Raw genomic sequence first — 230686 nt, forward strand, 5'->3', positions numbered from 1 at the left:
AATAGAATTACACAAATAATTGCGAATGCCTTTAATATAGATTTTCAAGCAGCAGAAGAATATAAAAGGGCAAAAAAATTTATTGGAGAAGAAAACTATAAGGATATAGAAGATACTATACTTTTATCCTTTTCGGAAGTGTTTCAACAGCTAAGCAGAATATTTGACTTTTATTATGCCACATATCATAAAAATATACAAAAAATTATCATGTTAGGTGGTACTTCTAAACTTTTAGGATTGAGAGAATACGTGGAAGATTATTTTAGGATACCTACTTTTGTGATAGAAACAGAAGATTATTTATACTTTTTACCTGTTTATGGATGCCTTTTAAGGGGGGAATAGGTTGAAGGATATAAACCTCATACCAGCTGAACTAAAGGAACAAAAAATGCGAAGAAAAAAACAAATATCCCGTCTTTTTTTTGTGTTTGTTTTAACCACCGTTATTTTTGCCTTAATAGCTTTTCCACTGGTATATATCAATAAATTGTATCAAGACTTAAAATACGCAGATAATGAATTAGGTAAATTTAAAGACATTTCTCAGTTGCAGCAAAATGTAAAAGATTTATCCGCTTATATAGAAAAGAAGAAAAGCTTAATAGAAAAATTGAAAAAGCAAAAAGTGGATGCAGTAGGTATATTGCAAAATTTAGCCTCAAATATACCTGAAAAAGTATCTATTGATTCTTTGAAATATGAGAAAAATATTTTGGAAATAGATGGACAAGCACTTTCAGAATCTGATATAGCAGCTTTTATGCTTAACCTAAGAAGTATAAGTTATGTAGAAGATGTGAAAGTGATATCGGTGGATTTGACAGATAAAGGCCTTCTAAAATATGTTTTACAAGTAAAAATCAAGGTGGTATCATAGATGAAGCTTACAAGAAGAGAAAGAGTATTAATTTACTTTGCTGTCATACTCGGATTTTTTGCACTTTATTATCAATATTATTTAACTCCCAAAATTTTAGAAATACGAAATTTATCTATTGAATTAAAAAATAAAAGACAAATTTTAGAACAAGTAACTGCTTTAAACAATAAAAATTTAAGAGAAGGTTTAGACAAGCAACAAACTCAACTAAAGGAATTAAGCATGATTTTACCAGAAGAAAGGGATATAGAAATTTTTCTTTTTAATTTACAACAAATGGTCAATGATACAGGTGTAAAGACAAAAAGCTTAACTTTTGAAAACCAAGATCAAAGTCAAAAAGAAACTAGTAATGTGAAAAAAGAAGATTTTGTGACAATACCCGTAAATATTACTGTTTCAGGTAATTACGATGAGATTATAGCTTTTCTAAAGGAAATACAAAATTCTAAGAGACTTTGTAACATTCAAAGTTTCTCTATTGAAAAAGACCAAAATCAGCAAAACCTTCTTTTGACTCTACAGATCTTTATTTATTCAATGAAAGACAGTGGTGGTACTTCAATACCGATAGATTTTTTAAAAGGTAAAAGTAACCCTTTCAAGTCTCTGTATGATGATACCAGAAGTGAACAATCAAATAATGTAGACCAGCCTTCTGCTTCTCAATCTCCTCAAAACATAGATGTAAATAAGGTAATAACTGATACTATAGAAAAAGTTTTAAAAGAGAAAATACCTTCATTGCCTTAGGGAGGAAATTTTAATGAAAAATATCGTTTTAACAGGTTTCATGGCTACTGGCAAGACTACTGTTGGCAAAAAAGTAGCTACCAATATGTCCTTCGGTTTTATAGATACGGATAAAATGATTGAAAAAATGGCAAATATGACTGTTTCAGATATTTTTGAAAAATATGGAGAAGACTATTTTAGGAGATTGGAAAAAGCAGCGGTTATAAAAGCAGCTCGATTAAAAAATTTTGTGATTGCTACAGGAGGGGGTGTTGTATTAAACCCTTCAAATATTGTACAATTAAGAAAAAATGGTGTAGTCATTTGCTTTGTAGCCAGGCCAGAAATTATATTGAGGAATATAGGAAAGAATAAAGACAGGCCTCTTCTTATGGTGGATAATCCAGAAGAGAAAATAAGACAGCTTCTAAAAGAAAGAGAGCCTTTTTATAGGTTTGCCGACTATACTATTGATGTATCCGATATGACAATAGATGAAGTAGCAGAGGAAGTTATAAAGGCTTACATTAGACTTAAGAAAGGATGAGAGGATTGGCTATAAAATTTGGACCATCTGGGAATTCTGATAGTTTCTACAAAGAAGGGCATAAATCTTCTTTAGAAATGCCTGAATGGCTCCATAACATGGGGCTTGATGCGTATGAATATTCTTTTTCAAGGGGAATAAAAATTAGCGAAAAGATGGCTAAGGAGCTTAAGGAAGGGGCACAAAAATTCAACATAACTATTACTGTTCATGCTCCTTATTACATAAACTTAGCTACTACGGATAAAACCAAAATGGAGAATTCCAAGAGATACTTAATAGATAGTTTAATTGCAGGAAAATGGATGGGGGCTAAAAGGGTAACTTTTCATCCTGGTTCTGCAACAGAAGGGACGAGAAAAGAGGCTTTAGAGAGAGCAAAAAAACTTTTAAAGGAAATTTTAAAAGAGATAGAGGACAAAGGACTTACTGACATAACCCTATGTCCAGAGACAATGGGAAAGAAAAACCAATTGGGTACTTTAGAAGAAGTATTGGAGCTGTGTAATGTGGATAAGAGAATTATTCCCACTATAGACTTTGCCCATTTACATGCAAGAGATACTGGAAGGTTTAAGTCTATAGAAGATTATGCAGAGGTTTTGGATATTATTGAAAGGTATTTGGGAAAAGAAAGGGCGAAAAAGATACACGTCCATTTTAGTAGAATTGAATACACAGATCAGGGAGAAAAAAGGCATTGGACACTGAAAGACACTCAATACGGGCCAGAATTTGAGCCTTTGGCACAGCTTTTCTATGAAAGAAAGATGGAGCCTATTGTCATATGTGAATCGAGAGGAACTATGGCAGAAGATGCTTTAAAACTAAAAGAGATATATCTAAATATTGCAAAAAGGATGTCGAAAGTATGAGAATTGTAGTAAAAGTTGGTACAAGCACTTTGACATATGAAAATGGTAAATTGAATTTAGAAATAATGGAGAAGTTAGTAAGGCAAATTGCTAATTTATTAAACAGAGGAGAGGAAGTAGTATTAGTAACTTCTGGGGCAATTGGGGCGGGAATGGGAAAATTAAATTTAAAGGAAAAACCTAAAACCATCCCAGAAAAGCAATCCTTAGCGGCTATAGGGCAAGGGCTTTTAATTGAAATTTATGAAAAGTTTTTTAATGAATATGGCAAAATTACTGCGCAAGTTCTTTTGACTAAGGAAGATTTTAGCGATAGAAGAAGATATTTAAATGTCAGTTATACCTTGTCAAACCTGCTCAAATGGGGTGTTGTGCCAATAATAAATGAAAATGATACAGTAACTGTTGATGAAATTAAAATTGGAGACAATGACACTTTAGCGGCGCTGCTTGCTAGTTTAGTTGAGGCTGATATTTTAATAATTTTAACTGACATTGATGGGCTTTATGATAAAGACCCTCGAATTTATAAAGAGGCAAAAATTATAGAAGTCGTAGAAGAGTTTTCAGATGAATTGTTTAAAATTGCTGGTAGTGCTGGGACAAAAAGAGGAACTGGGGGAATGTATACAAAGATTCAGGCAGCAAAGATATGTTGGAATTCAGGAGTTAAGATGATTATAGCGAATGGGAAAATTGACAATGTATTAAATCAAATAGCAAATGGCGAAAAAATTGGCACTACATTTTTGCCTATGAAAAAGCCAATAAGTAGCAGAAAAGTTTGGATTGCTTTTAATGCGAAAGTAAGCGGAAGACTTTTTATTGATGAAGGAGCAGCGAAAGCTATTATAAAGCATGGGAAAAGTCTATTACCAAGTGGAGTTGTAAAAACTGAAGGGGATTATGATGTAGGAGACTGTGTTGCAGTGGTTGACCATCAAGAAAAAGAGATTGCCAGAGGACTTATTAATTATTCTTCAGAAGAAGTTGAAAAGATAAAAGGTTGTAAAACTCATGAGATAGAAAAGATATTAGGTTATAAATATTACGATGAAGTAATCCATAGGGATAATCTTGTAATACTTGAAAGAGGTGAGAAGTTTGGAAGTTGAAGTAAAGGCAAAACAGGCAAAAGCTGCGGCCAGAAGAATGGCTGTGTTAGATGAAAATACAAAGAATTTAGCTTTGAATCACATGGCAGATGCTTTAATAAAAGATATAGGAAAAATACTTGAGGCTAATAAAAAGGATGTTGTGGAGGCTGAAAAAAGGAATATAAAAGCTTCTCTTATTGATAGACTAAAACTTGATGAAAAAAGAGTCGAAGCTATGGCAAAAGGATTAAGAGAGATTTCTGCTCTTCCTGACCCTGTAGGAAGTATAGAAAAGATGTGGAAGAGGCCAAATGGACTTCAAATTGGCAAAATGAGAGTGCCAATTGGAGTAATAGGTATAATTTATGAATCTCGCCCGAATGTGACAGCTGATGCGGCAGGCCTTTGTTTGAAATCGGGAAATGCTGTGATTTTAAGGGGAGGAAGCGATGCAATCAATTCTAATATAGCAATTTCTTCTATTCTTGCCAAGGCTGCTTATGAGACTGGGATTCCTGAAGGTGCAATACAGCTTATAGAAAATACTGATAGAGAAGAAGTAAACCGTATGATGAAGTTAAACGGTCTAATTGACCTCATTATTCCTCGAGGTGGAGCCAGTCTTATAAAAAATGTCATTGAAAATTCTACAGTGCCTGTAATAGAGACAGGAGTAGGCAATTGTCATATTTTTGTTGATGAAACAGCTAAGTTTAATATGGCAAAAGACATCATTGTGAATGCAAAAGTTCAAAGGCCAGGGGTATGTAATGCAGTAGAGACAGTTTTGGTTCACAAATCTATTGCAAAAGAGTTTTTGCCTTTAATGGTAGAAGAATTGACTTCTTTGGGAGTAGAAATAAGAGGGTGTCAAATTACAAAAGAAATATGTCCTCAAGTTAAAGAGGCTACAGATAAGGATTGGGAAACGGAATATTTAGACCTTATACTGGCTGTAAAAGTTGTAGATGGCATAGAAGAAGCCTTAGATCATATTTCAAAGTATTCGACAGGCCATTCGGAAAGCATTATTACAGAAAATTATGAAAATGCCATGATGTTTTTAAAATCTGTAGATTCGGCTGCTGTGTATGTAAATGCTTCTACTCGCTTTACAGATGGAGGAGAATTTGGTTTTGGGGCAGAGATAGGAATAAGTACACAAAAAATGCATGCGAGAGGGCCAATGGGACTTGAGGAGCTTACCACCTACAAATATGTAATTTTAGGTAGTGGACAAATAAGGAAATAAGGTGTATTATAGTAAAGTGAGGTGAGATTATGAAAAGAGTTTTGATAATTCATGGCCCTAATGTAAATCTGACAGGTAAAAGAGAAAAAGAGGTATATGGAGATATAAATTACGAAGAAATAAATAATCTGATAAAAAGAGAGGCTGCAAAATTAGATATAGCTGTCAAGATTCAGCAATCTAATAGTGAAGGAGAAATAATTAATCTTATTCATTCTGCAGAAAACAATTTCGATGCTATAATTATAAATCCTGCAGCTTACACTCATTACAGTTTAGCTATTATGGATGCTATTGCAGCTGTGTCAGTTCCAGTAATAGAAGTTCATATTTCAAATATTTTTGGAAGGGAGGATTACAGAAAGACCTCTGTTACTGCATCTAAATGCAAAGGTGTGATAACGGGGTTTGGACCTTATAGTTATGTCCTTGCCCTCAATGCAGTTAAGCTTTTAGAGGATTCAATTGGGGGGTAAATTCATGAATAAAAGATTACAAAATTTGAGAAATTTGATGAAGAAAAGAGATATAGAGGCTTTTGTGATTTACAAATTTGTCAATGTTACATATATTACTGGCTTTACTGGAGATGACAGCGTAGCTCTTGTGACCCACGATAAAGCTATTTTTATTACAGATGGAAGATATACTGAGCAAGCTCAAAAGGAAGTTAAAGATTTTGAAGTTATCGAGCACAAAACTGGCATAAAAGAAGTTTTAAAAGAATACATTAAAACATTGGGGATAAAAAAATTAGCCTTTGAAGAAAGTATTTCTTATGGACAGTATAGGGAATTAAAAGAGTTTTTAGAGATTGAGCTAATACCACAGGCTAATTTGGTAGAGACTTTGAGAATGGTAAAAGATGAGGAAGAAATAGAAAACATAAAAAAAGCACAAAATATTACTGATAAGGCTTTTGAGTATTTGTTAAATTTCATTAAAGTAGGAATGACAGAAAAAGAAGTAGCATTAGAATTAGAGTATTTTATGAAGAAACAAGGAGCAGAAGACCTATCTTTTGATACGATTGTAGCATCAGGTAAAAGGTCCTCTCTCCCTCATGGAAAAGCCTCTGAAAAAGTGATAGAAAAAGGTGATTTTGTCACAATAGATTTTGGATGTAAAGTAAATGGTTATTGTTCTGATATGACAAGAACGATAGTGATGGGAAAAGCTAATGAAAAGCAAAAAGAGATATATAACATAGTTTTAGAAGCACAGCAAAAAGCGATAGCTAATTTAAAGGCAGGACTTACCTCAAAAGAGGCGGATTTGTTAGCAAGGTTTGTCATTGAAGAAAAAGGTTATGGTAAGTATTTTAGTCACTCTTTAGGACATGGAGTAGGGCTTGAAGTTCATGAGGCGCCAAGCTTGTCTTTCAAAAAAGAAGAAATTTTAAAAGAAGGAGCAATTGTTACTGTAGAACCAGGTATATATATTCCCGATTTTGGTGGCGTAAGAATCGAAGATATGGTATTATTAAAAGAAGATGGTGTTATAAATTTAACTAAATCATCGAAATATTTAATTGAATTAAACTAAAGCGATGGAGGGATTTTTTTGATAGCAGCAGGTGATTTCAGAAAAGGAGTAACTATTGAGGTTGACGGACAGGTTTTTACAGTTGTGGATTTTATGCATGTTAAGCCAGGAAAAGGTGCAGCTTTCGTGAGGACAAAACTTAAAAATGTGATGACAGGGGCTGTAATAGAGAAAACTTTCAGCCCAACAGAAAAGTTTGAGGAAGCAGTTATAGAAAGAAGAGAAATGCAGTATTTGTACAATGATGGAGAACTTTATTATTTTATGGACACAGAAACTTATGAGCAAATTCCTTTAAATTATGATAAAGTTGAGGACGCAATTAAATACATAAAGGAAAATATGGTTGTTACAGTAAAGTTCTATAAAGGCGAAGCCTTTTCTGTTGAGCCTCCTACTTTTGTTGAGCTGGAAGTTGTAGAAACAGAGCCTGGATTTAGAGGAGATACTGCAACGGGTGGTTCCAAACCGGCAACTGTAGAAACTGGTGCTGTCATCCAAGTCCCATTGTTTATAAACGTTGGAGACAAAATAAGAATTGACACTCGAACCGGAGAATATTTAGAGAGGGTATAAACGCAGCAATTTGTCAAATACTATTTTGTAAAGGAGGGTATGTGGAATATGGAATACTTAAATGAAAGGGTTTCCTACTTAAGAGGGTTAGCAGACGGCTTAGGGATAGATGACAGCACAAAAGAAGGTAAAATAATTTTGGCAATTTTAGATACTTTAGAGGATTTTGCAGATGCTATAAATGAGCTGGAAGCTTCCCATTCCGAATTAGATGATTATGTGGGAGAAATAGATGAAGACCTTTCTGAAATTGAAAACCACATATATGGCGATGAGGACTATGAGGATGAGGATGACGACTATGACTATGATTATGACGATGATGAGGAATATGAGGATGAAGACGAGGATTATGAAGAGTATGTAGAGGTAGAATGTCCTAATTGCCATATGTTGATAAGTGTGGAAGAAGAACTTCTAGAAGATGAAGATGCTGAGTTGGTATGTCCTCATTGCAATGAAACCCTAAAAGTAAAAGATTTGAAAATTGTAGATGATGATGAAGATTAATTTAAAATACCCACTAACGAAAAGTTAGTGGGTATTTTTTATTCATAAATATTTAGCCTTATAAATATAATTTTACAAGAGGAGGGACAGGTATATGAACACAAGAAAAAATTTTGAGGAAGTACTTTATGCTCTTCCTCCGTCAGTAAGAGAGGTAATTACAAAAATTCCTGATGACCTGTTGCAAGAAGTAGAAGAAATACGTCTTAGAGTAAATAGACCTCTCACAGTTTATTTGAAAAATGAAGAAAAGTTTGTGTCAAAAGAAGGGACTATTTCTTTTTCACCTTCTTTGGCCTATATTGTTACTTCTGAAGATTGTGAAAAAGCTCTTCAATTAATATCTAAATCTTCTCTTTATGCTTTTGAAGAAGAAATAAGAAATGGATATATTACTTTAAAAGGTGGTTACAGAGTAGGTATAGTTGGAAAATGTGTGTTAGAAAATGGTTATATAAAGACTTTAAAGAATATTTCTGGATACAATTATCGAATATCAAAAGAGATAATAGGAGTGGCAGAGGAAATATTAAAATATTTAATTACTCCTTCTAAAGACGTATATAACATTTTAATAATATCACCTCCTCAATGTGGCAAAACAACTCTCTTAAGAGATATTACAAGATGGATAAGTAATGGAATAGATTTTTTGGGATTTAAAGGTAAAAAAGTAGGCGTAGTAGATGAGAGGTCAGAAATTGCCGGCTGTTACAATGGTATACCTCAAATGGATGTGGGAATTAGGACTGATGTGTTAGATGGATGTCCTAAGGCTTATGGCATGATAATGCTTATAAGGTCTATGTCTCCAGAAGTAGTAGTGACAGATGAGATAGGTAAAAAAGAGGATATAGAAGCGATTCATGAAGTGCTGAATACTGGTGTTAAGATTATAACTACAGTTCATGCAAATGACATTGAAGACCTTATGAAAAAACCTGTTTTAAAAGACGTTATTTCTTTAAGATATTTTGAACGTTATGTAATTTTAAGCAATCGTTTAGGGGCAGGTACAGTAGAAAAAATATTAGATGAGAATTTTAATACTTTGTTTAAAGGGCCATATAGGAGAGGAAGGACTGAAAAATGAAATTACTTGGAATAGTTTTAGTTATTTTTTCTACCAGTAGTTTAGGGTATTTGTTTGCTTTGAAATATAAAATGAGGCGTTGGATACTTAAAAGCATGATATCTTCATTAAATCTTTTTAAAATAGAAATCACATATTCAAAAGCTCCTTTAGGAGAAATACTCATGGCAATTTCTCGCTCTTCAGATAAAAGTATAAAATTTGTTTTTTCTAAGACAGGAATGATATTATCACAAAATGAGGGTTATACTGCAGGAGAAGCTTGGGAGATAGCTTTAAAGGAATGGGACAATGGCTATCTTAAAAAAGAAGATGTAGAAATTTTGAGGTCTTTTGGGTATGGACTTGGCAATTCTGACGTATACAATCAAGAAAAAAATTTTGATTTAGCCATTGAGCTTTTAAAAAGGCAACTTAGTAACGCAGAAGAAGAGAGTAAAAAGAACGAAAAGCTGTACAAAAATATTGGAGTTTTAGCAGGACTGGCGATAATCATATTGTTTTTATAGAGGAGGATTATAATGAACATAGATATAATTTTTAAAATTGCGGCAATTGGCATTCTGGTAACAGTATTAAATCAAGTATTAATCCGTTCAGGGCGAGAAGAACAAGCAATGATGGTGACACTGGCAGGAATAGTAGTGGTTTTGATGATGGTGATAAATATGATAAACAATTTGTTTAATGCAGTAAAAACAATATTTCAACTTTATTAGGTGATAGAATGGAAATATTTCAAATTGTTATTTTAGGAATAGTGGTTTTGATTATTTTGACAGTTCTAAAAGAAACAAATCCTGAAATGGCAATAATTTTAAGTTTGGTAGCCGGAGTCATCATCTTTATGATGATTCTTCCAAAACTCAGCGCAATTGTAGAAGTCTTGAATACTCTTGCTAGAAAAAGTGGACTTGACAATATTTATTTTATGACAACTTTAAAAATCATTGGTATAGCTTATATAACGGAATTTGGAGTTCAGCTATGTCTCGACGCAAATGAGAAAAATTTGGCTTCCAAAATAGAGATAGCAGGAAAGGTAATCATAATTTTTTTATCAATACCTATAATTGTTGCATTAATGGAAACAATTCTTTCAATAATGCCGTGAGGTGTAAAAGATTGAAAAAGGTACTTTTTATAATTCTAATGATTATGACTTTATTAACAACTGCCAAAGCGGATACAGGACAACAAGATATAGAAAACCAATTGAAAGACATTGATACTTATCAGATTGACCGCTTTGTAAAAGAAGCTAATCAAAAAAATGGCAATATACTTCCCTATGTTGATATAAAGACTTATATACAAGATGTGATATCAGGAAAACAACCTTTTAATATAAAGGAACTCTTTGAAAATTTATTAAAATTGTTTTTCAAAGAATTATATTCCTCTGTAAGACTTTTAACACAACTTTTAATTTTGGCTGTAATTGGCGGCATATTAATGAATTTGCACAGTTCCTTTGAAAATGAAAATATAAGTGAGATTGCTTTTTTAGCGGTTTATATAGTTTTTATCGTAATAGCGGTTAAAAGCTTCACAGAAGCTTTAGGAATTGGCAAAGATGCAATTGACAGCATGGTTAATTTTATGCAATCGATGCTACCTGTACTTATAACTTTACTCGTCTCAGTAGGTGCTTTTACCTCTGCAGCGTTTTTTCACCCTGTTGTCATTGTGACAGTTGAGTTTATAGCCCATCTAATGAGGGATTTTATATTGCCTATTATTTTACTTATGACAGCTGTAAAAATTGTAGGAAATATTTCTGAAAAGTTTAGCTTGAATAAAATGGGGGATTTTTTAAAGACTTTGTCTACAGCTTCTATTTCAATTTTATTAAGTATTTTTTTAGGAGTAGTAACTATACAAGGTTTATCTTCTTCAATGGCAGATGGGGTAATATCGAGAACGGCGAAGTATACAGTTGGTGCTTTTTTGCCATTGGTAGGAGGGCTTTTATCTGATAGTGTCGATGCAGTTATAGGGGCATCATTATTGATAAAAGGAGCAGTAGGCACTTATGGGCTTATAGCAATTGTGATAATTTCTGCAGTACCTTTAATAAAGCTTTTTTCTCTCATAATCATTTATCGCTTTGCAGCAGCAGTGATTGAACCAATCTCAGACAAAAGGATAGTAAATTGCCTTTCAGATGTGGCAACTTCTTTAACTTATGTTTTTGGAGTATTGGCTTCTGTTACTGTGATGATGTTCTTTACAATAACAGCTATTATAGGGACAGCTAATATTGCCACTATGCTAAGGTAGGTGAAACAATGGAGTTTTTAAAAGACTGGATAACACAGATAATTTATATTGCAATCCTTTCGATAGTTTTAGAACTTTTAGTTCCTTCCTCCAGTTTAAAAAAATATGCTAAAGTTGCGATAGGGTTTGTAATCATGATTACTATCTTAAATCCCTTGATAAATTTTTTAAAAGGAGGAGCAAATATAGAAGCCTACGTATTTAAAAATGATTACTTTTTAAAAAACATAAATATGGAGCAAATCTCAAAAGAAGCAGAAAAGCAGAGGGATAATTTAATTGTGGCAGAATATAAAAAAAGGCTGATTGAACAGATTAAAGAAAAGCTTTTAAATCTGTATGAAATTGAGGGAGTGGGAGTAGATGTTTCTTTTATAGAAGACCTAAATGACAAAGAGTTTGGAAAAATTAAAGAAATAACTTTATCTTTTAGAAATGCTAGAACGGTTTCTCAAGATTCAGAAAAAATAGCAAAACCGACAGAAGATAAAAAATTTAACTATGAAGAGTTTAAAAAAACAATAAGTGCATTCTATAATGTACCTTTAAAGAATATAACTATAAAAGAGGAATAAATTGAAAGGAGGTACTTGAGTGGATTTTGATAAACTTAAAGATAAACTTTTAAAAGATAATAAAAAGTTGGTTGAGAATTTGACTGTTATCTTTTTAATAGGTTTAATTTTGTTAATAGGTGCGAGTGCTCTTTCAAAACCTCGCCCTTCAAATAACAACGATAACAAAGAATTGGTATTAGCTCAAAAAGAAAGTAGTAGTGAAGATTATGCTCAAAAATTAGAAAAGGATTTAAAAAATATATTGTCAAAAATTGAAGGGGTGGGAAATGTTGAGGTCCTCATAACACTAAATTCAGATGAAGAGGTAGTAGCGGCAATGGATGTAGTAGAATCCAGTACTACTACAAATGAAAAAGATAGTAGTGGAGGAATACGAGAAACCATTCAAACAGAATCAAACAACAAAGTAGTAACCTCTCAAGATACCTCTGGGCAAGATGCTCCTATTGTATTAAAAAGAATAATGCCAGAAATAAGGGGAGTGATTGTGGTTGCTGATGGAGCAAAAGATCCAAGATTAAGATACGAACTTTCTTCGGCAGTTCAAACTGCTTTAGGGATTCCTGCCTATAAAGTAAAGGTAATATCTTCAAAATAAGAGTGGGGAGGAGTTTTTATGGTCTATATGGGAAAAAAGCTTGTGGCGATTATATCTCTTGTCTTGCTAATTGCTATTGCTTTTGTTTTAAACTATGGGTATACCAATAAAAAAGAAGAAGCTGCTAAAAATGGGTACAGTCAGAATTCGCAAGTTATTCAAACAAGTACTTCTTCTGCAAAGGAAACTAGTACAGAAAAAGATAAAGTTTTCACTGGAATATTTACCACTTATAGGGAAGAAAGGGAAATAAATAGAAGTAGAAGTATTGATGCTTTAAAAGAAATAGTAGAAAATAAAAATACCAGTGAAGCGACAAGAGACGAAGCTCAAAGGCAAATAATAAAACTTACAGAAATAACAAATCAAGAGATGATAATAGAAAATTTGATAAAAGCTAAAGGGTTTCAAGATGCAGTTGTGATGATAGATAATGGTATAGTAAATGTAATTGTACAGACAGATAAACTGTCAGAAGAAGAAGTGGCACAAATTGTAGATATTGTCTCCAGACAAACAGGAGTTTCATTAGATAATATAAAAATTATGACGAGACTGGAATAAGAAAACTTAATTGTTTTTGTATCTACAATTATGATATAATTTATTTGACAAATATTTATTTTCTCTAAAAATTTTTGCTTTTTAAGGGGGTGAAAGAATCAATGGAAGAAAATTTAAATGCAAATGAAAATCAAGAGCTAGGAACTATTAAAATCTCTGAAGAAGTAGTTAGTGTAATCGCAGGCTTGGCGGCAACGGAAGTACCTGGAGTAGCTGGAATGAGTGGGGGAGTTGTAAACGGCATTTCTGAAATGTTAGGAAGAAAGAATCTAGGTAAGGGCGTAAAGGTAGAAGTAGGAGAAAAAGAAGTATCAATAGATTTGTATTTAATTGTGGATTATGGTGTTAGAATTCCTGAAGTAGCTTGGAATGTACAAGAAAATGTTAAAAATGCTGTAGAAAATATGACAGGATTAAAAGTTGTTGAAGTTAATATTCACGTTCAAGGGGTAAATATGGATAAGGAAAATAAAAAGCAAGAGCAACAAGTTAAAGAAGAGGAAAATTAAAACATCTACTTAAACTAACCCTCTGTTAGACAGAGGGTTAGTTTAAGTAGAGTTATGGTACAATATATGTAAGAGGTAAAATTCAAGGAGTTGGGACAATGAACAGAACAGAAGCCAGGGAATGGGTTGTAAAAATGCTTTATCAATACGACGTTTCAAGGTTACCTATAAGCAAAATACTTGAAAATTTTTATAAAGAAAAGGACCCAGGCGAGCAAAAAGAGTATATAGAAAATACCGTAATAGGGGCTATTGAACATTTAGAAGAAATTGATAAGGAAATAGAAAGATACTCTCAAAATTGGGCTCTTAACCGCATGCCAAAAATAGATTTGGCTATTTTAAGGTGCAGCATTTATGAGATGCAATACGGGAATATTCCTGTAAATATTTCTATAAACGAAGCAGTAGAAATAGCCAAAAAATACAGCACAGAAGATTCTCCTGCTTTTATAAACGGTTTGTTGGGAGCATTTGTAAGGGATGAAGGATTGGAGGAAGGTGAATCAAATGATAATTGATGGTAAGGAGATTTCTAAAAAGATAAGAGAAGAGGTAAAAAGAGAGATAAAGAAGTTTGGCTACAAGCCCAAATTAGCGATATTGATGGCGGGAGATGATGAGTCTTCAAAGGTTTACGCAAACTCTAAAGTTAAAGCCTGTGAAAATGTGGGGATTGAAGCTAAAATCTATTATTTTTCAGAAAGTGAAGAGTCAAAATTTTTTGACACCTTAAAGTTTTTAAATGAAGATAAAAATACTCACGGCATAATGATAGAAATGCCCCTTCCTAAAAACTTTAATGCTGAGTTGGTCTACGATACTATAAACCCTTATAAAGACGTTGATTGCATATCTAATTATAATATGGGAAGGCTTTTTGCAGGGAAACCACTTTTTGTACCTTGTACTCCTAAAGCAATTTTACATATACTGGAATGTATTAATACTCAATTTGAGGGAAAACATGCTGTTGTAATAGGAAGAAGTAATATCTTAGGAAAACCTGTAGCTAAGCTTTTATTAGACAAAAATTGTACGGTTACTGTGTGCCATTCAAAAACAAAAGACTTGGCTTATTATACTAGACAAGCGGATATTTTAGTGTTAGCGGCTGGTAAGATGAATTTGGTCAAGGGAGATATGGTTAAGGAGGGAGCAATACTTATAGATGCGGGTATAAACGTTTACCAAGATAATATATATGGAGATGCAGACTTTGAAAGTGTAAAAGACCTGTGTTCTTACGTAACACCAGTTCCAGGAGGAGTTGGACCTGTGACGACAGCTATGATACTTAAAAATACCCTGGAGGCTTTTAAATATGCAGTTAAAGGCGCTTGAAGTCAGAGAAATTACAGACTATATCAAAAAAATGATGGATAATGATATAATTTTGAGAAATGTGCGGGTTAAAGGAGAAATTTCTAATTTGAAATATCATAGCACAGGAATATATTTTACTTTGAAAGATGAAATAGCCTCTTTAAAATGTGTGATGTTTAATGAATATGGAAAGCTTTTAAATTTTACTTTGCAAGATGGTATGTCAGTGATTGTGACAGGTAGAATATCTGTATATGAAAGAAATGGAACTTATCAACTGTACGCTCAAAGTATACAGTCGGATGGAATTGGAGCTTTATACTTTGCTTTTAATAAACTTAAAGAGAAACTGCAAAAAGAAGGACTTTTTGATTCTGATAAAAAGAAACCTATCCCTAAACATCCTAAAAAAATTGCTGTGGTGACTTCTCCAACAGGGGCTGTAATACGAGATATAATAACAATTTCGAGAAGGAGAAATCCAACAGTAGACATTTTAGTGGTTCCTGTTTTGGTGCAAGGAAGCTCAGCCGCCGATGAAATATGTAATGCTCTTCGAATTTTGAACAAAAGGGAAGACATTGATGTAATTATTTTAGCAAGGGGTGGAGGTTCATTAGAAGAAATTTGGCCTTTCAATGAAGAAAAAGTGGCAAGATGTATTTATGCATCTCGCATACCAGTTGTTTCTGCTGTAGGCCATGAGACAGACTTTACTATTTCTGATTTTGTGGCGGATTTGAGAGCTCCTACCCCTTCTGCAGCTGCTGAAATTGTAGTACCAGACATAAAAGTTTACCAAAGGGAATTGTTTTTATTAAAAACGAAATTATTAACATTGATGACTGCTGAATTAAATCGCAAGAAAAAAGAATTTGAAGGGCTTAAAAGGGCTTTGTATCTTAATAGCCCCACTAAGAAAAGTGAAATTTTAAGGCATAAAGTTGAAAATTTAACAGCCTCTTTATACAATGAAATGCTTTCTATATACCAACATAAAAGAAATGATTTTTTAATTTTAGCAGAAAAGTTGAATTCTTTAAGTCCTTTAAAAGTACTTACAAGAGGTTATACAATTGTTTTAGATAAGCAAGAAAAAGTTATTTCTTCTGTGAAAGATATAAAACCTTATGATGAAATAAAAATTTTATTTAAAGATGGCAAAGCTAAAGCGATTGTACAAGAGGTGAAAGAGAATGAATGAGGAATTGACTTTTGAAGAAGAAATGATGAGATTAGAAGAAATTGTAAATACACTAGAAAAAGGAAATTTAAGGTTGGAAGAGTCTTTTAACTTGTTTAAAGAAGGTGTTGAAATTTCTAAGAGATTAGAAAAAAGGTTAAGTGAGGTTGAAGGAAAGATAACCCTTCTCATCAACGAAAATGAAGAAATTGATTTTAAAGAGGAGGAAAAGGATGTTTAAAGAAAAGTTAAGAGAAAAACAACAGCTTGTTGAGAAAGAACTACACAGAATACTTGATATAGATGAAAAACCAGAGATAATTTATGAAGCAATGAGATATAGTGTGTTTGCGGGAGGGAAAAGGTTAAGACCAGTTTTATGCCTTTCTTCTTGTGAGCTTTTAGGAGGAGATATAAAAAAAGCTCTTCCTGTAGCTTGTGCGATTGAACTTATTCATACTTATTCTCTGATTCACGATGACCTTCCAGCAATGGATAATGATGATTTAAGAAGAGGAAAGCCCACGAATCACAAAGTTTATGGGGAAGCTATAGCAATTTTAGCTGGCGATGGGCTTTTAAATTTAGGGTATGAAGTGTTAGTAAGACATGCTTTAGAACATCCGGAAGATTATGAAAGAATATTGAAAGCTACCAATGAGATTGCGACAGCCTCAGGATGTAAAGGAATTATTGGTGGGCAAGTTGTAGATATACTATCCCAGAATACGGAGCTTACTTATGAAGAATTAAAATTTATGCATGAACACAAGACAGGAGCTTTGATAGAAGCCTCTGTTTGCGCAGGAGCTTACATCGCTGGTGCTACAGAAGAAGAGATTCATGCCTTAAGGGAATATGCACGCTTAATAGGTTTTGCTTTTCAAATAAAAGATGATATATTGGATGTAATAGGAGAAGAGGAAAAATTGGGTAAAAAAGTAGGTAGTGATAAAGAAAAAGGCAAGTTTACTTTTGTCAATATTTTTGGATTAGAAAAATCTCAAGAGATGGTTGTAGAGCTTACACAGAATGCTATAAAGATTTTAGATAGGTTTGGAGAAAAAGCAGAGTTTTTAAAAGAGCTTTCCAATTATTTGATTGAAAGAGTAAACTAAAGCTTAAGGGAGTATTGACAATGCTTTTTGAAAGAAATGAGTTTTTTGACAGTTAAATGACTGTAGCAACCTTCTACAGACTTTGTAGAGGTTTGATATTGTCATTTTTATTATGTTATAATTAATATACCTTGAAAAGAAAGGCAAAGTGGTGCAGTATCCTAGTCAGAGGCGCTAATCCCGAAGACGGGCCTAAAAATCCGTCAAGGGCACATCGATGAAGTTCCTGGTGCTGGCTTTCAACGCCCAGTTGGGGGCTGGTGCTGGGAGTTAAGGAGGGGGGGCGATCCACAATGGCATGTGGGCGTTGACCCTTCCTCCGCGGAGACCTACTTGCGTGGCTTTTACAGGCTACGGGGTAGGATGAACCTGTCTCGCGGCCATAAAGCTGCGGACAGTGTAGCCTGCCTTGAGTGATTCGGGTGGATATCAGTTGTAAGCCATAATTCAAAGAGCTCTTGAATTACTGGCTATTGCTGATGAAACCCGAATTGCAAAAGAGGATAGGGGTTAGTCCCTCTGTTGAGGAAAACTCCTAGGCTGCGCCTTGCCGGGCGGCATATTGGGGATTACGGTGCGGACTAAGTGGTAGTCCAGTCTTACCTTTGGCGACAAGGTAAAAGCGGGCTTAAAGGGGAACCGCTGAACGGCGACGTTCAGTGCACGCTTGGGAAATCCTACTGGACCTAAGCCGCAAAGTTTACCCAATATGCTACCACTTTGCCTTTATACATGTAGGAGGTCTTTTTTTTATTATGAAAAATAAAAACATAAATACGAATTATAAGTGGATTTTACATATAACTATTATAACCTTTTTTCTTGCCACTATATTAAATTTTTTTTCTGATGTTGCATTAAAAGAGAGCAATCTCCTTGTAGCCTTTTGTATTCTTGGTTTTATAGTGTTAATTGGTATAATTTTTGATATAATAGGTACAGCAGTAATTTCAGGCAGAGAAGAACCTTTTCATGCAATGGCGGCTAAAAAAGTATTTGGAGCAAAGGAAGCCATAAAACTTCTTAGAAATGCTAATATTGTGGCTAATTTTTGCAATGACGTAGTAGGAGATATTTCTGGAATTGTTTCTGGTGCTGCTCTGATGGCAATAATTGTAAAATTAGCTTTTGAGGGACCCAAAGGTTCTATTTATACTGCGATTTTAGGAGGTTTATTATCTGCCATTACAATTGGAGGAAAAGCTATTGGTAAAAATATAGGTATAGCTAAAAGCCAGTCTATTGTTTATACAGTTGCTGTAATTTTTGCTTGGATAGAAAAAAACACGGGTATAAAGATTTTGCCAGATTATAAGAATAATAATAAGAATAATAAAAGGAAGAAAAGAAAGTGAGGGTATTTAAATGCTGGAACAAATTGATAGCCCTTATGACTTGAAAAAATTAGACAAAAAGGACTTTCCGCTGATTTGTGAAGAAATACGCCAGTTTTTAATAGAAAAAGTGTCTAAAACAGGTGGGCATTTAGCATCAAACCTTGGAATCGTTGAACTTACAATTGCACTTCATTATGTTTTTAATTCGCCAGTTGACAAAATAATCTGGGATGTAGGACATCAGTGTTATGTACATAAAATGCTTACAGGTAGGAAAGACCAGTTTGATACTTTGAGGAAATTCAATGGCCTTTCTGGTTATACTAAAAGAACGGAAAGTGTGCATGATATATTTGGAGCAGGACACAGTAGTACCTCTATATCTGCAGCATTGGGCATTGCCAAGGCAAGAGATTTAAAGGGCGAGAAATATTCTGTTGTAGCGGTAATTGGGGATGGAGCTTTAACTGGTGGCATGGCTTTTGAAGCATTAAATAATGCAGGAAGGTCTAAAACAGATTTGATTGTCGTGCTAAATCACAATGAGATGTCTATTTCGGAAAACGTAGGTAGTTTATCTTTGTATTTAAGTAAACTTAGAACTGACCCTACTTATAATAAATTAAAACAAGAGGTTGATAATTTACTCAATATTGTACCTCCAATAGGGAAAAGCCTTCATAAATATATCGAAAGGATAAAAGATTCTGTAAAACAGTTAGTAGTGCCAGGAATGTTTTTTGAAGAGATGGGTTTTACATATTTAGGACCTATTGACGGACATGACGTTGGTAGCCTTATAGAGGTTTTAGAAAGAGCGAAGAAAATAAAAGGACCTATTTTAGTACATGTTATCACAAAAAAAGGCAAAGGTTACAAATTTGCAGAAAAATTTCCTGATAAATTTCATTCTGCAGCTCCTTTTGACATACAAACAGGTAAGTTTGTAAATGAGGGGCAGGCGACTTATTCTGATGTATTTGGGAAGACTCTTACTGAAATGGCCTTGCAAGATGACAAAATTGTTGCAATAACTGCTGCCATGCCAGAGGGAACAGGGCTTATTCATTTTGCAAAATTGATTCCTGAAAGATTTTTTGATGTAGGAATAGCAGAGCAGCATGCTACTACCTTTGCAGCAGGAATGGCAGTACAAGGATACAAACCTTATTTTGCAGTGTATTCTACCTTTTTACAAAGAGCTTATGACCAGCTTATACACGATGTATGTATACAAAAATTACCTGTTGTTTTTGCAATTGATAGAGCAGGAATTGTAGGAGAGGATGGAGAAACCCATCAAGGAGTTTTTGATTTGTCTTATTTAAGGCCAATTCCTAATATAACGATTATGTCTCCAAAAGACGCAAATGAATTAGTTGAAATGGTTAAATTATCAAGAAATCTTGAGTTCCCTGTTGCCATAAGGTATCCAAGAGGAAAAGCAGGAGAATTCGATATTACAAGAGAATGCAGTATAGAGTTTGGAAAGGCAGAGTTAGTTACTGAAGGAAAAGAAATAGCAATTTTTGCATTAGGAAGAATGGTAGGAAAGGTGTTAGAAGCAAAGGAAATTTTAAAAGTTTCTGATTTGCAACCCTTTATTGTCAATTTGAGATTTGTTAAACCTTTAGATGAAGAGCTAATTTTGGATATCTCAAACAAAGTCAAATTTATTGTTACAGTAGAAGACAATGTCATAGCTGGTGGCGTTGGAAGCGCTATATTAGAACTTTTAAATTCTAACGGAATTTATAAGCCAGTTTTGCGTTTGGGGTTTCCCGATAAATTTATTGAACACGGAGATGTGGAAAACTTGTTTAAAAAATACAATTTAGATGCTGAGTCTATCGCAAATACTATACTACAAAAATATAAGGAAATGAGGTAAATATGGCTTCAAAAAAAGAAAGATTGGATGTTTTGCTTGTTCAAAAAGGTTTTTTCTCCTCAAGAGAAAAAGCAAAAGCTTCTATTATGGCAGGAGAAGTATATGTTGATGGCAAGAAAATTGAAAAAGCTGGAGAGTTTGTCAACATAGATTCTTCAATTGAAATAAAAATTAATTCTTTACCTTATGTAAGTAGGGGTGGGCTAAAGTTACAAAAAGCAATAGAAACTTTTAATATTAATGTGACTGGCAAGATTGCGTTAGATATTGGAGCTTCTACAGGAGGTTTTACTGATTGCCTTTTAAAACATGGTGTTATAAAAGTATATGCTGTAGATGTAGGATACGGGCAATTGGATTGGAGTTTAAGAAATGACCCTCGGGTCATAAACATGGAAAAAACTAATATAAGATTTTTAGAAACATTGCCTGAAACAGTGGACATGGTGACAATAGACGTTTCTTTTATTTCACTTGAACTTGTTATACCTTCTGCAGATAAATTTTTAAAACCAGAGGGAGATTTGATAGCTTTAATAAAACCTCAATTTGAAGCAGGAAGAGAGAAAGTAGGTAAAAAAGGCGTGGTGAGAGACCCGGCTGTTCATAGGGAAGTGATTGAAAAAATTGTGACTTTGTTTCAAAAGTTTAACTACGGTATAATAGGTATTACCTATTCTCCTATAAAAGGGGCAGAAGGCAATATAGAGTATTTAATTTACGGCAAAAAGGGAATTGAAAAGCAACACAATTTTGACATTACGAAAATTGTAAAAGAGGCATTTAAAAATTTGTAGCAGGAAAATTTGTTTTTTTGTAGAATATGATAAATGTGGTGATATTATAATGAAAAAAGTCGGTGTAATTCCAAATATTAATAAAGATAAAGACTTAGAAGTGACAAAATCTGTAGTAAAATGGCTATTGGAACATGATTCTGAACCATATCTTAATGAAATAGTTGCCTCTAAAATGGGTTATGATGAATATGGTAAAAAATCCACAGATATATATAGTAAATCTGATTTCATAATTGCTTTAGGTGGAGATGGTACTATTTTAAATGTTGCAAGGCTTTGTGCACCTTTTGGGACGCCTATTTTTGCTGTGAATTTAGGTCATCTTGGATTTCTTACAGAAGTAGATATGAATGAGGTGTTTGTTTCTTTAGATAAAATATATAAAGGAGAATATACAGTAGAAAAAAGGATGATGCTAGAGGCAAATGTAGTTAAAAATGATATGGAGATTATTAATTTTAGAGCTTTGAATGACATTGTCATTACAAGAGGAGCTTTTTCAAGAATGGCTCGTATAAATGCCTATGTCAATAATAATTATGTAGATACTTATTTAGCAGATGGAGTAATAATTGCAACTCCTACTGGTTCAACTGCTTATTCACTTTCAGCAGGAGGACCTATTGTATATCCTACAGTAGAAGTTATAATAATAACACCTATCTGTCCTCATACTTTATATTCGAGGTCTATAATAGTTTCACCAGATGATGTAATTAGGTTGGAAATAAGCGAAGAAAATCAAGATTTAATGATAACAACAGATGGGCAACAGGGATATAAACTTGATTATAGAGACATAATTTACATTAAAAAGAGCAATGAATATACCAATCTCATAAGAGTAAAAAATACCAATTTTTTTGACTTGTTGAGGGACAAACTTACAGAAAGATAAAAAGTAAAAAGAGGTGAAGACTAATATGATGAAAATAGCTCGACACGCTAAAATTCTTGAAATAATCTCTGAAAAAGAAATTGAAACACAGGAAGAGTTAGCAGCTGAACTTCAAAAACAAGGTATTGATGTGACTCAAGCGACTGTGTCAAGAGATATAAAAGAATTGAGACTGATAAAAGTTTTAACAGAGGATGGAAAAAGATATAAATACGCCCCGATGGGAAAAGTAGATAGCCATATTACAGATAGACTAATGACTTTATTGTCTGAGTCTATAGTGAGCGTTGATTATGCCGGAAATATCATAGTCATAAAAACGTTATCAGGCACAGCTCCTGCAGCAGCAGAGGCCATTGACACATTAAATTGGAAGAATATAGTAGGCACATTAGCGGGAGATAATACCATTTTTGTTTTAGTGAGAAATGAAGAAGCTCTTCAAGAATTGTTGGAAAAATTCAAAAAGTTAGTCAAGTGATTTCTGGGGGTTTTGTTATGCTTTTAGCACTTAGCATCCAAAACGTTGCACTCATTGACAAGGTAGAATTACAATTCGAAGAAGGATTCAATGTATTAACTGGAGAGACAGGGGCAGGGAAATCTATAGTTATTGATTCGGTTTTGCTGCTTTTAGGTAGTCGAGCCAGTAGAGATATAATACGTACTGGTGAAGAAAAAGCTATCGTAGAAGGAATATTTTTTGTGGATTCCAACAAGGATAAAATTGTAGAAATTTTAGAAGAAGTAGGTTTGAATTTAGAAGAGGATGATACTTTGATAATAAATAGAGAAATTACAAGCAGTGGAAGAAGTTATTGTAGGATAAATGGCAGAATAGTGCCTCTTTCTTTTTTGAGTAAAATAGGTGCTTTCTTGGTAGATATTTTAGGTCAACATGAGCATCAGTTTCTTTTAGACAATACAAAACATCTTTCTATTTTAGATAATTTTGGTGACCAAAAGTTTAAAAGTTTAAAAGAAAGATTTAAGGAGGTGTTAGAAGAATATAGAAAGATACAAAAAGAGATTTCAAGTTTTTTTAAAGATGAAAAAGAAAAGAATGAAATAATTGACCTTTTGAAGTATCAAATTGAAGAGATTGAAAAGGCGAATTTGAGTGTAGAAGAGGAAACACAGTTGTTAGAAAAAAGAAATTTGCTTATGAATTTCGAAAAATTATTTACCGCTATGAATTCTAGTTACAAAATTTTGTATGAAGGTAGTGGAGGCTTTTCTGTTTTAGATAATTTACATGTTGTAATAAAAAATTTAGAAACAGCCCTTTCTATAGATGAAAAGCTAAAAAACTTAAAAGATAAGCTGGAGAATATTCTCTATGAATTAGAGGATTGTGCCTTACAGGTACGGGATTACTTGAATGGCTTAGATTTTAATCAGCAAAGTTTAGAGGAAATAGAAATACGATTAGATCAAATAAATTCCTTGAAAAGAAAATATGGACCTACAATACAGCATATTTTAGAATTTAAAGAAAATAAAAAAAGAGAATTAGAGAATATATTAAATTTTGAAGAAAAGCAACAAGAATTGAAGCTTAAGCAGCAAAAGTTATGGGAAAAAATTTTAGAAGTTGGTGAAGCATTACATCTCAAAAGGAAGCAAATAGCAGATAATATAGAAAAAAATATAAATCAAATTTTAGTTGAACTTAATATGCCAAATGCTTATTTTAAAGTGAATATAGAAAAAATGGAAGAACCTACTGAAACAGGATTTGATAAAATTGAATTTTTAATTTCTACAAATAGAGGAGAACCTTTGAAGCCTTTATCTAAAATTGCTTCTGGTGGTGAGCTTTCGAGAATTATGCTGGCGTTAAAAACTATTCTCGCTTCCGCAGATGGAATTTCCACTTTGATTTTCGACGAAGTTGATACAGGAATAAGCGGGAAAACTGCCCAATTAGTAGCTGAAAAAATGGCATATCTTTCTAAAAAACATCAATTGATTTGTGTTACTCACCTACCTCAAATTGCCTCTATGGCAGATACACATTATCGAATTTCCAAAATTACAAAAAATGAAAGAACTTATATAAATATGGAAAAACTTGACTATCAAGGCAAAATAAATGAATTAGCTCGTATTATGGGAGGATCGCGTGTTACTCAGACTACTTTAGAACATTCAAAAGAATTATTAGATATTGCATCTCAATTTAAAAGCAAAATTTAATATTTTAGTTTAATCTCACTTCCTTTTACTATCGGATAATATATTGACAGTATATAAAGCTTTAAAAAAGGTTAAGTTAATTTTAGATTAAATAAGCTGCAAAAAAGGAAGTGAGAAGATGACAAAAAATACAGTAAAATTGTTACTTTTTATATTCTTAAGCTTTTTTTTAGTATTTGCAAATTATTTTACTCCTATACAAGATATAGCGAAAACTCCCTCAAGTTTTAAATTTTTTCAAGGAGAAAAAGTTAATTATAACTTTAATATACCAATAAAAGTAAGTTTTCAAGCTGATAAAAAAGGTTTTTTAAAAATTAATGATACAGAAGATAAAAATGTTTTAAATTTGAAAGAACCTATTACTATAGAAGCAGTAAACACTGGCACAGTAAATTTGGATTTTAAGCTCTTTGGAATATTTCCTATAAAGCATATCAGTGTTGACATCGTTCCGACCATAAAAGTAGTACCGGGCGGCCAAGCGATAGGGGTTAATTTAAATACCAAGGGAGCATTAGTAGTAGGCTATTCAGATATAATGGGTGAGGACGGTAAAATTTATAGTCCTTATAAGCAAGGAAAAATACAGATAGGAGATATAATATTAGAAGTCAACGGCATAGAAATAAAGCAAGCAGAAGATATCACTAACATTGCAAATGAATTACAAGGGAAAGCTTTAAAATTAAAAATAAACAGAAAAAATAATATTTTTTATACTACTATTTATCCTATAAAGTCAAAAGAGGATAAACAATACAGAATAGGTCTTTGGGTGAGAGACCACACTGCTGGTATAGGTACTTTAACCTTTTATTATCCTGCTAGTAAGATGTATGGAGCTTTAGGTCATGCTATAACTGATATAGATACTGGTCACATGTTATCAGTAGAAAATGGAGAAATTATGAATTCTCGAATTACTTCTATTGACCATGGAAGAAGAAGTAAACCCGGGGAATTAAAAGGGATTTTTTTAGAAGAAGTTGATACAATAGGTAATATATTAAAAAACACTGAATTTGGAATTTACGGGAATATGTATGAAGACTTTAAGAACGATTTGTATGGAGAAATTCCTATAGCATATCAAAGCCAAATAAAAGAAGGGCCAGCTAAAATATTGGCTACCATTGATAATACAGGTATACAGCAATTTGATATTGAAATTATCAAAAAAGTGTATCAAGAAACTCCTAGCCCTAAAAGTATGATAATTAAAATTGTTGACAAGAATTTATTAAAAAAGACTGGAGGCATAATACAGGGTATGAGTGGTAGTCCTATTATACAAGATGGAAAACTGGTAGGAGCAGTTACTCATGTTTTTGTGAATGACCCTACAAAAGGATATGCTGTTTATGCAGAATGGATGATTAATGAAATGAATACGCTGCTTAATAATAAGCAGGTTTTTACAAATAACTAAAAATTTTTAAGGGAAAAAGAAGGAAATTCAAATATTATGTAGAATAAATATTATATACTAATATTAGCAATGGGAGGTTAAATAATTGGTTAAGAAGATTAGAGTAGGAATAGCAGATGATAACAAAGAGTTTGCTACTATTTTAGCTGAGTATTTATCTACTCAAGAAAATATTGAAGTGGTAGGTGTTGCCAATGATGGCAACCAAGCGATTGAACTCATTAAAAATCAATCGCCAGATTTGTTAATTTTAGATATTATAATGCCCTATTTAGATGGCATTGGTGTTTTGGAAAAGATAAATGAAGAACAATTAAAAAAGCCTAAAATTTTAGTTTTATCTGCAGTAGGCCAAGAAAAAATAACTCAACGGGCTATTGCATTAGGAGCAGATTATTATATTTTAAAACCTTTTGATTTAGCTATGTTGTCAAAAAGGATTTCTGAGCTTATGGAACCAGAATTAAATGTAGTATCAAAGACTGTTTTTCCTGTGGTAAAAGCGAAGAAAAATTATGACCTTGAAGCAATGATTACAGAAATTATTCATGAGGTAGGAGTACCAGCTCATATAAAAGGCTATATGTATCTAAGAGATGCTATTTCTCTTGTTATTAGCAATATGGAATATTTAAATTCTGTAACTAAAATGTTATATCCTAAAATTGCTGAAAAGTACAATACTACTCCTAGCAGAGTAGAAAGAGCTATAAGGCATGCAATAGAAGTTGCTTGGAGCAGGGGCAAAACAGAGGTTTTAAATGAACTTTTTGGATATACTATAAATGACGAAAAAGGTAAACCGACAAATTCTGAATTCATTGCGCTTATTGCTGATAAATTGAGGTTGGGGATGAAAGCAGGGTAAAAGGGGCAGATACCTGCTTTCTCTTTTTTAACCTCCCATTTAAAAATATGATAAACATAAAAGTAGAGCCCAAAATCCTTCTATTTGTTGAGGATTCAACAAGTGGAAGGATTTTTATGTAACTGAATAAAATGACTTTTTTATTTCATGTAAAAATTTTTTATGCTATAATAATAAGCGATGTTACTTTATGGAGGAAGCTTGTATGCAAATAACAGGGACAATTAAAATGGATAAAAGAACTAAAAATTTAGTGAAAAGACTAAATCCTGGAGAAATAGCTATAATTGATCATAGAGATATAGATGAAGTGGCTGCTGAATCCTTAGTTGAAAAAAAAGTTTTGGCAGTCATAAATGCTGATAAGTCTATAAGTGGCAGATATCCTAACATGGGACCTTCTATCTTGTGTGAGGCGGGAATTCCAATTATTGACGATGTAGGAAAAGAAATTTTTGTTTTATTGAAAGAAAATGACAAAATAACTATAATAGATAATGAAATATATAAAGACGGTGTGTTTATAAAAAGAGGGAAACTTCTTACAAAAGACGTTATAAACTATAAATTGCAAGAAAGCCGCGAAAACATAGGTGTTGAATTAGATAAATTTATTGAAAATACATTGGAATATGCAAAAAAAGAAAAATATTTTATTCTAGGGGGAGTTGAATTACCCAATATTAAAACTCGTTTTAAAAATAGACATGCTCTTGTAGTCGTTAGAGGAAAGGATTACAAAGAAGATTTATTTACAATAAAACAGTATATCAACGATGTAAAACCTATTTTAATAGGAGTAGATGGAGGGGCAGATGCTCTTTTAGAGTTTGGTCTTATTCCTGACATAGTCATTGGAGATATGGACAGTGTAAGTGATGAGGCTTTAAAAAAGGCTCGGGAAATCGTAGTTCATGCCTATCCCGACGGAAGAGCACCTGGCTTGGAAAGAGTAACAGCATTAGGTCTTAAAGCAGAAATTTTTAAGGCCCCAGGTACAAGTGAAGATATAGCTATGCTTTTGGCTTTTGAAAAAGGTGCTGACTTAATTGTTGCTGTAGGGACCCATTCCAGCATGATTGATTTTCTGGAAAAAGGAAGAAAAGGAATGTCCAGCACTTTTTTAGTGCGATTAAAAGTAGGAGAAAAATTAATCGATGCTAAAGGAGTAAATAAACTGTACAGGGAAACTTTCAAAATTTCTTATATATTTAGCATTATACTAGCAGCATTGATTCCTCTTGGAGTAATAGCGTATTTTTCTCCACCTATGCAGCAGTTATTGAAGCTATTACAACTTAGAATTCGCCTTTTAATCGGATTTTGAGGAGGATTTTTATGAATATAAATATTAAATACTATGTTTTAACAATTGCTTCTATTTTTATTGCTTTAGGAATTGGCATTTTTATAGGTTTTATGTTAGATGGACAAAAAGTTTTTTCAGAGCAACAAACTTCAATTATAAACGAGTTAGAACAAAAGTTTAAGGATTTACAAACAGAAAATAATAATTTAAAAAACACTGTTCAAGAGTTAAATAAACAGATAGGGTATTACAATCAATATCATCAAATTATTTTTCCTGAGTTAGTAGCTGATAAGTTAAGTGGAGTTAAGGTAGCGATTATTGAAACTACAAATGAGTTTATATATTCTGGCATGAGAAATGCTCTTTTAAAGGCAGGAGCTACTATTGAGTCGATTACTGTTATAAAAGACAGTTTTGATACTGGCGATGAATTGGAAGTGCAAAATTTAATAGACTTCCTTTCTAATAAATATGGAGTTACAGTAGACGAAAAGCATTTGAATGAATTTGTAGCTTCAAAATTAGCTAATGCAATTGTAACAGGTCAGGATGTCGACCTTATTGATTATTTAAAGACGAATGGTTATATAGATTTTACAGGGATTCCAGGTAATACAGATTTTGTAATTATAGCTGGAGGAAGTAATAATAAAGATAATAATATAGCTTCTATAGATATTCCTATTATAAAACAAGTGAAACTACTTAATGTTCCTATTATAGGTGTTGAACAAAGTGATACTAAATATTCGTATATTGATGTGTATAAAAAACAACATATTTCCACAATAGATAATGTGGAGGATATAATAGGGCAGACGTCACTTATAATGGTAATGGAGGGTAAAGAAGGCAATTATGGAATTAAGCAAAGTGCAATGAGCTTAATGCCAGATTCTTTTATGAAGGCTGACAATTCTACTCATAATTCCGCTGCTAATTCTAAAAAGTGAGGGTAGATAGATGAAGAAAAAAGTTAGTGTGCTGATACCTGCTTACAATGAAGAAGAAAGAATAATTGATACCATAAAAGGATTAAAAGATGTTGAAGAAGTTGATGAAGTCATCGTAATAAATGATGGCTCAACTGACAATACTGCTGAAAAGGCAAGAAAAGCAGGGGCTAAAATAGTCAATATGAAGAGAAATGTTGGCAAAGGAACAGCTTTAAAAGAAGGTTTAAAATATGTAAAAAATGATGTTATAGTTTTTTTAGACGCAGATGTAGGCCTTTCGTCACGAGAAGTCAAAAAACTTATATTACCTGTTCTTGATGGAGAAGCAGATGTTACAATTGCTAAATTTCCAAAGACAAATGTAAAAGCTGGATTTGGCTTTGTTAAAACTTTAGCCAGAAAAGGAGTAAAATACTTTACAGGATATGAAATTGAATCTGTCTTATCAGGTCAAAGGGCTTTTAAAAAAGAAGTTTTAGAGAGTTTAAAAGCTTTTTATAAAGGTTTTGGAATAGAAGTTGGTATGACAATAGATATATTAAAAAAAGGGTATAAAATAAAAGAAGTAGAAGTAAATATGACTCACTCTGTTACAGGTAGGGACTTGAAAGGCTTCCTGCACAGAGGGAAGCAGTTTTGGGATATACTAAAAGTATTAGTGTATAAGTTATTTTCAAAGAATATTAAAGAATAGCAGGTGAGATAGTGTTTTGGGCTAAAATATTAATTCCTTTAATAATGACAGTTATAACAAAGAAGCTTTTTTATAGCATTATTAACAAGCCTTTGTGTTTGAAGGAAAACTATAAAAAAGTTATGATACCTGTTTGTGGTGGTATTGTATTTGTTCCTGCTTTATTTGTGTCAATTGTACTTCTCAATTTATTTGGAGTTAGAATAGAATATCAAGACATAATTTTATTGAGCTTATCACTGATTTCTTTTGTCGGTTTTATAGATGATGTATTAGGAGACAGAAGTGTAAGAGGGCTAAAAGGGCATATAACTATGCTTTTAAAAGGAAAGCCTACTACAGGCAGTTTAAAGGCTTTATCAGGAGTTTTAATTGCTTTTTTTATAAGTTTTAATGTTGGAAAAAATAATATAGAGGAATTGATAATAAATACCTTGTTAATCGCACTTTTTACGAATTTTTTAAACCTTGTAGACTTACGACCAGGAAGATGCGGAAAAACTTTTTTGGTTATTTCTTTAATTTTTCTAATAATCGGGAAAACTCATCCCCATTTCTTAGTCTTGCTGACTATGACTCTTTTAGTGTATTTGCCAGAGGATTTAAAAGCAAATGTGATGATGGGGGATACTGGATCAAATGTTTTAGGGATGTCTTTGGGAATAAGCAGTATTCTTATTTTTGATTTATATGGCAAGTTGATAATATTGGCATTGCTAATTTTATTACATATTTTTGCAGAAAAATATTCTTTAACTGCTTTAATCGAAAAAAATAAATTTTTAAATTACCTCGATATGTTAGGAAGAAAAGGAGAAAGATAGTGTGATTAGTGTTTATTTAGCTAAGGTAAGTAAAATTGTGTCACAAAGAGAAGGTATAACTGTTGTAGAGGTTGAGTCAGAGGGAGAAAAGGTATTAGCTTTAAATTATGACGATGTAACTGGGAAAATAGAAGTAGGAGATAAAGTTTATGTAAACCGAACTGCTCGCCTTTTAAATCTTGGGACAGGTGGCTATGACTTTATAATTGTAAATCTCAAATACTCTGAATACGATGCTGTGGGAAATGGGCATATTATGAAATTGAGATATACGCCTTTTCAGATAAATGTATTGACTATGGAGGAGCAAAACAGTCCTTATCATACTGCTTTTGAAGAGTTTAAAAGTTTAGAAGATTTACCTGTAATAGTTGGAGAACTTCACAGCATGGTAGCCCCTGTAGCCTTAGCGCTAAAAAGTACAAATCCTGACCTTAAAATTACATATGTGATGACAGATGGAGGGTGTCTGCCTATTAGTTTCAGCAATACAGTTTTTGAGCTTAAAAAGAGGGGAATAATAGATAAAACAGTTACAATTGGACATGCTTTTGGAGGAGATTATGAGTGTGTAAATATTTATACTGCTTTGATAGGTGCAAAGGAAGTGTTAAAAACAGATGTTGTTATAGTAGCGATGGGACCGGGAATAGTAGGCACAGGCACCAAATATGGGTTTTCAGGGGTAGAACAAGCCCATATAATAGATGCTACAAATAAATTAGGAGGTAAGCCTGTACTTATCCCAAGAATTGGGTTTAATGATAAAAGGCAGAGACATCAAGGGATTAGTCACCATACTATAACTGTTTTAGAGCTGTGTAACAGTTCCTGTGTTTTGACTTTTCCTACAATGGAAGAAGAAAAAGAAAAAATAATAAAGGAGCAGATAAATTCAAATCCTGTATTTTCGCGATATAAAATAGAATTTATTGAAGCTGAAATTATAAGAAAATACATAGAAGAAGCTGACTTTAACTTGTCAACAATGGGAAGAGGTTATGAAAAGGAGCCAGACTTTTTTAATGCTTGTGGAGCTGCAGCCCTTTATGTGTCTTCTAAATTAGTGCGAAACTGATTTGATTACTTCTCCTAAAGTTTTGTATTTTTTATTTAATTCCTTTAATAAAAATAATAGTGTGGAAAATTTTCCAGCATAATAAAGAGTGTTTCCAACTATAATCATTTTTCTCACCTCATTTCTATAGTATGTATTTATTGCTAAAATCATACACGGAAAGGAAGATGAATTTTGGAACAAAAAGAAGTTACAGTTAACACCAACAAGATTTTTGAAGGGAAAATAATAAATTTAAGAGTAGATGAGGTAAAACTGCCTAATGGAAAAGTTACTACGCGAGAAATAGTTGAGCATCCTGGCGGTGTATCCATAGTAGCAGTTAATGAAGAAGGAAAGATTTTATTAGTCAAACAGTATAGAAAACCTGCAGAGGAGTCTTTATTAGAAATACCTGCAGGAAAATTAGAAAAGGGTGAAGACCCTTTGATTTGTGCTAAAAGAGAGTTATTAGAAGAGACAGGTTATGAAGCAGGTTTTATAAAGCAGTTGATTACTTTTTATACTACTCCCGGTTTTTCTAATGAAAAAATGTATTTGTATTTTGCAAAAGATTTAAAAAAATACACTGCTCAACCTGATGAGGATGAATTTTTAGAAGTATATGAATATACTCCAGAGGAATTGTGGGAAATGATTTTACAAAATCAAATAAAAGATTCTAAAACGATAATTGGAATTTTATATTATTTAAAAATGAGGAATAGTTTATGAAATTTTACGGAGATTTGCATGTTCATGTTGCAAGGAGTATAAAAGGAGCTCCTGTAAAAATTGCGGCCTCAAAAAATTTAACTGTTTTAAATATATTAGAAAAAAGTATATTAAAGGGAATTGACATAGTTGGCATTGTAGATGGTGCTTCTCCGCTTATTTTGGAGGAGCTAAAAGAATATATACAAGAAGGAATATTATTCTCCCTTGAAGAAGGAGGGTTTAGGTATAAAAATAAAGTTACTTTGATTTTAGGCAGTGAAATAGAAATTGGCAAAGAGGAAAAGGGTTCTCCTCATTTAACATGTTATTTTAGAGATATTGAGAGTATTTCTTTGTTTTCTCAAGAAATTTCTAAATACATTAAAAATATAAATCTAAGCTCTCAACGAGTAAATCTTACAAGTGTACAGGTTGTTGAAATCGCAGAAAAATACAGCGGGGTTGTGATTCCCGCCCATGTTTTCACTCCCTTTAAAAGTTACTATGGCAGTTCTACTGATAGGCTTAAATATGTCTTTAAAGATTTTTATCAATATATTTATGGAGTAGAGTTGGGCCTTAGTGCAGACTCTGATATGGCTGATCAGATTGAGGAGTTACAAAATAAAACTTTTCTTTCCAATTCAGATGCCCATTCTTTAGAAAAAATAGGCAGAGAGTTTAATGTTTTTGATATAAAAGAGGCAAATTTTGAGGAGATTTTGTTGGCTATAAAAAGAGAAAAGGGAAGAGAAATTGTAAAAAATTATGGCTTAAATCCTAAATTAGGGAAATACCACAGAACTTTTTGCTTGGATTGTGGCTATATTGCGAAGGAAGGACCTCCTGTAAAAAAATGCTTAAAATGTGGAAGTTCAAATATAGTTTTAGGTGTAAAGGACAGAATAGAGGAAATTAAAGATTATGATACAAAACATCCTCTTTTTAGACCTTTATATGTCTATCAAATTCCATTAGAATTTATTCCTAATATTGGACGAAAGACTATCGAAAAATTGGTGAATTACTTTGGAAGTGAATTGTATGCTTTGCATCATGCACCCTATGAAGAATTAGAAAAAGTGATAGGGCCTTCAAATGCATTAAATATTTTGAGAGGAAGAGAAGGGGAATTGGATATTTCAGCGGGAGGAGGAGGAATATATGGCAAAGTTACTATCACTTAAAAGGAATATTGTCCCCTTTTGAATCATAAATTTAAATTAGCTTTATAAAAAATAGGGGGCAATATTCTTGAAGTTTTTAAAAGGAAATCTTTATTTGCATATTAAAAATAATTTTTTATTGTATGTATTAGCTGTAATGTGTTTAATGATAGGAATAGCAGCAGGATCTTTTACTGTTAATAACATTACTGACATACAGATGGAACAAATAATAGGGTATATTTCAAAATTTTACCAAATTGCAAAATCTGTAGACTTGAATTCTTCTCAAATTTTTAAACAGTCGCTTTTAAATAATCTTGTCACTGTTTTTGCTTTATGGATTTTAGGGGCTACAATTATAGGGATTCCTTTTATATTTTTGCTTGTGGGGATAAGAGGTTTTATTTTAGGATTTTCTATTGGAGTTTTGATAAAAGAATTTGAAACAAAAGGGATACTACTCGTATTGATGGGAATTTTGCCTCAAAATATTTTTATCTTATTAGGAATCTTGTTTATATCTGTAACGGCTATTAATTTTTCTTTATATCTTTTGAAAAATCGCAAATTTTATTTAGAAGAATTAGTATCACAATTCGTATCTTATACTTTTATGGTATATGCAGGGTTTTTAGTTATATTAATAGGCTGCTTGATAGAATCTTATCTTTCACCTTATATATTACTTTTACCGATTTTTTCACCATAAAAGAAGGAAAATGACGATTTATGTTGAATATTTATAATTAAATGGATTTATTATAAAAATTCAAGAATTGTAGGGGTAAAGAATATGTTAAATAATGTGGTTGGGGAGTTTTTGGATTTTTTAACAAAGAACAAAAAACTGTCCAAAAACACTCTAGAATCTTATAACAGAGATATAAAACAATTTTTAAATTATCTTGAAGAAATCGGAATAAACTATTATAATGTCAAAAAATCGACAATACTAAATTATCTTTATTATTTAAAGAAAAAAGGTAAATCGCAAGCAACTGTTTCGCGAAATGTTTCTTCTCTCAAAGCCTTTTATCATTATTTATTTATGAAAAAGAAAATAGAAGAAGACCCAACGTACATGATTAATACCCCGAAAGTAGAAAAAAAACCACCTACTGCTTTAACAGTTGAACAGGTAGATATGCTACTTTCAATAGACTTTGGGAATGATGAAAAAGGACTTAGAGATAAGGCTCTTATTGAATTACTTTATGCTACAGGACTTAAAGTCTCTGAAGTTATTTCTTTAAAATTAGAAGATGTGAATTTGTCTTATGGTTATGTAGTTATTCGTTCTAATAAAGAAAGAGTTATTCCTATAGGCTCTCATGCAATTGAAGCTTTAAAAAATTATATTGAAAAAGGAAGAAAAGCAAAAAATGGAGAAAATACTCTTTTTTTAAATTTGCGTGGAGAAAAACTTACAAGACAGGGATGTTGGAAAATAATAAGAGAATACACTGATAAAATTAATCCTGGCTTTCCTGTTACTCCAAATACGCTAAGACAATCTTTTGCGCAGCATATGCTTCAAAATGGTGCAGATATTCGAGCTGTTCAAGAAATGTTAGGTTATCAAACAGATTTAAATACAAATTTACTTTCTTTAATTTCAAAATCAAAAATAAAAGAAGTTTATAATAAATTTCACCCTCGTGCTTAAAAATATAAAAAGTATAATATTCACCCTCCAGCGCAAAATAAATAGTGATGAGGAGGGTGATTTTATGTTTAAAAGGCTTTTAACATTATTAGTGAGTGTGATACTAGCTATTTCTTTTGTCTTAAATGGCACAGTATATGCTGATACTTTAAATTTAAAGTCAAAATCTGCTATTTTGATGGAGGCTAATACGGGACAGATTCTTTATGAAAAAGATAGCCATAAGCCCTTACCGCCTGCCAGTGTTACCAAAGTAATGACTCTTTTACTGGCGATTGAAGCAATAGATTCTGGTAAAATTAAAATAACAGATAAAGTTGTTACAAGTAAACATGCCTTTGATATGGGAGGTACACAAATATATTTAGAAGTAGGAGAGGAAATGACAGTAGATGATTTAATGAAGGCTATAGCGATGAATTCGGCAAACGATGCTTCTGTTGCTTTAGCTGAGTATATTGCGGGTACAGAGGAAAATTTTGTTGAAATGATGAATAAAAGGGCTAAAGAATTGGGAGCAAAAAATACTACTTTTAAAAATGCAACTGGATTACCTGAGGAAGGGCACTTGACGAGCGTATATGATATTGCAATGATTTCAAGGGAATTAGTAAAGCACGAGAGCATATTTAAATATTTAACCAATAAATTAGATTCTTTAAGAAATGGGAAATTTAGTCTCATAAATACTAATAAATTACTATGGCGCTATAAAGGAGTAGATGGAATTAAAACAGGATCTACTTCGGAAGCACTTTATTGTATGGCAGCAACAGCTAAAAGGGGAGATACAAGGCTAATAGCGGTGGTGTTCGGAGCACCTGATTCTGAGACGAGGTTTAGTGAAGCGGCTAAGTTATTAGATTATGGATTTGCTAATTATGAAAGCGTAAAAGTAGCTTCAAAAGGGCAAAGTTTTGGCAATGTTAAAGTTTTAAAAGGGAAAAGAGAGGCTGTTAGTGTTGTGTGCCGCGATGATGAGTATATACTGATTAAAAAAGGAGAAGGTAAAAATATAAAAACAGAGGTGGAGCTAAAGAATGCTGTATTAGCTCCTCTGGCCAAAGAGGTCCCAATAGGCACTGTAAAAATAACACAGGATGGCAAGGTTATAAAGAAATTTAACATATATCCTCAGGAAGTAGTAGAAAAAGCGAACTTTTTTGAAAATCTCAATAAAGTTTTTATTGGTTGGCTAAAATATCAGTAATTTACTTTAAGCACTAAACAGTCGTTTAGTGCTTTTTTATATTTTTTAGAAAAATATCACAAAAAAGGAGGAATTTTAAAATTTATATCGAATATAATAGGGGGGAGGTTGATAAAATGGGAGTAAAATTTGCAAAAAAAAGGGATACCTTGATAGCCAAAATTGAAGGTGAGTTAGATCATCATGTGGCGGAGAGCATAAAAAATGTTATTGATGAAGAGTATGAAAAAAAGTCGTGTAAAAATTTAATTTTTGATTTTAAAAATGTAAATTTTATGGATAGTTCAGGAATTGGCGTTATAATAGGAAGATATAAAAAAGTCAAAGAGAATAATGGCAAGGTAGCTATAGTAAATTCCAATAAGCAATTACATAAAATTATTGAAGTTTCTGGGTTGTTGCGTATAATTAAATGTTATAATGACATTGAAGAAGCCTTAAAGGAAATATAGAAGGGGGATTATCATGGAATACACAAACATGATGGAGTTAAATTTTTTAAGTAAGTCGCAAAATGAGTCTTTTGCAAGGACTGTTGTTGCAGCTTTTGCTGCTCAACTAGATCCGACAATTGAGGAAATTGCAGATATAAAAACTGCTGTTTCAGAAGCAGTTACTAACTGCATAATTCACGGATATGAGAATAAAATCGGCATCATTACTATTAAAGCTTTTATTTCAGGTAACAAAATAACAATTGAAGTCATAGATGAGGGAAAAGGGATTGAAGATATTGAGAAAGCTATGCAACCTCTTTTTACTACTCGCTTAGAAGAAGAGCGAGCAGGAATGGGTTTTACTGTCATGCAGACCTTTATGGATGAATTAGAAGTTGAATCAACTCCAGGAAAGGGAACTCTTGTCCGAATGACAAAATATATAGGGTCTGATAAATGAGGTGACTTTATGAAAGAAGGGAATTTTGAAAAAAGTGATGAGAATTTGGAATTGATAAGAGCAGCACAAAAGAATGATAAAGAAAGCTTGGAAAAATTAATTTTAGAAAATAGTGGCCTTATTTGGAGTATTGTTAAAAAATTTTCTAATAGAGGGTATGAATTGGAGGATTTATATCAAATAGGTTGTATAGGTTTTGTAAAGGCAATTCAAAAATTTGATGAATCTTACAATGTAAAATTGTCTACCTATGCAGTACCTATAATAATGGGAGAAATTAAGAGATTTCTAAGAGATGATGGATTAATAAAAGTGAGTCGCTCTTTAAAGGAGCTTTCTACAAAAGCTTTTTATGTTAAAGAGATTTTAAGCAATGAATTAAATAGAGAACCAACAATTAATGAAATTGCTGAAAGATTAAATGTAAGTCCCGAAGAAATTGCTATGGCTTTTGAATCGGCTGCTACTGCTGAGTCATTATATGACAACGCAACTCATGACGAAGATGACAAGCTTTTAATTGAAATGGTGAGTGAAGAGGAAAAAGAAGTTGATATAGACGATAAATTAGCTTTACAGATGGTTATAAATAAACTTAAACCACGAGAAAAACAAATAATATTTTTGAGATATTTCAAGGATATGACGCAGATGGAAGTGGCAAATATTTTAGGAATTTCACAAGTGCAAGTATCGCGACTTGAGAAAAAAGTTTTACAAAAACTAAGAAAAGAATTGGAAGAAGTGTAGTATTTTAACACAAATACTACACTTTTTTTGAATTAATTTTGCTTATCTTCACATACTAATAATGGCTGGTGAAATGAAAATGAAAAAGATGTTAATTATAATCGTGACAATATTGCTAATTTTTGCTGTTAGCTATTTTTATATGCACAAAACCAATAAAAAAATACCTGACAGTGCTGATTTGGTATATAAGGGAGGAGGAAAAAGTATGGCAGTTGTGAAAGTATTAAATGTGGTAGGAGATTCAACGGTTAGCTGGGAAGATGCAATACACAAAGCTGTAGAAGAAGCAGCTAAGTCTATTGACAATATATCAGGAATTGAAGTTGTCAACCAAACAGCTAATGTAAAAAATGGTAAAATAGTAGAATATAAAGCTAATATACAAATAGCTTATAGAGCAGATAAAGAATTAGATTGAAAATAAAGGAGCACCGTCTATGGTGCTCTTGTCATAAGAAAGGGTGAAATTAATGGAAAGAGATGTAAAAAAAGAGCAAGAATATAAAAACATAGCACAGAAATATGAGCCTAAACCTGCTTTGCTTAAAAACGTAGTAATGGCTTTTGTAGTAGGAGGATTGATAAGCGACATAGGGCAGTTCTTTTTAAATTTTTACCTATCAAGAGGTTATTCTATGCAAGATGCCAATACTCTTGTATCAATTACTATGGTATTTCTTGGAGCTTTTTTAACTGGAATTGGGGTCTATGACGATATAGGGAAGTTTGCAGGGGCAGGTTCTATAGTGCCAATAACAGGTTTTGCAAATTCTATTGTGTCACCGGCAATGGAGTTTAAAAGGGAAGGTTTTGTTTTTGGGGCGGCAGCTAAGATGTTTACAATTGCAGGACCTGTTATTGTATATGGTGTAAGTACTTCAATTATTATAGGTTTGATATATTATTTTTTGAAGTAAAAGGGGAAGTTAGATATGGCGGAGAAAAAATTAGGTACACAAACTGTTAAGTTTAAAAATCCTCCTTCTATAATAGCTGGAGGCACTATTGTAGGACCTAAAGAAGGAGAAGGACCTTTAAGAGATTATTTTGATATGATTTTAGTAGACGATACTTATGGAGAAAAAAGTTGGGAAAAAGCAGAGTCAAAAATGTTTCAAGATGCTGTAAATTTAGTATTAAAAAAGGCAAACCTTAAAATTTCAGACATTGATTACCTGCTAGGTGGTGATTTGTTAAATCAAATTATAAGCGCAAATTTTGCTGCGCGACAATTGAATGTGCCACATTTCGGATTGTATGGTGCTTGTTCTACTATGACAGAGGGATTGACTTTAGGGGCTATGCTTATTGATGGAGGCTATGCTGACTATATAATAGCGGCAACTTCCAGCCATTTTTCTACTGCAGAAAGACAGTTTAGATATCCTTTAGAACAAGGCATTCAAAGGCCTTTTACTTCACAGTGGACGGTGACAGGTGCAGGAGCTACAATTTTAGCCTCCACAGGAAAAGGCCCTTATATTACCCATGCTACTACTGGCAAAGTTGTAGATTTGGGGATGAAGGATGCCAATAACATGGGAGCAGCAATGGCACCTGCTGCAGCAGATACAATTATCACTCATTTTAAAGATACAGGTTTTACAATAGAAGACTATGACCTTATTATGACGGGAGACATGGGGAGAGTAGGGAGAGATATACTTTTAGAGTTGTTGTATAAAGAGGGGTATGACATAGAGAGCAAGTATAAAGATTGTGGAATAGAAATTTTTGATGAATCACAAGACGTCCATTCTGGTGGCAGCGGTGCGGCTTGTTCTGCAGTAGTTTTGAATGGATGGCTGTTATCTCAAATACAAAATGGAGTCTATAAAAAAGTTTTATTTATGGCGACGGGAGCTCTTTTATCTCCTACCAGTAGCCAGCAAGGGGAATCTATTCCTGGGATTGCCCATGCTATTACAATATCGACAACATTATAAGGAGGTCAATATGGATTATATAAAAGCGTTTTTAATGGGAGGTTTGATTTGTGCTATTGCACAAATTTTGATTGATAAGACTAAATTAACTCCTGCAAGAATATTAGTAACATATGTAACATTAGGAGCAATACTTGGAGGTCTTGGAGTTTATAAAAAATTGATAGATATAGGTGGTGCAGGAGCTACAATACCCCTTTTGGGCTTTGGAAATTCTCTTGCCCAAGGTGTAATAAAAGCTGTTGAGAAAGATGGATTGATTGGAGTTTTTACAGGAGGATTGACAGCCACTGCCGGAGGAATTTCTGCTGCAGTATTTTTTGGGTACATTTTTTCTTTAATTTTTAATTCAAAGACTAAGAAATAAGTATAGGTTAATGAATTTTAACTTATACTTATTTTTTTATCTTTTCCTATGGTATAATATAAAAAGCAAGGAATTATTTTGTTGGTAAAAGGGTGATTTTTTGCGTATAGAGGTTAACGGAATAGATTTAATTAAACTGCTGAAGGAAATTTCTTCAAAAACAAAAATTAAATCTTATATTGTAGGTGGAGTGGTAAGAGACTTTTTATTAGGGGTTAAAAACCTTGATATTGATGTAGTAGTGGAAGGAGACGGTATTAAGTTTGCCTATACATTGCTTTCTTATTTAAAAGGTGATATTGTAGTGTATGAAGCTTTTAGGACTGCTACTTTAAGTTATGACGGTTTTTCTATTGATGTTATATCTGCTCGTAAAGAGTATTATGAACGTTCTGCTGCACTGCCAACAATCGAATTTTCAAATATATACGATGACATGGCAAGAAGAGATTTTACTATAAATACTTTGGCTTATGATGTAATAGAAGGAAAAATTTTAGACTATTTTAACGGACTAGAGGATTTGAAAAAGGGTTTAGTTAGAGTCCTTCATTCTAAAAGTTTTATTGATGACCCTACCAGAATATTTAGAGCTATAAGATATGCTACTAGATATGCTTTTGAGATTGAAAAAAAGACACACAATTTGATGAAGGAATCAATAGAAAATATTAGACTTTTGTCTGCTGATAGAATAAGGAATGAGATCTTTTTAATTTTGAAAGAAATTAAAGCCAAAGAGATGATTGATAAATTTATTTCTTACGGTATTGATAAAGTTATTTTTGATGGAATTACACTTAATACTCGAAATCTCGATAGAGTGGATGCAAATTTAGAAGTTGAATTATACAGATTTTTAGTGCTTTTTTACTACCTAAAAGAGAGTGATATTAATAAAATTGAAAAGAGGTTGCGAGTAAATAAAATTTATCTCAAAGCTTTAAAAGACTTGGTTTTTTTAAGAGAGCAACTCAATTGCCAAAATAAAAATATCAGAAAAATAAGAGAAACTATAGAAGAAACAAAAGAGGAAGTTTTAAGAGCTATTGAAGTAATGGAAGGAGAAAAAGCCGAAAAAATTATAAAAGGTAAATTGACTGTAAAGGGAAAAGACATAAAAAATTTAGGACTTCCTCCCAGTCCTTTATATGGGGAATTAATGGATAATGTGTTTGAGGCGAAAATTAATGGAATTATTGCTACAAGAGATGAAGAAATTGCATTTTTGAAAAAACTGATAGAAAAATTAAAGAAAGGAGAATAAATTTGATAGATTTTATAGATTTTTTATATAGAATACCTGCACTTCTTATTGCGATGAGTTTCCACGAATTTAGTCATGGTTATGTGGCAGATAAATTGGGGGACCCTACTCCAAGGCAAAGTGGTAGGCTTACATTAAATCCGTTGGCTCATATTGACCCCATTGGTCTTTTAATGCTTTGGCTTTTAAGGTTTGGGTGGGCGAAACCTGTTCCTATTAATCCTTTATATTTTAGAGATAGAAAAAAAGGTGTATTGCTTGTATCTTTAGCAGGCCCTCTTTCCAACGTCTTGTTGGCTATCGTTTCTCGAATATTGATGATAGCATTTAAAGATGTCCCAATATTGTATCCACTTTTATATCTATTGTACATTTACAATTTAGTTTTTGCTGTTTTCAATATAATACCTGTGCCGCCTTTGGATGGTTCAAAAGTATTGTGGAGTTTATTACCCCCAAGAGAAGCTTATATGATTTCTCAATATGAAATGTATGGGCAGGTTATTTTGCTCCTTCTTGTTTTCACTGGGGTTATAGGACAAATTATGGGGCCTCTTATGAATGCTTTGGACTCTTTTATAACTCTTATTTTAAAGCCTTTTGGGGTGTGAAGATGTACAACGTAAAATTAGAAGTGTTTGAAGGACCTTTTGATTTACTTTTTCACCTTATAGAAAAAAATGAAATTGATTTGATGGATATCCCGATTTCAGTTATTTTAGATCAATATATGGAATATATTAAAACTTTGCAGGAAATGGATTTAAATGTGGCATCAGAATTTATTGTAATGGCAGCTACTTTATTAGAAATTAAATCTAAAATGTTACTTCCCAAACAGAAGTTTGAGGGACAACAATTGGAAATGGAAGAAGTAGACCCAAGAGAAGAATTGGTAACTAAATTGATTGAGTACAAGAAATATAAAATTATTGCCCAGACTTTTAAAGAAATGTGCAAAATTGGTTCTCGTTTTTTTAGAGAAGAGCCTGAAGTAAAATACATAGATAAAAAAATTGCTTTTAACTACTCTAGTGAAGATATATATAAGGCGTATCTTAAAGTTATTTCAAAAAATAATGCCAAAGAAGATGAAATAGAAATAAAAAAAGATGAATATACTGTAGAGAGTAAGATTAAAGAGTTATTAGTGAAATTGGTAAAAAAAACTGTCCTTTGGTTTAGTGAATTTATTAAGAAAAGTCGGGCAAAAGGAGAAATTATTGTATCTTTTATTGCTGTTTTAGAGTTAGTGAGATTAAATAAAATTATAGCAGAACAAAAGACTACTTATGGGGATATACTTATTAAATCCTTTGGGAGAGGAGAAAAAAATGAGCAATGAAGGAAAAATAGAAGCTATATTGTTCGCAGCAGGGGGACCAGTAAAATTAAGAACCCTATGCGAAGTGGTAGGACTTTCTCAAGAGGAAATAGTAGATGTTGTAAATAAATTAAAAGAATATTACGACCGAGAAAATCGCGGTTTAGATATTATATTTTTTGAAGATAAAGTTCAAATGTGTACAAATGATAATTATGGAGAAATAGTTAGACAAGCTTTGGGATTAGAAATAAAACAAGGACTTTCTCAAGCAGCATTAGAGGTTTTGGCTATAATAGCTTATAATCAACCTATTACGAGGGCAGAAATTGAAAGAATAAGGGGGGTAAAAAGCGATAAAGCTATAAATACTTTGCTGGAGTATAATTTGATCAAGGAAAGTGGAAGGGCTTTATCTGCTGGTAGGCCAATACTGTACACTACTACAGAAGACTTTTTAAAGTATTTTGGAATTAAATCTTTAAAAGAATTGCCGCAAATCGAAATCACACCTTAAAAAAGGAGGAGGTTTTAATGTATGAAAAGAAGCATAGTGTCTTTACTTTTAATTTTAATAGGGCTTACTTTTACATTTCTTTCAACCACTTTTGCCTTTGCAAATGAAAAAGAGATAGTAAGTTTAGGTGCAGACCTTACTCCTAAACAACAGGAAGAAATGATGGAATATTTTGGGGTCAATCCAAACACGACTAAAGTTATCAAGGTTACAAATGAGGAAGAAAGAAAATATTTAAAGGGATTGGTACCTGATAAACAGATAGGTAGCAGAGCCATTTCTTCAGTGTATGTGAAACTTCTCCCACAGGGAGAAGGAATTATGGTTGATACTCACAACATAAGCTGGGTCTCTAAAGAGATGTATGCCAATGCAATGGTGACAGCAGGCATTAAAGATGCAAAGGTGGTAGTAGCTGCTCCCTTTGATGTATCAGGCACGGCAGCTCTTACAGGGATAATGAAGGCATTTGAAGAAGCAACAGGGGAAAAATTAAGTGACGAGGCAAAAAAGACAGCTAATGAAGAATTGGTTATAACAGGTACTTTAGGGGAAAAGATAGGAAAAGATAAAGCAGCTGAACTTATTCAAAAGGTTAAAGAAGAAGTAATTGCAAAAAAACTTGCAGATGAAAATGAGATTGCAAATGTTATAAGGGATATTGCTAAACAGCTTAACATTAAACTAACTGATGAGCAGATATCTCAGATTGTACAACTTATGAAAAAGATAAATCAACTCAATCTAAATGTTGAAATGATAAAAAAGCAATTAGAGAAAATAGGGGTAGATGTTGATAAAATAAAGAAGACAGTAGAAGAGAACAAAGGTATATTAAAAGCAATTTTAGACGCTATAAAAAGCTTTTTCGATTGGTTGGCATCCCTTTTTAAATAAAATGAAATGTTAAAAAAAGCAGGTGCTCTTTTATAAAGAGTTACCTGCTATATTTATATTATTATAAGTACAATTTTACATAGAAGTTTTTTACAATTGTACTTGCTATTTTTTTAAAAAGAGGTTATCATATATCAAGATACTATATTTTCTTTATATGGATAAAAATACAATATAGGCAGTTTTTAATAACTATCAATTTTTTTACCAAAACTATAATAAAGACCCAAATCTTGCTTAGAAAAGGCTTATAAACAGCGTGATATGAGGTGAAATGATGAAATATTTGTCTGTTGTTTTTATAATCCTTATTTTTTTGATTTTACTGTATTTTTTACCTCTTAAAATTAAAATAAAAGCGAATAAAGAGGAGAAAAATATTTCCCTGGAAATAGTAACTAATATATTTTTTGTAAATTTTTTGACCTTTAAATTACAGAAAGAGCCCGAAAAAGAGGAATTGTATTTTAAAATTTTTGGCATCCAGATACTTAAAAGTGCAGGAACAAAAAAATTAGAGAGAACTAAAAAAGAGAGAAAATTTTCGACTTTAGATATAGGATATAAAGATTTTTTTAAGATTATAGAATTTTTAAAAGATGTGCTAAAAGATACTATTGTTTATAAATTTTATTTAAATTTAAAAATTGGCTTAGAAGATGCAGCTTGGACTGCTATCTTGAACGGCTCTTTATGGGGAATAATATATACAGCTCTTATGCCGATATATAATAATGCTACTTTTACTAATGCACCGGAGGTTTATATCACACCTTACTATGGTCAGAATAAGTTAGAAGGAAATTTAATTTGCATATTTAAAATAACCTGTGGTAATATTATTATTAATGGAATAAAGTTTTTGGGTAGTTTAAATGGGAGGTGAAAATAAATGAGTGACCACCCAATCGATGCTTTGATGAAAACGACCATGGAAAGCTTAAAAGACATGATAGATGTCAATACAATAGTAGGAGATGCTGTAGAAACTCCTGATGGAACGATAATAATCCCTATTTCCCGTGTGACCTTTGGCTTTGCCGCTGGAGGCGGTGAAATTAACTTGCCAAAGAATGATAAAAAAGGTACAGAACAAGATTCATCTCAAAGCATGCCATTTGCAGGTGGCAGTGGTGCAGGGGTTTCTGTACAACCTGTTGCCTTTATGGTGGTTGGACAAGGGCAAATCAGACTCTTGCCAGTTACTCAAAGTGCTATGTTAGAGAGAATAATAGACTTGACGCCTAAATTGATAGAAGAAATACAAAACTTGTTCAATAAAAGTAAGTCGACAAAAAAGACACAAAATCCAATAATAAATAACAATGTTGATATTTAAAAAGTGGGAAACCCCACTTTTTTGTGTATAAAGCATTCCTTTTGTATTTTTAAAAAACATGCCTTGCTTTGAGTTATCATTAAATTCCACATAGATAAGATAAAATCTGAGGTAATCAATAAGTTCAAAAGGATTTCTTGTGTTATATTTCTGTACGAGAAATTTAACCGTCTCACGTATTTTTTGTTGTGTACAGCATATTTTTAAACAAAATCTTCTGCAAGACAAATAAAAACATGGAAGAGATACCATAAGAGCCTTCCCACTCAGTAAAGGTTCATGCCCTAATAAGAAAAACAAGCATAACAGGAAAGCGTTGATTTAAGATATTTCAGGGGTTGTCGTTAAAAAATATCCTACGTATCTTGACACCATCGTTTAATAATTTATCATTGACAATGTATAGTAGTGCCTGGTATAATGTGTAAAAAGGGTTTGGGAGGAGGTAGAATTTTAACTAACTTTATTGTGACGATACAAAAATGAAATGGGGGTTAACTGGTGAAAGTGAAGTTTGGCATCGCAACCAAAATCTTTATCGCTCTAATTGTCGGTGTCTTTGTCGGCCTTTTACTTACACCGGCTCCCGATGTGGCCAGTACTTACATTAAACCCTTTGGAGAGCTGTTCCTCAACCTCATCAGAATGATGGTAGTGCCGCTGGTCCTTTCCTCGCTGATAGTGGGAACGGCCAGCCTCGGCGATGTTAAGAAATTGGGTAGAATAGGAGCCAAGACTATTGCATATTACCTCCTCACCACCGCCCTTGCCATAACCATTGGCATCATTCTGGCCAATATCATTAAGCCCGGCACGGGTATAACGCTGCCTGTGGAGGAAGTGGAGATCAAAGGAGAGCCTCCTTTGATAACTCCTGCGGATCTCGTCCCGTCAAACCCGGTAAAGGCAATGGCCGAAGGCAATATGCTCCAGATCATAGTGTTTGCCATCTTCTTGGGAATAGCCATTACCTTAGTCGGTGAAAAGGGCAAACCGGTCCTAGACTTCTTCAACAGCCTAGCTGAGATCAGTTATAAAATAGTCTGGATAATCATGGAGTACTACGCACCCATAGGCGTTTTTGCACTTATTGTACCCGTAGTTGCCGATCACGGTCCATCGCTACTCCTTCCTCTGGGGAAGCTAATAATAACGGGCTACCTGGGTTTTGCCATCCAACTCTTTATGGTATACTCCGCTCTGGTCTGGATATTTACCAGGATGAACCCTGTCAAATTCTTTAAAAGCGCCGCACCGGCGATGCTGACGGCCTACACCACCAGCAGCAGTTCGGGGACCCTGCCGGTCACCATGGAGGTGACGGAAAAGAAGCTGGGCGTTTCAAAGTCCATCTGCAGTTTTGTGTTGCCGCTGGGTGCCACTATTAACATGGACGGTACCGCCCTTCACCTGGGGATCTCCGTTCTGTTCACCGCCCAGCTTTACGGCGTCGAGCTCTCGCTTTCGCAACAGTTGGCAGTACTACTGACCGCCACTATGTTTTCCATAGGGACTGCCGGAGTCCCCGGCGTGAGCATCTTTTTCCTCCCAGCGATACTGCAGACGGTGGGTCTGCCTCTGGGGAGCATAGCACTCATAGCGGGAATAGACCGCATCCTGGACATGGGCAGGACCTTGGTCAACGTGACGGGTGATATGGCCGGTTCGGTGGTGATAGCCGCTACCGAAAAGGAACTTAACCGAACTTAACCGGTTCTGTACGGGCAGGTAGATATGCAGTAAATAATGGTAACAGGGAAATTGAAGAAGCTGAAGATGAAGCAGTAATCAGGAACGTAGATGAATATCCCGAAGCTGAAGATAAAAATGAAGTAGCTGAAAACGGAGAACGAGATGTTTTTTATATCCTTATTGCGGCGGAGATCGAGAGTACGGTCCTACTGTAGAAACTATATCCGAAACCAGGGGGTAAAAACGCTAGATATTATAATAGGCACTCACTCATAGATATATTTAACCGCTCTAAATTGTGATATAATTAAAACAATAAAGGGCTTGAAGAAACGTCAGTTGTTAACCAAAAATTAAGCAATAGAGGGTGGTCCGGTGAGATCCAGGGTAGGAACTTTTGTTATTTTTCTAATTACGGCTTTATTGTTTTTTTCGCTTTTTACAAACGTTTCAGGTTTGCCGAAGGAAAAGGGAGAAGTCCTTTTCGTACCAATAAGGGGCACGGTGGACCCTGGCATGGCCAAATTTGTAAAGAGGGCCGTTGAAGAAGCAAAGGAAACAGAAGCAGCCCTTTTGGTTTTCGAAATAAATACGCCCGGGGGGCTGGTGGATGCCGCCGTTGAGATAAGTCAGACCATTCTGAACTCCCCCGTGCCGACGGCGGCCTATGTCAACAGCCAGGCCACGTCGGCGGGAGTGCTGATTGCCATTTCCTGCGAAAACCTATACATGGCTCCCGGCTCCACAATAGGCGCGGCGGAGACGGTACCCAAAGAAGAGAAAACCATATCCTACTGGAGGTCGAAGCTGGAAGGTGCTGCGGAGAGAAGAGGAAGGGACCCAAGGATTGTTGCGGCTATGGCCGATGCCGATGTGGAAATAGAGGGTTTAAAGGAAAGGGGAAAAATTCTTTCCCTTACCGCTAAAAAAGCTCTGGAACTGAAACTGGCCGACGGTATCGCCGCCGACAGGAAGGAACTCCTGACCGTCCTTGGAGTCGGTGACAGGGACGTAAAAGAGGTAAAGCCATTTTTTTCAGAGAGGATTGCCAGCTTCGTGACCAGCCCCTTTGTGGCTCCGATGTTCCTCACTATTGGGTTCATAGGGATTATCACCGAAGTCCTGACCCCGGGTTTCGGGGCACCCGGTCTTATCGGTATAATCTCCCTGGTGCTGTTTTTCGCTGGTCACATGATAGCAGAACTTGCCGGCTGGGAATCGGTCATATTCTTTCTGGCCGGCCTGATCCTGCTCACCGTCGAAGCCCTGATGCCGGGGTTTGGCGTTTTCGGGTTGCTGGGCATAACAGGTATAATCACTGGTATAGTAACGGCTTCGGCCACCGTGAAGCAGGGTCTTATAACAGTCACCATATCCATGGTGGTAAGCATGGTCATCCTCGCCTTCCTCATCAGGAGGCTGGCCCGGTCGCCGCTTTTCGACCGGCTGGTGCTCTTTTCGCGGCTGGATAAATCTTCGGGATACTCCGCCACTGAGGAAAGACATGAATTGATAGGGCGTACGGGAGTGACGATTACCCCGCTCAGACCCGCCGGCATAGCTGATTTCGACGGCATTAAACTGGACGTGGTGTCCGACGGAAAATTTATAGAAGCCGGCGAGAGGGTAAGGGTGGTAAGGGTCGAAGGCATCAGGATCGTGGTCGATCAGGATTCATTAAAATAAAAGGAGGGGTTTATTTTGACAGAATTCATATTTTTGCTGGTAGTAATCGGTTTAATTTTCGTTTTCTTATCGGTTATTTTAAGTTTCATACCTCTGGGTCTTTGGATCTCGGCCTTGGCGGCGGGAGTTAAAATCGGTATTTTTACCCTCGTAGGCATGAGATTAAGGCGCGTTCCGCCGGATAAGATAGTGAAACCGCTGATCAAAGCCATCAAAGCAGGGCAGGATGTGGAAATAAACAAGCTTGAGGCCCATTACCTGGCCGGGGGTAATGTGGACAAGGTCATAGATGCCTTGATAGCGGCCCAGAGGGCGAACATCTCCTTGGAGTTCGAGAGGGCGGCGGCCATAGACCTGGCGGGGCGGGATGTGCTGCACGCCGTTCAGATGAGTGTAAACCCTAAGGTCATCGAGACTCCGGTAGTAGCTGCTGTAGCCAAGGATGGCATCGAGGTGAAGGTAAAAGCACGGGTTACCGTGAGGGCTAATATCGACCGGTTGGTGGGCGGTGCCGGTGAGGAGACCATAATAGCCCGTGTGGGCGAGGGTATTGTTACTACCGTGGGCTCATCCAATAGCCATAAAGAAGTGCTGGAAAACCCGGACTCTATTTCAAGGACTGTGCTGAATAAGGGTCTTGATGCCGGAACCGCCTTTGAGATTTTATCAATAGACATTGCTGACGTGGATGTGGGAAGGAATATCGGTGCGCGGCTTCAGATCGATCAGGCCGAAGCCGATAAGCGGATTGCCCAGGCCAAAGCCGAGGAGCGAAGGGCTATGGCCGTGGCGAGAGAACAGGAAATGAAAGCTATGGTTCAGGAAATGAGGGCGAAGGTGGTCGAGGCGGAGGCCGAAGTTCCCAAGGCTATGGCCGAAGCTCTGCGCACCGGAAAGATCGGAGTTATGGACTATTACAACATGAGAAACGTTATAGCCGATACCATGATGAGGGAATCCTTCTCAAAACTGGGGCAGGAGAGGCAGCAGGAGGAAAAAGAATAAAGGCGGTGAGTCTTCGTGGATTTTGATAACCTTTTATCCTTGATCGTTTTTGTATTTTTAGTAGCCAATTGGGTGCGCAAGCTGCTGGGCAGGAAGCAAAAGCCCGGCAGACCCCGGAAGATTCCAGTAGGAACACCTCAATTGGGGGAAGAAATTAAATCCTTTAATGATGCCTTTCCGAAAAAGCCAGAATATGCTTCTGAACCCATTGCAGGAGTAAGTGCAGCGGACGAACCCTATAACGGCCTTGAATCGAATATTAAAACAGAGTCTGGATCTAGTTTTGAAGATTACGAATTCGAATCCGAACTAATTGGTGAGGGCGAAATGGAAAACTATATGCCCCATAGACAGGCGGAAGTAGGGCAGGAACCGATAGTGCTTACCAAAAAAGAAAAGCAGCTCTTCGCCCGTGAAGAGGAAATTATAAAGGGTTTCTTATTCCATGAGCTATTCGGCAGCCCCCTTTCCAAAAGGGTTCATTCCGGCCGTTGAAGGAGACAAGGAAAGCCTCCATACTTTACAGAGGCTGGACGTGTTCAGAAAGGTAAGGGATGAAATTAAAATCAGGTTAAAGGGTAACAACACCATGCAAAAAGAAAAAATTAAAAAAATTGTGTAAAGTACAAGTTCGTAAAAAAGAGGCTTTTATAGCCTCTTTTCTGTGTGCGCCCAGCATGGGTGATAGCTAGACTGAGGGGATAAGATCGAGACAGTAACTTGTTAATTTTCGGCGAAGGTAGGCTTATCTTGGGAAAATAATTTTTGCCGCGATATCATAGATGACAAATATATTAGCTTTCTACATAATAATACAGCTTAGAAGTTACAGCATGAGTGACATAGCTTATAATATATGAATTTTAAAGGAAATTTTGGAGGAACAAAGTATCACTGTATCATTGTTGACTATAAAAAAATCTAAACCAAAAGCTTGAAGGGACAACAGTAAAAGAATACATTGAGCAAAAGAAAAAGCAGCTATGCAGAGATATAAAATATAACAAGTACAGCTCCTTTTTTCCCAAAGAGGTATAAGATAATTAGTTTATGGGTAAAATAAAAACACCTCATATTCCTATTTATAACACTAGAGTTTAGTAGTATGAGGTGTTTTAAACGAAGGCAAATTTTTTTTTGGTGCCCAAATATACTAAACTAAAAATTGACAAAGTCAATATTGATGTGGAAAAGAAGCATCATAAGTGAGGTGTAAAAAACTATAACTATAACATGTATAAAATGAAAAAATTTGTGCTTTATCTTTTTATTTTGCTGTATTTTATGTCTTCTGTAAAAGTGTATGCTGAGAGCTATCCTTCTATCTCTGCTAAAGCAGCAATTGTAATGGACCAAGAGACAGGGAGAGTGTTATATGAAAAAAATCCTCATGAAAAGCTGCCAATGGCAAGCACCACAAAAATAATGACTTTATTGGTGGCTTTAGAAAAAGGTAATTTAAATGATATTGTAACTGTCAGCAAGAGGGCTGCAAGTGTTGGAGGTTCGTCTATTTGGCTTTCGCCAGGAGAAAAAATTGATATGGAAAGCTTGCTTTATGGACTTATGCTAAACTCAGGGAACGATGCTGCCACAGCTATTGCAGAACATATAGGTGGTAGTGTAGAAAATTTTATCGAAATTATGAACCAAAAAGCAAGGGAAATAGGGGCATATAATACACATTTTGTGACACCTTCTGGTTTAGATATTGGTATTGATGACCATTATACTACCGCTTATGATTTAGCCTTAATAACGAGGTATGCTTTTAGATATCCTAAATTTGCAGAGATTGTATCAACAAAAGAAAAGACAATTCCTTGGGAAGGGAGAGAATGGGATAGATATTTGAGGAATAAAAATAAGCTCTTATGGATATACGAAGGAGCAGATGGAGTAAAAACTGGATTTACTAATAAAGCAGGTAGGTGTCTTGTATCTTCTGCTTCAAGAGAGGGAAGGAGATTTATTGCAGTTGTTTTAAATAGTCCTCCTATGTGGGAAGATTCCATGAAAATATTAGATTATGCTTTTTCAAAGTACAAACCCTATAAAGTTTTAGAAAAAGGGGAATTAATTAAGAAGATAAAAGTAGAAGGTGGAAAAGAAAATAGTGTATCGGTTGTAAGTGAGAGAGAATGTATCATTCCGGCATTAGAAGATGAGAAGCAGGATGTGAATTTAGAATTTCATTTTCCCAAAAGTGTGAAAGCTCCTGTTGAAAAAGGTGAAAAAATAGGTTATGTGACAGTAAAAATAGGAGAAGAAAAAATTTGTGATGTTAATTGTGTAGCCTTAAAGAAGGTGGAACAAGAAGATTTTGGTTACAATTTTCAAAAGATAATAAAAAATTGGTTAAAGGTGCTAAATCCCTCTTGAGTATAACTCAAGAGGGTTATTTGTTTTGTAATAGTTTTTAAGTTTAAAGAATATTTTATTAGTGTGAAATTGGAGGTGAGATAAATTGGCAAATAGATTAGAATGCATTGACGCAGGTACCGATTATTGCCCTTGCTATTTGGCTGAATTAAATGAGTGCATAGTATGTTCACAACTTCAAGGGAAAAATTTTTGCGATTGTAATTGGCGAGGAGTTTGTATTTTTCAGGAATTTGTTTGGGCAGGATACAAGGCTAAAGCTACCCGCAGCACGATTTTTTCTAAAGTATTAAAAAGGGAAGAAATTAACGAAGAAGTTATAATTTTGACTCTTAAAGTACCAAATAAGATGGCACGAGATTTGAATGAACCAGGTTCTTTTGTTTTTTTAAGAGGAATTTCAAGCCCACCTTTTTTTGATACTCCAATGTCAGTAATGTATGCAGACGAGCTTGAAGGAATAATCAAGATAGCTATACAAGTAAGCGGTCCAAAGACAAAATTGATTCAAAAAGCTGAGGAAGGAGAAGAGGTCTATTTAAGAGGGCCTTATTGGAATGGACTTTTAGGTTATAGGTATATTAAAGGAACTCACAATTCTAAGGCTTTAGTTGTTTTGAGAGGAATTGCACAAGCTCCGGGGGTAATTGTTATTTCAAAACTAATAAACAACAAAAACAAAGTTATTGCTATTGTAGACAAGGGAAAAGTAGGAGTGAATTTTATAAATGACTATTTGAAAGAGTTTAATATAACGATAATTGAAGCAGACCTTTTAAGTGAGGAAGGACAAAGAATTTTAAAGGAGTTAATTAAAGATAAAGAGATAACGGTTGTATATAGTGGAGGTTCTGATGAACAGCATGTGAATATTTTAAATTATTTGGACTTATATAATCAAGAAGCCTATTTAGCGGTTTCAAACAATAATACCATATGCTGTGGTGAAGGAATATGTGGTTGTTGTGAAGTTCAGATAGGAGACCAAAAAGTAAGAACCTGTAAGGTTCAAGTGGATATTAGAAAAGCTTTGGAAAGGAAGATGTTACATGGTTAAGGTTGTTGTAATAGGTGGAGGTTGGGCTGGTTGTGCAGCTGCTTTAACAGCTCGAAAAGCAGGAGCAGAAGTAGTGCTTTTAGAAAAGACTGATATGCTTTTGGGATGTGGACTTGTGGGAGGCATAATGAGAAATAACGGGAGGTATACTGCTGCAGAAGAACTTATATATTTAGGAGGAAATGAACTTATTGAAATAACAGACAAGGCAGCAAGACATATAAATGTAAAATTCCCTGGTCATGCTCATGCAAGTCTGTATGATGTGACAATGGTGGAACCAATGATTAGAGAGACGTTACTTGAAAAAGGTGTTACTATTAAATTGATGGCGAGGGCTACAGATGTGGTAATGGAAAACAGCAAAAGAATAAAAGGAATAGTTTTAGCAGATGATACTATAGAGTATGGAGATGTTTTTATAGAGACTACTGGTTCTACAGGACCTATGGGTAATTGCCTAAGATATGGAAACGGATGTGCTATGTGTATTTTAAGATGTCCTTCTTTTGGCCCTCGAATTAGCATAAGTTATAGGGCAGGTGTAGAAGACCTTTTAGGAATGAGGGCAGATGAAGTTTATGGTGCTTTTAGTGGTTCATGTAAATTAAATAAAGAATCTTTAAGCAAAGAGATAAGAGAAAAGTTAGAAAGAGATGGAGTAGTAGTATTGCCTGTGCCTAAAGAAGATATTAACATGGAAAAATTGAATTTGAAGGTGTGTCAACAATATGCATTGCCAGAATACGCGGAAAATGTTATACTATTAGATACTGGTTATGTAAAGCTCATGACTCCTTTTTATCCATTAGAAAAACTTAGAAAAATTCCGGGCTTAGAAAGAGCACGTTATGATGACCCTTATTCTGGAGGAAAAGCTAATTCTGTAAGATATTTGTCAATGGCACCACGAGATAATACAATGAAAGTTATAGGTTTAGATAATTTATTATGTGCAGGAGAGAAGTCTGGCTTGTTTACTGGGCATACTGAGGCAATGGTGACAGGATGTCTTGCTGGACATAACAGTGTAAGATTAGCTCTTGGCATGCCTCTTTTGGAGTTACCGAGGAATTTAGCTTCTGGTGATTTGATAGCATATGCTAATGAAAGCATAAAGACGAAAGAAGGCTTGAAAAAGAGGTATACTTTTGCAGGGGCAGAATATTTTGAGAGGATGAAACAATTAGGCCTTTATACTACTGATACCAACTTGATAAAAGAAAGGATCATGAGAAATAATTTATTAAAAATTTATGACGAAAAACTTGTATAAACGAAAAAATGGGTGAACACAAATGGAAAGGTTGCAAAAATACTTAGCAGAATGTGGAATAGCCTCACGAAGAAAGTGCGAAGAGTATATTTTACAAGGCCGTGTAAAAGTAAATGGAAAAGTAGTAAAAGAGTTGGGAGTAAAAATCAATCCTGATGTTGACATAATTGAATTTGATGATAAAATTGTGAGAAGAGAAAAGAAAAAAGTTTATATTATGTTAAATAAGCCAACAGGATATATTACTTCCGTAAAAGACCAGTTTGGCAGGCCTACAGTGATGGACTTAGTTAAAGTTAAGGAAAGAATATATCCTGTTGGCCGCTTAGATTATGATACATCAGGGCTTCTGTTACTCACAAATGATGGGGAGATAGCCAATATCTTAATGCATCCTCGACATGAAATTGTGAAGACGTATATTGCAAAAATCAAAGGAATTCCAACACAAGAAGAGTTGGAAAGGTTTAGAAATGGACTTTTGATAGGAGATTATTTGACTTCGAAAGCAGAAATAGAGATTTTAGCAGTTAAAAATGGGACAAGTGTTGTAGAAATAAAAATTCATGAAGGGAAAAATAGACAAGTTAGAAGAATGTGTGAGGCTATTGGACATCCTGTTATTTCTCTTACAAGAACTAAAATTGGTGACTTGTCTTTAGAAGGGTTAAAACCAGGAAAGTGGAGGTATTTGACACAAAAGGAAATAGATTATTTAAAAAGCTTGAGGTGAAGTATGTTTTCAGTTAACTTTGCTAAAGCAGAGGATTTCGAAATTATTAAAAAAATTGCTAATGAGTGTAATTTAAAGGGAACTTTAAATTTTTTTGAAGAGATTTTCATGATTGCAAGAGAAGACAAGCCTTTTGGTTTTATTTCTATGAAAGTAGAAATTAATAATGCTATAATAACTAATTTGGCAATTTTGCCTTCCTACAGGGATAAGGGGGTTGAAAATTTAATGGTAAGAGTAGTACTTAATCATGCCCTAGATATGGGGTTAGAAAATGCTTGTGTCAATATACCTTTTTATAAAGATTTTTTTTGTAAATTAGGTTTTAAAGAAAAAGGCGATTTTCAGATAGTTAAATTAAGAGAGTTTTTTGGAGAGTGAGATATTTTTTTAAATATATTATTAAAAATCTTGGAGGTGTTTTCAATGGAATTATGGTTTACAGAAAATCAGGATGAAAATTTGAGATTTTCTTTGAAAGTTAAAGAAACATTGGTGGTAGAAAAAACTCCTTATCAACATTTAGCAATACTCGATACATATCAATTTGGAAGAGTATTAACTTTAGATGGTATACTTCAAACCACTGAAAAAGATGAATTTGTATATCATGAGATGATAGTACATGTACCCCTCTTTACTCATAAAAATCCAAAAAGCGTATTAATTGTTGGAGGCGGAGATGGAGGCTCAGTAAGAGAGGTCTTAAAGCACCCTTCTGTAGAAAGAGTAGTTTTGGCAGAAATTGACGAGGCAGTAGTGAGAAATTCTAAAAAATATCTTCCTACAATAAGCCAGGCATTAGATGACCCAAGAGTAGAAATAATGATTGGAGATGGAATTAAATATGTTAATGAACACAAAAATGAATTTGATGTGGTAATAGTGGATTCTACTGACCCAATTGGGCCAGCTGTAGGTCTTTTTACTTCTGATTTTTATAAAGCCGTATATGAATGCTTGAAAGAAGATGGTATTATTGTGGCTCAGACAGAATCACCTTTTATTTATGGAAAATTGATAAACAAACTCAGCAAAATGTTCAAAGAAATATATCCTATTACAAAAGCATATATAGCAACAATACCGACTTATCCAGGAAGTTTGTGGACTTTTACCATGGGTTCAAAAAAATATGACCCTGAAGAAGTGGACATAAATTCTATTCCAAGAATAGATACTAAATACTATACACCTGAAATTCACAAAGCGGCCTTTGTACTGCCTAAATTTGTGAAGGATATTTTTGATGAGGTGTAATATGATAGAAGGAAAATATTTTGTTGATCCGGGAAAGTTTTTAGGGGCTACTGAAGATTATGAAAAGGCAGAGGTAGTTATACTAGGTTTGCCTATGGATTACACAGTGAGTTTCAAAGCAGGAAGCCGCTTTGGACCTGCTGCCATAAGGCAAGCCTCTTATGGTTTAGAATATTATAGTGTGTATTTAGATAGGAGGTTGGAAGATAAGAAATTTTATGATTTAGGAGATTTAGTACTTCCTTATGGGAATGTGAAAAAGAGTCTAGATTTAATCTCAAAAGCTACAGAAGACATTTTGAAAAGTGGAAAAAAAGGATTGTTCTTGGGTGGAGAACATTTAGTGACTTATGGAATTTTAAAAGAGTACTTAAAAAAATATGGGGATAACCTTGTAATCCTTCATTTTGATGCCCATACTGATTTAAGAGAAGAATTTTTCGGTGAAGCTTATTCTCACGCCACAGTAATGAAAAAAGTATGGGATATTGCTAAAGGTATTAAAATGTATAATTTTGGGATAAGGTCAGGTGAAAAAGAAGAATTTGAGTTTGCAGAAAAAAATACCCACATGTTTTTGTATGAAGTAGTTGAACCTTTGAAAGGTGTAATTGATGATATAAAAGATTATCCAATTTATATTAGCTGGGATATAGATGTTGTAGACCCTGCTTTTGCACCAGGCACTGGTACACCAGAACCAGGGGGAATAACCACAAAAGAGGCATTAGAGGCAATTCATATTTTAAAAGATTTAAATGTAGTTGGGATGGATTTGGTGGAAGTCTCGCCTTCTCACGATATAGCTGGTATAACCTCTATTTTAGCAGCTAAACTTATAAGGGAATCTATCCTTTCCTTCTTCTAAAAATTTTGAGCCTTTTGGCTCTTTTTTTATTTTGTTTCTTTTGAAAAAATAGTATAATATATTATGAGGAGGTATTAATATGAGTAATAAAATTAAAATTACAGAAACTGTATTAAGAGATGCCCATCAGTCACTCTTGGCTACTCGAATGTCGACGGAAGAAATGCTCCCAATTGCAGAAAAATTGGATGCAGTAGGATATTATTCTATTGAAGCGTGGGGAGGAGCTACCTTTGATGCTTGTATGAGATTTCTTGACGAAGACCCTTGGGAAAGATTGAGAAGATTAAAGAAGAGGATAAAAAATACCCCTCTTCAAATGCTTTTGAGAGGACAAAATCTATTAGGATATAGGCATTATCCTGATGATATAGTAGAAAAATTTGTTGAGAGGGCTGTTGCTAACGGAATAGATATAATAAGAATTTTTGATGCTTTAAATGATGTACGAAATCTTGAAGTTGCCGTTAAAGCTACTAAAAAAGCGGGAGCCCACGCTCAAGGTACCCTTGTTTATACTATAAGTCCTGTTCACAACATTGACCATTATATTAAAGTAGCAAAAGAGCTGACAGAATTAGGAGTGGATTCCATATGCATAAAGGATATGTCAGGAATATTAACTCCTTATGTTGCTTATGAGTTAGTAAAAAGCCTTAAAGATGCAGTAAATATTCCTATACAGTTGCACAGCCATTATACGAGTGGAATGGCGGCTATGACTTATCTTAAAGCAATAGAGGCTGGAGTAGATATAATAGACACTGCTATTTCACCTTTGGCATTAGGAACTTCTCAACCTGCTACAGAAACAATGGTAGCTATTTTAAAAGGCACTCAATATGACACTGGTTTGGATATGGAGTTATTATCAGAAATTGCTTCATACTTTAAAGAAGTAAAACAAAATCACAGTAAAGAAATAGATTTATCTATGGTTATGGGCGTAGATACAGATGTATTAATTTATCAAGTTCCAGGAGGAATGCTATCAAATTTAATTTCCCAATTAAAACAACAAAATGCTTTAGATAAGTACCCAGAGGTTTTAAAAGAAATTCCTAAAGTTAGAGAAGAATTAGGATACCCACCTCTTGTTACTCCTATGAGTCAGATGGTAGGGACTCAAGCTGTCTTGAATGTAATAACTGGAGAAAGGTATAAAATGGTACCAAAAGAAGTAAAAGATTATGTGAAAGGACTGTATGGTAGACCACCAGCGCCAATTTCAGAAGAAATAAAGAAAAAAATAATAGGAGATGAAGAGGTAATAGATATTAGACCAGCAGACCTTTTAAAACCGCAATTTGAAGCGATTAAAGAAGAAATTAAAGAGTATTATGAACAAGAAGAAGATGTTTTATCTTATGCTCTTTTCCCACAAGTAGCAAAGAAGTTTTTTGAATACAGAAGAGCAAAAAAATATCAAATAGATGCAACTCTTCTTAATATGGAATATATGACATATCCAGTTTAACAGGGAAAATTATTTCCCTGTTTTTTTGTGTATATTTAAATTCCTCCTGTAACATATATTTTTATCCTTCATAACATGTAGTAGAAAGTTTAAAGGAGGGAAATAGGATGACAATAGATGGATCTTATTATAATCCTAACTATCCTAAGTATCCTTACCATCATCCCTATTATCCACATCATCCTCATCCGGGACATTGTAAGACTTTTTATACAGTGCAGCCAGGAGATACTATGTGGTCTATAGCGAATATGTTTGGAATAAGTCTTGACTGCTTAATAAGAGCTAATCCTCAGATATCGGATCCTAATTTGATATATCCAGGACAACAAATTTGCATACCTTTCTATTGTCCACCAGTATCTCCAGAAACCTGCAAAACAATATACACAGTAAAACCGGGAGATACCATGTGGTCTATAGCTAATATGTTTGGTGTAAGTCTTGATGCATTGATAAGAGCAAATCCACAAATACCAGATCCCAATTTGATATACCCAGGACAACAAATATGTATACCTTCTGCGAATTGTTAAGGCACCTTTTAAGGTGCCTTAACAATTAATGTGAAGATATATAGTATTAGGATAATTGCTTGTATATTTTATAACTTTTACAGTCCCTGGTTGAATATTTTTTCCACATTTTAAGCATAGGTAATTTTTGTTTTCTTGCAAATAAGTGTAGCTTATTTCTACCTCTAATTTTCCGTATTTTTTCCAGCTATTCCACCCAGTTTTGCACAATTTGGCTCTGTTTTCATAATCGGCATATACCCATCTCAGCAATCGATGAAAATGAAAAGGATATTTTGTGTATCTTAAAAACTTTTCTGGCAATCCTAAAGATAAAGCGTAATTTTCAAAAGAATTTTCTATTATATCCTGAAGAGGATTTAATATTTGTGTACTTTCCCAATTATACTCTTCTTGTTCTAACCATTTTCTAAAAGTGTCAAACATGTAACCTCTACAAACTTGTATTTTTTCAGTTTTACTTACTTTAAGTTTTTCTAAAAGTTTTTTCCCAATTTCACAGGCTTTTCTTAAATACAATTTATTTTTAAAGTTTTCTTCATTATAATATTCTATGGGAATTATATCATAGAAAAATTCTCCAGTTTCTACTCTCATAGCCCCAATACACGTTCCACCTACCAAACTTCCACTTCCCGCGTCGTCTATTTGTATCACTGTATCACTCCTTGCCTATATATAAATTTTGTAATAAAATCAAAGTAATTATACGTTATTAATTAGAGGAGGTAGAAAATGAAAATACTTCTTACTAATGACGATGGAGTACAAGGATTAGGGATGTTAAAATTAGCAGAATATCTTAAAGATAAGTATAAGGTAACGGTAGTAGCTCCTGAAAAAGAAAGAAGTGCTATAAGCCATGCTATAACTTTACATAAACCTTTAAGGCTTAAAAAAGTAAAGGAAGAGGATAGTTTGAAAATATATGCAATAAATGGTACACCGTCTGATTGTGTAAAATTAGGGATTGAAGTGGTGTTGAGAGAAAAACCTGATATTGTAATTTCTGGCATTAATGAAGGCTTAAATTTAGGGACAGATATACTTTATTCTGGTACTGTTTCTGCGGCTATAGAAGCCGCAATTTACGGCATTCCTGCTATTGCAGTTTCCCGTGCAGAAACTGCTGATATTGAAGATAGGCGTATATATAAATTTTTGGAGAATTTAATAGAAAAAGTTTTAGAAAAAGGATTACCTAAAAACACATTATTGAATGTAAATATACCCGATTTTAAGAAGGGAATAAAGGGAGTAAAAGCTACAATACTCGGCAAGAGTATCTATATTGAGACTTTTCAAAAAAATTATGACCCAAGAGGGAAAGAGTACTATTGGATGGCAGGGAAAATTTCGGAAATAGAAAAGGATGAAAGGACAGACATTGTTTCTGTAAAAGAAGGTTATATTTCTATTACTCCAATTCATTTTGATTTAACAGAGTACAATATGATAAACATCTTAAACTCCTGGGATATAAAAATAGAGTAAATATTTGTAACATTCTATATGATGCAAGAATTGTATCAAAAATATTCATGACATTTATTATTCATTTTATGGAGGATTTTTTATTTTTATATAGAATATTATATATTGCAAATAAAATTTAATGAGGGTGATAGATTGGTAAAAAATAAAGAGCTCGTAATAATAGAAAAATGGTGCAAAGGCTGCGGTATTTGTGTAGAATTTTGCCCTGTTAAAGTATTGGAACTAAAAAATGGTAAGGTTAGGCTGATAGATGCTGATGAATGCACTAAATGTGGCCTTTGCGAGCTCAGGTGTCCTGATTTTGCCATATATTTAGAGGTGAAAGAATGATGCCTACGGTATTGATGCAAGGAAATGAAGCGGTAGTGGAAGGAGCTATAGCTGCTGGACTAAAATTTTATGCAGGATATCCAATAACTCCCTCTACTGAGATTGCTGAGTTTTGTGCCGAAAAGCTTCCTTTTGTAGGAGGGAAATTTATTCAAATGGAAGATGAAATCGCCAGCATGGCAGCAGTTATAGGAGCCTCCCTTACTGGATTAAAAGCAATGACTGCTACATCGGGTCCTGGGTTTTCTTTAAAGCAGGAAAACATAGGTTTTGCTGCTATGGTAGAAATTCCTTGCGTTATAGTGGATGTTCAGCGAATGGGTCCGAGCACAGGAATGCCTACTTCTCCTGCACAAGGGGATGTAATGCAATCCAGATGGGGAACTCATGGAGACCATCCTATAATTGTTTTATCACCTTCTTCTGTAAAAGAAGCCTATTATATTACTATTCAAGCTTTTAATCTTTCTGAAAAATACAGGACACCTGTAATTCTACTTATGGATGAAGTTATAGGTCATCTAAGAGAAGCAGTTAATTTAGATGAATATAAAGATATAGAAATTTTTGAACGACCTATGCCCCAAGATAAAGATAATTACTTACCTTATGAGGATATAGAAAATGGAGTTGTCCCTTTAGTACCCTTTGGTAAAGGTTTTAGATTTCATGTAACAGGACTTGCTCACAACGAAAAAGGATTGCCTACAAATGACCCTAAAGTAACTGAAAAACTGATAAAAAGATTGATGGAGAAAATTGAAAACAATAAAAAAGACATACTGATGTTTGAAGAAAAAGATACTGAAGAAGGAGATGTACTTCTCATATCCTTTGGTTCTTCTGCCAGAGCTTGTGAAGCGGCAATGGAAGAACTTAAAAAAGAAGGGATAAAAATTGGACTTTTCAGACCTATAACCATATGGCCTTTCCCTGATGAAAAATTGAGGGAAATATATCCTAGATTTAAGAAAGTGTTTGTAGTTGAAATGAATACAGGGCAACTTTACTATGAAGTAGATAGAATAATCAAAGGTAATACCTATGTAGGGAAAATTAACAAATTTAATGGAGAGTTTTTCACTCCTTTTGAGATTGTAGAGAAAATAAAGGAGAGTTTTAAAAATGGCATCTGAATTAGTAGAAAAATACATTAGGAAGGAAACGTTACCAAATATTTGGTGTCCAGGTTGCAGCAATGGAATAGTAACGGCAGCTATTGTAAGAGCAATTGACAACTTAGGACTTGACCAAGACAAGGTATGTATTGTATCTGGAATTGGTTGTTCTTCAAGGGCATCAGGATACTTGGATTTTAATACTTTGCATACTACCCATGGAAGAGCTATTGCTTTTGCAACAGGTATTAAATTTGCTAATCCTGAGCTTACAGTAATAGTTATTACTGGAGATGGAGATAATGCGGCTATTGGAGGTAATCACTTTATTCATGCTTGCAGAAGAAATATAGACTTAACTGTAGTGATGTACAACAACCATATTTATGGAATGACAGGAGGACAATATTCTCCAACGACTCCACGGTTTGACAGAGCTACTACTGCACCTTACGGAAATATTGATAGGTATTTTGATATTTGCAAATTGGCCATTGGAGCAGGTGCGACTTATGTAGCTAGGGGTACTGCTTACCATGTTCAACAATTGACAAAACTAATTGAAAGAGGAATTTCTCATAAAGGTTTTTCCTTCATTGAAGCTTTGAGTATATGCCCTACTTACTATGGAAGAAAAAATAAAAAAGGAACACCTGCAGATATGCTAAAGTGGTTAAAAGACCATGCAGTAGACATAAAACAAGCTAGTAAAATGGACCCTGAAGAGCTTCATGACAAATTTATTATTGGAGAGCTTTTAAATATTGATGAGCCTGAATTTGTAGAAGAATATCAAAAAATGTTAAATAATTTGAAGGTGAATTACAAATGAGTTCAATAGAAATAAGATTAGGTGGTTCAGGAGGGCAAGGTTTAATCCTTGCAGGAATAATTTTGGCGGAAGCTGCAATATTGGATGGTAAAAATAGTGTTCAAAGTCAGTCCTATGGTCCTGAGGCAAGAGGAGGATCCAGCAAAGCAGAAGTAATAATAAGTAATGAATATATAACGTATCCTAAGGTATTAAAACCAGACATACTACTTACTCTTGCGTCTTCTGCCTATTTATGCTATAAAAATGACATGAAAGAAAATGGGATAATTATAATAGACGAATCAATAATTCCTAATGATGAAGATACCCAAAAAGTTGTCCGACTTCCCATAATAAAAACTGCGCAAGAGATAATTGGAAGAGCTTTTGTGGCGAATATAATATCTTTAGGTGTAATAGCAGAGTTAACTAATGTGGTAACAAAAGAATCTTTAGAAAGAGCTGTTTTAAATAGAGTACCTCCAGCCACAGAAGAGATTAACAAAAGAGCATTGAGAGAAGGCTATAATCTTGTAAAAATGAGGGGTAGTGAAATATGGCAAAAACAGATGATTTGATAAAAAGGATACAAGATAATTATACAAAATTAAGCAAAAGCCAAAAGATAATAGCAGAGTACATTATAAATCATTATGATAAGGCAGCTTTTATGACAGCTGCAAAATTGGGAGCCAGCATAAATATAAGTGAATCAACTGTTGTAAGATTTGCTAATACTTTAGGCTATAATGGATATCCAGAACTTCAAAATGCACTGCAAGAGCTTATAAAAAATAAACTTACAACAGTCCAAAGGTTAGAAATGACAGAAGAGACAGATGAAATTGCTATATTGAATAATGTACTAAAAGCCGACATAGAAAACATAAAAGAGACCATAAATGAAATAAATAAGGATGACTTTAGAAGAGTCGTTTCAGATATCATCAATGCTACAAAAATTTATATAATAGGTTCCAGAAGTTCTATTGTCATTGCAGAATATTTGGGATTTTATTTAAATTTAATACGGGAAAATGTGTCAGTCGTTAAAGCGGGCGTATCAGATGTTTTCGAGCAAATTCTCAGAGTTAGTGAAAATGATTTAGTGATAGGAATTGGTTTTCCGAGATACTCAAAAAGAACATTAGATGTGCTGAAATATGCAAAATCTCAGAATGCAAAAATCGTTACAATAACAGATAGCTTGATTTCTCCTCTTACCTCTGTTGCTGATGAGATATTAATTGCGAAAAGCAACATGGCTTCTTTTGTGGATTCATTAGTGGCACCTTTAAGTCTTGTCAATGCTCTTGTGGTAGCTGTGGGCCTTAGAGAAAAGGAAAAGATAGCCGATACTTTTGAAAAATTAGAGAGTATTTGGGATGAATATGGGGTATATTTCTCAAAACCAAATTAATTATAAAATTTTGAAGGGTTATTAAAAATTTTGTAGAATATATAACATAGAAATCGATTCATTTGCTTCAAAATTTTAAAATTAGGAGGATAATAAAATGTCAAAAGAGTCATTAAATCCTTTGATTATTGCGCAAAAGCAGATTAAAAATGCTTGTGATTTGCTGGGGGTAGAAGAATTTGTTTATGAACTTTTAAAGGAACCTATGCGAGTATTAGAAGTTTCTATTCCTGTACAGATGGATGATGGTACAGTAAAAGTCTTTAAAGGTTATAGGTCTCAACACAATGACGCATTAGGACCCACAAAAGGAGGAATAAGATTTCATCCTGACGTTACATTAGATGAGGTAAAAGCCTTATCCATGTGGATGACATTTAAATGTGGGGTAGTAGGACTTCCTTACGGAGGAGCAAAAGGTGGAGTAGTGGTAAATCCAAAAGAATTGTCTAACGATGAGTTACAGAGGTTGAGCAGGGGCTATATAAGAGCAATAACGAGCATAATAGGTCCTAATAAAGATATACCTGCACCAGATGTAAATACTAACATGCAAATTATGGCTTGGATGGTAGATGAGTATAACAAAATTGTAGGCTACAATAGCCCTGCGGTCATTACAGGAAAACCTTTGATATATGGTGGTTCTAAGGGAAGAACTGCTGCAACTGGATATGGAGTTGCATTGATGGCACGGGAGGCTGTAAAACGTTTACAGATGGATTTCAAAAATTGTACATCAGCTGTACAGGGCTTTGGAAATGTTGGAAGTTACACTGCTTTAAACCTTCAAAGATTAGGCGCTAAAATTGTAGCAGTAAGTGATGTGTATGGAGGTATATACAATAAAGATGGAATTGATGTTGAAAAATTACTAGAGCATGTAAATAAGACGGGAACAGTGTGCAATTTTGAGGGAACAACCAGTATAACAAATGAAGAGCTTTTAACAATGGAGGTAGACATTTTAGCTTTAGCAGCTTTAGAAAATCAGATAACTTCTGCAAATGCGCCAGATGTAAAGGCGAAAATAATTTGCGAAGGAGCAAATGGTCCTACAACTCCTGAAGCAGATAAGATTTTAGCAGAAAGAGGTGTGTTTGTAGTTCCGGATATTTTAGCTAATTCAGGAGGAGTAATAGTTTCATATTTTGAATGGGTACAAAATCTCATGAATTATTATTGGACAGAAAAAGAAGTAGAAGAAAGACAGGAGATTATGATGGTAAATGCTTTTAACGCTATATATGAATTAGCACAGCAGTACAAAGTTGATATGAGGACAGCAGCTTACATGATATCGATTAAACGGGTTTATGAAGCTATGAAAATTAGAGGTTGGTTATAAAGGGTTAGTACAAAATTAGCGTAAACATTATTCTTATAAACTTTACTGCAATTGCAATTACTGTTTGTTTTTTCTTTAATGGGCTCTCTTGTTTATGTAATTATAGGGGGCCTTAAATTTTTTGTTAGTGTTTATTAACTTGTCTTTGGATTTCTTAATGAGTTTCTCTGCAAAGATCCTTAAACACTTCTTTAAATTCAAGAAAGTACTCATCTAAAATAGCAATTAGCTTTACTAGACAATTGATAGACAATTTAAGTCCTCTGTGTTATTATTAAAATTAGAGTGTTTATTACCATAGAGCTTAATCTATCATCTTTCCCGTTGCTAATATTTCTATTTTGCAAAAAGTCCAGTAGAAACTTTTAACAAACTAAAGAATGAAATATAGGAGGCTACAGATGAAGTTAATAGCAATATTAATATTTATAGCGACATATATTCTACTTCTTGTTTTACCTAAATACAGAACATATATTTCATTATTTTCAGCTTTATTATTTGTATTAATTGGAATACTTCCCTTTCAAAAAGCTCTATCTTACATTGATTGGAATGTTATATTGATGATTGGCGGAACTATGGGAATAGTAAACCTGTTTATCGAATCAAAGATGCCTGCTTTGATGGCTGATGTTATAATAGACAAAGTCGCAAGTATAAAATGGGCCATAATATCTCTTGCAGCCTTTGCTGGCATAGTTTCAGCTTTTATCGATAATGTAGCTACTGTTTTAATAATAGCACCCGTTGCTATGGATATTGCAAAGAAGCTTAATATTTCACCAGTCTATATGATTATTTCAATAGCTATTTCATCAAACTTACAAGGTGCTGCAACCTTAGTTGGAGATACTACCTCGCTTTTATTAGGTGGTTATGCTAAAATGGATTTTATTGACTTTTTCTTTTTTAAAGGTAGGATGGGATTGTTTTGGATAGTTCAAATTGGGGCAGTAGCTACAATACCTATTTTATTGCTCTTTTTTAGAGAATATAATCAACCCATTCATCTTGAGGAAAAGCAAGAGGTTGAGGACTATTTCCCATCATATCTTTTGATTTTGATGGTAGCATTATTAATAATTGCTTCCTTTATTCCTAATAAACCTGAAATTACAAATGGTTTAATATGCACAACATTGCTTTTAATAGGTATAATTAAGGAGGTCGTCATAAGCAAAAATAAACATGCTTTAAATAATACTCTTTTACAAATTGATTATGAAACAATCCTTTTGCTGATGGGGCTTTTCGTAGTAATAGGTGGAATTTCTGAGGTTGGAGTTATAAACGATATTAGTAAAATATTTTCAAGATTTGGAAAGGGCAACTTATTTTTAATCTATACTATTATAGTTTGGTTCTCAGTTTTTGTATCTGCCTTCATTGATAATATACCATATACTGCTACGATGCTTCCTGTTGTATCAAAAATTGCTCAAGAAATGGGAATACAGCCTTATCTTCTTTATTTTGGCCTACTTGTTGGGGCAACATTGGGAGGTAATATAACTCCAATAGGTGCATCTGCTAATATAACTGGATTAGGAATTCTAAGAAAAGAAGGATATGAAGTTAAGGCAAAGGACTTTATGAAGTTAAGTATTCCATTTACTTTAACAGCAGTTATAACTGGTTATATTTTGACTTGGATTATTTGGAGGTAATGTAAAGGGAATAAGGGTGATAGATTGGTAAAAAACAAAAAACTGGTAATAATAGAGGAATGGTGCAAAGGCTGCGGCATTTGTGTGGTATTTTGTCCTGTTAAAGTATTCGTTTTTGAATTTAATTGTCTATATAAAATTCGACAAAAGTGGATGAATTCCTTTGAAAATATATAGCAGAACCCCTTAATTTGTGAGGATTTTGGAGTTCTGCAAAGACCTAAATAAAAAAATGCTAAGGAGGTTATTTATGGTATGGAAGATCGAAAAACTTTGTGGCAAAAAATAGCCAGCATAGGACCGGGTGCCATTGTCGCTGCAGCATTTATAGGCCCGGGTACTGTAACCACCTGCACCCTGGCGGGCGTCAATTACAAATACACTCTGCTGTGGGCCTTACTGTTTTCAACCATAGCGACTATAATACTTCAGGAAATGTCGGCTCGCATCGGGATAGTAGCCAATAAGGGATTAGGAAGCACCATCAGAGAAACCTTTGAGGAAAACCCAACGGCCAAAATTGTCGTAATAGCTCTTGTGATCGCAGCCCTGGGAATTGGGAACTCCGCCTTCCAGAGCGGCAATATAAGTGGCGCCTCTATGGGATTGCAGGTGATTCTTGGAGGTTCAAAACAAGTCTGGGTAGTCCTCATCGCGCTGATAGCAGGATTCCTCCTCTGGACCAGCAGTTACAAGTTAATCGAAAAGGTATTGGTCGGTATAGTTATAATGATGAGCATTGTCTTCGTCGCCACAGCCGTAGTGATCTCTCCCAACTGGGGTGAGGTTTTTAGGGGAATCTTTGTTCCAACGATTCCACCAGGCGCCCTCATAGTAACCCTCGGACTCATAGGGACAACCGTTGTGCCGTATAACCTGTACCTTCATTCATCCATTACAGCCGAACGCTGGGGTAGTTACAAAGACAAGAGAGAAGCCATATCGGAATCAAGAGCCGATACCATGCTGTCTATAGGTCTGGGCGGAATTATATCCATGGCCATAATCATTACTTCCTCTTCCATGTTCAGCACCGGCGTACAAATTAAAACCGCCGCCGACATGGCGAGCCAGCTGGAGCCCCTGCTGGGGCCATGGGCAAAATGGTTTTTCGCAATAGGCCTGTTCTGCGCCGGGATTTCTTCGGCCATAACGGCACCCATGGCCGCCGCCTATGCTATAACTGGCGTCCTCGGGCTGAAAAGCGACCTAAAGGAAAGGCATTTTCGTATAATATGGCTGCTGGTATTACTAATTGGTGCCACGGTGGCCTTTTTGGGCGCCAACCCAGTACAGGTAATAGTTTTTGCCCAGGCGGTAAACGGCGTACTGCTTCCCATCTCGGCAATACTCTTGCTTGTGGTAATAAACAACCAAAAGATCATGAAAGAATTTGCAAACACCACCGTATCCAATATACTCGGGTATTTCGTCGTAGTCGTAACCGTAATTCTCGGGTTGAGGATGTTCCTGACAGCCCTAAAGATAATATAATTGGTGTTAGTATAATATTGTAGACACTATAACTTGAACAAGGTAAAATAGAATTACAAAGAGAGGAAGTGTCTACAAGATGTCAAAGTGACAAAGAAAATATAATGAAGAGTTCAAACACACTATAGTAGAGCTGTATAACTTTATGTTTTATCAACCACTACCTTCAACACCAAGAGGAGGGAATCCTTCTTTTTTTTTCTCAAATCTTTTTGTATCAAGTATTGTAAGGTTTGATATCCCCCAAAATTAGGGGTTTATCTGACATAACTCTAAGTAAAAAAGGAGGTATGTTTATGAAATATCGAGTGGACATAAATAGTGACATTGGTGAAAGTTTTGGGGTGTATAAAATAGGTATGGATGAGGAAATAGTAAAATACATTTCATCAGCAAATATTGCTTGTGGATTTCATGCAGGTGATCCTATTGTAATGGCAAATACTGTTGAAAGATGTGCTAAAAATAAAGTGGCGGTAGGAGCTCATCCTGGATTTCCTGATCTATTGGGATTTGGAAGAAGAAATATAGATGTATCACCCACAGATGTAAAAAATTATATCATATATCAAATTGGAGCCTTACAAGCTTTTGCTATAAGTAACGGTATAAAATTGCAACATGTTAAAGCTCATGGCGCCTTGTACAACATGGCTGCAACAGATGAAAAACTTGCTATAGCAATTGCCGAAGCAATAGCTTCAGTAAATGAAAATCTCATATGCGTTGGGATGGCCAATACAGCCATGCAGATGGCAGCTGAAAAAGTAGGGTTGAGATTTGCTTGTGAGGTTTTTGCTGATAGAAACATAAATCCTGATGGTACTTTAGTTTCTAGAAAGCTTCCAAATGCTATTATACACGATGAAGAATTGGCTTGCAGAAGAGTGCTTCGAATGATTAAAGAGGGAGTTTGTGAGGCTATAGATGGTAGTCTAGTAAAAGTGAAAGTTGATACTATATGTGTTCATGGTGATAATCCCCAGGCTGTAGAATTTGCTAAAAGAATAAAAAAGACTTTAGAAGAAAATGGAGTTGAAATAATACCCATGGGTGAGTTTTTATAATACAGGGAGTTGATTATAATGTATGAAAAACCTAAAATTCTCTTATGCGGGGACAAGGCTGTTATAGTTGAATTTGGAAATGAAATAAGTGAGGAATGCAATAAAAAAGTAGTAAATCTTTATAGGACGTTAGAAAAAGAGAAGAGTGCAGGAATTATTTCTATGATTCCAACTTATAGATCTTTGCTTATTAAATATGATCCTTTAAAAATTGCTTACGATGAACTATTAAAACTAATTGAATCAAGCAATAAAGATAAGAATGAAAGTACAGAAGAATTTAGGTCTAAAATATATGAAATTCCGGTAGCTTATGGAGGAGAATTTGGCCCAGATTTAGATTTTGTAGCTAAATACCATAATATGACTGCTGAAGAGATAATAAGTATTCATACACAACCTTTTTATAGAATTTATATGGTTGGTTTCACAATGGGATTTGCGTATTTAGGAGGTATGTCTGAAAAAATTGCTACTCCACGATTAGAAAATCCGAGAACTGAGATAAAGGCAGGGTCAGTAGGCATTGCAGGTAACCAAACAGGTATCTATCCGCTTTCTAGTCCTGGTGGCTGGAGGATAATAGGGAGGACTCCTGTAAGATTATATGATCCAGAAAGAGAGAGGCCTATTCTTTTTGAAGCAGGTAATTACATAAAGTTTGTGCCGATAACAGGAGAGGAATTTTACAAGATTGAAAAAGAAATAGAAATGAAAAGATATCAAATTAAAATATACGATTATGAGTAACGAAACTTTCTCTAAGAACAGTAAAAAAACCAAAAATAGTAGAAACTTTGCAAGGTAGGTGAAAAAATGGAGTGCTTTAGAGTATTAAGTCAGGGTCTTTTTACAACTATTCAAGATATAGGTAGATTTGGATATGAAAGTCAAGGGATACCTACATCGGGAGCAATGGATGAATTTGCTTTAAGAATTGCTAATATATTGGTGGGAAACGATGAAAATGCTCCATGTCTGGAAATAACATTGATGGGACCTACTCTTGAGGTCCTAAGTGATGTTATGATCGCAGTAACCGGGGCTGAGATTCAACCTCTAGTGAATGGTTTTCCACGACCCTGTTGGTCTTCATTTCCTGTACAGAAGGGCGATATTGTATCCTTTGGACCAATAAAGTCGGGGTTCCGAGCATATCTTGCAGTAGCTGGAGGATTTAAAGGAAACTTGATAATGAATAGTGTTTCTACTTACACTAGAGGGAAGTTAGGGGGTATAAAAGGAAGACGTATTGAAAAGGATGATATCCTCATAAGTGGGGTTTCTCAGTCAGGGTTAGATGCAAGGAAGGTCCGAGATGAATATATACCTTCTTATTCTAGTGAAGAAGAAATAAGAATAATATTGGGACCTCAAGATGACTATTTTGATGAAGAAGCTATAAAAGTTTTTTTGAGTTCTACGTACGTAATTACAAAAGATTCTGATAGAATGGGTTACAGGCTTGAAGGACCTGAAATTAAAGCTAAGGAAAGGCATGATATAATTACGGATGGGCTTTTACCGGGGGCTATTCAAATACCTGGGAATGGAAAACCAATTATAATATTAAAAGATGCCCAGACTACAGGCGGCTATACAAAAATAGCGACAGTTATTTCAGTTGATTTGTCAAAGCTTGCTCAATTAAAACCAGGAGACAAAGTAAGGTTTAGAGCTGTTGACCTTTTTGAGGCGCATAAAATTCTTGTAGAAACTGAAAACAAAATCAAGGAGATTAAGGAAACTTTGAAAGTCTTAAAATATTTTAAGGTAAAAGTAAATGATAGATATTATGATGTTGGTGTTGAACCCCTTTGAGCTATGTTTTGATACGCAAACTAACAGTATATCAAAATATTGATTAACCAAAAAATTACATAAATAAAAAATGTTAAGGAGATGATCTTATGCCGGAAAAAATAAATTATGAAAATCTCAAACCTTCGGAAGCAAGACAGCTGATTAGAGAAGGTGTTTTAACAGGGCCTACTGCTGGTATCGCTTTGGGATATACCCAGGCTAATCTTGTAATGCTTCCCAAAGAACTTGCTTATGATTTTCTTCTATTTGCTTTTAGAAATCCAAAACCTTGTCCTATTCTCGATGTAACTGACGTAGGAAGTCCAGAACCAAAAGGAGTTGCAAAAGGAGCGGATCTGCGAACCGATATTCCCAAATACAGAATTTATAAAAAAGGTGTACTAGAAGCAGAAGTTAATGATATAAGAGATTACTGGCGCGATGATTTCGTAGCTTTTCTTTTGGGCTGTAGCTTTACGTTTGAAAAAGCTCTTCTAGAGAATGATATTCCTGTAAGACATATTGAAGAAGGTAAAAATGTCCCTATGTATATTACCAATATAGAAACAAGGCCAGCAGGAATTTTTCATGGCTATATGGTGGTCAGTATGAGACCAATTCCTCAGAACCTTGTAGTAAGAGCTGTTCAGGTAACTTCGAGATTCCCATCAGTTCACGGCGCTCCTGTTCATATAGGGGATCCTAAAGCTATAGGTATAGCTTCTCTTGATAAGCCGGATTTTGGCGATCCTGTTGAGATAAAAGCAGGAGAAGTACCTGTTTTTTGGGCATGTGGAGTAACGCCACAAGCGGTGGCAATGAAATCAAAACCTGAAATTATGATAACTCATTCACCGGGACATATGTTTATTACAGATTTAAAAGATGAAATGTTAGCATGTTAAAGAAAATTGCCTTTTAAATTGAGTTTTTCATTATCCTAGATAAAAAGCTAGAGTATAACATAAATAAAACGAGCCAGATTCCGCATCTCATGAATTATTACTGGACAGAAAAAGAAGTAGAAGAAAGACAGGAAATTATGATGGTAAATGCTTTTAACGCTATATATGAATTAGCACAGCAGTACAAAGTTGATATGAGGACAGCAGCTTACATGATATCGATTAAACGGGTTTATGAAGCTATGAAAATTAGTGGTTGGTTATAAAGGCCTTCATTGAAGGTCTTTTTGTTATATGGTAAAATATTATAAAAAGCTTATTAGAGGAGGCTTCTTTATGGTAAGGAGTCTTCTAACTGTAGATTGGGATTATTTTATACCTTCTAAAAAAGAGTGGTTTTTCTCTTATATAGAAAATGATAAAAATTTGACTCAACTGTGGTATAAGAGATATATAAAAGGGAAATTAGAGGGAGAAGATTTGGAAAAGACTATAAAAGTAGGTAAAGTCATAAAAGGCTTCTGGGATAAAATAAAGACACAGTTTAAGTTTGATAAAAACATTAAAATTTTTGTCTCTGAATCCCATAAAGTTGCCTATTATTTGGCAAAAAATTTTGAGTGTTCTGAAGTAGTTTCTTTTGATGCCCATTCTGATTTAGGATATGGTGGACTACCTTCACTGGATTTTGAATTAAATTGCGCTAATTGGCTAGGTAAGCTTTTAAAAGAAAATATAGTAAAAAGAGCCAAAATTGTATATAGTCCTTACACCTTTGAAAAGCCTTTAGATTTTGAGGATTTTAACAACCTTTACAACATACAGTATTATAAATCGGTAGAAGAATTACCAAAAGAGAATTTGATAGGGGTTATACACATTTGTAGGTCGGGTACTTGGACACCTCCTTGGCTGGATGAAAGATTTGAAAAATTTATAAATGAGTTAGGCTTGCCTTTTAAGAAAATTGCAATAAAAGAGAGAAAGTGGGAGGTGTCAAAGCTTTCTTACGCAGATCAAATCTTTTACCTTAATTTCGCATAAAACTTAAGGAGGAATTGTATGACTACACGACTATATATAGCACGTCACGGGCAATCAGAGTGGAATTTACACAATAAAATGCAAGGTGTGCAGGATATTGATTTGACACCTACAGGTTTAAAACAGGCTGAACTACTGGCAAGTCGATTAAAAAATGAGAAAATAGATTGTATATATTCAAGTGATTTAAAAAGAGCGTATATAACTGCACAAATAATTGCAAAAGAATTTGGATTAGAAGTTCAAAAAATTCCTGAGTTTAGAGAAATGTCCTTTGGTATATGGGAAGGGCTTACAGCGGAAGAAATCAATGAATTGTATAAAGAAATATATACATTATGGAAAATGAATCCTGTTAAAGCTAATATAGAAAAAGGAGAGACTTTAGAAGAAGTTCAAAAGAGAATGCTAAAAAAGACATTGGAGATAGTTAAAGAGAATGATGGCAAAAGTGTATTGATTGTTTCTCATGGGACTTCTATAAAAGCACTGATTTTGGGGCTTTTAGGAATTGACTTAAGTTTTTATCCTAGATTTAGACTTGATAATACTTCTCTTAATATAGTAGATGTTAAGGAAGATGGTAAAACTGTTCTGGTGCTATTTAACGATACTTGTCATTTAAGGAGAGATGAAAAAATAATATGAAAAAAGTATTTGTAGTAGGCGGCGGCCCAGCAGGAATGATGGCAGCTTTATCAGCAGCTATGATGGGAAAAGAAGTAAGTATATATGAGAGGAATAACATTTTAGGTAAAAAATTATTAGTTACAGGTAATGGAAGGTGTAATATTACTAATTTTGCTGACAAAGAAGAATTTTTCGAGAATATTCCAGGAAATAGTAAATTTTTATATAGCGCTTTTAGCAAGTTTTCTAATAAGGATTTAATAGAGTTTTTAAATAAAAATGGGCTTAAAACTAAAATAGAAAGAGGTTTAAGGGTTTTTCCGGTTTCAGATAAATCAATAGAAGTGAGAGATTTTTTTGTGAATATGCTTAAAAAATATGGAGTAAAGATAAATTATAACTGCAGAGTAAGTGATGTGATAGTGGAAAATAAACACGTAAAGGGCATAAGTGTTGATGAGAGTGCTTTAAACTGCGATAGTGTAATATTAGCAACAGGAGGAGTGTCATATCCTACGACTGGCTCTACTGGTGATGGGTATGAAATTGCTAAGAAATTGGGGCACACAATTATAGAGCCATTTCCTTCCTTAGTGCCGATTGTTACATATGAAAATGTAAGAGAATTGATGGGACTCACTCTTAAAAATGTCAAAGTTTCTGCTTTTTTTGGAGAGAAATTAATAAGAGAAGAGTTTGGAGAAATGCTTTTTACCCATTTTGGGTTGTCAGGCCCTGCAATACTCACCTTAAGCAGGTTTTTACATGACTACTTAGGTAAGGGAGAAGTAGTAATAAAAATTGACTTAAAGCCGGGACTTAATATTGAAAAGCTGGAGGAAAGAGTATTAAGAGATTTTAATAAGTACCAAAATAAAAATCTGAAAAATGCCTTGGAAGATTTATTGCCTCATTCATTAATCCTATATGTTATAAAAAGGGCGAATATAGACCCTGATAAAAAAGTTAGGGAAATAACCAAAAATGAAAGAAAAAAATTGGTCAATAGCTTAAAAAATCTTACTTTTAAGGTAAAAGACCTAAGGCCTATAAGAGAAGCTATTGTTACAGGTGGTGGAGTAAGTATAAAAGAAATAAATCCCTCTACAATGGAGTCTAAAATAATAAAAGGCTTATTTTTTGCAGGTGAAATTATAGATGTGGATGGATTTACCGGTGGATTCAACTTGCAAATTGCCTTTTCTACAGGCTATGTGGCAGGAATTAATGCATAAGTAAAATGCGGTTTTCCGCATTTTTTTATTTGCTTTGCATAAGATATAATAAAGAAAAGGAGGATAAACATGGGAAAAAGAGTCAAAAGGAAAAAATACAGATATATTGACAGTGAAAGTATTCTTGTAGTATTGATAATATTAGGGCTTTTAAGTATAGCTATAACTCAACTTTTGATGACAAATGACGACATAAGAGTTTTTTTAAGTTCTACACAAAGATTAGAGGGCATTAATTTAAATTCTAATCTTTCACAAGAAGGCAAAGTGACAATTGAAGTTGTAGAAAAGGACAAAGCATTAAATTCCTTTGTATTGTTGAACGGAGAACCAGTTGCGAATTTTTTTACCAAGTCTATTACTATTACAGTAAGGCCCAATCAAATTCTGGAAATAGATGGCACCCGAGAAAAGGAACCTCTTCATTTTAAAGTAGTAGCAATTAGTGAAAATGTAATTGAGCCGCAAAATACTACTGTAGTTAAAGTAGAGAAGAATATACAAAAAATATGCATGGTTAGATTGAAATGATTTATTTGTAAAGGGTAATTATGCTATAATATAAAAAAGACAAAGGATGATAGGAGAGGAGAATGCCCTATAAAAGTCATAAGAGGTGCTATAACTTCCAAAAATACAAAAGAAGATATTTTAAAGGATACTACTATTCTCATTGAAGAAATTATTAAAGCAAATGAATTAGAAAAGAAAAATATCATTTCTATTTTTTTTAGCGCAACTTGTGATTTAGATGCGGTTTACCCTGCCGAAGCAGTTAGGAATATGGGTATGACCTCAATACCTATGATGTGCCTACAAGAAATGGAGGTAAAAGGCAGTCTCAGCCATTGCATAAGAGTTGCGGTTTTTACAAATTTAAGTGAAGATAAAGAGGTTAAACACGTTTATTTGAAAGAAGCAAAAAAACTGCGTCCAGACTTAGTTTGAGGTGATAGTATTGACTGTAAAAATAGCAATAGATGGGCCGGCGGGGGCTGGCAAGAGCACTGTTGCAAAAAAATTAGCTAAACTTTTAAATTATACCTACATTGATACAGGTGCTATGTATAGAGCTATTACATATAAAGCCATACAAGAGAAAGTGAATCTTATAGAAGAAAACAAAATAGCTGATATTGCGCAAAGTGCTGATATTATCTTAGAAGGAGAAAAAATTTTTTTAGATGGAAAAGACATTTCTGAAGAAATAAGAAAACCAGGAGTTTCTGAAAAAGTATCTTTGGTATCTAAAATACCTAAAGTTAGAGAAATTTTAGTACAAAAACAAAGGAAAATTGCTGAAGGTAAAAATGTAGTAATGGATGGGAGAGATATAGGTACGGTTGTGCTGCCTGATGCACAGTTTAAGTTTTTTTTGACCGCTTCTTTAGAAGAAAGGGCAAAACGGCGTTATAGAGAACTTAAAACTAAAAATGTAAATGTAAGTTATTACGAGGTGTTAAAAGAAATAGAAAATCGTGACACCATAGATTCACAGAGAGATACATCTCCTCTAAAAATTGCTGAAGATTCTATTGTCATTGATACTACGTATCTTTCAGAAGAAGAAGTTGTAGAAAAACTGTACAATATCATAAAGGAAGGATTAAAAGGGGAAATTTAAGTATGTTTTATTATATTGCTAAAGTTATTGTACGGACAATCATAAAAGTGATATTTAGAATAGAAATACGAGGACTTGAAAATATCCCTAAAAAAGGTCCGGTAATCATATGTTCTAACCATATAAGTCTTTTAGATCCTCCTGTCATAGGAGCCCTTTTAAATAGGCGAATATACTTTATGGCAAAAGAAGAGCTTTTTAAAAATCCTTTTTTAAGGCTTCTTTTAGGGACAGGCTTAGGGGCTTTTCCCGTTAAAAGAGGTACTGCTGATTTATCAGCTATTAAAACTGCTTTAACTTACTTAAAAAAAGGAAGAGCAATTGGAATTTTTCCTGAAGGTACAAGAAGTAAAACTGGTCAGCTTCAAAAGGCTGAGCCAGGAGTTGCTATGTTGGCAATTAAGGGGAATGCCCCAGTAGTGCCTATAGGAATTAAAGGGAGATATCGTCTTTTTTCTAAGATTATTATAAATATCGGTAAACCAATAAGTTTTGTAAAATATGCAAATTCTAAACTTTCCTCTAAGCAACTTTCTGTTATTGGGGAAGAAATAATGCAGGAAATTGCAAAATTGCTGTAGGAGGTAAAGAATGAAAATATTGATTGCTGAGTATGCAGGTTTCTGCTTTGGAGTAAAAAGAGCTATTGAAACTGCATATCAGGAAATTGAAAAAGGTGATGGAAAGAAAATATATACTTTAGGTGAAATTATTCATAATCCACAAGTTATATCGGACTTATCGAAAAAAGGGGTTAATGTTATTGAAGAAGAAGAGCTGGATAAATTAACTGAGGGCGATAAATTAATTATCCGAAGTCATGGGGTGTCTAAAAAATTATACGATTTTCTCGCTAAAAAAGGAGTTGAAGTCATAGATGTTACCTGCCCATTTGTAAAAAAGGTACAAAATATAGTTTATGAGTACTACCACAAGGGCTACTCTATTATCATTGTAGGAGATAGAAATCATCCAGAAGTAATAGGAGTAAACGGATGGTGTGATGACACTGCTTATGTGGTAAATTCAATTGAAGAAGCTTATGAATTACCTCAATTAGAAAAGGCATGTGCAGTTGCTCAAACTACTCTCATTGAAAAGCATTGGAAAGATATTTTAGAAGTAATAAAGCTAAAAGTTAAAGACCTTATTTTTTTTAATACTATATGTGATGCTACACAAAAAAGACAAGATGCTGCTGATGAGCTTTCAAAAAAGGTAGATGTAATGTTTGTAATTGGGGGAAAACATAGCTCTAATACTCAAAAACTAAAAAAGATATGTGAAAAAAATTGTAAAAACACTTTTCATATAGAAGATGCAGAGGAATTGACTCTTGAGATGGTAAAAGACCATGAGATTATAGGAGTAACAGCAGGAGCTTCAACCCCCGATTATGTGATAGAGGACGTGATAAAAAAAATTAGATTTTTAAAAGGGGAAGATGGGGATGAGTGATTTTTTAGAAGGTTATACTTTTAAGACGTTGCGACCTGGAGACATTGTCAAGGGAAAAGTGATAAAAGTTTCTGATGAGGGGATTATTGCAAATATTGACTATAAATCAGATGCTTTTGTGCCTAAAAATGAACTTTCTTTAAATCCTAATTTTGATGTAAAAAAGACCTTCAATGTTGAGGATGAGTTAAATTTATATATAATAAGTGTGGAAAATGATGAAGGAAACGTATTAGCCTCTAAAGTTATGGCTGATGATAAACTGAGCAGAGAAAAAATTGAAAAAGCCTATAAAAATGAAGAGATAATTGAAGGAGAAGTTATTGAGGTTGTAAAAGGCGGAGTGATTGCCTACTCATTAGGAGCTAAGGTTTTTATTCCTGCTTCTCAACTGGAATTACATTATGTCGATAAATTAAATGAATATTTAGGTAAAACTTTGCGGCTTCGAATAATTGAGTATATTCCCGGCAAGAAGATTGTTGGATCTCAAAAAGAAGTACTGAAACTAGAAAGAGAAAAAGTTAAAAAAGCGCTTTTATCTAATTTGAAAGAAGGAGACATAGTAGAAGGAAAAGTAAAAAACATAATAGATAAGGGAGCTTTTGTAGACATAGGAGGTTTTGATGGTTTTATCCCTCTAAGTGAAATTAGCTGGGAAAGAATTAAAAATCCGCGAGAAGTATTGGGAATTGGAGATAAAGTCTCGGTTTATATATTAAATGTGGATGAAAAAAAAGAAAAAATTACTTTGAGCCTGAGAAAAGTATTGCCAGATCCGTGGGAGAATGCAGAAACAAAATATCACGAAGGAGACGTGCTAAAGGGAACTGTTACTAATATTACGCCTTTTGGAGTATTTGTACAGCTAGAACCAGGGATAGAAGGATTGATTCATAAAAATGATTTAGAAAATAGTATCAAAACATACAAAATAAATGATACTATAAAAGTAGAAATATTGAATATAAACCAACAAGATAAAAAAATAAATCTTAAAGAAGTGCCTCTTGAAGAAGAAGATATTCCAGAAATAGAGCATCAAGAGCTTAGAATCACCTTAGGAGAAATATTTAATAAAAATTTTTAAACTGTCATGTAAAAAACCTTGACAAAAGAAAAAAATCTGCTAAAATTAAAATCATTGAATGTATACATTATTTTAGTAAAGGAGGCACGATACAAAATGAATGCTTTGGGTCGCCACATTTTGGCAGAAATTTATGGGTGCGATAGCAATATTTTAGACAACTTGGAATTAATCGAAGACATAATGGTTCAGTCTGCAATAGTGACAGGCGCAGAGATACGGGAAGTTGCTTTCCATAAATTTAATCCCCAGGGCGTAAGCGGAGTAGTGGTCATATCAGAATCTCATATAACTATCCATACTTGGCCAGAACTGGGTTATGCCGCGGTTGACGTATTTACTTGTGGTGATGATGTCAATCCGTGGGATGCCTGTAACTATATAGCGAAAATGTTAAGAGCACAAAACATGACTGCAACAGAGGTCAAACGTGGAGTCTTTGAAAAACCAGTGAAGGTGGTTAATTACTGATTAAACTTCAAAATATGAAGGATCTGGCTTGTTTGTGGCTTTTAAAGCCACTTTTTTCTATAATTAGGGGTGAACATATTTATGGTAGGTTATGAGGACTTTGTTAAAAAAATACATAAATTGACTGGAATAGATTTATCTTTATACAAAGAAAAGCAGATGAAAAGAAGATTAGAATCTTTAATCACTAGTCACAAATTTAGCTCTTATGAGGAATATTTTAATGAACTCTCTGTTAATAAGACATTATATGAAGAGTTTCTAAATTATATTACTATTAATGTGACAGAATTTTTTAGGAACCCTTCACAGTGGGAAATCTTAGAGAAAGACCTTTTACCTGACATTATAAAAAAAAGTTTTAGAGTCTGGAGTGCAGCTTGTTCTACTGGAGAAGAACCTTATTCTGTAGCCATGCTTTTAACAAAGTTTATAGATTTAAAAGATGTGACAATTATTGCTACAGACATAGATGGAAGAGTATTGGAAAAAGCTAAAAAAGGTATATATTCGGCTGAGAGTGTAAAAAAAGTACCTCAAGAATATTTAAAAAAATTCTTTAGAAAAATTGATGACAAAAGTTATCAGATAAGTGAAGATATTAGAAAAAGCGTACAATTTGAAAAGCATGACTTGTTAAATGATGAATATCCTAAAAATATAGATTTATTAATTTGTAGAAATGTGTTAATATATTTTAATGATACAGCTAAAGATAAAATATATAAAAAATTTTATGAGTCTTTAAATGATAACGGTATATTTTTTGTAGGTAGCACAGAGCAGATAATATTGCCATATAGATACAATTTTGAACCAATTAAAACTTTTTTCTACAAAAAAATTATTCCACAGGGATAAAAGAGGTGTTAATAATAATGCCTACCAATATTTATGTGACTGAAGAAGAATTAAAAAAACAAGAAAAAATAATGAAAGAAATTGCAGAAGAAAATAAGGGTAAAAACCTTTATTATCACATTGAAACTTACGGCTGCCAAATGAATGTCCATGATTCGGAGAAATTGGCAGGTATGCTAGAAAAGATGGGATATAAATATACTGAAAATCTGGAACAAGCTGATGTTTTACTTTTTAACACTTGTGCTGTAAGAGAACATGCTGAAATAAGAGTATTGGGAAGAGTATCACAAATGAAAGAATTGAAGGCTAGAAATCCTAATTTAATTATTGGTGTATCTGGCTGTATGATGCAAGAAAAAAATGTAGTAGAAGCTATTAAAGAAAAATATTCCTATATAGATATTGTTTTTGGCACTCATAATATATATAAATTTCCACAGCTTTTATGGGAGGCTTTGAACTCTCAAGATATAGTTATAGATATTATAGAAGATACAAAAAATGTAATTGAAGAGTTACCTGTCAAAAGGGACAGCAATTTAAAGGCATGGGTTAATATTATTTATGGTTGCAATAATTTTTGCACCTATTGCATAGTACCCTATACAAGAGGCAGAGAAAAGAGCAGAAAGCCAGAAGATATAATAGCAGAAGTAAAAGAATTAGCCCAAAAAGGGTATAAGGAAATCACTTTATTAGGGCAAAATGTAAATTCTTACGGAAAAGACCTTGATGAAGATATAACTTTTGCAAAACTACTTTACAAGCTAAATGATATTGAAGGAATTGAGAGAATAAGGTTTATGACCTCTCATCCTAAAGATATTTCCGATGAATTAATATATGCCATTAGGGATTTAGATAAAGTTTGTGAACATTTGCATTTACCTGTACAAGCTGGTAGCAACAAGATTTTAAAAAAGATGAATAGAAAATACACCAAAGAACACTATTTAGAAATTATTGACAAAGTAAGAAGTAACATTCCAGATATTGCGATAACAACAGATATAATCGTAGGTTTTCCAGGTGAAACAGAAGAAGATTTTTTGGAGACGTTGGATTTAGTAGAAAGAGTGCGATTTGATGCCGCTTATACTTTTATTTACTCTAAAAGAGCAGGCACTGTTGCGGCAAATATGCCAGACCAAGTAGATGATGCTGTAAAACATGAGCGTTTAGAAAGACTTATAGAGTTGCAAAACAAAATCAGCTTAGAAAAAAGTGCAGAATTGAGAGGAAAAATTGTGGAAGTATTGATAGAAGGAATTAGTAAAAGAGACAGTAATAAATTGACCTCTCGAACTCGAACCAATAAAGTAGTCCACTTTGTGGGAGATGAAAGCCTTATCGGCAAACTTGCTAATGTTAAAATAACTGAAACAAAGGCTTGGACAATGCAGGGAGAATTAGTAGAAGTTATAAGATAAAACTGCGCCTATATGGGCGCTAATTTTTATGATATAATAAAGAGGAGTCGGAGGTGCAAAAAAATGGCCGTCACTCCAATGATGGAACAATATCTTAAAATAAAAGAAAAATATAAAGATGCAATACTCTTTTTCCGCCTAGGAGATTTTTATGAGATGTTTTACGAAGATGCGGAAATTGCTGCTAAAGAGCTTGAAATAGCTTTGACAGGGAGAGACGCAGGAACGGAAGAAAGAGCCCCAATGGCTGGTGTTCCTTACCATGCAGCAGACTTTTATATAGACAAGTTGATAAAGAAAGGATATAAAGTTGCTATTTGTGAACAATTAGAAGACCCTGCAAAAGCAAAAGGATTGGTAAAAAGAGATGTAGTAAGAATATATACTCCGGGGACAATAATAAATCCTGAATCAATGGATGAAAAAACAAATAACTACCTTGTGTCTGTTTTTAAAGGAAGGGACAATTATGGAATTTGTGCTGTTGATGTAACAACGGGAGATTTATACGCTACAGAACTTAAAAATTGTAAAGACATTAAAAGAGTTTATGATGAAATAACAAAGTATGCTCCTTCAGAAATAATCGCTAATGAAGATTTTTTAAAAAATAATAAATACATAAAAATTTTCAAGAATAATAACTGTGCTGTAAATATCTATGAAAAGCAGCTTGACTATGAAGAAAAAATTAAATTAATAGAAACTCAATTTAATAAAAAATCCGAAGAATTAGGTATAAAAGATAAGCCTTATATGGCTAATTCGTTAGCGGCTCTTTTTAGCTATTTACAAGAATTACAAAAAACTGCTTTAAAGCATATAAACAAATTGCTTATATATGAAGATAACTCCTATATGGGATTAGACAGCAATGCAATAAAAAATTTAGAAATATTAGAGTCTAATAGAAACAAGTCAAAAAAAGGCTCTTTATTAGGAGTTTTAGATAAAACTGTAACTCCTATGGGAGGAAGGCTTTTAAAAAAATGGCTGGAAGAGCCTTTGCTTAGCAAAGAGCACATTGATGCTCGACTGGAGGCAGTTGAAGAACTTTTTAATGATTATAAAAATCGCCAAGATTTAAAACAATTTTTAAACAAAATATACGATTTAGAAAGATTGGCCAGCAAAATTGTCTACCAGAGTATTAATCCAAAAGATTTTATTTCTATAAAGCTATCTCTGCAAAATTTGCCTTACATCAAAGAAATATTAGAAAAGTTCAATTCAAGGCTTTTAAAAGAGATATGCGAGAAATTTGATACTTTACAAGATATATACGAATTAATAGATAAGTCGATAAAAGATGACCCTTCTACTCAATTAAAAGAAGGAAATATCATAAAAGGCGGGTATAATGAAATAGTAGATAAGCTAAGAAAGGCTTCAACAGAAGGTAAAAATTGGATCGCAAATCTTGAGGCTGAAGAAAGAGAAAAAACAGGCATTAAGAACTTGAGAATAGGTTACAACAAAGTTTTTGGCTATTATATTGAAGTTACAAAATCTAATATACCACAGGTTCCTGAAAGATACATACGAAAACAAACTTTGGCAAATGCAGAAAGGTATGTGACACCTGAGCTTAAAGAAATAGAAGAGACTATATTAGGAGCAGAAGAAAAATTAATTGAGCTTGAATATCAGCTTTTTAACGAAATAAGAGAAAAAGTAGAACTACAAATTGTAAGAATACAAAACACAGCAAAATATATAGCCACAATAGATGTACTCATTTCCTTTGCAGAAGTTGCGGAAACAAATAGATATATAAAACCGATAGTAGATTATAGTGACAGAATAGTCATCAAGGAAGGGAGACATCCAGTAATAGAGACTATTTCTGATGAATCTTTTGTAGCAAATGATATAGATATTGGTCCTGAAAATCCTATCATGATAATAACGGGACCTAATATGGCTGGTAAATCTACTTACATGAGACAGGTTGCTTTAATTGTACTGATGGCGCAGATAGGCTCCTTTGTCCCTGCTTCTTACGCTAAAATTGGGATTGTAGATAAAATCTTTACAAGAGTAGGAGCATCCGATGACATCTTTGCAGGACAGAGTACTTTTATGGTTGAAATGTCTGAAGTGGCAAATATATTAAAATCTGCCACTAGTAAAAGTTTGATAATACTAGATGAGGTAGGGAGAGGTACAAGCACTTATGATGGTATGAGTATAGCTCATGCAGTTATTGAATATATTCATGAAAAGATAAAGGCTAAAACTTTGTTCGCTACTCACTATCATGAATTGACAAAACTTGAAGGCAAGATGAAGGGAGTCAGGAATTATAATGTTTCAGTAGAAGAAAGAGAAGATGACATAATATTTTTACGGAAAATAGTACCTGGTGGCGCTGATAAAAGCTATGGAATACAAGTTTCAAAATTAGCAGGACTACCTTATAGCATTGTTGAAAGAGCAAAAGAGATATTGAACAGTTTGGAAAATGATAAGGTCATAAAGTCAGAATTAGAAAATGCATCACAGCAACTTGCCTTTACTCAAATAGATATTTTTTCTACGGCAAAGGATTCGCTAATTGATGATATAGCCAATTGCGATGTGGACAACATGACTCCTATTCAAGCTCTAAATTATTTATATGAATTAAAGGAGAAGGCAATCTCCTTGAGGAGCGGAGTATTATGAATAAAATTCATCTTTTAGATGAAAAGACAATAAATAAAATTTCTGCAGGAGAAGTTGTTGAAAGACCTGCCTCTATAGTGAAAGAATTAATTGAAAATTCTATTGACGCTGGAAGCAAAAATATTACAGTGGAAATTTTAGAAGGTGGCATTCCTTATATAAAGGTATCTGACGACGGTTGTGGAATGAATGAAATAGACGCCATTTTAGCTTTTGAAAGGCACGCCACCAGCAAGATAAAATCTGACAATGACCTTTATAGTATAGGGACATTAGGTTTTAGAGGAGAGGCCTTAGCTAGTATTGCGGCAGTTTCCCATGTAACTTTACAGACTAAAGAAGAAGGAGCTTTATTTGGTACTAAAGTTGTTGTGGAAGGTGGGAAGGTAGTAGAAAAAACTACTTGTGGTTGTGCAAAAGGATGTAGTATTGAAGTAAGAGATGTGTTTTTTAATACGCCGGCACGAAGGAAGTTTTTGAAACGTCCTTCAACAGAGAGTATGTATATAACTGATGTTGTAACTAAATTGTGCCTTTCCCATCCTGAAGTTTCTTTTAAATATGTAAAAGACAGGAAACTACAGTTTATAACATCAGGTAATGGAAATATAGAAGATGTAATTTTGAGGCTTTTTGGAAATGAAGTCTACTCTTCTCTTATGTCAGCTTCTTTTGAAAGTGAAGATTTGAAATTAAAGATTTTAGCAGGTAAAAATTCTTTAAATTATTCAAATAGGAATATGCAATTTTTCTATGTAAATGGAAGATACGTAAAAAATAAGACCCTCTCGGCCGCTGTAGATGAAGCTTTTAAGACTTATATACCTGTGAACCGATATCCTGCTGTTTTTTTGTACATGGAAATAGACCCAAGGCAGATTGATGTGAATATACATCCTTCAAAATTAGAGATAAAATTTTCAGATGAAAGAAGAATTTTTGAAGCTGTTTATAAAACTATAAAGGATAGCCTTCATAAATACAACTTGATACCAGAAGTAAAAATTGAAGAAAAGAAAAATATCTTTGAAATTGAAACTCCAACTATTTCAGCTGAGCAGACGAAATTATACTTTACTTCTTCTGATAAAGAAGTAGAAAAGGAAAAAAAGAAATTTGACAATGAATTTAAAGGTAAGAATGTTTTTTTAAAAGATAATGTATTAAAAGAAAATAGTAAAAATAGTAGTTTAGATAACCATTTGGCTGTTTATGAGGAATATGAACATGAAAAAGAAGAAATAAATAAAAATGACCTTGCTAAAAAAATAAGTGATATAAGAATAGTGGGCACATTATTTTCTACTTATATAATCGTAGAAAAGGAAGATGTATTCTATATAATTGACCAACATGCTGCCCACGAAAGGATTTTATATGAAAAATTTACTTCCCAATATGAAAAAATTCAAACAAGGCAGGTAACATTTCCTATTGTAGTAGAATTACAACCAAGAGACTTAGAACTTGTTCATCAAGAAAAAGAGCTTTTAAATAAATTAGGTTATGTATTTGAGGAATTTGGGAACAATTCTATAATATTAAGAGAAGTGCCTGTAATTTTAGGACAGCCAGAAGCAAGGCAGTTATTTATAGATATAGTGGAAAAACTTAAAGATAAGGAACTTGTCAATAAAATATCCTTAAAAGAAGAAAATATTATAATGATGGCTTGTAAAGCTGCAGTAAAAGCTATGGATAATTTATCTGAAAAAGAAATTAATAAACTTTTTGATGACTTAAAAATTACAGAAAATCCTTATACTTGTCCTCACGGAAGACCTGTTATAATCGCTATAACAAAAACTCAGTTAGAAAAGATGTTTAAAAGAATTATGTAATATAAGGGTGATGGGATGGCTATACAAATTGTGCTTATTGTTGGGCCCACAGCCTCTGGCAAGTCTAAATTAGCAGTAGACGTGGCAAAAGAATTTAATGGAGAAATCATTTCTGCTGACTCTATGCAAGTTTATAAGTACATGGATGTTGGTACAGCAAAAATTACAAAGGAAGAAATGCAAGGCATCCCTCATTATTTGATAGATATTGTAGAGCCAGATCAAGAGTTTAGTGTAGCAGAATATGAAAAAAGAGCGAAAGAGATTATAAAGGATATTTACAAAAGAGGGAAACTTCCTATAATTGTAGGGGGAACTGGTTTATATATCAATTCAATAATTTACATCATGCACTTTTCTGATTTTGAAGGAAGCAAAGAATTTAGAGAGAAAATGAAAGAATTAGCAAATACTTATGGCAGTCAATATCTTTATGAAAAATTAAAAAGTGTGGACCCAGAGGCGGCAAAAAAAATACATCCAAATGATATTAGAAGAATCATCAGAGCTTTAGAAGTTTATGAATTTACAGGGAAACCTATTTCTTACTATCAAAAAATGAGTGGTATGCGTTTAAATCCAGAGTATCAGCCTATAATGATAGGGCTTAATTTCAGAGACAGACAAATTTTATACGATAGAATTAATCAAAGAGTGGATGAAATGATAAAAAATAATTTGGTTGAAGAAGTGGTAAACTTGCTAAAAATCGGGTATAATAAAGACAGTACTGCTATGCAGGCTTTAGGATATAAAGAAATTGTCGAATATTTAAAAGGAGAGATTTCTTTAGAAGAAGCTATTGAAAAAATTAAAAAAGGGACAAGGAGGTATGCAAAAAGACAGATCACCTGGTTTAAGGGTTATGACTTTATCAAATGGTTTTTTGTAGATGACTATAAAAATTATGAAGAACTCAAGAAAAATATTATTAAATATTTAGCAGGAAAATTAAATTTTTGATAGAATATAACTAATGATACATATTAAAGAAGGGGGATAAAGATGGCAAGTTCAAAAGCAGCTATTAATTTACAGGATATCTTTTTAAATCAAGTGAGGAAAGAGCATGTACCAGTAACTGTCTACTTAATCAACGGATTTCAATTAAAGGGTTTAGTGAAAGGATTTGATAATTTTACAGTGGTGTTGGAGTCAGAGAACAAACAGCAACTTCTTATCTACAAACATGCTATTTCGACAATTACACCTCAAAAGCCTGTGATCTTCTCTGCTTCTGATAAAGATGAGAAGAGAGAAGAGTGAAAAAAACAAAAAAACAGTATTAGGGCAACTAATACTGTTTTTTTGAAATAATAAAGTAAGGGAGTTTGCCAAAATGAAGATTGGTTTCATAGGTGTTGGCAATATGGGCCTTGCCCTTATAAAGGGCATATTAAAAGCGGATTTTATAGAGGCAGAAGATCTAATTCTTTACGATCCAGTGAAAGAAAAAACAGCGGGATTAGAGAAAGAATTTGGAGTTGCTATTGCAAAAGACAATATTGATTTAACTGAAAAGTCGGACATTATCATCTTAGCAGTAAAACCTAACATCTACGACGTTGTTTTGGAGGAAATAAGAGCAAAAGTAACTGATAAAAAGATAATAATCATTATAGCTCCAGGTATAACTATAAGCCATGTCAAAGATATTTTAAAAGCAGGAAAAATAGTGAGAACAATACCTAATACTCCTGCTTTAATAGGAGAAGGTGTTACTGCTATAAGTTACTCACAAGAGATACAACAAGAGGATAAAGAAATTGTGGAGAAGATTTTTAAAACCTGTGGGGAAATTGTAGAAGTAGAAGAAAAGTTAATTGATGCTGCAATGGCTGTCTCTAGTTGTAGTCCAGCATTTGTGTACATGTTTATTGAAGCATTGGCAGATGGTGGTGTACTATTGGGATTACCAAGAGATGTTGCGTATAAATTAGCTTCAAAGGCTGTAGCTGGTGCAGGTAACATGGTATTAAAAACAGGTTTTCATCCTGGCCAATTAAAAGACATGGTAACATCTCCAGGTGGTACAACTATTGAAGGTATAAGGATTTTGGAAAAAAATGCAATGAGAAGTGCAGTGATTGAAGCAGTGGCTGCAGCATATCAAAAAACAAAGGGATTGAAGTAAAAATGTCAAATAATATCGATGTTGTTGAAATATACACAGATGGAGCTTGTAGTGGTAATCCTGGTCCAGGTGGCTGGGCAGCAGTTTTACTGTACAAAGGAACAAAAAAAGAAATATCAGGATTTGAAGAAAATACTACAAACAATAGAATGGAATTAAAAGCAGTAATAGAAGGTTTGAAAGCCTTAAAAAGGCCTTGTAAAGTTAATTTATATAGTGATAGTAGTTATGTAATAAATGCCTTTAAAGAAGGCTGGCTTGAAAAGTGGCAGAAAAACAATTGGCTAAAATCAGATAAAACTCCAGTAGAAAATCAGGACTTGTGGAAGGAGCTTTTAGAGATTTCAAAAAATCATCAAGTCAATTGGATTAAAGTAAAGGGCCATGCAGATAATGAATACAATAATTTATGTGATAGACTGGCTACAGAGCAAATAAAAAGAAATACCAGACAAAACCCCAAGGAGTGAATTTACAAATTTCCTTTGGGGTTTTGTTTATATGGTGTAAAATAATTAAGGCAAGGATGCCGAAGTTATACCAAAAAATACTTGATTTTGGCTCAGAAATTATGTTATGATATATACAAGTAATTATACGAAATAGTTATTTCGTATAATTAGGATTGTAGAAAGGAGTTTTGAAAATGTCTAATGAAATTTCTAATAATACTTCCAATAATGGTTCTATTAAATATCCCCCTCTTCTTGAAGAATTTTTAAACTACTTCTCAACTGTAAAAGCCCGCTCTTATAATACTGTAAAAGCTTATGCCTATGATTTAGTTTTGTTTTTGCGTTTTTTAAAGCAAAGGCGCGGAAAAGTTAGTCCTGATGTTGAATTTGATGAAATAGATATCTCTGATGTGGATGTTGATTTGATAGAGTCTGTTGATTTAAACGACTTATACGCCTATCTTAACTTTGTGGCTAACGAAAGGTCTAATACTCCCCATGCTCGTGCTCGAAAAGTAGCAAGTTTAAGGTCTTTTTATAACTATCTTTATAAAAAAGCTAAGGTGCTAAGCAAAAATCCTACTCAAGAATTAGAGTCGCCAAAACTTTCTGTAAGACAGCCTATTTACCTCACCCTTGATGAAAGTAAAAAACTTTTAAATTCCATAGATGGACCTTTTAAAGAAAGAGATTACGCAATTATCACTTTGTTTTTAAACTGTGGGCTCAGAGTTTCTGAACTGGTGAATATAAATTTAGACGACATAAAAGATGATAAACTAACTGTTATAGGAAAAGGAAATAAACAAAGAACAGTTTATTTAAATGATGCCTGTATTAATGCAATAAATACATATTTGAAGGTAAGACCTAAAGAAGGAGTCAAAGATAAAAAGGCTTTGTTTTTGAGCAAAAGGCTTAAACGCATAAGTGTTAAAACTGTACAATATACCGTAAAAAAACATTTAAAAAATGCTAATTTAGAAGGAAAAAAATATTCTGCCCATAAATTGCGCCATACAGCCGCGACTTTGATGTACAGATATGGTAATGTAGATATAAGGACTTTACAAAAGCTCCTAGGGCATTCTAACGTGTCTACGACGCAAATTTATACCCATGTAGATGATTCGCAATTAAAAGAAGCTGTAAATAAAAACCCTTTATCACAAAAGGAAGATTGAAAATAAAATTCAAGAGGAAAATCTTTCCTCTTGAATTTTATTTCGTAGCTTATTCTTCTTTGTAAATATTATTTAAAGCAATAGCCATTGCCAATTTTACTTGAGGATAAGTAAGACCACCTTGCACGTATGCGATATAAGGTTCTCTTATAGGGGCATCTGCACTTAACTCTATAGAAGATCCTTGTATAAATCCTCCTGCTGCCATTATGACTTTATCCTGATATCCTGGCATGTCCCACGGCTCAGGAATTACATGAGAGTCTACTGGGGACCCCATTTGTATTCCCTGGATAAAAGATATCAACTCTTCAGCAGTTTTAAATTTGATAGCTTGAACTATGTCAGTTCTTTCTTCGTCATATTTTGGAGTAACTTCATAGCCTAAGTCTGACATAATTTTCGCTAAAAGAACAGCTCCTTTTAAAGCTTGTCCTACCACTTGAGGTGCAAAAAATAACCCTTGTAAAATCAATCTATTTAAATCTAAAGAAGGACCTACCTCTTTTCCTATGCCAGGGGCATATAGCCTATAAGAAGCATTTTCAACTAATTCCTTTTTTCCTACTACATATCCACCTGTAGGGGCAATTCCCCCACCTATGTTTTTTATAAGAGAACCTGCTATAATGTCGGCTCCTACTTCTGTTGGTTCTTTTATCTCAGTAAATTCTCCATAGCAATTATCTACAAATATGATTACATCTTCTTTTACCTTTTTAATTTCACTAATTGCCTTTTCTATATCTTCTATCTTCAAAGACTTTCTATAGTCATACCCTTTTGATCGTTGAATCATCACCATTTTAGTTTTTGAGGTTATTGCTTTTTTTACACTTTCTATATCTATTTTTCCATCATTAAGGAGGGGAATTTCTTTATATATAACTCCGTATTCTTTTAAACTTCCCCTCCCCTCCCCTTTTATCCCTATTATTTCTTCTAACGTATCATAAGGCCTCCCACAAGCTGAAATTAGCTCTTCATTTGGTTTTAAATTGCCAAATAGACATAATGCTATAGCATGAGTTCCAGAAACGATTTGAGGCCTTACTAAAGCGTCTTCTGCGGCAAATATTCCTGCATATATCTTTTCGATTGTCTCTCGCCCGATGTCACCATATCCATAGCCAGTTGTGCCATTAAAATGGATATCGCTTAATTTGTTCTTTTGGAAATGATATATGACCTTATACTGATTGTACTCTACAGTCTTATCAATCTTTCTAAATACAGGATAACAATCTTTTTCTGCTTTTTCTATAACTTCGATTATTTTTGAGTTTATATGGAAATTGTTCTGCAAAAATTTTTTTGTGTCCATTTTCTCAGTCCTCTCTAATGTCTATACTGTCTATTGTTATTAAATCTTCTTTGGTTATATTTATTTTGTTTAAAACTCTTACAGCCTGTTTTCTAATTGCTCTTTCTATGATATTCCTTACAAGGCGCGCGTTTCCTATTTCTCTTGAATTGTCGTCACGAATCAATATTTTCATTAATTTTCTCTTTGCACTTTCTGTAAGCTTATATTGCCTGTTTTTTACCATGACTTCCGCAATCTGAAGAAGTTCATCTATAGTATAATCAGGAAAATCTATCTGGATTGGAAACCTGGAGCGAAGTCCGGGATTGGTATTTAAAAAATATTCCATTTCGTGTTTGTAACCTGCTAATATAAGTATAAATTTATTCCTATTGTCTTCCATTTCTTTGACAAGAGTATCAATAGCTTCTTTGCCAAAGTCTTTTTCTCCACCCCTTGCCAAAGAATAAGCTTCATCTACAAACAAAATTCCTCCCAAAGCTTTTTTTACATTTTCACGGACTCTGTGAGCAGTATGTCCTATGTATTCTCCTACTAGATCAGCTCTCTCTACTTCAACTACATGGCCTTTTTCTAAAACTCCTATACTTTTTAAAAGTTTTCCTAATATCCTTGCTACAGTAGTTTTGCCTGTTCCTGGATTACCTTTAAATATCATATGTAATACTATAGGTTCAGTGGCTAATCCTTCCTTTTTACGCTTTATTTGCAGTTGCGAGAAAGCGTAAATTTCTTGTATAATTTCTTTCACTTTATTAAGGCCTATCAAAGAATTTAGCTCTTTTAAAGCTTCTTCTTGTAATTTTTTATCATCTACAGTTGTTGTAACTTCTTTAGGTTTATCTTCTGACTTTTTTTCTATTTTATATCCTTCAAAGAAAACTGGCCATATTCCCATCTACCACCACATCCCAATACCATTTTTATTGTTATTCTATGATATTGGGATGTGGAAAGTGAAAAAATTTTACACTTCTACTTTTGCTTCTACATCTTCTTTAAAATCTGCTAAAATAGGGTTTACAATTTCCTTAATGTATTCTTCAGTCTGGCTTACAGCTCTTCCGGTAAATTTTATAGGGTCAACTAATTCTTTAATTTCTTCTTGGGAAAGTTTAAATCTTTGGTCATTTTGTATATAATCAAGCAACCTATTTTCTTCTCCATTTTTAACTTCTTCTGCCGCTTTTAAGGAGTATACTCTTATAGCTTCATGTAACTCTTGTCTGTCCCCACCTTTAAGTACTGCTTCCATTAAAATCTTTTCTGTAGCCATAAAAGGCAATTCCTTCATCACATTTTTTTCAATTACTTTTTTGTTTACTTTTAAACCAGACGCAATGTTTATATAAAGATTTAATATAGCATCTGTGGCAAGGAACATTTCGGGTATTACAATTCGCCTGTTAGCTGAATCATCTAAAGTTCTTTCAAACCATTGAGCAGAAGAAGTAATAGATGCATTTAAAAGTGTGACAATAACATACCTACTTAAAGCTGCCATTCTCTCGCTTCTCATAGGATTTCTTTTATAAGCCATTGCAGAGGAGCCTATTTGTTTTTCTTCAAAGGGCTCTTCAATTTCTCTTAAATGTTGCAAAAGCCTTAGGTCGTTGCTGAATTTGTGAGCACTTTGAGCAATACCGCTTAAAACAGACAAGAGCATAAAGTCATATTTTCTCGTATAAGTTTGTCCTGTCACAGGGAAGGACTTTTTATATCCCATTTTTTCTATTACTAATCTGTCTAGCTCTTTTACTTTTTCTTCATCACCACCAAAAAGTTCCATAAAACTTGCTTGTGTACCAGTGGTGCCTTTTACTCCTCTTAACATTATGTTTTCTCTTCTATATCTTAAATCTTGTAAATCGAGAATTAAATCTTGTATCCAAAGGCATGCTCTTTTACCAACTGTAGTAAGTTGAGCTGGTTGAAAGTGAGTATAACCTAAAGTGGGTAAATCCTTATAAGTTAGTGCAAATTCGGATAAAATTTTTATTACTTTGAGAAGTTTCTTTTCAATTAGTTCAAGAGCTCTATCCATAAGAATTATATCAGTATTGTCATCTACAAAAGCAGAGGTAGCTCCTAAATGGATTATAGGTTTTGCTTTGGGGCACAAAAGACCATAGGCATGTATGTGAGCCATAACATCATGTCGAAATTCTCTTTCGAATTTTTCCGCATCTTCATAGTTTATGTTGTCTATATTTTCTTCCATTTCTTTAATCTGCTCATCTGTAATATTGAGCCCTAATTCTTTTTCGCTTTTTGCCAAAGCTACCCATAATCTTCGCCAAGTTTTAAATTTTTCGTCGTCAGAGAAGATTTGGGCCATTTCTTTGCTAGCATATCTTGTTATTAACGGATTCTGATAAGTATCTCGCATATTTACCTCCTCATTATGCTTTATTTAAAAATTCTTCGATTCTATTTAAGCCTTTTTCAATATTTTCAATGGAAGTAGCATAAGAAATCCTAATGTAATTGTCCATTCCGAAGGGCAAAGCAGGAACAACTGCTACATTTGCTCCTTCAATTAAAGCATTTGCAAAATCTATGGAACCTCTAATAATTTTTCCTTTTATTTCTTTTCCAATGTATTCGTCTATATTTACCATTACATAAAAAGCCCCTTGAGGTTTATTTGATTTTAACCCCTTTATTTTATTTATCCTTTCAACCATATAAATTCTTCTTTTATTGAATTCTTCTGCCATTCTTTTAATAACAGTTTCATCTCCTGATAAAGCGGCTACACTGGCATATTGAGCAATTGAATTGGGATTTGAGGTGGTGTGACTTTGAATGTTTGACATAACCTTTGCAATTTCTAAAGAAGAAGCAGTATATCCAATTCTCCATCCTGTCATAGCATAAGCTTTAGACATACCGTTTACTAAAATTGTCAGTTCTTTAATTTTTTCATTTAAAGAGGCGATACTGATGTGACTGCCTTCATAAATTAATTTTTCGTATATTTCATCTGAAATGACAAAAATATTTGCTTCTTCAATAATTTTTGCAAGTTCTTCTAACTCTTCTTTAGTATACACTGAGCCAGTTGGATTGTTGGGGGTATTTAAAATTAAAGCTTTTGTCTTAGAGGTAATAGCATTTTTTAATTCTTCGGCTGTAATTTTAAAGTCATTTTCTGCTTTTGTTTTTACAAAGACAGGCTTTCCATAAGCCAGCCTTACCATCTCAGGATAGCTTAACCAATAAGGTACAGGAATTATAACTTCGTCGCCAGGATTTAAAATTGCACAAAGAGCGTTATATATAGAGTGTTTAGCACCGTTTGATATGACAATTTGTTCTGGTTGGTATTTAAGGCTGTTATCTTTTAAAAGCTTGTTGCATACTGCTTTTTTTAATTCAGAAATGCCCGAAGAAGGGGTGTATTTGGTGTAGCCTTTTTTTATAGCGTCAATTGCAGCTTCTTTTATGTAATCAGATGTATCAAAATCTGGCTCTCCTACTCCGAAGTCTATAACGTCTACGCCTTGAGCTTTTAGCTGTTTTGCCTTTGCTGTTATTTCTAATGTCATAGAAGGGGTAATTTGTAAGGCATTTTGGGATAAATCCAATTTTTACACCTCCAGAGGATTTCGTTATATGAATCACAATATTATTTTAACTTAATTATTTTGATATTTCTACAAAATTTTTAGCTTTACTTTTCAATATTTTTACATATTCATAGTCTAACTTTATGGTTCCTAAAAGGTCTCTGCCATCTACTTCTATACCGTGAAAATCTGAGCCTCCAGTTATGATTAACTTGTATTTTTTAGCTTTGTTTAAATACTTTTCTACATCTTCAGTAGTGTGTTTTGAATGGTAAACTTCTATTCCTATTAAACCTTTTGGGGCTAATTCCTCAATAATATTATCATCTTGAAGTAAACCGGGATGAGCTAAAACAGTGACACCTCCATTTTCTAAAATAAGGTTTATTGCTTCAAAAGGAGTGATTCTATATCTTTCTACATAAGCAGGAGCACCCACTCCTATGTATTTTTCAAAAGCTTCTTTTACACTTTCTACATAATTCTTTTTTACCATGGCTCTTGCTATATGAGGTCTTCCTATGAATTTTTCACTTGTGAATTCCAATACGTCTTCTATAGAAATATCAATCCCTAATTCATTTAATTTTTTTAAAATCGCTTTGGCTCTATCATTTCTCAACTTTTTCATTTCTTCCAACTTTTCAAAAAATTTTTTATCTTTGTAATTTATAAAATAACCTAAAATATGAACTTCTTGATTTTGATAATAGCAATTAAACTCAATTCCAGGAATAACTTCAATCTCATATTTAGCAGAAGCTTCCATGGCTTCTTCAAGCCCATCAACTGTATCGTGATCTGTCAGAGAAATACAGCTAAGTCCATGTTCTTTTGCCAATCGAACTACTTCAGATGGTGAATTAGTTCCATCGGAAGCTTTTGAATGCATGTGAAGGTCTGCAAACATTATATCCCAACCTTTCCTCTAAATTTTACCTTTACAATTTAAAATAACCTGCAAAATGCAGGTTATTTTTTATCGTGGCTCTACAATTAACTTTATTGCTGTCCTCTCTTCACCGTCTATTTCAATGTCTGTAAAAGCAGGAATGCAAATTAAGTCAATTCCGCTGGGAGCTACAAACCCTCTTGCAATTGCAACAGCTTTTACAGCTTGATTTATTGCACCTGCACCTATTGCTTGTACTTCTGCACCTCCACGCTCCCTTAACACCCCTGCCAACGCTCCTGCTACAGCATTTGGATTAGATTTTGCTGAAACTTTTAATACTTCCATTGTTTTTCCCCCTTAAAGACAAATGATTTTCTCTTTGTTAATATTCTACATTTGTTTTAAAAATCCTCCTTTTTATGCATAAATTTTATTAATGCGTTCTATGCTATAGCATTTTCCTGTTATTTCATCTACAGAAATTACAATGGCATTTATCTGGGCAGGACCTTTTTTTGCAACTTCAAAGCGTACAGGTACAGAAGATGTAAATTTTTTAATTATTAATTCTTTATCTATTCCCAATATAGAATCACTAGGACCTGTCATACCCACATCAGTTATATAAGCTGTCCCATTTTGTAATATTTTCTCATCTGCCGTTTGTACGTGAGTATGAGTGCCAAACACACAACTTACTTTTCCATCTAAAAAATATCCCATTGCTATTTTTTCAGAAGTAGCTTCTGCGTGAAAATCTACGAGGATTATATTCGTCTCTTTTTTTAGTTTTTCTACTTCTTCTAAAGCTACAAAAAAAGGATTTCTATTACAAGGCATAAAAGTAGTTCCCTGTAAATTTATAATACCAATTTTTGAATTTTTAAAATTAAGTGCTATAGAACCTCTGCCAGGTGTTTCCTCTAAATAATTGGCAGGTCTTATAATTCGCACTTCTTCATCAATAAATTTTAATATTTCTTTTTGATCCCACACGTGATTTCCCATTGTTAATGCAGAAATTCCCATTTCAAAAAGTTCATCAGCAACTTTGCGAGTCAGTCCATTTCCTCCGGCAGCATTTTCTCCATTCGCTATAACTATGTCAATATTGTATTCTGATATTAATTCTTGTAAGTGCTCTTTTAATATGTTTCTACCTGGTCTTCCAACTATATCGCCGATGATAAGTATCTTCATTCTTAACCTCCAAAAAATAATTTTCTTAAACTTATTATTACACAAACCTGGCTATTAAAACAATAGCTAATGAAAATTTATGATGAAACTTTTAAAGCGTGCTTATCGCACGCTTTTTTTCAATCCTTTATTTTGCATAATCTACAGCTACTGTCTCTCTTATGACAGTCACTTTGATTTGACCTGGATATTCAACTTCTTCTTCAATTTTTTTGCTTATATTTCGCGCTAAAATGACAATATCATCATCATCGACAATTTCAGGTTTTACCATTATTCTGATTTCTCTTCCTGCTTGTATAGCATAAGACTTTTCTACACCTTCAAAAGAATTAGCAATTTGTTCTAACTTATCTAAACGCTTAATATAGGCCTCTAATGCTTCTCGTCTTGCACCTGGCCTTGCAGCAGAAATAGCATCTGCTGCTTGTACTAATACTGCCTCAACAGTCTGAGGCTCTACATCATTATGATGAGCCATTATAGCATGAATAACAGCATCAGATTCATGATATCTTTTAGCCAGTTCTGCACCTATCATGACATGAGGGCCTTCCACCTCATGGTCTACGGCCTTACCTATATCGTGTAAAAGTCCTGCTCTTTTGGCAACTAGTGCATCTGCACCTAATTCATAAGCCATAAGTCCTGCCAAATGAGCTACTTCGATTGAATGCTTTAAGACGTTTTGACCGTAGCTAGTTCTAAATTTAAGTCTTCCTAATAACTTAATCAGCTCGGGATGCAAACCGTGAATTCCTACTTCAAAAGCCGCTTCTTCTCCTGCTTTGAGTATCATGTTGTCTACCTCTTTTTTAGCCTTTTCCACCATTTCCTCTATTCTTGCAGGATGTATTCGCCCATCTTCGATTAATTTTTCCAGCGCAATCCGCGCAACTTCTCTTCGTATAGGGTCAAAACCTGAAATGACAACAGCTTCAGGAGTATCATCTATTATAAGGTCAATTCCCGTCAATGTTTCTATTGTCCTTATATTTCTACCTTCCCTACCTATTATGCGACCTTTCATTTCATCATTGGGAAGGGTAACAACAGACACAGTTGTTTCTGCAGCATGATCAGCTGCACAACGTTGAATGGCATTGCCAATTATTTCTCTTGCTTTCATTTCTGCTTCTTCTTTAGCTTTGTTTTCCATTTCTTTAATCATTACAGCCATTTCATGTTGTATATCTTTTTGAACATTTTCTAATAAAATGGCTTTTGCCTCTTCACGGCTTAGTCCCGAAATTCTTTCTAATTCTTCTATTTCCTTTTGATAGAGTAAAGAAATTTGTTCCTCCAATTGTTGAATTTCTTTTTGCTTTTCTTCTAAAAAACTTTCTTTTTGTTCTAAAGTTTCAGCTCTTTTATCCAAGGTTTCTTCTTTTTGAAGGAGTCTTTTTTCTAAACGCTGTAATTCACCTCTGCGATCCCTTATTTCTTTTTCTAAATCGGTTCGCATGCGGTGAATCTCTTCTTTAGCTTCTAATAAGAGCTCTCTTTTTTTATTTTCAGCATCTCTTTTTGCACTTTCTAATATGGTCCGCGCTAAATTTTCTGCGCTTTTTATTTTGGATTCTGCAATAATCTTTCTTGCCAAATAACCAATTAGAAAGCCGACCGCTATTGCAATAAGTGCTGTGATTATCAATTGAACATGGCTAATACTCTTACACCTCCTTAGTAGATATTCATATAGGTCTTTGCAGAATCACAAAATCCTTATGGATTAAGGGATTCTGCTATATATTTTCAAAGGAATTCCTCCACTTTCGTCGAATTTATATAAAAGACCAAATCACGAAAAGAAAGGGAGGAAATCCTATGAAAATCAAAGCTAAACAACTTTCTCTCTCCGATATTTACGATGATGTTCAATCCTTCTTTGAAGAAGATAAACCCAAGTTTATTAAACTCTTTGATTCCTTTATTGATTTATCTGAACTTATTCCACCTTCTTTTTACGCCCATTATTATTCTCACTTCGGGCGTCATAGGGATTTTTCTCTTGAATCTATGCTCACTGCTTTGATTATCCAAAAAATTCTCTCTATCCCTACTGTTCAACTCCTTGTCCATGTTCTTAAGCTATCTAAAGAATTAAGAGAGCTTTGTGGTTTTAAAAGAGTCCCTCATCCTTCTCAATTCTCTAGATTTAAATCCATTTTCCTCAAAGATTTGGAGAATTTCTTCAATAATCTTGTTAATTTAACTGAGCCTATTTGTCAGGCTATTAATCCTTCCCTTTCTAATATCCTCATCGCTGATACTACTGGCTTTGAACCTTATGTCAGAGAAAATAATCCTAAGTTCTTTGATTCCCTTTATAGAAATATTAAAAAGTTCTCTAAATCTAATCCTGATTTTGATGCCCACTCTTATGCTTGTTCTAAAATGCCTAAGTTCGCTCACTCTAATCCTGATGCTAAATTCTCTTATATTAATGGCCATTATTGTTACTCTATCAAAGCTACCATCCTCACTAATGGCTTAGGCATTATTCAGCATATTAGTTTCTATGACGATGATTCTTTAAATGTCAATACTGCTAAATCTGCTGCCGAGTCTAAAGATTTGTACGATTCTAAGACTTTAATCCCTTCTCTTAAGGAATTCTTTAATTTACATCCTAATTTCTCTTATAGATACTTCTTAGGTGACGCTGGGTTTGATTCTTTTGATAATTACAAATACTTGTTCTCAAAGCTTGGCATAATCCCTATTATCCCTATTAACCCTCGAAATTCTAAAAACTTACCTCAGCCTACTTTTAACTCTGATGGTATCCCTACCTGCCCCCGTGACCCTTCTCTTAAAATGTCCTATGATGGCATCGTCCGGGAAAAAGGTAGAACTACCAGAATTAAATGGCTTTGCCCTATGTCCAAAAAAGTTAGACTAAACGGTAAAACTACTTATATCCTTCAATGTGATAACCCCTGTACCTCTTCTAAATGCGGCAGAATATTTTATACTACCCTTGATATTGATTTTAGAAAAAACACTGTTGTCCCTCGTAACTCTAAAAAGTGGTCCAAACTTTATGAAAAACGCCCTATTATTGAAAAATCTATTTCCCTTTTAAAAAGTTCTATCGCTGTTGATAGCTTTAAACTCATAAATACCAGGTCAATCAAAGCTGATGTTTTTCTTGGGGCTATCACTCAACATATTGGTTTAATTATTACTGCAAAGCTTGGTACTTTTGAACATCCTTTATCTTTGAAAAAACTTTTGGCTTGATGACTTGTTCTTATGGTTTGATTTGTTTGTCACCTTTTTACATTAAAAAGGTGTGTTAAGTATTGTCTTTTTTGAATTTGTATCTTTCTGCCATTTCTCTTTTCCCCTCTTGAACGTGCCTTTAAAATGTAATTTCTTTATTTTGTTCCTTGTAATGTAACTTTTTTACTCTAATATTTATCTCATTTTGCAATCACCTAAGATATTCATATTTTATTTTAGTCCCTTTTCAAAATTATGTCAAGTTATAAATCCTTTTCTTTCAAGGCATCACTAATGTTTTCAATTTGAAACCCGTTGTTGTAAAGATAGTTTTTTAACTTTTTAGTGTCTTCTTGGAATTTTGATTTTTTTTCAATTATTTTTTTTATTATTTCAACTTCTTTTTCTTCAGGATAAAAATTGTTTAAACTTTCTTGGATCAGTTCTTTACTAATTCCTTTTTTTATAAGTTCGTAATAAATTTTTCGCCTACTGTATAGTTGGTTTATTTTTTGTTCTATAAATAATTTAGCGTAAACTTTGTCATTGATATAGTTATAGCTTTTCAGCTTTTCAATAACACTTTTTATAACATTTTCTTCAAAACCTTTCATTTCAAGCTTTTGAAAGAGTTCTCTTTCTGTTAACATTTTTTTTGATAAAAGTTTAAATGCGTAGTCACTCGCTTGTCTTGTTGCAATATAGTTTACATAATAATTATACTGTTCATTATCTATTTCTTTTCCTTTTTCTATGCCTAAATAGCTCAAATCTTCTAAATTGCAACTAAAGGCATATTCTCCATCTATGTAAACATTATATTGCGTTTTTTTCTGCTTTTCGATAGTAGTTATTATCATGCTTATTTCTCCTTTGTAATAAAATAACCCCACAATAAGGGGTCATTCTACTATTGCATCAGGGGAGGATTTTATTTTATTATAAGCTAGATTGAAATTTTCTCTAATTTTTCTTTCAATTTCATCAGCGATTTCTTTGTTTTCTTTTAAAAATTGCTTAGCGTTTTCTCTTCCTTGCCCTAATCGTATATCTCCATAGGAATACCAAGCACCACTTTTTTCAATTATATCTATACTTGTGCCAATATCCAAAATACTTCCTTCCCTTGAAATACCTTCTCCATACATTATATCGAATTCTGCTTGTTTAAAAGGCGGAGCAATTTTATTTTTTACAACTTTGACACGGGTTCTATTTCCGATTATTTCATTTCCTTGTTTTATTGCATCTACTTTTCTCACATCTAGTCTTATTGTAGCATAAAATTTCAGAGCTCTTCCTCCAGGGGTTGTTTCAGGATTTCCAAACAGAACACCTACTTTTTCTCTAAGCTGGTTTATAAAGACCACAATAGTTTTAGACTTACTGGTGACCCCTGCTAATTTTCTCAAAGCTTGAGACATCAATCTTGCTTGAAGCCCTACATGGCTATCTCCCATTTCACCATCAATCTCCGCCTTAGGTACTAAAGCAGCAACAGAGTCTATCACAATTATGTCAACAGCACCACTTCTAACAAGGGCTTCTGCAATTTCTAAGGCTTGTTCGCCCGTATCAGGCTGCGCCACCAATAAATCCTCAATATTGACCCCAAGATTTTTTGCATATACAGGATCAAGAGCATGTTCTGCATCTATAAAAGCACCCGTTCCTCCCATTTTTTGTGCTTCTGCTATCATATGTAGCGCTAAGGTAGTTTTTCCTGAAGACTCAGGGCCAAAAATTTCTATTATCCTTCCCCTTGGAACTCCTCCGACACCTAAAGCAATGTCTAATTCAAGAGAACCTGTAGGTATTACTTCTACATTCAATTTTGCAGTATCTCCCAATCTCATGATAGAGCCCTTGCCAAACTGCCTCTCTATCTGACTTATAGCCATTTCTAAAGCCTTTTGTTTTTCTATCATTTATTATTTACCTCCCAAGAATACAAGGTATTGTATTAAATTAATTATATATTAATGGACATAACTAGTCAATTTTTATTCCCAGAAGATATCTTCTTACAATGTCTAAAGCATGTAGTACTGTCCTTGTCCTTATTTTACTTCTATCACCACTTAACATTAGTTTTTTTACATAGACTTTTTCATTGGTAGCAAAACCCACATACACTAATCCTACGGGCTTTTCAGGTGTTCCACCTGTAGGTCCTGCAATTCCAGTAGTAGACAAACCAAAATCAGCATTGGCCAATTTTCTTATATTTTCTGCCATTTCTTTTGCTGTCTCATGGCTTACTGCTCCATAAGACTCTAAAGTAGATTTTCTAACCCCTAAGATATTTTCTTTAGCTTCATTGCTGTAAGAAACAACACCTAAATTAAAGACTTTTGAAGCCCCTGATACATCTGTTATCTTTTTTGCCAATAAACCACCTGTACAAGATTCAGAGACAGCAAGAGTTAATTTGTTTTTCTGTAGTAATTTTATCACGACTTCTTCCATTTCTTCCTCATCTACAGCGTATATATAGTCACCTATGATACCTCTAATCCTTGATTCCATATCCTCAATCATTTCTAAAATTTCTTTGTCATCATGTCCTTTTGCAGTTATTCTCAAAGTTACGTATCCATCACCTACTAAAGGAGCAACAGTAGGATTAGAATTAAACAAAAGAGGTTTTACCATTTCCTCTACTTTTGATTCACCTAAGCCAAATATTTTGATTACTCGAGACTTTATAGTTTCATTAGTTTTGCTTTTAAGATAAGGATATACAGATTCCTCAAACATCGGAATTAGCTCAGAAGGTGGACCAGGCAAAATTATGATGATTTTGTTATCTTTTTCTATTATACAGCCAGGAGCTGTTCCATTTTTATTTGGCAAGATTTTTGCACCTTCTGGGAAAAAGGCTTGTTTGAAGTTGTTCATGGTAGGTGTTTGTCCTATTTTTTCAAAAAATCTTATTATCTCTTCTTTTGCTTCTATGTTTTCTACAAGAGGAAGACCTAAAAAAGAAGCCACTGTCTCTTTTGTAATGTCATCAACAGTAGGGCCTAATCCACCTGTTGTTATTATAAGGTCAGAGCGGTTAAAAGCGATATTTAAACATTCTTTTAATCTTTCTTCGTTATCTCCAACGTTAGTATGGAAATATATATCTATACCTAAAAGAGCCAATTTTTCAGATAAATATTTGGCGTTAGTATTTAAAATTTGTCCTAATAAAAGCTCTGTGCCAACAGAAATAATTTCTCCTCTCAATTAAAACACCTCTTTAATCTTTGAATAAATTTTTAGATTTTATAATATAATCTACACCCGAATAAATTGTCAAAATTAAAGCTATATACACCATTATAGTGTCGAAAGGAAAATTTATAAGGCTAAAAGGGTAATTATTAAGCATCAGTGCAATTACTGCTATCATTTGAAAAGTAGTTTTGTATTTACCGTAATTGCTGGCAGCAATGACAATTCCCTTATCAGCAGCAACTGTCCTAATACCTGTTATTAAAAATTCCCTTGCTAATATAACTACTACAATCCAACTTTGAATGCGTCCCATTTGCACTAAGGCTATTAGAGCAGAAGAAACCATTATTTTGTCTACCAGTGGGTCCATAAATTTCCCAAAATTAGTTATTTGATTAAACTTTCTTGCCACATATCCATCAAATTTGTCGGTCAATGCTGCAAGTGAAAATATTCCTGCAGCTATAAAATCGTTGTAGGGACCTCTGACAAGCATAAAAAACATAAAAATAGGTATTAAAAAAAGTCTTAACATTGTAAGTTTGTTTGCTAAATTCATTAATATTCCCCCACCAAATCGTACTCATAGGCATCTGTTATAGTTGCTACCACAAAATCTCCAGCTTTGAGTTTTTTGTTGCTTTTTACATAAACAACACCATCAATCTCAGGGGCATCCATATAACTTCTGCCATAATATATTCCATCTTCAAAGCCTTCAATAAGTACCTCTAACTGCTTCCCCACTTTTGAAAGATTATGCTGATAAGAAATTTCTTTTTGTATCTCCATCAACTCTTGTTGTCTTTTAATTTTGACACTCTTTTTAATTTGAGGCTTCATATAATACGATTTAGTTCCCTCTTCTCGAGAATATGTGAAAACTCCTACTCTCTCAAATCTTTTTTCTTTTATGAACTGTTTTAAATCCTCAAATTCTTCTTCTGTCTCTCCAGGGAAGCCTACCATAAAAGTAGTGCGTATTACCATGTTTGGAATGCTACGCAATCTACTTATAACCTCTTCTATTTTTTGTCTATTAGTATTTCTATTCATTCTTTTTAGGACTTCATCATGAGAATGTTGTAGCGGAATATCAATATATTTTACTATTTTTTCATTGTTTTTTATCTCTTCAACAAGTTCTTCTGTTACACTATCAGGATATGCATAAAGTAACCTAATCCACTTTAAACCATCAATCTTAGAAATTTCTTTTAAAAGTTGGGGCAGCATAAATTTTTTATAAACGTCTACTCCATATTTTGTAGTGTCTTGAGCAATGAGTATAAGTTCTTTTGCACCTTTTTTGACGAGTTCCTCGGCTTCTCTAAGTATGTCCTCCATTTTGCGACTTCTGTATCTTCCTCTAATCTTTGGAATTATGCAAAAAGAACAAGCATTGCTGCAACCTTCTGCAATTTTTAAATAGGCGTAATAATTTGGCGTAGTTAAAATGCGCTGTATTCCTTCATCATTTAGTAAATTAGCGTGTCCATATTCTAAAACAGTTTTTCCTTTTTCTATTTCTTCTATTACTTCTGCAATTTTGGGGAAATCTCCAGTGCCAATTACTGCATCTAATTCGGGAAGTTCTTTTAATAATTCTTTATTATATCTTTCAGACAAGCAACCAGTTGCAATAAGGTATTTTAGCCTGCGGTTTTTGAGTTTTCCCATCTCAATGATGTACTCTATCGACTCTCTTTTTGCATCCTCTATAAAGCCACAAGTATTTATAATGAGTATGTCAGCTTTATTTTTATCATTTACTATGTTATAACCTTTTTCTTTTAAAATTGCTAACATTTTTTCCGAATCAACTGTGTTTTTGGGACATCCAAGGGATATAATTCCTACATTTTTCATCTGCATTTCCTTTCTATTTTAAGATTCTTCTAATATTTTTTTTATTTCTTCTTTTGATAGAAGAATTTGCCTTGGCTTAGAACCATCATAACCGCTTATAATACCTTTTTGCTCTAATTGATCTATAATTCGGGCAGCTCTCGCGTACCCAATTCTTAATCTTCTTTGTAACATTGAAATAGAAGCTTGCCCTGTTTCTAAAATTACAGAAATAGCATCTTCTAATAACTCATCCTCTTGTTGTTCAAAAATTTTTCCATTTGTCTTTTCCTCAATTTCTATTTCTTCGTACTGAGGCTTAGAATGATTTTTTAAGAAATTTACTACAGCTTCTACTTCTTCTTCAGAGATAAAAGCTCCTTGAATTCGCATAGGTTTTGCTGCTCCTATAGGGTTAAAAAGCATATCGCCTTTTCCTAAAAGTTTTTCTGCACCTGTCATATCCAAGATTGTTCTTGAGTCAATTTGAGAAGATACAGCAAAAGAAATCCTTGAAGGGATGTTGGCTTTAATAACTCCCGTTATTACATCAACAGAGGGTCTTTGGGTAGCAATGACCAAATGAATGCCAGCAGCTCTTGCCATTTGAGCTAACCTAAATATATATTCTTCTACTTCTGCAGGAGAGACCATCATTAAGTCAGAAAGCTCATCAATTATGATTACAATTTTATATAAGCTGTTTTCTTTGTATTTTTCGTTATAGCTGTCTATATCTCTAACTCCATATTGGGCAAATAAATTATAACGCTTAGTCATTTCTTGTACTGCCCAATTTAAGACACCGGCTGCCTTTTTAGGGTCTGTGACAACCGGAGTTAAGAGATGAGGAATGCCGTTGTAAATATTAAGTTCTACTACTTTTGGATCTATCAATATCATTTTCACCTGTTGTGGAGGGGCTTTGTATAACAAACTCACTATAAGAGAATTTATGCAAACACTTTTACCAGAACCTGTCGCACCTGCAATGAGCAAATGAGGCATTTTAGATAAATCTGCTATGACAATATTACCAGCGATATCCTTTCCTAAACCAATTGCTAAGCCTGATTTAAAATTTCTAAACTTTTTGCTATCTATTACTTCTCTCAAATATACTGGAGCTATTTTATCATTTGGGACTTCTATTCCAATAGCAGATTTACCAGGAATCGGCGCTTCTATTCTCACAGAAGGCGCAGCTAGACTTAAAGCAATGTCATCTGTTAAACTCACAATTCTGCTAACTTTGACTCCTGCACTAGGTTGCAATTCAAAACGAGTAATTGCAGGCCCCTTTGTCACTTGGATAACTTTTGCATCAACTCCGAAGTTTTTAAGGGTGTCTTCTATTTTTTTTACTTTCTCCATTAACACTTCATTTTTTATTTTTGGTGGGGGAATTGCCTCTTTTAAAAGGGTTATAGGAGGAGGAAGATACTCGCTTTCTATAACCTCTTCTTTATCTTTTGTACCTTTTTCATAGATTTTTCTTTCTTCTTCTACTTGTTCAATTATATCGATTGTTCTATTTTTATCTGTTATATTTTCTTCAATTAAAGGTGTGAAATCCTCCTGAGAAGTAGAGGTAGAAATTACTTCCTTCTCATGGTCTGTTTTTTTTATCTTTTTTTTACGTTGTTTAAACTTCTGATAGGAAGATTCCATTAAGTTTACGATAGATACATTTGTAATAAGCACTATAAAAATTGCCAAAGAAGAAAACAATAATATATAGCTTCCTGTGATACCCAAAAGTTTTACTAGAAAATATACCAGTAAGGCAGCAACAACTCCTCCACCCATATTGTTTATACCATTAGTGTAAGCAGCTAAGATATAATTTTTTAATCCTTCATTAGAAGGGAAATAATACAAATGATCTAAACTTATGAGGGTTAGAAAAAGTCCAAAAAGTGCTGCAGCTTTATGTAATTTTATAAAATCTCGATTATTAAAAAGAAACATCAACGCAAATACTAAAAGTAAAGCAGATACAACATAAGAACCTATCCCAAAAGAACCCTTTAAAAAAATTCCTATGTTTTTACCTATAGCACCAGTTGTATCTGTATAAAGGCTTAAAAAAGAAATAAGTGTAAAAGCCAAAAATATAATTCCAATGATTTCGTTTTTGAGAGACTTTTGTTTTTTATCAATCATATATACCACCTGTTTATAATTTCTTCTATAAAAATTTTAGTATTAATTATGTAAAATAGCAACAAAAAAATAGATGTGCTAATTTTTTAAACACATCTATTATAACACAAAAATTTTTCTAATAAATACTTATCATGCTTCCTGGAGTATATTTTGCGTTTAGGTAATCAAAAGGATTAGTAGAATACATTCTTTGAATTATATAATTTCCATTTGAGAGTTTTTCTACTACTAACTGTTTATTCCCCATCTTTAGTTCTATATAATTGGTGGGTATATCTTCTCTTTTTTCAAAAATTAATTCATAGGGAATTATTGTATATAACATTATTCTTCACCTTTCTTTTTTTCTCTTTCTTCTATCATATTGTGTAACCTCTTTAAAGCTTCTTTGATACCCCCTATTTCGTCAATCAAACCGTAATCTACTGCTTCTTTTCCAACTAAGATTGTTCCTATGTCGTTGGCTAATTCTCCAGTTTTAAGCATAAGCTTCATAAAAGTATCTCTTTTTATTTTTGAATTTCGCACAATAAACTCTACTATTCTATCTTGCATTTTGTTGAAATAATCAAAAGTTTGGGGAACTCCTACTATTAATCCTGTCATTCTGATAGGGTGTATTGTCATGGTAGCACTTGGCACTATGTAAGAATAATTTGCTGAAACTGCTAAAGGCACCCCGATACTGTGACCTCCACCTAATACTATAGATACAGTAGGCTTAGAAAGGCTTGCTATCATTTCTGCAATAGCAAGACCTGCTTCCACATCTCCTCCTACAGTATTTAATAAAATCAAAACTCCTTTTATATTAGGGTTTTCTTCTATTGCTACCAATTGTGGTATTATGTGTTCATATTTTGTGGTTTTGTTTTGTGGAGGCAGTATCATGTGGCCTTCAATTTGCCCTATTATAGTAAGACAATGAATATTGCTTTCAAAATTAGGTACGTTTGTCTGGCCTAAATTTTTTAAATTCTCCTGAACATGTGGTAAAGTCTGAGGTTGTTCTGTTTCTTCATTTTTTAAAAAATTGCTCATCTTTATCACGCTCCTAATAATTAGTATAAAAAAAAAGCGCAATAGTATGCGCTTCCCTTTTAAAGATTAAATTCGTCATGTAGAACTCTAACTGCTTCTTCAGCTTTATCTTGACTTACAAGGCAAGAAATAGTATTATGAGAGTCAGCTGTTTGATAAATTTCTATATTATGCCTTGATAATGCCTTTATTACTCTTGCCATTACTCCTGGAACGCCTCTTATTCTATTACCAATTATAGAGACTTTTGAGCAATTAGTTCTGTAGGAATATTTTATATTGTTTTCTTCAAGAAGTTTTTGTAACTTTTTAAAATCCATCTCTGATATTGTAAAAACTTGTTTTTCAGGAAAAATATTAATAAGGTCAATGCTTATTTTTTCTTCTGCAATTTTTTCGAATATACTTTCTGTATTTTCACTGTTTTCTAGCACGATTTGAACTCTATGGTCCATATTGGCAATTCCAGTGACTAATTTGTCTATATCGTAAATATTATCGTAAGCCTCATTATATTGAGTTATAATGGTACCTGGACTGTCTGACATGGTATTTTTTATAACAAGGGGTATATTACCTCTCATTGCTATTTCTACCGCTCTAGGATGTACTACCTTTGCTCCTTGTTCTGCAAATTGGAATACTTCATTATAACTTATTTTTTTCAAAATATGAGCTTTTGAAACAATGCGAGGATCTGCTGTCATTATTCCATCTACATCTGTATATATTTCTACCGCGGAAGCTTTTAGAGCTTCACCTAAAAGAGCAGCAGTTGTATCACTGCCTCCTCGCCCTAACGTAGTTAAATCTCCTTCTTCTGTGATACCTTGAAAACCTGCTACTACAGGAATAATTCCCTCTTTTAAACTTTCTAAAAGTCTTGTTGGTTCTACTTTTATAATTTCCGCATTGCCAAAATTATCATCTGTTATAATGCCTGCTTGTCCTCCGGTAAATACTTTTGCTTTATAACCCTTCTTTGATAGGGTTGCAGCAAAAGTCACACTGGAGATTATTTCACCACAATTCATCAATAAATCTAATTCTCGTTTTGAAATATTGCTATCTATTGATTTAACCATGTTTATTAGAGTGTCTGTGGCATAAGGATCTCCATTTCTTCCCATTGCAGAAACTACTACTACCACGCTAAAACCGTTTTTAACTGCCTCAATTACTTTTGATGTAGCCATTTCTCTTCTCTCAGGTGTTGATACAGAAGTTCCACCAAATTTTTGTACCAATATTTTCACGTTCTCATCCTTTCCTTTTGAAGGTATCTAAGTTGAGACATTTTATATTATTATACTTCATTAAAGTGATAAAGAAAAGTAATATTTTTAATAAAACCGTCTTTTCTTTTCTTCGAATTCCACAATAAGCATATCGTCACCAATTTTTCTTATAGAGTCCCAACTTATTTCAATATAGTTTGTCTTTCCTCTAAATAAACCTTTTGATTCATATACTATTATTGAATGAATCCTTCCTGTTTCTTCATCAATAACTAAATCTGAATCTTCTACTAATCCCCATCTTCTTCCATCCGTTAAATTTACAATTTCTTTATTTCCAAATTCGCTTAACCGCATAGAACCCCTCCTTATATACCGGTATGGCCAAATCCTCCTTCATCTCTTTTAGTTTCTGAAAGGATTTCTGCCTCTACTATTGTTGGTCTTACTATTTGATTGATTACCATTTGAGCAATTCTTTGTCCCCTTGCGATTTTGACTGCTTCTTTTCCTAAATTGATGACTATCAATTTTATTTCTCCTCTGTAATCGGAATCAATTGTACCAGGAGTATTTAAAAGAGTTATTCCGTAGTTTAAAGCTAGGCCGCTTCTTGGCCTTATTTGGGCCTCAAAATTTGGAGGAAGTTCAATTTGTATACCTGTTGGAATTAGTTTTATTTCGCCAGGTTGTAATATGACTTCCTCTTTAACATTAGCATATAAATCCATGCCAGCGGCTCCTTCACTCATATAAGCAGGCAAAGGTAAGTCTTTAGCATCATCAGTTTTTTTAATCTTAAGTATTATGGACATTTTCTAACCACCCTTTATCTCTTTTGTTTAGTTTTCCAACCACGGCTATGCTCATGTCATCAGGATTTATAATTTTTTTAGCTAAGTCATTTATTTCCTCGTAAGTTAAGTTATCTATTGTTTGAAGTATTTCCTCTACAGTATGCACTTTATTAAATAAAAGCATGGATTTTCCTATTGTGCTCATTCTACTGCTTATACTGTCTAAATCCATTAATACATTTATGCGAAGTTGCTCTTTAAATTTATCAATCTCTTCTTTTGCTAAGCCTTTTGAATGCACTTCTTCCATTTCTTGCAAAATTAAGTCATATACCTTTCTAAAATTATTAGCGTTCATACTAGCAAAAATAGAAAAAACCCCAGCATGGTGATAGGTAGAAGGATAAGAATAAATCGAGTAAACCAATCCCTTATCTTCTCTTATTTTTTGAAATAGTCTTGAACTCATTCCTCCACCAAAAGCATTATTAATGACGGCTAAAGCATATACTTTCCTTAAGTCATAAGTTATCCCAGGTAAACCAATACATAAATTTACCTGTTCAAAATCTTTTTCATAAAAAGCTTTGTTTTTATGCCAAATTGGAGAAGTTAATTGAGAAATAACATTAGTTTTTTGAATTTTTGATAAATATTTTTGCAGTATTTCATAGATATCATCGCCAAAATTTCCTGCTATAGAAATGACTATGTTATCTTTGTTATAATGGGCATTATAATAATTTACAATTTGTTCTTTGTTTAGCTTTTTAATAGTAGAAAAAGTACCAAGTACAGGGAAAGACAAGGGATGTCCTTTCCATATTGTTTTTGCTAAAAGATTATAAGCTACGTCTTCAGGAGAATCTAATTCTGTCAATATTTCTTCAAAGATGACTTGCTTTTCCTTTTCTATGTCTTCTTCTTTAAAGGCAGGGTTAAATACCATATCAAAAAGTATATCAAGACCTTGTTTTACGTGAGTATTTAAGACTTTTATATAAAAACAGGTACTTTCTTTTTCAGTAAAGCCGTTTAACTGTCCACCAATACTATCCATTTCTTCCGCAATTTGCTTTGCACTTCTTAGCTTAGAACCTTTAAAAACCATGTGTTCTATAAAATGAGATATTCCGTTTATAGCTTTATGTTCGTACATAGAGCCTGCTTTAATCCATATCCCTATGTATACAGAATATGCGTGAGGAATTTTACAAGTTACAACTTTTACTCCTTCAATAATCTTTTGTTCGTACATTTTATCCTCCTTTGCAAATTTAATTATTATTATAGCAAATTTAATTGTTATCTACAATTACTTCCGATACTTTAGTTATTTTATAACCTTTTTCTTTAAGTTGTTTTATTATCTGTGGCAATGCTTCCACAGTATTTTGAGTAGGGTGCATTAACACAATAGCACCGTTGTGATATTTAGTCATAACTCTATCTACAATTGTTTGAGGACTTGGATTATTCCAATCTATGGTGTCCAAACTCCATAGAATAACTTTATATCCTAATTGTTCTGCTACCTTTACTACTTCATCATTGAAATCACCATACGGTGGTGCAAAAAGGGTAGGTTTTGTTCCTGTAATTTTTTCTAAAATTTCACCGCTTTTTTTAATATCTTCTTCATATTGTTGCCGACTTAAATTTGTATATTTTACATGTGTGTATCCATGACTTCCGATTTCATGGCCTTTTTGATAAATATCTTTTACAACATCAGGATTTTTTTCTGCCCATTTTCCTTCAAAAAAAAATGTAATATGGATATTGTTATCTTTAAAAATATCTAACATTTTTGGTATGTACTCATCTCCCCATGCGACGTTGCAAGCAAAGGCAATCTTTTTTTCCTTTGTATCTCCTTTATAAATAGGTTCATTGCTGTTAAAAACAGAAACGCTGCGTGTAATTATGTAAATTAAAAAGATGAGCAGTAATATTGCTAAGGAAAAAATAATCCAAAAGCTTTTTTTAGGATATTTTATATAAAATATTTTCATTATAACACCACCCGTTGATATTCTCACTTTAATTTTATTCAAACAGGCGGCGAATATATTACTAAAAAATAAAAAACATAAACCGTGGGTCGGTTTATGCCTTTAGTTTCTTTCTTCTTCCTCTTCATCAGGCAATGCGTCTTTTCTTGAAAGGCTTATTCTTCCGAGTTTGTCTATATCTGTGACTTTTACCAATATGTCATCGCCAACTTTTACTACATCTTCTACTTTTTGTACCCGTTTTTTTGATAGCTTAGAAATGTGGACAAGTCCTTCTTTACCAGGAGCAATTTCTACAAAAGCTCCAAAGGGTGTTATTCTAAGCACTTTTCCTAAATAAATTTCTCCTACTGCTATATCTTTTGTTATAGCCTCAATCATTTGCTTAGCTCTTTCGCCAGATCTCAAATCAGAAGCAGTAATGTATAACCTGCCATCTTCTTCAATATCAATTTTTACTCCCGTTTCTGCAATAATTTTACTTATGGTTTTGCCACCAGGTCCGATTATTTCTCTAATTTTTTCAGGGTCAACTACCATCCTTATAACACGAGGTGCGTATACTGATAACTGTTTTCTCGGTTCTTTTATAACTTCTAACATTTTGCTGAGAATGTATAGTCTACCCCTTCGGGCCTTTTCTAAAGCCATTTTCAAAATTTCTTTGTCAATTCCAGGAATTTTTATATCCATTTGTATCGCTGTGATTCCTTTTTCTGTGCCTGCTACTTTGAAGTCCATATCCCCTAAAAAGTCTTCAATTCCTTGTATATCAGTGAGTACAGAAACTACATCTCCTTCTTTGATAAGCCCCATAGCAACTCCTGCAACTGGAGCTTTTATTGGAACTCCTGCATCCATTAAAGCTAAAGTACTGCCACAAACACTAGCTTGAGAAGTAGAACCATTGGAACTTAAAACTTCTGACACTAATCTTATAGTATAGGGAAATTCCTCTTCAGAAGGAATCACCGGTTCTAAAGCCCTTTCTGCTAAAGCTCCATGACCAATTTCCCTTCTACCAGGACCTCTTAGAGGCCTTACTTCTCCAACACTGTAGGGTGGAAAATTGTAATGATGCATATATCTTTTTGCTTCTTCATCTCCTATGCCATCTAAAATCTGAATATCTCCTAATGCACCTAATGTTGCTACTGTAAGCACTTGAGTTTGTCCTCTTGTGAAAATCGCAGAACCGTGAGTTCTGGGTAGCACTCCTACTTCGCACCATATTGGTCTTATGTCGTCAAGGCCCCTGCCATCTACTCTTATTCTTTCCTCTGTTATCATTTTTCGCATTTGTTCTTTCATTATATTGTAAAGTACTTCATCTATATCAGCAAGATTATCAGGATATTCTTCTTTAAAGTGCTCTAAAACTTCTTGTTCAACTTTATCTAAGTTGTCGTTTCTCTCTTTCTTTTCTGCTGTTCTTAACGCATTGTATATTTTTTCTGTTGCATAGGCTCTTACTTTTTCTTCTAGGTCTTTGTCTATTTCATGTAAAATTACTTCGCTTTTCGGAACACCTACTTCTTTAACTATTCCTTCTATAAACTCTACAATCTGTTTGATATATTCGTGAGCATACATTATAGCATCTAGCATAGTTTCTTCAGGAATCTCTTTTGCCCCTGCTTCCACCATTACAATAGCATCTTTCGTTCCTGAAACCACTAAATGCATTAAGCTTTTTTCTCTTTGCTCATGGTTAGGATTAATTATAAATTGTCCATCGACTAATCCTACTGCTACCGCTCCTGTAGGACCATTAAAAGGAATATCAGAAATTGAAAGAGCAACAGACGAACCAATCATTGCGACTATTTCTGGTTGTACGTCAGGGTCAACAGATAAAACTGTAGCTATAACTTGTACATCATTTCTATAACCATGGGGAAATAAAGGCCTAATTGGTCTGTCAATTAACCGAGCAGAGAGAATTGCCTTTTCACTAGGTTTCCCTTCTCTTTTTATGAAACCACCAGGAATTTTACCGACAGAGTACAATCTTTCTTCGTACTCAACAGTTAAAGGAAAAAAGTCAATTCCTTCTCGGGGTTCTTTGGAAGCACAGGCAGTAACTAGAACGACAGTATCCCCGTATTTTACCCAAGCTGCTCCATTTGCTTGTTGAGCTACTTTTCCTATCTGGACTAACAACTTTCTCCCGGCTAGTTCCATTTCAAAAGTTCGTTCTTCCATGTTATCCTCCTTTCGTAAAATTTTATAGAAAATAGAGCGAGGTATCTCGCTCTATTTTCTTAAATCTAATTTTTCGATAATGGCACGATACCTCTCCATATCTGTTTTCATTAAATAATTTAACAGTGCCCTTCTTTGCCCAACCATTTTAAGAAGACCTCTTCTTGAATGATGGTCTTTTTTATGAACTTGCAAATGAGCATTTAAGTTATTTATTCTCTCAGTTAAAAGGGCAATTTGAACTTCTGGAGAACCTGTGTCAGTATCGTGGAGCTTGAACTTATTGATTATTTCTGCCTTTTTTTCTTTGTCCAGCACTTTTTTCACCTCCATCTTTTAGAATACGCCTTATGCATAGAATACCGCCGGAGATACGGGTATCAAAGCATAAGGTAAATCGCTATTTTATTTTATCACATAATGTTTCTGTTGTAAAATATTTTTAAAGTTTTTAGCATAATTAATATCTTTAAAAACTTGTTCTTTTAAGGCTTCTAAATTTTGAAATTTAATTTCATCTCTTATTCTTGTTATAAATTCAACTTCTAAATATTTATCATATAAATTTTCATTGTAATCTAAAATGTAAGATTCGACAGAAATGCTTTTGCCACCAAAAGTAGGCTTCGAGCCAACATTTGTGACAGCTATATAAAATTTGTCTTCTATTTTTACTCGCGTCACATATACTCCTGCTTTTGGCAAAACCAAATCTTCTGATATTTGTAGATTAGCAGTAGGAAAACCTAATTTTCGCCCAATTTCTTGTCCATGAATCACTTTTCCTTGCAAGGAAAAAAAACGTCCTAATAAACTATTTGCCTCTTCAACTTTACCTGATTTTATTAATTCCCTGATATAGCTGCTGCTTACTACAATACCCTCCCTTATAACTGGTGGGACAACATAAACTTTATATGAATATATTTTGGAATATTTTTTTAATGTATCTACATTCCCTAAAGCTTTGTAGCCAAATCTATAATTATGTCCCACCACTGCTATTTTAATGTTTAATAGCTCTACTAAAATTTTTTTTATAAATTCTTCAGCAGTTAATTTAGAAAAACTTTCAGTAAAGTCAAAAAATATTCCGTAATCAAGGTTAAATTGCTTTAAAATTTCTACCTTTTTTTGATAAGTAGTTATAAGCTCTGGTTGCTTGTCAGGGGTTAAAATTTTTGAAGTATGCTGTTTAAAAGTGAAAACAGCGCTCGCTAAGTTATTCTCTTTAGAAAGAGCTATTGCTTGCTTAATTAATTCCTGGTGACCTATATGAACTCCATCAAAATTGCCTAAAGCTATTACTTTGGCCTCTTTGTATTTTGATGCATTGCTTTCATAAACAATCTGCAAATTATCATTTCCCCCTCAAAGAAGTCTTTTTGGACGGATTTTATTTCGCTCTAAAATCCCAATGCCGAGAAATTTACCATTATTATCATATAACTTCAAAAGTGAAGTTTCAATAGGATATCTATTTTGAATAAATTGGCCTTTTAAAATTTTTTCAGCTTCCATTTTGTTTAATTGTACAGAAGGTAATTCAATAAACTTATCTATTGGCTGCAATAATACTTTCTTTTCCCTTATTTCTTCAAGAGTATAAGCATCTTCTATTTTAAAAGCACCAACCTCTGTTCTTATCAACATAGACATATATCCCGGCATGTTTAATTTTTCGCATATATCTCTTACTAAAGCTCTCACATAGGTGCCTTTAGAACATTTCACATCTATTAATACCCGATAAGGTGGTTCATATTCAACTAATTCAATATCATATATGGTAACCTCAATAGGTGGAATATCAATTGTCTTTCCTTCTCTTGCATATTCGTATAACTTTTTTCCTTTTATTTTCTTTGCAGAATACATTGGAGGAATTTGTTTTATTTTCCCTTTAAATTCATTTAAGACTTGCCTTAATTCTTCTTCCCTCAGAATCCTTACAGGTCCGCCTTTTACAATTTTGCCGCTTTTATCCAAAGTGTCTGTAGTAAAGCCAAAGGTTATTTCAAATCTATATCTTTTGTCGTGCTCAAGAAGATAAGAGACAAATTTAGTGGCATTCCCTACACAAACAGGCAGTATTCCTGCTGCATCTGGGTCTAAAGTTCCTGTATGCCCTACTTTTCGTATATTATAGATTTTCCTAATAAAATCTACAACATCGTGAGAAGTCATACCAGGGGGTTTTAAAATATTGAGCATTCCCTCCAATTTTTATCCCTCTAATTCTTTGAATATTGTCTGTAAAATTTTTTCTTTGGCTTCTCCAATATTTCCTTTGATGCTACATCCAGCAGCTCTTACATGGCCTCCACCGTCAAAAATATTTGCAATTTTATTTACATCTATTTTTTCTTTTGACCTTAAACTAATTTTTATCTCTCCTTCTTTTTCAACTAAAAGTACCGCTACTTCTACTCCTTCAATATTTCTAGCATAAGTGATAATATTTTCTATATGTGAAAGGTTTGTGTTTGTTTCTTGGAAGTCTTTTTTTAAAATTTCCATATAAGCAACTCTTCCATCTTTATATAATGTAAGGCTATTTAAGGCTCTTCCTAAAAGTTTTGCTTTGTTGAATTTGAGAGTATTAAAAACTTTATCTCCTATTTCTTTAAATTTAGCGCCATTGTTTATTAAGTCTCCAGCTATTTGATGAGTTATAGAAGTAGTTGATTCGTACATAAATCCACCACTATCTGTCAAAATCGCTGTATAGAAACTTGTAGCTATTTCTTCATCAAATTCTACTCCTAACAATTTAACAATTTGATAGGCTATTTCTGCTGTCGCTGCTGCGTTAGTATCTACATAATTCAATTTGGCATACAAAGTATTTGAAATGTGATGGTCAATATTAATAGTTACAGCAGAAGTTTTTAAAAGTTCTTTGGTACTGCCCAATCTTTCTTCATCAGCACAGTCAAAAATCAAAACCACGTCTGCCTCTTTATAAAATGGTCTTGATATTTTCTCTACATTAGGAACAAAGTTGTACATTTCAGGGATTTCGTCATCTATGAATACATCTACTTCTTTTCCCATTTTTTTTAATACTTTATACATTCCTGTAACAGTGCCTATAGCATCTCCATCGGGTGCAATGTGAGATACTACAATTACACTTTTAGCATCTTTTATGTGATTTATTGCATCAATTAATATCAATTACCATCACCCTCTTGCTTATTGAGTTCTTTTAATATTTCAGAAATATGAGCCCCATATTCTATAGAGTGATCTAACTCAAAGATGATTTCAGGAGTATATCTCATTTTTATTCTCCGTCCAATTTCGTGTCTGATATATCCAGCTGCACTTTTCAGCCCTTCAAAAGTTTCACGTTTATCTTCTTCATTTCCGTAAATACTTACATAAACTTTAGCATATCTCAAGTCTTTAGTAAGTTCTATATCAGTTATACTAACCATTGCTTTAATTCTTGGGTCTTTAATTTCTTCTAAAATCATTTTACTTATCTCTTTTTTTATTTCTTCTGAAAGTCGATTATTCCTGTACTGCATTGTATTCATCCTTTCAACGAGGAATTTCTTCCATTTGATAAGCCTCTATTATGTCACCCTCTTTTATGTCGTTGAATTTCTCTATACCTATACCGCATTCAAATCCTTGTTGTACTTCTCTCACATCATCTTTAAATCTCTTTAAAGAAGCAATTTTACCCTCATAGACTACAATACCATTTCTTATTATACGTACATCGGCATTTCTTAAAATTTTACCACTTAACACATAACAGCCAGCTACATTTCCTACACCAGGTACCCTAAAAACGGCCCTAACTTCAGCTCTTCCTAACTCTACTTCTTTATATTTTGGCTCTAACAGACCTTTCATAGCTGCTTTAATATCTTCAATAACATCATATATAATTCGATAAAGCTTTATATCTACCTTTTCTTTTTCTGCAAGATTTTTAGCATTTGTCTCTGGCCTTACATTAAAACCTATTATTATGGCATTAGAAGCTGATGCAAGCATAACATCCGTTTCAGTTATTGCGCCTACTGCTCCGTGAATTACCTTTATTCTAACTTCTTCGTTGCTTAAGTCTTCAATGGATTTCTTTAATGCTTCTACTGAACCTTGAACATCAGCTTTTATGATAATATTTAATTCTTTTACGCTACCTTCCTGTATTTGACTAAATAAGTCCTCTAGTGAAACTTTTTGCTTTCGTTTAAGTTCCATTTCTTTTTGAAGTTCTTTACGTCTTTCTGCCAATTCTCTTGCTTTTTTTTCTTCCTCTACTACTATGAGCTTATCTCCGGCTTCTGGTACTTCAGAAAAGCCCAAAACCTCCACTGGCGTAGAAGGCCCGGCTTTTTTAATTCTTTTCCCCTTGTCATCAAACATTGCCCTTACTCTTCCATAGGTGGTACCCGCTAAAATAGCATCTCCTATTTGTAAAGTACCATTTTGTACAATTACGGTTGCAACAGGACCTTTTCCTTTTTCTAACTTCGCTTCTATTATAGTACCTCTTGCTGGCTTATTCGGATTAGCTTTTAAATCTTCCATTTCAGCCACCAGCAAAATCATTTCTAAAAGATTATCTATACCTATATTTTTCTTTGCAGAAACAGGTACACAAATTGTATTTCCTCCCCATTCTTCTGGCACTAACCCTAGCTCACTTAGCTCTGTCTTTACCTTATCAGGATTTGCAGTCGGCAAATCTATTTTGTTTATAGCTACAATCATAGGTGCATTGGCAGCTTTCACGTGGTTTATTGCTTCTACTGTTTGAGGCATAACACCATCATCTGCAGCTACGACTAAAACGACAATATCTGTAATGCTGGCTCCTCTTGCTCTCATAGCAGTAAAAGCTTCATGGCCAGGCGTATCTAAAAACACAATTTTTTTGTTATTTACCTCAACTACAGAGGCACCTATATGCTGTGTGATTCCTCCCATTTCTTTCATAGTGACATTTGTATTTCTAATGGCATCTAATAAAGAAGTTTTACCATGGTCCACATGGCCCATTACAGTAACAATAGGTGGACGAGGTTGCAAATCTTTTTCATCATCAGGCGCTTCTTCTAACAACAATTCTAATTCATCTTTTACTTCTTCTTTATCCACCAAAAATCCATATTCTTCAGCAATTTTAGATGCATTTTCAAAATCAATCTGTTGATTTACTGTAACCATTATTCCTTTTGCAATTAACTTTTTAATTATCTCTGTAGGATTGACTTTCATTTTTTCTGCTAACTCTTTTACAGTCAAAAACTCGGGAATAGTGATTATTTTAATTTCGTCCTCTTGTTTTTCCTCTGTTAAAATCACTTTTTTGTTATTCTTCTTATTTTTCTTACCACCTTTTTTGAAACTCTTTTTGTAAGCTCTCTCTTCTTCCAAATCCTCTAAATTATCTTCAAATATATCTTCTTCCTGTTGATTTATTTCATCCGTTTGTTGTGGTTTGTCACTTAGTAAATCCATGATTAAGTCTACTTCTTCATCTTCCAACGTACTCATGTGGTTTTTAACTTTTATATCCAAATCGTTTAATCTGGATATAAGGTCTTTACTAGATAAATTCAATTCTTTTGCTAATTCATAAACTCTTGTTTTAGACATTTTATTCACCTCCATAATTTTCCTCCTTTGCAGCATCTAGTAATACTTTTGCTAATCCCTCGTCTGTAATGCCAATTACCCCGACTATTTCTCTTCCTATCGCTTTTGCCAATAGCTCTTTTGTGGAATATACAATATAGGGGACTTTATTTCGTTCACACATTGTAGCAAACTTTTTAAAAGTATTCTTTGACACGTCAGTGGCCAATACCACTAAAAAAACTTTCTTAAGTTTAAGGTATTTATCCACACTATAATTACCAGAGACAAGTTTACCCGCTTTTTTACTTATTCCGAGCATAGAATGAAATCTGTCATTCTTCATCCTCTATCTCCCTCTTTAATTGTTCGTAAATTTCATCAGAAATTGGTACTTCTAGCGCTTTTTCTAACCTTTTGTTTTTAAAAGCTTTTTCAAGACAATTTATATCTTTGCAAATATAACAACCTCTTCCCGGCACTTTACCTGTTAAATCCACCTGTACAACTGAATCTTTCGCTCGTCTTACAATGCGTATTAATTCCTTTTTTGGTTTCATCTGCTGACAGCCTAAGCACATTCTCATTGGAACCTTTTTGGTCTTCATCTTTTCACCTCACTTAACTTTTTACCATTGATTCGCTTTTTATGTCTATTTTCCAACCGGTGAGCTTTGCCGCCAGCCTCGCATTTTGTCCTTCTTTTCCAATTGCTAAAGACAATTGATAATCAGGTACAATTACTCTTGCTACTTTTTCTTTTTCATCTAAAATTTCTATACTCAAAGCCTTTGCTGGACTTAAAGCGTTCATTATAAATTCTTGAGGTTTTGAACTCCACTTGACTATATCTATTTTTTCTCCTTTTAGTTCATTGACAACAGCTTGTACTCTTGCACCTTTATATCCAACACAAGCTCCTACAGGGTCCACATTTTCATCCCTGCTAAAAACCGCCATTTTTGTCCGTGAACCAGCTTCTCGAGCAATACTCCGTATTTCAACTATTCCTTGTTGAATTTCTGGGGATTCCAATTCAAACAATCTTTTTACAAGTCCTGGATGAGAACGAGAAATTAAAATCTGAGGTCCTTTAGTAGTCTTTTTTACTTCCACAATATACACCTTAACTCTGTCTCCTGGTGCAAAAGTTTCCCCCGGGATTTGTTCTGATGGGCCTAATATAGCCTCTACTCTTCCTAAATTAATTAACACATTTTTTTTGTCAACCCTGGTTACAATACCTGTTACTACTTCTGTTTCTTTGGCTAAAAACTCTTCATAAATTACATTTCTTTCAGCTTCTCTAATCCTTTGAATCACAACTTGTTTTGCGTTTTGTGCTGCAATTCTGCCAAAGTTTTTAGGAGTTACTTCTATATCAACTATATCTCCTATCTGGTATTTTTTATTTATTTTTCTCGCTTCTTCTAAACTTATTTCTAGTAGGTCATTGTAGACCTCTTCTACTACCGTTTTTTGTGCATAAACTTTAACATCTCCTGTTTCTCTATCCATGACAATTTTAACATTTTGAGAAGTTCCATAATTTTTCTTGTAAGCAGAAACTAAAGCAGCTTCTATTGCTTCAAACATTGTATCTTTTGGGATACCTTTTTCCTCACAGATAGAATTTAAAGCTTCTATGAATTCCGCGTTCATTATTATTCTCCCTCCTTAATTTTAAAACTTTATTACTGGTTTAACAAGACTTACATTCTTCATATCAAATTCCTTTCTTTCTCCATTATAGAGAATAATTATTTTATCACCAGTAAACTCTATAAGTTCACCTTCAAACTTTTTTCTCTTATCAATAGGGGCATATAGGGAGATTTCTATTTCTTTTCCGATATTTCTTTCAAAATCTCGAGGCTTCTTAAGAGGTCTATCGAGACCGGGAGAAGATACTTCTAAAATATAACTGTGTTCTATTGGGTCTACTTCATCTAATCTATCGCTTAAATACTCGCTAACCAATTGACAATCATCTAAAGTAATACCTCCTTCTTTATCTATATAGACTCTCAAATACCAGTGGCTTCCTTCCTTTTTGTATTCTACATCTACCAGTTCAAAATTATTTTTTTCTAAAACAGGCATTACTAAATCCTTTGCAATCTGTTCTATTTTGGACATATCCTTCTCCTCCTAAAACTTTTTATTTTTCATTATATAAACTAAAGAGTGGGAAAACCCACTCTTTGTGCAAAAAATCTATGTTGACATAACAATTATAGCATACACCTTTTACCAACGCAACACTAAAATAAACTTAATTGATTAGATTCTGGCAAATCGGTTAAACAGCCATACTGTTTTAATATTTCTATAACTGTTTTACTGACCTTTGTTCTGTTTCTAAAATCTTCAACAGATAGAAATTTGCCATTTTCTCTTTCTTGTGCAATTGTTTTGGCTGCTTGTATTCCTACTCCCTCTAAAGAATTAAGAGGTGGTAGCAATCCTTCTTCAGTAATAAAAAATTTGACTGCATCAGATTTATATAAGTCTACATTTATAAACTTAAATCCTCTTAGGTACATCTCTAAAGCTACTTCTAATACTGTTAAAAGGCTTTTTTCTTTAGGACTAGCATTATTTCCTTTCGCTTCTATCTCTTTTATAGCATTTTTTATGCTGTCTTTCCCTTTTAATACAATATCCAAATTAAAGTCATCTGCTCTAACGGTAAAGTAAGTAGCATAAAAGGCTTCTGGATAATGAACTTTAAAATAAGCAATTCGAAATGCCATTATTACGTATGCCACAGCATGAGCCTTCGGAAACATATATTTTATTTTTTGGCAAGACTCAATAAACCAATTTGGAACACCGTGTTTTCTCATTTCTTCTATTTCTTCTTGTGTTACACCTTTGCCTTTCCTCACATTTTCCATTATTTTAAAAGACAATTTTTTGTCCATACCTTTGCTTATCAAATAAAGCATTATGTCATCTCTTGTAGATATTACTTCTTTTAATGTAGCTATTCCTTCTCTTATTATATCCTGAGCATTGTTAAGCCATACATCAGTGCCGTGAGAAAGTCCACTTATGCGTACTAGTTCTGCAAAAGTAGTAGGACGAGTGTCAATAAGCATTTGTCTTACAAACTTTGTACCAAACTCAGGTAATCCTAAAGTACCCACAGGAGTATTTAGCTCTTCAGGGTCTATTCCCAATGCTTCTACACTGGTAAATAAACTCATAGTTTTTTTATCATCTAAAGGAATTTCTCTTGCATTAATGCCGGTTAAATCCTCCAGCATTCTTATAACTGTAGGGTCATCATGCCCTAAAATATCCAGTTTTAAAAGCCTTCCGCTTATTGAATGGTAGTCAAAATGAGTTGTTATAACATCGGTGTCTTCTGCATCAGCAGGATGCTGTATTGGAGTAAAGTCATAAATACTCTTGTCCTTTGGCACTACCATTATTCCACCTGGATGTTGCCCTGTGGTTCTTTTCACTCCTGTACAACCAACAGTAAGTCTTTTGATTTCTGATTTATGAACTATTAAATTGCGTTCTTCAAAATATTTTTTGACATATCCATAAGCAGTTTTATCTGCTAAAGTTCCAATAGTACCTGCTCTAAAAACATGGCCTTTTCCGAAAAGTTCTTCTGTATACTTATGAGCAATAGGTTGGTATTCCCCAGAAAAATTAAGGTCTATATCTGGTTCTTTATCCCCTTCAAAACCTAAAAACACTTCAAAGGGTATATCAAAACCATCTTTCCTCATCAAAGTTCCACAGTGAGGACAAGTCTTATCCGGCATGTCCACACCACAACCATAGCTTCCATCAGTTATAAACTCGGAATACTTACAATTTGGACAAACATAATGAGGCGGCAGCGGGTTAACTTCTGTTATTCCGCTCATAGTGGCTACTAAAGAAGAGCCTACAGAACCTCTAGAACCAACCAAATACCCATCTTTTAAAGACTTAGACACTAATTTTTGAGCTATAATATACATAACTGCATATCCATTGTTAATTATAGAATTTAATTCTCTATCTAAGCGATTTTGTACTATTTCTGGCAAAGGGTCACCGTATATTTCATGGGCTTTATCTAAAGTAAGCTTTCTTAATTCTTCTTCAGCTCCCTCTATCACAGGAGGGAATGTTCCATCTGGTATAGGTTTTACTTCTTCTACAAGGTCAGCAATTTTATTAGGATTATCAATTACAATCTCTTTCGCTACTTCTTCTCCTAAATATTCGAATTCTTTTAGCATCTCATCAGTTGTTTTAAAATAAAGAGGCGGCTGCCTATCTGCATCCTTATATCCTTTTCCTGCCATTAAAATTTTTCTGTATATATCATCCCATGGATCTAAAAAGTGCACATCTCCTGTTGCCACTACTAATTTGTTGTATTTTTTACCTAAAAGGTAAATTTTTCGATTGATTTCTCTTAATTCTTCTACGCTTTTTACTTCTCCTTTTCCAATTAAAAACTCATTATTTCCAACAGGCTGTACTTCTAAATAATCGTAAAAAGAAATAATATTCTCTAGTTTCTTTTCTTCTAAGTTAGATACAATCGCCCTAAAAACTTCCCCTTGTTCACAAGCAGAACCAATGATAAGACCTTCTCTCCTACTAATAAGTAAACTTTTGGGAATACGAGGTGTTCTATGAAAATATTCCAAATTGGATTTAGAGATTATTTCGTATAAATTTCTCAATCCTTTTTGGTCTTTTACCAAAATCGTGACATGATAGACAGGAAGTTTCCGTATGTCAACTTCACTTTCTTTTAATATAGCATTTATATCTTTTACCTTTTCTACTCCTAATTCTTTTAACCTATCAATAGTTTTTATAAATATTTCAGCTGTAGCCATAGCATCGTCTACTGCTCTGTGGTGGTGTTCCAATTTTACTTGTAAATGGTCAGCCAGTGTGTCTAGCTTGTAATTTTTCAAGTCCTTATATAAATGTCTACTTAGTTCTAAGGTATCTAAAACTGCATTGTTTACATTTAAATTAAATTTTTTAGCTTTAGATTTTATAAAAGACACATCAAAATTTGCATTATGAGCTACTAAAACACTGTTAGAAGCAAACTCCAAGAATTTAGGTAATATTTCTTCTATAGAAGGAGCATCTTTAACCATAGATTCGTCAATTCCAGTAAGTTTTGTTATAAAAGAAGAAATAGGAATTTTGGGATTAACAAAGGTTTCAAAAGTATCTATTATTTTGCCTTCTTTTATTTTTACTGCACCAATTTCAATTATTTCATCATTTATATTGGAAAGACCCGTCGTCTCTATATCAAAAACAGTAAATTCATCTTCTAAAGTGGCTTCTGTATCTCCTGTTACAATAGGTACACCATCATCCACTAAATAACCTTCTACACCGTATATGACTTTTACACCGTATTTAGAAGATGCTTCCATCGCTTCAGGAAATGCTTGTACAACTGCATGGTCTGTTATAGCAATGGCTTTATGTCCCCATTTTGCTGCTCTTTTAATCACTTCTGTTGCAGAGGCTACTGCATCCATACTGCTCATTTGAGTGTGTAAGTGAAGTTCCACTCTTTTTTCCTCACTTAAATCTTTTCTTTCTTTCGGAGATATCAACTGCAGGTCTTTTAGACTTATTACTAAGTCTCCTTCATATTTGTCGTAGAAAACTTTCCCTCTTAATTTTACAAAACTGCCTACTTGGATATTCTCTTTTAAATAATTATACTTTTCCTCAGTTAAAAAGGCTTTTACAAGTATCGATGAAGTATAATCAGTTATATCAAAAGTCATTAAAATTTTAGACTTTAATTCCTTAAATTCTAGAGAAAAGATTTCACCTTCAATTACCGCTTCTTCTGTTTCTGCAGTAACATCTTTGATAGATATCACTTCAGCCTTTATTTCTTTCCCTAAAAGTACTTGGGAATCTTCTTTATCCTCCATTTTTTCTGTTGTTTTGCCGGTTTCTTGCTTCTGCCCGCTTTTAGTGATTTCTTCAATAACTTTTATATCTTCCTCCATTATCATTCTTTCCATTGTATCTTCAAACTCTTCTAAAAGGACTACATCTATTTCTGTTTTAAACCCATATTTATCCTTTAGAAATTTCTTAAGAACAAAATCAATTTTATTGCTTTTTATAAATTGATAGACTACTTCGTTGGGAGCTTTAATTATTATCTTTTGATTCTCTGTTACTACATCACAGGTTTTTAAAAAACTAAGAGAAGCAGGGTATTCTTCGCTTATTTTTAAGATTATTTCCTCAAAATTGTCTAATATGTCCTGAAGACTATTAAATTTTTTCTCCTGTTCTACTACGACTTCTACTTCTTTAATTAAAGGAAATTTATTAAGCAAAAAATCCTGAAATTTTCTTATCTGAGAATTTATGTTATTATTGGAAGATACGCTTACAATTAATTTTCTCTCTTTTTTTAACAGTTTTACTTTTTTTATTTCAAATTCCTGCGGAAAAGATGCTGGAATCATCAAATCCCTCTTTCTAAATCCACATTTTTAAAATATCAAAATACATTTTTAATCGCGCATAAAATCCTCTAATTAATCCCAGCTTTTCTTCTTTCATGACATGACTCATATTCTCAAGAGGCACATTTACCACTCTTAACTTATTCTTTTCAGCATGTCTATTTAAAGCAATTTCTACTCCGAATCTACTGATTTCCATCTCTTCAATGTTTTCTAAAAACTGCCTTTTTATTGCCCTTTGGCCTGACAAAAAGGGTGCTATTTTTTGTGCAAAATCTGTAGATTTTCTTCCACCAGAAAAAATTCCAATTGTCATATCTGCTTCATTCTTTAATACAGGAGATACGAGATTTACAAAATGTTTTTCAGTAAGTCCAATCAAATCGGCATCTAACATGACAATAATATCGCCTTTAGAATTTTCTATTCCTGCTTTTAATGCTTTCCCCTTGCCCTGATTTTTCGGCAAATCTACTAGCTTTACATTGTATTTTAAGGCTTGCTCTTTTGTATCATCCGTAGAACCATCATTTACAACTATGATTTCATCAATCAGGTCTATTGTTTCTAAGACTGACAAAACTCTCCCAATATTTTTTTCTTCATTAAAAGCTGGGATTACAACAGAAATCATTAAGAATCCTCCTCAAGTAATTTTTCAATTTCTTTCATCAATTCTTCTACTAACTCTTCTTCTTTAACTTTTTTATAAACTTTTCCTTTTTTAAAAATAACTCCTTCTCCATCTCCTCCTGCTATTCCTATATCTGCTTCTTTTGCTTCCCCTGGTCCATTTACAGCACATCCCATAACAGCAACTTTTAAGGGCTTTTTAATATTCCTCGTCCTTTTTTCTACTTCTTCTGCTAACCTTATCAAGTCAATTTTTGTTCTGCCGCAGGTAGGGCAGGAAATGATTTCGACTCCTTCTTTTAAAAGACCTAAAGAACGTAAAATCTGTCTTCCTACTCTCACCTCATGGACTGGATCACCCGTTAAAGAAACTCGTATTGTGTCTCCTATTCCTAAATAAAGTAATGTTCCTATTCCTATAGCAGATTTTATAGTACCGGCTTCAATAGTACCCGCTTCCGTTATACCCACGTGCAATGGATAATCCACTTTTGAAGAAGCGAGTTTATAAGCCTCTATAGTAAGGGGTACATTTGTAGTTTTAAGCGAAATAACTATATCATAAAAGCCTAACTTTTCTAAAATTAAAACATTTTTTAAAGCGCTTTCCACAACTGCTTCGGCAGTTACTCCCTTGTATTTATGTAATATTTCTTTTTCTAAAGAACCAGAATTTACACCTATTCTAATAGGAATACCTTTTTCTTTTGCTATTTCTACCACTTTTTTGATATTTTCTTCTCTTCCTATGTTTCCGGGATTAATTCTTATCTTGTCTGCTCCATTTTCAATTGATTTTATAGCTAATCGATAATCAAAATGAATATCTGCTACCAAAGGAATATTTATATTTTTCTTTATTTCTTTTATTGCTTCAGCTGCTTCCATATCTGGAACAGCAACTCTTATAATATCACAGCCTTCAGCTTCTAGTCTTTTTATCTGCTCTATTGTTTTTTCAATATCGTGGGTATCCGTGTTAGTCATAGACTGAACTAAAATTGGATTATTTCCTCCAATTTTTTTATTGCCTATTTTGACTTCGCGAGTAATTTTTCTCATTTTTATCACCTTTTAAAAAATGCGTAGAATATCCCTATAGGTTGCAAAAATCAACAAAGCAATCAACAGTAAAAAACCTAAATAATGAATATAGCCTTCTTTTTCAGGTGGCAATGGTTTACCTCTTACTGCCTCTGCTAACACAAACAAAATCCTTCCACCGTCTAAAGCCGGTAGTGGCAATAGATTAAAAAGGCCTAAATTTACGCTTATAAGAGCGGAAAAAGCTAGTAAATTTATAACACCTGTTTTAGCGACTGTTCCAACAGCTTGAACAATTCCCACAGGTCCCATAATATCATTGACAGAGACTTTTCCGGTTACTAACATTACAAGAGACAAAATAATAAGTTTCGAAAAATATATTGTCTGATTGATGGCAGTTTTAAAGGCAAGAGAGATAGAACGCTCATAGTCTGGAACAATTCCTATCATTACCTTTGAAGCGTTTTTATCAAAAATTGGTTTTACTTGTTTTTGTAAAATTTGATTTCCCCTTTGAATTTCAATTGTCAATACTCGCTCTCCATTAGAACTTATGGCTTTCTCTAACTCCTCCCATGTATTTATCTTTGTATTATTTACCATTACAATTTTGTCCCCCGGCAAAATTCCTGCTTTTTCAGCGGGATAGCCTTCCATTACGGATTTTACCTGTGGTATCGGACTTCCTATATTAAAAAATACAATAAAAAGCAATAAAAAAGCTAATAATATATTCATTAAAGGACCTGCAGCAAAGACAGCTAACCTTACAGGCCAAGGCTTATTTACTATAGCCCGCGGGTCATTAGATTTTTCATCTTCACCTTCTAAAGCAACATAACCACCGAATAGCAATGCTCTAAAAGAATACTCTGTTTCTCCGTATTTCTTCTTAAAAAGTCGTGGACCAAAGCCAATAGAAAATTCATTTACTCTAGCTCCAGAAAGTTTTGCAACGATAAAATGTCCAAATTCGTGAAACATTACTAAAACGCTTAAAACAATTATACTTATCAATATTGTCAAAATGTATCACCTCATATATTTTTTTGCTATTTTTTCCTTAACCTCTTTATCCACATTTATTATATCATCTAAAGTGGGATTTTGTATATTATTATGTTCTTTCATACTCTCCTCTATGATTTCAGCTATTTGTAAAAATTCTATTTTTTTATTTAAAAACAGTGACACAGCTATTTCATCAGCCGCATTTAACACTGTAGTCATCGTGCCGCCAATTTTTAAAGCCTCATATGCCAACGACAAACATCTAAAAGTTTCTAAATCGGGTTTTTCAAAAGTTAGCTGAGTTGTAAGAGAAAAATCTAAAAAATTTATTCCATTTATGTAATTGCGAGTAGGATAATTTAATGCATACTGAATAGGTATCCTCATATCGGCAGCAGCCAATTGTGCAATTACACTACCATCTATATATTCTACCATTGAGTGAATTATACTCTGGGGATGCACAATCACATCAATTTTATCTTCAGAAATGTCAAAAAGCCATTTTGCTTCTATTACTTCAAACCCTTTATTCATTAAAGTGGCAGAATCTATCGTGATTTTTTTCCCCATTTTCCAATTAGGATGATTTAGAGCCTCATTTACAGTTACTTTTCTCAAATCTTCTTTTTTCTTCCCCCTAAAAGGACCTCCAGAGGCTGTTAAAATCAATCGAGATACTTCTTTTTTGTCATTTCCTCTTAAACATTGGAGTATAGCAGAGTGTTCACTATCTACAGGTAAAAGAGTTATATCCTTCTTTTTTACCAAATCCATCACAATTTGTCCAGCTGTTACAAGTACTTCTTTATTCGCTAAAGCGATATCTTTTCCCCTCTGGATAGCTGTAACTGTTGGAATAAGGCCAGCAATCCCTTCTACAGCTACCACCACTAAATCGGCATCGTACTTCACAATTTCTTGAAGCCCTTTGCTGCCAGTTAGAATTTCGACATTTTTTTTTAGATTCTCCCTTAATTGGTTAGCTTTATCTTCATCTTTTACTGCTACAACTTTAGGATTAAATTCTCTAATTTGTTTCGATAAAAGTTCTACATTGTTATAAGCTGTAAGTCCTACTATTTCAAAATTTTCTCTAAAATTTTTTATTACGTCTAATGTTTGTGTACCTATAGAACCAGTTGAGCCGAGAATTATTACCTTTTTCATGAAGTACATCCCTTTCTAAATTAAGTACTGAAAAATAAAGTATATGAAAGGAGAAACAAATAAAATACTATCAAATCTATCTAAAATTCCTCCATGGCCAGGAATTGTATTTCCAAAATCTTTAATGTAACAATTTCTTTTTATAAAGGAAGCAATTAAATCTCCACATTGAGCGATTATACTTCCCAATAAGCCTATAATTACAGAAAGATATATACTGACATTCGATTGAGGAAATAGCCAAGCAAATACAGCACAGCTGATGGTAGAGCCTATGATTCCTCCAATCCCTCCTTCTATCGTCTTTTTGGGACTGATTGTAGGAGCAAGTTTGTGCTTTCCAAAAAATCTACCGGTAAAATAGGCAAAAGTATCCGTCATCCAAGAGACTATAAAAACAAACCATACTATGTACATTCCTTCAGGCATTTCTCTAAGTTTTTGTATGTACAAAAAGAAAAGAGGTATATAAATGATTCCCATCAAAGTCAAAGCGTAATCTTTGAGATTATATTTTTTATTAGTTAAAAACAGCAAAAAAAGCATCATTGCGATTATAACTAATACATCTACTTTTGCGATTTTACTTTCTAAAAAATATAAAAGGATTGCTGACAAATATCCAAAAATTTTTACAGGCCGTACCCCAATATTTTTTATAGCATTATAAAATTCATTAAGTCCTAATATGCTTACTAAAACTAATGCAATTTTAAGCATATTCCCCCCTTTTATTAAAATGAAAAATAAAATTGGCAAGCCTACTATCGCACTTATAACTCTTGTTTTTAGCATATTTATTTACCACTCCTTACTATACTCCCCCAAATCTTCTTTGGCGAGTTTGGTAATACAATATTGCTTCAATAAGATGTTCTTTGCCAAAATCCGGCCACAGTACCTCTGTAAACCAAAGCTCAGAATAAGCAGATTGCCATAATAAGAAATTGCTCAATCTTTTTTCTCCACTTGTTCTTATTATAAGATCTGGATCTGGCTGGTTTTTAGTATACAAATTTTCACTTATAGTTTGTTCTGTAATTTCCTCAATGGACAATTCTTTATTTAAAATCTTTGTGCAAATTTTTTTCACAGCCTTTACTATTTCATCTCTTCCGCCATAATTTAACGCTATATTAAGTACAAGTCCAGAGTTGTTTTTTGTTACATTTTGCGCCCGATCTATTTCAATTTTACACTTCTCTGGTAAAACAGAAATATCCCCTATGAAGTTAATCAATACATTATTTTTATTCAATTCATCTACTTCTTTAGAGAGATATTCAACGAGTAAATCCATTAAAAAATTTACTTCTTCTTTAGGTCTTTTCCAGTTTTCAGTTGAAAAAGCGTATAAAGTTAAATATTTTATCCCTAATTCTCTAGAGGCTTTTACAACCTCTCTTACAGCATTAACACCAGCTTTATGGCCATAAAATCTCATCATCCCTCTTTTTTGAGCCCATCTTCCATTTCCGTCCATGATAATCCCTATGTGAATAGGCAATTTATTTTTATCAATCTTGTCACTCAAATCTCTATTTTTTTGTCTAAAAAACACCATTTATTTTCCTCCTCATTTTATAAGGGCGCCCCCTCGTCAGAGGGGGATTAAATTCTAATAACAGTAATTTCAAGAATGTTATTTTGTTCTTTTATCCTGGCAACTTTTAAACGAGAACCCTCATATTTAAAAATAGATTTTGTCTCTACAACGTTAAATTTTAAGTCCTTAGGTAATTTTTCTATTATTTTATGTAAATCCATCCCTATAAAATTATTATAATAATCTGTCAAATTTCCATTATCTCCTTTTCTTTAGCTTCCACCACTTTGTCTATCTCTTTAATATATTTGTCAGTTAATTTTTGAATTTCTTCTTCTCTCTTTTTTCTTTCATCTTCCGAAATTTCGCCGTTTTTTTCCATTTTTTTTACAGCATCATTAGCATCTCTTCTTATTTGCCTTACTGCTACTTTTGCCTCTTCTGCTTTTTTATGAACTAACTTTACCAATTCTTTTCTTCTTTCTTCAGTCAATTCAGGAAAAACTAATCTTAACACTTTACCGTCAGAAACTGGATTAATTCCTAAATCTGATTTCTGTATTGCTTTTTCAATATCGCTTATTTTTGAAACATCCCACGGTTGTACAACTAGTACTCTTGGCTCCGGAGCTGTAATGGTGGCTAATCTGTTAAGAGGAGTTGGAGTACCATAATAATCTACCATAATTCGGTCAAGTAGTGCAGGATTTGCTCTACCTGCTCTTATAGCAGCTAATTCGTTTTTTAAAACGCTCAAAGATTTTTGCATTTTTTCTTCGCTAGCTTTTAAATAATCACTCATACTTAAACCTCCTTCACTATTGTACCAATATCTTTTCCTGTTACTACTTTCTTTATATTTCCGTAGGTAGTAAGGTCAAAAACTATGATTGGTATTTTATTGTCCATGCATAAAGAAGTTGCTGTTGAATCCATTACTCCTAAACCTTTGTTTAAAACATCTAAATAAGATAATTCTTTAAATTTTACAGCGTCTTTGTATTTATTTGGGTCTTTGTCATAGACTCCATCTACTTTTTTAGCTAATAGTATGACCTCTGCATCTATTTCCGCTGCTCTTAATGAAGCAGCAGTATCAGTTGAAAAGAAGGGATTCCCTGTCCCAGCAGCAAATATAACAACTCGTCCTTTTTCTAAGTGTCTTATTGCTCTTCTGCGTATATAGGGTTCTGCAATTGCTCTCATCTCAATAGCAGTCTGAACTCTTGTAGGAACTCCCCGTTGCTCTAAAGCATCTTGCAGTGCAAGAGCATTAATTACAGTCGCAAGCATTCCCATGTGGTCTGCAGTAGTTCTGTCCATCCCAATACCTTCTCTTCCACGCCATATATTTCCTCCGCCAACTACAAGACCAATTTGAACTCCCATTTCTTTCACTTCTTTTATTTCGTCTGCTATTCGATTAACTGTGTCAAAATCGATTCCAAATCCTTTATTTCCTGCCAAAGCTTCTCCTGAGATTTTCAGAACTACTCGCTTGTAAACAACTGACGACACAATAACACCCCATTCTTATAAGTTCTATAAAAATTTTGAAAATCCTTCTTAATCTTTTAAGTAATTTATAAAAATGGGACACAACCGTGTCCCTATGTGGTTGCCTATTTAATTTTATTACTCATTTGAGGAAGTTTCAATACCTTCTCCTCTTTCAAATCTAACAAATCTTCTTATTACAATATTTTCTCCTAATTTTGCAATCGTCTCATTTAGCAAATCTTTCACTGTTTTTTCTGGGTCTCTAATGTATTCTTGTTCTAACAAGCAATTCTCTTTGTAAAATTTTTCAATACGTCCTTCAACTATTCTATCTACGACATTTTGGGGTTTCCCTTCATTTAACGCCTGTGCTTTTAAAATTTCTCTTTCTTTTTCCAAAACAGCTTGTGGCACATCTTCACGAGAAATATATTTTGGATTTGCGGCAGCAATTTGCATGCATATTTCTTTAACAAAATTTTTAAATTCATCAGTATTTGCAACAAAATCTGTCTCACAATTTACTTCTACTAAAACCCCTATTCTTCCACCACTGTGTATGTAGGCATCAACTAAGCCTTCATTAGCAACTCTACCTGCTTTTTTAGCAGCAGCAGCCAATCCTTTCTCTCTTAAAATATCTATGGCCTTTTCCATATCTCCATTTGCTTCCATTAAAGCTTTTTTACAATCCATCATTCCAGCGCCAGTTCGTTCTCTTAATTCTTTAACAGCTTGTGCTGATATCATTAGAAAAACCTCCTTAGATAATGATAAATGATATACAATAGTGGTAAGGAGCTTTGCCTTTTTCCTTACCACTAGACAAAAATTTTCACTCTTCTGAAGCAGCAAATTGTTCACCTTGATTGCCTTCAATCACTGCATCTGCAATCTTGGAAGTAATAAGCTTGACAGCTCTTATAGCATCATCATTTCCTGGAATAGGATAATCGATTAGCTCAGGATCGCAATTGGTATCTACAATAGCTACAATTGGTATTTCCAAGCTTCGAGCTTCTGCCACTGCGATAGCTTCTTTTTTGGGGTCAACTATGAATAAAGCGGAAGGCAATGACTCCATATTCTCTATTCCGCCCAAAAATTTCTGCAATCTTTCCTTTTCTTTCCTAAGTTTTATTACCTCTTTTTTAGGAAGAACATCAAAAGTTCCATCTTCCTCCATTTTTTTGAGTTCTTTTAATCGTTGAATCCTTCCTCTAATTGTTTTAAAATTAGTTAGGGTTCCACCTAACCACCTTTGATTTACATAAAACATACCACATCTTTCTGCTTCTTCCTTAATAGAATCCTGAGCCTGTTTCTTGGTCCCAACAAAAAGAATAGTGCCCCCTTCCATGGCCAACTTTTTGACAAATTCATAAGCTTGTTCCAATTTTTCTACCGTTTGTTGTAAATCAATGATGTAAATTCCATTTCTTTCTGTAAAAATATAAGGAGCCATTTTAGGGTTCCATCTTCTTGTTTGATGACCAAAATGTACCCCTGCCTCTAATAACTGCTTCATTGAAATTACCGACATACATACACCTCCTATGGTTATTCCTCCGCCTAAATCCTCTTGCAAAAAGACCTTTTCAGGCACCCTTTTTGCAATCATTAGGCGTGTGTTATTGACTGACAATGAATACTATATTATATATTTTGCTAAATGTCAATATATTATCACACTTTTATGTCTATATGGCCTATAGTTTTTTTGCTTTTTTTACCTTTATCTTTTTCCTGCTTATTTTTTTGTTCAGAGTTTTGGCGATCTTTTATAAGAGTTTTTTCTGTTTTTTCGAGTTCATTAGGCTTTGTCTTCTTTATTTCATTTTCTCTATTAGAAATGGTTATTATTTGCTGAGAATAAATGACAGGCTTTTGAAGGTCAATTTGTTTCAAATTTCCTGCCTCTACAGTACGAGGTAGAATAGATTTTAAATCAATAGGGGAATTGGAAGACATAAAATTCATCTCCTTATTTTAGAGGAAAAAATTTTATTTCTTCCTCATTTTTTATAAACATAGCATATTTAATAGGTTCTTGTATTTTTAAAGTCACGTCATCAATGACGAGTTTAGTTCCTGGAAATATTGTATCAAAAACTTTTATAATTCCAATACTAGAACTTTTTATTTCCTCCTTTAAAGAATTTAATTCCTCACTTAGACGATGATTTAGAGAAATTAAATCTTGGAAAGATTTTTTAGCTTTATGATAAATCTCCTCTTTATCAGGAGGTAATTTTTCGATTTTTTCTATGTACTTAAGAATTTTTCCTATTTTTTCTAACTGGGCATTGTTTTGTTCTATTTGACAAGTTAATTCCGCTATTTTCAGCCTCTTTTGAGGCAGTATACCTACTTGTAATTCTGTATACGTTCCTATTTTTGAACCAATATTTGCCGCTGAAATTTCTCTTGCAGCTACAATTTTACTGCCAATAATTTGGCTTTTATTTCCTAAAAGTTTTACACTTCCTCCTGCTTTTACATCGCAATAAATTATCGCTTCACTGTATATATCTTCTCCGGCTTCTACACTGCAGTTTTGTAAATACTTTGCTGTAATATTTCCTTCTGCGATAATTTTTGCCCTTCCAGCGCCCTGTACTCCTTTATGAATACTGATATTTCCTTTTGCTATTATAGTGGCTGCTTCCACTACTCCAAAAATTTCTATATTACCTTCACTTTCAACAGTAAAACCTGATTTAACATTTCCAGTAATTTTTACACTTGCTACCGTTTTTATGTTTCCTACAGAAGTGTCGACTTCTTTTACTTCCAAAAGAGTGTGTACTTCTATTTTGTTGTTTAAAACCACGATATGACCATCTACAGAAGCTACAAGCTTATCATCATCAATATAAGTATTTTTTCCAAGAGGAAGTCTTACATCTTTCCCGCCTAAAGCATCAACTTTTTGTCCAAAAACATCAATTCCTGGTTGCCCTGCGGTAGGATTTATTTTTCGAGCTATTATTTGGCCCTTTTTGATGTTTTTAAACAAGTCTAAATTTTTATAGTCTACACTTCCGTCCTCCAAAATTTTTGGGGTTGCAGCCTTTTCTACGTCTATCTCAAAAATTATCTTTCCATCTTCTCCATTTATAGGCTTTTTCCCTTCTGCAATTAATACACCTTTTACCTTTTTCAAATCTTTACAAATATTATCTATAACTTCGAATTTTATTCCGTATACTATATTATGTTTTGCGATTTCTTGTAATAAAACTTCTTTATTAATACTAATGCCATCGGGGTCTTCAATTAAAGTCAAATAGGCCTGTTGTTTATCTCTCGATACGTCAATAAGTACTTTATACTTTTTTTCATCCATTTTAAAGCCCCCATTTTAAAAGTATTCACCTAATATCTCCCTTATCCTTTTAATAGCTTTTGTATGAATTTGTGATATTCTAGACTCTGTTAAATTTAAAATTTTGCTTATGTCTTTGTAGTTTAAATCTTCATAATAATACAAGGTTATTACTAATCTTTCTTTATCTGGTAAATTTTCAATAGCATTTGCTAGCTTTCTTTTTAGTTCTTTGTACAATACTTCCTCTTCTGGGTTTTTTAGTTCGACATCTGAAATAGCATGTAATTTAAAGTTATTTTCAATAGCTTCCTCTAAAGAGTTAATGTTAGAAACATTGATATAGCTTAAAGTTTTTAAAACATCTGTTTCATTTAAGCCACAAGCTTCTGTTATTTCTTCAACTGTAGGTTCCCTATTATATTTTTGTTGAAGTGTTTCTACGGTTTCTTCTATTTTTCTGTACTTTTTTTTGAGACTTCGAGGCATCCAATCTTTTTTCCGCAAATAGTCTATTATTTCTCCTCTTATTCTTAAAGTAGCGTAAGTTTCAAATTTTACACCTTTACTAGGCTGATATTTTTCAATTGCATCGATAAGGCCAATTACTCCTTGATTTATCAAGTCTTCATACTCAGATTGAGTAATATCAGAAATGATGAGTTTTTTGACAATATGTTTGACAAGCGGCATATACTTGATTATTATTTCATTTCGTAGATTTGGGTCTTTATTAGAATTATAAGTTTTCCATATATCCTCCTCCACTAATGCCATACAAAATTCCCCCAATTTTTAAATATATTTTATTCCATAACCAATAGTTTTAACTAATAGTCTTCCATCCTCAGAATAAAACTCAATAGTTCTTCCATAATTTCCACCTATATCTTCCGCAACGATTGGTATGCCAAGTTTTCCTAGCACTTCTTTAGTAGCAATAGCGTTTCTTTCTCCTATGTTCATAATGTCAGAATTTATTTTAGAAGAGAACATTTGCGCTCCTCCAGCAATTTTGCTAATCAACCTTTTAGAATTAGCACCTATTTTTACCATTTCTTCAATCAAAATTTGGATACCGGTATCGGCAAACTTAAGTTTGTTAGAATTATCAGATATTTTGTCACTATAAGGTAACATTATATGCACTAACCCTGCTATTTTAGTTAAAGGGTCATAAAGAACAATTCCCACACAAGACCCCAGCCCAATAGTTGTAAGAATTCCTGGGCTTTGTGTGACCTTTGCATCTGCCATTCCAACCCTGTAAATCTTATTTTCCATTCACTTCAACTCCAAGCGCTTTTAGTATTAAATCAAAAGAATTAATATCTGGTATTAAGAAGAAATCACCTTTTATAAGTTTTTCTCCCTCTATAAATTGGGTCTCAATAAACAAAATCTTATCAGAAATTTCTCCGTATTTAATAGCCGGAACACTCAAAATTGCTCCTGCCATGTCTATACTTATTGCGGGAGGTGAAATTTTTATATTTAAAGAAGTAAGAGTAGATAACGAGGCTACATAGCTACCCGCCATAATATTTCCTATTTCTTCTAAAGCGGATTTTTCTAACTCATCAAATTCTTCTTTTACTTCCAATCCCATGAGACTCCAAATAAGAGAAGCAGCGCTTTTTATATCAAGTGCAAAAAGAATATTACCCTTTACATCTCCATCTAGATCGAAATAAATGCCAACAATGATCGTATCAGCAGAGCCAAATATATCTGATACTTCTTTAAAATCTAGAATTTTTACCTTTGGCACTTGCATGTCCATTTTTTTGCCAATCATTGTTGAAAGAGCAGTTATAGCATTTCCTGATCCAATATTTCCTAATTCTTTTAAAATGTCTATGTACATTTCATTTAATCGGTTAATATCCACATTTCTCACACCCTGACATCTAATAATTTTTTTAAATCTAAAATGAGAAATACCTTATCTTTAATTCTTCCTACTTTGCTGACGAATTTTCCAAATTCGTCAGAAGCCTCATTAAAAACCAAGTTATCAATATCTTCTTCTGCAATATCAACCACTTCATTAGCATTATCTACAATCATGCCTACTAACATATCGTAAGCCTTTAAAACCACAATTCTTGTATCTTCATCATACTCTTTTTCTGCTAAACCCAATTTTACTCTTAAAGAAATCACAGGAATTATTTCTCCTCTTAAATTTATAACGCCTTTTACATGACTTTCAGTCTGAGGAACTCTTGTTATAGGCATTACTTTTTCTATAGTCTGCACTTTTTCTATGTTTATTGCATATTCTTCCTCATCAATTTTGGCGATAACATATAGGCTCAAAATTCTCCCTCCTTGTTAAAACAAATTGTTGGCATCGACAATCAAGGCTACCTGGCCATCTCCCAATATTGTAGCTCCTGCAATAACTTTGACATTAGAAAGATACTTCCCTAATGATTTTATGACTATCTCTTGCTGGCCAATTAATTCATCTACAGTACAGCATGCTAAATTTTCTCCTTTTTTGATGATTACACACACCAAATTTCCATTATTAGAAATCTTTTTGGTTTCTAATACTTCATTTAATCTTATTATTGGAATTACCTTTCCTCTAAAAAGAACTACTTCCTTTCCTTGAACATTGTGTATTTCTTCCTCTTTTTTATGAACTATTTCTGAAATTGAATTAAGGGGAATTGCAAATTTTTCATCTCCTACTTTTACTAATAAAGCTTGTATAATTGCTAAAGTAAGAGGAAGTTTAATTATAAATTTTGTTCCCTTATTTATTTCTGATAATATTTCAATTGAGCCGTTTAAAGATTCGATTTTATTTTTTACTACATCTAATCCTACGCCTCTGCCAGAAATATCTGTAACTTTGTCAGAAGTACTAAAACCTGGCCTAAATAAAAGGTCCAAAATTTTATCTTTCGAAAGGTCATTTACTTGCTCAGCAGTGTAAATGCCTTTCTCTACTGCTTTTGCTTTGACTTTTTCTATATCAATTCCTCTTCCATCATCACTAACTTCTATTATGACATTATTACCTTCATGATAAGCTCTCAAATTAATAGTACCTTGTTCTGGTTTCCCTTTTTGCAACCTTTCTTGTGGCATTTCGATACCATGATCAATAGAATTTCTTATGAGGTGAATTAAAGGGTCACCGATTTCATCTATAACAGTTCTATCTACTTCTGTATCTTGTCCATACATATTGAGAATAATTTTTTTGCCTAACTCGTAAGATAAATCCCTTACCATTCTTGGGAATCTATTGAATACTCTTTCAACCGGTACCATTCTTACCTTCATAACAGCATCATGTAAATTAGTAGTTATTCTTTCTAAATATTCAATAGCACTTGCAGTTTCAGAGTTCCTGTTATCTGCCTCTAATCCTTCAAGGCGGGTTTTTATGATTATAAGTTCACTTACTAAATTCATTAAATTATCCAATCTGTCGATATCTACTCTTACACTTTTTGAAGTTTTATTATTGCTTTGAGATTTTTTTATGTTCTCAAAACTTTGAGATTGTGAAAAAGATGCCTCCTTGACAAATGTTTCTCCTTCTTTATTTAAATCAATATTTATTAGTTCCACTTCCACCTTGTTGACCTCAGCGATAGACAGTAATCTTTTTTCAATACTTTCTTTATCCTCTTTTGTAATGATGTGAACAGTGAAACTCTCCTCAAATTTTTCATCTTCAATGTCTTCTACAGAAGGAAAAGAATTTATTATGTCTCCTATTTCATCTAAACTATTAAAGATTATAAAAGCACGAGCGGATTTCATAACACATCCTTTGTCAATATGTACTGTTATCTTATATGCTTTGTAATTATCTTTTACTGCCTCTCTTATTATATCTTCTTCGTATACGTTCAATAATGTATCGCTACTGGAAACATTATTTTCTTTTTCTACAACAGGCTCTTTATTTTTAGATTTAGAACTAACGCCCGAAAGTAAAAACATCAACTCATCAATAGGTACATTATCTTCTCCTGTTTGTGATATTGAATCCAGCATCTCACTTAAGGTATCTACACACTTAAAGAGAATATCCATGATGGGATGAGAAATGTTTAATTCGCCATTTTTTACCTCTTGTAATACATCCTCCATTTTATGAGCTAATTTATTCATGTTTTCAAAGCCCATAGTAGCAGCCATACCCTTTAAAGTATGGGCAGACCTAAAAATCTCATCGATTATTTGCCTATTTTTAGGGTCATTTTCCAAAAGCAATAAATTGCTATTTAAATTTTCTATATGCTCTTGTGATTCTTCAATAAATATATCGATGTATTGATTATTTTCCATAAAATCCCCTCACCTTCTCAATTATTTCTGCTGGAATTTTATCCAAAGGAAGGATTTTATCAACAAATCCTGTTTTTATAGCGTTATAAGGCATTCCTTTTGCCAGAGAAGATTCGATATCCTGACATATAATAAAACTTCCTTTCTCTTTTAAATATTTAAGTCCTTTTGAACCATCACTTCCCATACCTGTCAAAATAACAGCTATTATGCAGGCATTTATTTGGGAAGCACTTATAAAAGTAGCATCAATAGAAGGTTTATAAACAGATTCAAAATTCGTAGAAAGTTTAATTTTTATTTTATCATTTTCTTCAATTAATAATAAATTTTTATCGCCAGGTGCAATATAAGCTACATTTTTCAAAATTACCTCTCCATCTACTGCTTCTTTTACTTTGATCTTGCAACTTTGGTCTAATCTTTCTGCCATCATTCTAGTAAATTTTTCTGGCATATGTTGTACTACAATTACTGAAGCAAAAAGGTCCTTTGGTAAATTTGTTAATATATATTGCAGTGCTTTAGGCCCCCCAGTAGAAGCCCCTATTATAACAAGACAATCATTTTTCATAAATCATTCAATCCCTTTTTGTCTACTTTTTCTCTGTTCTTCAAAGATATAGCTTATAATCTTTTCTCTTACTTTTTCATCAATGTCCACATAACAGACGCCAATTTCATATCCCTTTTCTAATAATTCTTCATATCTCACTACTTTTCCGCTTACTGTTATCTCTTGATCTAATGTAAAAACACAATTTATGACAGTCCCTACCTCTAATTTTTTATCTACCTTACATTTTAATCCTCCACCACTTATATCTTGAATAAGGCCTTTATAAACCTTATCTTCTTCTTCTCCAATAATGGTGTAAGTAAATGGAATCACTTTTTCTAATCTAAAATATTGTCTCCTTTGCAATCTTTCCACACTGCTTATAGGCATTATTTCTAAAAGAGCAAGTTTTCCAGAAAATCTATTTAAAACCTTCGCGTAAAAGGTAAACAAACCTTGTTTTGTAAAATAAATTACTTGGATTATTGAACCTATTCTCACAGGAACTAAATGTCCACTGTATACTGGAGTATCAATTAATATAGTTCCATTTTTGGAAATATCCTGTACTTGAGATGAGTACATGGTCTTGCCATTGTTTAAACCTATCCTCAATTTTTGCCCCGGTAGTAAATTTATCTCATTCATCTAAATCCTCCTCTATTGATAAGTCTAGAAAAAATACCCCACAACCCCTTATTTTCTATAGGAGGAGATTGATTAGCAATTTGAGCTGCAATTTGTAATATCCTTTTTGAGGTTTTACTATTTTCGTATTTAAGGACAATGGGATTTTGCTCAATTATACATTCCATCATCTTTTCGTCATTTTCCAAATAACCTAAATCAATCAAAGATACACCTAAATAGTTTTTAACTACTGTTTCAAACCTGTCATAAATTTTTTTGTATTCATTAAAATTTTTTACCTTATTTATCAGCACATTAATCTTTTTATCTTCACCTACCAGTGAATACTTAATAAGAGTATATGCATCCATAATAGACGTGGGTTCAGGAGTTACTATGAGTAAAACTTCATCAGCCGCTTTCAAAAAATTGCTAACTACGTTATTGAGCCCTGCACCCGTATCTATAATAATAAAATCGGAATAATAGTCTAAAATTTTAATGTTGTTTAGAAAAAGGCTTAAATCCACTCCTTCATTGATAAGGTTGAAATCTCCACCAGAAGATATGTATTTTATGCCTAAAGGTCCTTCGCTTATAACTTCTGTTATCATTTTGTTGTTGTATAAAACATCTAATAAAGTATACTTAGAAGTAACTCCTAATTCAATTTCGACATTTGAAAATCCCAAATCTGCATCAATAATCGTAACATTATAGCCCAATTTTTTAAGCCCCAAAGAAAGATTTACTGAGATACATGTTTTGCCAATTCCGCCTTTACCACCTGTAATTGTAATAACCCTGCTTCTTTTTATCTTCTTTTTTTGGGAAACCAATTTTCTTAAACTTTCAGCCTGGTCCATCATATACTAATTCCCCTTTACTATGCTTGAGGCGATAATTTCACTTCCTGCTAAAGTTATATCATCAGGAACTATTTGTCCATTTGTAAAATAAGAAATTGGCCGCCCTGAATAATAAACAGCATTTAAAATAGAACTATAATTATCGGTTTCATCTAATTTTGTAAAAATCAATTTATAATTTCCTGCAAATTCATATCTTTTTATCACTTCCTTTAAATCTTCCGATTTAGTCGTAGCACTCAAGCATAAATAAGTTTCATCACAGTTTGCATATTTAATGAAGGTTTTTAATTCATTTATTCGCTTTTCATCTTTATGGCTTCTTCCCGCTGTATCTATCAAAACAACATCGTACTTTTCAAACTCTGGCTGAAGTTTATGAAGGTCAAAAATATTATTTACTACTTTTACTGGCACTCCTAAAATTTCTCCATAAGTTTTCAGCTGGTCTACCGCCGCTATTCTGAAAATGTCTGCTGTAACAAGCATTACATTTTTACCTTCATTCAATATCAAATTAGAAGCAATTTTTGCAATGGTAGTAGTTTTCCCCACTCCAGTAGGTCCAATGAACAAAATTTTTTTGCTTTTTTCAGTATTCAATTTTTGAGGAGGTCCCATAAAAGCATCTATTCGTTCCTTTAAAATTTTTATTCCTTTATTATCAAATTCATCAATTCCCTCCCCCAATAACTGAGACACTTCCCTTTCTATTCCATAATCTATTAATTTAGAAACTAAGGTTTTCTCCTTAGCTTCTGTAACCGTTCCATTTTTATTGGTAGCTATAGTTTTAATCAAATTTTTAAGTTCATTTATATCATTTTTTGTAATACTTTCTTTAGGGATTACCGGTGGGTAATCTTCTACCGCTGCTACTACTTCCACTTTACTCTTCTTAAAAAGTCCTATAATCCCTCTTTCTTTAATTTTGTTTTGATGAAGTATTACAGCGTTACTTCCCATTTCCGCTTTTATCATTCTTAAAGCTTCTTGATAATCGTTAGCAATATATTTTTTAACTTTCATTTAATCTCACCGTCCCCACCGATGCAACTTCAATATTTGGTAAAAGTTCGTTATATGACAAAACAGCAATATCAGGAGAAATTTGTTCTACTAACTTTCTGAGATAAAATCGAGTTACAGGCGCTGTCAGAATTACAGGTTGTCCACCCTTTAAAGTTACCTTTTTTGCTAATTCATGGATACTCTTTAAAATCCTTTGTGCCGAAGAAGGTTCCAATGCTAAATAAGAACCATGTTCTGTCTGAGTTATACTAGAGGATATTAACTGTTCAACACTCGGATCTAACGTTATAACTTCAATCTTACCATATGGAGCATATTTATTGGAAATAGTACGAGCTAAAGCCTGTCTTACATACTCTGTTAAAACATCTGTATCTCGTATAATAGGAGCATAATCAGCTAAAGTCTCTAATATTGTAACTAAATCTCTTATAGATAGCCCCTCTCTTAAAAGGTTAGAAAGCACTTTTTCTATTTCACCTATTGTTAAAAGCTTAGGAACTAATTCTTCTATTAAGGCAGGATTTGTAGTTTTTACATTGTCAATTAAACTCTGTACTTCTTGCCTTCCTAAAAGTTCATGGGCATGCTGTTTTATGACGTGAGTAAGGTGAGTAGCGATGACAGAAGGAACATCTACTACTGTATATCCCCTTGCTTCTGCTTTTGACCTTTCGTTTTCATCTACCCAAATTGCAGGCAATCCAAAAGCTGGTTCTCTTTCTCGAATCCCAGAAATATCTTCATCTATTTCTCCTGCCGTCATAGCCATATATCTATCAACGTATACCTTACCTCTGGCAATTTCATTTCCTCTAATTTTTATAATATATTCATTAGGCTTTAATTGAATATTATCTCTTAAACGAATCATTGGGACCACGATACCCAAATCAAGAGCAATTTGTCTTCTTATCATGACAATCCTATCTAACAATTCTCCACTTGCAAGAGGAATCAATTCATAACCAAATTCCAGTTCAATAGGGTCCACTTGCAATAATTCATATACTTTTTTAGGATCCCTTATATTCTCTAACTCTTTTATATTTTCTTCTTGTTCTTCTTCTTTTATTGTTACTTTTTGAGTTCCTGCAAATCCAAGATATGCAAACAACGAACCTATTAAGATAAGAGGAAGTTTAGGTAAAGAAGGCACCAATACCAGTGCAAAGAGTAACCCAGCTGCCACTTTCAAAATATGAGGCTGATTGAAAAGTTGTTTTATTACATCCCCTCCTAAATTCGACTCAGAAGCTGAACGAGTGACAATCATTCCAGTAGCAGTTGATATTAAAAGTGCTGGTATTTGACTTACCAAACCATCGCCTACTGTTAAAACAATATAAGTATTTAAAGCTCTATTTATATCCATTCCCTTCATCACCATTCCAATAATGAGACCTGCCACAATGTTTATGATGATAATAATTATAGAAGCAATTGCATCGCCCTTGACAAATTTACTAGCACCATCCATTGCTCCATAAAATTTTGCCTCTTGCTGTATTTCTTTTCTCCTCTCCCGCGCTTCTTTTTCTGTTATGAGGCCTGCATTTAAATCAGCATCTATTGCCATTTGCTTTCCCGGCATTGCATCCAAGGTAAATCTTGCTGACACTTCAGATACTCTCTCTGCTCCTCTGGTTATGACGATAAATTGTACAATTGCAATTATCAAGAAAATAATAAATCCGACAATTGGATTTCCACCTATTACAAAACTTCCGAAGGCCTGTATTACGTTACCTGCGTAGGTATTGCTTAAAATAAGTCTTGTACTCGAAATGTTAAGAGCCAGTCTCAGAAGAGTAGTTATTAATAATATAGAAGGAAATATAGAAAAATCTAAAGCATCTTTTACATACATAGTAGTTAAAAGTATTATTATAGACAAAGTTATGTTAAATATTAATAAAAAGTCCATGATAACAGGTGGTACGGGAATTATTATGAGTAAAACTATTCCTATTACAAAAAGAGCCACAGTAAGCTCAGAGGCTTTCAAATTATCCCTCCTATTCTCCCTTTAAGCTGTAGACATAAGCCAAAACTTCAGCTACAGCTTGATAAAGCTCTGGTGGAATCATGTCTCCTATTTCAGTAGACCTATACAGTGCTTGAGCCAATGGCTTATTCTCTACTATAGGGATAGTTAACTTCTTAGCTTCTTCTTTTATTCTGAGGGCGATCATATCCTGTCCTTTAGCTATCACTACAGGTGCATCATTGACATTGCTGTCATACATAAGAGCAACAGCAAGATGAGTTGGGTTTGTTATTACGACATCTGCCTTTTTTAAGTCTTGCATCATTCTTCTCATAGAAACTTGTCGCTGCTTTCTTCTTATCTCTGCTTTTATCTGTGGGTTTCCTTCTGTCTCTTTAAACTCTTCCTTTATGTCCTCTTTACTCATTTTAAGACTTGTTTCATATTCTCTCCACTGGAAGAAATAATCTAACGCTCCAAGAACAATAAGTACAATTCCTATTCTAATAGTAATTCCCAAAAGTATGTTTAAAGCGTATTTTAATATATCTTGAACTGACATATCAAGAAGCATTGGTATACCTTTATATTGAGAAGCTAAAAAAGAGTACATTATATAGAAAAGAACTGCCACTTTAGCAATAGATTTAGCTAATTCTACTAATGCTCTTTTTGAAAAAATTCTCTTAAAGCCCTCCACAGGATTTAATCTTTCCAATTTAAAGGCAAGGGGCTCGGTTGTAAATACAAAGCCTACTTGAAGATAAGTTGATGCAAGAGAAACGACAAAAATCAATAAGATTATAGGCATAATTATTGATATTGCTTGCTGCAAGACGTATGTAAACAGATTTCGTATACCTACTACGTTAAAAACATCGTCATTAGCTCCAGAATAAGTATAAAGCAAATATTTTGTTAAAGCCATCATTTTTTCTAAAGAAGGCATTGTAAGTATATTTACTGCCAAAAAACCTGCTACAATTACTAAAGCAGAAGTTATTTCCCTACTTTGGAAGACTTGCCCTTTTTTTCTTGCATCTTGTCGCCTTTTAGGAGTAGCTGGTTCAGTTTTTTCTTCCGCAAACAATTGTAAATTTATTTTACTCAAAACTATCACCTTGTCATAAATTTCATCAATCTAAAAATGTCAGCATTCATTCCATTAAACATAAAATCTATAATTGTCAGGTACATCGGCAACATAATAAGCAAAGTAAAGATTCCAACAAAAATCTTCGCTGGCATTCCTATCATAAAGACGTTAAGCTGAGGTATAGTACGGGAGATTATTCCCAGAGTTAAATCTGTCAAAAGAGTTGTTAAAATTATAGGAGCACTTATTCTAAAACCTAATATAAACATATCAGAGACCATTTTTGTTAAGACCTGAGACATACCAGATAAATCAAAAGCAACTTTGCCAATAGGAATTATATCAACGCTTTTAGCCAACATTGTAAATAAGGTATAATGGCCATTCATAAGCATGAAGATAAGGATTGTCAAAATATATATGAAATTTCCCATTAAAGGAACTTGGGTTTCACTATGAATGTCTAAAATGTTTACTAGTCCAAAACCCAACTGATAATCAATTAGCTGACCGGCTAAATGTATAGCACTGAAGGATATCATAGATGCCAGCCCTATCACGAGTCCAACAATGAACTCAGATATGACAACAATAAAGTAATCTAAAACATTATTTATTTGCAAATCCACTGGTCCCATGGTATCAAAAACAATTACTGCAGCAAAAAAACCTAAACCTATTTTAAAAGTAGTAGGAACATTTTTTGTACCAAAAAAAGGTGTAAGTATAAAAATGCCAAGCATTCTGACGAAAAGTAATATAAAAACTTGAACATTTTGAAGTAAATACTGAATTATATCCATTTTACATCACTTTATAAAATTATTAATATTTAAAAACAACCTTTGAGTGTAGTTGACCAAAGTAGTAAGCATCCATGGCCCAAATAGAATTAGACTTATAAGTATAGCGACAATTTTAGGAACAAAAGATAAAGTTTGTTCCTGAATTTGTGTAGTAGCTTGAAAAATGCTAATTAAAAGTCCTACCCCTAATGCTACTGCTAATAAAGGAGTAGCAACTGTTAAGGCAATAGTTAAAGCTTCTCTTCCTATATCTATAACCATTCCCGTATTCAACTTGTTTCATCTCCTATCTAAAACCTAAAATCAAAGATTTTACAACCAGGTTCCATCCATCCACCAAAATAAAAAGTAACACTTTAAAGGGAAGAGATATCAAAACAGGTGGCAACATAAACATACCCATTGACATTAAAACACTGGCGACTACTATATCAATTATCAAAAAGGGAATGTAAATTATAAAGCCAATTTCAAAAGCAGTTTTTAATTCACTGATGATAAAAGAAGGAATGACCACTCTCATGGGAAGGTCTTCTGCATTATTTACTTTAATTTTAGCTAAACTTACAAAAAGATTTAAATCACTTTGCCTTGTTTGCTTCAACATAAAATTTTTCAATGGTTTGATAGCATTTTGATACGCTTCCTCTTGAGTTATTTTTCCTTCAGTATAAGGTTTAATAGCATTATTGTTGATATCTTGCCCAATTGGTGCCATTATGAATAAAGTGAGAAACAAAGCCAAACCAATTAGTACTTGATTAGGAGGCATTTGCTGTAGCCCCAATGCATTTCTTAAAAAAGATAATACAATCACTATCCGAGTAAAAGAAGTCATCATTATTAAAATAGATGGAGCTAATGTCAAAACTGTTAATAGAAGAACTATTTGTAAACTTGTTGCCATATTTGAAGGAGCTGTCACTGATGAAACCAAATCTCCTAAATTCATTTTTGCTCACCATCTTTTTTAGACAAATATCTGTTTTTTAGCCGTTTTAATCGTTCTATTGAAATATTCAAATTTGTCACAAAATCTTTATCATTAGTTGGAACTTTCATATCTTCTTTATTTATTTCTGTAAGATAAGTTATATTGTTGTTACTCACACCTATAAGAAAAAATTTGTCTCCTACCTTCACTATATATAAACCTTTGTCTCTACCTAAAATAATATAGTCTATCACCTGTAAATTAGTAGAGCGAGTATATCTTAAAGTACTTTGTCCTATAAATCGGGTTATATAGAAAGCCGCTCCAATTACTAAAAGGAAAGCAATTAAATACCATATCAATTGAAAAACATATTCTGTGCCATTAGACACTTTAAGCGCCTCACTTCAACAATTTTTTAATAGCTTCCACTACTCTATCAGGTTGGAAAGGCTTTACGATAAAATCTTTTGCTCCTGCTTGAATTGCCTCGATAACCATAGCCTGTTGCCCCATAGCAGAGCACATTATTATTTTTGCATTGGGATCCTTTGCACGGATTGCCTTTACTGCTTGTATTCCATCCATTTCCGGCATAGTAATATCCATAATAACCAGATCTGGATTTTCTTGAAAATATTTTTCTACTGCTACAGCACCATTTTCGGCTTCTACTACACTCCCTAAATTGTTTTTTGAAATAATATCTTTAATCATCATCCTCATAAAAGCAGCATCGTCAACTATCATTATTTTGCTCACAAATGATTCCTCCTCATCTTTATTCTATATTGCTAATTCTTTTGCTTTGATGAACAATATCTATAATTCTAACCCCAAAATTCTCATCAATTACCACTACTTCCCCTTTAGCTATGTACTTTCCATTTGCCAAAATATCTACTGGCTCACCTGCCAATTTATCCAATTCAATAATAGAACCTTCACTTAATTCTAAAATATCTTTTATAAGTTTTTTAGTCTTGCCTAATTCGACAGTAATAGTAAGAGGAACATCTAAAATTAAATCTAAATTTTCTTTATCTTTTTTGCCTTTAGAAGAAGAATCTTCGTCAAAGCTTTGAAAAACTACAGGACTTACATTGACTTTCTGTTCTTTCTTGGTAACTTTCCCCCCTGGTGATATATTATTAGCTGTTTCGACAATCTTTTCATCATTTTCTATTATAACATTAGAACTCTCTTCTTGGAAAGTCACTTCTGATGGTTTTTCTTCATTTTTCGACAAAACACTTTGCACTAGTTCCTTAGCAAAATCAAGAGGCAAAAGCTGCATAATTTCACTATCGATTATTTCTCCTACTTCCATTTTAAAGGCAATTTTTACTACATCGCCTTCCGGAAATGAAATATCTGTTGGCAAAGAGGCAGTAAAATCGACAACAAAAGCTTTAGGGGGTGAAATATTTATAGTTTTATTGAGAAGGGTAGAAAGAGAAGTAGCAGCAGAACCTATCATTTGGTTCATGGCTTCTCCTATTGCACTTAAATGCAGATCAGTAATTTCTCCATCTTCTACTTTTCCTTCTCCCCCCATCATCAAATCTGTCATTTTAAGTACATCTTCTTTTTTTAAAATAAGAAGGTTATGACCTTTTAGTCCTTCCGTATACTCTACTTCAACCCCAATGTAAGGAATATTAAATTCCTTTTTCAACTCTTCCCACGACAGTACTGAAACTTTTGGAGTAGTAATAGTAACTTTATTTCTCAATAAAGTATATAAAGTAGTGGCTGAAGTGCCAAAACTTATATTTCCAATTTCACCTAGTATATCCTGTTCTTCTTCTGTTAACTCTTTTCCACTTTGGGACTGATTTTCTTTAGATTCTTCGGTTAAGCCTTTTAATAATGCATTTATTTCTTCTTGTGATAAAAAGTCATTCACTTTCTTCATCTCCTTTGTAAATAACTTCTGTTATTCTTACACTGTATTTGTTATTTTTGATTCCAGGTATACCTCTAAATTTGACTTTTTTATCGATTATTATGTCTACAGGTTCTTTGAAATGTTTATCTAACATGATTATATCTCCTATCTCAAAATCCAAAAATTCTTTTACAGTAATAGTTGTAGAACCAAGTTGAGCAGTAAGAGGTATATAAGTTTTGCTTATTTTACTCTTTATAAGCTCAGGATTTACTTTCTCTTCTTTTTTCATGCTAGAAAACCAAAATTTTGTCGTTAATTTGGGTACAATAGGTTCTAATGTCAAATGAGGCATGCAAAAATTCATTATTCCTTCTGTTTCATTAATTTTTATAGATAAAGTACATAAAGCTACTGTCTCATTAGGAGATATTATTTGAGCAAACTGCGAATTAGTTTCCACTCTTATTAAAGAGGGATTAATATCTAATATATTACTCCATGGTTCTTTAAAAAGTGAAAGCATTTGTTTTACTATCTTAGTCAAAAGGCTAATCTCGATCTCAGTGTAATCCCTATCCAAAAGCTCGCCTTTTCCCATTCCTCCCAAAATTCTATCAAGTATTGCATAAGTAGTATTATTATTGAATTCCAAGAGAAAAAGGCCTTCTAAAGGGGCTGCATCAATAATAGCAATGAAAACCGGATTATTTAAAGAATTACTAAACTCATAATAAGTCAGCTGGTCAACAGAGACCACTGTAACATTCACTATTGTTCTCAAATATCCTGACAAAAAGGAAGTTAGAGACCTTGACAAATTTTCAAAAATCATTTGAAGAGTTCGCAGTTGTTCTTTTGAAAATTTATTAGGCCTTCTAAAATCGTAATTTCTTATCTTTTTACTTTTAGTTTCTTCTACTTCTTCAATTTCTTGGACATCTAACCCACCAGAACTAAAAGCTTTTAATAGTTCATCTATCTCGCTCTGTGATAATATTTCAGCCAAAAAACCCCCTCCTCCCTATTGAACAATAAATTCCTCAAAATATACATTTACAATTTTCCTTTCACCTATTATTTTATTTATCTGATTTTTTATATCGTTTTTTAACTTCTCTTGTCCTTCAGGCCCTTCCACATCTTGATCTGTTTTTCCTCTTAAAATTTGAATTATCAAATCTCTAATCTGGGGGGTCCGCTCTTCTAAGATTTTTAAAGTATTTTTATCTGCAACTTGCAACTTTATTGTTGCCTTGACAAATTTTCTGTCTCCCTTTAAATTAGTTATAAATTCTCCGCCAGGAGAATAATTATAATATGTGATTTCTTTAGGTTTGTTACTAGATGCAAAATTATTAAAATATACGAAAGCAATACTAAACGATAAAATCATAATAAGAATAACAATCAAAATTGTTTTACTCTTCATTCTAACACCTCTTTATCCTTTTCTATTGTGAAAATTCTTTGTTTGTATTCGATAACTCTTTGTATAATCTCCTCCGGTGTTTCTTTTACAACTATTTTTTTACCAGTAGTAAGGCTTATGACAGTATCGGGAGTTTTCTCTATGAATTCAATTAACTCAGCGTTGATAATAAATTCTTCATTATTAAGACGCGTAACATAAATCATAATTTTCCTCCATTACATCTGCTGGGCTTTGTGCCCAGCAGACTATAATTATCTCTTCATATTAACAAGGTCTTGCAATATTTCATCAGAGGCAGTTATAACTCTCGCATTAGCTTGAAAACCTCTTTGAGTTACGATCATATCGGTAAATTCGTTGGCTAAATCTACATTAGACATCTCTAAAGTTCCAGGATTTATAGAACCCCTTGTATCTGTACCAGCTGCTCCTATCATTGGTTCTCCTGAGTTTACTGTGTTAATAAACATAGTATTCCCTACTTTTTCTAAGCCCATGGGATTCTGAAAATCCGCAATAGCAATTTGACCAATTACCTGCCTACGTCCATTAGAATATATGCCAGACACCACGCCATATTTATCTATATTGATACTCTCTAAAGAACCCGCCTCATTTCCATCTTTGCTAAGTTCCCTTAAATCTGTTTCACTCGAAAACATTGTAAGACGTGAAAGGTCAAGTGAAACAGGACCAATAGTCGCACTTGTCACGGCAGTATTCATATTAAAGTTGAGTGTGCCATTTGCTATTCTTACACCATTTGCATCTGGTAAAATCCTTCCATCAGCACCAAAAGTAAGTGTACCCGAACCATCTACAGAAGAAATAGCAGGATCAGAAGAAGACACACTCCAGTTCCAAGTAGTAGCATCATTTTTTGTAAAAGTAATTGTAGCTATGTGGCTTCCTCCTTGTGAATCATACACTAATATGTTATAACTTATAGCGCCATTAATTTCTGTGGAAGCATTTATGTTTCCTCCTATTTCCAATTGTGTAGTCGCTGCCGGGTCTATACTTGACCAATTTTTAAGGCTTATTGGAACTAAATTTCCTGTATCAGTGTTTACTGTTTTACCATCAGTTGACATCCAACCTAAAACTTTATATCCATCAGGTGTTACTAAATCACCTTGAGAGTCAAAACTAAAGTTTCCTGCCCTTGTGTACAAATTTGCTCCTCCCTTGGAGACTATGAAAAATCCATTCCCATCAATTGAAAGGTCTGTAGGATTATCTGTCCTTTGTGCACCGCCTCTTGTGAACAATGTATCAATTGAAGCTATAGCTACTCCAAGACCAATCTGTTGGGGATTGGTTCCGCCACCATTTCCTTGCGGTGCAGAAGCGCCTTTTATCGTCTGGCTAAATATCTCTTTAAAAGTCATCCTGCTGGCTTTGTATCCGACAGTATTGACATTCGCTATATTATTTCCTATTACATCCATTCTTGCTTGATGAGCTTTCAACCCTGAAACTGCAGAATACATTGACCTTAACATATTTTCTCCTCCCTTTATTTTCGGTGCTGCTCGCTTTCTCAGTCTTTCAAAAGCGATAAGCCCCCTGTTAAGGTCCGGCTTAGATTATCACAGCACCGTCTATATTTGTAAAAACACTGTTTTTCAACATTTCCCCATCCATCGCCGTTATGACGGTTTTAGACTTTAAATTTACCACAAAAGCTTTGTTGCTCATAATGATGAGAGAATCTTTTATTCCCTTTTCACTAGCTTTATTCACTGCTTCTAATAGTTTTTGATATTCACTTTGAGTAATTTTAACATTTCTCATTTCCATCCTCATAAGTGAATGCTTTGAAAATTTCAGGTCATCAATTTTCACATTTAAAACTTCTTTGAAAGATGTAGAAGCCGTGGTATTAGTTGATGCCCTCTGGGCTAAGTAATTAACATTTATGTTTTGTGGAATTCTTACAATTTCAGACATTTTATCACCTCATTCTAAAACAGCTGTAACAGCATCCAATGGTATATCTATACCGTTCACTTCTAAAAAGTATTCTCCATTTTGCTTATAAACAACATCTACTTTTCCTATCACAGTTCGAGAATTCCCATTATTGTCAGTAATAGTAGCATATATATTTTTGCCTATCAAATTTATAGCTCTTATTGCATTAATACTGCTATTCATGTTTTGCATTTGCTCCAATGTAGAAAACTGTGCTAACTGTGCAATAAATTCCCTATCATCCATAGGATTTAAAGGATCTTGATTTTTTAATTGAGTAACCAAAAGTTTTAAAAAATCATCTTTTCCTAATTGAGAATTTAGAGTTGATACTCTGTTGTTGTAAATACTTGTAACATTGTAATTAGTATTTATATCCATAATATCCCTCCTTTCTACGCCCTCACATCTATATGGTCTTGTGAGATATTGTAAATTTGTTGTAAAGTTTCTGTTTCTTCTGCTTCCGCCAAATCATAGTGTAAATACCCACTATATACTCTGTGCAAATTCTGTTCTTGTGAGTTGTCATTGTAACTTTGCTGTTGTCCATTGTATTGAGAAGTAAACTGCATATTTTTATCCACTGTCACATTAAAACTGTCTATTTTAATTCCTTTTAAATCTAATTGAGCACTTAAAATCCCTATATTAGATTCAATTTGATGCTTCACTTTCTCGCTATCAGTTATTATAGTAGCGATGATATTTCCATCTACAGATTTAAGATTTATCTGGAGTTTTCCTAAAAATTCTGGTTTTAATTGTATACTTATAGTAGAGAACATGTCGTTTTTTAAAAAATTTATGCTCTTTACTATTTGGTCAAAAATTTGTGATTCTGGAGCCTCTTTTAATTTCGAACTTTGATGGTTAATCAGTTGGTTTTCAAAAGTCTTCCCATCATTTTTTAAAAACGCAAAATCATTTTGTTGTAATTGCTGATTTTCTCCAAGATTTTTTTCATTTTTAATTGTCAAAATCTTGCTATTTGAGTCAGGTTGTGAATCCTTTGTTTTTGGTATGATTTCTTTATTTTCCTCAAGGATACGCTGATTGTCTATCAAAGATAAATTTTCATTTAATAGAGTTAAATTATCTGTCCCATCTTTTTTAATGGCTTGTTGTGAAAATACAATTGAGTCTGTTGTCTGAATGTTCGTGTTGTTTATATCTACATTTTTATCGCTATAGACTTTTAAAACTTCCTTAAAGTTGTCACTTTTAATTGCCGTAGCTATTGCATCTGGTTGTAACTTAACACCAAGTTTTTCTTCTAACAACTGGCTTATTTTTTGCGATAGTTTATCAACATTCAAAACCCCATTATTTAAAAAATCTTGTATCAGTTTTTGTACTTCTTTTTGCAATTCCACATAAAAATTTTGTTTTTCACTTAACTCCTTGCCATCATCCTTTTGAATTGCCACGTTTAATCCATTTATTAACTGCTGCAACCAATTGAAAACATCTGCTAACGATAAATCCTCTGTTTGGAAAGATTTTAAATTTTTTTCTTTTTTCAGTGATTGTGTAGTTGAAAAAAGACTATTTAACTCAACATTGCCATCAGATACCACTTTGTCCGTTGAATTTTCTTTATTTTCATTAATTGCCATCTGTTGCTGTAACATTTCTGAAAATTTATTTGCCTTATTATCTTTTGGGGAAGGGAATTTTTTGTAATCTACAACTGGTTTGGTTTTATCAGCCCTTGGCTGCTGTATCTTAAATGGTAATAAATCAGTATCCGGCACCACTCCTATCACTCTTTTCACCTCCTTTCTAAGGAATCATAGTAGCATTTTTCAATAAAATATTTGTTATTTTTGCTGCCTTTTCAGCTTTTAATGATTCTAATATCTTTGAAGCACTATCTTTATCCATGTACCTCAATATTTTTATTATATCTTCATCTGACATGTTATTGAGTATTTGCGCTGCATTTTGCGGATCCATATTTTGATAATAACTAGCTATGTCTTTCAAGTTAGTCTGCTTATTTTCTAACTGTTGCTTGAGTGAATCACTCTCCTTTTGAACTTTTTCCAATTCGGCTTTTAAACTATTGATTTGGTCTTCTTTTTCTTTCAATTGAGTTTCGTACTCAGCAATCTTTTCATCTTTTGCTTTTAATTCGTCAGTTAATTTATTTATCTGTGTATTTTTGTCTTCTACTGGCACTGGAGAAATTAAACTACCTAAAACCGGAACATTAGCTAATTGCTTTTTCAAAAAAGTTTGACTTCCGAATAGATTAAAGTAAACAGCTGAGACTATTCCACCTACGAGTATCAAAAAAATTATTAAAATTATCAGCCAAATTTTGGAGTTTCTTTTTGTTTGTATATCTTGATTTTGCATATATATCCTCCTAATAGGATTTAGCCACTCTAAAACTTATTTGTTCATCTACAAATTTATTTTGTTCTATAGCCATTAAGTATTGGTACTCAGAAAACCTCTTTTCCTTGAGATTCTCTAATGCCTTTTTCTCTTTTGAAACTTTTAAAAGATTTTCTCTTATCAAATCAGCATCTTTTTCTAGCTTTTTTATTAAAAGTTTTTTGTCTTCAATCATCTGTTGAATTTTTTTTACATACACATCTGATTCAAGAATTTTATGTATAGTAGTTCCTTCTTTCATCTCCACTTTTGTTTTTTCTAAGATTTCATTTAAATGTTTAGTTAATTTATGTAATTCTTCTTTTTGAATATTTATCTCTGCCATGACCTTTGCTAATTTCTCTTTTTCAATCTTTTCTGACTGTTCTTTTAAATTTAATACTGGCTGCAAATTAAATTCGAATTTTTTCATATTTTATCACCTTTTAATAGATTCATATAGCAGTTGTTTTGTAGTTTCAAAGTCATAAGACTCGTCTATTCTCTGCCTAAGAAAATTGTTCATTTTGTCGTTTAGCTCAATGGCCTCATCAATTTTAGGATTACTGCCAAAATTATATGCTCCTATATTTATTAAATCCTCCGCTTCTGTGTAAGTCGCCAAAATATCTTTAAACCTCGCTATTAGTTCTTTATGTTCTTCTGTAATTATGTCATTTATCACCCTGCTAACACTTGCTAATACATCAATAGCAGGATAATGGTTTTTATTAGCCAGTTTCCTTGACAAAACTATGTGCCCATCGAGTATACCCCTTACTGCGTCAGCAATTGGCTCATTCAAATCATCCCCATCTACTAGCACAGTGTAAAGAGCTGTAATAGAGCCTTTTTTAGAACATCCAGATCGTTCTAAAAGCTTAGGTAAAACTGAAAAGACAGAAGGAGTATAACCTCGTGAAACAGGAGCTTCCCCTATAGAAAGCCCTACTTCTCTTTGAGCCATGGCAAAACGAGTGACTGAATCCATCATCAAAAGAACATCTAACCCTTGGTCTCTAAAATATTCAGCTATAGCAGTTGCAGTCATAGCGCCTTTTACTCTTATAAGAGCTGGGGTATCAGAAGTAGCTACTACAACTACAGATTTTTTTAAGCCTTCTTCCCCCAAATCTTTTTCTAAAAATTCATTTACTTCTCTTCCCCTTTCTCCTATGAGAGCTATTACATTTAAATCAGCTTTCGCGTTTCTTGCCATCATGCCTAACAGCGTGCTTTTTCCTACACCACTTCCTGCAAAAATACCAATTCTCTGCCCTTTGCCGCAGGTAAGTAGTCCATCTATCGCTTTTATACCAAGAGACATAACTTCTCTAATTCGCTTCCTTTCCAAAGGGTCAGGTGGCACATTATTAATAGGAATAGATTTTTCAAATTTTATCGGTCCTTTGCCATCTATAGGATTGCCTAAACCGTCTAATACCCTTCCGAGGAGTTCATTTCCTACGTTAACTCTAAGGGTTTGACCTGTAGCTATAACTTTGCTGCCAGCTCCTATTCCCTCCATATTTCCTAAGGGCATGAGATACACTTTTTCTTCTTTAAAACCTACAACTTCTGCCAAAATTGTATTTCCGTTAATAGTCTTGATATTACATATTTCTCCTATGTTGGAAAGAGGCCCTGTACTTTCGATTGTTAATCCTATTACTTGAGAAACTTTCCCATAATATTGAATTAGCCTTTTTTCTTGAAGAGCCTTTTTATATTTATTCAAAACAATATTACTCATTTAGCACACCCGCAAATAAGTTTTTTAAAGCTTTAAGTTGTGTACTAACGCCAGAGTTTATCACTCCAGAATTTGTTTCAATTACACAATCTCCTTTTTTTAATGATAAATCTTTTAAGATATTTACATCATCTAAAAACTCTATGTCTTTAAGAATTTTGTCTTTGTTTTTAATACAGTGTTCATAATCCTCTTCACTAACCCTTACCGTTACTTTGTCAAAAGCATTGTAGTTTTCCATTCCTTTTTTGATAAGGTTCAATATTATGTCTTTATCCTCTTCCACATATTTACCTACAATTTTTTCTACCGCCAGCAAAATTACATTTACAATATCACTTTCTGCTTCTTTATACATTCGTTGTTTTTCTTTAATAATCTCTTCTTTAATAGTCTTTGCTTCTTCTATTATAGCTTTAGCATCTTCTTCTCCTTTTTTGTATCCTTCTTGATATCCTGCAGTATATCCATCTTGATAGCCCTTTTCTTTATACTCTTCTTCAATCTTCTTAGCTTTTTTCTCTGCTTCTATTAAGATTTTTTCTACATCTTCCTTAGTCTTCCTAAGTATCTCTTGCTGGACTTGTCTCGCCCTTTCTATTATTTGCTTTGCTAAATCCGCACTTTCTTTTTTTATATCCTCTCTTTGTTCACTCAATTCAATTACTTTCTCCACTTTTTCTTTGTAATTGCCATTTTCCACAATTCTTAAAATCACGGGAGAGGAAAAGTTTATTTCTCCTTGTTTATATATCCTATACAATAATTTCGTCCCCTCCTCCTCGTGATATTACAATTTCCCCAGCATCTTCTAATTTTCTTATGATATTTACAATTCTTTGTTGTGCTTCTTCTACATCTTTTAATCTTACAGGTCCCATATACTGTATGTCTTCTTTTATCATATCAGCAAGTCTCTTAGACATATTACTATAAATAACCCTTTGCACTTCTTCACTAGAACCTTTAAGTGCAAGAGCAATATCGTGATTGTCTACTTCTCTCAATACTCTCTGTATAGACCTAGAATCCAATGTGACAATATCTTCAAATATAAACATCCTCTTCTTTATTTCTTCTACTAACTCAATGTTTATAGACTCAAGAGTATCCAAGATATTTTTCTCTGTACTTCTATCTACAGAATTTAGTATATCTACAATTGTCTGAATACCACCTGAAGAAGTATAATCTTGTGTGACTAAGGAAGACAATTTTCTCTCTAAAATTCTCTCAACTTCTTTTACTACTTCAGGAGAAGTGCTCTCCATTGTTGCTATTCGCATAGCTACTTCTGCCTGTAAGTTTTCAGGCAGTGAGGATAGAATTGCTCCTGCTTGTTGAGGCTTTAAATAAGACAAAATCATTGCAATAGTCTGAGGATGTTCGTTTTGTATAAAATTTAAAACTTGAGAGGGATCCGCTCTTCTTATAAAGTCAAAAGGCCTTACTTTCAAAGTAGAAGTCAATTTATTTATAACCTCAAAAGCTTCTTGAGTACCTAAAGCTTTTTCTAAAACTGCTTTTGCATATTCTATTCCACCTTCTATTATGTACTCTTGCGCTACGCACATGTTATAAAATTCATCTATAACTTTTTGTTTTTCTTCAGGAGTAAGATTTCTTATACTGGCTATTTCTAAAGTTAATTGTTCAATTTCATCTTCCCTTAAATGTTTATATATTTGAGCTGAAAGCTCGGGCCCTAACGCAATGAGAAGCATTGCACTTTTTTGCCTGCCTGTGAGTGCACCTCTCGCCATAACAACACCACCTACTCTTCATTAAGCCATGTCCTAATAATCTGAACAACAATATCCGGCTTTTCTTTTATAAGTTTTTCTATCTGTTTTTTCTTTTCGTCCTTATCAGAGAAATCTATCTCATAAGTAGGCTCTACAGTAGCTAAGACCTCCTGTTCAGCTGTAGTTAAAGAGGTTTCTTTTTTCTTCCTTCTCATCATAATAAGGAACAGTCCGCCTCCTAACACTAAAGCCGCTAATATAGCCCACACATATACTGGTACTCCCTTTGAAGCTTTTGCCTGCTGCTGCATTGTTTTTAACAGGTCTTGGTTAAACTGCATTCCTTGAACCGATACTTGTACAAGAGAATCCCCTCCTGCAGCTTTTGTAACCAAGTCAGCAATTTGTTGTTTCATTGAATTATTTAAATTTTGATTTATAACGACGGCTATTGAAATATTTTCAATCTTGCCTTGTGCTTGAACAAGACTTGTCTTAATTTGATTTATTTCGTAGTTTATAGTAATCTCAGTTCTATTGTAATCAGAAGTACCATTGCCAGTTGTTGAAATTACAGGAGGGTTGTTCGTAGCAGTACCTGCTGGACTTCCACCTTGTGTACCTGTCGCTTTTTCTTTGAGTTCTTGTATACTCCTTACAATTCCTTTATTATCATTTCCTTGAACAGGCAAATACTCTATAGTATCCTGCGTCTTTTTATCAAAATTTAAAGTAACATTTGCTCTTACAACTACATTACCTGGTCCAAACACTTGTTCTAACAATGTTTGAAGGCTGTTTTGTAAGTCTTCTTGAACTTTTTTTTGAAGAGCAAATTGAGTATTAGCATTTTCAGCAGTAGTATCACTTTCTGCAGTAAGAATTTTACCATTATTATCAATTACAGTAACATTTTCAGGTTTTAAACCTTCTACGCTCTTAGATACAAAATCTATGATTCCCTTGACTTGCGAAGAGGATAAAGTCACACCTGGCTTTAAAGTTAGCATCACAGCCGCTGTAGCTTGATTAGTAGTATTTGAAAGTACAAAGGCATTTTGATCAGGTACTACGATATTGACAATAGCATCTTGCACTCCATCTATAGTTTTTAGAGAATTTTGTATTTCATTTTGTAGAAAATACAAATACTTTTGTCTTCTCTCTTGGTCTGTTGTAGCAAGGGAGTTATTCATAGCGTCTTGAAAGCTAAATCCCCCTTGTGGGATTCCTTCTGTCGCAAGTTTCATCCTCACCTCATCTTTGTATTGTGCAGGAACTAAAATTGTCGTCCCATCGTTCGATATTTTATATGGAATCTTGAATTCGGTTTTTAATTTTTCAACTACCGCTCCTGCATCTTTTATACTTAGATCTGAATATAAAACTACATAATTAGGCCTATTAACTATGTAAACTAATAAAGAAATGCCTATAAAAAGTAAAATAGCAATAATTCCTAACTGTATCTTTTGTTTCTTATCAAACTTATTCCAAAAGTTTGTCAGTTGTTCTCTAAAATTGGCAATGAAGTCTGGCATTAATTCACCTCATTTCAATTAAAGACATTACAATGGCATTCTCATTATTTCCTGATAGGCCTCCAGCACTTTATTTTTTATTTGAATTGTAAGCTGCAGTGCAATGTCAGCCTTCGCAGCATCTATCATCACTTGATTTATATCGTCAATTTCACCAGTTACAAGTTTTTGGTCATTTTTCATTGCCGTTAACTGTAAATCATTTACCTTGTTAAAGGCTTCTTTTAAAAAGTCGCTAAAAGTATCTATTTTACTGCCATTCTGTGTTGCTTCTAAAGTGCTATCCAAAGTTACTGGATTAACCGGTGTTATTTGATTAACCATTTATGTCTACCCCCTACCGATTTCTAAAGACTTTTGAAACATAGCTTTTGAAGCATTAAAGGCTGTTACATTGGCTTCATAAGCACGAGTAGCAGAAATCATATCTACCATTTCAGAAACAATGTTTACATTTGGGTACTCTACATATCCATTTTGGTCAGCATCAGGATGTCCAGGGTCATAAACTTCTCTAAGAGGAGTTTGGTCATCCTCAGCTATTTGTACAACTTCTACTCCTTTGCCACTGTATTTACCTTTAACTTTATCTAGAATGCTTTCGAAACTGTCAGGTTGTATTTCTTTTAAAACCACTAATTTTCTCCTATAAGGCCCTCCTTGAACTGTTCTTGTAGTATTTACATTAGCTATATTTTGGGCAATTATGTCCATTCTAAGTCTTTCCGCCGTCAAACCCGAAGCACTTATATCCATAGAACTAAATAAGTTCATTGTAAATTACCTCCCATCTTTTACAGCAGTCATGATAGAATTAAGCTCTCCACTTACCCTTTGCACAAGGGCATAGTAATACAACTGATTCTTAGCTAAATTTGCCATTTCGGCATCTATGTCTACATTATTTCCATCTAACCTCATGGAAGTGTCATTTACTTGAATAATTTCCGGTTGTATGGAATCAATAGCAGGTGGGCCAATAGGAATGTGCTTAGGGTTTGTAACATAACCTCTTAACTTTGTACCATTTATAGCATCTTTTAAAATATCCTCAAATTTGACTTCAGACCTTTTGAAATTAGGAGTATCCACATTAGCGATGTTATTGGCAATCACATTGTTTCTTACAGTGGCTGCGTACAATCCCTTTTGTAATAAATCTATATTTTCAATTCCTAAATCCAGCATTTTCTCGCCTCCTCTTATTCGACCACACTATACTTAATTCGACAAACAAACCAAAAATCCTGCTAAAATAAGCCAAAAAATAAATATTTAACTTTGTTCTAACACTGCCTTTTTTGTAAAATAATATCAATTTTTATCGAATAATATTATATCATGCCGTAATAGTTTACACCATAAGAAAAAAGTCCTATTTTTATAGGACTCTTTTACATAAAATTAAGTCTCCTGCTTTCATGCTAAAGTACAACCCCATGCATAAAAGCGGAGACTTATATTTTTCAATAAGGGTTTAAATTTATCTTTTCATTTTCTCTAACTCTTCTAATAATTTATCGTTTAGTACCCTTATATGGGTACCTTTCATTCCTAAAGACCTTGACTCAATTATGCCAGCACTTTCAAACTTTCTAAGGGCATTTACAATTACAGACCTTGTAATACCTACTTTATCTGCTATTTTACTTGCAACTAATAATCCCTCTTTTCCATTTAGCTCTTCAAAAATATTTTTTATAGCTTCTAATTCGGAGTAAGAAAGTGTTCCTAGTGCCATTTGAACAACTGCTCTTTTTCTTGCTTCATCCTCTATTTCTTCATTTTTTGACCTTAAAATTTCAAGGCCAACTACTGTAGCACCGTATTCTGCTAATATCAAGTCATCGTCAGTAAATTCTTTTACCCCTCTTGATAAGGCTAAAGTTCCTAACCTGTCTCCACCGCCATTGACAGGTACTATAGTCAAAATTAAATCTGATAAAACTTTATCCTCTTTAAAAAGATTACCTTTATCATTAGCCAGCGTCTCCGTCACTCGCAAAAGTTTGTCATTATATTCTTCAGGTATTATTTTACTTTGAGCAAAAATGTCATTTCCATAATCTTTTAATATACTATAACCCAATACTTTACCCTTTCTACTCAAAATATATACGTTGGCCTCAATGACATCTTTTAAAATATTGGCCATTTCATTAAAATCAACTGGTTGAATTCCTGTTTTTTGCAAAATTCGATTTACTTTTCTAGTTTTTTCTAATAGTGTGCTCATATTTCTAATCCTCCTATGTTTTTATTTTTTATTATCATAAAATGTATTTACTAACTTCGTATTTATTTAGACTATCTTTTAATTGCTCTTTTACATACTCTTCAGTTATCACTATTTGCTGCCCTCCCAATTCTGGCGCATTAAAAGATAATTCTTCAAACAACTTCTCCATGACAGTGTGCAATCTTCTTGCGCCAATGTCCTCCGATTGTTGATTTATAAGATATGCTACTTCTGCAATAGCCTCAATTGCTTCATCAGTGTATTTAACTTCTATTCCTTCTGTTCTTAAAAGCTCTTGATACTGTTTTGTAAGAGCATTTTTAGGCTCCTTTAATATTCTTATAAAGTCCTCTTTTGTGAGAGGTTTTAAATTAACTCTTACAGGAAATCTTCCTTGTAGCTCAGGGATTAAATCAGACACTTTTGCAACGTTAAAAGCACCAGCTGCTATAAACAATATATGGTCTGTCTTAACAGGACCGTATTTTGTCATTACTGTACAACCTTCAATTATAGGAAGAATATCCCTTTGAACTCCTTCCCTTGATACATCTGGTCCTGCTGTATAACCGCTGCTGGCAATTTTGTCAATTTCATCTATGAAAATTATTCCATCGTTTTCTGCTCTTTTAATAGCCTCTTCAATTACTTCATCCATATCTATAAGGTTTTGAGCTTCTTCAGACTCTAGAATTCTTTTTGCTTCATACACAGGAACTTTTTTAATTTTTTTCTTTTTAGGTAAAATGTCAGCAAATATATCTTGCAAATTTATGTTCATTTCTTCGGACCCTAAATTAGTATACATCTCAAGCATTGGTGTAGATGTATCTGTTACTTCTATTTCCACTACATAATTATCTAGCTCGCCATTTCTTAACTTTTGCCTTATTTCTTCTCTTTTGTATTGCATACTTTCTTCTTCTGTCTCTTCACTTTTCTCGGCAGAAGGATAATTAAACAATACTTCAAAAGGATTTTTAGTTTGTTTTTTTCTTTTTCCAATTATGTAATCAATTAGCCTATCTTCTGCAATTTTCTTCGCTTTTTCAGTAACTTTTTTTAATTTTTCCTCTTTTACCATTCTTACAGCAGCCTCTACAAGGTCTCTCACCATGGAATCTACATCTCGTCCTACGTATCCTACCTCAGTAAACTTAGTAGCCTCCACTTTTACAAAAGGAGCTTCTACTAATTTCGCAATTCTTCGAGCAATTTCTGTCTTTCCTACTCCAGTAGGGCCTACCATAATTATATTTTTGGGGGTCACTTCTTCTTTAAAATCGTCAGGTAAAAGATTTCTCCTATATCTATTTCTTAAAGCCACTGCTACTGACTTTTTAGCTTCCTTTTGTCCTACAATATACTTATCTAATTCCTCTACAATCTCCTTGGGAGTATAATTCTTCACTTAGAGCACCCCCTATAAAGTCTCAACTGTTATGTTGTTATTAGTGTAAACACAAATCTTTGAAGCTATCTCTAAAGCTTTTTTTGCTATATCTTCTGTATCTAAATCAGTATTATACCGTAGCGCTAAGGCTGCAGCCATAGCATAATTTCCTCCAGATCCTATCCCAATCACATCCTCATCTGGCTCAATAACTTCACCAGTGCCAGAAATAAGTAAAGTATCCTTTTTATCTACCGCAATCAAAAGAGCTTCTAACTTTCTTAAAATCTTGTCTTTTCTCCATTCCTGTGCCAATTCTACTGCTGCTCTTTTTAAATTACCTCCATACTGCTCAAGTTTTTCTTCAAATTTTTGCGAAAGAGTCAAAGCATCAGCTACCGAACCAGCAAATCCTACTATTACTTCTCCATTATATAATCTTCTAATTTTTTTCGCTCCATGTTTTAAAATTGTATTTTCTCCAAAGGTAATCTGTCCATCACCAGCCACTGATACTTTATCGCCTTTTCTCACAGCAATTATGGTAGTACCCTTAAACATGTTTACACCCCTTTAGATAGTTTAATATTAACACATTTTTCACAATGCTTCAAGAATTAATTCAAAATTTTTGTTAAATTCATTTAACTTCTTTTTGATAATCACATCCTGGATTAGAACATTTTAGTATATGTACATTTTTTGTATTTTTTTCTATTAACATGCTACCACAAACAGGACATTTTTCCTCAACAGGTTTGTCCCACAATATAAAATCGCAATCAGGTGCATTTTCGCAAGCGTAATAAGTTCGGCCTTTTTTGCTCTTTTTCTTTACAATTTCTCCACCACATTTAGGGCATTTAACACCAACCTTTTCGTATAAAGGTTTTGTATTTTTGCATTCAGGAAAACCAGAACAAGCAAGAAATTTTCCATACCTGCCTTTCTTTACAACCATATTTCTTCCACAAAGTTCACATTTAATGTCAGTTACTTCTACTTCTTCCTTTACCTCTATCTCTTCCATTTGTTCTTCTGCAATCTTCAAAGTTTTGTAAAAGTCTTTATAAAACTCTTCCACTACTTCATACCATTTCACTTGACCTTCTTCAATCTTATCTAGCTGCTCTTCCATCTCAGCAGTAAATTTTACATCTACAATTTTTGAAAAGAACTCCTTTAATGCGTCTGTTACAATAAAACCTAATTCTGTAGGTTTTAAATTCTTTTTATCTTTTACCACATATCCTCTTTCTAACAAAGTAGAGATAGTAGGAGCATAAGTGCTGGGACGACCTATTCCTTTTTCCTCCAATTCTTTAATCAAAGAAGCTTCTGTATATCGAGGCGGAGGCTGGGTAAAATGTTGCATTGGCTTTAATTCCTCTAAAAACAATTTGGTCCCTTCTTGAAGTACAGGTACAGTTTTTTCTTCCTCTTCTTGCATATCTGTTCCTTCTACATACACTGTCATAAAACCTAAAAATTTAATGCTAGACCCTGAGGCTTTAAAAACATATCCATTATTTACTATGTCCATAGAAACAGTATCGTAAATTGCAGGTGCCATTTGACTTGCTATGAATCTACTCCAAACTAATTTGTACAATTTATATTGGTCTGGCGTTAAGGAATCCTTTATACTCTCGGGATCCCTGTAAATAGAAGTAGGTCTTATAGCTTCATGAGCATCCTGCACATTGGCTCTTTTAGAAACATAATTTGCTTCAGGATTGGCATACCCTTTTCCAAACTTTTCAACTATATATTTATATACCTCTGCCTTAGCTTCATTTGCGACCCTTGTAGAATCTGTCCTTATATAAGTAATAAGACCTACACTGCCTTCTCCTTTGATTTCTACCCCCTCATATAATTGTTGTGCAATTAACATAGTTTTTTTTGCAGTAAATCCCAATTTTCTCGAAGCTTCTTGTTGTAAAGTACTAGTGATAAAAGGTGGAGAAGGATTTCTCTTTTTGACACCTGTTTTTACTTTATCTATAATGTATTCTTCAGACAATGCTGCTAATATTTTGTCTACATCTTCTTTTGTCTTTAACTCAACTTTATCCTCTTTGGTACCGTAGAATTTTGCCTCAAACTTGCCAGAGTTTTTCTTATCAGAGAGAATCACGGTAATACTCCAATATTCTTCTGGCACAAAGGCTTCTATTTCTCTTTCTCTGTCGCAGATAAGCCTAGCTGCTACTGATTGAACTCTGCCTGCACTTAATCCCCTCTTTATTTTTTTCCAAAGAAGGGGACTTATTTTATATCCTACTAATCTATCAAGAATTCTCCTGGCTTGTTGCGCATCTACCAAATTTAAATCTATAGAGCGAGGGCTTTTAAGAGCAGTTTGCACTGCATTTTTTGTGATCTCGTGAAATTCTATGCGACAAGGCTCCTCAATATTCAAATTTAACAATTGGGCAATATGCCAGGAAATTGCTTCTCCTTCTCTGTCAGGGTCAGTGGCCAAAAAAATTTTATCTGCATCCTTTGCTTCTTTTTTTAAATTCTCTATAATAGCCCCTTTTCCCCGAATAGTTATGTACCTAGGAGCAAAATTGTTTTCAATATCGATACCTAATTGACTTTTAGGCAAATCCCTAACATGTCCCATGGAGGCTGCTACTTTAAAATTTTTGCCTAAAAATTTAGATATAGTCTTAGCTTTAGCTGGAGATTCCACAATAACTAGAGATTTTGCCATTTCGACACCTCCAAAACAATTTATAATTATATCAAAGTTTTTGACAATTATCAAAATATTTTTTTCTCATATTTATTGCCAGGAAGTTTTTCAATCATACCTTTTAACATTAAAGAAGATAAAATTGCATTAACTTTTGAGATTTTTATTTTCACATAGCCTGCTATTTCTTCTATATCTCTTGGAGCTTCACAAATAAAATCGTACACTTCTTTCTCTTCCTCCGTCAGAGAAGACATAAGATTTTCCTCAATCTTTTGTTGTACATCCTCTCTTAAATTAAATTCTTCTAAAATATCCTCAACACCAATTACAATTTTCGCACCTTGTTTTATGAGCTCATTTGTTCCTCTGCTATAAGCACTCGTTATATTCCCAGGTACTGCAAAAACCTCTCTTCCTTGTTCTAAGGCAAATTGAGCCGTCAATAAAGATCCACTTTTTATTCCTGCTTCTATCACAACTACCCCAAGAGATAACCCGCTTATGATTCTATTCCTCAGAGGAAAATTTTGTGGCAGTGGAGGAGAATCAAGAGGAAACTCTGAAACCAGCAATCCCTCCTCACTAATTTGCTCCATCAGCTTTTTATTTTCTCTTGGATAAACTATGTTTATGCCATTTCCCAAAACAGCAATAGTTTTTCCTCTTCCCTTCAACGCTCCTATATGAGAAAAACTATCAATTCCTCTTGCCATGCCACTTACAACTGTTATACCTCTTTCTGACAGCTCATATGCCAATTTTTGTGCCACTTGTTTTCCATAAAAAGTAGCATTTCTTGCGCCCACCATGGCAATGCGCAAATTATCTTTTAAATTTATATTCCCCTTCAAATATAAAACAGGAGGTGGATCATAAATATTTTTTAATTCTTTCGGATATTCCTCCTCTTCTAATGTATATACACTTATTTTTGAATTTTGCAATCTTTCTATATAATCAAAAGGGTTCAACTTCTGAGCTTCTATTATATTTTGTACTAATTTTCTATTTCCTATTGCTTTAAAAATATCAATTTCTTTTGCTTTATACACACCTTCCGCAGTTTTGAAAAATTCCATCAATTGAACAAAACTTTTATACCCTATTCCTTTGACAGTACTTAACCATATTTTAAAAATCTTTTCCCTTTCCATAATTGCTCCCCTTTAACATCGTTTTCCCTAATTATCTTTATTATAATACATAACCTGTGATAAAATAAAGAAAAAAGAAAGGTGATACAATGTCAAACTTATATAACCTACGCCAACTCAAAAACTATTTATACCAAAATCCCTTTTGTGACTTTCAATCTCTCAGCTTAAATGAAGCGGCTAAAAAGTGGCTTGAAAAAGAAACAGAAAGAATAAATAATCTAAAATACTATGAAAATCAATTATATCAATTAAATTTAAATTTCATTGCTGGAGTAGACGAGGCGGGAAGAGGTCCTTTAGTAGGACCAGTAGTCGCCGCCTGTGTAATACTTCCTAAAGAAGTTTTCATCCCTGAGATAAATGACTCGAAAAAACTATCTGAAGAAAAAAGAGAAGTATTGTCAGAGGTAATAAAAAAAGTAGCTATCTCGTATGCCATTGGAATAGTTGATTGCGAAGAAATTGATAAAATAAATATATTAAATGCTACCTACAAAGCCATGCAGATTGCTATTTCAAAAATACAACAAAAAATTGATTACCTTTTAGTAGATGCTATTACCATTCCTCAAATAGAGATAAATCAAAAAGCGATAGTAAAAGGAGATTCAAAAAGTATTTCTATAGCTGCTGCCTCTATACTGGCAAAGGTTGAAAGAGATAAAATAATGAAAGAATACCACAAAATCTATCCTCAGTATAATTTTGAAAAAAACAAAGGTTATGGTACAAAAGAACATATTGAAGCTTTAAAAAAATACGGTCCCTGTCCTATCCACAGAAAGACTTTTATTGAAAAAATTCTGAAAGGATGAAAAACATTGAACAAAAAAACAATAGGCAGCTTAGGAGAAAAAATAGCTGCCCAATATCTATTAAAATCAGGTTATAAAATTTTAGAGAAAAATTTTAAATGCAAAATTGGGGAAATAGATATAATAGCTCTATTCAAAAAAGAAATAGTTTTTGTAGAGGTAAAAACAAGAACCTCTACCTCTTTTGGAACTGGAAGTGAAGCTGTAAATTTTCATAAACAACAAAGAATATTGAAAATTGCCCAGTTGTACTTGGCTTCAACAGAAAAATTTCGAAATTTTCAGCCTCGTTTTGACGTGATTGAGGTTTATTTAAATCCTGATACATTAGCCTTTGAAAAACTAAGTCATTTCCCAAACGCCTTTTTAATCTTTTAATATCAATCCCATCTTTTCTTTTACTTCTTTCAAAGTTTTTTCTGCAACAGCTTGAGCTCTTTCCGCCCCTTCCTTTAAAACCTTCAAAACATAATCTCTACTGAGGTCTTTATAATTTTTTTGTATAACAGTCAATTTATCTATTACAACCTCTGCTAATTCTTTCTTTAAAGTGCCATAACCCTGTCCTTTAAATTTATTTACAACTTCTTCTATTTCCATACCTGTAAATAAACTATAAATAGTCAAAAGATTGCTAACACCCGGTTTGTTTTCCCAATCAAGCTTTATTTCAGTCTCAGAATCAGTCACTGCTCTCATTATTTTCTTTTTGATTACAGAAGGCTCATCCAAAAGATTGATTCTGTTATTTGGATCACTGTCACTTTTACTCATCTTTTTAGTAGGGTCAGTAAGACTCATTATTCTCGCACCAAGTTTTAAAATCATAGGCTCAGGAACTACAAAAGTTTCACCAAATCTGTTGTTAAAACGCTGCGCAATGTCTCTTGTCAGTTCTAAGTGCTGCTTTTGGTCTTCTCCTACAGGAACATAATGGGTATTGTATAAAAGTATATCTGCTGCCATCAAGTCCGGATATGTAAAAAGTCCAACTGAAACAGATTCCTTTCCTTTGCTTTTATCCTTAAATTGTGTCATCCTGCTCAATTCACCAAAATAGGTTATACATTGTAGCAACCATGCCAATTCTGCATGGGCAGGAACGTGAGACTGAATAAAAATGGTAACTTTTTTAGGATCTAAACCTATTGCAAGGTAAAGTGCTGCCAATTCAATAGTTTTTTCCTTTAAAACTTTAGGGTCTTGAGGAACTGTTAAAGCATGTAAATCAACGGCACAAAAAAAGCACTCATAATCTTCTTGTAGAGCAACAAATTGTCTCATTGCACCCAAGTAATTACCTATGTGAATGTCTCCCGAGGGTTGTACTCCTGAAAAAACTTTTTTCAAGCTATCAACTCCTTTTCAATTGAGTATTTTATGTCGTTTAGAAAAAATTATAAGAGAAAATTTCAAAATTTGCAATGAAATTTAAAATAATTCCCTCATAAATCCTTTTCCATGAACTTCGGCTACATCTAATATAGAGATAAAAGCATTTTCATCTATTTGGTGTACAATAAGTTTAAGTTGTGGAAGCTGTGTTAAAGACACAATAGAGTATAAAACCTTTTTACTCTCCTTAGTATAAGCTCCTTCTCCATGTAACAAAGTAACCCCCCTTTTTAATGTGGTCATTATCTCTTTACTCACTTCTTCTACTTTGTCAGTAACTATAAGTACCATTTTTTGTCTATTAAATCCCTTTAGAGTTTTATCTACCATGTAGGAAGTAATGTACATTGAGACAAGAGTGTAAAGAGCACTGGTCAAACCAAAAAATATAGCTCCAATGGCTACGATAAAAAAGTTAACAATAAAAGAAATATGCCCAATTTCAAAATTATCATATTTCTTTTTTACAATTACAGAAATTATATCTAAACCGCCAGTTGACCCGTGATTACTAAAAACTATTCCCATACCTAAACCATTTAACACTCCGCCGTATAAACTCAAAAGTAATGGATCATTTATATGTAATATATTTTTTATTGAATAAGTAAGCACCAAAAACAAAGAAAGTGATACAGTACCTATAATAGTAAAAATTGTAAACCTTAAATTTACTTTTTTATAGCTCAAAATTAAAAGTGGGATGTTTAGCAAAAATATAGTGTATCCTGCAGGAAACTTGGTTAAATACTGTATAATAAGTGCAATACCAGAGACTCCTCCACTTAAAAGTTTAGCATGAACAATAAACATGTTAATACCAATAGCAGACATTAAAGTCCCTATAAGAATAAAGAAAATATTTTTTATACTTTCCCTATTAAAAAAACTTGTTATCTCCAAAGCTAACACCTTCTTATCACATTTGAGAATTAATTACTTTACATAAAATTTTTATTGTAATTTTTATTTATGCCAATATTTGCTATCAACAATCCTATACTGTAATGCTTCTGCTACATGCTCAAACTTAATATTTTCTGCACCTTCCAAATCAGCAATTGTACGAGCAACTTTTAAAATTTTATTATATCCTCTTGCACTTAAATAAAACTTCTCGAAAGCCTCATTTAAAAATTTTTTAGTATCTTCATCAAGTTTGCAATATTTTTTTAACATATTTCCTTTTAATTGAGAATTAAAGTATATACCAGTACCTTTATACCTTTTAAGTTGCATTTCTCGTGCTTTTATAACTCGTTCGCGAATTTCCTTGGAACTTTCCGATGGCGTTTCTTCTTCGAAATATTTATCTTTTTTAAGAGGTTTTACCTCCACATGTAAATCAATTCTATCTAACAAAGGTCCTGAAATTTTATTTTGGTATCTTCTTATTTCATTTACACTGCAATGGCATTCGTGAGTATCATCTCCATAATAGCCACAAGGACAAGGATTCATAGCTAAAATTAAAATAAATTTACTTGGATAACTAAAGCTACCATTTACACGAGTAATTGTAACCACTTCATCTTCTAACGGCTGCCTTAAAACTTCTATTGCATCTTTTTTAAATTCAGGAATCTCATCTAAAAATAACACTCCATAGTGGGCAAGGGATACTTCCCCAGGCTTAGGATATTTTCCTCCCCCAACTAAAGCAACTGTAGAGATAGTATGATGAGGAGCTCTAAAAGGTCGAGTAGTGATAAGAGGCGTACCTTTTGGAAGCAATCCTGCTATACTGTATATCTTGGTAACTTCTAAAGCCTCTTCAAAACTTAACTGAGGAAGAATAGTAGGAAAACGCCTTGCCAACATAGTTTTACCCGCTCCAGGAGGGCCAATCATTAGCACATTGTGGCCTCCGGCAGCGGCAATCTCAAGTACCCTTTTTGCATTTTCCTGCCCTTTTACTTCAGCAAAATCTACGTCGTATTCTACATTATCAAAAAAACTATTAATATCTAAAGTAAAAGATTCTATTTCCCTATCTCCATTTAAAAATTCAACCACTTCTTTTAAATTTTTCATAGGATATACTTTTATCCCCTCTACAACTGCCGCTTCATGTGCATTTTCATAAGGAACAACAATAGAGGAAATACCTTTTTCCTTTGCCCCTATTACCATTGGCAGTATACCATTTACGCCTCTTAGACTTCCGTCCAAAGAAAGTTCACCTACAAAGGCTATGTCTTCTTTTTCCACTTTTATCTCCTCTGTGCATTTTAAAATCCCTACTGCTAAAGGCAAATCGAAAGCAGTGCCTTCTTTTTTAGTATCAGCTGGTGCTAAATTTACAGTGATTTTTTTGAGAGGAAATTCAAAGCCGCTGTTTTTGATAGCAGACCTTACTCTGTCTCTTGCTTCCTTAACTTCTGTATCACCCAAGCCTACAATATCAAAAGAAGGAATTCCAGTAGATAAATCTACCTCCACCTCTACCACATAGGCATTTATCCCCAAGACTGCCATACTTTTTACTTTAGAAAGCATAAAAATCAAATCCCCCTTATGGTCTTTCCAGAGAAATCCTCCCTAATTTCCCCTTTCGAAAATCCTCCAACAAAATATGAGAAGTTTTTAATGTATCTACTTCTCCCCTTGCAAGTAAACAACCTCTTTTTTTACCTATTTCTTTTAAAAGTTCAAAATCCTCATTTACTATTTTATCAATTTTATAGCGGGACATCAAATAATTGGGATAATACTTTTTTAAGATTGCTACTAAGTTTAATGCTATTTCTTCTATGTCCAATATTTCATCTTTTATAGCTCCAGTAATTGCTAACATAATTCCTACTTTTTTATCGTCAAATTTTGGCCAGAGTATGCCAGGAGTGTCCAAAAGGTCGAAATAAGGAGTTTTTATCCAATGCAAAGCCCTTGTCACCCCCGGCTTATCGCCAGTCTTTGCCCTTTTACTGCCAATTAATTTATTAATAAAAGTAGATTTACCGACATTTGGAACACCTACAATCATTCCTCTCAGCCTTGGAATCATTCCTTTTTGCTTTTTCTTCTCCAAAATATCTTGACAAACTTTGTTAGTTGCTTCATTTATCTCTTTAAGGCCAAATCCTGTAATTGAATTAACTTTTACCGCTTCTATTCCCTTTCCCTTGAAATATTCTATCCATAAATCCGTAATTACATCATCAGCCAAATCAGCTTTATTGAGAAGAATGATCCTTTTCTTATTTTTTACAATATCATCAATATCCGGGTTTCTACTGCTTTTAGGTATTCTCGCATCTACTATTTCGTATACTACATCTACTAACTTAAGGTTAGAAACTATCTCCTTTTTAGATTTTGCCATATGTCCAGGATACCACTGTATCATATCAATTCCTCCACATATTTAAAAAAGGGGTTTATAACCCCTTTTTACATTAATTCCTTTATCTTTGTAGCAGCTTTTCCTACTCTCTTTCTCAAATAATACAATTTTGCTCTTCTGACTTTACCTCTCCTTATAACCTCTATCTTTTCAATTCTGGGAGAGTGAAGTGGAAAAGTCCTTTCAACTCCAACGCCATAAGATACACGTCTTACAGTGAAAGTCTCTCTTAAACCTGATCCACTCTTTTTAATTACTATCCCTTCAAAAGGCTGAATTCTTTCCCTATCTCCTTCAATAACCTTATAATGTACCCTTATAGTATCTCCTACATTAAAAGGAGTTAAGTCTTTTCTCATCTGCTGACTTTCAACTGCTTTTATTAAGTCCATTATTTTTCCCTCCTTCCAGCTTCTAAATGTCAAACCCTCTTTCTCGCAAAAATTTTTTATCTTCTTCAGTCAAAACAGCCTTTTTAAGCAAATCTGGCCGTTTTAAAAGAGTTATCTCTAAAGACTTTTGCCTTCGCCATTTAGCTATTTCGGCATGATTACCACTTAGTAAAATTTCTGGCACCTTCATACCTCTAAAAACTTCTGGCCTTGTATACTGTGGATATTCCAATAAATTATTAGCAAAGGATTCTTCTATAGCGCTTTGAGGGTGTGAAAGTACTCCTTCAATAAGTCTTGTTACAGCGTCAATGATAGCCATGGCGGCTATCTCTCCGCCTGTCAATATAAAATCTCCTAAAGAAATTTCTTCATCAATAACAGAATAGACTCTTTCATCTATTCCTTCATAGTGTCCACACAAAAGGGCTATTCTTTCTAATTTAGACATCTTAACCGCCATTTCCTGATTAAAAATTTTACCTTTAGGACCAAGGTAATATACAGGGATATTTCCTTGACTTTTTACAAATTCAATTGCATCAAAGAGAGGCTGAGGCATCATCACCATTCCTGGCCCGCCTCCATAAGGATAATCATCTACTCTTTTGTGTTTATCCTTTGAAAAATCTCTTATATTTATCAAATTAACTTTTATTTTTCCTTTTTCAATAGCCCTTTTCAATATACTATAGGATAAAACACTATCAAACATTTCAGGAAATAGGGTTAAAACGTCAAAAATCATCATAGCCCCTCCAGAAGGTGGACCACCATTACTTTATTGTCAACATCAACTTTTTTGACCACTTCTTTTATAGCAGGAATTAGTATTTCCCTCTCCTCAGTTTTTATTACATACACATCATTTGCACCTGTCTTAAGTACCTCTACCAATGTACCCAGAAAACTTCCTTCTTCTGTATACACCTTCATCCCGACTAAATCTTTGATGAAATATTCATTTTCTTCTAACTCCAAAGCATTTTGAGAGTCAACTTTTAAAAAGGCCCCTTTTAATTTTTCTGCATCGCCTCTAGTATCAATTCCTTTTAATTTTACACAAACTCCTTTAGATATAATCTTGACATATTCAATGTCATATTTGTGGGGCCTTTGTTGGTCATCAAAAATCCATACATACTCAAGGTCATAAAACCTTTCGGGAACATTGGTAAGAGGATATACTTTAACTTCGCCCTTAATGCCATGGGCAGAAGTAACTTTTCCTACATTATAATAATCAGCCATACCACCACCTAGATTATCTCAACAATCACACGTTTCTTTTCTTTTAAGGCAGCAGCTTTAACCAATGTGCGAATTGCTTGAGCAATCCTTCCCTGTTTCCCAATTACCTTTCCCATATCTTCGGGAGCAACTTTAAGCTCTATGATAACAGATTGCTGTCCCTCTATTTCATTGACTTCTACAGCATCAGGATTGTCAACTAACGCTTTGGCTATAGTTTTAACCAATTCTCCCATTATTACACCTCCTCACAAGAGAGGATTATTGAGATGCACTATTGCCAATTATACCTTCTTTTTTAAACAGTGACTTTACAGTATCTGAAGGTTGGGCACCAACACTAAGCCACTTTTTAGCCTTTTCAACATCTATTTTTATTTCAGCAGGCTGGGCTATAGGATTGTAATATCCTATCTCATCAATAAACCTTCCATCTCTTGGTGACCTTGAATCTGCTACTACTATCCTGTAAAAAGGTCTTTTCTTAGCCCCAAACCTTTTTAATCTTATTCTGACTGCCACTTTCTCACCTCCTTCAAAAGTTGCCCACCTTCCGATATCATCTAAAGAAAGGCAGCCTCATTTTACCTTTCTTTAGGTCTTTGTCAATATCAGCAAATTTCTTCATCATCTTTTTAGTTTCTTCAAACTGTTTTAAGAGGCTATTTACCTGTTGGATGGTGGTACCGCTGCCTTTGGCTATTCTTTTCTTTCTACTGCCATTTATAATAGAAGGGTTTTGCCTTTCTTCTTTAGTCATAGATTGAATAATGGCTTCTATCCTCTTTAAGTCTTTTTCAGAAATGTCTACATTTTTAAGCATGTTTTTGTTCATTCCAGGGATCATACTGAGAAGTTGGTCTAAAGGCCCCATATTTTTAAGACTCTGCAATTGTTCCAAGAAATCTTCCAATGTAAACTGTTTTGTTAAAAGCTTTTGACCTAACTCTTGTGCCTTTTTCTCATCAATTGCTGCTTGGGCCTTTTCAATTAAAGTCAAAACATCTCCCATTCCCAAAATACGAGAGGCCATTCTATCAGGATAAAAAGGCTCTAAATCTGTCAACTTTTCGCCTGTACCCACATATTTTATGGGTTTTTGTGTAACAGCCTTAATAGAAAGAGCTGCTCCACCCCTCGTATCTCCATCCAATTTTGTCAATATAACTCCTGTTATATCTAACCTTTCATTAAAGGAAGACGCTACATTCACTGCGTCTTGACCTGTCATCGCATCTACTACTAACAAAATTTCATCTGGTTGTACTGCTTTTTTTATATTTACAAGTTCCTCCATTAATTCTTCATCTATGTGAAGCCTACCCGCAGTATCTATGATAATTACGTCAGAGTTATGAGACCTTGCATAATCAATAGAAGCTTTTGCAATATCAACAGGGTTTACTTTGTCCCCCATTGTAAAAACTGGTACATTTACATTAGCTCCCACAACCTGTAACTGCTTTATGGCAGCCGGTCTGACGACGTCACAGGCTACTAGTAGGGGATTTTTTCCCTGCTTCTTTAACAAGTTTGCCAATTTCCCACAAGCAGTAGTCTTTCCAGAACCTTGAAGTCCAACCATCATTATAACTGCAGGAACTTTATTCCCTATATTTAACCGGCTTTGAGTAGACCCCATAAGGGCTATAAGCTCATCATTGACTATCTTTATCACCTGTTGCCCCGGGGTCAGGCTTTCCATCACTTCTTGCCCTAAAGCTTTTTCTGTAACAGAGTTTATAAAGTCTTTTACTACTTTAAAGTTGACATCCGCTTCTAAGAGGGCAACTTTTACTTCCCTCATAGCTTCTTTTATATCTTTTTCTGTGAGTTTTCCTTTTCCTCTTAACTTTTTAAAGATTTCCTGCAGCCTTTCAGATAGGCTTTCAAAAGCCATTAAAATTTACCTCCTACGGATTTAGCTCCTCTATTTCACGAGCTATCTCCTCAATAATTTTTAAAATTTCTGGGTCTCTTTCTCTTTCCCGTATTATTTCAATGCCCTTTTTTATCTTATCCAGTTTATTCATTATTTCTTGATGTCTTTTTACCAATCCTAATTTTTCCTCAAAAAACTCTAACGAGCTTTCTGCTCTTTTTAAGGTATCATAAACCCCTTGCCGCGAGATATCCAAAAGTTCGGAAATTTCTCCAAGAGAATAATCATTTAAATAATACATCTCAAAAATTTCTCTTTGCTTATCTGTAAGCAAAGCACCATAAAAATCATACAAAAGAGTCATAAATAAAAAATCATCATCCACAAAAATCCCACCCGTTAAGGTCCTAACCTTTACATTAAGATTTTATATGAAGGGCTGCTTTTTGTCAAGCTGTGTTTTTTCATTTTTTTACGATTTAATTTACTGAAAAATAGCAGAAACGAAAGATTTTGCATCAAAAGCTTGCAAATCCTCTATTCCTTCCCCAATTCCTATATATCTTATAGGTACATTTAATTCTGATTTTATAGCTACCACAATTCCACCTTTTGCCGTTCCATCTAATTTGGTAAGTACAATACCGGTTATATCAGAAACTTCTTTAAATATTTTCGCCTGTTGAAGAGCATTTTGACCAGTTGTAGCATCTAAAACTAAAAAGGTTTCTACTCTCGCTTCAGGATATTCCCTATCTATAACTCTGCGAATTTTCCTCAATTCCTCCATCAGATTCTTTTTATTGTGGAGTCTACCTGCAGTATCACAAATAAGTATATCTATTCCCCTTGCTTTTGAGGCTTGAATGCCATCAAAAATAACAGAAGCTGGATCTGAGCCTTCTTGGTGTTTGATAATTGGACAGTTAACTCTCTCTGCCCATATTTCTAACTGGTCAATAGCTGCAGCTCTAAAAGTATCACCTGCTGCTAGCATAACTTTTTTGCCTTCTTTTTTGTACAAATAAGCTAATTTTCCAATTGTAGTAGTCTTTCCTACTCCATTTACCCCAACGTTCAATATCACCATAGGAGAAGTCAAGGTAAAAGGTTCTACATCCTTTTGCAAAATTTCATAAACTTCTTCAGCTAAAAGTTCTTTTATTTGAGATGCATCATAAATCTTTCTTTCTTTTGCCTTTTGACGTATTCCTTCTATAATCTTAGAAGTAGTACTAATACCTATATCAGCTAAAATTAAAATCTCTTCTAATTCTTCCAAAAGTTCTTCGTCAATTTTTCTACCTATTGTAACAATACTATCTATTTTAGAAGTCAAATTTTCTCTTGTTTTTAAAAGTCCTTCTTTAATCTTTTGAAAAAAACCTTTTTTTTCTTCAGCAGTTTCGGATTCTTTTTTAGATTTGTCAAAAAAATTAAGCATGTTTTACCAAGCCTCCTATTTTGTCGTCAGTATTTAGTTTAAGGGATAACAATTTGGAAACTCCTTTTTCTTGCATTGTTACACCGTATATCGCATCTGCCACCATCATTGTCCCTTTTCTGTGGCTTACAACTATAAACTGAGTATCTCTTGACAATTCTTTCAGAAACTCAGCAAATCTCTCCACATTTGCATCATCTAATGCTGCATCTATCTCATCCAATATACAAAAAGGAGTAGGTTTTATAATTAGCATTGCAAATAAAAGGGAAATAGCAACTAATGCCTTTTCTCCTCCTGAAAGAAGAGAAAGGGTTTGCAATTTCTTTCCTGGGGGCTGTGCTTTAATTTCTATACCTGTTTCTAAAAGATTGTCTTCATCAGTAAGTATTAACTCTGCATTACCCCCTCCAAAAAGTCGCCTAAACGTCTCCTTAAATTGAATCTGTAGGATTTCAAAACCATCTTTAAATTTTGTTTTGATAATTTTATTTGCTTCTTCGATTACAGAAATCAAAGATTCCTTTGCCTTTATAATATCTTCCATCTGAGATTTTAAAAAATCATACCTTTCCTTTACCTCTTTATATTCTTCAATAGCATCTATATTCACATTACCTAATCCTTTTATAGCCTTTGCCAAATGATCTGCTCTTTGTCTTAATTTTGAAATCTCGCCTTCTTCAGCTTCTTCAAAAGCTCTGTCTAAGGTCAATTCATATTCTTCCCAAAGCCTATTTTTGATATTGTCAATCTCTATCTGGAATCTTTGCATTTCCATTTCTACCTTATGAAATTCTTCATTAATATTAGTAAATTCTTGTTGTAAAATCGAAAATTTTTCTTTACGTTTTTGTAAATCCTCTTCTTCTTGGAAAATATTATCTTCTAAAGAAGAAATATCTTTTTGAATTTTTTCTACTTCTTGCTGTAATTTATATATTTCTCCTTGCAACTTTTCCCTCTCTAAACTCAAATTGACCTTTAAGCTTTCTATTTCTTTAATATTCTTTTCCTTCTCTACTATATTGTTTTTTTCTCTATCAAATTCTTGCCGTTTATCTTTTAAGTTATGAAGTTCATTCTGGAGCTTTTGTTCGATTTTAGCGATTTCAATTTTCAAAGCAGTGATTTCCTTGTCTAAAATTGCTAAATTTTCTTCTTCTTTATTGTTTTTTTCTTTAAAACCATTGATCAAGGCATCCAATTGTTCTTTTTCTTTTTCTAAGCTTTCTAACTCTTTTAAAAACCGGTCAATTTCTTGTTGATAATTTCTAACATTTTCCTTTAATTCATCAATTTCTAAAGTATAATTTTCTAGTTGATTTAATAAATTTCCTATTTCTTTTTCTAATGAAATCCTCCTTTGATCATTAGAAGTTATATTGTAGCTAATATCAGAAATTTCTTTGTTCAATAATTCTATTTGCTCCTCTACATGAATTTTATCATTTATTTTTTGCCCAATTTCTTCCCCCACTATTTCTTGTTGATTTTTTAAACTATCAATTTCTTTTTTCAGTTTAGTTATCTCTTCTTTTCTTTTAAAGATACTTTGAAGTTTAGGTTTTAAACTGCCACCGGTTATTGCACCCCCTGGATTTATAACTTCTCCTTCTAATGTTACAATTTTATAAGCTTGATTATATTTTTTAGATAACCTCACTGCATTTTCAATGGTATCTACTATAATAACACGGCCTAACAAAAAATTAAAAATTTCTTCTAAATTATCGTTATACTTTATTAGCTTAGAAGCAACTCCAATTACGCCTTTCTCAGTCAAAATATTGCTTTCCTGTTGAGAAAGACCCCTCCCACGGATTAAATCAAGAGGCAAAAAAGTAGCTCTTCCTAAATCTTTTTGTTTTAACCTTTCAATTATTTCCGCTACTCCCTCAGAAGATTTTATAACTATATTCTGTATACTTGAGCCTAATGCTACCTCAATTGCTGTGCTATAAGTATTTTCAACCTCTAAAAGTTCCCCCACTACTCCTATTATGTTTTCTTTAAAAGAAGGAATATTTTCAGAGAGTTTTAACAAGTTCCGCACAGTTCCACTATAGCCTTCGTAATTTTTATCCATTTCCTCTAAAATAGAAAGTCGTGACCTTTTTCTCTCAATTTCTTCTTTAATAACTTTTAAAGTATCTTCCTTCAAAATCAGCTCATTATCAATTTTTTGTAAAGCTTGCTGTTTAGTAATCCTTTGCTGATTTTTGTTATCCAGTTCTTTTTGTAAAATTTGTAATTCTTCAACAATTTTAGTTTTTTCTTTATCCAACATTTCTATTCGATTTTGAATTTCCTCTATATGCTTTTTTAAATTTTGCTGCCTACTTATTGCCTCTTCCTTTAGAGAATTGTTCAAAGACAATTTTCCTTTCACATCTGCTATGCTATTTAAAATTTCAATTATATCTTCCTTAGCTTTTTCAACTTCTTCTATCTTATCTTTTTGCTGCTTTTGTAAACTTATATATTCTTCCTGAAATTGTTTTAATTTCTCTTCTAATTCTTTTTTGTTAACATGTAAAAGGGCTACATTAGACTCTACCCTTTTAAGTTCTTCCCTCAAAATTTCCTCACGTTTTGCAATTTTTTCTAACTCCTCCCTGTAAAGTCGAGAGGTTTCTTCTAAATTTCTAAGCTTCTCTATTATTAATTCCCTTTTTCCTGAGACTATCTCTATCTCTCTTAACTTATTGTGATATTCCTCTTTTTCACTGTCCAATTGCTGTTTTAAGTCATGAATTTCTTTTTCTTTATATAACAAATTCTCCTCTTGATTGATTTTATGTATTTTTTTTACATCTAATTGATTTTTTAAGTTCTCATATTTTCCTTTTAAAGCATCGTACTGATTCATAGACCTCTTTGCTAATTGAATATATAAACTTATATCTACTTTTCTTTTTTCCTGATGAAGTTTTAAAAACTCTTCTGCCTTGCTTTTTTGCGTTTCCAAAGTAGTAAGCTGCTTCTCTAATTCTACAACTATATCGTTTAAACGAAGTAGATTATCATTAGCTGCTGTGAGTTTCCTTTCTGCTTCTTCTTTTTTATATCTGTACTTTGAAATACCTATTGCTTCCTCAAAAATTTGTCTTCTATCTTCTGGTTTCGCAGATAGGATTTCGTCTATTCTACCTTGTCCTATTATTGAATAGCCTTCTTTTCCTACTCCTGTATCTAAAAAAAGCTCGTATATGTCCTTAAGACGGCAAGGAGTTTTATTTATAAAAAACTCACTTTCGCCAGATCTAAAAATTTTTCTGGTAATAACTACTTCTGTATAATCAAAAGGAAGATAACCATCGGAATTATCAAGGGTGAGATTTATTTCACAAAAACCTAAAGGTTTTCTATTCTCGCTACCTGCAAAAATTACATCCTCTAACTTAGAACCTCTTAAACTTTTGATACTTTGTTCTCCCAGAACTAATCTAATAGCGTCAGAAATATTACTTTTGCCACTTCCATTTGGACCTACAATTGCTGTTACACCTTTTTCAAAATCAAGAGTTACTTTGTCTGCAAAAGACTTAAAGCCTTGAAGTTCAAGTTTCTTAAGGTACATACCACCACTCCTTATGCACCTTCCATTTTACCACATCTACATTTAAATTTCATCTTCATTTTTTCGTATTTCTTCTACAATCTCCTCTATTTCTTCCTTATAAAAAGAAGGTGCTAATATCTCTCCCCATCCTGTTACCATTTGAAACAATCCATCATAAGCCGTATCATGATAACTTCTTATAAAATGTGGTATCCCCTTTTCTTTTAAAATGCCTTCTATCAATTTCGCTTCTATTTCATTTTCTAACACTAAAATTTTAACGAAGCCTTCCATCAAAATCACCTCTATATAAAAATAAAACCTGCTAAAAAGCAGGTTTAGATTATCTTGGTTCTACAATAAATTTTATTGCTGTCCTCATTTCGCCGTCTATCTCAATCTCTGAAAAGGCAGGAATCGCAATTAAGTCTATGCCATTTGGCGCCACAAACCCCCTTGCTATTGCAATAGCCTTAACCGCTTGATTTACTGCACCTGCCCCAACCGCCTGAATTTCTGCTGAAGATTTTTCTCTTAAGACGGCTGCTAATGCACCTGCTACAGACTTAGGTTTAGATTTAGCTGATACTTTTAGAACCTCCACTGTAAAATAACCTCCTTCATACATTATTGTGAAAATGAATACATTTGATATATATTTATATATTCGATAAAAAACCAATATTTCCTTCTTTATTATAAAATTTTTTTAAAAATTATTTTTTATAAAATCGGTTATAGAAATACGCATAATCTTTTTATCAGTACAAACAACTATTTTGTCGTCAGTCAGACTATTTAATATTTTAAATTCCATTTTTACGTTGTATTTTTTTTCTAAAAACAACTTGTTGAATTTTTTTTGCCCTATAATTGTGGAAATCCGCCTTTCATTAGAAAAAATTGTAACCTTTGTGTTACTTATATTTTTATCCTCAAATACCCTTATGAGAATGTCAAGAATAACACTTGACTCAACTAATTGTCCCATCGCAGGATGAAAAGGACCTGCTACTACATCTTTATTGTAATTAATATTTTCTGTCGTTTGAAGTCCAATACGAATGACGTCAATATTATTCTTAATAAAAATTATATACATTTTCTTTGAGATTTCAACAGCCTCTTGCAACGTTAGAGGGAAAAATCTTCCTTCTTTATACATTCTTTCAAGATAAGTATTTTTAATCACCAAAGCAGGATAAATCCTCACAAAATCAGGTTTCAACTCCACAATCTTATAAGCGGTATTTAAAGATTTCTCTAAGTTATCTCCAGGTAGTCCTATCATTATTTGTAATCCTAATTTAAAGTCATACTGTCGAATTAGATTCACAGCTTTTACGACATCCTCACTTGTATGACCTCTTCTACTTTTTAAAAGCACTTCTTCATCCATTGACTGTACTCCAAGTTCTATTATTGAAACTTTGTATCTCTTAAGATTTTGTAAAATCTCGGTGTCTATATAATCAGGACGAGTAGACAAACGAATAGCATCTATTTTGCCTTTGTCCAAATATTCTTTCGCAATTCCCAAGTAGAGATTTTGCTTATCCTGTGGTATTCCTGTAAAACTTCCACCAAAAAAAGATACCTCTATTTCTGCATTACTTGGAAGAGTTTTTAAATGGGTTTCTATGGTTTGCCTTACGTATTCTTCTGTTATCTCCTGTTGTTGGCCTGTTATTGAATTTTGATTGCAAAAAACACACTTAAAAGGACAACCTAAATGGGGTATAAAAAGTGGTATTATATACATCTTTTTTTTCATTTCAATATCCCCAATTTAATCAATGCTTCCATAGCCGCAGCTTGCTCAGCTTCTTTTTTACTTTTACCATAACCCTTTCCTAATATTACATCTCCAATACGCACTTGGGTTACAAAAGTTTTATTATGGTCAGGGCCCATTTCCTCTATTAGCTCATAGATAATTTTCCCTATTTCCATGCTTTGAACAACTTCTTGCAGTTTTGTTTTATAGTCGCGATAAATAAGCCCTTCCAAAACTTCTTCAATGATATTTTTGAACAATTCTAAAATTACATTGCGAACGACTTCTAATCCTCCATCCAGATATACAGCAGCCAGTATCGCTTCCATAGCATCTGCAAGAATAGAATCTCTTTCTCTTCCTCCAGTCAGTTCTTCTCCTTTGCCAATGCGCAAAAAGTTGCCTAATTCTATTTCTCTTGCACACCTGGCAAGGGAGGGCTCACAAACTATTTCAGCTCTATATTTAGAAAGAGAACCTTCTTCTAAATCTTTTCTATTCTTGTACAAATACTCGCTTATTACAAGGCTTAGGACAGAATCTCCTAAAAACTCCAATCTTTCATTGCTAATCTTGCTATTTTTACCTTCGTGAGCCCATGAACTGTGAGTTAAAGCCTCTATAAGCAAATTTTTATCTTTAAAACTATAGTTTATTCTCTTTTCTAATTCAGACAAATTTTCTCTTTTCACTTCCATACCTCTTTTAAAATTTTTTAAAAAGTAATGTCCCATTATGTCCTCCAAAGCCTAAGGAATTAGAAATCGCATAATTTACTTCTTTTTCTATAGCCTCGTTAGGCACATAATTCAAATCGCACTCTGGATCAGGAGTTTCGTAATTAATAGTAGGAGGTATAATGCCATTTTTTATAGTCAAAACAGTAGCAACAGCTTCAACAGCCCCTGCTGCTCCTAACAAATGGCCTAGCATAGACTTGATAGAGCTTACATAGAGTTTATACGCATGGTCTTTAAAGACTTTCTTTATAGCCATTGTTTCAAATTTGTCGTTATATTCAGTGGAAGTTCCATGAGCATTGATATAATCTATCATGTCAAAACTTACTTTTCCGTCCTTTAAAGCTGCTTCCATTGCACGAGCAGCTCCTTCTCCTTCTGGCGCAGGAGCAGTTATGTGGTAAGCATCATCTGTAGCACCATAACCTATTATCTCTGCATAAATTTTAGCTCCTCTTTTTTGCGCATGTTCTAAAGATTCTAAAATTAAGCTTGCAGACCCTTCTCCCATTACAAAACCATCTCTATTCAAATCAAAAGGACGGGAGGCTTTTTTAGGGTCCTCATTTGTGGACATAGCTTTCATTGCACAAAAGCCTGCAAAAGACATGGGAGTTATAGCTGCTTCAGTACCACCTGTGACTATAAGTTCTGCATCTCCCCTTTGAATAGCTTTAAAAGCTTCTCCTATAGCATTAGTACTGGAAGCACAGGCATTTACTATAGTCTCGTTTATCCCTTTTAGCCCAAAAGTTATTGCAATTTGACCTGCTGCCATATTTGCTATCATCATAGGTATGAAGAAGGGACTTACTTTTCCGGGACCTTTTTCATACATAATTTTCATCTGATTTTCAAAAGTTTCAATTCCTCCTATGCCTGTACCGTAAATAACACCAAACCTGTTTAAATCAACTTTAGAAAGGTCAATTTGTGAATCCTCTAACGCCAACTTCGCGCTGGCAACAGCAAACTGGATGAACCTATCCATTCTTCTTGCTTCTTTTTTATCTATGTATAAAGTGGGTTCAAAATCTTTTACTTCTGCTGCTACCTTAGTAGGAAACTCCGACACGTCAAATTTGGTAACAGTGTCTATTCCAGACTCACCATTTATTAAAGAATTCCAAAATTTTTCTACAGTATTACCTAAAGGTGTAATGACTCCTACTCCTGTTACAACTACTCTGTTCATGAGTTAAAACCTCCAAAATAGAGTAAAATTTTATATTGCATAAAGTCCCGCAACGCGGGACCTCAATTATTCAAGATTGCTTAAGTATTCTACTACATCACCTACTGTTTTAATCTTTTCAGCATCTTCATCAGGAATTTCAATATCAAACTCTTCTTCCAGAGCCATTATGAGCTCTACTATGTCCAAAGAGTCTGCTCCTAAATCATCTATAAAAGATGACTCCATCGTTATTTCCTCTGGATCAATGCCGAGTTGTTCGGCTATTATGTCCCTTACTTTTTCAAAAATCATACCTTCTTCACCTCCTCTCAAAAATTATACATTATGATAATATTACATAACCATTCCTCCGTCAACATTTATTACTTGCCCGGTAATGTAATCTGAAGCGGGACTCGCCAAAAAAGCAACTAATTCAGCTACATCCTCCGGTTTTCCAGCTCTTTTCAAAGGAATACTCTTTAACATATTTTCTTTTATTTCATCTTTTAACACACTTGTCATATCCGTTTCAATGAAGCCGGGAGCTACAGCATTTACTGTTATTCCCCGATTTGCTAACTCTTTTGCAACAGATTTAGTAAGTCCTATCACTCCTGCTTTAGAAGCAGCATAGTTAGCTTGACCTGCATTTCCCATTATTCCCACAACTGATGTAATATTTATTATTTTCCCTTTTCTCTTTTTTATCATATACTTTGATGCAAATTTTATTACATTAAATGTACCTTTTAAATTTACATCTATTACTTGGTCCCACTCGCTTTCATCCATCTTCAAAATTAAATTGTCCTTTGTAATTCCCGCATTATTTACTACAACATCTATACTACCAAATTCTTCTACAATTTTATCTATCGCTTTTTCAACCTCATCGTATTTAGAGACGTCACATTTGACAGCCATTGCCTCTACTCCATACTCTTTTGCTTCTTTTACAACCTCTTCAGCACTTTTATCACTTTTCGAATAGTTGACGACAATATTAAATCCATCCTTTGCCAAGCGTAAAGCAATAGCACGTCCTATTCCTCTTGACCCACCTGTTATAAAAGCAGTTTTTCTTTCAGTTTCCATACTTATACCCCCAAAGCAGAGAGAGTCTTTAAAAGGGACTCCTCATCTTCAAAATTATAAGCATTTTTGGTTTTGTCAATCTTTTTAACAAAACCTGTAAGAGTTTTTCCTGGTCCTATCTCAACAAAAGTATCTACACCATCTTCAATCATTCTTTTTACAGATTGTTCCCATAGCACAGGATGACTCACCTGTTTTATGAGCAGGTCCTTCACTTGGTCTTTAGACGCATAATCAGCTGTTACATTTGATACTACTGGAATTTTTAAATCTTTTATTTCTATTTTTTCTAAGTCCCTCTCTAGGAGTTCTCCTGCTTTTTTTAACATGCTGCAGTGGAAAGGTGCGCTGACTGCTAATACTACTGCTCTTTTTGCACCTTTTTCTTTGGCTAGCTCGACAGCTTTTTCCACAGCTTTTACTTCTCCAGATATAACTAATTGTCCAGGACAGTTGTAATTAGCAGGTTCTACTATTCCAACTTGTGATACAGTACGGCAAATCTCTTCTACTACTTCATTTTCAAGTCCCAGTATTGCTGCCATAGTACCCACTCCTTGGGGTACTACTTCCTGCATATACTTTCCTCTGTTTTTCACTAAACGAACCGCATCTTCAAAATCTAAAGCTTCAGCCAATACTAAAGAGGAATACTCTCCTAAGCTCAATCCTGCAGTAACCTCAGCCTTTATTCCTCTCTTTTGCAAAACCTTTGTTAAAGCAACAGAAACCGTTAAAATGGCCGGCTGGGTATTTTCTGTTTTCATAAGTTCTTCTTCTGGTCCCTCAAAACAAAGTTCAGATATGCTAAACCCTAAAGCTTCATCTGCTCTTTCAAAAATTTCTCTTGCCTCTTGGTATTTTTGGTATATTTCTTTGCCCATTCCAGCATATTGGGCACCTTGCCCGGGGTAAATAAAAGCTACTTTCATTTTTTCACCTCATTTTATTCAAATTGTCAATTACTTCCTCCGCTTGTTTCATTATGTCCTCTATTATCTCTTTTACAGGTTTAATATCATTTATAAGTCCTGCAATTTGACCTGCCATCACAGAACCATATTCTACATCACCGTCTACTACCGCTGCTCTTAATTTTCCTTCCCCTAATTTTTCTAATTGTTCCTTAGGAGCACCCATTTGCTCTAACTTTTCAAATTCTCTTGTCAGTTTGTTTTTTAATGACCTGACTGGATGACCTGTGCTTCTTCCTGTAACAACGGCATCTCTGTCTTTTGCCTTTAAAATATATTCTTTGTAACGAGGATGAGCAGTACATTCAGTAGAGCATACAAACCGAGTTCCCATTTGAATACCTGAAGCTCCTAAGCAAAATGCAGCTGCAAAACCACGTCCATCAGCAATTCCTCCTGCAGCGATGACTGGAATTTTAACAGCATCTACTACTTGAGGTACTAATGCCAAAGTCGTTAGTTCTCCAATATGACCTCCCGATTCTGTTCCTTCAGCAATAACAGCATCCACACCAATGTCCTCCATTCTTTTTGCTAATGCTACTGAAGGCACAACAGGAATAACTTTAATACCCCGTTCTTTAAGTCTTTGTATGTACTTACCTGGATTCCCTGCTCCAGTGGTTATAACTTCTACTTTTTCTTCTAAAATAACCTCCATAACTTCATCAACAAAAGGAGACAAAAGCATTACATTGACGCCAAAAGGTTTATCAGTAAGTTCTCTTGCCTTCCGTATCTGTTCCCTTACAAAACTAGCTGGTGCATTACCTGCTCCTATTATTCCTAAACCTCCTGCATTTGACACGGCAGCAGCTAGTTCTGCAGTTGCGACCCATGCCATTCCACCCTGAAATATTGGATATTTTATATTGAGCATTTCTACTATTTTAGTTTTAAACATATTTTTCACCCCTTACTTGCTCCATCTTATAACACTTGATGCCCAAGTCAAACCTGCACCAAAAGCGACAGTTAGTATGACATCGCCTTTTTTTATCAGTCCTTTTCTATAGGCTTCATCTAAAGCTATAGCAACAGAGGCTGCAGAAGTATTCCCGTATTTATCAAGGTTTATATAAACTTTATCATTGCTAAGTTTTAACCTCTTCCTAGCCGCTTCAATTATTCTTGTGTTTGCTTGGTGAGGTATAAGCATATCTATGTCTTCTGGTTTTAAACCACATCTGTTTAAAGCCTCAATAGTAGCACTATCCATTACTTTTACTGCAAACTTAAATACTTCTTGCCCTTCCATAAAAATAGTATGTAAATTCTTTTTTACAGTCTCTTCGCTGGCCGGCATTCTAGAACCACCTGCTGGCATGTACAAGTGTTTCCCGCCAGTTCCATCAGCTCCTAAATAAGAACTCAATATTCCATATCCGCTTTCAACTCTTCCCACAACTACTGCCCCTGCTCCATCTCCAAAGAGAACACAAGTGTTTCTATCCTTCCAGTTTATTATTTTAGACAAAGTTTCTGCTCCAATAACCAATATTTTGTTATACATACCAGTCTCTACAAATTGCTGAGCGATAGCAAGTCCATATATAAAGCCTGAACATCCGACGGAGATATCAAAAGCAGCAGCGTTGGCTGCACCTAAATTAGCTTGAACTATGCAAGCAGTAGATGGGAAATTCATATCAGGTGTAACAGTTGCGACAATGATCATGTCAATTTCTGAAGGGTCAACTTTAGCATCTTCCAAAGCCTTCTTTGCGGCTTCAGTAGCCAAGTCAGAAGTAGCTTGTGAAGGATCTGCAATGCGCCTTTCTTTAATTCCTGTCCTTGTAGTAATCCATTCATCAGAAGTATCCACCATTTTTTCTAAATCAAAATTAGTAAGAACTTTTTCGGGAACATAACTTCCTGTACCTAAAATTCCTGCAGCAATCTTTTCACACACTTAACTCATCTCCCATTGACTCAATTTCTTCTTTTATGTGATTTAAGACATCATTATCTACAAAATTTTTAGCTTGTTTTATCGCATTAAAAATAGCTTTTGCTTTTGAGTTGCCATGGGCTTTTATGACTGGCTTTTTAATTCCTAAAAGAGGGGCTCCTCCGTATTCAGTGTAATCCATTTTTTTAGTTATTCTTTTTAATCCACCCATTATCAAAAGAGCACCCAGTTTAGTAAAAATATTTCGGGTCAACTCTTCCTTTAAAAGTTGAGAAATCACAGAAGCAATTCCTTCCATAGACTTTAGTATCGCATTTCCCACAAATCCATCGCAGACTACAACTTCACAGACGCCGTAAGGGATATCTCTTCCTTCCACATTCCCAATAAAATTTAGTTTTGATTTTTTAAGTTCTTCAAAAGCCTTTTTTACTACTTCATTTCCTTTTTCCTCTTCTGCTCCTATATTAAAAAGCCCTACTCTTGGTCTTTCTATCTCAAACATTTTTTGAGCATAGACATGTCCCATGACAGCAAATTGCACCAAATTTTGAGCATCACAATTAGTATTAGAACCTGCATCTAATAACACGGTAGCCCCATTTAAAGTAGGAAGTATTGGAGCCAAAGCTGGTCTGTCAATTCCCTTAATGCGCCCTAAAGTAAGCAATGCTCCTGCCATTAGAGCTCCTGTATTGCCAGCTGACAAAAAAGCATCCACTTCTTCCTTTTTAAGAAGTTCTAAACCTACTATCATTGAAGAATCTTTTTTCTTTCTAACAGCCGTAACAGGTGCTTCATCATTTTCAATAACTTCTGAAGCATAAACAAGCTTAAGCCTTTTCTCCTTTCTTTGGAGGCCGCGTAAAACTTCTTCTTTCCCAATAAGGACAATTTCTATATCTTGAAAATGCTTTAGTGCCTCTAAGCTGCCTTTAATTATCTCCTCTGGAGCATGGTCACCACCCATAGCATCAATTGCTAACCTCAACAGTGTCACTCCTTTTTTTTAGAAAATCCTCATCAATGGCCACTAAAATGAACTTTCCTCTGAATACTTCCTTATCCTTAACTTTTATCTTAACCCAAACAAAATACTTGTTTCCTCTTTGACGTATCACTTCGGCTTTCGCGACAAGTCTATCTCCTACTTTAACAGGAAACTTGTACTTTATGTTTGCAACTCCAATTAAAGCAGCAGAGGCATCAATAACAGACATAGCTAAAGACTCAGCCTGAGAATAAATGTATTGCCCTTTCACAATTTTTGTCTTGACAAAAACCATATCCTCTGTAGGCTCAAAAATCGAAATACCCCTTTTACCTAATTCTAAGTCTATTAATTCTCCAACTACTTCAGTGCCTGTAATAGTTCTCACTTTTTGATAATTTTCTTCTGCAACACTTTTTATACGCTCTCTAACTTCAGGGATTCCTAATTCCATCCTGTCAAGTCTTATAGTTTGTACACTTACTCCAAACATTTCTGCTAACTCGTCATCAGTATAAAAGGGGTTAGTATTTATTTTTTCTTTTAAAAGTCTTTGCCTTTCTACTTTACTCATTCGCACAGCCATATTACCAGCTCCAGATATTAGTTGTTTTTATGACCTACCCAAAATTATAAATTATTTTTTTTGTAAAATCAACTAAAAAAAGTAGTAATAGGTCTTTTCCTATTACTACTTTTTTTGACTCTTACTCTTCTACTTTTATTACCTCTCTATCTTTGTAATAGCCGCAGTTTGGACATACTCTATGAGGTAGTTTAGGCTCATGACATCTTGGACACAAAACGTAAGCCGGTGCAGCTATTTTATAACTATTATTCCTTCTGGTATCTCTTCTAGCCTTTGATGTCCTCCTCTTTGGAACTGGCATCTTAACACCTCCTACATCTATTGCAGTAGTTTAGAAAGGACGGTAAGCCGCGGATCAATATCTTCCCGCTTGCAGCTACAGGTTTGATGGTTTAAATTAGTACCGCAAACAGGACACAAGCCTTTGCAATCTTCTTTGCACAAAAATTTCATTGGCAATGACAATATCACAAAATGAACTACAAAAGTAGTTAAATCAAAATTTTCGTAAAAACTATCATCTACTTCTTCGTCTACTGACTCCTCTACATATTCCCGTAATTTAAGGTCTAAATTATAAATAAACTCATCCAAACATCTGTCGCAGACAGCATTTATACTACCTGTAATATCAAGTTCTGCCAAAAGCCCTTCTTTTTGCGCGGTAATAGTACCTTTTACATGTAGAGGAGTTACAATTTTGTATTCTTCCCCTTTAAATTCAATGTTCTCTATGTCCTCTACATAGTCTATATTTATGCTGCGGCCAAGCTGTCCTTTGATTTTTAATAGATCGATTTTCATTTTTCTTCACACACCTTAAAATAATTGACATCACCTATTATACTAACCCCACAACCCGTTGTCAAGATTATCTACTTTAAACCTTTTACCAATTTTTCAGTATCTTTAGCAATCATATATTCTTCATTTGTAGGAATAACCATAACTTTAACTTTTGAATCTTCTGTAGATATAATTTCCTCTTTTCCTCTTACCTTATTCTTCTCTTTGTCCAGTTTAAAGCCTAAAAACTCTAGATCCTCTAAAATAAACTCTCTCATTTCTGGTCCATTTTCTCCAACTCCAGCAGTAAACACAATTACATCAACCCCACCCATAGCAGCTGTATAAGAACCTATTGTCTTTTTCACCCTATAAGCGAAAACTTTTAATGCCAACATAGCCCTTTTATGCCCTTCTTTAAAAGCTGCATTTTCTATATCTCTAAAGTCATTACTTATTCCTGAAATTCCGTATACACCTGATTTCTTATTAAGTATATCTATAACCTGTTCTGCAGTCAATCCTTCTTTTTCCATTAAGAAAGTTATAATTGAAGGATCAACATTTCCGGACCTTGTACCCATAGCCAGCCCTTCTAATGGAGTAAATCCCATACTTGTATCTATCGACTTACCGCCTTTAACCGCAGCAATACTAGACCCATTCCCTAAATGGCAAGTAATAATTTTTAACTCTTCAATAGGCCTCTTTAATATTTCAGCAGCTCTTAAAGATACATATTTATGAGAAGTCCCATGGAATCCATATCTTCTTATTCTATATTTTTCGTAGTATTCATAAGGAATGGGATAAATATACGCATAATCTGGCATTGTTTGATGGAAAGCCGTATCAAAAACTGCTACCATTGGCACCCCTGGCATTATCTGCCGACAAGCTTTTATTCCCTCAATATTAGCAGGATTGTGCAAAGGTGCAAGGTCAATACATGCTTCTAATTTTTTGATTACCTCATCGTCAATCAATACGGAATCAGTAAAAAACTCTCCCCCGTGCACAACTCTATGTCCTACTGCATCTATTTCTTTCATATCTTTTAATATTCCGATTTCTTTATCTACTAAAGCCTCTAAAACAATTTGTATAGCTTCTTTATGATTTTTCATATCTTTTTGTATTTTTATTTTATCTTTGCCCTCTACTTGATGAGTTAAAAGAGAATCATTGATACCTATCCTTTCCGCCAATCCTTTCGCTAGCACTTTCCCATTATCCATATCTAACAATTGATACTTTAATGACGAGCTTCCACAGTTCATGACTAAAATTTTCATAATCGCTGCCTCCTCAAAGTTATTTTTGCACCCCTTGAGCTTGTACACAAGTTATTGCTATAACATTAACAATATCTTCTACACTACAACCTCTTGACAAGTCATTGATAGGTTTTGCAAGACCTTGAGAAATTGGTCCGATAGCATTAGCTTTAGCAAGTCTTTGCACTAGCTTATATCCAATGTTTCCCGCTTGCAAATCTGGGAAAATAAGCACATTTGCATTCCCCGCTACAGGACTTCCTGGAGCCTTTAACTCTCCTACTTCTTTGACAATCGCAGCATCTAATTGAAGCTCACCATCAATTAGCAAATCAGGCGCCAATTCTTTTGCGATTTTAGTCGCATTTTTCACCTTATCTACTAATTCATGGTTTGCACTTCCTTTAGTAGAAAATGACAGCATAGCAATTCTAGGCTCAATTCCAGCAAGGACTTTTGCAGTATGGGCAGAAGCAATGGCAATTGCTGCTAATTCCTCTTCATTAGGATTAGGATTTATTGCACAATCAGCAAAAATAAATACTCCATCGCTTCCATAAGTACAATTAGGTACTTCCATTATAAAGGCGCTGGATACTACTTTGACACCTGCAGCAGTTTTTACAATTTGAAAAGCCGGTCTGAAAACATCAGCAGTAGCGTGAATCGCCCCAGATACCATACCATCAACATCGTCTAATTTGACCATCATGCACCCATAGTACATAGGGTCTTTCATAATTTGATATGCCTGTTCTTCTGTAACTCCTTTGGTTTTTCTCAAATTATAATATTCTTCAGCATATTTTTGTAAAAGAGGCGACTTTTCAGGGTCTATAATTTCTGCTTTCGAGATATCCAATCCCTTTGCTTTTTCTTTTATTTCTTCTTCCTTCCCTAATAAAACTACATCAGCAATACCTTCTTTAATAACCTTTTCAGCAGCTTTTAAAGTTCGAGCTTCACTTCCCTCAGGAAGCACAATCCTTTTTTTATTAGCTTTAGCCTTTTGTATGATACTATCCATTACTGCCATTTAAAATCTCCCTTCCTTTTTTAATTTTATCACTATAATATTGTATACACGATGTCCCTTTTACATTTTATCATATTTTATGTAAAATAATAAGTATATCTTAAAAAATTTTTTGAAAGGGTAAGAAGTTGTATGGGAATTTTAGGAATTATTGTCGAATATAATCCTTTTCACAATGGCCACCTTTACCATCTGCAAACTTCAAAAGAATTAACCAAATGCGATTATACTATAGCAGTAATGAGTGGAAACTTCGTGCAAAGAGGAGAACCAGCAATTGTAGACAAATGGAAACGAACTCAAATGGCATTAAAAGCCGGTATAGATTTGGTAATCGAGTTACCAGTAGTTTATGCTACCTCTACAGCTGAAAATTTCGCTTATGGAGCGGTGAAACTATTAGACTCTTTAAAAATAGTAGATTGTTTTTCCTTTGGGAGTGAAAAAGGCGATTTAAACGAACTCACAAAAATTGCTGAAATACTTTTAGAAGAGCCAATTTATTATAGAAAAGCATTAAAAGAATATTTAAAAAGCGGCATAACCTTTGCAAAAGCACGGGAATTAGCATTACAAAAAGTTATAAATAATAATGAAATAGAAAAGATTTTACAAACATCCAATAACATATTGGCAATAGAATACCTTAAATCTTTAAAGAAAATAGGTAGTTCTATTACACCTTTTACTATAAAGAGAAAAGGCTCTTTGTACACCTCTTTAGAGCTAAAAGGAGAATTTGCCAGTGCCTCTTCTATAAGAAAGCATATTTTTGAAAAGGGACTAGAAGGCTTAGAAAAATATATCCCGGACTTTACAAAAGAAATTTTGCAAAGTTCTTTTGAAAAAAAACAAGGTCCCGTATCTTTAGAGGAATTTTCTAATATTTTAATTTATCTGTTGAGAAATCACATTCCTCTCAATCACATATTTGATGTCTCTGAAGGCTTAGAAAATAAAATTTACAAAGCTTCTTATAAAACTAATAATGTTGAGGAACTTATGAAACTTGTAAAATCAAAGCGATACACCGAAAGCAGAATAAGACATATACTCATTCATCTATTACTTAATATAGATAAACAAATTTTTAAAGAATTTGATGGCCCTAATTATATAAGGGTTTTGGGTTTTAATGAAAAGGGCAAAGAAATGCTAAGAGAAATAAAGAAAAAATCTCCCCTCCCTATAATCACAAAAGTATCTCAGTATAAAGAAAAACTATCTAACACTAAAATGTTCGAAAAAGATTTATTTGCTACTGATGTCTATACTTTAGCTTATAAAAACTCCTCTATCGCCGGCTTAGATTTTATACATCCTTTAATAAAACTTTAAACTCCCCACCATTCATTTTTAAAGGACTTTTTAAATAATATAGTAATGACATCAAAACAAGGTGGGGATAAATCTTGAAAAACACCTTTTTAAATATTTTTATTTCTTTTTTAATTTTAATGGTACTATCTTTAATACTTTTCCCTAAAGAAGCATTAGAAGCCGCCAAAGGCGGTATAAACCTTTGGCTTTTTACTATTACTCCTTCTCTACTTCCTTTTTTCATAGGTTCAGAGCTTCTTTTACAATTAGGAGTAGTACATTTTTTAGGCACTTTTTTAGAACCTATAATGAGGCCCTTATTTAACGTGCCGGGAAGTGGCTCTTTTGCGATGGCAATCGGATACACTTCCGGCTATCCCGTGGGGGCTCAAGTAATATCAAGACTTTGGGAAGAAAATTTATGCACAACAGAAGAAGCAGAAAGACTCATGTCCTTTTGCAACAATTCAGGCCCCCTTTTCATGTTGGGAGCCGTCGCAATTGGCATGTTCGGTAGTCCAAAATCCGGATACATAATCATGGCTTCTAATTACTTAGCAGCTATAACCACTGGACTTCTCTTTCGTCTCTACAAGAAAAATTCTTATAAAAAACCTCCTTCAATAAAAAACCTTTTAAATGCCGCCATCAAAAAAATGTATTATACAAGAGAGCAGAACAAAAAAAGTTTAAGCACTATACTGTCAGAAGCTGTCTTTAAATCAACAAATACTATTATCATAATAGGAGGGTATGTTATACTTTTTTCGGTTGTAATAGAACTTTTAAAACTGTATAAAATTTTGGATTTTCTTTCTTACTTTATATCTCCTATATTCTTATTATTAGGTTTTGACAAAAGTCTAATACCTGCTTTTTTAAGTGGCCTCTTAGAAATAACAGTAGGTTCAAACTTAATAAGCCAAGTTTCTGCACCTTTAGAACAAAAAGTAGTATTAGTAAGCGCTATAATAGCATGGGGCGGAATATCGATACATGGACAAGTGTTAGGAGTAATAGCAAAAACAAAAATAAAATATTTTCCTTATTTCATTGCAAAAACAATCCAATTTTTTCTTGCGGCTTTATACTCCCATTGGTTACTCTCTGTAATAAAAATTCAAGAAGAAAATGCAATTTCTCACGTTTTCAACCCATATACTTACAAAAATTCCTGGGACCTATTTCAATTTTCTTCAATAATTTTTATAATTGTCACTTTAACTATCCTATTTTTTGCAATAGCCATAAAACAATATCTACAACAACATTAATTACTTGTTGCCTTTTAATTCTTCTCTATTTCTTTTAATAGTTTCTAATATTTCAGACACTTGTGACTCAATTTTAGCAAGTAATTCATCAGCATATTCTCTACTTCCTAACCTTATTTCCTTTGCATTAGCTTGGGCAGTAGAAATTATTTCTGCTGCCGTCTTTTCCGCCTTTTTAACTATCTCACTTTCACTCACCATTTCCTTAATCTTTTGTTCAGCTTCTTTTATTATCATTTCTGCTTCCTGTTGTGCCTCTAAAAGAATTCTTTGCCTTTCTTGTTTGATCCATTCCGCCCTTTTAAATTCATCTGGCAATTTTATTCGGATTTGTCTTATTAAGTCCAAAACTTCTTCTTTGTTTATCAAAACTTTGTTAGAAAGAGGAATAGAAGAACTGTTTTCTATAATGTCTTCTAATTCTTCTAAAAGATTAAGAACTTCTAAACCATCAAAATTTGACAAAAATAAACCCCCCTTTAATTATCTTGAAAATTTTTCCATTAATTTTTGAGCCACAATATCCGGCACAAACTCAGAAAGACAACCGCCAAACTGAGCAATTTCTTTTACCACACTGGAACTTAGATATCCATACTTTGCATTAGTCATTAAAAAAATCGTCTCAAGAGAAGGATTTAATTTTTTGTTGATCAGTGCCATTTGAAACTCATATTCAAAGTCAGATACCATTCTTAAGCCTTTTATTATAGCATTAGCTTTGACTTTTTTAGCATAATCTACTAATAAACCATCAAAATAATCAATCTCTACATTAGAAATATCATAAGTTACCGCTTTTAAAAGCTCTACCCTTTCTTCCACCGAAAATAAGGGCTTTTTCGAGGGATTTAAAAGCACAGCTACAATCAGCTTATCAAACAGATTTGCTCCTCTTTCTATAATATCAATGTGTCCATAGGTAACTGGATCAAAACTCCCTGGATAAATTGCAGTTTTCATATTTCCTCCTTATAAAATGATAATATTGTCTCCCCATATTTATTTTCTCTTATCTTTACTAAATTTCCATACATTTCTCTTACTTTATCATTTTTATGGTGTTCTGCTATTACAATGCCATCTTCCTTTAAAACTTTAGCCTCTCCAAGCTTTATAAGAGTTTTGTCAACAAGGTTTTGATAATAAGGGGGATCTAAAAATATTATATCAAACTTTGTATTATTTTTGTCTAACATTTCGATAACTTTTAAAACATCTCGATGAAGTATTTTAGCAAAAGGTACTAAATTTAATTCAGTTACATTCTCCCTTATGCATTTTATGCTTTTTAAACTTTTATCTACAAAATAGCAAAACTGGGCCCCTCTGCTTAATGCCTCGATGCCTATATTTCCTGTACCCGCAAATAAATCCAAAAAAATACTTCCTTCTATTTTGTTCATCAATATATTAAACAGGGATTCTTTAACTCTATCGGCAGTTGGACGCACTTCATTGCCTTCTAAAGATTTTACCTTTCTTCCCTTTAACTTACCTGCTATCACTCTCAAAGACATTACCCCCACTTCAACAATTATTTTAGCATATTTTTTAAAAATATCGCAAAAAATATGTATAAAATTTTTTCAAAATGGCAAATAATATTTATGGGAACAGAAATTTCCCCAAAATTCTTCCTTCAATTTCTCCTCTCCCAGTCCAGGTAGGCAACTACCTGGATTAAAATTTTAAAAGGGCAATCACAAGGACTGCCCTTTTTTATTATAAATTATTTTATTTCCAAGTTCCTTTGCTGGCCATCTGACTTTCTGCCATTTGTATCATTTTCCTTACCATATGGCCACCTACAGCACCACAATCTCTTGATGTGAGATTGCCCCAGTAACCATCAGCTGGAGGAGTTATTCCTAATTCATTAGCTATCTCATACTTCCATTGGCTCATAACTTGCTTGGCTTCTTTTACAACAAGAGGATTTTTGGTTTCTGATCCTACAGCCATTTTAATCACCTCCTAAATCATATTCCATTATTAATTTAACCCGCTATTTAGCTTATATACCTGTAAACTATTGCTATATATACCTTTTGATATTAAAAAGGATATCCCAAAGGGATATCCTTTTTTTATATTAATAATATGATTTATTTCCAAGTTCCTTTGCTGGCCATCTGACTTTCTGCCATTTGTATCATTTTTCTTACCATATGGCCACCTACAGCACCGCAATCGCGAGATGTGAGGTTGCCCCAGTAGCCATCAGCTGGAGGAGTTATTCCTAATTCTCTTGCTATTTCATATTTCCATTGGCTCATAACCTGTTTTGCCTCTTTTACCACAAGAGGATTCTTAGTTTCTGATCCTGCTGCCATTTCAATCACCTCCATTTGTATTTGTATTATTAATTTAACCAAAATACTGTTTTATAAACTATAAATTTGTTTTCAAAAATGTATAAAAGTGATTGAAATGGCAAATAATAAAAATTTATTTTTCCTCAAAAAACACTCCTACTGCTGCAGGCCCTGCATGGGTACCTATTCCGCAGCCAGCTCTTGACCTTAAAAACTTAGTTATTCCTAACTCACTTCTTAAGGCGGCTTCTATTTCATTTAAAAATTCTTCTTTATCTGTATGAATTAATCCAACTTCTCTATCTGTAAAATCTATTCCTGTATTTTTCATATAATCAATCATCCAGCGAATAACCTTTTTTTGACCTCTAACCTTATCTACTATTTTTAATTCCCCATCATCATTCATTAAAATAGGCTTTATATTCAAAATATTTCCTATAAAAGCCTGTGATTTAGGTAGACGTCCTCCTCTGTATAGATAGTCCAAAGAATCAAAAGCCATTATATACCTAATTTTAGGGATTAAATCATACACTTTTTGAACAATTTCTTCCCTAGAAGCCCCTGCAACTGCCATTTTAGCAGCTTGAAGAACTAACATGCCATTTCCTAAAGAATAATGTCTTGAATCGATAATCTCAATTCTTTTTGGGTCCACCATATCTTTCGCAATCACAGCAGATTGATAAGTACCACTTAATTTTGAAGATAAAATTATGGCAATTATGTAATCATAACTTTTTAACAAATCTTTAAAAACTTCCATAAATTCTACTGGTGAAGCTTGAGTAGTTGTAGGCATTTTTCCCTCTTTTAAAAGCCCATAGAATTCTTCTTTTGTTATATCTACCCCATCTTTATAACTTACACCATCAATATTGATAGTCAGAGGAACTATAAATATCCTATAAGTTTTCACTAAATCCTCAGGTATGTCAGACAAGCTATCTGTAACAATTGCTATCTTTTCCATACTACTATTCTCCTTCTCTAATTTAATATTATTCCTTCTAATTTTTGATAAAATTGATTAAGTAAAATACTTCTTAGCTTTGGATAGTTTTCAAGTTTAGGGTCTTTTTCCAGTAACTCTTCTACATCTTTTTGCACTCTCTTTAAAACATCTATGTCTTCAAAAATGTTAGCAATTTTAAATTCAGGAAGTCCATGCTGTCTTAATCCTAGAAATTCACCTGGCCCTCTTATTTCTAAATCTTTTTCTGCAATTTTAAATCCATCAGAAGTTTGAGCTAAAACTCCCAGTCTTTTTTTAGCTATGTCAGAATTAGAATAACTAATCAAAATACAGTAAGACTGAAATTCTGACCTGCCAACTCTACCTCTCAATTGGTGAAGCTGTGCAAGTCCAAATCTTTCTGCATTTTCTACAATCATCACTGTTGCATTAGGTACATTTACTCCCACCTCTATTACTGTAGTCGAAACTAAAATATCAATTTTTCCATTTACAAACTCTTCCATAACCTTCTCTTTATCGCTGTCCGCCATTTTACCGTGTAAAAGTCCTACTTTAGCTTCCTTAAAAGCATCTTTATAAATTTCTCTATATACTATTTCGGCAGACATCGCATTTATTTTATCCGATTCTTCAATTAGTGGACAAACTACATAAACTTGCCTTCCTTTTTTTACTTCCTTCATTGCAAACTCGTAGGCTTTTTCTCTCACAGAAGAAGAAATAACGTATGTTTTAACTTTTTTTCTTCCAGGAGGTAATTGGTCAATTATTGATATATCTAAATCTCCATAAAGAATGAGAGCAAATGTCCGAGGAATTGGTGTAGCTGTCATAACCAAAACATCGGGATTTTCACCTTTTTGTGTCAAAAGCGCCCTTTGTCTCACACCAAATCGGTGTTGCTCATCAGTTATACAAAGTCCTAAATTGTTAAAAATAACATTATCCTCTATTAGTGCATGGGTCCCTACTACAATATCATAATCTCCATTTTTGATTTTTTCTAATACTTCTTTTTTATTAGAAGGTGAAATGCTACCAGACAAAAGCCCAATTTTTATATCAGTATTTCTAAAAAGCTCTTTTAACGTATAATAATGCTGTTTTGCCAATATCTCCGTTGGAGCCATCATTGCCACTTGATAGCCATTCTTGACAGCAATGTACATGCTGCAAGCTGCAACAACTGTTTTACCAGAGCCCACATCTCCCTGCACTAAGCGATTCATCACTTTGTGAGAATTCATATCTGCAATTATTTCTTTTAAAACTTTTATCTGTGCCAAAGTCAATTTAAAAGGCAATCCCATAAGAAAAGGCTTTAAATCTGCCTGTTCAAATTTTATTCCTTTTTTTTCTTTGACAGACCTTTTCATTAAAAATAAGGCCATTTGCAGCAAAAAAAGTTCTTGATATTTAAATCTGTATTTTGCTTGTTCTAAATATGCCTCATTTTGGGGGAAATTTATATTAATTAGTGCGTTCTTTATATCCATTAATCCTTTTTCAGATAAAAATTCTTCATCAAAAAACTCTTCCACTTCCTGTACATAATCATGAAGCGCATTAAACATTATCTTCCTGATAGCATTTTGCGTCAACCCTTCTGTAAGCCCATAAATAGGAACTATCCTTCCAGTGTTTAATTTAAAATCTTCACTTTTTTCTAAAACAGGATTTTCTACTATTAACTGCCCATATTTAAATTGCAATTTGCCGTTTATTATATATTCTTCACCAATTTTAAAATTATTCTTTATATAGGGTTGATTATACCAGACTAATTCTACTGCACCTGTCCCATCTTTTACAGGCACTTTAGTTATGATGACTTTTGAAGTCTTTATTTCTCTCGGGCTACCTGCGATGTAACCTCTAAAAGTTTGTTTTTCCCCAACTTTTAGGTCCTCAATCTTTAAAATATCGCTTCTATTCTCATAATCTTTGGGAAAATAGAATAATAAGTCCTCTACTGTGTTTATTCCCAATTTTTTAAGAAGTTTTGCCCTTTTAGGTCCAACTCCTTTTACGTACTGAATATCCAGATTCAAAGGCATTTCATTTCACCTTTACTCTATTGATATAACATAATAGTAAAGCGGCTGACCTCCAAAATAAATTTCCACATCTGCATCTACGGAAAGAGAATTTTTCAATTCCTCCGCTTTTTCTTTTGTAACTTGCTCTCCATAATATATGCTAACTAATGAAGAATCCTCATCTAAAGCTTTATAAATCAATTCTTGTGCTACTTTATTATAATCTTTTCCTACTGATTCCAGACTGTCATTTATAAAACCTAACACATCTCCTTTTTTGATTTCAAAACCGTTTATTTGCGTGTCTCTTATTGAATAAGTAACTTCAATTGTCTTTATATTACTTAATATTTCTTTTATTCTAGCTACATTTTCCTCTAAACTTTTTTCAGTATCAATATTTACGATGGCAGTTATAGCTTCATTAAAATTATTTGTTGGGATTATTTCTACTTTCTTATTTGATAAGGCTTTTGCTTGTTCACAAGCCATTATTATATTTTTATTATTAGGGAAAACTAAAATATTTTCCGCATTTATCTTTTTTATACCCTCTAAAATGTCATTTGTACTAGGATTCATCGTTTGCCCACCATTTATAATAACATCACAGCCCAGCTCTGAAAAAAGATTTTTAACTCCCTGACCATTAGCTACAACTAAAACTCCATATTTTTTCTCAGGCTTTCTCTCTTCACTTACCAAACTTTCATGTTGTATTTTCATATTGTCAATTTTTACTTTTATAAGTTCACCTATTTTAAGCCCTTCTTCTAATACTAATCCAGGATTGTTAGTGTGCACATGAACTTTTAAAATGTCCTCCTCCGAAACTAACACCAAACTATCTCCAAATCTTCCAAATTTCTCTTTTAAAATAGCCTCTGCATAACTCTTTTTTGTTTTGACTAATATTTCTGTACAATATAAAAATCTTAAATCCTCCACAACTTGCTGATTTGTTACTATCTCTTCTAAAACTTCTATAGGTTCAATTTTATTTCCTTTAACCCCTTCAAACATCCCTTTTAGTACATAAACAAATCCCATTCCACCAGAATCAACTACTCCAGCCTCTTTTAAAACTGGTAAGAGATTGGGAGTGTTTTGTAAAGACTTTTCTGCAGCTTCAATAATTTTTGTGAAAAATTCTTCAAAATTTTCAATTTGTTTACATATTTTTTCAGCCTCTTCTGCAGTTTCCCTACATACTGTGAGAATAGTGCCTTCTACAGGTCTCATAACTGCTTTATAAGCTACCTCTACACCAGCTTTCAAGCCTTCTGCAAAATCGCAAGGAGTTATCTTTTTTGTATCTCTAAGTCGTTTAGAAAAACCTCTAAAAATCTGGGACAAAATAACTCCCGAATTACCTTTTGCTCCCATTAAAGTGCCTTTAGAAATAGCATCTAAAACTTCTCTTATCGTATCTTGTGATTTCTCTAACTCTTTTGCAGCGTACTGCATTGTATATGCCATATTAGAGCCAGTATCACCGTCTGGAACAGGGAAAACATTAAGTCTATCAACTTCTCCTTTGTTGTTAAAAAGATAATTAGAGCTTGCTATCATCATGTTCTTTAAAGTTTTTCCATCTAAGTACTTCAACACAACTTCCTCCTCAATTATCAACTTTAATTCCCTGAACATTTATTATTACATTTTCTACTTTTACTCCTACAAATTTCTCGACAGCGTATTTCACTTTTTCAATAGCATTCGCTGAAACAGTTTTTATATTTACACCGTATAGGACAACTATATAAACTTCCAGTGTTACACCATCTTCTGTGGCTAAAACTTTGACTCCTCTGCCAGAATTCTCTGTTTTAAATATTTCTATTAATCCATTTGCTCCTCTCCTCCCCAAGCCTACTATCCCATAACACTCCGCTACTGCTCTACTGGTTATAGCAGCAATTGCATCATTTGAGATATTTATTACTCCATATTTGTTTTTTATTTGAATCATTAATATCCCTCCAAATCAATCTTAATTTATATTTTACCTGAATATTTAAATAACATCAACTAGCCTGCGATGCTATATTACTCACCTATTAAAATTTTACACCTGCTTTATTGTAAAGGTATTTACATTTACAAAGGATGATGATAAAATAATATCGTTATGTTAATTTTTCTATTGTGCAAGTAATTATTTTTTGATAAAATATTATTGTCTTTTAAAGGAGGTGCAACTATGCTTAAGTGCGATATTTGTGGAAAAGGGCCTTTAGCAGGCTATCAATATAGCCACTCCCACAGAAAATCTATAAGAAAGTGGAAACCTAACATAAAAAAAGTAAGAGCTATAGTAGATGATACTCCTGTTAGACTCCATGTATGTACAAAATGCTTAAAAGCAGGAAAAGTACAAAGGGCATTATAAAGAAAGACGTGCATTTTTGCACGCTTTTTTATTTTTTCACTTAAAATATATGTTTACATAGTAACCGGCTATTACAAGAAAAATTCCTAAAAAGATCATCCACAACCAGTAAGGAATATACATAACAAATATCAATACACCCAAAGCCATCAATATATATCCCAGCGAATAATTCAATTGCCTATTTAATCGCTTCAGCTTATAAAAAAATTTATCCATAAAAACACCCCTTCCCTCTTTAGTTACTATATACTATTCATTGGAAGGGGATTTTGAAACTATTCTCTTGGCTTTATCACTAATAAAAGCCCTTCTTCTATCTCTATTGTAGCTTTATTATCTGTAAAAACATTGCTTATACCGTAAGGCATCTCTAAATCCATACTTTGACCTGAAAGACCATAAAACAAACCTTTAGTGTATATTCCATTTACTTCCTTTGAATAAGGCAGTAAAGATAAAAGTTCTCCTTTTTTACCTTCAACCTCTATAAATTTATTAATCAAATATATTTCATTCATTTCATTTACAATTTTACCCTTAATATTGCGTTTTAGGAGATACAACAAAAGTGAAAGATTTGCATAAGAATGGTCAATCCTTTCACCAATTACTCCTATAAAAGTGATTTCTCTTGCACCTAATTCTATCGCTTTTAACATTGCCAGTTGTGTATCTGTCTCATCCTTCATGGGTGGATATTTTTCTATCCTTACCCCCTCTTTTTCATAAAATTCTAAAACTTCTTCTTTTATTGAATCTAAATCTCCCACTATTAAATGAGGTTTTAGTTTCATTCGGTAGGCATGATTTGCTCCACCATCTGCACATATAACCATATCTGCATCTTTTATCAGCTTTTTATAAAAATTATAATCTTTTATATCCCCATTAGAAATAATTAAGACCTTCATTTTTCTACTGCCTTTCTAAATTCTTTTATAGTTTGTGCAGGATTTGAAGACTCAAAAATTGCAGAACCAGCTACAATTATATCAGCTCCTGCCTCAACCACTTCCTTTACATTATAAAGGTTAATTCCACCGTCTACCTCAATTTCAAAGTTTAAGCCTAAATCTTCTCTCATTTTCTTTAATTCTTCAATCTTTTTAAGCATTGAATCTATAAACTTTTGTCCTCCAAATCCAGGATTTACTGTCATAATCAAAATCATGTCAACATCCTGTAATATATATTTTAAAGTTTCTAAAGGTGTGGCTGGATTTAAAGAAACCCCAGCTTTTTTGCCGTAGCCTTTTATTTTTTGTATTGTCCTATGCAAGTGTATACAAGCCTCTTGGTGGACAGTTATAATATCCGCTCCTGAATTTGCAAACTCCTCTATGTACAAATCCGGATTTTCAATCATCAAATGGACATCAAAAGGAAGAGAAAAAAATTTTCTAAGGGACTTTACAACTACTGGTCCAATAGTAATATTTGGAACAAAATGGCCATCCATCACATCAATATGTAAAAGGTCAGCATCTTTTTCTATCTTTTTTATATCCTCTAATAAATTCGCAAAATTTGCAGATAATATTGAAGGAGCTATTTTCAATTTTTAGTACCTCCTCTTCTCTTTTTCCTTTAATTCTTTAAGCAGAGAAAGATAACTCAAATACCTGTTTTTATCTATTAGCCCTTCTTTCACAGCCTTTATAATATTACAATCTGGCTCATTTACATGAAGACAAGAAGAAAATTTGCATCCCCTTTGAAGCTCTAAAAATTCTCTAAAATAGTATCGAAGGTCTTGAATATCAATATCTAATGTCAAAGCAGTAAAACCAGGAGTATCTAAAACATACCCTCCAAAATCAAGAGATAAAAGTTCTACACTTCTTGTTGTGTGTCTACCTCTTAAAAGCTTTTCACTGACTTCCCCTGTCTTCAGTTTTATATTTGACTGAATAGAATTAATCAAAGAGGACTTTCCTACTCCAGAAGGACCTGCAAAAAACGAAACCTTGTCTTTTAAATAAGATTTCAGTTCCTTAATTCCATCTTTTGTTACTACGGAAGTAGTCACTGCTTTATATCCTATTTTCTGATAAATAGTCACCAAATCAAAAGCCTCTCTATCCTCTTTTAAATCCACCTTATTGATACAAATTATAGGCTCAATATCATTGCTCTCTGCCAAGACAATCATTTTATCTAACAAAACTCGATTAATCTCCGGCTTGGCAATAGCAAAAACTATTATCGCTTGATCTACATTAGCAATAGGGGGCCTTATAAGTTCATTTTTTCGAGGTAAAATGTTTAAAATATACCCCTCACTATCGTTTATCATTTGAATTTCCACAATGTCACCTACTAAGGGAGTAACATTATCTTTTCTAAATTTTCCACGAGCACGGCATTCTACAATGCCGTGCTCTGTGGCTACATAATAAAATCCAGCTATTCCTCGTACAATTCTTCCTTCTATCCTTGTCAATTAAAATCTCGCCTCCACTGTACTATACACTTCTCCATCTATATCCACCTCAATTGTAGCTTTACCTTTATATGCCGTTACAGGAACAGTAAGGGGGCTTTCTTGATAAGTGTGTTCATCAGAATATACTAAATTCTTTTGCTCATTTTGTATTACATATACATCCACTTTCATAGTACCCGGTTTGTTGGGCAATTCAATAATAACATTTTTAGTTCGTTGTTGTAAAGAATCTTGAGGCATCTTGCTGACAATTAAATCTATCGGACTTCCCTTTTGAACCTCACTGTTTGGAGGAACACTTTGCTCTAAAACTACATTTTCTGGCACATCAGTTGTCTCTTTATAAATGACTTTACCTAATTTTAAACCAGCATTTTCTAAGGCAGTTGTTGCTTCCTCCAATGTCATATTAACTACGTTGGGCATTATTGCCGGCTGTTGACCTTTGCTAACATACAGATCAATCACTGTGTTATATTCTACCTGTACTCCTTGTCTTGGATTTTGGTCAAAAACATATCCTCTAGGAAACTGGTCATTGTATTGTTCTATAATATTTGCTTTGAGGCCCATATTCTCAAGAATATTTTTAGCCTCTAAATAATCTTTGTTTATAACATTAGGCACCACAACAACTTGCGTACCTTTACTAATCACTACATAAACTGTAGTTCCAGTTTTTACTACACTCCCTTGTGGAGGGTCTTGAGATAAAATAGTATTTTCAGGTTTATCGCTATACCGCTCTTCACTTATCTCCATCTTTAAATTATGGTCTGATAGAATTTTACTTGCTTGGTTTAAGGACAAACCAACAACATTTGGAACCACAACATCGCTCACTTTAAAAAAGTTATTGAGGACGTATATGGTACCATAAGACAAAGAAGCCAGTAGCAAGAGAATTAATAAAACAGTTGCTATTCTCTTTATGACGTTTCGCCTTTTCTTTTCTTTCTCCTTTCTTTGTGCCGCTCTCTTTAACTCTTCTACATCTTTAGAAGGAATCACCCGTGTTTTTGTGTTTTCCTCTTCTTTGAAGTTTAGTTCTTTAGGGTTTCGCAAAAAAACATCTAGGTCCTTAAGAAAATCTGCTGCAGTTTGATACCTTAGATTTACATCTTTTTGAGTAGCTTTTAAAACTATTTGATCTAATTCTTTTGGTACTTTGTCATTTAGCTTTGAAGGAGGAATTATATCTTCTTGAATGTGTTTTAAAGCGACAGAAATAGGACTGTCTCCCTCAAAAGGCACTTTTCCTGTTAACATTTCATAAAGGACAATTCCTAAAGAGTAAATATCCGTCCTTTCATCTACTATTCCACCCCTTGCCTGTTCAGGCGAAAAATAATAAGCAGTTCCTACCACATCTCCGGTGTAAGTTATAGTAGAACCATTAGCAGCTCGTGCAATTCCAAAATCAGTAACTTTCACCACATCGTCGTCAGTAACAAGAATATTTTGAGGTTTTATATCTCTGTGAATTATTCGATTTTTATGGGCGTGATCCAGGGCTTTACAAACTTGTCGTGCTATTTCTATTGCTCTACCTACTTCTAACGGTCCTCCATTTTCACTTATAAGCTTTTTTAAAGTACGTCCCTTTACATATTCCATCACAATGTAGTAAATATCTCCTTCTTGTCCAACATCGTATATACTCACTATATTAGGATGAGAAAGACTTGCCGCTGCCTGAGACTCTCTTCTAAATTTTTTCACAAAATCCTCATCTGCTGCAAATTCAGGCCTCAAAATTTTGATTGCCACTATTCTGTTAAGGAGATGACACTTTGCTTTGTAAACCTTAGCCATTCCCCCTGCGCCAATTTTCTCTAATATTTCATATCGGTTACCTAATATACGTCCAATCATGATGTCACCTCCTTAACAGCGATAAGAGTTATATTATCGTATCCGCCGTTAGCCTTTGCAATATTTACTAAATTAATACAGGAGGTATTTATATCTTCATTTTTAGTAAATTCATCTAAAATTTGTTGGTCTGTCACCAAATTAGTAAGCCCATCTGTACACAAAAGTAAAATATCCTCTGGCATAACAGCGTCATGGAATATATCGACTTTTACTTCCTCATCAACTCCCAAAGCCCTTGTTATTATATTTTTTTGAGGATGAATCCGGGCTTCTTCATGAGTTATTTTACCCATTTTTACAAGTTCTTCTACAAAAGAATGGTCTTCTGTAATTTGCTTTATGCTGTTATCTCTTATCAAATAAGCCCTACTATCTCCAATATGTCCTATAAAAAAATGATTTTTTTCAAAAAATAACAAAGTAAGAGTAGTACCCATCCCTGTCAATTCACATTCTGAACAGGCTTGAGAATAAACAATTTTATTAGCATATTTAATTGATTTCTCTATAAAACCTTCTATAGAGGAAATTCCTCTATCCTGTAGCTTAAAATAATTCTTTTTAAAATAATCAACAATGGCTTCAACTGCAGACTTACTTGCAATTTCACCCCCATTATGGCCTCCCATTCCATCAGCCACAATAAACAGTGGCAAATCTTTTTCTTCCGAAGCATAATAATAATCTTCATTTTTTTCTCTTACATTGCCAATATCAGTTAGGGCAGCTGCAATCATAAAAACCCTACCTTTCCTTTAAATACTTTCTCCTCAGCTGTCCACAGGCAGCTTCAATATCGCTACCCAATTCCCTTCTCACCGTACAAGATATCCCTGCATCTTCAATAATTCTTTTGAACATCATCACCTTTTCATTGTTTGCCTTTTTAAAACCTATTTCTCTTACGTAATTAATAGGTATTAAATTAATATGACACAACATACCTTTTAATAAATCAACCAATTGATACGCATGTTCTTTTTTATCATTTACTCCTTCAATCAACGAATACTCAAAGGTTATCCTGCGCCTTGTTTTATCTACATAATATTTACAAGCCTTCATCAATTCCTCTAATGGATAAGCTTTATTTATTGGCATTAGTTGAGTTCTCAATTCATCATTAGGAGCATGTAATGAAATAGATAAATTCACCTGTAGTTTTTCATCTGCAAATTGATAAATTTTAGGAACTATTCCACAAGTAGATATAGTTATATGTCTGCTGCCTATTCCTAAACCGTGGGGGTTATTCACTATTTTTATAAATTTCATCACTTCATCATAATTGTCAAAAGGTTCCCCACTTCCCATCAAAACAATATTAGAAATCTTGCCATAGTCGCTGTCTATAGCCATAACTTGGTCTACCATCTCTGAGGCTTTTAAATCTCTAACTTTACCTCCAATAGCAGAAGCGCAAAAGCTACATCTCATATTGCATCCTACTTGAGTAGAAACACAAGCAGTATTTCCAAATCTGTATTTTATGGCAACTCCTTCGATGATATTACCGTCTTCTAGTAAAAAAAGGTACTTTACTGTGTCATCTATCTCAGAAACCCTTCTCTCTTCAATTTTTAATTGGGAAACATAAGCAATTTCTTTTAATTTTGAGCGCAAATTCTTAGAGATATCTGTCATCTGATCAAAATCTGTCACTTTTTTGCCATAAATCCACTTGTAAATCTGCTTAGCTCTATATCTACTCTCTCCAATATTTACAAAGAATTCTTCCATTTCTTCTAATGTCATGTCTTTTAAATTGTACAACTCAAATTACCTCCGTGTTCATTTAAGATTAAGATTTGTCCCTGTCAAGAATCAGTAGGTAACTTATTTAGCTGACATTTAGCACAGACTAACTCCCCTATTTTATCCTTCTTAACTTGCTTATAAAAAAGCCATCAATTTCATGTTCTAAAGGTGTAGTTTGTACATATCCTAAAGAAGCAGTTTCAATGTTTAATCCACTTGGCATCTCAGCTTTTATATCAACCAATTTAAAATCAGGGTGTTCTTTTAAAAATTTCATTATTACATTTTGATTTTCTTCCTTTCCTATGGTGCAGGTACTATACACTAAAAATCCACCTTTTTTTACATATTTTGAACTGGAATCTAATATTTTATATTGAGTTTCAATTAATTCTGAAATTTCTTTTCTCGTATAATTCTTTAACTTAATATCGGGTTTTTTCCTGATTATACCGATACCTGTACAAGGAACATCTGCTAAGACTTTATCAGCCTTTTCCAGATATTTTTTATTGACAAAAGTAGAATCAAAGGCCTCAGTTTTTACATTTGTAATTCCTAATCTTTTACAATTTTCTTTTATCAATTCCAATCTATGCGGGTGCAAATCAAAAGCTACAACTTTGCCGTTATTTTTCATCAATTGTGCTATATGAGTTGTTTTACCACCAGGAGCAGCACACACATCTATTACTGTTTCTCCTTCTTTGGGATTTAAAATTTTAGAAACCAACATAGAAGCTTCATCCTGAATGTAAATAAAACCTTCTTTGTACAATTGATGACTTTCAGGGTTTTTAATATATATATACAATGCTTCTTCTAGATAATAGCCTTTTTTATAAGCTATACCGTCAGAATCTAATAGCCTTTTCAAATCTTCAATATCAATTTTTAGAGTATTAACCCTGTAGCAAATTTCAGGCCTTTCATTTAAACTTTTTAAAAGCGCCTCTGCCTTCTCTTCATCGTAATTATTTAGTAATCTTTCCACAATCCAATCAGGATAAGAATATGTTACCTTCAAATATTGCTTTAAATCCCTCTCTTTATCAGGGAAAATTACTCTTTCTTTCTCTCTATCATAGTTTCTTAAAACTGCATTTATAAAATTTGCTCTCTTTATCCCTAATACTTTTTTAGCTATATTAACTGTCTCATTTATAGCAGCATAAGAAGGAACTTTGTCCATGTACAAAAGCTGGTATAATCCCATTTCAAGAAAAATCATAGTTTTTAAATCCGGAGCCTTCTTTACAAAAAAAGAAAGTATAAAATCTAATGTGTACTTTCTTTCAATAACACCAAATACCAACTCTTTAGTAAAACCTCTATCTATTTCTTTTAATTCTTGTCCTTTTAAATGCTTATTAAAAGAAATATTCGCATAAGCTTCTTTTGACAACACTTCTTGAAGTATTTTATAAGCTATTTCTCTTGGTTTCATTTATCGTATTTTTCTCCTTTACTCTCTGCTATTTCTTATAATAATCAATCTCAAAAGTTGCATAATAGAAACTAATGCTGCAGCTACATAAGTCAAAGCAGCAGCTTGTAAAACCTTCCGAGCGGGTTCAATATCTTCTCTTGTAAAAAGCGCATTTGATTGAAGAAGCGCTATTGCTCTATTGCTTGCATCAAATTCTACAGGCAAAGTAATAACCTGAAAAAGCACTGCTGCACTAAAAAGAAGTATACCTATATTTATCAACTGTAATCCTGGAGCACCCATGAAAAATCCTAAAATTACTAAAGGCCAAGCTAAATTAGCCCCTAAATTAGCTACAGGAACAAGACTGTTTCTTACAGTCAAAGGCACATAACCTTTCGCATGTTGTATCGCATGCCCTGCTTCATGGGCAGCTACTCCTATTGCAGCTATAGATTCACTCCCATAAACAGATTCAGAAAGTCTTAAAACTCTTGCTCTTGGATCATAATGGTCAGTCAAATTGCCCGGTACCCTTTCAATTCTAACATCATAAAGCCCCATACTGTCCAATATCTTTCTCGCTACTTCCTCTGCGGTATATCCATATCTATTTCTGACACGAGCATACTTGCTAAAAGTGCCCTGCACCTTAGCTTGTGCATACATAGCAAATATTAAAGCAGGTATTAAAAGTATTATTGTAGTATCCCAAAACATATTATTCACCCTCCATTTAATATTTTTTTTATGGTCTCTTCAATCTTTGATACCTCTACACGAGTATTAAAACATGGCCCATTAGGTCTCTCATTTATTATACCATACACAGGGATTTGCTTCACATCCTGCATGCCGCTTGTCAAATCTCTTTCACAAGCAATCGCTATTATAACCTTTGGCTTTGTGTCCTTTACTACTTTTCTTGCTAGAGTACCTCCTGTAGCAACTGCCACATTTACGCCATATTTCTCCTTGAAATTTACCAAATCATTGATTTGGCACTTTCCACATCGTCTACAATTATCTATATCATAAGTCACTTTAAATTTACAGCCGCTGTATTGTATGCAATGAGGTGCCAATATCAATATGTCTTGTGGAGCATATCTCTTTATATTTTTATTAAACAAAAAATTCTTTATTTCAATATAAGACTGCTCTACCTTTTCAATTTTTAAATCCAAAACTCTTGCTACAAATACCACGAAGGGATAAAAAAGATCTAAGAAATTTGCTATGAAAGAGCTTAAAAATTTGTTAGATTTTTTACTGACCACCACATAAAATGTTGCTCCAATAACAGCTACAATTAAAGCCATCAAAAAGAGAACAAAAATCATTAACGTAATAAGTAGATATTTGTAAAGTTCAATTCTACCTCTATTTATTACGTATAAAATTCCCAAAACAACTAAAGTAAAAACCAAAAAGGTAACTGCCAATATCCCCAAAAAAATTCTTTTTTTCCCCTTCAAAAGTAATTCTCCTTTTTAAATTATCTAAAGATTGTCCCTTCAGGTATATTGTGACCTATTAAATATTCCCTAATACCCATTTTTTTAGAACCTTCTTGTTGAATTTCTACTATCTTTAGGGCGTCTTTATCGCATTTCACAATTAAGTCGCCTTTTGACTTTAAAACTGTTCCATTTTCTTCATTCCCATTGTATTCAACTATCTCGCCTTTCCAAATTTTTAACATTTTATCTCCATAAAACGTGTAACAACCAGGCCAAGGTTTCATTCCCCTTATCAAATTTCGGATTTCTTCTGCCGTTTTGTTCCAATCTATATGTCCCATTTCTTTAGTAAGTATTGGTGAATAAGAAGCCTCCTCTTCCCGCTGTTTCACGGGAGTCAAACTGCCTTTTTCTAACCCTTTTAACGTTTCTATCAAAACTTCTGCTCCTAATCGAGAAAGCTTATCATGAAGTGTTTCCGCATCATCTTCCTCTAAAATAGGAATAGATTTTTTGATAAGCATATCTCCTGTATCCAATCCCTTGTCCATAAGCATTGTAGTAATACCCGTTTCTTTTTCACCATTTATTATAGCCCAATTAATTGGAGCGGCTCCTCTATATTTTGGCAAAAGAGAGGCGTGGACATTGATACAACCATATTTAGGAAGAGTCAAAATCTCTTCAGGTAAAATCTTTCCATAGGCTACAACAACTATGGCGTCAGGATTTATCACTTCTAATCTGTTTAAAAACTCTGGGTTGTTTTTTATTTTCTCCGGCTGTAAAATTTCTACTCCTTTTTGCAATGCCACTTCTTTGACAGGAGAAAAGCTAAATTTCATTCCTCTTCCTTTCTGTTTATCTGGCTGCGTAACCACTGCAGCTACATCATATCCTTCTTCAAAAAGCTTTTGCAAAGAGGGGACGGCAAATTCAGGCGTCCCCATAAAGACAATTTTCAACAAGTCATACCTCCTTAACCTGTTCTTTTTCTTCTTCATCTAAAAATCTTATAGCCTTATCTATAAACAAAACCCCGTTTAAATGGTCTATTTCATGGCATAAAGCTCTTGCCAGTAAATCCTCTCCTTCAATTTCCCTCTCTTTACCTTCTCTATCCAAATATTTTACCTTTACTTTTTTAGGCCTTTTAACCTCTCCTACTACTCCCGGAATACTTAAACATCCTTCGGCCCCTACTTGTTCTCCTTCTTCATATACAATCTCAGGGTTTATAAGCTCTAAAAGACCTTCTCCCACATCTATGACAACTAACCTTCTCAACACTCCTATTTGATTAGCAGCCAATCCTACTCCATCGTTGAGATACATAGTTTGTGCCATATCCTCTAATATAGTCAAAATATGAGAATTTATCTCTGTAACAGGTTTTGCTTTTTTTCTTAAGACCTCATCTCCAATTTTTCTAACATACCTTATTGCCAAAATAAATACCTCCTTAAATTTACATTATACTCAAAGGGTCAATGTCTACAGCTATCCTTATATCTTTAGAATATTTCATCTTTTGAATTTCTTCTGCTATCTCCGTCAAGATGTCTCTATCTTCACTTTTTAAAATGACCTGCCATCTATATCGGTTGTTTATTTTACTTATAGGAGCTGGAGCAGGTCCTAATATTTTATTATAACTCTTATTTTGAAGTTTGTTAATAAGCTTTTGACAAGTTAAATAAGTGCTTACAGCAGTATTTTTAACCTCTTCCTCCTTTTCTCCTGATACCACTATATTCATTAGATGTGAAAAAGGAGGGTATCTAAAAATTTCTCTGTATTTTATCTCTTCGTTGTAAAACTTCACATAATTTTGCTGTTTTGCAGTAACTATACTATAGTGGTCATCTTCATAGGTCTGTATTACTACTCTTCCAGGCTTTTCACCTCTTCCTGCCCTTCCAGCTACCTGAGTGAGCAGCTGAAAAGTCCTCTCACTGGACCTAAAATCAGGAAGATTTAAAGTTATATCTGCAAGTATTACTCCCACCAACGTAACATTTGGAATGTCAAAGCCTTTAGATATCATTTGCGTACCGATTAGAATGTCTGCCTTACCATTTCTAAAGTCATAAAAAATTTTCTCATGAGACCCTTTTTTTCTTGTGGTATCTACATCCATCCTCAAAACTCTTGCATTAGGAAAAAACTTTTTTATGTCGTTTTCTACCCTTTCGGTCCCTATGCCTAAATACCTAATCCTTTTACTTCCACATTTAGGACATGTATCTTTCATAGTCTCCTCATAACCACAATAATGGCAAACCAATTTTTTATCTTCAAAATGATAAGTTAAAGAAATATCACAATTAGGACATTTAGGCACATAACCGCAATCTCTGCAGGAAACAAATGAAGAGTATCCTCTTCTGTTTAAAAAAAGAATAGTTTGCTCTTTCCTTTTAAGATTTTCTTTTATATAGGAAAATAATTTGCGACTAAATATTGAAGTATTTCCGCTTGCCAATTCCTCACTCATATTGACAACTTCTATCTGCGGCATAGAAACATTAATCCTTTTTGTAAGTCTTATAAGTTTATATTCTCCTTTATTAGCTTTATAATAGGTCTCTAAAGAAGGAGTAGCACTGGCCATAACCAGAACTGCTTTTTCTATTTCACACCGCTTTTCTGCCACTTCTTTAGCATTATATTTAGGTCTTAAGTCTGATTGTTTGTAGGTGGTCTCATGTTCCTCGTCAATTATAATGAGGCCAAGATTATTAAAAGGAGCAAAAACTGCATTTCTCACACCAACTACTACGTCCACTAAACCATTTTTTACTTTTCTCCATTCATCAAAACGTTCTCCCGGTGAAAGGCCACTGTGAATTACAGCCACTCTATTGCCAAATCGACTCACAAACCTTTCAATAGTCTGAGGCGTCAATGAGATTTCTGGTACTAAAACTATAGCGCTTTTGCCTATTTTTATAGCTTCATCTATCAATTGAAGATAAACTTCAGTTTTGCCACTTCCTGTTACACCAAAAAGCAAATATTTATCAAAAGTGCCTGTCAAGATAGACCTTTTAACCTCTTCTACAGCTCTTTGTTGTTCTTCTGTCAATAATAGAGGCTTAGTTTTTTCAATATCTTTTACACTAAATCTCAATACTTCTTCCTCGTAAATTTCTATATACCCTTTATTTTGTAAACTTTTTATAACTCCATAGTCTATATTGAGCACCTTGACAAGCTCAGAAAGCCTAATAGGACTTCTATTTTTTAAATATTGTAATATTTCGTATTGCTTTGGCGCCTTTTTGGAAAGCTGTGAAGGTATCTCATCAATATTTATTTTCACAACCTTTACTTTCTTTTCCCCTTGCTTTATCCCTACAGGCATTATAGTCTGGAGAGCTTCAGAAAAATAACATTTATAATAATCCTTCATCCACTTAGCCAGTTCAATCATTTTTTCATCAAATATGCTATAGCTGTCTAAAATCCTATGGATATCCTTTATTTTATCCACTGAATAAGACGCCTTGTCAGTAATACTTATTACATATCCCTCTATAAACCTATTATTAAAGGGGACAGATACCCTCATCCCAATTTTTACATTCATTCCTTCAGGAATACGATAAGTATATACCCTGTCAGTATTAGAAGATTTAATGTCTACAACGACCTCGGCAAACATGGCAACCTCCGCCTGTTAAATATTTACCAAATAAAAAAAGCCGAAAGGCCTTACAACAATTTAGCTATTTCATCTAATATCACATGAGAAGCTTCTATCTTTGTCATCAAAGGATACTCCTTTACGTTTAAATCTCTATCTATGATTTTTATTATATTCGTGTCTACTTCAAAACCTGCTCCCTTTTGAGTTACATCATTTGCAACTATTAAATCCATATTTTTCTCCTTTAACTTTCTTTGTGCATATTCTACTAAATTAGTAGTTTCAGCAGCAAAACCTATCGAAATCTTGTTTCCTTTTTTCTGTCCTACTTCATACATTATGTCTGGATTTTTAACTAATTCAATAGTTAATTTCTCTTCATCTTTTTTTATCTTTTCTTTTTTCATCTCTTTAGGTCTGTAGTCAGAAACAGCTGCAGCCCCTATGACAATGTCTACTTCATTAAGGTGCATCATGACAGCATTGTACATATCTACCGCTGTTTCTACAGGAATAAAAGTCACATCTTTAGGTACCTCTATATAAGTAGGCCCAGAAATTAAAATCACTTGTGCCCCTCTTTCCACTAAAGCTTTTGCAATCTCATAGCCCATTTTACCCGAAGAGCGATTTGTAATGTATCTTACAGGATCAAGAGGCTCTCGAGTAGGCCCTGCTGTTACTAACACCTTTTTCCCTTCAAAATCTCTTTTTTTCTCATTGTCCAATAACTCTAAAATAGCTTTTTCAATCTCCTCTACATCAGCCAATCTTCCTGCGCCATAAGTTCCACAAGCAAGCCTTCCGGCAGCTGGCTCCACAAATAAAAAACCATATTCTTTTAAAATTTTAATATTCTTTTGAGTCACAGGATTGGTATACATGTTTGTATTCATGGCGGGAGCAATTAGTACAGGACTCTTTGTAGCAAGAATAGTAGTAGTTAACATATCGTCTGCAATCCCATGAGCAATTTTAGCAATAATATTTGCGGTTGCAGGAACTATTGCAAATACATCAGCTTTTTTTGCTAAAGAAATATGCTCAATTTCCCAATATTTCCTATCCTCAAACATATCAACAACTACTTTATTGTTAGTTAAAGCCTCAAAAGTGAGAGGATTTATAAAATTTGTAGCTTCCTTTGTCATTATGACATCCACATTTATGTCTTTTTTTACGAGTCGAGATGTAAGGTCTGCAGCTTTATAAGCTGCTATACCTCCTGTAACCCCTAATACTACATTTTTTTTGCTTGTATTCATTTCAACACCCTCTATTTTATTCCATATTTTTTCGGTCTTTGATAAGTAATAAGTCCATTGTTTACTTCTTCTGTAGCAATTGTTACAGGTTTATCAGAATCTATGTCTACTAATTTAGTGTCACCAGCAATAAGCTGTCTTGCTCTTTTTGCAACTAAAGAACACAAAGTATATTTGCTATCTACTTTTTCCATTAAATCTACAATTGATGGATATAAAATCATACCAACCCCTCCTTGATTTCTAAGTACAAATCCTTATTTCTATCAACTCTGCATTTCTCTGCAATAATTATAGCTTTAATTTTTTCAACCGCTTCTTCTACACTATCATTTATAACTACATAATTGTACCTGGAAACATAGTTTAATTCCTCATAAGCACTTTTAAATCTTTTTATTATCTCCTCTTCTGTCTCTGTCCCCCGTTTTTTAATCCTATTTTTTAATTCTTCCATTGAAGGAGGCAATATGAAAATAAACACTCCTTCTGGAAACTTCTCTTTTATTTTTAAAGCTCCTTGAATATCTATCTCTAAAACTACATCATTTCCTTCTTCTAAATTTTTTAACACGAAATCCTTCGGTGTTCCATAGTAGTGGTCGTATACCTTTGCCCATTCTAAAAAAGAATCATTTTCTATCATTTTCTCAAATTCCTCTTCCGATTTAAAAAAATAGTTTTTCCCTTCTATTTCCCCGCTTCTTGGCTGACGGGTGGTGGCAGATATACTCAATTTTAAATTTTTCTCTTTTTTCATCAAGGCTTTGCATATGGTTCCTTTTCCTGCCCCTGAAGGCCCAGAAAGCACAATAAGTAACCCTTTTTTCTTTTTCGACAACACAAATTCCCCCTACTCTTCCTCTTCTTCTTCGTCTTCTTCTAAAGTGTCCTCTAATATCTCTTTATTTGAATTGAGACGATTAGCTACGGTCTCTGGTTGAACAGCAGAAAGTATTATGTGGTCACTATCAGTTATTATAACTGCTCTTGTTCTTCTACCATATGTAGCATCAATAAGCATACCTCTATTTTTTGCCTCTTGAATTATTCTTTTTATAGGTGCTGATTCTGGACTGACTATTGCCACCAATCTATTCGCCGAAATTATATTGCCAAAACCAATATTTATTAATTTAATCGACATACTTTTTCCTCCCTACTCAATATTTTGAACTTGTTCTCTAATTTTTTCAATCTCATTTTTCAAGTCAATGACTTTGTTAGAAATTCTATAGTCTATTGACTTTGAAGCAATCGTATTCGCTTCACGATTCATCTCCTGAACTATAAAATCTAATTTTTTGCCTATAGAACCTTCTTCTTTTAAAGAATCTTTAAATTGAATAATATGGCTTTTAAGCCTTGTTATTTCTTCAGCAATACATGACTTGTCAGCAATAATTGCTATTTCCATTGCCATCCTATTAGGGTCTATATCTACCCCCAATTCTCTTATACGCTGTTCCAATCTTTTTCTATAATCTTCTACCATTACAAAACTCAAATCTTCAATCTCTTTTACTATATCTGAAATTTTGCCCATTCTATTAACTATATCATCGTATAATTTTATACCTTCTTTGTTTCTCATGTCAATGAGGTTATTAATAGCTTCTCCCAATGGCAGTTTTAATAACTCCCATATTTCTTCTAAATCCAAATCCTCATTCTTTACCCTGATAACTTCCGGCAGATACACTAAATCACTTACCTTTATAAATCCTTCTAATTCAAATTTAGACTTTACATCAGTAAAAACTCTAAGATATTCTGACAAAAGATTCTCATCAATTTCTATAACATTAATACTTCTTTCATACACTTCAAAACCAATATTTAATTCTATTCTCCCTCTCGCAATCTGCTTTGAAACAAATTCTCTCACTTTTTCTTCAAGTCCACTTAAAAGTTTATTCATCCTGCAATTTATGTCTAAAAATCTGTGGTTTAAAGATTTAATTTCCACAGTTATATAATAGCCTTTTTCCTTAATCTCACCTCTTCCATAACCGGTCATGCTTTTTATCATCATATCACCTTTTTCTTATTATAGTCAAATTCTCTCTGTATTAAACTAAAGCTCTATCTCGCCTCTAAAGACTTCTTCCACACTTCCAGATAAATAAATACTATTGTCATCCAGCCATTCTACTAAAAGTTTACCACCTTTAAAATGGACATTGACATTTCGCTCCGTCTTACCTAAAACTGCTGAAGCTACTGCAGAGGCACAGGCACCACTTCCACAGGCAAGAGTAAGCCCCACACCTCTTTCCCAAGTCCTTACAGAAATATTTTCTTTATCTTCTACTTTTACAAAATCCACATTTGTACCTTGAGGAAAAATGGAAGATTTTTCAATTTTAGGACCTAATTCTTTAATCATATTTTCATCTAAGGATTTTACAAAAACAATAGTATGAGGCACTCCTACTCTTATAGAAGTTAATTTATAAACTTTCCCATCTATTTTTACCGGCTCATTTATAAATTTTTGCTTATCAGTTTTTACAGGTATTTTATTAGCCTCAAAAATAGGACTACCCATGTAAACTTTTACACTTTCTACTTTCCCATTTTCTACAAAAACTTCTGGCATAATCACTCCCGCTAAGGTTTCCACTGCCATTTTCTCTTTTTTTACTATCCCTCTTTCATAAACATATTTTGCAAAACACCTAGAACCATTACCGCACATTTCTGCTTCGCTACCATCTGCATTAAAAATCCTCATCCTAATATCCGCAATTCCTGAAGGCTCAACGACTAAAAGACCATCCGCCCCTATACCAAAATGCCTATCACAAAGTTTAATAGCTAATTCACTATAATCTACATTTTCTCGAGCCTCAATTACTATAAAGTCATTTCCCAATCCATGCATTTTAGTAAATTTCACCTATATCACTCCATTTTCTAATCTTCAAGGATATTATAACACAAAAAAGGCTAATTTGGTTAGATATTTTAAGAAAATGTGAGGAAAACAATCATAAAACGATCATAAGGCCAATAGCAGCCAAAACTCCCATAATTCCGCCAAAATAAAAAGGTGCAGTTACTCCCAATGTATCCCAAAGTATTCCCGCTATAAAAGAAGCCGGTAAAAGGCCAATGCCTGTAAAAGTAGCATGAAGCCCTATAACTGTACCTTTTAAATGAGGTGGAGAAATCTCCGCAACTAAAGCTTTTTCAACACCCTCAGTCAAAGCGATGTACAAACCATAAACAGAAAATAATATCCACATAGCACTTTTAAAGCCAAAAACAGCAAATCCCAAATACACTATTCCGTAAAGGAAATAGCCGATGATGAGAAGTTTCTTTCTTCCTATTTTATCCGACAATCTTCCCATAGGATACGAAAAAATCATATAAACTATGTTGTACACCAAATACAAAAGTATAACATCCGAATCGCTAAATCCCACATTTTTCGCCCTTAAAAGCAAAAATTGATTAGAGGAATTACCCAAGGCAAAAATTAAAATAACTATTAAAAACATTTGAAGGCGTCTATCAAGACTTCTCCAAGAAAATGAAAGCTTTTTTGAAAGTTGATTTGTTACTTTGCTTTCCTTAGCAAAAAACAGCACAAAAACTCCTAAAAAAGCTGGTATTAAAGAATACATAAAAACCGCCTTATAATTCCCTTTGTAAGAAGTCAAAAAATAATAGGCTAAAGCAATTCCAATCGTTGCCCCTAAGGTATCCAATGCTCTATGAAGTCCATATGCTCTTCCGATCTTATCTTTATCTACAGCTTCAGCAATTAAAGCATCTCTCGGGGCTGTTCGTATTCCTTTTCCAAATCTGTCACTAGTTCTACCTAAAAACACCCATCCCCATGAAGTAGCAAAATACAAAAACATTTTTCCTATAGTGGAAAAAGAATATCCAGCTATAGCTAAAGGTTTTCTTTTACCTACTTTATCAGATATGTACCCTGAAAAAACTTTAAGTATGCTAGCTAAACTTTCTGCAAAACCTTCAATGATACCCACTATTGCCGGGCTTGCCCCCAGTTGAGAGGTGAGAAAAAGTGGAATCAAAGGATATACCATTTCAGTAGATATATCTGTAAGAAGACTTGTCAACCCCAAAATAATTACATTTAACAATTAAAATGCCTCCCTTCACTCTTTATTATTTTCATAAACCAATGAAGCAAAATATTCAAAGTCTCGACTGGCTTTTTCTAATAAATCCTTAACCTCTTTTTTCATTTCACACTCAAACACATCTCTTTGGGCTACTTTTTCAAACCACTTATATAACTTATTCAACTCATCTTCATTTTCCTCTAATTCTGCAAAAGTAAAATTTTTTCTTGCTATCTCTTTTTCAATCTCTTTAAAAAACTCTTCACATTGTTCCTTTATTTCACTATATTCTTCCCTCCTTTGATGATTAAATTGTTCTATCACATCCTTCTCTATTTCTTCATCAAGGGCCACTACTTCAAAGGCTTTAAAATCTCCTCCAAAGCCTTTAATTTCATCCTTTAGCTTCTCTATTTCTTTTAAAAACCTTTCCATGTAAGGCACAATACATACAGACTGTTGTAAATACAAAGCGCCAATTTTTTTTATTCTTCTCCATATAGTAACCCTAGCTGTTGACGAATCACTTGGGACCTTATACACAAAAAGTAACCACTTCAACTTTCCACCTCCTCTATCTTTCTTTCTCTTGCTTTTCAATTTTCTACTTATGGCAATTAAACTTTAATTCCTATTTTTACATCTTGTTTTATTGTAACAAATGTTACAACTAAAATCAATACAATCAATTTTTCACTATTAAACCCTTCGATTTCATGGTATACTTTTTATATACAATAAAATCTGGAGGTTATACTATGGCTTTGGACGGCATAACTTTACATGCAATAATAAAAGAACTAAAAGAAGAAATTATTGGTGGAAGAATTGATAAAATATATCAACCTGAAAAAGAAGAATTAATCTTTATAATACGAAATAAAGGTAAAAACTATAAACTGCTATTGTCTGCTAATGCAAATTATCCAAGAATATATCTTGCAGAAGAAAATAAAGAAAATCCTGCTGAGCCTCCAATGTTTTGCATGCTATTGAGAAAATTTCTTCAAAGCGGCAGGATAATAGATATAAAACAAGTAGAATTTGACAGAATAGTAAAAATCGACATAGAAACAAAAGACGAATTAGAAAATCAAACAATTAAAACTCTAATTATTGAAATAATGGGAAGACACAGCAATATCATATTAATTGACAAAGCTACTCAAACGATAATAGATAGCATAAAAAGAGTATATTCCGATATGAGTAAAGTAAGAGAAGTACTACCTGGGAGGCAATATGTCTACCCACCACTGCAGGAAAAGTTAAATATAAATAATCTCTCGCTACCTTCTTTTAAAGAAGCTGTTAATAACTACAAGTCAAAAAAAATTGAAAAAACCTTAGTAGATATTTTACAAGGATTTAGCCCCACTTTGGCAAGAGAAGTTACTTTTAGATGTAATATATCTGACAGATTTGTAGAATCAATAGAAGATGAGCAAATTGAAAATCTATATCAAAACATAAAAAAAATATATGAAGATGTTTTAAGCTTAAATTTAAAACCTTGCATTGCCTTTCAGGAAAATGAAGTAATTGACTTTTCTTGTATTGATTTATCTCAATATATTACAAAAACTTTTTTCCCTACAGTGAACAAAGCTGCTTGTAAATTTTTCAGTGAAAAAGCAAATATAGTAAATTTGCAAGTAAGGTCCTCGGATTTAAGAAAAATCATCAACAACAATTTAGAAAAACTTTATAACAAATTAGATAAACTTCAACAAGAATTAAACGAAGCAAAAAATGCTGACACTTTTAGACTTTACGGCGAACTTATAACAGCAAATATGCATTTGTTAAAAAAAGGAATGGAAAGCTTCAAAACCATAAACTATTACACTGGTGAAGAAATTGAAATACCCATTGACAAAAAATATTCCCCTTCAGAAAATGCACAAAGATACTTTAAAAAATACAGCAAGTTAAAAAATGCCAATAAAATAATAGAAAAACAAATATCCGATACTCTTGAGGAAATAACTTATTTAGAAGGTCAACTAGTGAACTTGGAAAATTGTACATTACCATCAGAAATAGAGGAAATAAAAAATGAACTGTCTGAACAAGGGTATATACATAAGCAGCAAAAGAAAAAAATATCACGGCAAACTCTTTCTCAACCGTTACATGTAGTATCTTCAGACGGTTTCGACATATATATAGGGAAAAACAACACTCAAAACGATTATCTAACGTTAAAATTCGCAAATCCTAACGATATATGGCTTCACACAAAAGACATGCCAGGGTCTCACGTCATAATCAAGACAAATAACAAACCTGTGCCTGAAACAACTCTTATTGAAGCTGCAAAATTAGCCGCCAAATATAGCAAAGCGAAACATTCTTCAAATGTACCTGTTGATTATACCTTAAAAAAATACGTAAAAAAACCTTCTGGCGCAAAACCAGGTTTTGTAATATATACAAGCCAAAAGACCCTTTATGTAGACCCAGAGTAAGATGCTTTTTAGGCATCTTACTTCTTATTTTAAAGGCACACTAAATATAGGAATATATTTTCTTCTATTTTCTTGTATAACACTCTCATACAAAAAAACTGTATCTACTAAAATTGCTCCTTTTTCTTGTTTTTCAAAAAGACTATTTACTTCTTCTATGTCAATGCTTAAACGTATGTCTCTGGCAATGGTAATGTGGGAAGTAAACTTTCTTTTATCTTTTTCAAAGCCAATTTTATATAATTCCTCATCTATATTGTCATGCAGTTTATTAAGAAAGGAATTTTCTTCTGTACCTACCCACAATACTCGCATATCGCCATTTCCCTTAAAAAATCCTACTTTGTCAAATTTTATATAAAAGGGACTAATATCTTTTACTGCTACTTCAAGAGAGTCTTTTATTTTCATTACACTTTCTGTTTCTATTTCCCCTAGAAATTTTAAAGTAATATGGAAATTATCTTTATGAGTCCATCTTCCTTTTATCGTATAATTTTTTAACTCTTCCTGAAAACTTGATAATTTCCCTATTGATTTTTCATCTAAATCAATTCCAATAAACGTTCTCATAGCACTCCTCCTTTTTTCTATTTCCATGGAAATAATTGTATTAAAACTTTCATTGTCCTCCTCAAAATTATAGCAAATAGAAGCAAAAAAAATCCATCTCAAATAGACTATTGCTATATTTTTCTTGCCTCTGTTTCTGTTAGCTTTATGATTTTTTAAATAACTTACATCATGACTTTTTTAACCTATTGACAAATGTTTATGTTGATGTTATTATCTAATTAAATTGCTAAAGTGAATAATAAAATAAAAACTCTTATCGAGAGCAGGTGGAGGGACTGGCCCGATGAAACCCGGCAACCGGTGGCCGAAAGTTTTAAACATGCGGCTGCACGGTGCTAATTCCTGCAGAACGTTGAGTTCTGGCAGATAAGAGGATTTAAAAACCTCTTCGTACTGTCAGAAGAGGATTTTTTATTTTTATTTTGGGAAAGGAGGTTTTTCTATGATCTATATTAGAAATCTTACAAAAGTTTATCATTCAGCTTCAGGAAATGTTAGGGCTTTGGAAGACGTCAACCTCAACATAGAAAAAGGCGATATTTTTGGAATTATAGGTCTGAGCGGTGCTGGAAAGAGTACTCTCCTGCGCTGCATAAATATGCTCGAAAAGCCAACTTTCGGTTCAATTGAGATAGATGGTGTTGAAATGACTCGGCTTTCTCCCTCTGAATTAAAAGAAATGCGAAAAAAAATAGGCATGATATTCCAGCATTTTAATCTGTTATCATCCAGAACTGTCAGAGGCAATGTGGCTTTTCCTTTGGAGATTGCCGGGCTGGACAAAAGGACAATCGATAAAAAAGTAGAAAATCTTTTAGAGCTCGTGGGGCTTTCCGACAAGGCCGACAACTATCCTTCTCAGCTTTCAGGCGGTCAAAAACAGCGGGTAGGTATAGCACGAGCCCTGGCTAATGATCCGAAAGTTCTTCTTTGTGACGAACCTACTTCAGCGCTGGATCCAGAAACAACTCTTTCTATTTTAAATCTTTTAAAAGATATAAATAGGGAGCTGGGAATCACCATAGTTCTCATAACTCATGAAATGAATGTCATTAAACAAATTTGCAATAAAGTAGCAGTTATTGAAAAAAGTCGTGTGGTAGAACAGGGACCTCTTATTGAAGTATTTAAAAAACCTCAAACAGAAACCGCACGAAATTTTTTGAAATCTGTAACTTTATCAGAAATGCCTAAGGAATTAAAAGATAGGATTGAAAACTTGTCCCACGAACACTTGGAAGGCAAAATTATTAAAATTGCCTTTTTCGGCGAAATTACAACAGAACCTGTCATATCAAACATTATAAGAAAATTTGATGTTGACACCAATATTCTCTATGGAAACATTGACCACATCCAGGGTATGCCCTACGGTACTCTTATAGTTGAGCTAAGAGGCAAAAACGGTGAAACAGACGCTGCTTTAAAATATCTAAAAGATTTGGGACTCGACGTGGAGGTGATTGAAAATGTCTGAAACTATAAACTTGTTGCTGGTTGCCACATGGCAAACTATTTACATGGTGGCGGTGTCAACGTTCATAGCAACGATTTTCGGGGTACCCCTCGGAATCCTGCTGATGGTAACCGACAGGAATCAGATACTGCAAAACGAACTTTTAAACAAAATACTAGGCACTATTGTAAATATTTTTCGCTCTGTGCCTTTTGTAATACTTTTAATCGTGCTTATACCTTTTACACGATTGCTTGTAGGGAAAGCTATAGGGACCACCGCAGCGATTGTTCCCCTTTCGGTAGCGGCTATTCCCTTTATGGGAAGGCTTACCGAAACAGCATTAAGAGAGGTAGACCGCGGTATCATTGAAGCAGCCCAGTCTATGGGAGCTTCACCCCTTCAAATCATAACCAAGGTGCTAGTCCCCGAGGCTTTACCTTCAATAGCCGCAGGGATTACCATAACTACTATAAATTTAGTGGGATATTCTGCCATGGCAGGTGTTATAGGAGGTGGTGGGCTAGGAGATTTAGCAGTAAGATATGGATATCAGCGATTTATGCTCGACATTATGCTTTATACCGTAGCAATTTTGGTAGCTATGGTACAGCTAATTCAACTCATAGGAGATGTACTAGTAAAACAGCTGTCAAAAAATCGGTAAATTTTACTTTTTTAATAAAGG

The 230686-nt window shown here is 33.5% G+C and carries 258 protein-coding genes, 1 pseudogene and 1 riboswitch (1 of these 260 running past the window's edge); of the genes and pseudogenes, 113 read left to right on the forward strand and 146 right to left on the reverse strand.

Going from position 1 to position 230686, the window contains the following annotated elements; translation table 11 throughout:
* From pilM to THEBR_RS05665, 38 genes are all read left to right on the forward strand, one after another.
* Positions 1 to 348: the 3' portion of a type IV pilus assembly protein PilM gene (gene pilM / locus THEBR_RS05480; protein ID WP_012269301.1), read on the forward strand. The gene continues 612 nt to the left of window position 1, outside the view; 348 of the gene's 960 nt are visible here — the last part of the coding sequence; its start codon lies beyond the left edge, outside the window; it ends in the stop codon at positions 346 to 348.
* Between the two features lies 1 nt (position 349).
* Positions 350 to 883 carry a PilN domain-containing protein gene (locus THEBR_RS05485; RefSeq protein ID WP_004396414.1) on the forward strand — a complete coding sequence of 178 codons (534 nt, stop codon included), beginning with the start codon at positions 350 to 352 and terminating at the stop codon, positions 881 to 883.
* Positions 884 to 1639: a type IV pilus inner membrane component PilO gene (locus tag THEBR_RS05490; RefSeq protein WP_012269302.1), complete on the forward strand. Its 756-nt coding sequence runs from the start codon at positions 884 to 886 to the stop codon at positions 1637 to 1639.
* Positions 1640 to 1652: 13 nt separating this feature from the next.
* Positions 1653 to 2168, forward strand: coding sequence for a shikimate kinase (locus THEBR_RS05495; protein WP_012269303.1), 516 nt, complete (start codon positions 1653 to 1655; stop codon positions 2166 to 2168).
* Positions 2165 to 3043, forward strand: a complete 879-nt coding sequence (locus tag THEBR_RS05500) for a TIM barrel protein (RefSeq protein WP_012269304.1) — start codon at positions 2165 to 2167, stop codon at positions 3041 to 3043. The genes THEBR_RS05495 and THEBR_RS05500 overlap by 4 nt, the downstream gene beginning before the upstream one ends.
* Positions 3040 to 4158 (forward strand): glutamate 5-kinase, encoded by a 1119-nt coding sequence (gene proB, locus THEBR_RS05505; protein ID WP_009052326.1) that lies wholly within the window; start codon positions 3040 to 3042, stop codon positions 4156 to 4158. The genes THEBR_RS05500 and proB overlap by 4 nt, the downstream gene beginning before the upstream one ends.
* A complete protein-coding gene (locus THEBR_RS05510; RefSeq protein WP_012269305.1) occupies positions 4148 to 5392 on the forward strand; it encodes a glutamate-5-semialdehyde dehydrogenase in 1245 nt (414 codons plus the stop codon). The genes proB and THEBR_RS05510 overlap by 11 nt, the downstream gene beginning before the upstream one ends.
* A gap of 29 nt (positions 5393 to 5421) precedes the next feature.
* Positions 5422 to 5868 carry a type II 3-dehydroquinate dehydratase gene (aroQ, locus tag THEBR_RS05515; RefSeq protein ID WP_009052328.1) on the forward strand — a complete coding sequence of 149 codons (447 nt, stop codon included), beginning with the start codon at positions 5422 to 5424 and terminating at the stop codon, positions 5866 to 5868.
* 4 nt (positions 5869 to 5872) lie between these two features.
* Positions 5873 to 6937, forward strand: a complete 1065-nt coding sequence (locus THEBR_RS05520; protein WP_009052329.1) for a M24 family metallopeptidase — start codon at positions 5873 to 5875, stop codon at positions 6935 to 6937.
* 18 nt (positions 6938 to 6955) lie between these two features.
* Entirely contained in the window at positions 6956 to 7513 is a 558-nt protein-coding gene (gene efp, locus THEBR_RS05525; RefSeq protein ID WP_009052330.1) for an elongation factor P, read from the forward strand.
* A gap of 48 nt (positions 7514 to 7561) precedes the next feature.
* Complete coding sequence (locus THEBR_RS05530; RefSeq protein ID WP_012269306.1) at positions 7562 to 8023, forward strand: CD1247 N-terminal domain-containing protein; 462 nt, start codon at positions 7562 to 7564, stop codon at positions 8021 to 8023.
* Between the two features lie 94 nt (positions 8024 to 8117).
* The gene (gene spoIIIAA / locus THEBR_RS05535; protein ID WP_012269307.1) at positions 8118 to 9116 is read left to right on the forward strand and encodes a stage III sporulation protein AA; all 999 of its coding nucleotides are present in this window, start codon (positions 8118 to 8120) and stop codon (positions 9114 to 9116) included.
* Complete coding sequence (gene spoIIIAB / locus THEBR_RS05540; RefSeq protein ID WP_012269308.1) at positions 9113 to 9625, forward strand: stage III sporulation protein SpoIIIAB; 513 nt, start codon at positions 9113 to 9115, stop codon at positions 9623 to 9625. Before spoIIIAA ends, spoIIIAB begins: the two co-directional genes overlap by 4 nt.
* A gap of 12 nt (positions 9626 to 9637) precedes the next feature.
* Entirely contained in the window at positions 9638 to 9835 is a 198-nt protein-coding gene (gene spoIIIAC / locus THEBR_RS05545) for a stage III sporulation protein AC (protein WP_003868788.1), read from the forward strand.
* Positions 9836 to 9843: 8 nt separating this feature from the next.
* Positions 9844 to 10230: a stage III sporulation protein AD gene (gene spoIIIAD / locus THEBR_RS05550; protein WP_003868787.1), complete on the forward strand. Its 387-nt coding sequence runs from the start codon at positions 9844 to 9846 to the stop codon at positions 10228 to 10230.
* Between the two features lie 11 nt (positions 10231 to 10241).
* Positions 10242 to 11399 (forward strand): stage III sporulation protein AE, encoded by a 1158-nt coding sequence (spoIIIAE, locus tag THEBR_RS05555; RefSeq protein WP_012269309.1) that lies wholly within the window; start codon positions 10242 to 10244, stop codon positions 11397 to 11399.
* A gap of 8 nt (positions 11400 to 11407) precedes the next feature.
* On the forward strand, positions 11408 to 11974 hold the full coding sequence (gene spoIIIAF, locus THEBR_RS05560; RefSeq protein WP_012269310.1) for a stage III sporulation protein AF: 567 nt from the start codon (positions 11408 to 11410) through the stop codon (positions 11972 to 11974).
* A gap of 19 nt (positions 11975 to 11993) precedes the next feature.
* Positions 11994 to 12575: a stage III sporulation protein AG gene (gene spoIIIAG, locus THEBR_RS05565; RefSeq protein ID WP_012269311.1), complete on the forward strand. Its 582-nt coding sequence runs from the start codon at positions 11994 to 11996 to the stop codon at positions 12573 to 12575.
* Positions 12576 to 12593: 18 nt separating this feature from the next.
* Entirely contained in the window at positions 12594 to 13139 is a 546-nt protein-coding gene (locus THEBR_RS05570; protein ID WP_012269312.1) for a SpoIIIAH-like family protein, read from the forward strand.
* Between the two features lie 101 nt (positions 13140 to 13240).
* Positions 13241 to 13648 carry an Asp23/Gls24 family envelope stress response protein gene (locus THEBR_RS05575; RefSeq protein WP_012269313.1) on the forward strand — a complete coding sequence of 136 codons (408 nt, stop codon included), beginning with the start codon at positions 13241 to 13243 and terminating at the stop codon, positions 13646 to 13648.
* Positions 13649 to 13746: 98 nt separating this feature from the next.
* A complete protein-coding gene (gene nusB / locus THEBR_RS05580; RefSeq protein WP_003868781.1) occupies positions 13747 to 14169 on the forward strand; it encodes a transcription antitermination factor NusB in 423 nt (140 codons plus the stop codon).
* Complete coding sequence (locus THEBR_RS05585; RefSeq protein WP_013570807.1) at positions 14159 to 14992, forward strand: bifunctional 5,10-methylenetetrahydrofolate dehydrogenase/5,10-methenyltetrahydrofolate cyclohydrolase; 834 nt, start codon at positions 14159 to 14161, stop codon at positions 14990 to 14992. The genes nusB and THEBR_RS05585 overlap by 11 nt, the downstream gene beginning before the upstream one ends.
* Positions 14973 to 16178: an exodeoxyribonuclease VII large subunit gene (gene xseA, locus THEBR_RS05590; RefSeq protein ID WP_012269315.1), complete on the forward strand. Its 1206-nt coding sequence runs from the start codon at positions 14973 to 14975 to the stop codon at positions 16176 to 16178. Before THEBR_RS05585 ends, xseA begins: the two co-directional genes overlap by 20 nt.
* Complete coding sequence (gene xseB, locus THEBR_RS05595; RefSeq protein WP_003869842.1) at positions 16171 to 16398, forward strand: exodeoxyribonuclease VII small subunit; 228 nt, start codon at positions 16171 to 16173, stop codon at positions 16396 to 16398. Before xseA ends, xseB begins: the two co-directional genes overlap by 8 nt.
* A complete protein-coding gene (locus THEBR_RS05600; RefSeq protein WP_003869843.1) occupies positions 16391 to 17275 on the forward strand; it encodes a polyprenyl synthetase family protein in 885 nt (294 codons plus the stop codon). Before xseB ends, THEBR_RS05600 begins: the two co-directional genes overlap by 8 nt.
* 755 nt (positions 17276 to 18030) lie before the next feature.
* Positions 18031 to 18630 (forward strand): hypothetical protein, encoded by a 600-nt coding sequence (locus THEBR_RS05605; protein WP_012269316.1) that lies wholly within the window; start codon positions 18031 to 18033, stop codon positions 18628 to 18630.
* A gap of 10 nt (positions 18631 to 18640) precedes the next feature.
* On the forward strand, positions 18641 to 20503 hold the full coding sequence (dxs, locus tag THEBR_RS05610) for a 1-deoxy-D-xylulose-5-phosphate synthase (protein ID WP_012269317.1): 1863 nt from the start codon (positions 18641 to 18643) through the stop codon (positions 20501 to 20503).
* Positions 20504 to 20505: 2 nt separating this feature from the next.
* Positions 20506 to 21300, forward strand: a complete 795-nt coding sequence (locus tag THEBR_RS05615) for a TlyA family RNA methyltransferase (RefSeq protein WP_012269318.1) — start codon at positions 20506 to 20508, stop codon at positions 21298 to 21300.
* A 49-nt stretch (positions 21301 to 21349) separates the two neighbouring features.
* On the forward strand, positions 21350 to 22201 hold the full coding sequence (locus tag THEBR_RS05620) for an NAD(+)/NADH kinase (RefSeq protein ID WP_003868020.1): 852 nt from the start codon (positions 21350 to 21352) through the stop codon (positions 22199 to 22201).
* Between the two features lie 25 nt (positions 22202 to 22226).
* A complete protein-coding gene (locus THEBR_RS05625; protein ID WP_012269319.1) occupies positions 22227 to 22682 on the forward strand; it encodes an arginine repressor in 456 nt (151 codons plus the stop codon).
* 17 nt (positions 22683 to 22699) lie between these two features.
* A complete protein-coding gene (recN, locus tag THEBR_RS05630) occupies positions 22700 to 24400 on the forward strand; it encodes a DNA repair protein RecN (RefSeq protein WP_003868018.1) in 1701 nt (566 codons plus the stop codon).
* Positions 24401 to 24518: 118 nt separating this feature from the next.
* Positions 24519 to 25832, forward strand: a complete 1314-nt coding sequence (gene spoIVB / locus THEBR_RS05635) for a SpoIVB peptidase (protein ID WP_012269320.1) — start codon at positions 24519 to 24521, stop codon at positions 25830 to 25832.
* A gap of 85 nt (positions 25833 to 25917) precedes the next feature.
* Positions 25918 to 26700 carry a sporulation transcription factor Spo0A gene (spo0A, locus tag THEBR_RS05640; protein ID WP_003868016.1) on the forward strand — a complete coding sequence of 261 codons (783 nt, stop codon included), beginning with the start codon at positions 25918 to 25920 and terminating at the stop codon, positions 26698 to 26700.
* 205 nt (positions 26701 to 26905) lie between these two features.
* Positions 26906 to 28027, forward strand: a complete 1122-nt coding sequence (gene steA, locus THEBR_RS05645; protein WP_013570808.1) for a putative cytokinetic ring protein SteA — start codon at positions 26906 to 26908, stop codon at positions 28025 to 28027.
* A gap of 11 nt (positions 28028 to 28038) precedes the next feature.
* Positions 28039 to 28965, forward strand: a complete 927-nt coding sequence (locus tag THEBR_RS05650) for a copper transporter (protein ID WP_003868014.1) — start codon at positions 28039 to 28041, stop codon at positions 28963 to 28965.
* 10 nt (positions 28966 to 28975) lie between these two features.
* On the forward strand, positions 28976 to 29662 hold the full coding sequence (locus THEBR_RS05655) for a glycosyltransferase family 2 protein (RefSeq protein WP_003868013.1): 687 nt from the start codon (positions 28976 to 28978) through the stop codon (positions 29660 to 29662).
* Positions 29663 to 29673: 11 nt separating this feature from the next.
* Entirely contained in the window at positions 29674 to 30486 is an 813-nt protein-coding gene (locus tag THEBR_RS05660) for an MraY family glycosyltransferase (protein WP_003868012.1), read from the forward strand.
* Position 30487: 1 nt separating this feature from the next.
* A complete protein-coding gene (locus THEBR_RS05665; protein WP_012269322.1) occupies positions 30488 to 31564 on the forward strand; it encodes a DUF3866 family protein in 1077 nt (358 codons plus the stop codon).
* Here the strand turns inward: THEBR_RS05665 and THEBR_RS12625 are convergent.
* Entirely contained in the window at positions 31550 to 31672 is a 123-nt protein-coding gene (locus THEBR_RS12625) for a hypothetical protein (RefSeq protein ID WP_003871243.1), read from the reverse strand. The two genes, THEBR_RS05665 and THEBR_RS12625, sit on opposite strands and share 15 nt — an antisense overlap.
* A 66-nt stretch (positions 31673 to 31738) precedes the next feature.
* Here THEBR_RS12625 and THEBR_RS05670 point away from each other — a divergent pair, with 66 nt between their 5' ends.
* From THEBR_RS05670 to safA, 32 genes are all read left to right on the forward strand, one after another.
* Positions 31739 to 32278 carry an NUDIX hydrolase gene (locus tag THEBR_RS05670; protein WP_003868009.1) on the forward strand — a complete coding sequence of 180 codons (540 nt, stop codon included), beginning with the start codon at positions 31739 to 31741 and terminating at the stop codon, positions 32276 to 32278.
* Positions 32275 to 33447 (forward strand): endonuclease Q family protein, encoded by a 1173-nt coding sequence (locus tag THEBR_RS05675; RefSeq protein ID WP_012269323.1) that lies wholly within the window; start codon positions 32275 to 32277, stop codon positions 33445 to 33447. Before THEBR_RS05670 ends, THEBR_RS05675 begins: the two co-directional genes overlap by 4 nt.
* 67 nt (positions 33448 to 33514) lie before the next feature.
* Positions 33515 to 34138 (forward strand): stage II sporulation protein M, encoded by a 624-nt coding sequence (gene spoIIM, locus THEBR_RS05680; RefSeq protein WP_012269324.1) that lies wholly within the window; start codon positions 33515 to 33517, stop codon positions 34136 to 34138.
* 84 nt (positions 34139 to 34222) lie between these two features.
* Positions 34223 to 35095, forward strand: coding sequence for a site-specific tyrosine recombinase (locus THEBR_RS05685; RefSeq protein ID WP_012269325.1), 873 nt, complete (start codon positions 34223 to 34225; stop codon positions 35093 to 35095).
* A 64-nt stretch (positions 35096 to 35159) separates the two neighbouring features.
* Complete coding sequence (locus THEBR_RS05690) at positions 35160 to 36305, forward strand: D-alanyl-D-alanine carboxypeptidase family protein (RefSeq protein WP_012269326.1); 1146 nt, start codon at positions 35160 to 35162, stop codon at positions 36303 to 36305.
* Positions 36306 to 36421: 116 nt separating this feature from the next.
* Positions 36422 to 36757, forward strand: a complete 336-nt coding sequence (spoIIAA, locus tag THEBR_RS05695) for an anti-sigma F factor antagonist (protein ID WP_003868003.1) — start codon at positions 36422 to 36424, stop codon at positions 36755 to 36757.
* Positions 36758 to 36770: 13 nt separating this feature from the next.
* A complete protein-coding gene (spoIIAB, locus tag THEBR_RS05700) occupies positions 36771 to 37202 on the forward strand; it encodes an anti-sigma F factor (RefSeq protein WP_003868002.1) in 432 nt (143 codons plus the stop codon).
* Between the two features lie 9 nt (positions 37203 to 37211).
* Positions 37212 to 37952, forward strand: a complete 741-nt coding sequence (gene sigF, locus THEBR_RS05705; RefSeq protein WP_003868001.1) for an RNA polymerase sporulation sigma factor SigF — start codon at positions 37212 to 37214, stop codon at positions 37950 to 37952.
* Between the two features lie 61 nt (positions 37953 to 38013).
* Positions 38014 to 38373 carry a dodecin family protein gene (locus THEBR_RS12295; RefSeq protein ID WP_003868000.1) on the forward strand — a complete coding sequence of 120 codons (360 nt, stop codon included), beginning with the start codon at positions 38014 to 38016 and terminating at the stop codon, positions 38371 to 38373.
* A 52-nt stretch (positions 38374 to 38425) separates the two neighbouring features.
* The gene (gene spoVAC / locus THEBR_RS05715) at positions 38426 to 38872 is read left to right on the forward strand and encodes a stage V sporulation protein AC (RefSeq protein ID WP_003867999.1); all 447 of its coding nucleotides are present in this window, start codon (positions 38426 to 38428) and stop codon (positions 38870 to 38872) included.
* 15 nt (positions 38873 to 38887) lie between these two features.
* The gene (spoVAD, locus tag THEBR_RS05720; RefSeq protein ID WP_003867998.1) at positions 38888 to 39901 is read left to right on the forward strand and encodes a stage V sporulation protein AD; all 1014 of its coding nucleotides are present in this window, start codon (positions 38888 to 38890) and stop codon (positions 39899 to 39901) included.
* Positions 39902 to 39911: 10 nt separating this feature from the next.
* Positions 39912 to 40268 (forward strand): stage V sporulation protein AE, encoded by a 357-nt coding sequence (gene spoVAE / locus THEBR_RS05725; protein WP_003867997.1) that lies wholly within the window; start codon positions 39912 to 39914, stop codon positions 40266 to 40268.
* A gap of 100 nt (positions 40269 to 40368) precedes the next feature.
* The gene (locus THEBR_RS05730; RefSeq protein WP_012269328.1) at positions 40369 to 41535 is read left to right on the forward strand and encodes a CCA tRNA nucleotidyltransferase; all 1167 of its coding nucleotides are present in this window, start codon (positions 40369 to 40371) and stop codon (positions 41533 to 41535) included.
* Between the two features lie 2 nt (positions 41536 to 41537).
* Complete coding sequence (locus THEBR_RS05735; protein ID WP_009052346.1) at positions 41538 to 42146, forward strand: site-2 protease family protein; 609 nt, start codon at positions 41538 to 41540, stop codon at positions 42144 to 42146.
* Positions 42147 to 42148: 2 nt separating this feature from the next.
* Positions 42149 to 42880, forward strand: coding sequence for a segregation and condensation protein A (locus tag THEBR_RS05740; protein WP_012268718.1), 732 nt, complete (start codon positions 42149 to 42151; stop codon positions 42878 to 42880).
* On the forward strand, positions 42870 to 43376 hold the full coding sequence (gene scpB, locus THEBR_RS05745; RefSeq protein WP_009052348.1) for an SMC-Scp complex subunit ScpB: 507 nt from the start codon (positions 42870 to 42872) through the stop codon (positions 43374 to 43376). Before THEBR_RS05740 ends, scpB begins: the two co-directional genes overlap by 11 nt.
* A gap of 21 nt (positions 43377 to 43397) precedes the next feature.
* On the forward strand, positions 43398 to 44273 hold the full coding sequence (locus THEBR_RS05750) for a DUF1002 domain-containing protein (RefSeq protein ID WP_003867992.1): 876 nt from the start codon (positions 43398 to 43400) through the stop codon (positions 44271 to 44273).
* A gap of 277 nt (positions 44274 to 44550) precedes the next feature.
* Positions 44551 to 45159: a DUF2953 domain-containing protein gene (locus tag THEBR_RS05755; RefSeq protein ID WP_012269329.1), complete on the forward strand. Its 609-nt coding sequence runs from the start codon at positions 44551 to 44553 to the stop codon at positions 45157 to 45159.
* Between the two features lie 6 nt (positions 45160 to 45165).
* Entirely contained in the window at positions 45166 to 45612 is a 447-nt protein-coding gene (gene ytfJ / locus THEBR_RS05760; RefSeq protein ID WP_012269330.1) for a GerW family sporulation protein, read from the forward strand.
* 501 nt (positions 45613 to 46113) lie between these two features.
* Positions 46114 to 47322: a dicarboxylate/amino acid:cation symporter gene (locus tag THEBR_RS05765; protein WP_012269331.1), complete on the forward strand. Its 1209-nt coding sequence runs from the start codon at positions 46114 to 46116 to the stop codon at positions 47320 to 47322.
* Positions 47323 to 47679: 357 nt separating this feature from the next.
* The gene (locus THEBR_RS05770) at positions 47680 to 48990 is read left to right on the forward strand and encodes an NfeD family protein (protein ID WP_012269332.1); all 1311 of its coding nucleotides are present in this window, start codon (positions 47680 to 47682) and stop codon (positions 48988 to 48990) included.
* A gap of 15 nt (positions 48991 to 49005) precedes the next feature.
* Positions 49006 to 49995, forward strand: coding sequence for a flotillin-like protein FloA (gene floA / locus THEBR_RS05775; protein WP_009052352.1), 990 nt, complete (start codon positions 49006 to 49008; stop codon positions 49993 to 49995).
* A gap of 15 nt (positions 49996 to 50010) precedes the next feature.
* Positions 50011 to 50490, forward strand: coding sequence for a hypothetical protein (locus THEBR_RS05780; RefSeq protein ID WP_009052353.1), 480 nt, complete (start codon positions 50011 to 50013; stop codon positions 50488 to 50490).
* Positions 50491 to 51237: 747 nt separating this feature from the next.
* Positions 51238 to 52377, forward strand: coding sequence for a D-alanyl-D-alanine carboxypeptidase family protein (locus tag THEBR_RS05785; RefSeq protein ID WP_041589950.1), 1140 nt, complete (start codon positions 51238 to 51240; stop codon positions 52375 to 52377).
* A gap of 85 nt (positions 52378 to 52462) precedes the next feature.
* Positions 52463 to 53434: a sulfide/dihydroorotate dehydrogenase-like FAD/NAD-binding protein gene (locus THEBR_RS05790; protein ID WP_012269334.1), complete on the forward strand. Its 972-nt coding sequence runs from the start codon at positions 52463 to 52465 to the stop codon at positions 53432 to 53434.
* Positions 53427 to 54710 (forward strand): FAD-dependent oxidoreductase, encoded by a 1284-nt coding sequence (locus THEBR_RS05795; RefSeq protein WP_012269335.1) that lies wholly within the window; start codon positions 53427 to 53429, stop codon positions 54708 to 54710. The genes THEBR_RS05790 and THEBR_RS05795 overlap by 8 nt, the downstream gene beginning before the upstream one ends.
* A 22-nt stretch (positions 54711 to 54732) precedes the next feature.
* Complete coding sequence (locus THEBR_RS05800; RefSeq protein WP_009052357.1) at positions 54733 to 55443, forward strand: pseudouridine synthase; 711 nt, start codon at positions 54733 to 54735, stop codon at positions 55441 to 55443.
* A 3-nt stretch (positions 55444 to 55446) separates the two neighbouring features.
* Entirely contained in the window at positions 55447 to 55824 is a 378-nt protein-coding gene (locus THEBR_RS05805; RefSeq protein ID WP_009052358.1) for a GNAT family N-acetyltransferase, read from the forward strand.
* Between the two features lie 45 nt (positions 55825 to 55869).
* Complete coding sequence (gene speE / locus THEBR_RS05810) at positions 55870 to 56703, forward strand: polyamine aminopropyltransferase (RefSeq protein ID WP_003867984.1); 834 nt, start codon at positions 55870 to 55872, stop codon at positions 56701 to 56703.
* 1 nt (position 56704) lies between these two features.
* A complete protein-coding gene (speB, locus tag THEBR_RS05815; RefSeq protein WP_003867983.1) occupies positions 56705 to 57571 on the forward strand; it encodes an agmatinase in 867 nt (288 codons plus the stop codon).
* 79 nt (positions 57572 to 57650) lie between these two features.
* Positions 57651 to 59048, forward strand: a complete 1398-nt coding sequence (locus tag THEBR_RS05820; RefSeq protein WP_003867982.1) for an oxaloacetate decarboxylase subunit alpha — start codon at positions 57651 to 57653, stop codon at positions 59046 to 59048.
* 107 nt (positions 59049 to 59155) lie between these two features.
* Positions 59156 to 59584: a SafA/ExsA family spore coat assembly protein gene (gene safA, locus THEBR_RS05825; RefSeq protein ID WP_012269336.1), complete on the forward strand. Its 429-nt coding sequence runs from the start codon at positions 59156 to 59158 to the stop codon at positions 59582 to 59584.
* Between the two features lie 18 nt (positions 59585 to 59602).
* On the opposite strand, the gene THEBR_RS05830 is transcribed toward safA, so the two are convergent.
* Complete coding sequence (locus tag THEBR_RS05830; RefSeq protein WP_003867980.1) at positions 59603 to 60241, reverse strand: hypothetical protein; 639 nt, start codon at positions 60239 to 60241, stop codon at positions 59603 to 59605.
* Positions 60242 to 60319: 78 nt separating this feature from the next.
* Between THEBR_RS05830 and surE the strand changes: the two genes are divergently transcribed.
* The 34 genes and pseudogenes from surE (at position 60320) to THEBR_RS05990 (ending at position 91177) form a co-directional block, all read left to right on the forward strand.
* Complete coding sequence (surE, locus tag THEBR_RS05835; protein WP_003867979.1) at positions 60320 to 61078, forward strand: 5'/3'-nucleotidase SurE; 759 nt, start codon at positions 60320 to 60322, stop codon at positions 61076 to 61078.
* A gap of 135 nt (positions 61079 to 61213) precedes the next feature.
* A complete protein-coding gene (locus tag THEBR_RS05840) occupies positions 61214 to 61411 on the forward strand; it encodes a 4Fe-4S dicluster domain-containing protein (RefSeq protein ID WP_003867978.1) in 198 nt (65 codons plus the stop codon).
* Entirely contained in the window at positions 61408 to 62547 is a 1140-nt protein-coding gene (locus tag THEBR_RS05845) for a 2-oxoacid:acceptor oxidoreductase subunit alpha (protein ID WP_003867977.1), read from the forward strand. The genes THEBR_RS05840 and THEBR_RS05845 overlap by 4 nt, the downstream gene beginning before the upstream one ends.
* A complete protein-coding gene (locus tag THEBR_RS05850; protein WP_009052363.1) occupies positions 62537 to 63361 on the forward strand; it encodes a 2-oxoacid:ferredoxin oxidoreductase subunit beta in 825 nt (274 codons plus the stop codon). The genes THEBR_RS05845 and THEBR_RS05850 overlap by 11 nt, the downstream gene beginning before the upstream one ends.
* Positions 63358 to 63921, forward strand: a complete 564-nt coding sequence (locus THEBR_RS05855) for a 2-oxoacid:acceptor oxidoreductase family protein (RefSeq protein ID WP_003867974.1) — start codon at positions 63358 to 63360, stop codon at positions 63919 to 63921. The genes THEBR_RS05850 and THEBR_RS05855 overlap by 4 nt, the downstream gene beginning before the upstream one ends.
* A complete protein-coding gene (locus THEBR_RS05860; RefSeq protein WP_009052364.1) occupies positions 63900 to 64763 on the forward strand; it encodes a MurR/RpiR family transcriptional regulator in 864 nt (287 codons plus the stop codon). Before THEBR_RS05855 ends, THEBR_RS05860 begins: the two co-directional genes overlap by 22 nt.
* A gap of 97 nt (positions 64764 to 64860) precedes the next feature.
* Entirely contained in the window at positions 64861 to 66111 is a 1251-nt protein-coding gene (locus THEBR_RS05865; protein WP_012269337.1) for a Glu/Leu/Phe/Val family dehydrogenase, read from the forward strand.
* A gap of 401 nt (positions 66112 to 66512) precedes the next feature.
* Positions 66513 to 67781, forward strand: a complete 1269-nt coding sequence (locus THEBR_RS05870) for an ArsB/NhaD family transporter (protein WP_012269338.1) — start codon at positions 66513 to 66515, stop codon at positions 67779 to 67781.
* A 24-nt stretch (positions 67782 to 67805) separates the two neighbouring features.
* Complete coding sequence (locus THEBR_RS12850; protein ID WP_081448165.1) at positions 67806 to 67958, forward strand: 4Fe-4S binding protein; 153 nt, start codon at positions 67806 to 67808, stop codon at positions 67956 to 67958.
* A 78-nt stretch (positions 67959 to 68036) separates the two neighbouring features.
* On the forward strand, positions 68037 to 69275 hold the full coding sequence (locus THEBR_RS05875; protein WP_012269339.1) for an Nramp family divalent metal transporter: 1239 nt from the start codon (positions 68037 to 68039) through the stop codon (positions 69273 to 69275).
* A gap of 296 nt (positions 69276 to 69571) precedes the next feature.
* Positions 69572 to 70342: a LamB/YcsF family protein gene (locus tag THEBR_RS05880; RefSeq protein WP_012269340.1), complete on the forward strand. Its 771-nt coding sequence runs from the start codon at positions 69572 to 69574 to the stop codon at positions 70340 to 70342.
* 18 nt (positions 70343 to 70360) lie between these two features.
* The gene (gene pxpB, locus THEBR_RS05885; RefSeq protein ID WP_003868763.1) at positions 70361 to 71092 is read left to right on the forward strand and encodes a 5-oxoprolinase subunit PxpB; all 732 of its coding nucleotides are present in this window, start codon (positions 70361 to 70363) and stop codon (positions 71090 to 71092) included.
* A 66-nt stretch (positions 71093 to 71158) separates the two neighbouring features.
* Entirely contained in the window at positions 71159 to 72163 is a 1005-nt protein-coding gene (locus THEBR_RS05890; RefSeq protein ID WP_009052367.1) for a 5-oxoprolinase subunit C family protein, read from the forward strand.
* 89 nt (positions 72164 to 72252) lie between these two features.
* Positions 72253 to 73050 carry a putative hydro-lyase gene (locus tag THEBR_RS05895; RefSeq protein ID WP_009052368.1) on the forward strand — a complete coding sequence of 266 codons (798 nt, stop codon included), beginning with the start codon at positions 72253 to 72255 and terminating at the stop codon, positions 73048 to 73050.
* Positions 73051 to 73127: 77 nt separating this feature from the next.
* Positions 73128 to 73316 (forward strand): annotated as a pseudogene (locus tag THEBR_RS11795) (glutamate dehydrogenase); the annotation flags it as partial.
* A 70-nt stretch (positions 73317 to 73386) separates the two neighbouring features.
* Positions 73387 to 74094, forward strand: a complete 708-nt coding sequence (locus THEBR_RS05900) for a hypothetical protein (RefSeq protein ID WP_009052369.1) — start codon at positions 73387 to 73389, stop codon at positions 74092 to 74094.
* Positions 74095 to 74112: 18 nt separating this feature from the next.
* Positions 74113 to 74742, forward strand: a complete 630-nt coding sequence (locus THEBR_RS05905) for a histidine phosphatase family protein (RefSeq protein WP_012269341.1) — start codon at positions 74113 to 74115, stop codon at positions 74740 to 74742.
* Positions 74739 to 75959: a BaiN/RdsA family NAD(P)/FAD-dependent oxidoreductase gene (locus tag THEBR_RS05910; protein ID WP_012269342.1), complete on the forward strand. Its 1221-nt coding sequence runs from the start codon at positions 74739 to 74741 to the stop codon at positions 75957 to 75959. The genes THEBR_RS05905 and THEBR_RS05910 overlap by 4 nt, the downstream gene beginning before the upstream one ends.
* A gap of 69 nt (positions 75960 to 76028) precedes the next feature.
* A complete protein-coding gene (locus THEBR_RS05915; protein WP_009052371.1) occupies positions 76029 to 76490 on the forward strand; it encodes a hypothetical protein in 462 nt (153 codons plus the stop codon).
* Between the two features lie 117 nt (positions 76491 to 76607).
* Complete coding sequence (gene aroH / locus THEBR_RS05920; RefSeq protein WP_232195947.1) at positions 76608 to 76907, forward strand: chorismate mutase; 300 nt, start codon at positions 76608 to 76610, stop codon at positions 76905 to 76907.
* A gap of 10 nt (positions 76908 to 76917) precedes the next feature.
* Entirely contained in the window at positions 76918 to 77583 is a 666-nt protein-coding gene (gene cmk, locus THEBR_RS05925; RefSeq protein WP_009052373.1) for a (d)CMP kinase, read from the forward strand.
* A 2-nt stretch (positions 77584 to 77585) separates the two neighbouring features.
* Positions 77586 to 78164: a lysophospholipid acyltransferase family protein gene (locus tag THEBR_RS05930; protein WP_009052374.1), complete on the forward strand. Its 579-nt coding sequence runs from the start codon at positions 77586 to 77588 to the stop codon at positions 78162 to 78164.
* A 10-nt stretch (positions 78165 to 78174) separates the two neighbouring features.
* Positions 78175 to 79041 (forward strand): 4-hydroxy-3-methylbut-2-enyl diphosphate reductase, encoded by an 867-nt coding sequence (locus THEBR_RS05935; protein ID WP_009052375.1) that lies wholly within the window; start codon positions 78175 to 78177, stop codon positions 79039 to 79041.
* Positions 79028 to 80131, forward strand: coding sequence for a 30S ribosomal protein S1 (locus THEBR_RS05940; RefSeq protein ID WP_013570809.1), 1104 nt, complete (start codon positions 79028 to 79030; stop codon positions 80129 to 80131). The genes THEBR_RS05935 and THEBR_RS05940 overlap by 14 nt, the downstream gene beginning before the upstream one ends.
* A 96-nt stretch (positions 80132 to 80227) precedes the next feature.
* Positions 80228 to 80602, forward strand: a complete 375-nt coding sequence (speD, locus tag THEBR_RS05945; RefSeq protein ID WP_003866794.1) for an adenosylmethionine decarboxylase — start codon at positions 80228 to 80230, stop codon at positions 80600 to 80602.
* Positions 80603 to 80683: 81 nt separating this feature from the next.
* Positions 80684 to 81463 (forward strand): CheR family methyltransferase, encoded by a 780-nt coding sequence (locus THEBR_RS05950; protein ID WP_004396269.1) that lies wholly within the window; start codon positions 80684 to 80686, stop codon positions 81461 to 81463.
* Positions 81464 to 81480: 17 nt separating this feature from the next.
* On the forward strand, positions 81481 to 82896 hold the full coding sequence (gene miaB, locus THEBR_RS05955) for a tRNA (N6-isopentenyl adenosine(37)-C2)-methylthiotransferase MiaB (RefSeq protein WP_003869101.1): 1416 nt from the start codon (positions 81481 to 81483) through the stop codon (positions 82894 to 82896).
* 63 nt (positions 82897 to 82959) lie between these two features.
* A complete protein-coding gene (gene mutS, locus THEBR_RS05960; RefSeq protein ID WP_012269345.1) occupies positions 82960 to 85563 on the forward strand; it encodes a DNA mismatch repair protein MutS in 2604 nt (867 codons plus the stop codon).
* Positions 85560 to 87404 carry a DNA mismatch repair endonuclease MutL gene (gene mutL / locus THEBR_RS05965; protein ID WP_012269346.1) on the forward strand — a complete coding sequence of 615 codons (1845 nt, stop codon included), beginning with the start codon at positions 85560 to 85562 and terminating at the stop codon, positions 87402 to 87404. Before mutS ends, mutL begins: the two co-directional genes overlap by 4 nt.
* Positions 87405 to 87419: 15 nt before the next feature.
* Positions 87420 to 88367 (forward strand): tRNA (adenosine(37)-N6)-dimethylallyltransferase MiaA, encoded by a 948-nt coding sequence (miaA, locus tag THEBR_RS05970; RefSeq protein WP_003866788.1) that lies wholly within the window; start codon positions 87420 to 87422, stop codon positions 88365 to 88367.
* Between the two features lie 42 nt (positions 88368 to 88409).
* Positions 88410 to 88670: an RNA chaperone Hfq gene (gene hfq / locus THEBR_RS05975; protein ID WP_003866787.1), complete on the forward strand. Its 261-nt coding sequence runs from the start codon at positions 88410 to 88412 to the stop codon at positions 88668 to 88670.
* Positions 88671 to 88743: 73 nt separating this feature from the next.
* On the forward strand, positions 88744 to 89538 hold the full coding sequence (gene proC, locus THEBR_RS05980; RefSeq protein WP_003866786.1) for a pyrroline-5-carboxylate reductase: 795 nt from the start codon (positions 88744 to 88746) through the stop codon (positions 89536 to 89538).
* Positions 89539 to 89540: 2 nt separating this feature from the next.
* The gene (rnhA, locus tag THEBR_RS05985) at positions 89541 to 90008 is read left to right on the forward strand and encodes a ribonuclease HI (protein ID WP_009052378.1); all 468 of its coding nucleotides are present in this window, start codon (positions 89541 to 89543) and stop codon (positions 90006 to 90008) included.
* Between the two features lie 176 nt (positions 90009 to 90184).
* A complete protein-coding gene (locus tag THEBR_RS05990) occupies positions 90185 to 91177 on the forward strand; it encodes a tyrosine recombinase XerC (RefSeq protein WP_003866783.1) in 993 nt (330 codons plus the stop codon).
* 49 nt (positions 91178 to 91226) lie between these two features.
* Here the strand turns inward: THEBR_RS05990 and THEBR_RS05995 are convergent, their stop codons facing one another.
* The 8 genes from THEBR_RS05995 to rny form a co-directional block, all read right to left on the reverse strand.
* A complete protein-coding gene (locus THEBR_RS05995) occupies positions 91227 to 92501 on the reverse strand; it encodes a methionine gamma-lyase family protein (protein WP_012269347.1) in 1275 nt (424 codons plus the stop codon).
* Between the two features lie 4 nt (positions 92502 to 92505).
* Positions 92506 to 93402, reverse strand: a complete 897-nt coding sequence (spoVK, locus tag THEBR_RS06000) for a stage V sporulation protein K (protein ID WP_004396243.1) — start codon at positions 93400 to 93402, stop codon at positions 92506 to 92508.
* 69 nt (positions 93403 to 93471) lie between these two features.
* Entirely contained in the window at positions 93472 to 94893 is a 1422-nt protein-coding gene (purB, locus tag THEBR_RS06005) for an adenylosuccinate lyase (protein ID WP_003866780.1), read from the reverse strand.
* Positions 94894 to 94906: 13 nt separating this feature from the next.
* Positions 94907 to 96094 (reverse strand): pyridoxal phosphate-dependent aminotransferase, encoded by a 1188-nt coding sequence (locus THEBR_RS06010; protein ID WP_009052380.1) that lies wholly within the window; start codon positions 96092 to 96094, stop codon positions 94907 to 94909.
* A 55-nt stretch (positions 96095 to 96149) separates the two neighbouring features.
* Entirely contained in the window at positions 96150 to 96986 is an 837-nt protein-coding gene (locus THEBR_RS06015; RefSeq protein WP_009052381.1) for a PHP domain-containing protein, read from the reverse strand.
* Positions 96987 to 97055: 69 nt separating this feature from the next.
* Positions 97056 to 97316 carry a stage V sporulation protein S gene (locus tag THEBR_RS06020; RefSeq protein WP_003866776.1) on the reverse strand — a complete coding sequence of 87 codons (261 nt, stop codon included), beginning with the start codon at positions 97314 to 97316 and terminating at the stop codon, positions 97056 to 97058.
* Between the two features lie 72 nt (positions 97317 to 97388).
* Positions 97389 to 98171, reverse strand: a complete 783-nt coding sequence (locus tag THEBR_RS06025; RefSeq protein ID WP_012269348.1) for a TIGR00282 family metallophosphoesterase — start codon at positions 98169 to 98171, stop codon at positions 97389 to 97391.
* Positions 98172 to 98298: 127 nt separating this feature from the next.
* Positions 98299 to 99825 (reverse strand): ribonuclease Y, encoded by a 1527-nt coding sequence (gene rny, locus THEBR_RS06030; protein ID WP_012269349.1) that lies wholly within the window; start codon positions 99823 to 99825, stop codon positions 98299 to 98301.
* Positions 99826 to 99998: 173 nt separating this feature from the next.
* Here rny and THEBR_RS06035 point away from each other — a divergent pair, with 173 nt between their 5' ends.
* Positions 99999 to 101417, forward strand: a complete 1419-nt coding sequence (locus tag THEBR_RS06035) for a transposase (RefSeq protein WP_012269350.1) — start codon at positions 99999 to 100001, stop codon at positions 101415 to 101417.
* 245 nt (positions 101418 to 101662) lie between these two features.
* Here the strand turns inward: THEBR_RS06035 and THEBR_RS06040 are convergent, their stop codons facing one another.
* The 76 genes from THEBR_RS06040 to dprA all read right to left on the reverse strand — a co-directional run bounded on the left by THEBR_RS06040 (position 101663) and on the right by dprA (position 170720).
* Positions 101663 to 102259, reverse strand: a complete 597-nt coding sequence (locus THEBR_RS06040; protein ID WP_012269351.1) for a regulatory protein RecX — start codon at positions 102257 to 102259, stop codon at positions 101663 to 101665.
* A 42-nt stretch (positions 102260 to 102301) separates the two neighbouring features.
* Positions 102302 to 103327: a recombinase RecA gene (gene recA / locus THEBR_RS06045; RefSeq protein ID WP_003866772.1), complete on the reverse strand. Its 1026-nt coding sequence runs from the start codon at positions 103325 to 103327 to the stop codon at positions 102302 to 102304.
* A gap of 64 nt (positions 103328 to 103391) precedes the next feature.
* The gene (locus THEBR_RS06050; RefSeq protein WP_003869118.1) at positions 103392 to 104633 is read right to left on the reverse strand and encodes a competence/damage-inducible protein A; all 1242 of its coding nucleotides are present in this window, start codon (positions 104631 to 104633) and stop codon (positions 103392 to 103394) included.
* Positions 104634 to 104646: 13 nt separating this feature from the next.
* A complete protein-coding gene (gene pgsA / locus THEBR_RS06055; RefSeq protein WP_004396226.1) occupies positions 104647 to 105183 on the reverse strand; it encodes a CDP-diacylglycerol--glycerol-3-phosphate 3-phosphatidyltransferase in 537 nt (178 codons plus the stop codon).
* Positions 105183 to 106493: a 30S ribosomal protein S12 methylthiotransferase RimO gene (gene rimO / locus THEBR_RS06060; RefSeq protein ID WP_003869120.1), complete on the reverse strand. Its 1311-nt coding sequence runs from the start codon at positions 106491 to 106493 to the stop codon at positions 105183 to 105185. Before rimO ends, pgsA begins: the two co-directional genes overlap by 1 nt.
* An 18-nt stretch (positions 106494 to 106511) precedes the next feature.
* Positions 106512 to 108638, reverse strand: coding sequence for an FtsK/SpoIIIE family DNA translocase (locus tag THEBR_RS06065; protein ID WP_004396224.1), 2127 nt, complete (start codon positions 108636 to 108638; stop codon positions 106512 to 106514).
* Positions 108639 to 108756: 118 nt separating this feature from the next.
* Entirely contained in the window at positions 108757 to 108966 is a 210-nt protein-coding gene (locus tag THEBR_RS06070; RefSeq protein ID WP_004396223.1) for a YlzJ-like family protein, read from the reverse strand.
* On the reverse strand, positions 108966 to 109682 hold the full coding sequence (locus THEBR_RS06075; protein ID WP_003869123.1) for a ClpP family protease: 717 nt from the start codon (positions 109680 to 109682) through the stop codon (positions 108966 to 108968). Before THEBR_RS06075 ends, THEBR_RS06070 begins: the two co-directional genes overlap by 1 nt.
* A 59-nt stretch (positions 109683 to 109741) precedes the next feature.
* Positions 109742 to 110938: an aspartate kinase gene (gene dapG / locus THEBR_RS06080; RefSeq protein ID WP_003869124.1), complete on the reverse strand. Its 1197-nt coding sequence runs from the start codon at positions 110936 to 110938 to the stop codon at positions 109742 to 109744.
* A gap of 87 nt (positions 110939 to 111025) precedes the next feature.
* Entirely contained in the window at positions 111026 to 111277 is a 252-nt protein-coding gene (locus tag THEBR_RS06085; RefSeq protein ID WP_003869125.1) for a YlmC/YmxH family sporulation protein, read from the reverse strand.
* A gap of 11 nt (positions 111278 to 111288) precedes the next feature.
* Complete coding sequence (gene dut, locus THEBR_RS06090; protein ID WP_003869126.1) at positions 111289 to 111735, reverse strand: dUTP diphosphatase; 447 nt, start codon at positions 111733 to 111735, stop codon at positions 111289 to 111291.
* Positions 111719 to 112975 (reverse strand): M16 family metallopeptidase, encoded by a 1257-nt coding sequence (locus THEBR_RS06095; RefSeq protein WP_012269352.1) that lies wholly within the window; start codon positions 112973 to 112975, stop codon positions 111719 to 111721. Before THEBR_RS06095 ends, dut begins: the two co-directional genes overlap by 17 nt.
* Before the next feature lie 40 nt (positions 112976 to 113015).
* Positions 113016 to 113732, reverse strand: coding sequence for a polysaccharide deacetylase family protein (locus THEBR_RS06100; RefSeq protein ID WP_003869128.1), 717 nt, complete (start codon positions 113730 to 113732; stop codon positions 113016 to 113018).
* Between the two features lie 102 nt (positions 113733 to 113834).
* On the reverse strand, positions 113835 to 115937 hold the full coding sequence (locus THEBR_RS06105; protein ID WP_004396216.1) for a polyribonucleotide nucleotidyltransferase: 2103 nt from the start codon (positions 115935 to 115937) through the stop codon (positions 113835 to 113837).
* 51 nt (positions 115938 to 115988) lie between these two features.
* Positions 115989 to 116255 (reverse strand): 30S ribosomal protein S15, encoded by a 267-nt coding sequence (gene rpsO, locus THEBR_RS06110; protein WP_003866758.1) that lies wholly within the window; start codon positions 116253 to 116255, stop codon positions 115989 to 115991.
* 87 nt (positions 116256 to 116342) lie between these two features.
* Positions 116343 to 117293 carry a bifunctional riboflavin kinase/FAD synthetase gene (locus THEBR_RS06115; RefSeq protein WP_012269353.1) on the reverse strand — a complete coding sequence of 317 codons (951 nt, stop codon included), beginning with the start codon at positions 117291 to 117293 and terminating at the stop codon, positions 116343 to 116345.
* 15 nt (positions 117294 to 117308) lie between these two features.
* Positions 117309 to 118151 carry a tRNA pseudouridine(55) synthase TruB gene (gene truB, locus THEBR_RS06120; RefSeq protein WP_180367003.1) on the reverse strand — a complete coding sequence of 281 codons (843 nt, stop codon included), beginning with the start codon at positions 118149 to 118151 and terminating at the stop codon, positions 117309 to 117311.
* 12 nt (positions 118152 to 118163) lie between these two features.
* A complete protein-coding gene (locus THEBR_RS06125) occupies positions 118164 to 119117 on the reverse strand; it encodes a DHH family phosphoesterase (RefSeq protein ID WP_012269354.1) in 954 nt (317 codons plus the stop codon).
* Entirely contained in the window at positions 119114 to 119473 is a 360-nt protein-coding gene (gene rbfA, locus THEBR_RS06130; protein WP_012269355.1) for a 30S ribosome-binding factor RbfA, read from the reverse strand. Before rbfA ends, THEBR_RS06125 begins: the two co-directional genes overlap by 4 nt.
* Positions 119474 to 119486: 13 nt before the next feature.
* Positions 119487 to 121577 carry a translation initiation factor IF-2 gene (gene infB, locus THEBR_RS06135; protein WP_012995244.1) on the reverse strand — a complete coding sequence of 697 codons (2091 nt, stop codon included), beginning with the start codon at positions 121575 to 121577 and terminating at the stop codon, positions 119487 to 119489.
* Positions 121564 to 121887, reverse strand: coding sequence for a L7Ae/L30e/S12e/Gadd45 family ribosomal protein (locus THEBR_RS06140; protein WP_012269357.1), 324 nt, complete (start codon positions 121885 to 121887; stop codon positions 121564 to 121566). The genes infB and THEBR_RS06140 overlap by 14 nt, the downstream gene beginning before the upstream one ends.
* Positions 121877 to 122149 (reverse strand): RNase P modulator RnpM, encoded by a 273-nt coding sequence (rnpM, locus tag THEBR_RS06145; protein WP_003866750.1) that lies wholly within the window; start codon positions 122147 to 122149, stop codon positions 121877 to 121879. Before rnpM ends, THEBR_RS06140 begins: the two co-directional genes overlap by 11 nt.
* Positions 122150 to 122162: 13 nt before the next feature.
* Complete coding sequence (gene nusA, locus THEBR_RS06150) at positions 122163 to 123203, reverse strand: transcription termination factor NusA (RefSeq protein ID WP_003869135.1); 1041 nt, start codon at positions 123201 to 123203, stop codon at positions 122163 to 122165.
* 21 nt (positions 123204 to 123224) lie between these two features.
* Complete coding sequence (gene rimP / locus THEBR_RS06155; RefSeq protein WP_003869136.1) at positions 123225 to 123680, reverse strand: ribosome maturation factor RimP; 456 nt, start codon at positions 123678 to 123680, stop codon at positions 123225 to 123227.
* Between the two features lie 125 nt (positions 123681 to 123805).
* Positions 123806 to 128029 (reverse strand): PolC-type DNA polymerase III, encoded by a 4224-nt coding sequence (locus THEBR_RS06160; protein ID WP_012269358.1) that lies wholly within the window; start codon positions 128027 to 128029, stop codon positions 123806 to 123808.
* Positions 128030 to 128042: 13 nt separating this feature from the next.
* On the reverse strand, positions 128043 to 128663 hold the full coding sequence (locus THEBR_RS06165) for a glycosyltransferase family 2 protein (RefSeq protein ID WP_004396211.1): 621 nt from the start codon (positions 128661 to 128663) through the stop codon (positions 128043 to 128045).
* Positions 128663 to 129724 carry a flavodoxin-dependent (E)-4-hydroxy-3-methylbut-2-enyl-diphosphate synthase gene (gene ispG, locus THEBR_RS06170; RefSeq protein ID WP_004396210.1) on the reverse strand — a complete coding sequence of 354 codons (1062 nt, stop codon included), beginning with the start codon at positions 129722 to 129724 and terminating at the stop codon, positions 128663 to 128665. Before ispG ends, THEBR_RS06165 begins: the two co-directional genes overlap by 1 nt.
* A gap of 12 nt (positions 129725 to 129736) precedes the next feature.
* Positions 129737 to 130735 (reverse strand): RIP metalloprotease RseP, encoded by a 999-nt coding sequence (gene rseP, locus THEBR_RS06175; protein ID WP_003869140.1) that lies wholly within the window; start codon positions 130733 to 130735, stop codon positions 129737 to 129739.
* 6 nt (positions 130736 to 130741) lie between these two features.
* On the reverse strand, positions 130742 to 131890 hold the full coding sequence (locus THEBR_RS06180) for a 1-deoxy-D-xylulose-5-phosphate reductoisomerase (protein WP_004396209.1): 1149 nt from the start codon (positions 131888 to 131890) through the stop codon (positions 130742 to 130744).
* A 15-nt stretch (positions 131891 to 131905) separates the two neighbouring features.
* Entirely contained in the window at positions 131906 to 132685 is a 780-nt protein-coding gene (locus tag THEBR_RS06185; protein ID WP_003866739.1) for a phosphatidate cytidylyltransferase, read from the reverse strand.
* Between the two features lie 19 nt (positions 132686 to 132704).
* The gene (locus tag THEBR_RS06190) at positions 132705 to 133454 is read right to left on the reverse strand and encodes an isoprenyl transferase (protein ID WP_003869143.1); all 750 of its coding nucleotides are present in this window, start codon (positions 133452 to 133454) and stop codon (positions 132705 to 132707) included.
* Positions 133455 to 133501: 47 nt separating this feature from the next.
* Complete coding sequence (locus tag THEBR_RS06195; RefSeq protein WP_003866737.1) at positions 133502 to 133687, reverse strand: hypothetical protein; 186 nt, start codon at positions 133685 to 133687, stop codon at positions 133502 to 133504.
* Positions 133684 to 134238: a ribosome recycling factor gene (gene frr / locus THEBR_RS06200; RefSeq protein WP_003866736.1), complete on the reverse strand. Its 555-nt coding sequence runs from the start codon at positions 134236 to 134238 to the stop codon at positions 133684 to 133686. Before frr ends, THEBR_RS06195 begins: the two co-directional genes overlap by 4 nt.
* Positions 134239 to 134240: 2 nt before the next feature.
* Positions 134241 to 134954: a UMP kinase gene (gene pyrH / locus THEBR_RS06205; RefSeq protein WP_004396202.1), complete on the reverse strand. Its 714-nt coding sequence runs from the start codon at positions 134952 to 134954 to the stop codon at positions 134241 to 134243.
* 117 nt (positions 134955 to 135071) lie between these two features.
* Positions 135072 to 135686 (reverse strand): translation elongation factor Ts, encoded by a 615-nt coding sequence (gene tsf, locus THEBR_RS06210; protein WP_003866734.1) that lies wholly within the window; start codon positions 135684 to 135686, stop codon positions 135072 to 135074.
* Positions 135687 to 135771: 85 nt separating this feature from the next.
* A complete protein-coding gene (gene rpsB, locus THEBR_RS06215) occupies positions 135772 to 136479 on the reverse strand; it encodes a 30S ribosomal protein S2 (RefSeq protein ID WP_012269359.1) in 708 nt (235 codons plus the stop codon).
* Positions 136480 to 136622: 143 nt separating this feature from the next.
* Entirely contained in the window at positions 136623 to 136907 is a 285-nt protein-coding gene (locus THEBR_RS06220) for a hypothetical protein (protein ID WP_009052398.1), read from the reverse strand.
* A gap of 13 nt (positions 136908 to 136920) precedes the next feature.
* A complete protein-coding gene (locus THEBR_RS06225; RefSeq protein ID WP_012269360.1) occupies positions 136921 to 138285 on the reverse strand; it encodes a DUF342 domain-containing protein in 1365 nt (454 codons plus the stop codon).
* 15 nt (positions 138286 to 138300) lie between these two features.
* On the reverse strand, positions 138301 to 139041 hold the full coding sequence (locus tag THEBR_RS06230; protein ID WP_003866730.1) for a FliA/WhiG family RNA polymerase sigma factor: 741 nt from the start codon (positions 139039 to 139041) through the stop codon (positions 138301 to 138303).
* A gap of 18 nt (positions 139042 to 139059) precedes the next feature.
* A complete protein-coding gene (locus THEBR_RS06235) occupies positions 139060 to 139548 on the reverse strand; it encodes a chemotaxis protein CheD (protein ID WP_003866729.1) in 489 nt (162 codons plus the stop codon).
* Complete coding sequence (locus THEBR_RS06240) at positions 139538 to 140155, reverse strand: chemotaxis protein CheC (protein ID WP_012268723.1); 618 nt, start codon at positions 140153 to 140155, stop codon at positions 139538 to 139540. The genes THEBR_RS06235 and THEBR_RS06240 overlap by 11 nt, the downstream gene beginning before the upstream one ends.
* A gap of 5 nt (positions 140156 to 140160) precedes the next feature.
* Positions 140161 to 140586 (reverse strand): chemotaxis protein CheW, encoded by a 426-nt coding sequence (locus THEBR_RS06245; RefSeq protein WP_003866727.1) that lies wholly within the window; start codon positions 140584 to 140586, stop codon positions 140161 to 140163.
* Positions 140587 to 140601: 15 nt separating this feature from the next.
* Positions 140602 to 142584, reverse strand: coding sequence for a chemotaxis protein CheA (locus THEBR_RS06250; RefSeq protein WP_012269361.1), 1983 nt, complete (start codon positions 142582 to 142584; stop codon positions 140602 to 140604).
* A complete protein-coding gene (locus THEBR_RS06255; RefSeq protein ID WP_009052402.1) occupies positions 142574 to 143158 on the reverse strand; it encodes a CheB methylesterase domain-containing protein in 585 nt (194 codons plus the stop codon). Before THEBR_RS06255 ends, THEBR_RS06250 begins: the two co-directional genes overlap by 11 nt.
* A 3-nt stretch (positions 143159 to 143161) precedes the next feature.
* A complete protein-coding gene (locus THEBR_RS06260; RefSeq protein ID WP_003866724.1) occupies positions 143162 to 143791 on the reverse strand; it encodes a flagellar brake protein in 630 nt (209 codons plus the stop codon).
* On the reverse strand, positions 143788 to 144642 hold the full coding sequence (locus THEBR_RS06265; protein ID WP_012269362.1) for a MinD/ParA family ATP-binding protein: 855 nt from the start codon (positions 144640 to 144642) through the stop codon (positions 143788 to 143790). Before THEBR_RS06265 ends, THEBR_RS06260 begins: the two co-directional genes overlap by 4 nt.
* 3 nt (positions 144643 to 144645) lie before the next feature.
* Positions 144646 to 145671, reverse strand: a complete 1026-nt coding sequence (locus THEBR_RS06270) for a flagellar biosynthesis protein FlhF (protein WP_003866722.1) — start codon at positions 145669 to 145671, stop codon at positions 144646 to 144648.
* Positions 145661 to 147682, reverse strand: a complete 2022-nt coding sequence (gene flhA, locus THEBR_RS06275; protein WP_012269363.1) for a flagellar biosynthesis protein FlhA — start codon at positions 147680 to 147682, stop codon at positions 145661 to 145663. Before flhA ends, THEBR_RS06270 begins: the two co-directional genes overlap by 11 nt.
* A gap of 10 nt (positions 147683 to 147692) precedes the next feature.
* The gene (gene flhB / locus THEBR_RS06280; protein WP_013570811.1) at positions 147693 to 148784 is read right to left on the reverse strand and encodes a flagellar biosynthesis protein FlhB; all 1092 of its coding nucleotides are present in this window, start codon (positions 148782 to 148784) and stop codon (positions 147693 to 147695) included.
* Complete coding sequence (gene fliR, locus THEBR_RS06285) at positions 148781 to 149563, reverse strand: flagellar biosynthetic protein FliR (RefSeq protein ID WP_006570399.1); 783 nt, start codon at positions 149561 to 149563, stop codon at positions 148781 to 148783. The genes flhB and fliR overlap by 4 nt, the downstream gene beginning before the upstream one ends.
* 6 nt (positions 149564 to 149569) lie before the next feature.
* Positions 149570 to 149839: a flagellar biosynthesis protein FliQ gene (gene fliQ / locus THEBR_RS06290; protein ID WP_003869159.1), complete on the reverse strand. Its 270-nt coding sequence runs from the start codon at positions 149837 to 149839 to the stop codon at positions 149570 to 149572.
* Positions 149840 to 149852: 13 nt separating this feature from the next.
* A complete protein-coding gene (gene fliP, locus THEBR_RS06295) occupies positions 149853 to 150518 on the reverse strand; it encodes a flagellar type III secretion system pore protein FliP (protein WP_012269365.1) in 666 nt (221 codons plus the stop codon).
* Positions 150515 to 150892, reverse strand: a complete 378-nt coding sequence (gene fliO, locus THEBR_RS06300) for a flagellar biosynthetic protein FliO (protein ID WP_012269366.1) — start codon at positions 150890 to 150892, stop codon at positions 150515 to 150517. Before fliO ends, fliP begins: the two co-directional genes overlap by 4 nt.
* Before the next feature lie 10 nt (positions 150893 to 150902).
* Positions 150903 to 151262, reverse strand: coding sequence for a response regulator (locus THEBR_RS06305; RefSeq protein ID WP_003866715.1), 360 nt, complete (start codon positions 151260 to 151262; stop codon positions 150903 to 150905).
* 19 nt (positions 151263 to 151281) lie between these two features.
* Complete coding sequence (gene fliY / locus THEBR_RS06310; RefSeq protein ID WP_012269367.1) at positions 151282 to 152409, reverse strand: flagellar motor switch phosphatase FliY; 1128 nt, start codon at positions 152407 to 152409, stop codon at positions 151282 to 151284.
* Positions 152402 to 153400 carry a flagellar motor switch protein FliM gene (gene fliM / locus THEBR_RS06315; RefSeq protein WP_003866713.1) on the reverse strand — a complete coding sequence of 333 codons (999 nt, stop codon included), beginning with the start codon at positions 153398 to 153400 and terminating at the stop codon, positions 152402 to 152404. The genes fliY and fliM overlap by 8 nt, the downstream gene beginning before the upstream one ends.
* Positions 153401 to 153415: 15 nt before the next feature.
* A complete protein-coding gene (locus THEBR_RS06320) occupies positions 153416 to 153823 on the reverse strand; it encodes a flagellar basal body-associated FliL family protein (protein WP_003866712.1) in 408 nt (135 codons plus the stop codon).
* A complete protein-coding gene (locus THEBR_RS06325) occupies positions 153820 to 154029 on the reverse strand; it encodes a flagellar FlbD family protein (protein WP_009052408.1) in 210 nt (69 codons plus the stop codon). The genes THEBR_RS06320 and THEBR_RS06325 overlap by 4 nt, the downstream gene beginning before the upstream one ends.
* A gap of 48 nt (positions 154030 to 154077) precedes the next feature.
* Positions 154078 to 155331: a flagellar hook protein FlgE gene (locus THEBR_RS06330; protein ID WP_012269368.1), complete on the reverse strand. Its 1254-nt coding sequence runs from the start codon at positions 155329 to 155331 to the stop codon at positions 154078 to 154080.
* A gap of 79 nt (positions 155332 to 155410) precedes the next feature.
* On the reverse strand, positions 155411 to 155779 hold the full coding sequence (locus tag THEBR_RS06335) for a TIGR02530 family flagellar biosynthesis protein (protein ID WP_003866709.1): 369 nt from the start codon (positions 155777 to 155779) through the stop codon (positions 155411 to 155413).
* Positions 155780 to 155788: 9 nt separating this feature from the next.
* Complete coding sequence (locus THEBR_RS06340; protein ID WP_009052410.1) at positions 155789 to 156184, reverse strand: flagellar hook capping FlgD N-terminal domain-containing protein; 396 nt, start codon at positions 156182 to 156184, stop codon at positions 155789 to 155791.
* Positions 156185 to 156198: 14 nt separating this feature from the next.
* Positions 156199 to 157572, reverse strand: coding sequence for a flagellar hook-length control protein FliK (locus THEBR_RS06345; RefSeq protein WP_009052411.1), 1374 nt, complete (start codon positions 157570 to 157572; stop codon positions 156199 to 156201).
* A gap of 16 nt (positions 157573 to 157588) precedes the next feature.
* Entirely contained in the window at positions 157589 to 158167 is a 579-nt protein-coding gene (locus THEBR_RS06350) for a MotE family protein (RefSeq protein WP_009052412.1), read from the reverse strand.
* Positions 158168 to 158177: 10 nt separating this feature from the next.
* Positions 158178 to 158621, reverse strand: a complete 444-nt coding sequence (gene fliJ / locus THEBR_RS06355) for a flagellar export protein FliJ (protein ID WP_009052413.1) — start codon at positions 158619 to 158621, stop codon at positions 158178 to 158180.
* Between the two features lie 6 nt (positions 158622 to 158627).
* On the reverse strand, positions 158628 to 159941 hold the full coding sequence (fliI, locus tag THEBR_RS06360; RefSeq protein WP_012268725.1) for a flagellar protein export ATPase FliI: 1314 nt from the start codon (positions 159939 to 159941) through the stop codon (positions 158628 to 158630).
* A complete protein-coding gene (locus tag THEBR_RS06365; RefSeq protein WP_003866703.1) occupies positions 159934 to 160704 on the reverse strand; it encodes a FliH/SctL family protein in 771 nt (256 codons plus the stop codon). The genes fliI and THEBR_RS06365 overlap by 8 nt, the downstream gene beginning before the upstream one ends.
* The gene (gene fliG, locus THEBR_RS06370) at positions 160697 to 161704 is read right to left on the reverse strand and encodes a flagellar motor switch protein FliG (RefSeq protein WP_003866702.1); all 1008 of its coding nucleotides are present in this window, start codon (positions 161702 to 161704) and stop codon (positions 160697 to 160699) included. Before fliG ends, THEBR_RS06365 begins: the two co-directional genes overlap by 8 nt.
* An 11-nt stretch (positions 161705 to 161715) precedes the next feature.
* Complete coding sequence (gene fliF / locus THEBR_RS06375) at positions 161716 to 163227, reverse strand: flagellar basal-body MS-ring/collar protein FliF (RefSeq protein ID WP_012269369.1); 1512 nt, start codon at positions 163225 to 163227, stop codon at positions 161716 to 161718.
* A 27-nt stretch (positions 163228 to 163254) separates the two neighbouring features.
* Positions 163255 to 163551 carry a flagellar hook-basal body complex protein FliE gene (gene fliE / locus THEBR_RS06380; RefSeq protein ID WP_003866700.1) on the reverse strand — a complete coding sequence of 99 codons (297 nt, stop codon included), beginning with the start codon at positions 163549 to 163551 and terminating at the stop codon, positions 163255 to 163257.
* Positions 163552 to 163557: 6 nt separating this feature from the next.
* On the reverse strand, positions 163558 to 164001 hold the full coding sequence (gene flgC / locus THEBR_RS06385; protein ID WP_003866699.1) for a flagellar basal body rod protein FlgC: 444 nt from the start codon (positions 163999 to 164001) through the stop codon (positions 163558 to 163560).
* A 6-nt stretch (positions 164002 to 164007) separates the two neighbouring features.
* Positions 164008 to 164415: a flagellar basal body rod protein FlgB gene (gene flgB / locus THEBR_RS06390; protein ID WP_003866698.1), complete on the reverse strand. Its 408-nt coding sequence runs from the start codon at positions 164413 to 164415 to the stop codon at positions 164008 to 164010.
* Positions 164416 to 164710: 295 nt separating this feature from the next.
* Positions 164711 to 165463: a GTP-sensing pleiotropic transcriptional regulator CodY gene (gene codY, locus THEBR_RS06395; RefSeq protein WP_003869175.1), complete on the reverse strand. Its 753-nt coding sequence runs from the start codon at positions 165461 to 165463 to the stop codon at positions 164711 to 164713.
* Between the two features lie 34 nt (positions 165464 to 165497).
* Entirely contained in the window at positions 165498 to 166877 is a 1380-nt protein-coding gene (hslU, locus tag THEBR_RS06400) for an ATP-dependent protease ATPase subunit HslU (RefSeq protein WP_003869176.1), read from the reverse strand.
* A 12-nt stretch (positions 166878 to 166889) separates the two neighbouring features.
* Entirely contained in the window at positions 166890 to 167420 is a 531-nt protein-coding gene (gene hslV, locus THEBR_RS06405) for an ATP-dependent protease subunit HslV (protein WP_003869177.1), read from the reverse strand.
* 79 nt (positions 167421 to 167499) lie between these two features.
* Entirely contained in the window at positions 167500 to 169581 is a 2082-nt protein-coding gene (topA, locus tag THEBR_RS06410) for a type I DNA topoisomerase (protein ID WP_004396182.1), read from the reverse strand.
* A 50-nt stretch (positions 169582 to 169631) separates the two neighbouring features.
* Positions 169632 to 170720, reverse strand: a complete 1089-nt coding sequence (gene dprA / locus THEBR_RS06415) for a DNA-processing protein DprA (RefSeq protein WP_004396181.1) — start codon at positions 170718 to 170720, stop codon at positions 169632 to 169634.
* Between the two features lie 89 nt (positions 170721 to 170809).
* Between dprA and THEBR_RS06420 the strand changes: the two genes are divergently transcribed.
* Together THEBR_RS06420 and THEBR_RS06425 are read left to right on the forward strand one after the other, a co-directional pair.
* Complete coding sequence (locus tag THEBR_RS06420; protein ID WP_004396180.1) at positions 170810 to 171538, forward strand: ribonuclease HII; 729 nt, start codon at positions 170810 to 170812, stop codon at positions 171536 to 171538.
* Positions 171539 to 171544: 6 nt separating this feature from the next.
* Entirely contained in the window at positions 171545 to 171916 is a 372-nt protein-coding gene (locus THEBR_RS06425) for a YraN family protein (protein WP_004396179.1), read from the forward strand.
* On the opposite strand, the gene trpS is transcribed toward THEBR_RS06425, so the two are convergent.
* The 29 genes from trpS to pta form a co-directional block, all read right to left on the reverse strand.
* Positions 171905 to 172888, reverse strand: a complete 984-nt coding sequence (gene trpS, locus THEBR_RS06430) for a tryptophan--tRNA ligase (protein WP_004396178.1) — start codon at positions 172886 to 172888, stop codon at positions 171905 to 171907. The genes THEBR_RS06425 and trpS overlap by 12 nt on opposite strands.
* A gap of 81 nt (positions 172889 to 172969) precedes the next feature.
* Positions 172970 to 173836 carry a YitT family protein gene (locus THEBR_RS06435; RefSeq protein WP_004396177.1) on the reverse strand — a complete coding sequence of 289 codons (867 nt, stop codon included), beginning with the start codon at positions 173834 to 173836 and terminating at the stop codon, positions 172970 to 172972.
* A 63-nt stretch (positions 173837 to 173899) separates the two neighbouring features.
* On the reverse strand, positions 173900 to 175432 hold the full coding sequence (locus THEBR_RS06440; protein ID WP_012269370.1) for a YifB family Mg chelatase-like AAA ATPase: 1533 nt from the start codon (positions 175430 to 175432) through the stop codon (positions 173900 to 173902).
* A 16-nt stretch (positions 175433 to 175448) separates the two neighbouring features.
* Positions 175449 to 176282: a ribosome biogenesis GTPase YlqF gene (ylqF, locus tag THEBR_RS06445; RefSeq protein WP_012269371.1), complete on the reverse strand. Its 834-nt coding sequence runs from the start codon at positions 176280 to 176282 to the stop codon at positions 175449 to 175451.
* Between the two features lie 44 nt (positions 176283 to 176326).
* The gene (rplS, locus tag THEBR_RS06450) at positions 176327 to 176671 is read right to left on the reverse strand and encodes a 50S ribosomal protein L19 (protein WP_003866683.1); all 345 of its coding nucleotides are present in this window, start codon (positions 176669 to 176671) and stop codon (positions 176327 to 176329) included.
* Positions 176672 to 176693: 22 nt separating this feature from the next.
* Positions 176694 to 177419 (reverse strand): tRNA (guanosine(37)-N1)-methyltransferase TrmD, encoded by a 726-nt coding sequence (gene trmD, locus THEBR_RS06455; RefSeq protein ID WP_003866682.1) that lies wholly within the window; start codon positions 177417 to 177419, stop codon positions 176694 to 176696.
* The gene (rimM, locus tag THEBR_RS06460) at positions 177419 to 177922 is read right to left on the reverse strand and encodes a ribosome maturation factor RimM (RefSeq protein WP_003866681.1); all 504 of its coding nucleotides are present in this window, start codon (positions 177920 to 177922) and stop codon (positions 177419 to 177421) included. Before rimM ends, trmD begins: the two co-directional genes overlap by 1 nt.
* Positions 177923 to 177930: 8 nt before the next feature.
* Positions 177931 to 178158 carry a KH domain-containing protein gene (locus THEBR_RS06465; RefSeq protein WP_003866680.1) on the reverse strand — a complete coding sequence of 76 codons (228 nt, stop codon included), beginning with the start codon at positions 178156 to 178158 and terminating at the stop codon, positions 177931 to 177933.
* Between the two features lie 25 nt (positions 178159 to 178183).
* The gene (gene rpsP / locus THEBR_RS06470; RefSeq protein ID WP_003866679.1) at positions 178184 to 178444 is read right to left on the reverse strand and encodes a 30S ribosomal protein S16; all 261 of its coding nucleotides are present in this window, start codon (positions 178442 to 178444) and stop codon (positions 178184 to 178186) included.
* A 37-nt stretch (positions 178445 to 178481) separates the two neighbouring features.
* Positions 178482 to 179822 (reverse strand): signal recognition particle protein, encoded by a 1341-nt coding sequence (ffh, locus tag THEBR_RS06475; protein ID WP_003869187.1) that lies wholly within the window; start codon positions 179820 to 179822, stop codon positions 178482 to 178484.
* 13 nt (positions 179823 to 179835) lie between these two features.
* Positions 179836 to 180189: a putative DNA-binding protein gene (locus THEBR_RS06480; protein WP_004396175.1), complete on the reverse strand. Its 354-nt coding sequence runs from the start codon at positions 180187 to 180189 to the stop codon at positions 179836 to 179838.
* Positions 180190 to 180288: 99 nt separating this feature from the next.
* Complete coding sequence (gene ftsY, locus THEBR_RS06485; RefSeq protein WP_012269373.1) at positions 180289 to 181248, reverse strand: signal recognition particle-docking protein FtsY; 960 nt, start codon at positions 181246 to 181248, stop codon at positions 180289 to 180291.
* Positions 181241 to 184831 (reverse strand): chromosome segregation protein SMC, encoded by a 3591-nt coding sequence (smc, locus tag THEBR_RS06490; RefSeq protein WP_012269374.1) that lies wholly within the window; start codon positions 184829 to 184831, stop codon positions 181241 to 181243. Before smc ends, ftsY begins: the two co-directional genes overlap by 8 nt.
* A gap of 42 nt (positions 184832 to 184873) precedes the next feature.
* Positions 184874 to 185107, reverse strand: coding sequence for a putative signal transducing protein (locus THEBR_RS06495; RefSeq protein ID WP_003866673.1), 234 nt, complete (start codon positions 185105 to 185107; stop codon positions 184874 to 184876).
* A 49-nt stretch (positions 185108 to 185156) separates the two neighbouring features.
* Positions 185157 to 185417, reverse strand: coding sequence for a stage V sporulation protein S (locus tag THEBR_RS06500; RefSeq protein ID WP_003869192.1), 261 nt, complete (start codon positions 185415 to 185417; stop codon positions 185157 to 185159).
* Between the two features lie 105 nt (positions 185418 to 185522).
* Positions 185523 to 186587: an elongator complex protein 3 gene (locus THEBR_RS06505; RefSeq protein ID WP_012269375.1), complete on the reverse strand. Its 1065-nt coding sequence runs from the start codon at positions 186585 to 186587 to the stop codon at positions 185523 to 185525.
* Positions 186584 to 187324, reverse strand: coding sequence for a ribonuclease III (gene rnc / locus THEBR_RS06510; protein ID WP_003869194.1), 741 nt, complete (start codon positions 187322 to 187324; stop codon positions 186584 to 186586). The genes THEBR_RS06505 and rnc overlap by 4 nt, the downstream gene beginning before the upstream one ends.
* The gene (gene fabF / locus THEBR_RS06515) at positions 187296 to 188525 is read right to left on the reverse strand and encodes a beta-ketoacyl-ACP synthase II (protein WP_004396170.1); all 1230 of its coding nucleotides are present in this window, start codon (positions 188523 to 188525) and stop codon (positions 187296 to 187298) included. Before fabF ends, rnc begins: the two co-directional genes overlap by 29 nt.
* Before the next feature lie 66 nt (positions 188526 to 188591).
* Positions 188592 to 188819 carry an acyl carrier protein gene (gene acpP / locus THEBR_RS06520; protein WP_003866668.1) on the reverse strand — a complete coding sequence of 76 codons (228 nt, stop codon included), beginning with the start codon at positions 188817 to 188819 and terminating at the stop codon, positions 188592 to 188594.
* 42 nt (positions 188820 to 188861) lie between these two features.
* Positions 188862 to 189605, reverse strand: a complete 744-nt coding sequence (gene fabG, locus THEBR_RS06525; protein ID WP_003869196.1) for a 3-oxoacyl-[acyl-carrier-protein] reductase — start codon at positions 189603 to 189605, stop codon at positions 188862 to 188864.
* A gap of 2 nt (positions 189606 to 189607) precedes the next feature.
* A complete protein-coding gene (gene fabD / locus THEBR_RS06530; RefSeq protein WP_004396169.1) occupies positions 189608 to 190537 on the reverse strand; it encodes an ACP S-malonyltransferase in 930 nt (309 codons plus the stop codon).
* A gap of 4 nt (positions 190538 to 190541) precedes the next feature.
* Positions 190542 to 191483, reverse strand: a complete 942-nt coding sequence (fabK, locus tag THEBR_RS06535) for an enoyl-[acyl-carrier-protein] reductase FabK (protein ID WP_012269376.1) — start codon at positions 191481 to 191483, stop codon at positions 190542 to 190544.
* A 12-nt stretch (positions 191484 to 191495) separates the two neighbouring features.
* Positions 191496 to 192491, reverse strand: a complete 996-nt coding sequence (locus tag THEBR_RS06540; protein ID WP_003869199.1) for a beta-ketoacyl-ACP synthase III — start codon at positions 192489 to 192491, stop codon at positions 191496 to 191498.
* Positions 192484 to 193482 (reverse strand): phosphate acyltransferase PlsX, encoded by a 999-nt coding sequence (plsX, locus tag THEBR_RS06545; protein WP_012269378.1) that lies wholly within the window; start codon positions 193480 to 193482, stop codon positions 192484 to 192486. Before plsX ends, THEBR_RS06540 begins: the two co-directional genes overlap by 8 nt.
* The gene (fapR, locus tag THEBR_RS06550) at positions 193466 to 194068 is read right to left on the reverse strand and encodes a transcription factor FapR (RefSeq protein ID WP_003869201.1); all 603 of its coding nucleotides are present in this window, start codon (positions 194066 to 194068) and stop codon (positions 193466 to 193468) included. The genes plsX and fapR overlap by 17 nt, the downstream gene beginning before the upstream one ends.
* A gap of 121 nt (positions 194069 to 194189) precedes the next feature.
* On the reverse strand, positions 194190 to 194372 hold the full coding sequence (gene rpmF / locus THEBR_RS06555; RefSeq protein ID WP_003868236.1) for a 50S ribosomal protein L32: 183 nt from the start codon (positions 194370 to 194372) through the stop codon (positions 194190 to 194192).
* A 17-nt stretch (positions 194373 to 194389) separates the two neighbouring features.
* Positions 194390 to 194875, reverse strand: a complete 486-nt coding sequence (locus THEBR_RS06560; protein WP_012269379.1) for a YceD family protein — start codon at positions 194873 to 194875, stop codon at positions 194390 to 194392.
* 71 nt (positions 194876 to 194946) lie between these two features.
* Complete coding sequence (locus THEBR_RS06565; protein ID WP_012269380.1) at positions 194947 to 196152, reverse strand: acetate kinase; 1206 nt, start codon at positions 196150 to 196152, stop codon at positions 194947 to 194949.
* Between the two features lie 19 nt (positions 196153 to 196171).
* On the reverse strand, positions 196172 to 197170 hold the full coding sequence (pta, locus tag THEBR_RS06570; RefSeq protein WP_012269381.1) for a phosphate acetyltransferase: 999 nt from the start codon (positions 197168 to 197170) through the stop codon (positions 196172 to 196174).
* 132 nt (positions 197171 to 197302) lie between these two features.
* Between pta and THEBR_RS06575 the strand changes: the two genes are divergently transcribed.
* Together THEBR_RS06575 and ylbJ are read left to right on the forward strand one after the other, a co-directional pair.
* On the forward strand, positions 197303 to 198508 hold the full coding sequence (locus tag THEBR_RS06575; protein WP_012269382.1) for a nucleotidyltransferase: 1206 nt from the start codon (positions 197303 to 197305) through the stop codon (positions 198506 to 198508).
* Between the two features lie 74 nt (positions 198509 to 198582).
* Entirely contained in the window at positions 198583 to 199764 is a 1182-nt protein-coding gene (gene ylbJ / locus THEBR_RS06580; RefSeq protein ID WP_009052434.1) for a sporulation integral membrane protein YlbJ, read from the forward strand.
* On the opposite strand, the gene THEBR_RS06585 is transcribed toward ylbJ, so the two are convergent.
* From THEBR_RS06585 to THEBR_RS06625, 9 genes are all read right to left on the reverse strand, one after another.
* Positions 199765 to 200229 carry an ATPase gene (locus tag THEBR_RS06585; RefSeq protein WP_003868230.1) on the reverse strand — a complete coding sequence of 155 codons (465 nt, stop codon included), beginning with the start codon at positions 200227 to 200229 and terminating at the stop codon, positions 199765 to 199767.
* 18 nt (positions 200230 to 200247) lie between these two features.
* Positions 200248 to 200727, reverse strand: a complete 480-nt coding sequence (gene coaD, locus THEBR_RS06590; RefSeq protein ID WP_003868229.1) for a pantetheine-phosphate adenylyltransferase — start codon at positions 200725 to 200727, stop codon at positions 200248 to 200250.
* Positions 200724 to 201284 carry a 16S rRNA (guanine(966)-N(2))-methyltransferase RsmD gene (rsmD, locus tag THEBR_RS06595; protein ID WP_012268729.1) on the reverse strand — a complete coding sequence of 187 codons (561 nt, stop codon included), beginning with the start codon at positions 201282 to 201284 and terminating at the stop codon, positions 200724 to 200726. Before rsmD ends, coaD begins: the two co-directional genes overlap by 4 nt.
* Positions 201285 to 201501: 217 nt before the next feature.
* Complete coding sequence (locus THEBR_RS06600; protein ID WP_003868227.1) at positions 201502 to 201729, reverse strand: alpha/beta-type small acid-soluble spore protein; 228 nt, start codon at positions 201727 to 201729, stop codon at positions 201502 to 201504.
* Positions 201730 to 201872: 143 nt separating this feature from the next.
* Positions 201873 to 202100 carry an alpha/beta-type small acid-soluble spore protein gene (locus THEBR_RS06605; protein WP_003869210.1) on the reverse strand — a complete coding sequence of 76 codons (228 nt, stop codon included), beginning with the start codon at positions 202098 to 202100 and terminating at the stop codon, positions 201873 to 201875.
* A 115-nt stretch (positions 202101 to 202215) separates the two neighbouring features.
* Positions 202216 to 203058 carry a DegV family protein gene (locus tag THEBR_RS06610; RefSeq protein WP_012269383.1) on the reverse strand — a complete coding sequence of 281 codons (843 nt, stop codon included), beginning with the start codon at positions 203056 to 203058 and terminating at the stop codon, positions 202216 to 202218.
* A 17-nt stretch (positions 203059 to 203075) separates the two neighbouring features.
* Positions 203076 to 205121, reverse strand: coding sequence for an ATP-dependent DNA helicase RecG (gene recG, locus THEBR_RS06615; protein ID WP_012269384.1), 2046 nt, complete (start codon positions 205119 to 205121; stop codon positions 203076 to 203078).
* A gap of 12 nt (positions 205122 to 205133) precedes the next feature.
* On the reverse strand, positions 205134 to 206714 hold the full coding sequence (locus THEBR_RS06620; protein ID WP_013570813.1) for a DAK2 domain-containing protein: 1581 nt from the start codon (positions 206712 to 206714) through the stop codon (positions 205134 to 205136).
* Between the two features lie 10 nt (positions 206715 to 206724).
* On the reverse strand, positions 206725 to 207075 hold the full coding sequence (locus THEBR_RS06625) for an Asp23/Gls24 family envelope stress response protein (protein WP_003868221.1): 351 nt from the start codon (positions 207073 to 207075) through the stop codon (positions 206725 to 206727).
* Between the two features lie 231 nt (positions 207076 to 207306).
* Here THEBR_RS06625 and rpmB point away from each other — a divergent pair, with 231 nt between their 5' ends.
* On the forward strand, positions 207307 to 207495 hold the full coding sequence (rpmB, locus tag THEBR_RS06630; RefSeq protein WP_012269386.1) for a 50S ribosomal protein L28: 189 nt from the start codon (positions 207307 to 207309) through the stop codon (positions 207493 to 207495).
* A gap of 36 nt (positions 207496 to 207531) precedes the next feature.
* On the opposite strand, the gene THEBR_RS06635 is transcribed toward rpmB, so the two are convergent.
* The 21 genes from THEBR_RS06635 to THEBR_RS06735 all read right to left on the reverse strand — a co-directional run bounded on the left by THEBR_RS06635 (position 207532) and on the right by THEBR_RS06735 (position 226056).
* On the reverse strand, positions 207532 to 207714 hold the full coding sequence (locus tag THEBR_RS06635) for a hypothetical protein (protein WP_003868219.1): 183 nt from the start codon (positions 207712 to 207714) through the stop codon (positions 207532 to 207534).
* A 59-nt stretch (positions 207715 to 207773) separates the two neighbouring features.
* The gene (locus tag THEBR_RS06640; RefSeq protein WP_012269387.1) at positions 207774 to 208409 is read right to left on the reverse strand and encodes a thiamine diphosphokinase; all 636 of its coding nucleotides are present in this window, start codon (positions 208407 to 208409) and stop codon (positions 207774 to 207776) included.
* Positions 208406 to 209056 carry a ribulose-phosphate 3-epimerase gene (rpe, locus tag THEBR_RS06645; RefSeq protein ID WP_003868217.1) on the reverse strand — a complete coding sequence of 217 codons (651 nt, stop codon included), beginning with the start codon at positions 209054 to 209056 and terminating at the stop codon, positions 208406 to 208408. The genes THEBR_RS06640 and rpe overlap by 4 nt, the downstream gene beginning before the upstream one ends.
* Positions 209057 to 209059: 3 nt before the next feature.
* Entirely contained in the window at positions 209060 to 209941 is an 882-nt protein-coding gene (gene rsgA / locus THEBR_RS06650; protein WP_012269388.1) for a ribosome small subunit-dependent GTPase A, read from the reverse strand.
* On the reverse strand, positions 209942 to 211819 hold the full coding sequence (pknB, locus tag THEBR_RS06655; RefSeq protein WP_003868215.1) for a Stk1 family PASTA domain-containing Ser/Thr kinase: 1878 nt from the start codon (positions 211817 to 211819) through the stop codon (positions 209942 to 209944).
* Positions 211816 to 212559, reverse strand: a complete 744-nt coding sequence (locus THEBR_RS06660; protein WP_009052438.1) for a Stp1/IreP family PP2C-type Ser/Thr phosphatase — start codon at positions 212557 to 212559, stop codon at positions 211816 to 211818. Before THEBR_RS06660 ends, pknB begins: the two co-directional genes overlap by 4 nt.
* A 7-nt stretch (positions 212560 to 212566) precedes the next feature.
* Positions 212567 to 213595, reverse strand: coding sequence for a dual-specificity RNA methyltransferase RlmN (gene rlmN, locus THEBR_RS06665; protein ID WP_003868213.1), 1029 nt, complete (start codon positions 213593 to 213595; stop codon positions 212567 to 212569).
* Between the two features lie 97 nt (positions 213596 to 213692).
* Complete coding sequence (gene rsmB, locus THEBR_RS06670) at positions 213693 to 215027, reverse strand: 16S rRNA (cytosine(967)-C(5))-methyltransferase RsmB (RefSeq protein ID WP_012269389.1); 1335 nt, start codon at positions 215025 to 215027, stop codon at positions 213693 to 213695.
* Between the two features lie 18 nt (positions 215028 to 215045).
* Entirely contained in the window at positions 215046 to 215729 is a 684-nt protein-coding gene (locus tag THEBR_RS06675; RefSeq protein WP_012269390.1) for a zinc metallopeptidase, read from the reverse strand.
* Positions 215730 to 215734: 5 nt separating this feature from the next.
* The gene (locus THEBR_RS06680; RefSeq protein WP_009052439.1) at positions 215735 to 216487 is read right to left on the reverse strand and encodes a DUF116 domain-containing protein; all 753 of its coding nucleotides are present in this window, start codon (positions 216485 to 216487) and stop codon (positions 215735 to 215737) included.
* 20 nt (positions 216488 to 216507) lie between these two features.
* Positions 216508 to 217437 (reverse strand): methionyl-tRNA formyltransferase, encoded by a 930-nt coding sequence (gene fmt, locus THEBR_RS06685; RefSeq protein ID WP_013570814.1) that lies wholly within the window; start codon positions 217435 to 217437, stop codon positions 216508 to 216510.
* Positions 217438 to 217441: 4 nt separating this feature from the next.
* Positions 217442 to 217921, reverse strand: coding sequence for a peptide deformylase (gene def, locus THEBR_RS06690; RefSeq protein WP_003868208.1), 480 nt, complete (start codon positions 217919 to 217921; stop codon positions 217442 to 217444).
* A 19-nt stretch (positions 217922 to 217940) separates the two neighbouring features.
* Positions 217941 to 220139 (reverse strand): primosomal protein N', encoded by a 2199-nt coding sequence (gene priA / locus THEBR_RS06695; protein WP_009052443.1) that lies wholly within the window; start codon positions 220137 to 220139, stop codon positions 217941 to 217943.
* A 50-nt stretch (positions 220140 to 220189) separates the two neighbouring features.
* Positions 220190 to 221389 carry a bifunctional phosphopantothenoylcysteine decarboxylase/phosphopantothenate--cysteine ligase CoaBC gene (coaBC, locus tag THEBR_RS06700; RefSeq protein WP_003868206.1) on the reverse strand — a complete coding sequence of 400 codons (1200 nt, stop codon included), beginning with the start codon at positions 221387 to 221389 and terminating at the stop codon, positions 220190 to 220192.
* A gap of 11 nt (positions 221390 to 221400) precedes the next feature.
* Positions 221401 to 221613 carry a DNA-directed RNA polymerase subunit omega gene (rpoZ, locus tag THEBR_RS06705; RefSeq protein WP_003868205.1) on the reverse strand — a complete coding sequence of 71 codons (213 nt, stop codon included), beginning with the start codon at positions 221611 to 221613 and terminating at the stop codon, positions 221401 to 221403.
* Positions 221610 to 222233: a guanylate kinase gene (gene gmk, locus THEBR_RS06710; RefSeq protein WP_012269392.1), complete on the reverse strand. Its 624-nt coding sequence runs from the start codon at positions 222231 to 222233 to the stop codon at positions 221610 to 221612. Before gmk ends, rpoZ begins: the two co-directional genes overlap by 4 nt.
* A 9-nt stretch (positions 222234 to 222242) precedes the next feature.
* Entirely contained in the window at positions 222243 to 222536 is a 294-nt protein-coding gene (remA, locus tag THEBR_RS06715) for an extracellular matrix/biofilm regulator RemA (RefSeq protein ID WP_003869230.1), read from the reverse strand.
* 12 nt (positions 222537 to 222548) lie between these two features.
* On the reverse strand, positions 222549 to 223421 hold the full coding sequence (locus THEBR_RS06720; RefSeq protein WP_012269393.1) for a YicC/YloC family endoribonuclease: 873 nt from the start codon (positions 223419 to 223421) through the stop codon (positions 222549 to 222551).
* 45 nt (positions 223422 to 223466) lie between these two features.
* Positions 223467 to 224291 carry a diaminopimelate epimerase gene (dapF, locus tag THEBR_RS06725; RefSeq protein ID WP_003868201.1) on the reverse strand — a complete coding sequence of 275 codons (825 nt, stop codon included), beginning with the start codon at positions 224289 to 224291 and terminating at the stop codon, positions 223467 to 223469.
* Between the two features lie 91 nt (positions 224292 to 224382).
* A complete protein-coding gene (locus tag THEBR_RS06730; protein WP_009052446.1) occupies positions 224383 to 225513 on the reverse strand; it encodes an MFS transporter in 1131 nt (376 codons plus the stop codon).
* 15 nt (positions 225514 to 225528) lie between these two features.
* Positions 225529 to 226056, reverse strand: coding sequence for a Chromate resistance protein ChrB (locus THEBR_RS06735; protein WP_009052447.1), 528 nt, complete (start codon positions 226054 to 226056; stop codon positions 225529 to 225531).
* Positions 226057 to 226253: 197 nt separating this feature from the next.
* Here THEBR_RS06735 and THEBR_RS06740 point away from each other — a divergent pair, with 197 nt between their 5' ends.
* Positions 226254 to 227966, forward strand: coding sequence for an Rqc2 family fibronectin-binding protein (locus THEBR_RS06740; RefSeq protein ID WP_003868197.1), 1713 nt, complete (start codon positions 226254 to 226256; stop codon positions 227964 to 227966).
* A gap of 24 nt (positions 227967 to 227990) precedes the next feature.
* Here the strand turns inward: THEBR_RS06740 and thpR are convergent, their stop codons facing one another.
* A complete protein-coding gene (gene thpR, locus THEBR_RS06745; RefSeq protein WP_003868196.1) occupies positions 227991 to 228539 on the reverse strand; it encodes an RNA 2',3'-cyclic phosphodiesterase in 549 nt (182 codons plus the stop codon).
* 253 nt (positions 228540 to 228792) lie between these two features.
* Positions 228793 to 228915: riboswitch (SAM riboswitch) on the forward strand.
* Positions 228916 to 228984: 69 nt separating this feature from the next.
* Here thpR and THEBR_RS06750 point away from each other — a divergent pair.
* Both THEBR_RS06750 and THEBR_RS06755 read left to right on the forward strand, forming a co-directional pair.
* Complete coding sequence (locus THEBR_RS06750; protein WP_012269394.1) at positions 228985 to 230019, forward strand: methionine ABC transporter ATP-binding protein; 1035 nt, start codon at positions 228985 to 228987, stop codon at positions 230017 to 230019.
* Positions 230012 to 230665, forward strand: coding sequence for a methionine ABC transporter permease (locus THEBR_RS06755; RefSeq protein ID WP_003868194.1), 654 nt, complete (start codon positions 230012 to 230014; stop codon positions 230663 to 230665). The genes THEBR_RS06750 and THEBR_RS06755 overlap by 8 nt, the downstream gene beginning before the upstream one ends.
* The last annotated feature ends 21 nt before the right edge of the window (positions 230666 to 230686 follow it).

The organism is Thermoanaerobacter brockii subsp. finnii Ako-1 (genome assembly GCF_000175295.2).
Taxonomy (GTDB): domain Bacteria; phylum Bacillota; class Thermoanaerobacteria; order Thermoanaerobacterales; family Thermoanaerobacteraceae; genus Thermoanaerobacter; species Thermoanaerobacter pseudethanolicus.

Bases quoted from the DNA above. Each gene is read 5' to 3' on its own strand.
- THEBR_RS05490 (WP_012269302.1), top strand. From the start codon at position 884: ATGAAGCTTACAAGAAGAGAAAGAGTATTAATTTACTTTGCTGTCATA.
- THEBR_RS05495 (WP_012269303.1), top strand. From the start codon at position 1,653: ATGAAAAATATCGTTTTAACAGGTTTCATGGCTACTGGCAAGACTACT.
- THEBR_RS05500 (WP_012269304.1), top strand. From the start codon at position 2,165: ATGAGAGGATTGGCTATAAAATTTGGACCATCTGGGAATTCTGATAGT.
- proB (WP_009052326.1), top strand. From the start codon at position 3,040: ATGAGAATTGTAGTAAAAGTTGGTACAAGCACTTTGACATATGAAAAT.
- aroQ (WP_009052328.1), top strand. From the start codon at position 5,422: ATGAAAAGAGTTTTGATAATTCATGGCCCTAATGTAAATCTGACAGGT.
- THEBR_RS05520 (WP_009052329.1), top strand. From the start codon at position 5,873: ATGAATAAAAGATTACAAAATTTGAGAAATTTGATGAAGAAAAGAGAT.
- THEBR_RS05530 (WP_012269306.1), top strand. From the start codon at position 7,562: ATGGAATACTTAAATGAAAGGGTTTCCTACTTAAGAGGGTTAGCAGAC.
- spoIIIAA (WP_012269307.1), top strand. From the start codon at position 8,118: ATGAACACAAGAAAAAATTTTGAGGAAGTACTTTATGCTCTTCCTCCG.
- spoIIIAB (WP_012269308.1), top strand. From the start codon at position 9,113: ATGAAATTACTTGGAATAGTTTTAGTTATTTTTTCTACCAGTAGTTTA.
- spoIIIAC (WP_003868788.1), top strand. From the start codon at position 9,638: ATGAACATAGATATAATTTTTAAAATTGCGGCAATTGGCATTCTGGTA.
- spoIIIAD (WP_003868787.1), top strand. From the start codon at position 9,844: ATGGAAATATTTCAAATTGTTATTTTAGGAATAGTGGTTTTGATTATT.
- spoIIIAF (WP_012269310.1), top strand. From the start codon at position 11,408: ATGGAGTTTTTAAAAGACTGGATAACACAGATAATTTATATTGCAATC.
- THEBR_RS05570 (WP_012269312.1), top strand. From the start codon at position 12,594: ATGGTCTATATGGGAAAAAAGCTTGTGGCGATTATATCTCTTGTCTTG.
- THEBR_RS05575 (WP_012269313.1), top strand. From the start codon at position 13,241: ATGGAAGAAAATTTAAATGCAAATGAAAATCAAGAGCTAGGAACTATT.
- nusB (WP_003868781.1), top strand. From the start codon at position 13,747: ATGAACAGAACAGAAGCCAGGGAATGGGTTGTAAAAATGCTTTATCAA.
- THEBR_RS05585 (WP_013570807.1), top strand. From the start codon at position 14,159: ATGATAATTGATGGTAAGGAGATTTCTAAAAAGATAAGAGAAGAGGTA.
- xseA (WP_012269315.1), top strand. From the start codon at position 14,973: ATGCAGTTAAAGGCGCTTGAAGTCAGAGAAATTACAGACTATATCAAA.
- xseB (WP_003869842.1), top strand. From the start codon at position 16,171: ATGAATGAGGAATTGACTTTTGAAGAAGAAATGATGAGATTAGAAGAA.
- THEBR_RS05600 (WP_003869843.1), top strand. From the start codon at position 16,391: ATGTTTAAAGAAAAGTTAAGAGAAAAACAACAGCTTGTTGAGAAAGAA.
- THEBR_RS05605 (WP_012269316.1), top strand. From the start codon at position 18,031: ATGAAAAATAAAAACATAAATACGAATTATAAGTGGATTTTACATATA.
- dxs (WP_012269317.1), top strand. From the start codon at position 18,641: ATGCTGGAACAAATTGATAGCCCTTATGACTTGAAAAAATTAGACAAA.
- THEBR_RS05615 (WP_012269318.1), top strand. From the start codon at position 20,506: ATGGCTTCAAAAAAAGAAAGATTGGATGTTTTGCTTGTTCAAAAAGGT.
- THEBR_RS05620 (WP_003868020.1), top strand. From the start codon at position 21,350: ATGAAAAAAGTCGGTGTAATTCCAAATATTAATAAAGATAAAGACTTA.
- THEBR_RS05625 (WP_012269319.1), top strand. From the start codon at position 22,227: ATGATGAAAATAGCTCGACACGCTAAAATTCTTGAAATAATCTCTGAA.
- recN (WP_003868018.1), top strand. From the start codon at position 22,700: ATGCTTTTAGCACTTAGCATCCAAAACGTTGCACTCATTGACAAGGTA.
- spoIVB (WP_012269320.1), top strand. From the start codon at position 24,519: ATGACAAAAAATACAGTAAAATTGTTACTTTTTATATTCTTAAGCTTT.
- steA (WP_013570808.1), top strand. From the start codon at position 26,906: ATGCAAATAACAGGGACAATTAAAATGGATAAAAGAACTAAAAATTTA.
- THEBR_RS05650 (WP_003868014.1), top strand. From the start codon at position 28,039: ATGAATATAAATATTAAATACTATGTTTTAACAATTGCTTCTATTTTT.
- THEBR_RS05655 (WP_003868013.1), top strand. From the start codon at position 28,976: ATGAAGAAAAAAGTTAGTGTGCTGATACCTGCTTACAATGAAGAAGAA.
- THEBR_RS12625 (WP_003871243.1), bottom strand. From the start codon at position 31,672: ATGATTATAGTTGGAAACACTCTTTATTATGCTGGAAAATTTTCCACA.
- THEBR_RS05675 (WP_012269323.1), top strand. From the start codon at position 32,275: ATGAAATTTTACGGAGATTTGCATGTTCATGTTGCAAGGAGTATAAAA.
- THEBR_RS05685 (WP_012269325.1), top strand. From the start codon at position 34,223: ATGTTAAATAATGTGGTTGGGGAGTTTTTGGATTTTTTAACAAAGAAC.
- THEBR_RS05690 (WP_012269326.1), top strand. From the start codon at position 35,160: ATGTTTAAAAGGCTTTTAACATTATTAGTGAGTGTGATACTAGCTATT.
- spoIIAA (WP_003868003.1), top strand. From the start codon at position 36,422: ATGGGAGTAAAATTTGCAAAAAAAAGGGATACCTTGATAGCCAAAATT.
- spoIIAB (WP_003868002.1), top strand. From the start codon at position 36,771: ATGGAATACACAAACATGATGGAGTTAAATTTTTTAAGTAAGTCGCAA.
- sigF (WP_003868001.1), top strand. From the start codon at position 37,212: ATGAAAGAAGGGAATTTTGAAAAAAGTGATGAGAATTTGGAATTGATA.
- THEBR_RS12295 (WP_003868000.1), top strand. From the start codon at position 38,014: ATGGCTGGTGAAATGAAAATGAAAAAGATGTTAATTATAATCGTGACA.
- spoVAC (WP_003867999.1), top strand. From the start codon at position 38,426: ATGGAAAGAGATGTAAAAAAAGAGCAAGAATATAAAAACATAGCACAG.
- spoVAD (WP_003867998.1), top strand. From the start codon at position 38,888: ATGGCGGAGAAAAAATTAGGTACACAAACTGTTAAGTTTAAAAATCCT.
- spoVAE (WP_003867997.1), top strand. From the start codon at position 39,912: ATGGATTATATAAAAGCGTTTTTAATGGGAGGTTTGATTTGTGCTATT.
- THEBR_RS05740 (WP_012268718.1), top strand. From the start codon at position 42,149: ATGTACAACGTAAAATTAGAAGTGTTTGAAGGACCTTTTGATTTACTT.
- scpB (WP_009052348.1), top strand. From the start codon at position 42,870: ATGAGCAATGAAGGAAAAATAGAAGCTATATTGTTCGCAGCAGGGGGA.
- THEBR_RS05750 (WP_003867992.1), top strand. From the start codon at position 43,398: ATGAAAAGAAGCATAGTGTCTTTACTTTTAATTTTAATAGGGCTTACT.
- THEBR_RS05755 (WP_012269329.1), top strand. From the start codon at position 44,551: ATGAAATATTTGTCTGTTGTTTTTATAATCCTTATTTTTTTGATTTTA.
- ytfJ (WP_012269330.1), top strand. From the start codon at position 45,166: ATGAGTGACCACCCAATCGATGCTTTGATGAAAACGACCATGGAAAGC.
- THEBR_RS05785 (WP_041589950.1), top strand. From the start codon at position 51,238: ATGAAAAAATTTGTGCTTTATCTTTTTATTTTGCTGTATTTTATGTCT.
- THEBR_RS05795 (WP_012269335.1), top strand. From the start codon at position 53,427: ATGGTTAAGGTTGTTGTAATAGGTGGAGGTTGGGCTGGTTGTGCAGCT.
- THEBR_RS05800 (WP_009052357.1), top strand. From the start codon at position 54,733: ATGGAAAGGTTGCAAAAATACTTAGCAGAATGTGGAATAGCCTCACGA.
- THEBR_RS05805 (WP_009052358.1), top strand. From the start codon at position 55,447: ATGTTTTCAGTTAACTTTGCTAAAGCAGAGGATTTCGAAATTATTAAA.
- speE (WP_003867984.1), top strand. From the start codon at position 55,870: ATGGAATTATGGTTTACAGAAAATCAGGATGAAAATTTGAGATTTTCT.
- speB (WP_003867983.1), top strand. From the start codon at position 56,705: ATGATAGAAGGAAAATATTTTGTTGATCCGGGAAAGTTTTTAGGGGCT.
- THEBR_RS05820 (WP_003867982.1), top strand. From the start codon at position 57,651: ATGAGTAATAAAATTAAAATTACAGAAACTGTATTAAGAGATGCCCAT.
- safA (WP_012269336.1), top strand. From the start codon at position 59,156: ATGACAATAGATGGATCTTATTATAATCCTAACTATCCTAAGTATCCT.
- surE (WP_003867979.1), top strand. From the start codon at position 60,320: ATGAAAATACTTCTTACTAATGACGATGGAGTACAAGGATTAGGGATG.
- THEBR_RS05845 (WP_003867977.1), top strand. From the start codon at position 61,408: ATGATGCCTACGGTATTGATGCAAGGAAATGAAGCGGTAGTGGAAGGA.
- THEBR_RS05850 (WP_009052363.1), top strand. From the start codon at position 62,537: ATGGCATCTGAATTAGTAGAAAAATACATTAGGAAGGAAACGTTACCA.
- THEBR_RS05855 (WP_003867974.1), top strand. From the start codon at position 63,358: ATGAGTTCAATAGAAATAAGATTAGGTGGTTCAGGAGGGCAAGGTTTA.
- THEBR_RS05860 (WP_009052364.1), top strand. From the start codon at position 63,900: ATGGCAAAAACAGATGATTTGATAAAAAGGATACAAGATAATTATACA.
- THEBR_RS05865 (WP_012269337.1), top strand. From the start codon at position 64,861: ATGTCAAAAGAGTCATTAAATCCTTTGATTATTGCGCAAAAGCAGATT.
- THEBR_RS05870 (WP_012269338.1), top strand. From the start codon at position 66,513: ATGAAGTTAATAGCAATATTAATATTTATAGCGACATATATTCTACTT.
- THEBR_RS05875 (WP_012269339.1), top strand. From the start codon at position 68,037: ATGGAAGATCGAAAAACTTTGTGGCAAAAAATAGCCAGCATAGGACCG.
- THEBR_RS05880 (WP_012269340.1), top strand. From the start codon at position 69,572: ATGAAATATCGAGTGGACATAAATAGTGACATTGGTGAAAGTTTTGGG.
- pxpB (WP_003868763.1), top strand. From the start codon at position 70,361: ATGTATGAAAAACCTAAAATTCTCTTATGCGGGGACAAGGCTGTTATA.
- THEBR_RS05890 (WP_009052367.1), top strand. From the start codon at position 71,159: ATGGAGTGCTTTAGAGTATTAAGTCAGGGTCTTTTTACAACTATTCAA.
- THEBR_RS05895 (WP_009052368.1), top strand. From the start codon at position 72,253: ATGCCGGAAAAAATAAATTATGAAAATCTCAAACCTTCGGAAGCAAGA.
- THEBR_RS05900 (WP_009052369.1), top strand. From the start codon at position 73,387: ATGGTAAGGAGTCTTCTAACTGTAGATTGGGATTATTTTATACCTTCT.
- THEBR_RS05905 (WP_012269341.1), top strand. From the start codon at position 74,113: ATGACTACACGACTATATATAGCACGTCACGGGCAATCAGAGTGGAAT.
- THEBR_RS05910 (WP_012269342.1), top strand. From the start codon at position 74,739: ATGAAAAAAGTATTTGTAGTAGGCGGCGGCCCAGCAGGAATGATGGCA.
- THEBR_RS05915 (WP_009052371.1), top strand. From the start codon at position 76,029: ATGGGAAAAAGAGTCAAAAGGAAAAAATACAGATATATTGACAGTGAA.
- THEBR_RS05930 (WP_009052374.1), top strand. From the start codon at position 77,586: ATGTTTTATTATATTGCTAAAGTTATTGTACGGACAATCATAAAAGTG.
- THEBR_RS05935 (WP_009052375.1), top strand. From the start codon at position 78,175: ATGAAAATATTGATTGCTGAGTATGCAGGTTTCTGCTTTGGAGTAAAA.
- THEBR_RS05940 (WP_013570809.1), top strand. From the start codon at position 79,028: ATGGGGATGAGTGATTTTTTAGAAGGTTATACTTTTAAGACGTTGCGA.
- speD (WP_003866794.1), top strand. From the start codon at position 80,228: ATGAATGCTTTGGGTCGCCACATTTTGGCAGAAATTTATGGGTGCGAT.
- THEBR_RS05950 (WP_004396269.1), top strand. From the start codon at position 80,684: ATGGTAGGTTATGAGGACTTTGTTAAAAAAATACATAAATTGACTGGA.
- miaB (WP_003869101.1), top strand. From the start codon at position 81,481: ATGCCTACCAATATTTATGTGACTGAAGAAGAATTAAAAAAACAAGAA.
- mutS (WP_012269345.1), top strand. From the start codon at position 82,960: ATGGCCGTCACTCCAATGATGGAACAATATCTTAAAATAAAAGAAAAA.
- mutL (WP_012269346.1), top strand. From the start codon at position 85,560: ATGAATAAAATTCATCTTTTAGATGAAAAGACAATAAATAAAATTTCT.
- miaA (WP_003866788.1), top strand. From the start codon at position 87,420: ATGGCTATACAAATTGTGCTTATTGTTGGGCCCACAGCCTCTGGCAAG.
- hfq (WP_003866787.1), top strand. From the start codon at position 88,410: ATGGCAAGTTCAAAAGCAGCTATTAATTTACAGGATATCTTTTTAAAT.
- proC (WP_003866786.1), top strand. From the start codon at position 88,744: ATGAAGATTGGTTTCATAGGTGTTGGCAATATGGGCCTTGCCCTTATA.
- rnhA (WP_009052378.1), top strand. From the start codon at position 89,541: ATGTCAAATAATATCGATGTTGTTGAAATATACACAGATGGAGCTTGT.
- THEBR_RS05990 (WP_003866783.1), top strand. From the start codon at position 90,185: ATGTCTAATGAAATTTCTAATAATACTTCCAATAATGGTTCTATTAAA.
- THEBR_RS05995 (WP_012269347.1), bottom strand. From the start codon at position 92,501: ATGGACACAAAAAAATTTTTGCAGAACAATTTCCATATAAACTCAAAA.
- spoVK (WP_004396243.1), bottom strand. From the start codon at position 93,402: ATGGGAATATGGCCAGTTTTCTTTGAAGGATATAAAATAGAAAAAAAG.
- purB (WP_003866780.1), bottom strand. From the start codon at position 94,893: ATGCGAGATACTTATCAGAATCCGTTAATAACAAGATATGCTAGCAAA.
- THEBR_RS06015 (WP_009052381.1), bottom strand. From the start codon at position 96,986: ATGTTTGCAGACCTTCACATGCATTCAAAAGCTTCCGATGGAACTAAT.
- THEBR_RS06020 (WP_003866776.1), bottom strand. From the start codon at position 97,316: ATGGAAGTATTAAAAGTTTCAGCAAAATCTAATCCAAATGCTGTAGCA.
- THEBR_RS06025 (WP_012269348.1), bottom strand. From the start codon at position 98,171: ATGAAGATACTTATCATCGGCGATATAGTTGGAAGACCAGGTAGAAAC.
- THEBR_RS06035 (WP_012269350.1), top strand. From the start codon at position 99,999: ATGAAAATCAAAGCTAAACAACTTTCTCTCTCCGATATTTACGATGAT.
- THEBR_RS06040 (WP_012269351.1), bottom strand. From the start codon at position 102,259: ATGATAATAACTACTATCGAAAAGCAGAAAAAAACGCAATATAATGTT.
- recA (WP_003866772.1), bottom strand. From the start codon at position 103,327: ATGATAGAAAAACAAAAGGCTTTAGAAATGGCTATAAGTCAGATAGAG.
- pgsA (WP_004396226.1), bottom strand. From the start codon at position 105,183: ATGAATTTAGCAAACAAACTTACAATGTTAAGACTTTTTTTAATACCT.
- rimO (WP_003869120.1), bottom strand. From the start codon at position 106,493: ATGAAAAATGTAGGAATTATATCCCTTGGATGTCCCAAAAACACAGTT.
- THEBR_RS06065 (WP_004396224.1), bottom strand. From the start codon at position 108,638: ATGATTGATAAAAAACAAAAGTCTCTCAAAAACGAAATCATTGGAATT.
- THEBR_RS06070 (WP_004396223.1), bottom strand. From the start codon at position 108,966: ATGTTATATACAATAATTCCCTATGAATTAATTTTTGAAAAAAGAGAA.
- THEBR_RS06075 (WP_003869123.1), bottom strand. From the start codon at position 109,682: ATGAGCAATTTTTTAAAAAATGAAGAAACAGAACAACCTCAGACTTTA.
- THEBR_RS06085 (WP_003869125.1), bottom strand. From the start codon at position 111,277: ATGCGGTTAAGCGAATTTGGAAATAAAGAAATTGTAAATTTAACGGAT.
- dut (WP_003869126.1), bottom strand. From the start codon at position 111,735: ATGTCCATAATACTTAAGATTAAAAAAACTGATGATGCTAAAGACTTA.
- THEBR_RS06095 (WP_012269352.1), bottom strand. From the start codon at position 112,975: ATGTACGAACAAAAGATTATTGAAGGAGTAAAAGTTGTAACTTGTAAA.
- THEBR_RS06100 (WP_003869128.1), bottom strand. From the start codon at position 113,732: ATGAAAATATTTTATATAAAATATCCTAAAAAAAGCTTTTGGATTATT.
- THEBR_RS06105 (WP_004396216.1), bottom strand. From the start codon at position 115,937: ATGGAAGAACGAACTTTTGAAATGGAACTAGCCGGGAGAAAGTTGTTA.
- truB (WP_180367003.1), bottom strand. From the start codon at position 118,151: ATGCTCAATATTTTAAAACCCCCTGGTATGACTTCTCACGATGTTGTA.
- rbfA (WP_012269355.1), bottom strand. From the start codon at position 119,473: ATGCAGTACAGGAATAATCGACTTTCAGAAGAAATAAAAAAAGAGATA.
- infB (WP_012995244.1), bottom strand. From the start codon at position 121,577: ATGGAGGTGAATAAAATGTCTAAAACAAGAGTTTATGAATTAGCAAAA.
- THEBR_RS06140 (WP_012269357.1), bottom strand. From the start codon at position 121,887: ATGAAGAATGACAGATTTCATTCTATGCTCGGAATAAGTAAAAAAGCG.
- rnpM (WP_003866750.1), bottom strand. From the start codon at position 122,149: ATGAAGACCAAAAAGGTTCCAATGAGAATGTGCTTAGGCTGTCAGCAG.
- nusA (WP_003869135.1), bottom strand. From the start codon at position 123,203: ATGAACGCGGAATTCATAGAAGCTTTAAATTCTATCTGTGAGGAAAAA.
- rimP (WP_003869136.1), bottom strand. From the start codon at position 123,680: ATGTCCAAAATAGAACAGATTGCAAAGGATTTAGTAATGCCTGTTTTA.
- THEBR_RS06160 (WP_012269358.1), bottom strand. From the start codon at position 128,029: ATGATTCCAGCATCTTTTCCGCAGGAATTTGAAATAAAAAAAGTAAAA.
- THEBR_RS06165 (WP_004396211.1), bottom strand. From the start codon at position 128,663: ATGATTTCTGTTGTAATCCCAGCTTTTAATGAAGAAAAAAATATTGGG.
- ispG (WP_004396210.1), bottom strand. From the start codon at position 129,724: ATGAGAAAAATTACTCGCGAAGTCAAAATAGGCAATAAAAAAATTGGA.
- THEBR_RS06180 (WP_004396209.1), bottom strand. From the start codon at position 131,890: ATGAAAAAGGTAATAATTCTCGGCTCAACTGGTTCTATAGGTACACAA.
- THEBR_RS06185 (WP_003866739.1), bottom strand. From the start codon at position 132,685: ATGCTAAAAACAAGAGTTATAAGTGCGATAGTAGGCTTGCCAATTTTA.
- THEBR_RS06190 (WP_003869143.1), bottom strand. From the start codon at position 133,454: ATGGTGTTTTTTAGACAAAAAAATAGAGATTTGAGTGACAAGATTGAT.
- frr (WP_003866736.1), bottom strand. From the start codon at position 134,238: ATGAGTGATTATTTAAAAGCTAGCGAAGAAAAAATGCAAAAATCTTTG.
- tsf (WP_003866734.1), bottom strand. From the start codon at position 135,686: ATGATATCAGCACAAGCTGTTAAAGAATTAAGAGAACGAACTGGCGCT.
- rpsB (WP_012269359.1), bottom strand. From the start codon at position 136,479: ATGTCGGTAATTTCAATGAAGCAGTTATTAGAGGCAGGGGTACATTTT.
- THEBR_RS06220 (WP_009052398.1), bottom strand. From the start codon at position 136,907: ATGTCTTCCAATTCCCCTATTGATTTAAAATCTATTCTACCTCGTACT.
- THEBR_RS06225 (WP_012269360.1), bottom strand. From the start codon at position 138,285: ATGGATGAAAAAAAGTATAAAGTACTTATTGACGTATCGAGAGATAAA.
- THEBR_RS06230 (WP_003866730.1), bottom strand. From the start codon at position 139,041: ATGGCATTAGTGGAGGAGGATATATGGAAAACTTATAATTCTAATAAA.
- THEBR_RS06235 (WP_003866729.1), bottom strand. From the start codon at position 139,548: ATGGAAAATAAGATTTACAGGGTTGGAATGGCAGATGCAAAGGTCACA.
- THEBR_RS06250 (WP_012269361.1), bottom strand. From the start codon at position 142,584: ATGGAAAATAATCAATACATCGATATATTTATTGAAGAATCACAAGAG.
- THEBR_RS06255 (WP_009052402.1), bottom strand. From the start codon at position 143,158: ATGAAAAATGATTGTCTTGTTATAATAGGGGCTTCTACTGGGGGGCCT.
- THEBR_RS06260 (WP_003866724.1), bottom strand. From the start codon at position 143,791: ATGAATGAGATAAATTTACTACCGGGGCAAAAATTGAGGATAGGTTTA.
- THEBR_RS06265 (WP_012269362.1), bottom strand. From the start codon at position 144,642: ATGATGGACCAGGCTGAAAGTTTAAGAAAATTGGTTTCCCAAAAAAAG.
- THEBR_RS06270 (WP_003866722.1), bottom strand. From the start codon at position 145,671: ATGAAAGTTAAAAAATATATTGCTAACGATTATCAAGAAGCTTTAAGA.
- fliR (WP_006570399.1), bottom strand. From the start codon at position 149,563: ATGGATATAATTCAGTATTTACTTCAAAATGTTCAAGTTTTTATATTA.
- fliP (WP_012269365.1), bottom strand. From the start codon at position 150,518: ATGAATTTAGGAGATTTGGTTTCATCAGTGACAGCTCCTTCAAATATG.
- THEBR_RS06320 (WP_003866712.1), bottom strand. From the start codon at position 153,823: ATGAAGAGTAAAACAATTTTGATTGTTATTCTTATTATGATTTTATCG.
- THEBR_RS06325 (WP_009052408.1), bottom strand. From the start codon at position 154,029: ATGATTTATGTTACGCGTCTTAATAATGAAGAATTTATTATCAACGCT.
- THEBR_RS06330 (WP_012269368.1), bottom strand. From the start codon at position 155,331: ATGTTAAGGTCAATGTATTCTGCAGTTTCAGGGTTGAAAGCTCATCAA.
- THEBR_RS06335 (WP_003866709.1), bottom strand. From the start codon at position 155,779: ATGTCTGAAATTGTAAGAATTCCACAAAACATAAATGTTAATTACTTA.
- THEBR_RS06340 (WP_009052410.1), bottom strand. From the start codon at position 156,184: ATGGATATAAATACTAATTACAATGTTACAAGTATTTACAACAACAGA.
- THEBR_RS06350 (WP_009052412.1), bottom strand. From the start codon at position 158,167: ATGCAAAATCAAGATATACAAACAAAAAGAAACTCCAAAATTTGGCTG.
- fliJ (WP_009052413.1), bottom strand. From the start codon at position 158,621: ATGAAAAAATTCGAATTTAATTTGCAGCCAGTATTAAATTTAAAAGAA.
- fliI (WP_012268725.1), bottom strand. From the start codon at position 159,941: ATGAGTAATATTGTTTTGAATAAATATAAAAAGGCTCTTCAAGAAAAA.
- fliG (WP_003866702.1), bottom strand. From the start codon at position 161,704: ATGGCGAGAGGTGCACTCACAGGCAGGCAAAAAAGTGCAATGCTTCTC.
- fliF (WP_012269369.1), bottom strand. From the start codon at position 163,227: ATGCCAGACTTCATTGCCAATTTTAGAGAACAACTGACAAACTTTTGG.
- fliE (WP_003866700.1), bottom strand. From the start codon at position 163,551: ATGGTTAATCAAATAACACCGGTTAATCCAGTAACTTTGGATAGCACT.
- flgC (WP_003866699.1), bottom strand. From the start codon at position 164,001: ATGAACTTATTTAGTTCTATGGATATAAGTGCTTCGGGTTTGACGGCG.
- flgB (WP_003866698.1), bottom strand. From the start codon at position 164,415: ATGCTGGATTTAGGAATTGAAAATATAGATTTATTACAAAAGGGATTG.
- codY (WP_003869175.1), bottom strand. From the start codon at position 165,463: ATGAGCACACTATTAGAAAAAACTAGAAAAGTAAATCGAATTTTGCAA.
- hslV (WP_003869177.1), bottom strand. From the start codon at position 167,420: ATGTTTAAGGGTACTACCATAATTGCTGTGAGAAAAGGCGATAAAGTA.
- topA (WP_004396182.1), bottom strand. From the start codon at position 169,581: ATGGCAAAATCTCTAGTTATTGTGGAATCTCCAGCTAAAGCTAAGACT.
- dprA (WP_004396181.1), bottom strand. From the start codon at position 170,720: ATGGAAAGGGAAAAGATTTTTAAAATATGGTTAAGTACTGTCAAAGGA.
- THEBR_RS06420 (WP_004396180.1), top strand. From the start codon at position 170,810: ATGTCAAACTTATATAACCTACGCCAACTCAAAAACTATTTATACCAA.
- THEBR_RS06440 (WP_012269370.1), bottom strand. From the start codon at position 175,432: ATGCTTTCTAAAGTAAAAAGTATGGCAGTCTTGGGGATAAATGCCTAT.
- ylqF (WP_012269371.1), bottom strand. From the start codon at position 176,282: ATGATACAGTGGTATCCTGGACATATGGCAAAATCTAAAAAGGAGATA.
- rplS (WP_003866683.1), bottom strand. From the start codon at position 176,671: ATGGACTTAATAAAAGCAGTTGAAAGTCAGCAGATGAGAAAAGACTTA.
- trmD (WP_003866682.1), bottom strand. From the start codon at position 177,419: ATGATTTTTGACGTTTTAACCCTATTTCCTGAAATGTTTGATAGTGTT.
- rimM (WP_003866681.1), bottom strand. From the start codon at position 177,922: ATGGCTGATTATTATAATGTAGGAAAAGTTACTTCTGCCCATGGCATT.
- THEBR_RS06465 (WP_003866680.1), bottom strand. From the start codon at position 178,158: ATGGGAGAATTGGTTAAAACTATAGCCAAAGCGTTAGTTGACAATCCT.
- ffh (WP_003869187.1), bottom strand. From the start codon at position 179,822: ATGGCTTTTGAAAGCCTATCTGAAAGGCTGCAGGAAATCTTTAAAAAG.
- ftsY (WP_012269373.1), bottom strand. From the start codon at position 181,248: ATGCTTAATTTTTTTGACAAATCTAAAAAAGAATCCGAAACTGCTGAA.
- smc (WP_012269374.1), bottom strand. From the start codon at position 184,831: ATGTACCTTAAGAAACTTGAACTTCAAGGCTTTAAGTCTTTTGCAGAC.
- THEBR_RS06495 (WP_003866673.1), bottom strand. From the start codon at position 185,107: ATGGAAGGCTTCGTTAAAATTTTAGTGTTAGAAAATGAAATAGAAGCG.
- THEBR_RS06505 (WP_012269375.1), bottom strand. From the start codon at position 186,587: ATGAAAAAAAAGATGTATATAATACCACTTTTTATACCCCATTTAGGT.
- rnc (WP_003869194.1), bottom strand. From the start codon at position 187,324: ATGGGACATTACTTTTTAAAAAATTTTAAAAGAGGTATGGAAGTGAAA.
- fabF (WP_004396170.1), bottom strand. From the start codon at position 188,525: ATGAACAGAGTAGTTGTAACAGGAGTAGGAGTCATTACACCTTTAGGT.
- acpP (WP_003866668.1), bottom strand. From the start codon at position 188,819: ATGATTTTTGAAAAAGTAAGGGACATAATAGCCGAACAACTCGGCATT.
- fabG (WP_003869196.1), bottom strand. From the start codon at position 189,605: ATGGAAACTGAAAGAAAAACTGCTTTTATAACAGGTGGGTCAAGAGGA.
- fabD (WP_004396169.1), bottom strand. From the start codon at position 190,537: ATGAAAGTAGCTTTTATTTACCCCGGGCAAGGTGCCCAATATGCTGGA.
- fabK (WP_012269376.1), bottom strand. From the start codon at position 191,483: ATGTTTAAAACTAAAATAGTAGAAATGCTCAATATAAAATATCCAATA.
- fapR (WP_003869201.1), bottom strand. From the start codon at position 194,068: ATGGCTGTGCGAATGAGTAAAGTAGAAAGGCAAAGACTTTTAAAAGAA.
- rpmF (WP_003868236.1), bottom strand. From the start codon at position 194,372: ATGCCAGTTCCAAAGAGGAGGACATCAAAGGCTAGAAGAGATACCAGA.
- THEBR_RS06560 (WP_012269379.1), bottom strand. From the start codon at position 194,875: ATGAAAATCGATCTATTAAAAATCAAAGGACAGCTTGGCCGCAGCATA.
- THEBR_RS06565 (WP_012269380.1), bottom strand. From the start codon at position 196,152: ATGAAAATTTTAGTCATGAACTGTGGAAGCTCGTCATTAAAGTATCAA.
- pta (WP_012269381.1), bottom strand. From the start codon at position 197,170: ATGGCAGTAATGGATAGTATCATACAAAAGGCTAAAGCTAATAAAAAA.
- THEBR_RS06575 (WP_012269382.1), top strand. From the start codon at position 197,303: ATGGGAATTTTAGGAATTATTGTCGAATATAATCCTTTTCACAATGGC.
- coaD (WP_003868229.1), bottom strand. From the start codon at position 200,727: ATGAAAACTGCAATTTATCCAGGGAGTTTTGATCCAGTTACCTATGGA.
- rsmD (WP_012268729.1), bottom strand. From the start codon at position 201,284: ATGTCTTTGAGAGTGATAGCAGGTAAGTTAAAGGGAAGAAAGGTAAAA.
- THEBR_RS06600 (WP_003868227.1), bottom strand. From the start codon at position 201,729: ATGGCTGTAGGATCAGAAACCAAAAATCCTCTTGTTGTAAAAGAAGCC.
- THEBR_RS06605 (WP_003869210.1), bottom strand. From the start codon at position 202,100: ATGGCAGCAGGATCAGAAACTAAGAATCCTCTTGTGGTAAAAGAGGCA.
- THEBR_RS06610 (WP_012269383.1), bottom strand. From the start codon at position 203,058: ATGGAAAAGATAGCAATTGTTACAGATAGCTTGTCTGACATACCTGAG.
- recG (WP_012269384.1), bottom strand. From the start codon at position 205,121: ATGCCTTTGAATCTGGATATTCAGTACGTAAAAGGAGTTGGACCTAAA.
- THEBR_RS06625 (WP_003868221.1), bottom strand. From the start codon at position 207,075: ATGATTCAAATAAAAAACAAATATGGAGTAATAAATATCTCAAATGAT.
- rpmB (WP_012269386.1), top strand. From the start codon at position 207,307: ATGCTTAAGTGCGATATTTGTGGAAAAGGGCCTTTAGCAGGCTATCAA.
- THEBR_RS06635 (WP_003868219.1), bottom strand. From the start codon at position 207,714: ATGGATAAATTTTTTTATAAGCTGAAGCGATTAAATAGGCAATTGAAT.
- THEBR_RS06640 (WP_012269387.1), bottom strand. From the start codon at position 208,409: ATGAAGGTCTTAATTATTTCTAATGGGGATATAAAAGATTATAATTTT.
- pknB (WP_003868215.1), bottom strand. From the start codon at position 211,819: ATGATTGGACGTATATTAGGTAACCGATATGAAATATTAGAGAAAATT.
- THEBR_RS06660 (WP_009052438.1), bottom strand. From the start codon at position 212,559: ATGATTGCAGCTGCCCTAACTGATATTGGCAATGTAAGAGAAAAAAAT.
- rsmB (WP_012269389.1), bottom strand. From the start codon at position 215,027: ATGAAACCAAGAGAAATAGCTTATAAAATACTTCAAGAAGTGTTGTCA.
- THEBR_RS06675 (WP_012269390.1), bottom strand. From the start codon at position 215,729: ATGTTTTGGGATACTACAATAATACTTTTAATACCTGCTTTAATATTT.
- priA (WP_009052443.1), bottom strand. From the start codon at position 220,139: ATGTTTGCCGAGGTCGTTGTAGACATTAAATCTTCTAATACTGACAGG.
- coaBC (WP_003868206.1), bottom strand. From the start codon at position 221,389: ATGAATACAAGCAAAAAAAATGTAGTATTAGGGGTTACAGGAGGTATA.
- rpoZ (WP_003868205.1), bottom strand. From the start codon at position 221,613: ATGATTTTATATCCATCAATTGTAGATTTAATGGAAAAAGTAGATAGC.
- remA (WP_003869230.1), bottom strand. From the start codon at position 222,536: ATGTCGATTAAATTAATAAATATTGGTTTTGGCAATATAATTTCGGCG.
- THEBR_RS06720 (WP_012269393.1), bottom strand. From the start codon at position 223,421: ATGATAAAAAGCATGACCGGTTATGGAAGAGGTGAGATTAAGGAAAAA.
- THEBR_RS06740 (WP_003868197.1), top strand. From the start codon at position 226,254: ATGGCTTTGGACGGCATAACTTTACATGCAATAATAAAAGAACTAAAA.
- thpR (WP_003868196.1), bottom strand. From the start codon at position 228,539: ATGAGAACGTTTATTGGAATTGATTTAGATGAAAAATCAATAGGGAAA.
- THEBR_RS06750 (WP_012269394.1), top strand. From the start codon at position 228,985: ATGATCTATATTAGAAATCTTACAAAAGTTTATCATTCAGCTTCAGGA.
- THEBR_RS06755 (WP_003868194.1), top strand. From the start codon at position 230,012: ATGTCTGAAACTATAAACTTGTTGCTGGTTGCCACATGGCAAACTATT.